Annotated in this window: 189 protein-coding genes, 5 tRNA genes and 1 pseudogene (2 of these 195 cut by a window edge); 96 read left to right on the top strand and 99 right to left on the bottom strand. The window is 65.0% G+C overall.

Features of this window, described 5'->3' with window-relative positions; genetic code table 11:
* The 12 genes from ACZ1JV_RS10475 to ACZ1JV_RS10420 all read left to right on the top strand — a co-directional run.
* Window positions 1-17 carry the 3' portion of a flagellar basal body-associated FliL family protein gene (locus tag ACZ1JV_RS10475; RefSeq protein ID WP_465151512.1) on the top strand. Its footprint begins 589 nt before the window's first position, so the window shows 17 of its 606 coding nt (coding positions 590-606); its start codon lies beyond the left edge, outside the window; the stop codon is at window positions 15-17.
* Window positions 18-25: 8 nt separating this feature from the next.
* Window positions 26-919 (top strand): FliM/FliN family flagellar motor switch protein, encoded by an 894-nt coding sequence (locus tag ACZ1JV_RS10470; RefSeq protein ID WP_465151511.1) that lies wholly within the window; start codon window positions 26-28, stop codon window positions 917-919.
* A gap of 49 nt (window positions 920-968) precedes the next feature.
* On the top strand, window positions 969-1289 hold the full coding sequence (gene fliN, locus ACZ1JV_RS10465) for a flagellar motor switch protein FliN (protein ID WP_465151510.1): 321 nt from the start codon (window positions 969-971) through the stop codon (window positions 1287-1289).
* Window positions 1290-1295: 6 nt separating this feature from the next.
* Entirely contained in the window at window positions 1296-1589 is a 294-nt protein-coding gene (locus ACZ1JV_RS10460) for a flagellar biosynthetic protein FliO (RefSeq protein ID WP_465151509.1), read from the top strand.
* Window positions 1586-2353 carry a flagellar type III secretion system pore protein FliP gene (gene fliP, locus ACZ1JV_RS10455; RefSeq protein WP_465151508.1) on the top strand — a complete coding sequence of 256 codons (768 nt, stop codon included), beginning with the start codon at window positions 1586-1588 and terminating at the stop codon, window positions 2351-2353. Before ACZ1JV_RS10460 ends, fliP begins: the two co-directional genes overlap by 4 nt.
* Window positions 2354-2357: 4 nt before the next feature.
* Window positions 2358-2648: a flagellar biosynthetic protein FliQ gene (locus ACZ1JV_RS10450; protein WP_465136438.1), complete on the top strand. Its 291-nt coding sequence runs from the start codon at window positions 2358-2360 to the stop codon at window positions 2646-2648.
* Window positions 2645-3427, top strand: a complete 783-nt coding sequence (gene fliR, locus ACZ1JV_RS10445) for a flagellar biosynthetic protein FliR (protein WP_465151507.1) — start codon at window positions 2645-2647, stop codon at window positions 3425-3427. The genes ACZ1JV_RS10450 and fliR overlap by 4 nt, the downstream gene beginning before the upstream one ends.
* 9 nt (window positions 3428-3436) lie before the next feature.
* Complete coding sequence (locus ACZ1JV_RS10440; protein ID WP_465151506.1) at window positions 3437-4582, top strand: EscU/YscU/HrcU family type III secretion system export apparatus switch protein; 1146 nt, start codon at window positions 3437-3439, stop codon at window positions 4580-4582.
* A gap of 153 nt (window positions 4583-4735) precedes the next feature.
* Window positions 4736-5920, top strand: coding sequence for a 5-demethoxyubiquinol-8 5-hydroxylase UbiM (ubiM, locus tag ACZ1JV_RS10435; RefSeq protein WP_465151505.1), 1185 nt, complete (start codon window positions 4736-4738; stop codon window positions 5918-5920).
* Between the two features lie 52 nt (window positions 5921-5972).
* A complete protein-coding gene (gene fliD, locus ACZ1JV_RS10430) occupies window positions 5973-7427 on the top strand; it encodes a flagellar filament capping protein FliD (RefSeq protein ID WP_465151504.1) in 1455 nt (484 codons plus the stop codon).
* A gap of 1 nt (window position 7428) precedes the next feature.
* On the top strand, window positions 7429-7800 hold the full coding sequence (locus ACZ1JV_RS10425; protein ID WP_465151503.1) for a flagellar protein FliS: 372 nt from the start codon (window positions 7429-7431) through the stop codon (window positions 7798-7800).
* A gap of 263 nt (window positions 7801-8063) precedes the next feature.
* A complete protein-coding gene (locus tag ACZ1JV_RS10420; RefSeq protein WP_465151502.1) occupies window positions 8064-8666 on the top strand; it encodes a response regulator transcription factor in 603 nt (200 codons plus the stop codon).
* Between the two features lie 317 nt (window positions 8667-8983).
* On the opposite strand, the gene ACZ1JV_RS10415 is transcribed toward ACZ1JV_RS10420, so the two are convergent.
* Window positions 8984-9421, bottom strand: coding sequence for a hypothetical protein (locus ACZ1JV_RS10415; protein WP_465151501.1), 438 nt, complete (start codon window positions 9419-9421; stop codon window positions 8984-8986).
* A gap of 198 nt (window positions 9422-9619) precedes the next feature.
* Complete coding sequence (locus tag ACZ1JV_RS10410; RefSeq protein WP_465151500.1) at window positions 9620-10336, bottom strand: alpha/beta hydrolase; 717 nt, start codon at window positions 10334-10336, stop codon at window positions 9620-9622.
* 85 nt (window positions 10337-10421) lie between these two features.
* On the opposite strand from ACZ1JV_RS10410, the gene ACZ1JV_RS10405 reads away from it, so the two are divergent.
* Window positions 10422-10982, top strand: a complete 561-nt coding sequence (locus tag ACZ1JV_RS10405; RefSeq protein ID WP_465151499.1) for a TetR/AcrR family transcriptional regulator — start codon at window positions 10422-10424, stop codon at window positions 10980-10982.
* A gap of 775 nt (window positions 10983-11757) precedes the next feature.
* Here the strand turns inward: ACZ1JV_RS10405 and ACZ1JV_RS10400 are convergent.
* The 5 genes from ACZ1JV_RS10400 to ACZ1JV_RS10380 form a co-directional block, all read right to left on the bottom strand.
* Window positions 11758-12678: an SDR family NAD(P)-dependent oxidoreductase gene (locus ACZ1JV_RS10400; RefSeq protein WP_465151498.1), complete on the bottom strand. Its 921-nt coding sequence runs from the start codon at window positions 12676-12678 to the stop codon at window positions 11758-11760.
* A 101-nt stretch (window positions 12679-12779) separates the two neighbouring features.
* A complete protein-coding gene (locus ACZ1JV_RS10395) occupies window positions 12780-13988 on the bottom strand; it encodes a CaiB/BaiF CoA transferase family protein (protein WP_465151497.1) in 1209 nt (402 codons plus the stop codon).
* Window positions 13985-15010, bottom strand: a complete 1026-nt coding sequence (locus tag ACZ1JV_RS10390; protein ID WP_465151496.1) for an alpha/beta hydrolase — start codon at window positions 15008-15010, stop codon at window positions 13985-13987. Before ACZ1JV_RS10390 ends, ACZ1JV_RS10395 begins: the two co-directional genes overlap by 4 nt.
* Before the next feature lie 102 nt (window positions 15011-15112).
* The gene (locus ACZ1JV_RS10385; protein WP_465151495.1) at window positions 15113-16249 is read right to left on the bottom strand and encodes an FAS1-like dehydratase domain-containing protein; all 1137 of its coding nucleotides are present in this window, start codon (window positions 16247-16249) and stop codon (window positions 15113-15115) included.
* Window positions 16250-16281: 32 nt separating this feature from the next.
* The gene (locus tag ACZ1JV_RS10380; protein ID WP_465151494.1) at window positions 16282-17859 is read right to left on the bottom strand and encodes an acyl-CoA synthetase; all 1578 of its coding nucleotides are present in this window, start codon (window positions 17857-17859) and stop codon (window positions 16282-16284) included.
* Between the two features lie 134 nt (window positions 17860-17993).
* Between ACZ1JV_RS10380 and ACZ1JV_RS10375 the strand changes: the two genes are divergently transcribed.
* Complete coding sequence (locus ACZ1JV_RS10375) at window positions 17994-18782, top strand: IclR family transcriptional regulator (RefSeq protein ID WP_465151493.1); 789 nt, start codon at window positions 17994-17996, stop codon at window positions 18780-18782.
* Between the two features lie 20 nt (window positions 18783-18802).
* Here the strand turns inward: ACZ1JV_RS10375 and ACZ1JV_RS10370 are convergent, their stop codons facing one another.
* The gene (locus ACZ1JV_RS10370; protein ID WP_465151492.1) at window positions 18803-19576 is read right to left on the bottom strand and encodes a helix-turn-helix domain-containing protein; all 774 of its coding nucleotides are present in this window, start codon (window positions 19574-19576) and stop codon (window positions 18803-18805) included.
* 158 nt (window positions 19577-19734) lie between these two features.
* The gene (locus ACZ1JV_RS10365; protein WP_465151491.1) at window positions 19735-20223 is read right to left on the bottom strand and encodes a DUF4136 domain-containing protein; all 489 of its coding nucleotides are present in this window, start codon (window positions 20221-20223) and stop codon (window positions 19735-19737) included.
* A gap of 180 nt (window positions 20224-20403) precedes the next feature.
* Between ACZ1JV_RS10365 and ACZ1JV_RS10360 the strand changes: the two genes are divergently transcribed.
* Complete coding sequence (locus ACZ1JV_RS10360) at window positions 20404-21474, top strand: hypothetical protein (RefSeq protein ID WP_465151490.1); 1071 nt, start codon at window positions 20404-20406, stop codon at window positions 21472-21474.
* Between the two features lie 314 nt (window positions 21475-21788).
* Here the strand turns inward: ACZ1JV_RS10360 and ACZ1JV_RS10355 are convergent, their stop codons facing one another.
* From ACZ1JV_RS10355 to ACZ1JV_RS10330, 6 genes are all read right to left on the bottom strand, one after another.
* Entirely contained in the window at window positions 21789-22244 is a 456-nt protein-coding gene (locus ACZ1JV_RS10355; protein ID WP_465152542.1) for a MaoC family dehydratase, read from the bottom strand.
* Between the two features lie 53 nt (window positions 22245-22297).
* Window positions 22298-22699 carry a hypothetical protein gene (locus ACZ1JV_RS10350; protein ID WP_465151489.1) on the bottom strand — a complete coding sequence of 134 codons (402 nt, stop codon included), beginning with the start codon at window positions 22697-22699 and terminating at the stop codon, window positions 22298-22300.
* 98 nt (window positions 22700-22797) lie between these two features.
* A complete protein-coding gene (locus ACZ1JV_RS10345) occupies window positions 22798-24642 on the bottom strand; it encodes an acetyl/propionyl/methylcrotonyl-CoA carboxylase subunit alpha (protein ID WP_465151488.1) in 1845 nt (614 codons plus the stop codon).
* On the bottom strand, window positions 24639-25112 hold the full coding sequence (locus ACZ1JV_RS10340) for a hypothetical protein (RefSeq protein ID WP_465151487.1): 474 nt from the start codon (window positions 25110-25112) through the stop codon (window positions 24639-24641). The genes ACZ1JV_RS10345 and ACZ1JV_RS10340 overlap by 4 nt, the downstream gene beginning before the upstream one ends.
* Window positions 25113-25141: 29 nt before the next feature.
* A complete protein-coding gene (locus tag ACZ1JV_RS10335) occupies window positions 25142-25456 on the bottom strand; it encodes a DUF3088 family protein (RefSeq protein WP_465151486.1) in 315 nt (104 codons plus the stop codon).
* A 5-nt stretch (window positions 25457-25461) separates the two neighbouring features.
* Window positions 25462-27063, bottom strand: a complete 1602-nt coding sequence (locus tag ACZ1JV_RS10330; RefSeq protein WP_465151485.1) for a carboxyl transferase domain-containing protein — start codon at window positions 27061-27063, stop codon at window positions 25462-25464.
* A gap of 125 nt (window positions 27064-27188) precedes the next feature.
* Here ACZ1JV_RS10330 and ACZ1JV_RS10325 point away from each other — a divergent pair, with 125 nt between their 5' ends.
* Window positions 27189-28052, top strand: coding sequence for a LysR family transcriptional regulator (locus tag ACZ1JV_RS10325; RefSeq protein ID WP_465151484.1), 864 nt, complete (start codon window positions 27189-27191; stop codon window positions 28050-28052).
* A 204-nt stretch (window positions 28053-28256) separates the two neighbouring features.
* Here ACZ1JV_RS10325 and ACZ1JV_RS10320 read toward each other — a convergent pair whose 3' ends face one another.
* From ACZ1JV_RS10320 to ACZ1JV_RS10310, 3 genes are all read right to left on the bottom strand, one after another.
* A complete protein-coding gene (locus tag ACZ1JV_RS10320) occupies window positions 28257-29264 on the bottom strand; it encodes an LLM class flavin-dependent oxidoreductase (protein ID WP_465151483.1) in 1008 nt (335 codons plus the stop codon).
* Between the two features lie 90 nt (window positions 29265-29354).
* The gene (locus tag ACZ1JV_RS10315) at window positions 29355-32825 is read right to left on the bottom strand and encodes an indolepyruvate ferredoxin oxidoreductase family protein (RefSeq protein WP_465151482.1); all 3471 of its coding nucleotides are present in this window, start codon (window positions 32823-32825) and stop codon (window positions 29355-29357) included.
* A 303-nt stretch (window positions 32826-33128) separates the two neighbouring features.
* Window positions 33129-34223 (bottom strand): TauD/TfdA family dioxygenase, encoded by a 1095-nt coding sequence (locus ACZ1JV_RS10310; protein WP_465151481.1) that lies wholly within the window; start codon window positions 34221-34223, stop codon window positions 33129-33131.
* Window positions 34224-34534: 311 nt separating this feature from the next.
* Here ACZ1JV_RS10310 and ACZ1JV_RS10305 point away from each other — a divergent pair, with 311 nt between their 5' ends.
* Both ACZ1JV_RS10305 and ACZ1JV_RS10300 read left to right on the top strand, forming a co-directional pair.
* Window positions 34535-35014: an META domain-containing protein gene (locus ACZ1JV_RS10305; protein WP_465151480.1), complete on the top strand. Its 480-nt coding sequence runs from the start codon at window positions 34535-34537 to the stop codon at window positions 35012-35014.
* 78 nt (window positions 35015-35092) lie between these two features.
* A complete protein-coding gene (locus ACZ1JV_RS10300) occupies window positions 35093-37618 on the top strand; it encodes a mechanosensitive ion channel family protein (RefSeq protein WP_465151479.1) in 2526 nt (841 codons plus the stop codon).
* A gap of 44 nt (window positions 37619-37662) precedes the next feature.
* Here ACZ1JV_RS10300 and ACZ1JV_RS10295 read toward each other — a convergent pair whose 3' ends face one another.
* Window positions 37663-39009, bottom strand: a complete 1347-nt coding sequence (locus ACZ1JV_RS10295) for a TldD/PmbA family protein (protein ID WP_465151478.1) — start codon at window positions 39007-39009, stop codon at window positions 37663-37665.
* A gap of 487 nt (window positions 39010-39496) precedes the next feature.
* Window positions 39497-39808 (bottom strand): hypothetical protein, encoded by a 312-nt coding sequence (locus ACZ1JV_RS10290; protein ID WP_465136470.1) that lies wholly within the window; start codon window positions 39806-39808, stop codon window positions 39497-39499.
* Window positions 39809-40247: 439 nt separating this feature from the next.
* Here ACZ1JV_RS10290 and lptB point away from each other — a divergent pair, with 439 nt between their 5' ends.
* From lptB to ACZ1JV_RS10275, 3 genes are all read left to right on the top strand, one after another.
* The gene (lptB, locus tag ACZ1JV_RS10285; protein WP_465136471.1) at window positions 40248-41030 is read left to right on the top strand and encodes an LPS export ABC transporter ATP-binding protein; all 783 of its coding nucleotides are present in this window, start codon (window positions 40248-40250) and stop codon (window positions 41028-41030) included.
* Window positions 41031-41109: 79 nt separating this feature from the next.
* On the top strand, window positions 41110-42663 hold the full coding sequence (rpoN, locus tag ACZ1JV_RS10280) for an RNA polymerase factor sigma-54 (protein ID WP_465151477.1): 1554 nt from the start codon (window positions 41110-41112) through the stop codon (window positions 42661-42663).
* Between the two features lie 173 nt (window positions 42664-42836).
* Window positions 42837-43520 (top strand): energy transducer TonB, encoded by a 684-nt coding sequence (locus ACZ1JV_RS10275; RefSeq protein WP_465151476.1) that lies wholly within the window; start codon window positions 42837-42839, stop codon window positions 43518-43520.
* Window positions 43521-43705: 185 nt separating this feature from the next.
* On the opposite strand, the gene ACZ1JV_RS10270 is transcribed toward ACZ1JV_RS10275, so the two are convergent.
* Window positions 43706-44068: a hypothetical protein gene (locus ACZ1JV_RS10270; protein WP_465151475.1), complete on the bottom strand. Its 363-nt coding sequence runs from the start codon at window positions 44066-44068 to the stop codon at window positions 43706-43708.
* 276 nt (window positions 44069-44344) lie between these two features.
* Between ACZ1JV_RS10270 and ACZ1JV_RS10265 the strand changes: the two genes are divergently transcribed.
* Together ACZ1JV_RS10265 and ACZ1JV_RS10260 are read left to right on the top strand one after the other, a co-directional pair.
* Complete coding sequence (locus tag ACZ1JV_RS10265) at window positions 44345-45682, top strand: methyltransferase domain-containing protein (RefSeq protein WP_465151474.1); 1338 nt, start codon at window positions 44345-44347, stop codon at window positions 45680-45682.
* Between the two features lie 184 nt (window positions 45683-45866).
* Entirely contained in the window at window positions 45867-47522 is a 1656-nt protein-coding gene (locus ACZ1JV_RS10260) for a hypothetical protein (RefSeq protein ID WP_465151473.1), read from the top strand.
* A 15-nt stretch (window positions 47523-47537) separates the two neighbouring features.
* On the opposite strand, the gene ACZ1JV_RS10255 is transcribed toward ACZ1JV_RS10260, so the two are convergent.
* Window positions 47538-49775: an O-linked N-acetylglucosamine transferase, SPINDLY family protein gene (locus tag ACZ1JV_RS10255; protein WP_465151472.1), complete on the bottom strand. Its 2238-nt coding sequence runs from the start codon at window positions 49773-49775 to the stop codon at window positions 47538-47540.
* Between the two features lie 177 nt (window positions 49776-49952).
* On the opposite strand from ACZ1JV_RS10255, the gene ACZ1JV_RS10250 reads away from it, so the two are divergent.
* From ACZ1JV_RS10250 to ACZ1JV_RS10205, 10 genes are all read left to right on the top strand, one after another.
* The gene (locus ACZ1JV_RS10250) at window positions 49953-51020 is read left to right on the top strand and encodes a glycosyltransferase family 2 protein (protein ID WP_465151471.1); all 1068 of its coding nucleotides are present in this window, start codon (window positions 49953-49955) and stop codon (window positions 51018-51020) included.
* A 4-nt stretch (window positions 51021-51024) separates the two neighbouring features.
* Window positions 51025-51411, top strand: a complete 387-nt coding sequence (locus tag ACZ1JV_RS10245) for a GtrA family protein (protein ID WP_465151470.1) — start codon at window positions 51025-51027, stop codon at window positions 51409-51411.
* Entirely contained in the window at window positions 51408-53009 is a 1602-nt protein-coding gene (locus tag ACZ1JV_RS10240; protein WP_465151469.1) for a GtrA family protein, read from the top strand. The genes ACZ1JV_RS10245 and ACZ1JV_RS10240 overlap by 4 nt, the downstream gene beginning before the upstream one ends.
* An 80-nt stretch (window positions 53010-53089) precedes the next feature.
* On the top strand, window positions 53090-53629 hold the full coding sequence (locus tag ACZ1JV_RS10235; RefSeq protein WP_465151468.1) for a sigma-70 family RNA polymerase sigma factor: 540 nt from the start codon (window positions 53090-53092) through the stop codon (window positions 53627-53629).
* Window positions 53626-54300 carry a DUF1109 domain-containing protein gene (locus ACZ1JV_RS10230; RefSeq protein ID WP_465151467.1) on the top strand — a complete coding sequence of 225 codons (675 nt, stop codon included), beginning with the start codon at window positions 53626-53628 and terminating at the stop codon, window positions 54298-54300. Before ACZ1JV_RS10235 ends, ACZ1JV_RS10230 begins: the two co-directional genes overlap by 4 nt.
* Before the next feature lie 227 nt (window positions 54301-54527).
* Window positions 54528-57539, top strand: coding sequence for a response regulator (locus ACZ1JV_RS10225; RefSeq protein ID WP_465151466.1), 3012 nt, complete (start codon window positions 54528-54530; stop codon window positions 57537-57539).
* On the top strand, window positions 57536-58465 hold the full coding sequence (locus ACZ1JV_RS10220; RefSeq protein ID WP_465151465.1) for a CheR family methyltransferase: 930 nt from the start codon (window positions 57536-57538) through the stop codon (window positions 58463-58465). The genes ACZ1JV_RS10225 and ACZ1JV_RS10220 overlap by 4 nt, the downstream gene beginning before the upstream one ends.
* Window positions 58458-59084, top strand: coding sequence for a chemotaxis protein CheB (locus ACZ1JV_RS10215; RefSeq protein ID WP_465136484.1), 627 nt, complete (start codon window positions 58458-58460; stop codon window positions 59082-59084). The genes ACZ1JV_RS10220 and ACZ1JV_RS10215 overlap by 8 nt, the downstream gene beginning before the upstream one ends.
* On the top strand, window positions 59081-60256 hold the full coding sequence (locus ACZ1JV_RS10210; RefSeq protein ID WP_465136485.1) for a sensor histidine kinase: 1176 nt from the start codon (window positions 59081-59083) through the stop codon (window positions 60254-60256). Before ACZ1JV_RS10215 ends, ACZ1JV_RS10210 begins: the two co-directional genes overlap by 4 nt.
* Entirely contained in the window at window positions 60243-60680 is a 438-nt protein-coding gene (locus ACZ1JV_RS10205; RefSeq protein ID WP_465151464.1) for a response regulator, read from the top strand. The genes ACZ1JV_RS10210 and ACZ1JV_RS10205 overlap by 14 nt, the downstream gene beginning before the upstream one ends.
* A gap of 136 nt (window positions 60681-60816) precedes the next feature.
* Here ACZ1JV_RS10205 and ACZ1JV_RS10200 read toward each other — a convergent pair.
* From ACZ1JV_RS10200 to ACZ1JV_RS10175, 6 genes are all read right to left on the bottom strand, one after another.
* A tRNA-Gly gene (locus ACZ1JV_RS10200) sits at window positions 60817-60890 on the bottom strand.
* A 173-nt stretch (window positions 60891-61063) separates the two neighbouring features.
* Entirely contained in the window at window positions 61064-63907 is a 2844-nt protein-coding gene (locus tag ACZ1JV_RS10195) for a TonB-dependent receptor plug domain-containing protein (protein ID WP_465151463.1), read from the bottom strand.
* Window positions 63908-64272: 365 nt separating this feature from the next.
* Complete coding sequence (locus ACZ1JV_RS10190) at window positions 64273-65499, bottom strand: glycoside hydrolase family 27 protein (protein WP_465151462.1); 1227 nt, start codon at window positions 65497-65499, stop codon at window positions 64273-64275.
* Between the two features lie 156 nt (window positions 65500-65655).
* Window positions 65656-68094 carry a glycoside hydrolase family 3 protein gene (locus tag ACZ1JV_RS10185; RefSeq protein ID WP_465151461.1) on the bottom strand — a complete coding sequence of 813 codons (2439 nt, stop codon included), beginning with the start codon at window positions 68092-68094 and terminating at the stop codon, window positions 65656-65658.
* Window positions 68095-68102: 8 nt separating this feature from the next.
* Entirely contained in the window at window positions 68103-69650 is a 1548-nt protein-coding gene (locus ACZ1JV_RS10180; protein WP_465151460.1) for a tryptophan halogenase family protein, read from the bottom strand.
* Between the two features lie 110 nt (window positions 69651-69760).
* A complete protein-coding gene (locus ACZ1JV_RS10175; protein ID WP_465151459.1) occupies window positions 69761-72889 on the bottom strand; it encodes a TonB-dependent receptor in 3129 nt (1042 codons plus the stop codon).
* A 248-nt stretch (window positions 72890-73137) separates the two neighbouring features.
* On the opposite strand from ACZ1JV_RS10175, the gene ACZ1JV_RS10170 reads away from it, so the two are divergent.
* The gene (locus ACZ1JV_RS10170) at window positions 73138-74424 is read left to right on the top strand and encodes an ROK family transcriptional regulator (protein WP_465151458.1); all 1287 of its coding nucleotides are present in this window, start codon (window positions 73138-73140) and stop codon (window positions 74422-74424) included.
* A 135-nt stretch (window positions 74425-74559) separates the two neighbouring features.
* On the top strand, window positions 74560-75480 hold the full coding sequence (locus tag ACZ1JV_RS10165; protein WP_465136493.1) for an ROK family protein: 921 nt from the start codon (window positions 74560-74562) through the stop codon (window positions 75478-75480).
* Window positions 75481-75629: 149 nt separating this feature from the next.
* Here the strand turns inward: ACZ1JV_RS10165 and ACZ1JV_RS10160 are convergent, their stop codons facing one another.
* The 7 genes from ACZ1JV_RS10160 to accD all read right to left on the bottom strand — a co-directional run bounded on the left by ACZ1JV_RS10160 (window position 75630) and on the right by accD (window position 85417).
* Entirely contained in the window at window positions 75630-77096 is a 1467-nt protein-coding gene (locus ACZ1JV_RS10160) for a carboxylesterase/lipase family protein (RefSeq protein WP_465151457.1), read from the bottom strand.
* Window positions 77093-77884 carry a GDSL-type esterase/lipase family protein gene (locus ACZ1JV_RS10155; RefSeq protein ID WP_465151456.1) on the bottom strand — a complete coding sequence of 264 codons (792 nt, stop codon included), beginning with the start codon at window positions 77882-77884 and terminating at the stop codon, window positions 77093-77095. Before ACZ1JV_RS10155 ends, ACZ1JV_RS10160 begins: the two co-directional genes overlap by 4 nt.
* Before the next feature lie 2 nt (window positions 77885-77886).
* The gene (locus ACZ1JV_RS10150) at window positions 77887-81285 is read right to left on the bottom strand and encodes a glycosyl hydrolase 2 galactose-binding domain-containing protein (protein ID WP_465151455.1); all 3399 of its coding nucleotides are present in this window, start codon (window positions 81283-81285) and stop codon (window positions 77887-77889) included.
* Window positions 81286-81769: 484 nt separating this feature from the next.
* Window positions 81770-82717 carry an acetyl-CoA carboxylase carboxyltransferase subunit alpha gene (locus tag ACZ1JV_RS10145; protein ID WP_465136497.1) on the bottom strand — a complete coding sequence of 316 codons (948 nt, stop codon included), beginning with the start codon at window positions 82715-82717 and terminating at the stop codon, window positions 81770-81772.
* A 33-nt stretch (window positions 82718-82750) separates the two neighbouring features.
* Complete coding sequence (accC, locus tag ACZ1JV_RS10140; RefSeq protein WP_465136498.1) at window positions 82751-84100, bottom strand: acetyl-CoA carboxylase biotin carboxylase subunit; 1350 nt, start codon at window positions 84098-84100, stop codon at window positions 82751-82753.
* A 13-nt stretch (window positions 84101-84113) separates the two neighbouring features.
* Window positions 84114-84572, bottom strand: coding sequence for an acetyl-CoA carboxylase biotin carboxyl carrier protein (gene accB / locus ACZ1JV_RS10135; protein ID WP_465136499.1), 459 nt, complete (start codon window positions 84570-84572; stop codon window positions 84114-84116).
* Window positions 84569-85417, bottom strand: a complete 849-nt coding sequence (accD, locus tag ACZ1JV_RS10130) for an acetyl-CoA carboxylase, carboxyltransferase subunit beta (RefSeq protein ID WP_465151454.1) — start codon at window positions 85415-85417, stop codon at window positions 84569-84571. Before accD ends, accB begins: the two co-directional genes overlap by 4 nt.
* Before the next feature lie 478 nt (window positions 85418-85895).
* On the opposite strand from accD, the gene ACZ1JV_RS10125 reads away from it, so the two are divergent.
* The 4 genes from ACZ1JV_RS10125 to ACZ1JV_RS10110 all read left to right on the top strand — a co-directional run bounded on the left by ACZ1JV_RS10125 (window position 85896) and on the right by ACZ1JV_RS10110 (window position 89494).
* Window positions 85896-86312 carry a secondary thiamine-phosphate synthase enzyme YjbQ gene (locus ACZ1JV_RS10125; RefSeq protein WP_465152541.1) on the top strand — a complete coding sequence of 139 codons (417 nt, stop codon included), beginning with the start codon at window positions 85896-85898 and terminating at the stop codon, window positions 86310-86312.
* Window positions 86313-86355: 43 nt separating this feature from the next.
* On the top strand, window positions 86356-87240 hold the full coding sequence (locus tag ACZ1JV_RS10120) for a cytochrome b/b6 domain-containing protein (RefSeq protein ID WP_465151453.1): 885 nt from the start codon (window positions 86356-86358) through the stop codon (window positions 87238-87240).
* On the top strand, window positions 87234-88001 hold the full coding sequence (locus ACZ1JV_RS10115; RefSeq protein WP_465152540.1) for a molybdopterin-dependent oxidoreductase: 768 nt from the start codon (window positions 87234-87236) through the stop codon (window positions 87999-88001). Before ACZ1JV_RS10120 ends, ACZ1JV_RS10115 begins: the two co-directional genes overlap by 7 nt.
* A 113-nt stretch (window positions 88002-88114) precedes the next feature.
* Window positions 88115-89494: an L-serine ammonia-lyase gene (locus ACZ1JV_RS10110; protein WP_465151452.1), complete on the top strand. Its 1380-nt coding sequence runs from the start codon at window positions 88115-88117 to the stop codon at window positions 89492-89494.
* A 229-nt stretch (window positions 89495-89723) separates the two neighbouring features.
* Here ACZ1JV_RS10110 and ACZ1JV_RS10105 read toward each other — a convergent pair whose 3' ends face one another.
* Both ACZ1JV_RS10105 and ACZ1JV_RS10100 read right to left on the bottom strand, forming a co-directional pair.
* Window positions 89724-90350: an LON peptidase substrate-binding domain-containing protein gene (locus ACZ1JV_RS10105; RefSeq protein ID WP_465151451.1), complete on the bottom strand. Its 627-nt coding sequence runs from the start codon at window positions 90348-90350 to the stop codon at window positions 89724-89726.
* Complete coding sequence (locus ACZ1JV_RS10100; protein WP_465152539.1) at window positions 90350-91249, bottom strand: tetratricopeptide repeat protein; 900 nt, start codon at window positions 91247-91249, stop codon at window positions 90350-90352. Before ACZ1JV_RS10100 ends, ACZ1JV_RS10105 begins: the two co-directional genes overlap by 1 nt.
* Before the next feature lie 214 nt (window positions 91250-91463).
* Between ACZ1JV_RS10100 and ACZ1JV_RS10095 the strand changes: the two genes are divergently transcribed.
* Both ACZ1JV_RS10095 and ACZ1JV_RS10090 read left to right on the top strand, forming a co-directional pair.
* A tRNA-Gly gene (locus ACZ1JV_RS10095) sits at window positions 91464-91538 on the top strand.
* A 47-nt stretch (window positions 91539-91585) separates the two neighbouring features.
* Window positions 91586-91660: transfer RNA gene (locus ACZ1JV_RS10090), tRNA-Gly, on the top strand.
* Between the two features lie 165 nt (window positions 91661-91825).
* Here the strand turns inward: ACZ1JV_RS10090 and ACZ1JV_RS10085 are convergent.
* On the bottom strand, window positions 91826-92992 hold the full coding sequence (locus ACZ1JV_RS10085; RefSeq protein WP_465151450.1) for an aminotransferase class I/II-fold pyridoxal phosphate-dependent enzyme: 1167 nt from the start codon (window positions 92990-92992) through the stop codon (window positions 91826-91828).
* A 123-nt stretch (window positions 92993-93115) separates the two neighbouring features.
* Between ACZ1JV_RS10085 and ACZ1JV_RS10080 the strand changes: the two genes are divergently transcribed.
* Entirely contained in the window at window positions 93116-94180 is a 1065-nt protein-coding gene (locus tag ACZ1JV_RS10080) for an aldo/keto reductase (RefSeq protein ID WP_465151449.1), read from the top strand.
* Between the two features lie 417 nt (window positions 94181-94597).
* Here the strand turns inward: ACZ1JV_RS10080 and ACZ1JV_RS10075 are convergent, their stop codons facing one another.
* From ACZ1JV_RS10075 to ACZ1JV_RS10065, 3 genes are all read right to left on the bottom strand, one after another.
* Window positions 94598-95398 carry an SDR family NAD(P)-dependent oxidoreductase gene (locus tag ACZ1JV_RS10075; protein ID WP_465151448.1) on the bottom strand — a complete coding sequence of 267 codons (801 nt, stop codon included), beginning with the start codon at window positions 95396-95398 and terminating at the stop codon, window positions 94598-94600.
* Window positions 95399-95409: 11 nt separating this feature from the next.
* On the bottom strand, window positions 95410-96162 hold the full coding sequence (locus ACZ1JV_RS10070; protein ID WP_465151447.1) for an SDR family oxidoreductase: 753 nt from the start codon (window positions 96160-96162) through the stop codon (window positions 95410-95412).
* A gap of 361 nt (window positions 96163-96523) precedes the next feature.
* Complete coding sequence (locus tag ACZ1JV_RS10065; protein WP_465151446.1) at window positions 96524-97633, bottom strand: helix-turn-helix transcriptional regulator; 1110 nt, start codon at window positions 97631-97633, stop codon at window positions 96524-96526.
* Window positions 97634-97759: 126 nt separating this feature from the next.
* Between ACZ1JV_RS10065 and ACZ1JV_RS10060 the strand changes: the two genes are divergently transcribed.
* The 9 genes from ACZ1JV_RS10060 (at window position 97760) to ACZ1JV_RS10020 (ending at window position 108804) form a co-directional block, all read left to right on the top strand.
* On the top strand, window positions 97760-98878 hold the full coding sequence (locus tag ACZ1JV_RS10060) for an LLM class flavin-dependent oxidoreductase (protein WP_465151445.1): 1119 nt from the start codon (window positions 97760-97762) through the stop codon (window positions 98876-98878).
* A 2-nt stretch (window positions 98879-98880) separates the two neighbouring features.
* Complete coding sequence (locus tag ACZ1JV_RS10055) at window positions 98881-100059, top strand: sulfotransferase family protein (RefSeq protein ID WP_465151444.1); 1179 nt, start codon at window positions 98881-98883, stop codon at window positions 100057-100059.
* Window positions 100059-100868, top strand: a complete 810-nt coding sequence (locus ACZ1JV_RS10050; protein WP_465151443.1) for a sugar phosphate isomerase/epimerase family protein — start codon at window positions 100059-100061, stop codon at window positions 100866-100868. The genes ACZ1JV_RS10055 and ACZ1JV_RS10050 overlap by 1 nt, the downstream gene beginning before the upstream one ends.
* Before the next feature lie 4 nt (window positions 100869-100872).
* A complete protein-coding gene (locus ACZ1JV_RS10045) occupies window positions 100873-102108 on the top strand; it encodes a DUF1214 domain-containing protein (RefSeq protein ID WP_465151442.1) in 1236 nt (411 codons plus the stop codon).
* Between the two features lie 118 nt (window positions 102109-102226).
* A tRNA-Thr gene (locus ACZ1JV_RS10040) sits at window positions 102227-102302 on the top strand.
* Window positions 102303-102516: 214 nt separating this feature from the next.
* Entirely contained in the window at window positions 102517-103716 is a 1200-nt protein-coding gene (locus ACZ1JV_RS10035; RefSeq protein ID WP_465136513.1) for a tyrosine-type recombinase/integrase, read from the top strand.
* Window positions 103717-104031: 315 nt separating this feature from the next.
* Window positions 104032-104904 (top strand): hypothetical protein, encoded by an 873-nt coding sequence (locus tag ACZ1JV_RS10030; protein ID WP_465136514.1) that lies wholly within the window; start codon window positions 104032-104034, stop codon window positions 104902-104904.
* Window positions 104897-108049: a DEAD/DEAH box helicase gene (locus ACZ1JV_RS10025; RefSeq protein ID WP_465136515.1), complete on the top strand. Its 3153-nt coding sequence runs from the start codon at window positions 104897-104899 to the stop codon at window positions 108047-108049. Before ACZ1JV_RS10030 ends, ACZ1JV_RS10025 begins: the two co-directional genes overlap by 8 nt.
* An 11-nt stretch (window positions 108050-108060) precedes the next feature.
* Window positions 108061-108804, top strand: coding sequence for a DUF3223 domain-containing protein (locus tag ACZ1JV_RS10020; protein WP_465136516.1), 744 nt, complete (start codon window positions 108061-108063; stop codon window positions 108802-108804).
* A 102-nt stretch (window positions 108805-108906) separates the two neighbouring features.
* On the opposite strand, the gene ACZ1JV_RS10015 is transcribed toward ACZ1JV_RS10020, so the two are convergent.
* Window positions 108907-109563, bottom strand: coding sequence for a DUF6118 family protein (locus tag ACZ1JV_RS10015; RefSeq protein WP_465136517.1), 657 nt, complete (start codon window positions 109561-109563; stop codon window positions 108907-108909).
* Between the two features lie 4 nt (window positions 109564-109567).
* On the bottom strand, window positions 109568-112396 hold the full coding sequence (gene traA, locus ACZ1JV_RS10010; RefSeq protein WP_465136518.1) for a Ti-type conjugative transfer relaxase TraA: 2829 nt from the start codon (window positions 112394-112396) through the stop codon (window positions 109568-109570).
* Between the two features lie 170 nt (window positions 112397-112566).
* Between traA and ACZ1JV_RS10005 the strand changes: the two genes are divergently transcribed.
* From ACZ1JV_RS10005 to ACZ1JV_RS09990, 4 genes are all read left to right on the top strand, one after another.
* Window positions 112567-112905 (top strand): conjugal transfer protein TraD, encoded by a 339-nt coding sequence (locus tag ACZ1JV_RS10005; RefSeq protein WP_465136519.1) that lies wholly within the window; start codon window positions 112567-112569, stop codon window positions 112903-112905.
* A gap of 16 nt (window positions 112906-112921) precedes the next feature.
* Entirely contained in the window at window positions 112922-113146 is a 225-nt protein-coding gene (locus tag ACZ1JV_RS10000; RefSeq protein ID WP_465136520.1) for a conjugal transfer protein TraD, read from the top strand.
* Between the two features lie 652 nt (window positions 113147-113798).
* A complete protein-coding gene (locus tag ACZ1JV_RS09995; RefSeq protein ID WP_465136521.1) occupies window positions 113799-114362 on the top strand; it encodes a hypothetical protein in 564 nt (187 codons plus the stop codon).
* Window positions 114363-114701: 339 nt separating this feature from the next.
* Window positions 114702-114920: a helix-turn-helix transcriptional regulator gene (locus tag ACZ1JV_RS09990; protein WP_465136522.1), complete on the top strand. Its 219-nt coding sequence runs from the start codon at window positions 114702-114704 to the stop codon at window positions 114918-114920.
* A gap of 63 nt (window positions 114921-114983) precedes the next feature.
* On the opposite strand, the gene ACZ1JV_RS09985 is transcribed toward ACZ1JV_RS09990, so the two are convergent.
* Entirely contained in the window at window positions 114984-115268 is a 285-nt protein-coding gene (locus tag ACZ1JV_RS09985; protein WP_465136523.1) for a sigma factor-like helix-turn-helix DNA-binding protein, read from the bottom strand.
* Window positions 115265-116152, bottom strand: a complete 888-nt coding sequence (locus tag ACZ1JV_RS09980; RefSeq protein WP_465136524.1) for an ArdC family protein — start codon at window positions 116150-116152, stop codon at window positions 115265-115267. The genes ACZ1JV_RS09985 and ACZ1JV_RS09980 overlap by 4 nt, the downstream gene beginning before the upstream one ends.
* A 795-nt stretch (window positions 116153-116947) precedes the next feature.
* Between ACZ1JV_RS09980 and ACZ1JV_RS09975 the strand changes: the two genes are divergently transcribed.
* The gene (locus ACZ1JV_RS09975; RefSeq protein WP_465136525.1) at window positions 116948-117442 is read left to right on the top strand and encodes a DinB family protein; all 495 of its coding nucleotides are present in this window, start codon (window positions 116948-116950) and stop codon (window positions 117440-117442) included.
* Between the two features lie 124 nt (window positions 117443-117566).
* Here ACZ1JV_RS09975 and ACZ1JV_RS09970 read toward each other — a convergent pair whose 3' ends face one another.
* Both ACZ1JV_RS09970 and ACZ1JV_RS09965 read right to left on the bottom strand, forming a co-directional pair.
* Complete coding sequence (locus tag ACZ1JV_RS09970) at window positions 117567-118253, bottom strand: hypothetical protein (RefSeq protein WP_465136526.1); 687 nt, start codon at window positions 118251-118253, stop codon at window positions 117567-117569.
* A gap of 962 nt (window positions 118254-119215) precedes the next feature.
* A pseudogene (locus ACZ1JV_RS09965) lies at window positions 119216-119512 on the bottom strand (IS3 family transposase); the annotation flags it as partial.
* A gap of 522 nt (window positions 119513-120034) precedes the next feature.
* Between ACZ1JV_RS09965 and ACZ1JV_RS09960 the strand changes: the two are divergent.
* Window positions 120035-121672, top strand: a complete 1638-nt coding sequence (locus ACZ1JV_RS09960; RefSeq protein ID WP_465151441.1) for an HsdM family class I SAM-dependent methyltransferase — start codon at window positions 120035-120037, stop codon at window positions 121670-121672.
* 2 nt (window positions 121673-121674) lie between these two features.
* Window positions 121675-122364, top strand: a complete 690-nt coding sequence (locus ACZ1JV_RS09955) for a restriction endonuclease subunit S (RefSeq protein ID WP_465151440.1) — start codon at window positions 121675-121677, stop codon at window positions 122362-122364.
* A gap of 6 nt (window positions 122365-122370) precedes the next feature.
* Here ACZ1JV_RS09955 and ACZ1JV_RS09950 read toward each other — a convergent pair whose 3' ends face one another.
* The 8 genes from ACZ1JV_RS09950 to ACZ1JV_RS09915 form a co-directional block, all read right to left on the bottom strand.
* The gene (locus ACZ1JV_RS09950) at window positions 122371-123384 is read right to left on the bottom strand and encodes a hypothetical protein (RefSeq protein ID WP_465151439.1); all 1014 of its coding nucleotides are present in this window, start codon (window positions 123382-123384) and stop codon (window positions 122371-122373) included.
* 545 nt (window positions 123385-123929) lie between these two features.
* Window positions 123930-125126: an HlyD family type I secretion periplasmic adaptor subunit gene (locus ACZ1JV_RS09945; protein WP_465151438.1), complete on the bottom strand. Its 1197-nt coding sequence runs from the start codon at window positions 125124-125126 to the stop codon at window positions 123930-123932.
* Window positions 125123-127267 carry a type I secretion system permease/ATPase gene (locus tag ACZ1JV_RS09940; RefSeq protein WP_465151437.1) on the bottom strand — a complete coding sequence of 715 codons (2145 nt, stop codon included), beginning with the start codon at window positions 127265-127267 and terminating at the stop codon, window positions 125123-125125. The genes ACZ1JV_RS09945 and ACZ1JV_RS09940 overlap by 4 nt, the downstream gene beginning before the upstream one ends.
* A complete protein-coding gene (locus ACZ1JV_RS09935; RefSeq protein WP_465151436.1) occupies window positions 127260-128696 on the bottom strand; it encodes a TolC family protein in 1437 nt (478 codons plus the stop codon). The genes ACZ1JV_RS09940 and ACZ1JV_RS09935 overlap by 8 nt, the downstream gene beginning before the upstream one ends.
* 44 nt (window positions 128697-128740) lie before the next feature.
* On the bottom strand, window positions 128741-139393 hold the full coding sequence (locus ACZ1JV_RS09930; RefSeq protein WP_465151435.1) for an Ig-like domain-containing protein: 10653 nt from the start codon (window positions 139391-139393) through the stop codon (window positions 128741-128743).
* A gap of 570 nt (window positions 139394-139963) precedes the next feature.
* Window positions 139964-140650, bottom strand: coding sequence for a response regulator (locus ACZ1JV_RS09925; RefSeq protein ID WP_465136531.1), 687 nt, complete (start codon window positions 140648-140650; stop codon window positions 139964-139966).
* Window positions 140647-143298: a DUF4118 domain-containing protein gene (locus ACZ1JV_RS09920; RefSeq protein WP_465151434.1), complete on the bottom strand. Its 2652-nt coding sequence runs from the start codon at window positions 143296-143298 to the stop codon at window positions 140647-140649. The genes ACZ1JV_RS09925 and ACZ1JV_RS09920 overlap by 4 nt, the downstream gene beginning before the upstream one ends.
* A 183-nt stretch (window positions 143299-143481) precedes the next feature.
* The gene (locus tag ACZ1JV_RS09915; protein WP_465151433.1) at window positions 143482-143766 is read right to left on the bottom strand and encodes a hypothetical protein; all 285 of its coding nucleotides are present in this window, start codon (window positions 143764-143766) and stop codon (window positions 143482-143484) included.
* Between the two features lie 141 nt (window positions 143767-143907).
* Here ACZ1JV_RS09915 and ACZ1JV_RS09910 point away from each other — a divergent pair, with 141 nt between their 5' ends.
* Window positions 143908-145791: a potassium transporter Kup gene (locus tag ACZ1JV_RS09910; protein ID WP_465151432.1), complete on the top strand. Its 1884-nt coding sequence runs from the start codon at window positions 143908-143910 to the stop codon at window positions 145789-145791.
* A gap of 231 nt (window positions 145792-146022) precedes the next feature.
* Here ACZ1JV_RS09910 and ACZ1JV_RS09905 read toward each other — a convergent pair whose 3' ends face one another.
* Both ACZ1JV_RS09905 and ACZ1JV_RS09900 read right to left on the bottom strand, forming a co-directional pair.
* Window positions 146023-147060, bottom strand: a complete 1038-nt coding sequence (locus ACZ1JV_RS09905; RefSeq protein ID WP_465151431.1) for a bile acid:sodium symporter family protein — start codon at window positions 147058-147060, stop codon at window positions 146023-146025.
* A 33-nt stretch (window positions 147061-147093) separates the two neighbouring features.
* Window positions 147094-148116: an aldo/keto reductase gene (locus ACZ1JV_RS09900; protein ID WP_465151430.1), complete on the bottom strand. Its 1023-nt coding sequence runs from the start codon at window positions 148114-148116 to the stop codon at window positions 147094-147096.
* Between the two features lie 384 nt (window positions 148117-148500).
* Here ACZ1JV_RS09900 and ACZ1JV_RS09895 point away from each other — a divergent pair, with 384 nt between their 5' ends.
* The 9 genes from ACZ1JV_RS09895 (at window position 148501) to ACZ1JV_RS09855 (ending at window position 160831) form a co-directional block, all read left to right on the top strand.
* On the top strand, window positions 148501-150930 hold the full coding sequence (locus ACZ1JV_RS09895) for a TonB-dependent receptor (RefSeq protein ID WP_465151429.1): 2430 nt from the start codon (window positions 148501-148503) through the stop codon (window positions 150928-150930).
* 386 nt (window positions 150931-151316) lie between these two features.
* Window positions 151317-152204, top strand: coding sequence for a PhzF family phenazine biosynthesis protein (locus tag ACZ1JV_RS09890; protein WP_465151428.1), 888 nt, complete (start codon window positions 151317-151319; stop codon window positions 152202-152204).
* 165 nt (window positions 152205-152369) lie between these two features.
* Window positions 152370-153650 carry an MFS transporter gene (locus tag ACZ1JV_RS09885; protein ID WP_465151427.1) on the top strand — a complete coding sequence of 427 codons (1281 nt, stop codon included), beginning with the start codon at window positions 152370-152372 and terminating at the stop codon, window positions 153648-153650.
* A gap of 133 nt (window positions 153651-153783) precedes the next feature.
* Window positions 153784-154986 (top strand): aromatic ring-hydroxylating oxygenase subunit alpha, encoded by a 1203-nt coding sequence (locus ACZ1JV_RS09880; RefSeq protein WP_465151426.1) that lies wholly within the window; start codon window positions 153784-153786, stop codon window positions 154984-154986.
* Between the two features lie 305 nt (window positions 154987-155291).
* Window positions 155292-155777: a VOC family protein gene (locus tag ACZ1JV_RS09875; protein WP_465151425.1), complete on the top strand. Its 486-nt coding sequence runs from the start codon at window positions 155292-155294 to the stop codon at window positions 155775-155777.
* 279 nt (window positions 155778-156056) lie between these two features.
* Window positions 156057-156839 carry a 4,5-DOPA-extradiol-dioxygenase gene (gene ygiD, locus ACZ1JV_RS09870; protein WP_465151424.1) on the top strand — a complete coding sequence of 261 codons (783 nt, stop codon included), beginning with the start codon at window positions 156057-156059 and terminating at the stop codon, window positions 156837-156839.
* A gap of 41 nt (window positions 156840-156880) precedes the next feature.
* Window positions 156881-157984 carry an acetamidase/formamidase family protein gene (locus tag ACZ1JV_RS09865; protein WP_465151423.1) on the top strand — a complete coding sequence of 368 codons (1104 nt, stop codon included), beginning with the start codon at window positions 156881-156883 and terminating at the stop codon, window positions 157982-157984.
* A 70-nt stretch (window positions 157985-158054) separates the two neighbouring features.
* Window positions 158055-158867 (top strand): TauD/TfdA dioxygenase family protein, encoded by an 813-nt coding sequence (locus tag ACZ1JV_RS09860; RefSeq protein WP_465151422.1) that lies wholly within the window; start codon window positions 158055-158057, stop codon window positions 158865-158867.
* A gap of 197 nt (window positions 158868-159064) precedes the next feature.
* The gene (locus ACZ1JV_RS09855) at window positions 159065-160831 is read left to right on the top strand and encodes a bifunctional metallophosphatase/5'-nucleotidase (RefSeq protein WP_465151421.1); all 1767 of its coding nucleotides are present in this window, start codon (window positions 159065-159067) and stop codon (window positions 160829-160831) included.
* A 4-nt stretch (window positions 160832-160835) separates the two neighbouring features.
* Here ACZ1JV_RS09855 and ACZ1JV_RS09850 read toward each other — a convergent pair whose 3' ends face one another.
* The 4 genes from ACZ1JV_RS09850 to ACZ1JV_RS09835 all read right to left on the bottom strand — a co-directional run bounded on the left by ACZ1JV_RS09850 (window position 160836) and on the right by ACZ1JV_RS09835 (window position 165976).
* Entirely contained in the window at window positions 160836-161549 is a 714-nt protein-coding gene (locus ACZ1JV_RS09850) for an SDR family NAD(P)-dependent oxidoreductase (RefSeq protein ID WP_465151420.1), read from the bottom strand.
* Window positions 161542-162753 (bottom strand): MFS transporter, encoded by a 1212-nt coding sequence (locus ACZ1JV_RS09845; protein ID WP_465151419.1) that lies wholly within the window; start codon window positions 162751-162753, stop codon window positions 161542-161544. Before ACZ1JV_RS09845 ends, ACZ1JV_RS09850 begins: the two co-directional genes overlap by 8 nt.
* A 122-nt stretch (window positions 162754-162875) precedes the next feature.
* Window positions 162876-163943 carry a PLP-dependent cysteine synthase family protein gene (locus ACZ1JV_RS09840; protein WP_465152538.1) on the bottom strand — a complete coding sequence of 356 codons (1068 nt, stop codon included), beginning with the start codon at window positions 163941-163943 and terminating at the stop codon, window positions 162876-162878.
* Between the two features lie 5 nt (window positions 163944-163948).
* Window positions 163949-165976, bottom strand: coding sequence for a M3 family metallopeptidase (locus ACZ1JV_RS09835; RefSeq protein WP_465151418.1), 2028 nt, complete (start codon window positions 165974-165976; stop codon window positions 163949-163951).
* 217 nt (window positions 165977-166193) lie between these two features.
* Between ACZ1JV_RS09835 and ACZ1JV_RS09830 the strand changes: the two genes are divergently transcribed.
* Window positions 166194-166556, top strand: a complete 363-nt coding sequence (locus ACZ1JV_RS09830; RefSeq protein WP_465151417.1) for a hypothetical protein — start codon at window positions 166194-166196, stop codon at window positions 166554-166556.
* Between the two features lie 3 nt (window positions 166557-166559).
* On the opposite strand, the gene ACZ1JV_RS09825 is transcribed toward ACZ1JV_RS09830, so the two are convergent.
* Complete coding sequence (locus tag ACZ1JV_RS09825; RefSeq protein WP_465152537.1) at window positions 166560-167609, bottom strand: S66 peptidase family protein; 1050 nt, start codon at window positions 167607-167609, stop codon at window positions 166560-166562.
* A 106-nt stretch (window positions 167610-167715) separates the two neighbouring features.
* Between ACZ1JV_RS09825 and ACZ1JV_RS09820 the strand changes: the two genes are divergently transcribed.
* Together ACZ1JV_RS09820 and ACZ1JV_RS09815 are read left to right on the top strand one after the other, a co-directional pair.
* The gene (locus tag ACZ1JV_RS09820) at window positions 167716-168591 is read left to right on the top strand and encodes an LOG family protein (RefSeq protein ID WP_465151416.1); all 876 of its coding nucleotides are present in this window, start codon (window positions 167716-167718) and stop codon (window positions 168589-168591) included.
* A gap of 4 nt (window positions 168592-168595) precedes the next feature.
* Window positions 168596-169102: a GNAT family N-acetyltransferase gene (locus ACZ1JV_RS09815; RefSeq protein ID WP_465151415.1), complete on the top strand. Its 507-nt coding sequence runs from the start codon at window positions 168596-168598 to the stop codon at window positions 169100-169102.
* A gap of 4 nt (window positions 169103-169106) precedes the next feature.
* Here ACZ1JV_RS09815 and thiD read toward each other — a convergent pair whose 3' ends face one another.
* The 3 genes from thiD to glmM are packed head-to-tail and all read right to left on the bottom strand — an operon-like array spanning window position 169107 to window position 171522.
* Entirely contained in the window at window positions 169107-169871 is a 765-nt protein-coding gene (thiD, locus tag ACZ1JV_RS09810) for a bifunctional hydroxymethylpyrimidine kinase/phosphomethylpyrimidine kinase (protein WP_465151414.1), read from the bottom strand.
* A gap of 49 nt (window positions 169872-169920) precedes the next feature.
* Window positions 169921-170145, bottom strand: coding sequence for a DUF1272 domain-containing protein (locus ACZ1JV_RS09805; protein ID WP_465136555.1), 225 nt, complete (start codon window positions 170143-170145; stop codon window positions 169921-169923).
* A gap of 36 nt (window positions 170146-170181) precedes the next feature.
* Window positions 170182-171522, bottom strand: a complete 1341-nt coding sequence (gene glmM, locus ACZ1JV_RS09800; RefSeq protein WP_465151413.1) for a phosphoglucosamine mutase — start codon at window positions 171520-171522, stop codon at window positions 170182-170184.
* Between the two features lie 133 nt (window positions 171523-171655).
* On the opposite strand from glmM, the gene ACZ1JV_RS09795 reads away from it, so the two are divergent.
* Together ACZ1JV_RS09795 and ACZ1JV_RS09790 are read left to right on the top strand one after the other, a co-directional pair.
* Complete coding sequence (locus tag ACZ1JV_RS09795; RefSeq protein ID WP_465151412.1) at window positions 171656-172942, top strand: dicarboxylate/amino acid:cation symporter; 1287 nt, start codon at window positions 171656-171658, stop codon at window positions 172940-172942.
* Window positions 172943-172998: 56 nt separating this feature from the next.
* Window positions 172999-173556, top strand: a complete 558-nt coding sequence (locus ACZ1JV_RS09790) for a flavin reductase family protein (protein WP_465151411.1) — start codon at window positions 172999-173001, stop codon at window positions 173554-173556.
* 9 nt (window positions 173557-173565) lie between these two features.
* Here the strand turns inward: ACZ1JV_RS09790 and ACZ1JV_RS09785 are convergent, their stop codons facing one another.
* Together ACZ1JV_RS09785 and ACZ1JV_RS09780 are read right to left on the bottom strand one after the other, a co-directional pair.
* The gene (locus tag ACZ1JV_RS09785) at window positions 173566-174060 is read right to left on the bottom strand and encodes a hypothetical protein (RefSeq protein ID WP_465136559.1); all 495 of its coding nucleotides are present in this window, start codon (window positions 174058-174060) and stop codon (window positions 173566-173568) included.
* Window positions 174061-174669 carry an HNH endonuclease gene (locus ACZ1JV_RS09780; RefSeq protein ID WP_465136560.1) on the bottom strand — a complete coding sequence of 203 codons (609 nt, stop codon included), beginning with the start codon at window positions 174667-174669 and terminating at the stop codon, window positions 174061-174063.
* 242 nt (window positions 174670-174911) lie between these two features.
* Here ACZ1JV_RS09780 and gluQRS point away from each other — a divergent pair, with 242 nt between their 5' ends.
* The 5 genes from gluQRS (at window position 174912) to ACZ1JV_RS09755 (ending at window position 178017) form a co-directional block, all read left to right on the top strand.
* A complete protein-coding gene (gene gluQRS / locus ACZ1JV_RS09775) occupies window positions 174912-175769 on the top strand; it encodes a tRNA glutamyl-Q(34) synthetase GluQRS (protein ID WP_465151410.1) in 858 nt (285 codons plus the stop codon).
* Window positions 175766-175999, top strand: a complete 234-nt coding sequence (locus tag ACZ1JV_RS09770; RefSeq protein WP_465136562.1) for a hypothetical protein — start codon at window positions 175766-175768, stop codon at window positions 175997-175999. The genes gluQRS and ACZ1JV_RS09770 overlap by 4 nt, the downstream gene beginning before the upstream one ends.
* Before the next feature lie 4 nt (window positions 176000-176003).
* Complete coding sequence (locus ACZ1JV_RS09765; RefSeq protein WP_465151409.1) at window positions 176004-176573, top strand: cob(I)yrinic acid a,c-diamide adenosyltransferase; 570 nt, start codon at window positions 176004-176006, stop codon at window positions 176571-176573.
* 156 nt (window positions 176574-176729) lie between these two features.
* Window positions 176730-177599, top strand: coding sequence for a 3-hydroxyacyl-CoA dehydrogenase family protein (locus ACZ1JV_RS09760; protein ID WP_465151408.1), 870 nt, complete (start codon window positions 176730-176732; stop codon window positions 177597-177599).
* A 97-nt stretch (window positions 177600-177696) separates the two neighbouring features.
* Window positions 177697-178017 (top strand): hypothetical protein, encoded by a 321-nt coding sequence (locus ACZ1JV_RS09755; protein ID WP_465151407.1) that lies wholly within the window; start codon window positions 177697-177699, stop codon window positions 178015-178017.
* Between the two features lie 186 nt (window positions 178018-178203).
* Here ACZ1JV_RS09755 and ACZ1JV_RS09750 read toward each other — a convergent pair whose 3' ends face one another.
* Both ACZ1JV_RS09750 and mutS read right to left on the bottom strand, forming a co-directional pair.
* On the bottom strand, window positions 178204-178416 hold the full coding sequence (locus tag ACZ1JV_RS09750; protein ID WP_465136566.1) for a hypothetical protein: 213 nt from the start codon (window positions 178414-178416) through the stop codon (window positions 178204-178206).
* Between the two features lie 23 nt (window positions 178417-178439).
* On the bottom strand, window positions 178440-181058 hold the full coding sequence (gene mutS / locus ACZ1JV_RS09745) for a DNA mismatch repair protein MutS (RefSeq protein ID WP_465151406.1): 2619 nt from the start codon (window positions 181056-181058) through the stop codon (window positions 178440-178442).
* A 175-nt stretch (window positions 181059-181233) separates the two neighbouring features.
* Here mutS and ACZ1JV_RS09740 point away from each other — a divergent pair, with 175 nt between their 5' ends.
* The gene (locus tag ACZ1JV_RS09740) at window positions 181234-183435 is read left to right on the top strand and encodes an NADP-dependent malic enzyme (RefSeq protein WP_465152536.1); all 2202 of its coding nucleotides are present in this window, start codon (window positions 181234-181236) and stop codon (window positions 183433-183435) included.
* Window positions 183436-183649: 214 nt separating this feature from the next.
* Here the strand turns inward: ACZ1JV_RS09740 and ACZ1JV_RS09735 are convergent, their stop codons facing one another.
* The 10 genes from ACZ1JV_RS09735 to hisN form a co-directional block, all read right to left on the bottom strand.
* The gene (locus ACZ1JV_RS09735) at window positions 183650-184399 is read right to left on the bottom strand and encodes an SDR family NAD(P)-dependent oxidoreductase (RefSeq protein WP_465151405.1); all 750 of its coding nucleotides are present in this window, start codon (window positions 184397-184399) and stop codon (window positions 183650-183652) included.
* An 11-nt stretch (window positions 184400-184410) separates the two neighbouring features.
* Window positions 184411-185301 carry an aldose 1-epimerase family protein gene (locus ACZ1JV_RS09730; protein WP_465151404.1) on the bottom strand — a complete coding sequence of 297 codons (891 nt, stop codon included), beginning with the start codon at window positions 185299-185301 and terminating at the stop codon, window positions 184411-184413.
* A gap of 44 nt (window positions 185302-185345) precedes the next feature.
* On the bottom strand, window positions 185346-187757 hold the full coding sequence (gene pheT, locus ACZ1JV_RS09725; protein ID WP_465151403.1) for a phenylalanine--tRNA ligase subunit beta: 2412 nt from the start codon (window positions 187755-187757) through the stop codon (window positions 185346-185348).
* A 20-nt stretch (window positions 187758-187777) separates the two neighbouring features.
* Complete coding sequence (pheS, locus tag ACZ1JV_RS09720; protein ID WP_465151402.1) at window positions 187778-188875, bottom strand: phenylalanine--tRNA ligase subunit alpha; 1098 nt, start codon at window positions 188873-188875, stop codon at window positions 187778-187780.
* A 124-nt stretch (window positions 188876-188999) separates the two neighbouring features.
* Window positions 189000-189872: a helix-turn-helix domain-containing protein gene (locus tag ACZ1JV_RS09715; RefSeq protein WP_465151401.1), complete on the bottom strand. Its 873-nt coding sequence runs from the start codon at window positions 189870-189872 to the stop codon at window positions 189000-189002.
* Between the two features lie 209 nt (window positions 189873-190081).
* A complete protein-coding gene (rplT, locus tag ACZ1JV_RS09710) occupies window positions 190082-190441 on the bottom strand; it encodes a 50S ribosomal protein L20 (protein WP_465136573.1) in 360 nt (119 codons plus the stop codon).
* A gap of 13 nt (window positions 190442-190454) precedes the next feature.
* Window positions 190455-190658 (bottom strand): 50S ribosomal protein L35, encoded by a 204-nt coding sequence (gene rpmI / locus ACZ1JV_RS09705; protein WP_021232722.1) that lies wholly within the window; start codon window positions 190656-190658, stop codon window positions 190455-190457.
* Between the two features lie 283 nt (window positions 190659-190941).
* Complete coding sequence (locus ACZ1JV_RS09700; protein ID WP_465151400.1) at window positions 190942-191694, bottom strand: SDR family oxidoreductase; 753 nt, start codon at window positions 191692-191694, stop codon at window positions 190942-190944.
* A 10-nt stretch (window positions 191695-191704) separates the two neighbouring features.
* A complete protein-coding gene (locus tag ACZ1JV_RS09695) occupies window positions 191705-192139 on the bottom strand; it encodes a gamma-glutamylcyclotransferase family protein (protein WP_465151399.1) in 435 nt (144 codons plus the stop codon).
* Window positions 192140-192167: 28 nt separating this feature from the next.
* On the bottom strand, window positions 192168-192950 hold the full coding sequence (hisN, locus tag ACZ1JV_RS09690; RefSeq protein WP_465151398.1) for a histidinol-phosphatase: 783 nt from the start codon (window positions 192948-192950) through the stop codon (window positions 192168-192170).
* Between the two features lie 178 nt (window positions 192951-193128).
* On the opposite strand from hisN, the gene ACZ1JV_RS09685 reads away from it, so the two are divergent.
* Window positions 193129-194073: a helix-turn-helix domain-containing protein gene (locus ACZ1JV_RS09685; protein ID WP_465151397.1), complete on the top strand. Its 945-nt coding sequence runs from the start codon at window positions 193129-193131 to the stop codon at window positions 194071-194073.
* A 78-nt stretch (window positions 194074-194151) separates the two neighbouring features.
* Here ACZ1JV_RS09685 and ACZ1JV_RS09680 read toward each other — a convergent pair whose 3' ends face one another.
* A complete protein-coding gene (locus ACZ1JV_RS09680; protein WP_395329365.1) occupies window positions 194152-195087 on the bottom strand; it encodes a ribose-phosphate pyrophosphokinase in 936 nt (311 codons plus the stop codon).
* A 194-nt stretch (window positions 195088-195281) separates the two neighbouring features.
* The gene (gene glpX, locus ACZ1JV_RS09675) at window positions 195282-196256 is read right to left on the bottom strand and encodes a class II fructose-bisphosphatase (protein ID WP_465151396.1); all 975 of its coding nucleotides are present in this window, start codon (window positions 196254-196256) and stop codon (window positions 195282-195284) included.
* Window positions 196257-196323: 67 nt separating this feature from the next.
* Here glpX and ACZ1JV_RS09670 point away from each other — a divergent pair, with 67 nt between their 5' ends.
* Window positions 196324-196839 carry a hypothetical protein gene (locus ACZ1JV_RS09670; RefSeq protein ID WP_465151395.1) on the top strand — a complete coding sequence of 172 codons (516 nt, stop codon included), beginning with the start codon at window positions 196324-196326 and terminating at the stop codon, window positions 196837-196839.
* Window positions 196840-196902: 63 nt separating this feature from the next.
* Here ACZ1JV_RS09670 and ACZ1JV_RS09665 read toward each other — a convergent pair whose 3' ends face one another.
* Window positions 196903-198210, bottom strand: coding sequence for a homoserine dehydrogenase (locus ACZ1JV_RS09665; RefSeq protein WP_465151394.1), 1308 nt, complete (start codon window positions 198208-198210; stop codon window positions 196903-196905).
* A 100-nt stretch (window positions 198211-198310) separates the two neighbouring features.
* Window positions 198311-199177: a hypothetical protein gene (locus ACZ1JV_RS09660; RefSeq protein ID WP_465151393.1), complete on the bottom strand. Its 867-nt coding sequence runs from the start codon at window positions 199175-199177 to the stop codon at window positions 198311-198313.
* Between the two features lie 366 nt (window positions 199178-199543).
* On the opposite strand from ACZ1JV_RS09660, the gene ACZ1JV_RS09655 reads away from it, so the two are divergent.
* From ACZ1JV_RS09655 to ACZ1JV_RS09635, 5 genes are all read left to right on the top strand, one after another.
* Complete coding sequence (locus ACZ1JV_RS09655) at window positions 199544-200206, top strand: energy transducer TonB (protein WP_465136581.1); 663 nt, start codon at window positions 199544-199546, stop codon at window positions 200204-200206.
* 71 nt (window positions 200207-200277) lie between these two features.
* Window positions 200278-201051 (top strand): MotA/TolQ/ExbB proton channel family protein, encoded by a 774-nt coding sequence (locus tag ACZ1JV_RS09650; protein WP_465136582.1) that lies wholly within the window; start codon window positions 200278-200280, stop codon window positions 201049-201051.
* Window positions 201052-201167: 116 nt separating this feature from the next.
* Window positions 201168-201701 (top strand): ExbD/TolR family protein, encoded by a 534-nt coding sequence (locus ACZ1JV_RS09645; protein WP_465136583.1) that lies wholly within the window; start codon window positions 201168-201170, stop codon window positions 201699-201701.
* A 23-nt stretch (window positions 201702-201724) separates the two neighbouring features.
* Window positions 201725-202159: an ExbD/TolR family protein gene (locus ACZ1JV_RS09640; protein WP_465136584.1), complete on the top strand. Its 435-nt coding sequence runs from the start codon at window positions 201725-201727 to the stop codon at window positions 202157-202159.
* A gap of 199 nt (window positions 202160-202358) precedes the next feature.
* Window positions 202359-202781: an ExbD/TolR family protein gene (locus tag ACZ1JV_RS09635; RefSeq protein ID WP_465151392.1), complete on the top strand. Its 423-nt coding sequence runs from the start codon at window positions 202359-202361 to the stop codon at window positions 202779-202781.
* A 168-nt stretch (window positions 202782-202949) separates the two neighbouring features.
* On the opposite strand, the gene ACZ1JV_RS09630 is transcribed toward ACZ1JV_RS09635, so the two are convergent.
* Entirely contained in the window at window positions 202950-205433 is a 2484-nt protein-coding gene (locus tag ACZ1JV_RS09630; protein ID WP_465152535.1) for a ligase-associated DNA damage response DEXH box helicase, read from the bottom strand.
* 103 nt (window positions 205434-205536) lie between these two features.
* On the opposite strand from ACZ1JV_RS09630, the gene ACZ1JV_RS09625 reads away from it, so the two are divergent.
* Complete coding sequence (locus ACZ1JV_RS09625) at window positions 205537-206808, top strand: MgtC/SapB family protein (RefSeq protein ID WP_465151391.1); 1272 nt, start codon at window positions 205537-205539, stop codon at window positions 206806-206808.
* On the opposite strand, the gene pgmG is transcribed toward ACZ1JV_RS09625, so the two are convergent.
* The 3 genes from pgmG to ACZ1JV_RS09610 are packed head-to-tail and all read right to left on the bottom strand — an operon-like array spanning window position 206805 to window position 209378.
* Window positions 206805-208220: a phosphoglucomutase/phosphomannomutase PgmG gene (pgmG, locus tag ACZ1JV_RS09620; RefSeq protein WP_465151390.1), complete on the bottom strand. Its 1416-nt coding sequence runs from the start codon at window positions 208218-208220 to the stop codon at window positions 206805-206807. The genes ACZ1JV_RS09625 and pgmG overlap by 4 nt on opposite strands.
* 8 nt (window positions 208221-208228) lie before the next feature.
* The gene (locus tag ACZ1JV_RS09615) at window positions 208229-208555 is read right to left on the bottom strand and encodes a J domain-containing protein (RefSeq protein WP_465136588.1); all 327 of its coding nucleotides are present in this window, start codon (window positions 208553-208555) and stop codon (window positions 208229-208231) included.
* 10 nt (window positions 208556-208565) lie between these two features.
* A complete protein-coding gene (locus ACZ1JV_RS09610) occupies window positions 208566-209378 on the bottom strand; it encodes a division plane positioning ATPase MipZ (protein WP_465151389.1) in 813 nt (270 codons plus the stop codon).
* A gap of 138 nt (window positions 209379-209516) precedes the next feature.
* Here ACZ1JV_RS09610 and panC point away from each other — a divergent pair, with 138 nt between their 5' ends.
* The 7 genes from panC (at window position 209517) to ACZ1JV_RS09575 (ending at window position 217756) form a co-directional block, all read left to right on the top strand.
* Window positions 209517-210371 (top strand): pantoate--beta-alanine ligase, encoded by an 855-nt coding sequence (gene panC, locus ACZ1JV_RS09605; protein ID WP_465151388.1) that lies wholly within the window; start codon window positions 209517-209519, stop codon window positions 210369-210371.
* Window positions 210372-210519: 148 nt separating this feature from the next.
* On the top strand, window positions 210520-211302 hold the full coding sequence (locus ACZ1JV_RS09600) for a CsgG/HfaB family protein (protein ID WP_465136591.1): 783 nt from the start codon (window positions 210520-210522) through the stop codon (window positions 211300-211302).
* Window positions 211303-211468: 166 nt separating this feature from the next.
* Window positions 211469-212158 carry a response regulator transcription factor gene (locus tag ACZ1JV_RS09595; protein WP_465136592.1) on the top strand — a complete coding sequence of 230 codons (690 nt, stop codon included), beginning with the start codon at window positions 211469-211471 and terminating at the stop codon, window positions 212156-212158.
* A 5-nt stretch (window positions 212159-212163) separates the two neighbouring features.
* Entirely contained in the window at window positions 212164-213546 is a 1383-nt protein-coding gene (locus ACZ1JV_RS09590; RefSeq protein ID WP_465151387.1) for a sensor histidine kinase, read from the top strand.
* A 45-nt stretch (window positions 213547-213591) separates the two neighbouring features.
* On the top strand, window positions 213592-213996 hold the full coding sequence (locus ACZ1JV_RS09585; protein WP_465151386.1) for a DUF2946 family protein: 405 nt from the start codon (window positions 213592-213594) through the stop codon (window positions 213994-213996).
* A gap of 92 nt (window positions 213997-214088) precedes the next feature.
* Window positions 214089-216374, top strand: a complete 2286-nt coding sequence (locus ACZ1JV_RS09580) for a TonB-dependent receptor (protein WP_465151385.1) — start codon at window positions 214089-214091, stop codon at window positions 216372-216374.
* Entirely contained in the window at window positions 216374-217756 is a 1383-nt protein-coding gene (locus ACZ1JV_RS09575; protein ID WP_465151384.1) for a PepSY-associated TM helix domain-containing protein, read from the top strand. The genes ACZ1JV_RS09580 and ACZ1JV_RS09575 overlap by 1 nt, the downstream gene beginning before the upstream one ends.
* A 45-nt stretch (window positions 217757-217801) precedes the next feature.
* Here ACZ1JV_RS09575 and cydX read toward each other — a convergent pair whose 3' ends face one another.
* The 3 genes from cydX to ACZ1JV_RS09560 are packed head-to-tail and all read right to left on the bottom strand — an operon-like array spanning window position 217802 to window position 220674.
* The gene (cydX, locus tag ACZ1JV_RS09570; RefSeq protein ID WP_465136597.1) at window positions 217802-217918 is read right to left on the bottom strand and encodes a cytochrome bd-I oxidase subunit CydX; all 117 of its coding nucleotides are present in this window, start codon (window positions 217916-217918) and stop codon (window positions 217802-217804) included.
* A gap of 10 nt (window positions 217919-217928) precedes the next feature.
* The gene (gene cydB / locus ACZ1JV_RS09565) at window positions 217929-219077 is read right to left on the bottom strand and encodes a cytochrome d ubiquinol oxidase subunit II (protein WP_465151383.1); all 1149 of its coding nucleotides are present in this window, start codon (window positions 219075-219077) and stop codon (window positions 217929-217931) included.
* A gap of 13 nt (window positions 219078-219090) precedes the next feature.
* Entirely contained in the window at window positions 219091-220674 is a 1584-nt protein-coding gene (locus ACZ1JV_RS09560) for a cytochrome ubiquinol oxidase subunit I (RefSeq protein WP_465152534.1), read from the bottom strand.
* 130 nt (window positions 220675-220804) lie between these two features.
* Between ACZ1JV_RS09560 and ACZ1JV_RS09555 the strand changes: the two genes are divergently transcribed.
* Together ACZ1JV_RS09555 and ACZ1JV_RS09550 are read left to right on the top strand one after the other, a co-directional pair.
* The gene (locus tag ACZ1JV_RS09555; RefSeq protein WP_465151382.1) at window positions 220805-222388 is read left to right on the top strand and encodes an ATP-binding cassette domain-containing protein; all 1584 of its coding nucleotides are present in this window, start codon (window positions 220805-220807) and stop codon (window positions 222386-222388) included.
* Complete coding sequence (locus tag ACZ1JV_RS09550) at window positions 222385-223971, top strand: amino acid ABC transporter ATP-binding/permease protein (RefSeq protein ID WP_465151381.1); 1587 nt, start codon at window positions 222385-222387, stop codon at window positions 223969-223971. Before ACZ1JV_RS09555 ends, ACZ1JV_RS09550 begins: the two co-directional genes overlap by 4 nt.
* A gap of 4 nt (window positions 223972-223975) precedes the next feature.
* On the opposite strand, the gene ACZ1JV_RS09545 is transcribed toward ACZ1JV_RS09550, so the two are convergent.
* From ACZ1JV_RS09545 to pepN, 9 genes are all read right to left on the bottom strand, one after another.
* The gene (locus ACZ1JV_RS09545) at window positions 223976-224338 is read right to left on the bottom strand and encodes an ArsR/SmtB family transcription factor (RefSeq protein ID WP_465151380.1); all 363 of its coding nucleotides are present in this window, start codon (window positions 224336-224338) and stop codon (window positions 223976-223978) included.
* 1 nt (window position 224339) lies between these two features.
* Window positions 224340-224981 (bottom strand): peroxiredoxin, encoded by a 642-nt coding sequence (locus ACZ1JV_RS09540; protein ID WP_465151379.1) that lies wholly within the window; start codon window positions 224979-224981, stop codon window positions 224340-224342.
* Between the two features lie 348 nt (window positions 224982-225329).
* Window positions 225330-225403 (bottom strand) — tRNA-Gly (locus tag ACZ1JV_RS09535).
* Window positions 225404-225508: 105 nt separating this feature from the next.
* A complete protein-coding gene (locus ACZ1JV_RS09530; protein ID WP_465151378.1) occupies window positions 225509-226045 on the bottom strand; it encodes an adenine phosphoribosyltransferase in 537 nt (178 codons plus the stop codon).
* 92 nt (window positions 226046-226137) lie between these two features.
* Window positions 226138-226971 carry a cytochrome c1 gene (locus tag ACZ1JV_RS09525; RefSeq protein WP_465151377.1) on the bottom strand — a complete coding sequence of 278 codons (834 nt, stop codon included), beginning with the start codon at window positions 226969-226971 and terminating at the stop codon, window positions 226138-226140.
* Between the two features lie 28 nt (window positions 226972-226999).
* Window positions 227000-228292: a cytochrome b gene (locus ACZ1JV_RS09520; RefSeq protein WP_465151376.1), complete on the bottom strand. Its 1293-nt coding sequence runs from the start codon at window positions 228290-228292 to the stop codon at window positions 227000-227002.
* A 23-nt stretch (window positions 228293-228315) separates the two neighbouring features.
* Window positions 228316-228849: a ubiquinol-cytochrome c reductase iron-sulfur subunit gene (gene petA, locus ACZ1JV_RS09515; protein ID WP_465136644.1), complete on the bottom strand. Its 534-nt coding sequence runs from the start codon at window positions 228847-228849 to the stop codon at window positions 228316-228318.
* Between the two features lie 377 nt (window positions 228850-229226).
* Window positions 229227-229994: a peptidoglycan editing factor PgeF gene (gene pgeF, locus ACZ1JV_RS09510; RefSeq protein ID WP_465152533.1), complete on the bottom strand. Its 768-nt coding sequence runs from the start codon at window positions 229992-229994 to the stop codon at window positions 229227-229229.
* Window positions 229995-230004: 10 nt separating this feature from the next.
* On the bottom strand, window positions 230005-230686 hold the final stretch of the coding sequence (pepN, locus tag ACZ1JV_RS09505) for an aminopeptidase N (protein WP_465151375.1). 1952 nt of this gene lie beyond the right edge of the window; 682 of the gene's 2634 nt are visible here — the last part of the coding sequence; its start codon lies off the right edge, out of view; the stop codon is at window positions 230005-230007.

Raw genomic sequence — 230686 nt, 5'->3', positions numbered from 1 at the left:
ACTTCATCATCCAGTGAGCGCGGCGATGGCACCTTCCTCTCCATCCCGGGCAGCCAGACATGCCGCCGAACTGCTCGGCAAAGTGCCCCAGCTTGCGGATCTGGTTCCCGCGCTTTCGCTGATCGGCGAGCGGCTGAGCCGCACGCTTTCCGCGACGCTGGCCCATCTTTCGGGCGGGGAAGCGCCGCTGGTGCGCGTGGGCATGCCGATGGACGGCACCTTGGGATCGCTGCAGGCCGAACTGGAAGGCCCTGCCGCGCATAGCCTGCTGGTGCTCGGCCCCGCGGGACTGCCGCTGCTGGCGACGTTCGAGGCGGGCGCGGTGTTGCGCATCGTCGATCGTGCCTTCGGCGGGCGCGGCGAGATGCCCGAAACGATCCCGGAAACCCTGCCGCTATCGGCGCTGCTGCTGCTCGAACGGATCGAGGCGGCGCTGGCCACCGCGCTAGGGCTGGCGTTCGGCGGGCATGACGATCTGCGGGTGCGGCCGCTGCGACGTGACACCAGCCTGCGACAACTCGATCCCTTCCCGGCGAACGAGGAACTGTTGATGCTCTCGCTGGACATAGAGGATCCCGGCTTTGCGCCCTGGTCGCTGCAACTGGCTTTTCCGGTCACGTCACTGGCCGCCGCCATCGCCGCACCGCGCCCGGTGCCGGCGCGGCCCCGCGGCCAGCGTCCCGGTCAGCGTCCCGGTCCCACTGGCGAGCCTTTCGCCTCGATCCCGATCGAAGTGACCGCGGTGCTGGTGGACATGCCGATCGCCATGTCGCGCTTGTCCAACTTGCGCCCGGGCGACGTGCTGCCGGTCGCCGTCGCCCGCAGCGTGCCGTTGCAGGTGGACGGCCAGACCATCGCCACCGGCACTGTCGGCGAACTGGACGACCGGGTGGCGGTGCAGATCGCCCATGCATTCTGAAAACGACGCATTCTGAAACCGACAACGCACGCCAAGGAAACGACCTTTCATGAGCATCCATCCCCGCAGCCTCGAATTCCTGCGCGACGTCGATGTGCGCCTGTCGGTCGAACTCGGCCGCACCCAGATGAAGCTGCGCGACGTGCTCTCGCTGGGCCCGGAAAGCCTGGTGGTGCTCGACCGCATGACCGACGAACTGCTGGACGTGCTGGTCAACGGCAAGCCCATCGCGCGGGGTGAGGTCGTCTCGCACAATGGCCGCTTCGGGTTGCGCATCGTCGAGATGACTGGCGACGACTCCGCAAAGGACGCTGCCGCCCTGCCTCAAAGCGGTGCCGAAGCGGGCGCAACTGCCGAAGCGCAGGAGTGAGCGGGAATGGGCTGGTATCTGCTCAAGCTGGTGCTGCTGCTGCCGCTGATCACGGCGATGATCTGGGGCTGCCTGTGGCTGGCCCGGCGGATGCAGGAACGCGTGGGCGGCCCCGCCACCGGACGCTCGGTGCGGATCGTGGAGACGCTGATGCTTTCTCCCACCATGAAGCTGGCGGTGATCGAGTTCCACGGGCGCGAGATTCTCGTCTCCGCCACCCGGCAGGGGCTGACCCCGCTGGCCGAAGCGCCCGCCCGAAGCTTCGAACAGGACTTGGCGGTCGAGGACGCGGCGCGATGAAGCGCGCCCTTTCCCTGACAGCAGCGCTGGGTGCGGTGCTGCTGCCCCTCGCCGTCCACGCCCAATCGGCGATCCCCGGTGCGCTGGACCGGGCCCTGGGCTCCGTCGGCGGCACCGGATCCGGTCCGGGAGGGCCGGGCATGAGCCTTTCTTTGCAGCTCCTGCTGATCATGGGGCTGCTGACGATCCTGCCCAGTCTGGTGCTGATGATGACCAGCTTCACGCGCATTCTGGTGGTGCTGGCGATCCTGCGGCAGGCCATAGGCTTGCAGCAGTCGCCCCCCAATCAGGTGCTGATCGGGCTGGCGCTGTTCCTCTCCCTCTTCGTCATGTCCCCCACGCTGGAGCGGGTGAACGCCAGCGCCATCGCCCCTTATGCGGCGGATAAGATCAACGCCCAGCAGGCCATCGAGGCGGGCGGGCGAGAGTTCCACGCCTTCATGATCCGCCAGACGCGCGAACGCGACCTGACGATGTTCGCGGACATGGCGAAAGCGCCGCGCTTCGCGAATACGACCGACGTGCCCTTCTCCATCCTGCTGCCCGCCTTCGTGACCAGCGAGTTGAAGACCGCGTTCCAGATCGGCTTCATGCTGTTCCTGCCGTTCCTGGTGATCGATCTTGTCGTCTCTTCCGTGCTGATGAGCCTGGGCATGATGATGATGAGCCCGATGGTCGTCTCGCTCCCCTTCAAGCTGCTGCTGTTCGTGATGGTGGATGGCTGGGCCCTGCTGATGGGCTCCTTGGCGGCGAGCTTCGGATAGCGCGATGGAAGATATCGGCGCCCTCCTCGATCTGGCGGACAAGATGCTGTGGGTCACCGCGCTGGTCGCCGCGCCAGTGCTGATCGCCTCGCTGGCGGTCGGGCTGGTGGTCGGCGTGATTCAGGCGGCGACTTCGGTGAACGAACAGACGCTGACTTTCGTGCCCAAGCTGGCGATAACCGCGCTGGTGCTGGTGGTGCTGGGCAGTTCGATGATGACGCTGATCGGCGATTTCACGCAGGAGATCTTTGCCGAGATCGCCCGCACCGGGCAGGCCGAGCAGGTCGCCCCGTGAACGCCCTCGATTTCGGTTTCGGCCCGGTAGAGCACGAATTCTGGCGGCTGCTCTTCGTGATGACGCGGATGGGCGCTGCGCTGATGGCGGCGCCGATGTTCGGCATCGCCGGGGTGCCGCCGCAGGCACGGGTGATCGTGACCGGGGCGGTGGCGGTGATGATCTGCGCGTGGACGCCGGTGCAGGCGCCGGCCGCGCTGTTCTCTCTGATGGGCATGCTTTCCGTCGCGGGGGAGGTCTGCATCGGGCTGGCGCTGGGCTTCGCGCTGCAACTGGCCTTCGCCGCGCCGATTCTGGCGGCCGAAGTGGTCGGCGGGGCGATGGGCATGAACATGGCGGTTTCGGTCGATCCCAATTCCGGCGCGCGATCCCCCGCGCTGGGGCAATATTTCACGGTGGTGCTGACGCTGATGTTCCTGGCCCTGGGCGCGCACCTGCAATGGTTCGCGCTGCTGGTGGAAAGCTACCGCACGTTCCCGCCGGGCCAGACCTGGCTGGGTGCGCAGCGGTTCGCGCTGGTCGCCTCTTTCGCATCGCGCACTTTCGCGACCGGCGCGGCGATCGCTCTGCCCGCCTGTCTGGTGCTGCTGGTGGTGCAAGTGGTGACCGGCGTACTCAGCCGCTCCGCCCCCGCGCTCAACCTCTTCGCGCTGGGCCTGCCGGCAGGCGTGCTGGGCGGGCTCGCCGCCCTGCTGGCCAGCGCGCCGGTGCTGACCGACCTGGTCACCCGCCTCTCGGCCGACGCGATCGAGCAGGCCGCCGCGATCATGCATCCCTAGGACGCAGCCATGGCCGAGCAGGAAGGCGAAAAGAGCTTTGCCCCCACCGCCAAGCGCAAGAAGGACGCGGCGGAGAAGGGCGACGTCATCCGCTCGCGCGAGATGGCGACGGCGGCAGGCATGGCGATGGGCGGGGCATGGCTCACGCTGGCCGGGCCATGGGTGATGGACCGGCTGCTGCGCGCCCTTGCCACCGGCTTCACCTGGCGCCGCGCCGATATCGACGATTTCACGCCGGGCCAGCGCCTGCTGCAAGTGCTGGTGGAACTGCTGCCGCCGATCCTCGTGCTCGGTCTGGCCGTACTGCTGGTCTCGCTGGTTTCGCAGCTGGGCTTTGGCGAGGGGCGCTGGGTGGGCGGCAACGTGCTGCCCAAGGGATCGCGCATCAATCCGCTTTCGGGGCTGAAGCGCATGTTCGGCCCCAGCGGCTGGATAGAGATGGCCAAGGGCGTCGCCAAAGTCACGCTGCTGCTGGCGATCGGCTGGTACTGGGCGCGCGGGCAGATCGAAATGCTGCTGCACCTTGGCAGCGGGGATCTGCTCGGGCAGGTCTCCGCCGCATGGCACAGCGTGACCACGCTGCTGTTCTGGCTGTCGGGCGGACTGTTCCTGATCGCCATGTTCGACCTGCCGGTGCAGATCGTGCGCCGCCTGTCCCGCCTGAAGATGACGCTTCAAGAAGTGCGGGACGAGAACAAGGATGCCGAGGGCGCGCCGGAGAAGAAGGCCGCGATCAAGCACCGCCAGCGCCAGATCGCCATGGGCGCGCTGATCCCGGCGATGAAGGAGGCGCAGTTCGTCATCACCAATCCCACGCACTTCTCGGTGGCGCTGGCCTACGATCCCGCCAAGGCTCCGGCGCCGGTAGTGCTGGCCAAGGGACGCGGCGAGAAGGCGATGGCGATGCGCGAACTCGCCGCCGAATATGCGGTGCCGATGCTCGCCTATCCCACGCTCGCCCGCTCCGTCTTCTACACCACGCGCGAAAAGCAGATGATCCGCGAGGAACACTATGTCGCCGTCGCCGCGATCCTGGCCTTCGTGCTCTCTCTGAAGCGCGGGGAGAAACGCGCCGCGCCCGAAGTGGCGGTGCCGGTCACCCTGCGCTTCGATGCCGACGGCCGACTGGACCCCACCGGCACGCAAGAGGGCTGATCTGCCGCCCTCGCAATCACGAAGGAAAGGGAAGCACGATTCACAATTTGACGTGAATCATGGCGAAAATCGCGTGTGACCTCCACGGCTTGCACTCCTATCCCGGATGGCCCCCAATCGCCGTCCGACCCGCACAACGATGGAGCCCGCGCGATGACCCATGACCTGATAATCGTCGGCGCCGGGCCGGCCGGTCTGGCCTTCGCCGCCTCGCTGGCGGACGCGGGCCTCAGCATCGCCGTGATCGAGCGTCAGCCGCTGGAGGCTCTGATCGAACCGGCAGTCGATGGCCGCGAGATCGCGCTGACACACCGCTCGGTCCGCGCGTTGCGCAAGCTGGGCGCCTGGGGCTGGATCGACCCGCGACAGGTCTCGCCCCTGCGCGAGGCCCGCGTGCTGAACGGCGGCTCCCCCTTCGCGCTGTCCTTCGGAGCCGATGGCACGGGAGAGGACCGGCTGGGCTGGCTCGTATCCAACCACCGCATCCGCCGCGCCCTGTTCGCGGCCACCGAAGCGCAAGCGGGCATCGACGTGCTGGCCGGGTGCACCGTGGCATCGCTGCCCAGCGATGCGGACGGCGCCGGCGTCACGCTCACCGACGGAACCCGGCTCCGGGCGCGCCTGCTGGTGGGCGCCGATTCCCGCTTCTCCTTCATGCGCGAGCAACTGGGCATCAAGGCGGAGGTAAACCGCACCGGCCGCTCGATGCTGGTATGCCGCATGGCGCACGATCTCGACCACGACGGCGTGGCCACCGAATGGTTCGACCATGGCCAGACCATCGCCATGCTGCCGCTGAATGGCAGGGAACTGAACGGCAAAGAATCCTCCGCCGTCCTCACCCTCGCCGCGCCTGAGATCGAGCGGCTGGCCGCGCTGGATGCGCAGAGCCTCGCCGCCGAGATCACCCGCCGCTACCACGGGCGCCTCGGCCGCATGAACCTGATCGGCAAGGCCCATGTCTATCCGCTCGCCACGACTTATGCCCGCCACTTCGCCGCCCGCCGCGCTGCGCTGATCGGCGATGCCGCCGTGGGCATGCACCCGGTTACGGCGCATGGCTTCAATCTCGGCCTTGCCAGTGCCGTCACGCTTGGCAAACTGGTGGCGGATGCGCAGCGGCAGGGCGGCGACATCGGCGGATCGCTGCTGCTGCGCCGCTATGAGGCCGCACACCGCCTTGCCAGCCGGCCGATCTACACCGCCACCAACATGATCGTCGGCCTCTACACCGCCGAACGCCCCGCCGCCCGCGCCGCACGCCATCTGGCCTTGCGCGCCGCCGCGCGAATGCCTTTCGTCTCGCGGAGCGTCAGCCGGATGCTGATGCAGCCGTAATGCGGGCCTAATGCGGGCTTAATAAATCGCCGCGCCTGCCGTCCTGCGCTGCATGGCTACCACCACCTCCACCACTTCGACGACGAGCGCGACATCCTCGCTCACCACTTCCTCGCTGGTAACGGCGCTGGGCGGCGGCAGCGGCGTGGACATGGCCGCGCTGGCCAACAACCTTGCCATCGCGCAGTTCGCCAGCCGCAACGACCGGCTGACGGCGAAGGCGGACGATCTCAACACGCGGATATCCACCGCATCGAACATCAAATCGATGTTGTTGGCGATCGACACGTCCTTGGGCACGCTGGTGCGCAGCGGCGATCTGGCGCGCACGCCGAAAGTGGCCAACAGCGCGGTCGCCAGCGGCACCCTGACCGGATCGACCACGCCGACCGGCACCTATTCGCTGGAAGTAAGCAAACTCGCCTCGGCCCAGCAGATCGCCAGCAAGGCCTATGGCGCCAAGACCGATGTCGTCGGCGCGGGCACGCTGACGCTGCGCTTTGGTACCGTATCGGGCAGCAGCTTCACGCAGGATACCAGCCACGCGGCGGTGAACATCACCATCGACAGCGACGATACGCTGGCCGACGTCGCCACCAAGATCAACGGCAGCAACTCGGGCGTCACCGCCTATGTCGCGCAGACCGTGGACGGTGCGCAACTGGTGTTGAAGGGCGCCGAAGGCGCGAAGAACGGCTTCGTTCTGGATGCCAGTCCGGCGTCCGGTACCACCAGCCTCTCCACCCTGGGCTGGAGTCCCTCGTCCACCACCGGCACCGTGCTTTCCAGCGCCAGCGATGCTTCGTTCAAACTGGACGGCCTGGCGATGACCTCCGCTACCAACACGCTGACCGACGTGATCCCCGGCGTGAAAATGACGCTGACCGGAACCAATGTCGGCGCGGCAACCACGGTCAGCTTTGCGGATCCCACCACCTCCATCGCATCGTCCATGCAGGACCTGATCGATGCGCTGAACGAAGTGGTGGGCACGCTGAACACGGCAACCGCCGTCGGCGGCGATCTTGCCAACGATAGCGGCGCGCGTGCGCTCAAGCGCTCGCTGTCCGCGCTCGGCAGCACCACGATCATGCCGGGCGCGACGGGCGCGGCGAAGACGCTGGCCGATCTGGGCCTCAAGACCCAGCGCGACGGCACCTACACGCTCGATACTGCCCGGCTGAACGCCACGATTGCCGCAGACCCCGATGGCGTCGCCGCGATGTTCACCAATGGCATCAACGGCGTGTTCGGCACGGTGGACAAGATCTATCGTACCGCCAGTTCCAGCACGGACTATGGATCGCTGGGCGGTTCGATCGCCCGTTACACCAAGCAGCTTGCGCAAGTGGCCACCGACCAGAGCGACCTTGCCGACCAGCAGGAAAAGCTGCGCGCCCGGCTGGCCGCGCAGTATTCCGTTTCCGAGACGCGCGTCAGCGTCGCCAAATCCACACTGAGCATGCTGCAGAGCCAGATCGCCCAGTGGAACAAGTCGAGCGATTGAGATGCTGCGCCAACAGAACCCCAACGAAGCCTATCGCCGCGTCGACTTCGACGCCCGCGTCAATGGCGCCAAGCCCGCCGATCTGGTCCACTTGTGCTACGAGCATCTGGTGGCGGCGCTGGGCACCGCGATCCATGCGGACAAGATCGGCGACAACGGGTTGCGCAGCCGCTCGCTCACCCGTGCGCTGACCGCGATCACGGCGCTGCAACTGGGCGTTTCGGGCGAAAACAGCATGGCCGGCGCGCTCAATCAGCTCTACACGGCGGCGCGGCGCACCCTGCTGGATTGTGCGATCACTTTCGACGCCCGCCGGATCGGTACCCTGCGCCAGGATTTCGACGAAATCGGCCGTGCGCTGCAGGCCGGCTGAGGGGCAAGTTTGGAAAACGACTTGCAAGGTATTTTCGGGGCGGTCAGCTGCCCCTAAAAACATGCTTTGCAGGCATTTTTCAAACAAGACTAATTTCAAGTTACTGTAATAGCTAGGTCCGATTCGGTTTGCGTTTTTGCCCGAATTTCCTGCGTATTTACCGAAATGGATGGCGCTGCGTCGGTTTTGGATCAGGTCTCGCGCCCGCTTTTCACGGCACTGAGATAACTTCCTTAAGGCAGATGCCGAATAAGGAGGATACCATGGAGCGGATTTCAAACCTCATCCTCATCGATAACGATATGCGACGTCGTGCTGCCATCAGCCACGCCCTGTCCAACGGCAACATCCATGTCGAACCGTTCGAGAACATATCCGAACTATCCAGTACCTGGCCAAGATCGGGCGTGATCCTGATCCATGACGAAGCCGGCGCGATTGACGATCTGATCGAATCGATGGCCCGTCACGGCGAATGGTTCCCGATCATCGCCTTCAGCGAAGCCCCCTCGGCCAACCGCATCGTCGAAGCCATCCTGGACGGCGCGATCGACTACATTGCCTGGCCGATCTCCGCCCCCGAACTCAACGATACGCTGTCGCGCGCGATTGATCGGGCCGAAAGCGTGGGCAATGCGAAGCTGCGCGAAGTCATGGCCCGGGCCCGCGTGGAACGGCTGACCCGCCGCGAACGCGAAGTGCTGGGCGGCGTGGCCAGTGGCCTGTCGAACCGGCTGATTGGCGAACGCCTCTCGATCAGCCCGCGTACGGTGGAAATCCACCGCGCCAACATGCTCAACAAGCTGGGCGCCAACCACACGTCCGACGCGATCCGCATCGCGATCGAGGCGGCGCTGGTCAATTGAGCCTCTGCTGAGCAGGTCGTCCCGGGGGCCGGGCACCGTTCGAGCCAATCCTTTCGAACAGGCCCGGATCAGCCCCTAGCGCGGCAGGCACGAAGGTTTAGCGGGTGCGATGCTACCCAGTCAGTGCCGGCTCGCCACACGATTGATCCTGCCGGCATCCGGTTCCGCATTCCGCCGCAGCAGCGGCCGGAAAAGACGGCACGGCCAGATACCCTCCCGGCCGGAGCCGTCGCGGTTCCCCCGATGAACAGACTGACGGCGCATCCGAAACCTCGTGCGACCCCTTCGGATGCGCCGTCCCGTTTGTCAGGGATCGATCAGTGCAACCGGGCACCGGCAGGCAGCGTCAGCGGAGAGGATACCGCATCCTCACGCTCCAGACCCGCCAGCAGCATCGAGACGTAAGCCGCCAGCAATGCCAACGCCAGAGTCGCGCCTTCGCTGATCACCTCTTCCGATCCATCGGGAAGCACCAGCGTGGCCAGACAGGTCCCGGCACTGCCGCGAGAGACCATGCAGTTCACGTCCGGCCCCAGGATCGCCAGCACGGCGCTTTCCGCAGCACCGCACGCGAGCATCGCTTCGATAGTGGATGGTTCGAACATTGCCGTGGCATCGCCTGCGGGATCGTGCAGCAGCAGCACGGCTTCCCGGATCCGATCATGCTCCTCTACCGCCGCGCTGCCAGCGCAGTCGTGCAGAAAGTCCCGCAGGCGTGCGGTCCATACGTCGGTTTCGGATACGTGATCGGTCAAGACACTCGCCATCGTTAGCAACCCGTTCGAGCGGATAGCGCCAAAGTCCCCAAGTGGCCTTAACTGTCAATCCGCACAAATCACGTGGGTTCTCACCCCGTGTCAGGTTGCTACAGCCTATTCACCATTGGTGAAGCAAGTGTTCATCGAACCGAAAACAGGTCCGCGGCAGCAAGTCGCTCCATAATCGAGCAAATTTCAGCTTCTGGCGATGACATCCACCCGTTCGGCCACCCAGTCGGGCTCGGTAAGCATCAGATCGTGTCCGGTATCGATATCCCACACGCGGCCTTGTGATCGATCGGTCAACAGCGCCATATCGCGTCCGGGGATGGTCGAAGTGCAGATCAGATGGCTTTCGGGAATCGCCCGCATGGCCGATTCGTTCGTGAAAGCGATCTTCTGCGCGAAGCATTTCCAAGGCTGGCGCGTCAGTCGCGCATCGGTCCAGGCACCCAGTTCCGGGTCGGTCACGCCGAAGAAAGCGGCGAAGCCCGGCATGGGTTCCAGCACCACGTCCACTCCGTCCACTTGCTGCATCGTCTGGCGCGCCTGATCGATCATCTCGAAAGCATGTTCGTGCAGAGATTCCCCGTCGACCGGATAGGCGGCATCCAGATAGACGCGGTGCCCCACCCGCCCCGGTTGCCGGTCCGCCGCGCCGGTGATGACCATGCCGCCATAGCTGTGGCCGACCAGGATCGCGTCGGTCAGATCCTCGTATTCCAGCAACTGCGCAATGTCGTCGATATGGGTGTCGAGATCGATCGCCGGACTCAGCAGGTGCTTCCGGTCCCCCAGCCCGCTGAGCGAAGGCGCATGAACCTCGTGCCCCATGGCGCGCAGCCGCTGCGCCACCGGCTTGTAGCACCAGCCGCCGTGACCGCCGCCATGAACCAGAACGAAAGTCGCCATCAGAGCCTTCTCCGCAGTTATGTTATCGACTGGTAACTTCCGTTGCTCTTGCCCTTCTGTCAATCCCGGCGATAGCCTGCAGGCGATGGAAACGCCTCCTCTCCGAAACAGTCCCCGAAATGCCGAAGCCACGCGCGCGCGCATTCTCGATGCGGCCAAGCACCTGTTTTCGACCAGCGGCTATTCGCATACCGGCATCCGCGAGATCGCCGCGCGCGCCGGGATCAGTTCGCCATTGCTGCTGCGCTACTACGGATCGAAAGCGGGGCTGTTCGAAGCGGCGCTGGATCAGGCCATGGCGGTCGATCCGCTGCTGGCCGTCGCGCCGGAGGACTTCGCCCGCCACATGACCGCCGAACTGCTGGGAAGCGCGGAATCGGCGCAGCCGATGCTGATGATCGCCATGGCATCCGGCGCGCCGGAAGCGGCGGAGATTGCCGCCCGTGTCTTCGCCCGCCGCTGCATCGAGCCGCTGGCCGGGGCGATCGGCGGAGAAAGCGGCGCGGTGAAGGCGCTGGAAATCTCGATCCTGTCGATCGGCTTCGTGTTCTTCCTGCGCCACCTGCCGCTGACCGGCTTCGGCGAAAGCGAACGCGCGCAAGTGGCGGACTGGTTTACGCGGTGCCTGCAGGACTTGCGCGGCTAGCCGCCTGGCGAGCCGTCATGGGAACCTGATGGTCTGAGATGGTAATGCGTTGCCATCACCCCACCCACACCGCTCATGCTGAGCTTGTCGAAGCATGGGGAGCCGCAGCGCCCAGCCTAGGGGGCTTCGACAAGCTCAGCATGAGCGGAGTTGGAAGGACGGCTTTGGGAGGGAAGCGGACCCCATGACGGGCTAGGTTCGCTCGGCTGACCGTTCATAGGAAATAGTCACGAACAGGGCCAATGCTGTTACCCCCAACCACGTTAGGACGGCGAGTACGAACTCGCCATGCCATGACGTTTGTACAAGGAAGGCAAGTAAAATAGCCGAACCAAGCGCTAAGTGACAAAAACTGCGGAGTGGTCGCTGTACTCGCTTTTGGATCAGGCAAAATGCCGTCCCGACCGCGAGAAAAACGATCCCACTAATTACAGATCGAACCGAAAATCCGGCCATTAGGAAAAACATGACGACCATCCAAATTTGCGGCTTCCATTTCCGCCAATTCATCAGCCCGTTCGTCATCCTCCCTTGATGTCACTTATGCTCAACGACCGCAATGGGGCGACAGAAGAAATAAGGAGGTTCGCGCGAAGGCGCGAAGGCGCAAAGGTGTTGTGTAAGGCTCCAGGTCATTTCTGTCTTCTCGCGTAGCGGATAGCGCAACGTCAAAAAGAAGGGCGGCTTTGCCGCAAGAACGACCTCTTTGCGCCTCCGCGCCTCCGCGCGAACTCTTTTTTCTTTGTTTACCCCCAGCCAAAGACAGTGAAGCGCGTCAGGCCACGGTTTCGCGCCGGATCATCGCGAAGCCATAGAGCAGATGTTCCAGCTGTCCGTCGGGCACCGGCGGGAAGGCCAGCACCTCGCCGCCGCCCCGGATGGCGTCGATCTGTTCGGCCACTTGCTCCAGCGACCAGTCCTGCCGGAACGCGCCCTCGTTCTCCACCACTTTGGCCCGCGCCAGACGGCCGCCCATGGCGACGAACATCTCGCCCGAAGCCTCGCAGCTTTCGTGGCAGAGATAGCCGACCATCGGCGCCACCTGCTCCGGCTCCATCGGCGGGAACTGGGTGGTGTCGATCCCGTCGGACATGCGGGTGACGGCGGCGGGCACGATCAGGTTGGACTTCACGTTGGCGTGCTGCCCCTCGATCGCGGCGGTGTTGGACAGGCCCATGAACCCCGCCTTGCACATCGCATACGTCACATTGTCCGACTTGCCGTAGAGCCCGTTGATCGAACTGGTCAGCACGATCCGCCCGAAGCCTTGCGCCATCATGTGCGGAAACGCCTCCCGCACCACGTGATAGGCGCCCTTCAGATGGACATCGAGGACGCTGGTGAAATCCTCGTAGGCAAGATCGGTCAGCTTGCCCCGCCGCACGTTCCCGGCCGAGTGGATCAGGATATCGATCCGGCCGAAGGCGTCGAGCGCCGACTGGATGATCGCCTTGCCGCCCTCGGGCGTGGCGACGCTGTCGGTGTTGGCAACAGCCTCTCCGCCCAAGGCGCGGATTTCGGCGGCAAGTGCCTCTGCCGGGCCTTCGTCGGTGGCATCGCCCGCCATCGAGACGCCGGGATCGTTGATGACGATCTTGCAGCCCCGGCTCGCCAGCAGCAGCGCATGCGCCCGCCCAAGCCCACGCCCGCCGCCGGTGATGACGGCGACACGGTTATCGAAGCGCAGGTCTGGCATAGTCATCTCCCACCAGTCATCGTCATTGCGAGCGGCAATCCAGAGTCGCCCAAGCCGCCCTGGATTGCTTCACTCCGTTCGCAATGACGAAGGTTCGGGTCTCACGCAACGACGCCCGACGCCCTGAGCGCCGCAATTCGCTCCGGCGAAAGATCGAGCACGTCTTCCAGAATGGCGTCGGTGTGCTCGCCCAGCACCGGCGGCGCGCTGGGCACCGGCTGCGGGGCGTCGGTAAAGCGGATCGGGCGATTGACGATCGGGATCGGCCCCAGCGTCTTGTGCTGCGTTTCCACCACCATCTCGCGCTCCACCGCCTGCGGCTGCGCCAGCGCTTCGGACACGCCCAGGATCGGCGCGTGCGGCACTTCGTGCGCGGTGAAGATCGCCACCAGTTCGTCCACGCTGTGGCGCTGCGTAAAGGCGCTGACGATGGCGTTGACCTCGGCCCGTGCATCGCGGCGCTTTTCCAGCGTGTCGTAACGCGGGTCTTCGGTCAGTTCCGGGCGTTCTATCGAGCGGCAGATGCGGCTCCAGAAGCCCGGCGTCAGGCAGGCGACGACGATCGAGCCCTCCCGCGCCGGAAAGATGCCATAGGGCACGAGGTTGGGATGCTGCGACCCTACCCGGCTGGGGTCGGTGCCGTTGAAGAAGGCGAGCTGCGCGATGTAGCCCAGCATGCCGATCAGCCCGTCCATCAGGCTGACGTCGATATGCCGGCCCACGCCGGTCCGCTCCCGCTCGTAAAGGGCGGAGAGGATGCCGATCGGCCCATTGATGCCGCCGACCAGATCGCCCAGCGGAATGCCCAGCTTGGTCGGCAGCCCATCCGGCTCTCCGTTCATGGAGAGCGCGCCGGACATGGCCTGCACCACGATGTCGAAGCTGGGCCGGTCCTTCAGCGGGCCGGTCTGGCCATAGCCGGAGATCGAGCAGTAGATCAGGCGCGGATTGATCGCCTTCATCGCCTCGTAACCAAGGCCTAGCCGGTCCATCACACCGGGGCGGTAGTTCTCCACCAGCACGTCGCACTTGGCCGCCAGATCGCGGACGAGCGCCAGCCCTTCCTCGCTCTTGAGGTCGACGACGATGGACTTCTTGCCGCGATTGACCGCGAGGTAATAGTGGCTCTCCCCATCGCGCGTGGGCGGAAACGTGCGGGTTTCGTCCCCGGTGCCGGGTGGTTCGATCTTGAACACCTCCGCGCCCATGTCGGCCAGCGCCAGACTGGCGGCGGGCCCCGCCAGCACGCGGGTAAAGTCGATCACCCGCACCCCGGCAAGCGGACCGGCCCAAGGTGTGTCTGACGTCATCGGGACAAGTTCTCACGGAAGAAGGAGAGGATCAGCGCCACGGCATCGCGCCCTTCGGGCATGTGGAGGCCGTAGTGGTAGCAGTGGCCCATGCCCTCGCCCACGATCAGCGTGGAGCGGATACCGGCCTTGAGCAGCTGCGAGTTCGTGAAGATCGCCGGGCTGAGGTCCATCGCGCGGGTGCCGGTGATGATCAGCGTGGGCGGGAAGGTGGCCAGCACGTCCAGATGGTAGCCCGGCCAGGCGCTGGGATCGCGCGGATCGCAATGGTCGAAATAGCCGCGCGTGATGTCGATGGGCGTGCTGCCGTCGGCGGGCGGCGGCGGGAACGAGCCGTCGATATAGCCCGCGACATAGGCGGACTCGCCAGCCCCGAACGACACCCCGCCCGCGCCGAAAATGCCGACTGCGCCCGCTTGCGGCAGTCCGTGCGCCGGAAGCCATGCCGCCGCCTGCGCCGTCAGCGCGCCGCCTGCCGATCCGCCGTAGATGCCGATCCGGCCCGGCGCGTAGTCCTGCAGCAGCGCGGCATAGACCGCCGCGACGTCCTCCACGCCCGCCGGGTGCCGGTATTCGGGCGCCATGCGGTAATTGACGCTGACGACGCGGAACTTGCCGAGCGCGGCGATCGGGATCGCCTCCATCAGCGCGATGCCGTCCCACCCCACGGTGAAGGCCCCGCCGTGCAGGTTGATCAGCACGCGTTCGGGATCGTGGCTGCCGTCAGCGGGGGTGACGTCCAGCACCTCCACGCCGCCGATGGTTTTCGGGGCGATCTCCACCGCGAAATTCTCACGCAGGCGGGCCACGCCCTCAGCGGCATAGGCATTGATCTGCTCGCGCCGGGCCGCAATGTCCGCCTCGTGCTCACCGGCGGCATCGAAAGCCGGCATCGTCGCGCGGGAACGCTGAAACGCGGCGGCCTCTTCGCTCAGCAGGCTGGAGGCGGGCAGGACGAAGGCCGGAACCCGCACATCGCCATTGGCTTCGAATTGCGGCTTGGCTGCTTCGTGCTGTCCCATGCTCTCTCCCGTTGTTCTTCGCCGCATTCATACGACACGGCCCGGACCTTGCGCAAAGGTCCGGGCCGAAATCGCTCCCCCGTTATGCGGGATTGCCGACCATCAGGCCTTGCTGGGCAGTTCCGCGATGGCGGTGCCGAAGGCCGAGAGTTCGCCGCGATGGGTGGTCGCCTTCTGGTCGACGATCACGTACTTCTTGCCGTTCTCTTCGTACTTGCCCGAGACTTCGCCGGTGATGACGATGGCATCGCCGTCCGGGTTGTGGCGGCGGATCTGGCAGTTCGACTTGTGCAGGAAGCCGTCATCGCCGATCCAGTCGGTCATGTGGTGGGTCAGCCACGAGCAGCGCTCCGGGCCGTAATCGTAAGCGCCCGGCGCGCCGACTTCGAGAGCGAAAGCTTCGTCCCAGTGGACGCGCTCGGGGCAGTCCGGCACGTTGAAGCGGTTGCGAATGCCCAGGCCCGGGTGCGCCTTCTGCATCTTGTAGGCCAGCTTGTTGGCGCGGATGTAAAGGCCGCCCCAGCCCTGTGCGTAGCAGATGAAGCCGGTGACGGTCATCGGGCCCTTCATCATCGGCGGCAGCTTGTCACCGACGTTCACGTCCTCGAAATAGCGCGGGGTGGCGCCGCGCGTCTCTTCGCGGTCATAGATTTCATAGAATTCGTCGAGCTGTTCCTGCGTGAAGGGCTCCACGCGGCCGCGCGCTTCGGTGTACTTGGTGCCGCGTTCGCGCGCCTCGTCACGGTCGGTGCGGAACACCCACGAGTCCGCGCCGGCAACCTGCTCACCGCGCTGGTTGTAGAAATCGACGTGGTAGATCTGCTGGAACGAGCGGCCCGCGAACTTGGTCTGATGCTCGACCAGATCCTTGAGGTAGGCGACGGTGGTGATGGTGTCGTTACGCAGCACCGGCTTCTGCCAGGTCCAGTCGGCGCCCGCCCACATGGCGTGCACGCCCGAAAGGCCGCCGCAATAGCCGGAGACGATGCGGCTGGTGGTGAACAGGAACGAAGGCAGCGCGACGATCGAGCCGTACTTGGTGTTCTTCGCGTATTCCGGATCGCACCACAGCGGATTGTCGTCGCCGATGCCGTGGGCGTAGTGGCGGATCGCGTCGCGGGTGGCTTCGTAGTTCCACGGCTCGACGGTGTTCTCGATCTTCACGCCGATGCGGGCGCGCAGATCGTCGAGGCCGGCCTCGGTGATCTTGGGGAACTTGGATTCTGCTGTGGTTGCCATTTCGGTACTCTCCTGGATTCGTTGAATAAGTTTCAGCCAACCGCTTCGGCAGCTTTCGCCGCCTCGCGATCGCGCAGCATCTTGCGGTGGACCTTGCCGGCCGGGTTCTTGGGAAGCTCTTCCACGAACTCCACGATGCGCGGGAATTCGTGCTGGGCCAGACGTTCGCGGGTGAAGTCCTGCAGCTCCTTGACGAAGGCATCGTCGCCCGCGCGGTTGGCGACGACGAAGGCCTTCACCACTTGCCCGCGCTGTTCGTCCGGCACGCCGATCACGCCGCATTCCAGCACGTTCTCATGCCGCAGCATGGTGTTCTCGATCTCGACGGCGGACATCGTCCAGCCGGCCGAGATGATCACGTCATCGGCGCGGCCGCAGTGGTAGAAATAGCCTTCGTCATCGATCTTCGCGCGGTCCTTGGTGGTCATCCACCCGCCGCCACGCCAGAGCATCAGCTCGCCGATCTCGCCGGGTGCGGTGGGCGTGCCATCGGGGCGCTGCACTTCCAGCTTCTGCCCCGGCACCGCCTTGCCCAGCGAACCCGGCTTCACCGTGAAGTCCGCGGCGCCGGGGTAGTTCACCAGCACCACGCCGATCTCGGTGGTGCCGTACATCGAACAGACGGGCACCTTGAAAGCGCCGTCGATGAATTCCAGCGTCGCCGGATCGATCGGCTCCCCGGTGTAGGACAGCTTGCGGAAGTGGAAATTGTAGTCCCCCGCCGCGCCGCTGTTCTTCATCATCCGGTAGTGCGTCGCCGCTGCCGACATATTGGTGATGCCGTAATCGTCCAGCGCCTTCATCAGCCGCACCGGATCGAAGCGCCCAGCGAAGGTGCCGGTGGTGACGCCCAGACCCAGCGGCGCCAGCGTGCCATGCCACAGGCCATGCCCCCATGCGGGCGAGGACGGGCAGAAGAACTCGTCGCCCGGTCTTATTCCGGTGCCATAGAGCGCCGCGAACATCAGCGTGACCAATGCTTTGTGCGTATGCTTCACCGCTTCGGGCAGCTCGCGCGTGGTGCCGCTGGTGTACTGGAACACGGCCAGGTCGCCCGCCTTGGTCTTCGGCGTATAAGTCGCGGGGAACTTCGCGATCTCGTCCAGCAGGCCCTCGTCCGCGACGATCACGCGCAGCCCGTTTTCCGCCGTCACGGCGCCTCGTGCGAGCTCCGCCTTCTCCGCATTGGTGATGAGGATGGCGGGCTTGCAGTCGTCGATCCGCAGCTTCAGCGCGTCCGGCCCGAACAGCGTGAACAGCGGCACGGAGATCGCCCCGGTCTGCATCGCCCCGAACAGGCAGACGTAGAACGGCAGCGAAGGTTCCAGCATGAAGGCGATGCGCTCGCCCGGCTGCACACCCTCGGCATCGAGCCAATGGGCGAACCGTGCAGCCCCGGCGGCGATCAGGTCGAAGCTGAGGATTTCATCGCGGCCATCGGCGTGCGCAATCCGCACCGCCGCCCGGCCCGAACCGTCGGCATGACGGGTGATGCACTCATGCGCGATGTTGAGCACGTCGCGGTCGCCATCGAACAGCTCCCACAGCGCGGCCGACGAGGCATGCGCCTGCGCATCGGCATAGCTCGAAAGGTCGGTCAACTTCGCCATCGCTCATCCCGCTCCACGCACCGCCCTGAATCGCTTTTCGCGACTCACGCGCCGGCCGTTTGTCCTTGTGTTCAACAAATGTGATGAAGCGGGCTTGTTTTGTAAATATTGAATGTTATTCTATATATTGAACAATGAGCATCACAGACCCCCTCGAAGACGCCGTGCGCGCCAGCAAGGCCCCCGCCATCGCCCGGGCAGCGGCCGTGCTGCGCCTGCTGGGCAAGCGCGGATCGCCGATGGGGGTGCAGGCCATCGCCCGCGAACTGGGGCTGGTGCCCAGCACCTGCCTCTATGTTCTAAGGGCCTTGGTGGCCGAGGAATTCGTGGCTTTCGATCCCGATACCAAGCGCTACGCACTCGATGCCGGCGTGCTCACGCTTGCGCGCGGATGGCTGAAGCGGGACCAGTTCAACGACCTTGCGCAAGGCCCTCTCGACCGCATCTCGCGCGACTTCGGGCTGACCACATTGGGTGTGCAGGTATTCGGGCTGGATCACATCATCGTCACGGCGATGGCGCAATCGGGCGAGGCATTCCAGCTCTCCACCCAAGTGGGTAGCCGCTTCCCCGCGCTGGTTTCCGCCACCGGCCGCTGCATTGCCGCCTTCGGCGTGGAGGACCTTGAAACCCTGCACCCGCGCTTCGAAACGTTGCGCTGGGACCATGCGCCGTCATGGGAAGAATGGTGCGCGCAAGTCGCCGAAGCGCGGCTGACCGGCGTGGCCGTGGATGACGGCCACTACATTGCCGGCGTCACCGTGATCGCCACGCCGGTGTGGAAAGACGGTCGCGGCAGCGGCGCGCCTTCCCATGCACTTGTCGCCATCGGCATCGGCGCAACGCTGCGCGGCGAGATGGACCGGGTAAAGCAGGCCCTGGTCGGCGCGGCCCGCTCACTGAGCGAGCATCTGGCAGGCTAGGCGATCCGCACCCGCCCGACCTACTCGATGGTCACGCCTGCCACGCGCCACACGCCATTTTCGCGCGCCAGTGAAACCGTCTCCACTGCATTCGCCTTGTTGGCGTAGCTGGTGCGGAACTTCACGACTTCATAGCCGGCAGGCGGCGCGGGCAGGTTCTCCTGACTGAGTAATGTGCGAAAAATCACCGCCCCCAGCGGCACACGCACCTTTTCGGAAGTCTCCGCCCATACCTGCAGGGTGTTCAGCTTCTGGAAGGCGGAGCCGGTGCCCTTGTAGCTATCCTCCCAGCGCCCCTGATCCACCAGCGTCAACCATTGGCGCGCCGCATCGACGACCTCCTGATTGACCGCACTGGTCGGTGTTGGCGATGGTGGTGTGGCGACTTGCGTGAGGCTGGCGAGCGCCAGAAGGCCGAGGGCAAAGGTCATGAGCAGAACTCCGATGCTGATCCGGGGATGGCGATGGAGCCACCCCGCGCCGCCGATCGGCGCCTCTGCCTGATCCGCTCGGACCGCCGCCGCGTCTCCCCCGATTCCCGCGTCCACAAGCAATTCGGGGGCCGGAGAGGCTCCTCTATCCCCCTCCACTTCCAGCAGCAGACGCGCCGCCTCCCGGCTGCTGGACACCGCCATCTTGCGCCGCGCATCGCGCAGCCGCTCGTTGATCGTATGGACCGAAAGGTCGAGGCTGCGGGCAATCGACTTGGCATCGTGCCCGCGCACGATCAGGCGAAGCGTCTGCTTCTCCTTCTCGGTAAGGCCCCAGGAAGCGTGGTGCACCGGCATGTTCATACCTTCCGGTGCCTAATGTACGCGGTGCAGCCTCAGCCACCCCGAAAATCTTGTACCTTCGGCCCGGGCGATGGTCTCCGGCGTGGTCGTGGCGCCCCGATCCTGTGACCGGTGCGCCCCAAGTCAGTTCAGGTCACGTCAGTTCAGGTCACGTCAGGTCAGGCCGCCGCGCGGGCCGGGAACTGGGCCATCAGCTTGCCCACTTCCTTCTCCACCTTTTCGGGATTGAGCTTCGTGCCGACATCGTCGACGGCCTGCCCATGCCAGAGCGGCCGCTTCGTCTTGGCATCGAAAACATCGACCGAAAGCTGCCCCTCGCGATACTGATGCACGTCCACCTGGCGCCCGAACGCGCCCCAGGTCTCGATATCCGTCTTGTCCTTGGCCCCCACGGTTATGACCACGGCCAGATCGCCCGCGGACCCTTTGGTGTAGCCCTTGCCGGTCAGGCCCTGCTCGATATCCATGCGGATACGTTCGTAGGCGACGGGATCGATCCCAGCCGGCGGACCGGGGTTCACGAAATAGAACGTCTTGTAATCGGCAAAATTGACGCCCGGCGTCGCATCGGACGAGACTTTCGCAAAAGTGGCAACCGGTGTCGCAATCATGGCCGCAAGCGCCGCGGCAAGTACCAGCTTTTTCATGTTCAGGCTCCGTCGCATGCTGTTCGTCGTATTGGCAGTTCGTCGTATCGGCGGCAGCATAAGGACGACGCAGGCCCGCGTTGATGAGGATTTTCCCGAGATCGGCGCAAGGGAAGTCCCGATGGGGCTCGCCGCCAATTCGCTCTACCAATCGCACGGTGCAATGCCGGAGACTGCACGATGGAACACGGCGCGAGACGGTTCTGGTTCTCTTTCGTCCTGCCGCTGCTCGCCGTGTCGGCACCGGGGTGTACGTCCATCGGCGCGCAACGCATGGGGATCGATCGGTCGGACTATTCCATGCGCCTGCTGCAGAACAACAAGGAGCAATTGCTGCTGAATATCGTGGCGATACGCTATGGCGATGCGCCCGCCTTCCTGGAAGTGGGCTCGGTCATCAGCCAGTACACGCGCGAAGGTTCGCTTCACGCCGATTTCGGCATCAATCCCGCCCCCGACGATGCCAGCGGGGCCGCCGGCGCCAATGTCCTGCTGCGGGAAACGCCCACGATCACTTACGCACCGCTATCGGGGGAGCGCTTCTCGCGCAGCATGTTGTCGCCCATCCCTCCCGCTTCGCTGCTGGCGATGATGGAGGCGGGATGGTCCGCCGAATACCTCCTCCGGCTGTCGGCCCGATCGATCAACGGCGTTCGCGCGGGCAGTCACGATCCCCTGTTCGCCGGCGCGGCCGATCCGCAGTTTTCCCTCATCATCAAGGCGATCGGACGTTTGCAGCGCAGCGGCGGCATTGCCCTGCATATCGAGCGCGACGAGAAATCGCACTTCACGGCCCGCGCCATCCTGTCGAGAGAACCTTCGGCGAGCGATCGCGCGGATCTCGACTTCATCCGCCATGCCCTCAATCTGCCGGGCGATGCCAAGGAACTCGCGATCCGTTTCGGGGCGGCCCAGCCGGCGTCCGGCCAACTGGCGATAGGCTCCCGCTCGATGTTCGAAATCCTGACGGAAATGGCACAGGGCGTCGACATTCCCGACAAAGATCGCAATGGCAGGGCCTCCGACGGGCAAACCGATCCCGCCGGAGCGTCTCCTCTCGTCCGCATCCATTGCGGCGCCGCCCGCCCTGCCGATCCGCATGTCGCGGTCCGCTATCGCGGCAACTGGTTCTGGATCGACGGCACGGACAGCGAATCCAAGCGCATGTTTCTGATCGCCCAGATATTGCTGTCGCTCAACGATTCCAGCAGCGCCAACAATGCGCCGCTGGTGACCATCCCGACCGGCTGAACGGCAGGCTTCTGAGCGCCCGGAATGGAAGTTTTCCTACGCCGCGCCGCTCTGCCATGGTCGCCTGCGCAGCGGTCTTTGACATCGTCGGAAAGAGTGGGGGTCGGAAAGAGTGGGGATCGAAAATAGTCGGCCGCCCCACCGCAAGGCGACACGCACCGGCGGAAAGTGTCACCTTGCACGGCACAAGGCGACACTTTCAGCGCACAAGGTGACGGTTCGCCCCCGCAAGGTGACAGTTTTCACGGCCCGGAGGCGGGTTTTTCCTCTGGACCGTGTCAACTGTGTCAACCGGGTTGGATCAGGCCCGATGGTCAGGATGGTCGCTTGTTGAGGAGGACGGTGCGCAGCATCGACAGGGCTGTCTCGCCGCGCTGGTTGGTCAGTTCGTGCTTGAAGACGACGATGCCCTGCGTGGGGCGCGACTTGCTCTCGCGCATTTCGACCACTTCGGAATGGCAGGTGAGTGTATCGCCGATGAAGGTCGGCTTGGGCGTCACCACTTTGTCGAAGCCCAGGTTGGCGACGAGCGTGCCCACGGTGGTGTCCGCGATGGACAGGCCGACGGCGAGGCTGAAGGTGAAAGTGGAATTGACGAGGATCTGGCCGAACTCGCTCTGCTTGGCGAACTCGGCATCCAGATGAAGCGGCTGCATGTTGTGCGTCATGGCCGAGAACATCAGGTTGTCAGTCTCGGTAACGGTGCGGCTGGGCTGGTGGGTGATCCTGTCGCCCACGGTCCATTCGTCGAAAAAGCGGCCCGGCAAAATCGTATCTCCCCTTGATGGTCCGGCCGGCGCAGGGCACCGGCCGGTAGAATTGGTCAGCGCGTCATCACGCGAAGCTGCGGCGCGCGTTGGCCGTGCGGAATGCGCTGGTACGAAAAGTCGATGCGGGTGATCCGGCGCGGTCCGCTGGTCAGCGACGTAATCCGTGTGCACGCACCCGAAGTCACGCGGCCGTGGACCGGGATCGTCTGCTGCCGGCCATTGTCGAAACGCACGGTGTAGTTGTTCAGGCTGATCGACGCGAGGCGGGCGCAGACCTGAATCTGCCGATAGCGGTTCGAACTGCGCGTGTTGACCGAATCCCGCGAACTGCCGACGCTCAGCGTCCGCGACGCCAACACGCGCCAGGCGGAAGGCGGCTGCGCATCGGCGGGCGAGAGGGCGACGATGGGAGTGAGGACGGCCAGACTAACTGCGGGAAGATACGAAAGCTTCATGGGAACTCTCCTCGTATCGAGTCCGTCACGAACGCGCGGACAGATGAGGGGCTAGGCCGATCCCACGCAAATGCAACGGGAACCGGCCTGCTCCCGCCTCAAGCCTCCGTCGGTTCGACGCGCGCCAGCAGGGCTTCGACCTGAATCTGCGCCCCGGCAACGGCATTGAGTTCGGCCACCACGCCATCGAACGGCGCGGTAAGCGTGTGCTCCATCTTCATCGCTTCGAGGGTGAGCAGCTTCTGGCCCTTGGTGACAGCCTGCCCTTGCGTGACCTCGACCGCGATCACCTTGCCCGGCATCGGCGCCAGGATCGCGCCCGAGGCATCCGCCCCGCCATGCACGCCATCGCGGCGCCAGGGGGTGAGCAGCCAGGCCTGCCCCTGCTCGGTGACGAGCACGGCCTCGTCGGGGTCTTCGCTGCCTTCACCCGTCAGCGCGATCTCGACCTTCTCGCCATCGAGCGAGAACCATGCGGCCTGCGCCGGCGCCGCATTGAGGCGGAAACCCGCCAGCGGGTTGACGGGCACCAGCGAGTTGGCGGCGGCCTCCAGCACTTCGTCCGAAGGCATGGGCGTTTCTGCCATGGCCTCGCCATCGCGGCCGATCAGGCCGGTGTCGACCTTGCCCGCCGCGAAGTCGGGATGCTGCAGGGCCTTCACCAGGAACGAGGCATTGGTGCGCACCGGCCAGACGGCGGTGTCCTCCAGCATCTCGCCCAGCCGTTCGCGCGCTTCGTCGCGGTCCTCGCCCCAGGCGATGACTTTGGCGATCATCGGGTCGTAGAAGGGTGAGACTTCGGCTCCTTCGTAGACGCCGGTGTCGATGCGGCCGCCTTCTGCCTCGCCGAACTCCAGCAGTTCCAGCTTGCCGATGCTGGGCAGGAAGCCCTTCGCCGGGTCCTCGGCATAGAGGCGCGCTTCCATCGCCCAGCCGTCGATGGTCAGGTCTTCTTGGGACTTTGGCAACGGCTCTCCGCTGGCGACCAGAAGCTGCCATTCGACCAGATCGACGCCGGTGATCTCCTCGGTCACCGGATGTTCGACCTGCAGGCGCGTGTTCATTTCCATGAACCAGATGCGGTCAGCGGAAAGCGGGCCCGAACCGTCGGCGATGAACTCGATTGTGCCGGCGCCGACGTAATCGACCGCCTTGGCCGCACGCACCGCTGCCGCGCAGAGCGCCTCGCGCGTCGCGGGATCCATGCCGGGCGCGGGGGCTTCCTCGATCACCTTCTGGTGACGGCGCTGAAGCGAGCAGTCGCGTTCGAACAGATGGACGACGTTGCCGTGGCTATCGCCGAAGACCTGCACCTCGATGTGGCGCGGGCTGGCGATGTACTTCTCGATCAGCACATGGTCGTTGCCGAACGAGGACGCCGCCTCGCGCTTGCACGATGCCAGCGCGTCCTCGAAAGCCTCCGGCGTCTCGACCAACCGCATGCCCTTGCCGCCGCCGCCGGCGACCGCCTTGATCAGCACCGGATAGCCGATCTTCGCAGCCTCTTCGGCCAGGAAGGCAGGCTCCTGATTTGCGCCCATGTAGCCCGGCGTCACCGGTACTCCGGCCGCGGCCATCAACGTCTTCGCCGCGTCCTTCAGCCCCATCGCGGTGATCGAGGACGGGTTAGGCCCGACCCACACCAGCCCCGCATCCTTCACCGCCTGTGCGAACTCGGCGTTCTCGGACAGGAAGCCGTAGCCGGGGTGGATCGCCTCGGCACCGGTCTGCTTGGCTGCAGCAAGGATCTTCTCGCCAACGAGGTAGCTCTCCCGCGCCGGTGAAGGCCCGATATGCACCGCCTCGTCCGCCTCGCGCACATGCAGCGCATCGGCGTCCGCGTCGGAATAGACCGCGACAGTGCGGATGCCCATCTGGCGGGCCGTGCGGATGACGCGGCAGGCGATCTCGCCGCGATTGGCGATCAGGAGCGACTGAATCATTGTGTGCTTTCCGGTGCGTGAAGCCCGGCACAAGCCGAAAGCGGCTCGACCGTGTAACTGAGGTTGGCGACCATCCACTTCCCTTCGCGCCTGACGATCGTGAAGTTGTCGATGCCGCAATGACTGTTCTTCCCGTCGATCGAGAAGACGTATGGCGCCCAGACCTGGGCCAGATCGCCGCGCTGGAGCACCGTTGGCACCCCGATCTTCTCGGCATAGCGTCGCCCGGAAGTATCGTCCGGTTTGCCAACCAGATCGGCGTTGGGCCTGACGCGCCAGTTGGGCATCGCGCCCCTCAGGTCCAAGACATAAGTCGTGCCGTCTGCTGCGAAAGTGCGCTGCATGTCGACCTGCTTTCCGCTGGCGATGGCGGCCAGCATAGCGTTCGCCGCGAACAGGATCGCCGTGCGATCATCCCCCATCGGCGGCGGTGGAACCATCATCATCGGCAGCAGCATCGCGAGGCTCATGGCACGGCACTCCTATGCAGGTCATTCGGTCAGGGATGGCGTTCGGGAAACCCGTGGCGCGTATGCAGCGCCGCAAGCACACCCTCGATATCGCCCGCGAAGCCGCCCTCGGCAAAGGCGAGCGCGGGAAGGTTCTGATTGGCCTCGCCCAGCATGGCAACCACCGCCGCGCGCGGACGCGGCCAGCCGACGCGAACCACTTCGATCTTGCTCGCGCGTTCCGGGAACAGCGCCAGCAGGCCCTCCACCGTCACGCAATCCTTGCAATAGAAGCGACGCTCGCCGCCGAATGCCGGATCGGCGTAGTCGGTATCGAGTACGAAGAGAGTATCCATATCGGCCATCGCCATCACATCCTGAACACGCCGAACTGCGGCCTTTCGGGGATCGGTGCCTCAAGGCACGCCGCCAGCGCAAGGCCCAGCACGTCGCGGGTCTGCGCGGGGTCGATCACCCCGTCATCCCACAGGCGCGCCGTGGCGTAATAGGGGTTGCCCTCATCCTCGTACTTCTGGCGGATCGGCGCCTTGAACGCCTCCGCCTCCTCGGGCGACCACTTCGCGGCATCGCGGTGAACGGTCGCCAGCACCGATGCCGCCTGCTCGCCGCCCATCACCGAGATGCGCGCATTGGGCCAAGTGAACAGGAAACGCGGGTCATAAGCGCGCCCGCACATGCCGTAGTTGCCCGCACCAAACGAGCCGCCGATCAGCACGGTGATCTTAGGAACCGTGGCGGTTGCCACCGCGGTGACGAGCTTGGCGCCATGCTTGGCGATGCCCTCCGCCTCGTACTTGCCGCCGACCATGAAGCCGGAGATGTTCTGGAGGAACAGCAGCGGAATACGGCGCTGGCAGGCCAGTTCGATGAAGTGTGCGCCCTTCTGCGCGCTCTCCGAGAACAACACGCCGTTGTTGGCAAGGATCGCCACCGGCTGCCCGTGAATATGCGCGAAACCGCAGACCAAGGTGGTACCGTAGAGCGCCTTGAACTCGTGGAACTCGCTGCCATCGACGATGCGGGCGATCACCTCATGCACGTCGTAGGGTGCGCGCACGTCCTCCGGCACAACTGCATAGAGTTCTTCCGGATCGTACTTGGGCGGACGCGGTTCGCGCAGCGGTTGATCGTGATGATGCAGCGGGCCGAGATGGCTGACGATGTCACGCACGATGGTCAACGCGTGCTCGTCATTGTCGGCAAGGTGATCGGTCACACCCGACTTGCGGCTGTGGAGATCGCCGCCGCCAAGGTCTTCGGCCGAGATCACTTCGCCCGTCGCCGCCTGCACCAGCGGCGGACCGGCGAGGAAGATCGTGCCCTGCTCCTTCACGATCACCGATTCGTCGCTCATCGCCGGAACATAGGCGCCGCCGGCGGTGCAGCTTCCCATCACGCAGGCGACCTGCGGAATGCCCCTCGCGGACATCTGCGCCTGGTTGAAGAAGATGCGGCCGAAGTGGTCGCGGTCCGGAAACACCTCTGCCTGATGCGGCAGATTGGCGCCACCGCTGTCGACCAGATAGATGCACGGCAGGTTGTTTTCTTGCGCGATTTCCTGCGCGCGGACGTGCTTCTTTACGGTGATCGGGTAATAGGTGCCGCCTTTCACGGTGGCATCGTTGCAGACGATCATGCACTGGCGGCCGGAAACCGTGCCGATGGCGGTAATCAGCCCGGCGCCGGGAATGTCGTCCTCATAGAGTCCTTCCGCGGCAAGCTGTCCCAGTTCCAGCAGCGGCGAGCCGGGATCGAGCAGCCGCTCCACGCGCTCCCGCGGCAGCAGCTTGCCGCGCGAGACATGGCGTTCGCGCGATTTCTCGTTCCCGCCGAGCGCCGCCTTGGCGACTTTCTCCCGCAGTTCGGCCACCAGCGCGCGATTGTGGCGATCACGCGCCTGCGCTTCGGGGCTGTCGAGATTCAGGCTGGTATGGAGCACCGGTGCGCTCATGCTTGTTTCTCCGGTCCGGCCATTTCGGCCTCTTCCCATGATCGAATGGTTTGTCCGACCTATGTAGACAAGCCGAAACGCCAGCGGAAATTGAAAGTTTCCGCCCTTCGTAATAGATCGTGCCTATGATCGACCAATATCTGCTGCGTTACTTCCTGGCCGTGGCCGAGACCGGCAATTTCAGCCGCGCGGCGCGGGCGGTCAGCGTCACGCAGCCGACGCTTTCCGCCGGGATCGCCAAGCTGGAACGCGAATTGGGCGCCCGGCTGTTCGACAGGGATCGCCAGCGCGTTGCCCTGACCCCGGCGGGAAGCCGCTTCCTCATCCGCGCCCGCCGCATCGCCGCCGAATACGAGCACGCACTGGTCGAACTGGCCGAGCCCGCCGAGCCAAGCCTGTTGCGCGTGGGCGTACTGAACACCATCCCCACCCGCGTGATAGGCCGCGCCTTGGCCCAGCATGCCGAGCACGGCGGCGGCGAGGCGCTCGAACTGCTCGACGGCAGCGAGCGCGATCTGGCCGAGCGGCTGGAACGCGGGCGGATCGACGTGGCATTGACCGTGGTTCGTCCCCACCACGCGCGCTATCAGCCCGAAATGCTCGCTCGCGAGCGCTACATGATGGTGCTGCCGCCCGACCATCCACTGGCCGCAGAGCGCGAGATTCTCGCCGAACAACTCGCACAGGACCGCATGGCCCTGCGCCGACACTGTGAGGCCCTGCCAGAGATCAACCGCTTCTTCACCCAACGCGGCGTCCGCCCGCGCTTCGTGCTCAAGACCACCAGCGACGAGCGCGTTCTGTCGGTAATCCGCAGCGGCGCCGGGGTCGGGATGATGCCGGAGGGGTTTGCCGATGGCTCGGTACGGTTCGTGCCGGTGCGCGATTTCGAACTCACGCGTGAGGTGGGTTTGCTGCACGCCGGGAGTGCGAGGAGAAGCGCCTTTCTGGAGATTTTGCGCGGGCTGTATCGGGAAGAAAAGGAGTAAGCAGGGGAGCAAAGCCCCCCTGCACCCCCAATACCGCCCAGGTCAGGTGCCGCTTGCCCGTTGCGCGCCCACGGCGGCGTCGGGAGACATATTGGCTGCGCCGCAAGGAGCGCACTGCGGCTAGGTGGCGCACAACGAAAACATTTTGCGGGTCTGGGGGATCTCCTGAGCTGGTCGAAGGGCCCCAGGACTTCTTTCCTACCTTCAATCTTCTGCCACGACCACCTTCAAACGCGGCATCGTCGCTTCCAGCAGCTTGAGGCTTTTCCAGCCCTCCTCCGGCGAAAGTCCGCCCAGCAAAGGCTGGAAGCCGACATGGCCGACGCCGCCCATGCTGCGCACTTTCTCCACGAGTTGGTCCGGCGTCCATGCAGCGAACATGCCTGCCTGGCGCAGCACGGCCGGATCGGTAAGGCCCTTGAACGGCGAGTTCGAACCGTCGCCTTCCTGTTCGGCCCACTTGGCATATTCGGTGATGACGTGGACCACGTGCGGCGCAATCGCGTCCCATCCCGCATCGGGATCCTCGCAAAGATGGACCGCCAGCGGCATACCCGGCGTCGGGCGGAAATAGGTGCGCGGCGCATGACCGAGCCGTTCGCATTCGGCAAGGTAGAGGTCGATGAGTTCAGGCTTCATCGGCCCGAAGCCCACGCCGAACTTCGCCGCGCGCTTGGCCGATGCGGGCACGCCGCCGCCGACCATGACGATGTCTTCCGGCGTCTGAACCGGCAGCGGGCGGACGTAGATCGGGCGGCCGTCGAACTCGAACTTCTCACCCCGCAATGCGCGCAGGATCACCTCCAGCCCTTCGTCCATCAGCCGCGCGCGGTCCTTCAGGGACTTGCGGAACATGGCGAACTCGAACGGCACATAGCCAGCACCGAAGATGACATTGAGCCGCCCGTTGGACATCTGATCGACCACCGCGATCTGCTCGGCCAGTTCGACCGGATCGTGCAGCGGCAAAACCACCGCGCCGAGCATGAAACGGATGCGGCTGGTAACCGCCGCCATGCCACCCGCTAGAGTGAACGGCTGCGGCAGGTAGCCGTCGTCCGAGCCATGATGCTGCATCAGCCCGATCTGGTCGGCGCCGATCCTGTCGACGAAGGCGGCCATCTCGATTGCTGCGCGGTAGAGTTCGTGCGTGGGCGCTGCCCAGTCGGGCGAACGCATGTCGAACGAGACATGGATGCGGGTGTTCTTCATGAGCCGACTTCCCTCCAGCAACGACGGCCCCGGTGGTGCGGCAATCGCCTTCACGCGGCAATTTCGCGGCGGCAGATACCGCCCCGGCGGTCAGGCCGGTTCGAGTTCCGTCATTGCCGTTTGGGGTTCAAGCCTTGGCGAGAGTTCGGCCACCCGGGCGCGGTAGGCGGTGACACCGGTCTCCTTCACCGCACCGAATCCGGCGATGAGCGCGGGGGCGGCGGCAAGTTCGATCGCCGTGTCCATCGTCGTTGGCTCCACCTTCGCGGCGATCCCGCGCACAAGGTCGCGGTACTCGCCAATCAGCGCGCGTTCCATGCGGCGCTCGGCGGTGTGACCGAACGGATCGAGCCATGTTCCGCGTAGCCCCTTGGCTTTCGCGAGCGCGGCGAAGACGGGGAATATCCAGCTTCCGAAGGCAATCTTGCGCGGGCGGCCAGTCTTACGATCCTTGCGGAAAGCCAGCAACGGCGGGGCGAGGTGGAGCTTGAGGCGCGGCTTACCATCGAAGGTGTCGGACAGGCCCGCACGGAAGGCCGATGCGCTGTGGAGGCGCGCGACTTCGTACTCGTCCTTGTAGGCCATGAGCCGACCAAGCTGGCGCGCGATCTCGCGCAGCAGAGGTTCGCTGTCCTCCAGCCCGCGCGCCGCCAGCGTGCCCGCAACCTCATCGAGGAACTTGCGGTAATCCGCAGCATAGGCCGCGTTCTGCCAGTCGGTCAGCAGGCGCGCGTAGCTTGCGGTCACGGTCGCCAGATCGCGCGGCGGCTCGGGCGCGGAAGGCGCAGCATCGGCGAGCGCAAACAGGTCTTCCCCACCCGCCGCCGCCAACCTTCCCAGCGACAGCGCTGCAAGGTTCGCGCGCACGGCCACGCCGTTCAGCCTCACCGCCTCTTCCACCGAGGCCAGTCGCACCGGCAGCAAGCCCTTCTGCGCGGCAAAGCCCAGCATCATCAGGTTGGTGAAGATCGAATCCCCCAAGAGCCGCGTCGCCAGCGAACCGGCGCGCAGCGAGGCGATCATTCCCGGATCGACGCGCTTGCCGATGGCGCGGAGGAAGCGGCTGGCCGTAAGATCGAGGTTGCGGTTGCGCTGGAATTCACCGGTGGGCACCACATCCTCGTTCGCCAGCACCCGCGTATCGGGCCGCGCCAGCGCCATGACTTCGGGCGAGGAGGCCACCACCAGATCGCAGGCGATCACCAGATCCGCCATGCCCGCGCCCAGTCGTGCGGAGGGGATCGCCGCGGCATCGGCGCCGATGCGGATATGGCTCGCCACCGCCCCGCCCTTCTGTGCCATGCCGGTCTGGTCGAGCACTTTGGCGGCCTTGCCCTCCAGTTGCGCCGCCATCGCCAGCACCGCGCCGACCGTGAGCACGCCAGTGCCGCCGATGCCCGCCACCAACATGGCGGAGGCTCCGCCGGACAAGTCCGCCACCGCCGGGTCGGGTAGCGCCGCGACCATGCGCGCCAGCGCGGCATCGTCCATGCTGCGCTTTCTGAGCGTGCCGCCCGAAACCTCCACGAAGCTGGGACAGAACCCCTTGATGCAGGAGAAATCCTTGTTGCAGCTCGACTGGTCGATGGCGCGCTTGCGGCCGAACTCGGTCTCGACCGGCACGACCGAGAGGCAGTTCGACTGCACCGAACAATCGCCGCACCCTTCGCAGACCGCCGGATTGATCCAGAGCCGCCGGTCGGGATCGGGGTAGCCCCCCTTCTTGCGACGGCGACGCTTCTCGTTGGCACACGTCTGCTCGTAGACGATGGCGCTGGTGCCGGGGAGATCGCGCAAGGTCCGCTGCACCGCGTCCAATTCATCCCGGTGCAGCACGCGGGTTGCCGCGGGCAGATCGGACGCTGCGAAACGCGACGGGTCCTCGCTCACCAGCACCACCGGATGGACGCCCTCCACCGAGAGTTCGCGCACGATCTGTTCGGGGCTGAGCGCGCCCTCTGCAGGCTGCCCGCCGGTCATGGCGACGGCATCGTTGTAGAGGATCTTGAAGGTCACCCGGCTCTTCGCCGCCACCGCCGCGCGGATCGTCAGCAGGCCGGAATGCGTGTAGGTCCCGTCGCCCAGGTTCTGGAACATGTGCGGCGTATCGACGAAATGCTGCGCGCCGATCCAGGGCATCCCCTCCTGCCCCATCGACACCGTCTGCATCGTGTTGCGCTCCGGCATGTAATGGGCAAGGCCGTGGCACCCGGTCGCCCCCATCGCCGCCGATCCTTCGGGCACCACGGTCGAGGTATTGTGCGGGCAGCCCGAGCAGAAATAGGCCGGGCGGATCGCGGTGCGTTCAAGCGCGGCGGCGGAATCCTCCCGCGCGCGCAGCAGGACATCGCGCGCGGCGAGCTCCTCGCGCAGCATGCTCAGCGCCGCCATGCGCGCGATCAGCGCGCGGCGGACGGTGGCCGCATCGAGCACGCCCACTTCGGACAGCAGTGGCGCACCATCCGGCGCGGTCTTGCCCGACAGCGCAGGCGCATCGGAGCGGCCATAGAACAGGCGAGCGATCTGGTCCTCGATAACGGGCCGCTTTTCCTCGACCACCATGACTTCGGCGCTGCCGCCGCAGACCTGCCGCACGAACGCGGCATCGAGCGGCCAGACAAGGCCAAGCTTCACAACCCGAAGCCCCAGCGCCGCACACCCGGCCTCGTCCAGCCCCAGATCCGCCAGCGCCTGACAGAGATCGAGCCAGGCCTTGCCCGCGCTCACCACCGTCAGCCGCGCGCCGGGCGCTTCATGACTCACGCGGTTGATGCGGTTGAACGCGGTGAACAGCGGCACGATCGGCAGGCGTCGCTCGATCACCATCCGCTCCTGCTCCAGCGCCGACATTGCGATGCGCAAGTTTGGAGAGGGACCGGCGGGAATCTCCGGCAGGGCAATCGGAAAGCTGTGTCCCGGCAGCGTGACGGTCGTGGTCAGGTCCAGCGTGTCGGTCACTGCCTTCATCGCCACATAGAGCCCGCTGGCGCGCGACAGCGCCCAGCCGAACTGGCCGAAGCTGAGAATCTCGTCGGTCGTCGCCGGGTAGAGCACTGGGACCATCGCGGTAATCAGCACATGTTCGGATTGATGCGCGGTCAGCGAGGACTTGGCCGCATGGTCGTCCCCGCAAAGCAGCAGCGCGCCGCCCTTGGGGTGCGTGCCTTCGAAATTCGCCGCCTTGATCGCCTCCCCCGCGCGCTCGACGCCGACACCCTTTGCGTACCAGAGCGCGAAGACACCCTCGACGTTGGGCTTACCATACCAGTCGAGCTGCTGGGTGCCGCGCACCGAGGTGGCCGCCAGTTCCTCGTTCAGACCGGGCTCGAAACGCACATGATGTTCGGTGAGCAGCTTTTCGGAAGCCCACAACTGCGCATCGAGCGTGGTGATCGGGGAGCCGCGATAGCCGGTAACATAGCCCGCCGTGTTCAGCCCCGCTGCACGGTCGCGTCGCGATTGATCCAACAGCAGGCGCACGACACCCTGCAAGGCCGAGAGCATCACTTGCCCATCGACTTGCCTGTACTTGTCTTCCAGCGTGACGACCGTCTTGGTCACTCGGATCCCCGGTTTTCCTGTCCTTTCTCGCGGCCTTTCAGATGGCGCGCGGGGGTGCAAGCGGGGAGCGCGCGGTGCGCCGTGGGGGTCAATTGGGGGTGCGGTTGGGTCCGCTTTCGATCCCTTTCAATCCTCCCCTGCAACGGGAAGGTGACCGCCCCCGCTCATCCTGAGCTTGTCGAAGGAAGGGCGGTGGAGGGACGTCACCCTCTCGGTAGCGAACTACCGCGCCGGTTACACCCCTCCGTCAGCGCTACGCGCTGCCACCTCCCCTTGCAGGAGAGGAGTTTGATTACGCCACTCTCAACTCATCAAACGCGGCACCGAAACCGAGAACACATCGAAGTGCGCATCGGGATGCTCCGCCTGCCCATCGCGCGGGGCCTGACGCACCTGCACTACGCCGTTCTTGCCGAACCCGTCCACCACCGGACGCCCGGCATCGCGGCTCAGCCAAAGGCGTAGCAAGTGCCGCTTGCGCTGCGGTTCCGGCCAGTCCCAGAACGTGGTGCGGGCATGGAGCGCGGCATAGTTCGACAGCCACTGGATGTCCCCGGGGCGGAAATCCATCTCGATCGCCATGCCCTCTTCGTACGTGATGGTGTCGAAGAGTTCGAGCACCTCGATCTGCTCGGGGCTCAGCTTGGGCACGCCCTCGTATTCCTGCGCGGTGAGGATGTAGAGTGAGCCCGCGTACATCGAGAACACCCCGTCGACGAGGCTGACGATGGGCGAAGTGTAGGTATCCGCCGGTGCATTATGGTCCTGCCGGCGCCAGTCCCAATGGAACGGCTCCAGCAACAGCGGCGCCAGATCGGGGCGGCGGCGCAGGATCTCGTTGTAGATCTCCGCGCCGGAAACGAGGCACGAAAGCCCCCCCTCCTTGGCCGGCCGCAGGCACATGAGCGCGACGATGTCCGAACTGTCCGAATGATAGACCAGCTTGTCACGCACCTTGGAGGACAGCGCGGTAGGATCGTCCATAGTCTTGTCGCTGGTGGCGTAGACGTGGTCGATCAGGTCGCCCATCTCGTTCTGACGGATCGGGTCGCCCATGTGCAGGCCGAGCACGTAGTAGATCGCGTTCGACAGCGCATCCGAATAAAGCTCGGTACGCAGGCCCCGCACCAGCACGAAGCCGCGCCCGTAATCGACATCCTCGCCCCAGGATTTCACCGCATCGGCGCAAGCGACCAGCGGATATTCCTCGGCCGTGACGGTGCGCAGATCCGGGTTCTCGGCCATGAAGCGCGTGCCGAGCGTTTCCAGTTCGGCAACCTGCTCGCCAGACAACATGTAGATCCATTCGTCGGTCCCCGTGAGCCTGTCCCCACGCCAAGCGGCGGCGGTGGTGACGGGCGGGAAGACCTCTGCAGAGGTGGAGGCGGAACTGGCCATGCTTTCAGGTCCTTTTGCGGGGCATTGCGTGATGCCCCTGTCTAGGCCGCCGAAGCGCCCACGACTTGTCATGCCATGTCCGAAAGCTTTCCCGAATGCGTATCTCCGGCCTTTGCGCACCGGTAACGCCGCCGGGGCACACCGCCATGCGATACCCCCGGTTCGCGCGGCAAGATCATGGCGAAAAAAGCGAAATCGCGAAAATTGCTGCCCGGGTTCCAGGATGGTATTCCGGGCGGACACCCGGAATGCCTCGCCATCGGCCAGTTGAAAATTCCTGCCCCTTCGACCCGACAAGCGGAGACTATGCCATGAACCGGATTTCCTTCGTTCCTGCCGCGCTTGCGCTGGCGATCGCCCTTGGCGGATGCGGCGAAACTTCCTCCGCCCCCGCCTCCACGCCGCCGCCGACCGCCACCCCGGCAACGGCAGGCTTGGCCGCGACCTCCTGGAAGCTGATCGGCTTTCAGTCGATGGACGATGCGCAGGGAACGACGAAGCCCGGCGAGGGCCGCATGTATACGCTGGAATTCGGCACCGATGGCGCGCTGGCCATGCAGCTGGACTGCAATCGCGGCCGCAGCACGTGGAGCGCCGATCCCCACGGAACCGATGGCGGCGGGCTGAAGATCGGCCCCGTCGCCTCCACCCGCGCGCTGTGCCCGCAGCCGGACATCGGCCAGATGATGGCCGCGCGACTGCCGGACGTGGCCAGCTATACGATGCGCGACGGGCATCTTTTCCTTGCGCTGAAAATGGATAGCGGCATTTTCGAGTTTGCCCCGCAGTAAACCGGTGCGGCGGGGCCGCCTAAAGGGGGATCGATTGAGCATCGCGGTGTCCATCGCCGGCCTGAAAGTCTGCGGAATATGAGCGGGCGCGGCCACGGCTTCGCGGCCAGCGCGCTTGTGGCGCTGCTGCTGATCTGCACGGCGGTCTGGAGCCCGGTGGCGCTTGCCCAGATACCGGGACTGTCGAAGCTCGTGCCCGGCACCAAAGCCTCGCCCGAGCCGGCGGAGACGCAAGGTGGCAGCCAGACTGAAACCGCCCCCGAAACCACCCCTGCCGGGCCTCCCGCCAAGCCGACGCCGACGACACCTTTCGCCGGGCCGGAAACCATCGCCCGCTTCAATGCCGACGCTGCCGATGCGCAGGCCGTGCTGCGCAAGCCGGTGGGCCGATACGACTACGAAGAGGTCCACCGCCTCAACAAATTGCGCGACCGGCTGGCCGCCGACCGCGACCTTGCCCGCCAGATCGCCGACCGCAGCAATCTCGATGCCCGGATCATCCAGGCCCAGATCACCGCGCTCGGCGCCCCGCCAGCCGACGGCAAGACCGAAGCCGGAGCCATCACCCAGCGCCGCAAGGATCTGGATGCCCAGCTTTCGGTCACCCTGGCCCCGGTGCTCGACGCGCGCGAAGCGCAGGCGCGTGCCGCCACACTGGTGGCTGAACTGGACGAACGGATCGCGACGATAGAGCGCAATCGCCGGTCCGAACGCGCGTCCTCGATCCTTGATCCCAACTCCTGGATCGCAGTGGCGGGAGACACCCGCAAGGCGATCGATATTGCCGCGCCGCAAATCGCCAAGGGCGTGGCCAAGGACGGCGCCAGCGGCTTCGGCCTGCGCCTGCTGGCCGTGGCGGTGCTTGTCCTGCTTGGGCCCTTCGCGGCGATCCGCCTGCTGCACATCCTCCGGCGCCGCTTCACCATCCGGCGCGAGGCGATTCCCCAGATCGCCAAGCGCCTGATCGTCGTGATCGTAGAGGATATGATCGCCGCGATCCTGCTGTTCTTCGCGATCGGCTGTTCGGTCGCCGCCTTCGCCGTGCTGATGAAGCCCTTCCTGACCGTGGAGGCGCTGACCGGGCTCAGCCTTCTGCTGCTGTTCGCCGCGCTGGTGGTGGCCATCGCCCAGTGGCTGGCCAAGAGCACGCTGCAATCGCCCTTCCCCGAATTGCGGCTGATCCAGTTGCGCGCGGACGTGAGTGCCCGTGCGGTCTCCACGATCCGCCTGCTGGGCATCGTGCTGGGGCTGGAACTGGTGATTGAGGGGATCGAGGATCTGGGCCTTCTGGCCATCACCTTCATCGACATGGCATCGGCCGTGCTGCTGATCTGCGGCAGCGCGCTGGTCTGGCGCCTGGCCCTGCTGATCGACAAGGGACGCGAACCGGCGAGCGACGCCCCCGCGCAAACGCCGCACCACGCCCATGCCCGCAAGGAAGGCAATCCGCTGGATTTCGCGGGCCCGCTCAGCAAGATCCTGATGCTGCTGGCGGCTGGCTGCGTGGCGGCGGCACTGGTGGGCTACATCGTCTTCGCGCGCGAGATTTTCTCCGATCTCGTCGTTTCCGTAGGGATCATAGCCATCGCCATCTTCCTGCACCGGCTGGTGACGCTGGTGGTTGGAATGCTCTCTGAAAGCGGATTGAAACGGTACCGCACCGGCATCCATTTCGTACCGATGCTGGCGGGCATAACCCTGACGCTGGCGGTGCTGCCACTGCTGGCGATCACCTGGGGCTACAACAGCCGCGAGATCGGCGACGCCATCGTCACCCTGCGCACCGGCGTAACCTTCGGCAATGTCAACATCTCGGCGGGGGACATCCTGACTTTCGGCTTCGTGTTCCTGGCCGGCTATATCGCCACGCGCTGGACGCAGCGGATCATCAACCTGACGATCCTGCCCCAGTTCGAGATCGACCGCGGATCGCAGGCCTCCATCGTCACCATCATCGGCTATGTCGGCATCGTCATTTCGGCCGCCGTCGCCGTCGCCACGACGGGCCTCGACCTCACCAGCCTGGCCTTCATCGCCACCGCCCTGTCGGTCGGCCTCGGCTTCGGCCTGCAATCGACGGTGGAGAACTTCACCAGCGGCATCATCCTGCTGGTCGAACGCCCGATCCGCGAGGGCGACTGGATAGAGGTGGGCACGTATTCCGGCATCGTGCGCAAGGTCTCGGTGCGCTCAACCCACCTGGAAAGCTTCGACCGGCACCAGATCATCATCCCGAACTCGCAGCTGATCACCGGCAGCGTGAAGAACCTCAGCTTGGGTGAACACCTCGCCCGCGTGGTGGTGCCGATCGGTGTCGCCTACGGATCGGACCTCGAACGCGTGCGCGCCGTGCTGGTGGAGATCGCCAAGGCGCAAGACGGCGTGCTCGACTGGCCGGAGCCTAACGTGACGCTGGACGCCTTTGCAGAGAGCGCGATCCAGATGCGCCTGCTGGTCTTCGTGCGCGATGCCACGGACGGCAGCGCCACCGCCTCCACCATGCGCTTCGAGATCGCCCGTCGCTTCGCCGCCGAAAACATCGAGATGCCCTTCCCGCAGATGGAAGTGCGCATCCACGAGGAAGATCCGCGCAAGAAAAAGTGAGAGTTTGTCTGCAACGGCCCATCCGGGTATTTGCAGACAGACTATCAATCCCCGGCTACGGTCAGCCCATCCACGCGCAGGGTCGGCACATTCAGCGAGCGGTCGCGCTCAAGGTCGTTGGCGGGTGTCAGCGCCGCGAACATCGCCAGCAGGTTTCCGGCCACGGTGAATTCCGCCACCGGCCCGGCGATCTGGCCATCGACGATGCGGAAACCCGAGGCGCCACGGCTGTAATCCCCGGTTACGCCGTTCACGCCCTGTCCGATCAGCTCGGTGATGTAGACCCCGTCCTTGATGTCCGCCATCAGTTCGGCGGGGGAGAGGGTACCTGGCAGCAAGTCCACATTGCCCACCGAAACCCCCGGCGCACCGTTGCCGCCGCGTGCGGCATGCCCGGTGGGCGCAAGGCCCAACTGGCGGGCGGAGGCGCTTTCCAGCAGCCAGCCAGTCAATCGCCCGTCCTCCACCAGATTGCGCGCGCGGGTCGCCAGCCCCTCGCCATCGAACGCGCGCGAACGCAGACCGCGCAGGCGCAGCGGATCCTCCACCACGGTGATGCCGGACGCGAAGATCGCCTGATCCAGCCGGTCGAGCAGGAAACTGGAGCGCCGCGCGATCGCGCTGCCCGACATCGCGCCCAGCAAATGCCCGATCAGCGACCCGCCCACGCGCGGATCGAATACCACCGGCATCGGTCCGCTGCGCAGCCGCCCCGGCGACAGCTTGGCAACGGCCCGCTCACCCGCCAGCGCACCGATCGAGGCCGCCGTCGGCAGGTCCGCCCAGTGATGCATCGCCCGCCAGTCGCCATCGCGCTGCTTGTCCGCCCCCTCACCCGCGACCACGGAGGCGCTGACCGAGCGGCTGGTGGAGCCATAAGCGCCGCCGAAGCCATGGCTGGTCGCCAGTGCGGCCACACCCCCGCCCGAACTGGCAGAAGCGCCGTCCGAATTGGTAACGCCGGCCACCGCACGCGCGGCGTCTTCCGCCTCTTCGGCCATCCGGCGCAAGTCCTGTGGGCCGGGCTCACGGTCGTCCAGCAGATCAAGGTCGGCCCAGGGCCCGGTGGAGAGCAGTTCCTCCGGCGCCAGCCCGGCAAAGGCATCCTCCGGCGCGCTGCGCGCCATTGCCAGCGCACGGCTCGCCAATTCATCCAGCGCCTGCGAAGACAAGTCGCTGGAGCCGATGCTGGCGGAGCGCTTACCGACGAACAATCGCAGCGAGATATGCTCGCTTTCCGACCGTTCGACGTCTTCCAGCTTGCCGAGACGAACCTGGATCGACTCCGACGAACTGGCGCCATAGACCGCATCGGCGGCATCGGCACCGGCACGGCGCGCACGCTCCACCAGCTGCTGGGCGCGGTCGAGCGCTTCGTCGGGGGTCAGCATCCTCTTTCGATCTCCATGGGCACGGCGCGCAGAACAAGCGCGCGGCATTCAAACCGGGACTAGACCTCCCGGCAGCGAAGGGCAAACGCGGGACGGAAACTCTCCCACCTGCCCGTCCTAAGTTTGTCGAAGGATGTGGGCTGAGCGCCCCGCCGCCGGGAGCTTCGACAGGCTCAGCCTGAGCGGTGTTGGAAGGTGGGAATGAGGGGATCGGACGTTGCGCTTGCCCACCCCGCTGCGACTAACTTCGCTACGCTTCGTGAGTCTCGCGGCCCTCGCGCCTGCGGGAGGGCAGGATAGCTCTGCCATCTCGTCGTGGCGCTGCCCCCCTCTCACAAGCGGGAGGGGTTAGGGGTGGGGGATTTTGTCTCGCTAGACTGGTGGCTGATCACAGCCGCGCCGCCAAGCTGGATCGTCTGCCTGCTGGTCGCCTGGGGAATTATTCGCGCGTCGGCGAAACCTTCAAAGCGCTGAATGTCGATCCGTTCTAACGCGCCAGCACCAACGCCAGTCCCTTGAACAGGCCGGTCAGCGCAAAGGGCAATCCGATCGCCAATCCCCACAGCATCATCAGATCGCGGCGGTAGAACGGCTGGAGCGCGGGATCGTGCGCCTGTTCGTCGCTCAGGCGGTTCCAGCGCGCTTCGAAACGGCGGCAGGCGGGGATGATGGCGATCACCAGGATCACCAGCGCCAGATAGGGCAGCAGCGATTCGCCGCTCGACTTCAGGGCACCGATCGTCACGAAAATCTGCAGGGCGGTGTAGACCAGCAGGGCGTAAGCGATGTGATCGCTCATCTTCCGGCGGAAATCGGGAAGCGGTTTCGCGTGGGGCTGATCGCCTTCAGGCAGGACGCGATGAATGGGCCTTGGGCCGGACGAGGAACGCATCTCCTTCTGCCCTGCTTCGGTATCGTGTCCGAAACCGTCTGAAACCCCTGCATGTCTGCCGGTCTTGGCCATGGAGCCCAACCTTTCTGTCCTGAGTGCGACCTTTATTGTCTCTCCCGCGATCACTAGATCACGCTGCGCATGGATTGGCAAGTTCACCCCACGCAAAGCGCAATATTCGATCCCCGAGATATCAACCTTATTGCCCATCAACCATAAGGGGAAACCATCGGATCGCCGCGGCGGTTCCGGCCGAGATCGGGGCGGGCATTCAGGCGCGCGAAATGCCGACTAAGGGAAATGGCGGCTTGCGGTGGGCCGGTGGGCTGCGTAAACGGCGGGGAAGATGACCGAAACGAGCGAACGCATGCAGGAAACCTCGGCCGCCGCGGTAAGCGTGGCGCAGAATGGCGGGCTTGAGGTCATCTCGATCGCCAAGAGCTATGACAAGCGTGCGGTGCTGACCGACATCTCGCTGTCCGTGGCCAAGGGCGAAGTGCTGGGTCTGCTGGGCCCGAACGGCGCCGGCAAGACCACCTGCTTCTATTCGATCATGGGTCTGGTGCGCCCCGACTCGGGCCGTATCCTGATGGACGGCGTCGACGTGACGCGCCTGCCGATGTACCGCCGCGCGGTGCTGGGTCTGGGCTATCTGCCGCAGGAAACCTCGATCTTTCGCGGCATGACCGTCGAACAGAACATCGGCGCGGTGCTGGAACTGAACGAGCCCGAGAAGGACGTGCGCGCCTCGGAACTGGAGCGCCTGCTGGACGAATTCGGCCTTACCCGCCTGCGCTCCAGCCCGGCGATGGCGCTTTCGGGCGGTGAACGCCGCCGCTGCGAAATCGCCCGCGCGCTGGCCGCCAAGCCTTCGATCATGCTGCTGGACGAACCGTTCGCCGGCATCGATCCACTGTCCATCGCCGACATTCGCGAACTGGTGCGCGACCTGAAGAATCGCGGCATCGGCGTGCTGATCACCGACCATAACGTGCGCGAGACGCTGGATATCGTCGACCGCGCCTGCATCATCTACGGCGGCCAGGTGCTCTTCGCGGGCAGCCCCGAAGCGCTGGTTGCCGATGAAAACGTCCGCCGCCTCTATCTGGGCGAAGGCTTCACCCTGTGATGGGGTTCACGCTGTGAGGGGGCTCCACGGCGCGAACGGGGTGGCAGGATTGAGGCAGCCCCACTCGGGAACCTGAGCCATGGCGCTGGGGCCCCGGCTCGACCTGCGGCAAAGCCAGTCGCTGGTAATGACACCGCAGTTGCAGCAGGCGATCAAGCTGCTGGCGCTGTCCAATCTGGAAATCGAAACCTTCATCGGCGAAGCGCTGGAGGCGAACCCGCTGCTGGATGTGGGCGGCGCTGCCTCCGCGCCGGATATCGGACCGGCCGCCGGCGAAGCACCGCCGGAAACGCCGCGCCTAACCTCGCCCGAAACCTCGGCGGTGGACCGGCTGATCGGCGAAGGCCGCGGCGGCGAGGATCGCCCGCTCGACAACGAAATCCCCGCCAGCGAACGCGAACGTGACACCGGCGACGGCCACGAGCGCGATGCCGGCTCGGCGGACTGGAGCGGTGACCTGCGCTTGGGCCGCGCGGACGAAGGCCCGGGCATAGACCAGCATGGCGGCGGCGAGTCATCGCTGGTCGAGCATCTGGAAAGTCAGCTCGGCACCGCCAGCGACGACGATCTGCTGATCGGCATCGCCCGCTACCTGATCGGCCTGCTGGACGAAGCGGGATACCTGCCGGTGGCGCTGGACGAAGTCGCCATCGATCTGGGCGTGGAGGAAGCGGAGGCGAAGGCGGCGCTTGGCCTGTTGCAATCGCTGGACCCCACCGGCGTCGGCGCGCGAACGCTGGGCGAATGCATCGCGCTTCAGGCGAAGGAAGCGGACCGCTACGACCCCTGCATGGCGCGATTGATCGACAATCTGGATCTCGTCGCGCGCGGCGACCTGCCCCGACTCAAACGCATGTGTGGCGTGGATGATGAGGATATGGCCGACATGCTGGCCGAACTGCGCGGCTACGATCCCAAGCCGGGCCTGCGTTTCGGTGGCGAGCCCGGCGCGGCCGTGGTGCCGGACATTCTCGTCTCCCCGGCAGAGGCGACGGAAGCGGAGAGCACGAAAGGCGAAAACCAGCCCGGCTGGAACATCGCGCTGAATGAAGCGACTTTGCCGCGCCTGATCGTCAACCGTGGCTATTTTCTCGAACTGCGTCGCGGCTGCACCGACAAGGCATCGCGCAACTGGCTTTCCGAAAAGCTGACCGATGCGAACTGGCTGATCAAGGCGCTGGACCAGCGGCAGAAGACCATCCTGAAAGTCGCCGCCGAACTGGTGCGCCAGCAGGACGGCTTCTTCCGCCACGGCGTCTCACAATTGAAGCCGCTGACGCTGCGCACGGTGGCGGAGGCGATCGGGATGCACGAATCCACCGTCAGCCGCGTCACCTCCAACAAGTATCTCAACTGCCCGCGCGGGACTTACGAGCTGAAATACTTCTTCACTTCGGGCGTGGCGGCGGCCGGCGGCGAAGGCGCTTCTGCAGAGGCGGTGAAGGCGGCGATCCGCCAGTTGATCGATGCGGAGGATCCCAAGGCGATCCTTTCCGACGATACGCTGGTGGACCTGCTGAAGGCCAAGGGCTTCGAACTGGCCCGGCGCACCGTGGCCAAGTATCGCGAGGCGATCGGCCTTGGCAGTTCGGTGCAGCGCCGCCGTCAGAAAGCGATTGCTGCGGCGCGGTAAATACTAAGCATGGTGATAGTCAGTATCGCCAGTTAAATGCTTGTATTGCTGAGTATTATTTTATTTGAAAACAGCCAAATCGTGTTAGCCTTCATCCATGAAATGCACCTGGCTTGCGACAGTCCGAAGGACGAAATCGCAGGAATAAAAGGGCATAGATGGAGAGAATGCCGATGTCCTACGTCGATCGGAATTCCAACCCCAACCAGAAATTCCTCACGGGAGGAATTGTCGCACTGATCCAGGGCGGCGTGGCGCTGGCGCTGATCAACGGCTTTGCCGTGACCATATTCCAGGCCAGCCCGCCGCGGAATCCCGAAGGCGTTTTCGTTCCGCTCGCTCCGCCGCCACCGCCGCCTCCCCAACCGACGACGCAGCCGGAACCGACCAAGCCGATCGACACCATCACCACCACCACCCATTCCGATATCGTCAAGCCAACGACCAGCACCCAACCGACCACTATTCCCACCACGTTCCCGACGGCCACCGGAACGCCGGACGGCGATGTAATCGCCCCCCTCCCACAGCCGTCGACCACGCCCAGCCCCCGCTTCCAGCCGCGCGGCGCGATCCCCCGCAACGATCCTTCGACGTGGATCACCACGCAGGACTATCCCACCAGCGAATTGCGGGCAGAGCATCAGGGTCTGGTGCGTTTCCGCGTCGACGTGGATGCACGCGGCCGCGTGGGCCAGTGTTCGATCCTGGCGTCCAGCGGCTATTCGGGGCTGGATGAGGCCACCTGCAAATATGTCAGCAAGCGGGCGCGGTTTGAGCCCGCCACCAATGCCGACGGCGAAACGGCCGCCGGCAGTTACATGGGGACGATCCGCTGGATCATCCCGCGGGACTGACCCTATCCCCCTTTGGGTCAGACCGCCCGGAGCGGCGCACATCCGCACCACCGTGCCGCTCCGGCACGTCGAGGGGCCGGGGTACATCCCGTCCCCGGCCCACGGTCCCGTCCGCCCGGCGCACCCCTCGCCGCGCGGGCGGGTCACCGCTTTTTGAGGCTGGCTTGGGATGATGAACCGGCCGCCTATCGAAACAGGCGGAGCACTTCAACATCCACTACGATTTCCTTTGGAAAACCGCGACGCGTCACCCTCACCACCACGGGTTCCTTCCGCAGACGGTCGGCGGTGACGGGCCAGAACAGCAGCGCCCCATCGTCCAGTGTCACACGCAGGGGATCCGGCTTGTACTGGCCCAGATAGCGGCCGCGATCGAAGATCAGGATGCGTTGCCCGCCATGACCGGCACACTCGTCACACACGTGCGCCAGTTGATAGCGGTAATCGTAGACGACGAAATCGTGCCCCAACGTTCGCAACCGCCCGATTTTCGCGACGGAAAGCCGATCGTGCACACAATCGACCGAGCCGGAGAAGCGCCCGGCCATCAACCGGGATTTTAGCCCGCCAAGACAGGGCTCTGCTGCGGCCGCCGTTGCCGGTGCTCCGAAAGCGACCGCCCCGCACAGGATTGCCAATACAAGAGATAACCGCATGAAAGCACGCCTATCATGCGCCGCCCACCCCTGAACAGGCCGCTAAACCGGCCCGGCGACTAGGCACTTTCCCCTGCGACCTCTTCGGGTTCAATCAACCCTGTTGGCCTAGTCCTCACCGATGACGCCGTGGCTTCCGGCGGCATCCTTGCGGACGGGCAAAACACCATGATCCCGAAGACCTTTCACTTCATCTGGGTCGGCGATGAAAGCCGGCGTCCCGACAACTGCATCGAAACCTGGCGCGCGGCGCATCCGGGATGGACCTTCCGCCTCTGGGGCAACGCTGATCTCGACGGGCGAGACTGGATCAACGCCCGCCACATGGCCGCGATGCGCCTACGCGAATGGAACGGCGTGGCGGACATGATGCGCTGGGAAATCCTGCACGAACACGGCGGGATCGTGTTCGACGCGGACAGCATCTGCACCCGCCCGCTGGACGAGAACCTGCTCGATTGCGAGGCTTTCGCCTGCTGGGAAAGCGAGATTGCGCGGCCCGGGCTGATCGCCGCCGGCTACTTCGGCTGCGCGGCGGGCAATCCCTTCGTCAAGCAGATCGTCGAGGACATCGCCGCCAGCCCTTCCGTCGTCGGCGAAATGGCGTGGAAGACGGTGGGGCCGCAGCGGTTGACCGACTGCTATCGCAAGTTCGCCTATACGCCGCTGCGCATCTATCCCAGCCATTACTTCATCCCCCGCCACTTCACCGGGGTGACCTACGAAGGGCGCGATCCGGTCTATGCCCATCAGCTCTGGGGATCGACCAACCAGAGCTACGACCGCATCCACAAGGCCGATCTGGGCACCGTCACGGTGCCAACGACCACACCGACGCCTTCATCGGCCCCGCGAAAAACTACGCCGCAACCTGCTGCCGAAGCCTCGCCTCTGGAAAAGATCCATGCGCCTTATTTCCTCCAGCGTGTGCCGGTCAGTTCCGAACTCGCCGCGCTGGGCCGGATGGACGTCTTCGCCAGCCTGCTCGCCGGGCAGCGCGTGCTTCATGTCGGCTGCGCGGACTGGCCGATCACCGATCCGCGCACTTCGCTCCACGTCCAGCTGGAACAGCACTGCGCCCATCTCGACGGCGTAGATCCGCATGGCGAGGCGCTGGAGCAGCTTCGTCCTTACGTTGGCGGGGAACTCTTCACCGATCTGGCGCAGGCGACCGGCCGGTACGATGTGGTGCTGGTGCCCGAAGTGATGGAGCACGTTCCCGATGTGGCAGGGTTCCTCACTCAGATCGAGGCGGTGGACGCCGGCCTGTTCCTCATCTCCGTGCCCGACGCCTTCCAGTGCCGCGCCCGCCACTTCGACTATCAGGCAGAGAGCGAAACCTTCCTCGAAGGTGTGCACCCCGATCACAACGTCTGGTACACGCCGTACACCTTCGCCAATACCCTGCGCAAATACAGCGGCCTGGAACTGCAAAGGATGTGGTTCTTCAACCGCATCTCTCTCCTCGCCCTGCTGAGCAAGCCAGCACTGGCACAAGCCGCCTGACAGCCCATCCCATTCGCGAAGCGTGAATTGGAAGATGTCCGCTTTTCTGCGGATCTTGGGTGCGCCAGCCGATGCGTTACGGATTTGGCCTTGTCCGCCAGCGGCAATCGGCCAGCACGAAGCGCATTCGCGCATCGGCTTTGCGGCCCCTTGCCGCCGCGCATCAACGAGGGTGGACATTACATTGAAAATCGACAGTAGAACCGCCGCGCTTGCAGCAGTCCTCGCCGCGCTGGCGACCGGTGCACAGGATCTCGCCGCGGCCCCTGCCGCCCCCTCGACGGACGCCGCGAAGGCATTCGGGCGGCACGACATCGCCACCATTCCGATGCCGGCCGGCATTACGGTTCGCTCGGCCACTTATACGCCTTCGGGCAAAGTGCTGGTCAGCTATACGAAGGACGCCGCAACGCCGGAACGGGAGATCTCGCTGGCAACCCTGAACGACGACGGCACCGGCTTTCACCCCTTCTTCACCGGCCGCATTCCGGACCGGCCGAAGGACAACGGCCTGCGTTTCATGGTCTTTCCCGACGACCGGCGCATCTTCCTGGGCGATTTCGTGATCGAGTGCGCCAAGGCTCTGGACACCTGCGACGATGCGAAACTGCTTCCGGTGCAGTACCCGGCCGAAGTCGCGGACGGTGACGACATCGGCCACCGATGGTCGGAGCCCATCGTCGCTCCGGACAATCGCCACGTCGCCTGGACCACACTGCTGGCCAACTATTCCGCACTGGTCTTCACCGGCGAATTGCGGCGGAACGATAGCGGCTACACCATTGCCGGCGCGCAGATCGTCAGCACGCTGGACCCGTTCACCACGCGCGACCCTGCCCATGCCGACGGCGTCCTGCCCGCGCCGATCCGGGGCGGCGAGGTCAAACAATTCGTGGATGGGGGCACGGCGATATCGGTGGCCGGGGCGGCGCGGCGGGACTTGCCGGACTCGGTGATCCTGCATCTGGCGGATGGCCGCAACGAAGCCGTCACCGACACGCCGGGCTATACCGAAACGACGATCGTCTCGCCCGACGGCCGCCTTGGCATCACGATGACGACGCGCTTCTCGCCCGGATCGAACCCGGCGGTACTGGACCTGCTGCCGCGCCCTTATCCGGACAGTCTCAATATGGGCCTGAGCATGTTCGCCTATACTTACGGGGTCACCGGCGTAAGGCGTGATCGCCCCGGAAGCATCGGGCCGGCGCTGATCGACATCGCACAATCGCAGCATCAGCCCGGCTACAAAGGCATCGACCTGAACTCGGACCCGTCCTGGGTCTACTATTCCCCGATGTCCTGGCATCCCGACGGCAAGCGGGCGATGTGGATGGAGGGGCGGCGCGATGGCGGCAGCCAGCGCGTCCAGGTCGTGCGCCTGCCCGATTACCGGCCCGGTCCGGCAGTCCCCACGCGCCCGACGCCCGACCGTGTTCCTTACGGCATTACCGACCTCTCGGCCGTTGGCGTCTATGCCCGGTCCAGCCACGATATCGACATCAAAGTCTATGGCCGGACCTCAGGCTACGTGACCTACCACCGCACGCCCACGCGGATCGAAAAGACCTACGCAAACTTCAGCGACGATGGCCGCAACGTCTATTCGGGCAGTGAATCCATGGCGATCGACCCGCGCGGCAGATCGACCTACGCCGCCAAGGTCGAACTGGCGGGCCCGCAGCCCGGCCGCATGGACCTGACGATCACATTCGGACCGCTGGGCGGCAAATTGCCCGCTGGCATCGTCTTCGATCGAGGCGCCGATGGCCTGCCCCTGTCGCGCGGCTACGCCGAATACGCCGGGCAGCGGCTGGAGGTTTCCGCGCTCGTTCCCTGACAGGGTTCGAGTGGATCAGTCTTGTTCGAAGTGATCCGGCGCCAGCCCTTCCAGCCGGCGCCGGTGCATTTCCGCGAAGGCTCTTTCAAGGCGGCGCGTGTAATCCGCGGTGCGGAACAGCGGCGCGGTCAGGCGGTTTTCCGCCAGCCGCGCCCGCAGTTCCATCAGGCGCTCCGGATCGCGGACCAGCGCCAGCGCAGTCGCCTCGTAGGCATCGACCGCCGTCACCGCCATTTCCGGCAGGCCCACGGCATGGACCAGACTGGTCGCCACGCGTGCTGCGAACTGCTGGCCGGTCAGCGTCAGCACCGGCAGCCCCGCCCAGAGCGCGTCGGACGCGGTGGTGTGGGCGTTGACATTGAAGGTATCCAGGAACAGGTCGGCGTGGGCCAGGCGGCCAAGGTGCTGGCCATGGGGAATGCCCTTGGTGAAGACCAGCCGCGCCGGATCGATGCCGCGCGCCTCTGCCTCTCGCCGCAAGTTCGCTTCGGCCCATTCGTTGGAGCGCAGCAGCCAGAGCACGCTGCCCTCCACCTGATCCAGCAACCGCATCCACACGGCGAATTCGGCCGGGCCGATCTTGTAGGTATGGTTGAAGCAGCAGAACACGAAGCCCCGCTCTCCGTCCCGCTCCGGCAGTCCCCATTCCGCGCGGGATCGGCTGTCGGGCACGATGACGCGCCGGTCGTCGTTGGCCTGATAGCAGCCGGCCAGTCGCACGATCTTCTCGCTGAACCACGCCTCCGCGCCGGGCGGCAGCGCGACCGCGTCGGCCACGAAGTAATCGATGCAGGAATGGCCGATGGTGCCCGGATAGCCCATGTGGCTCACCTGCACGGGCGCAAGGCGCTGGCCGAACATCGTGCTGCGGGTGCCGCGCGTATAGCCTTTCAGGTCCACCGCGATGTCCAACTCATCATCGCGGGCCAGGTCGCGCACTTGCGCGTCGGTCAGGTGGCCGATCTCGGTGAAGGCATCGATATGCCGGCGCAGTTCGGCGCGGGAGACATCCTCCTCGCGCGGCGGGCCGTAGCTGTAGAGGCGGACGTCGAAGCGGGTGCGGTCATGCTCGCGGAACAGGCCGCTCATCAGGTACATCGTCGCGTGATCGTGGAAGTCGGCCGAGAAATAGCCGATGCGGATGCGACCATCGGCGGATGGCTCCGGATCGGGCAGGGTTTCCGGCTCAGCGCCGAACTTCACAGCCGCGCAGGCCAGCGAGCGGCGGTACTGGTGCTCCGGATCGTCGAGGAATGGCAGCGTTGCGAAAGGCTGGACGGCAGCAGCCGACGGGCCATCGGTCAGCGCGAACTGGTCGCGGTGGCGCCAATCGCAGACATGCGCTTCCTCGAACAGCGCCTGCAGCAGCGCGGAACGGTCGTCCGGATCGATCTCGAAGGCTTGGCGGAAAGCGGCGATGGCATCGGGCAGCGCCCCTTTCAGCACCAGCGCCTTGCCCCGATTGACGATGGCCTGGGTATTCTCGGGCCCAGCTGCCCGGGCCTGGTCGTAAGCCTCCAGAGCCTCGTCAATGCGGTCCAGCAGCAGCAGTTCGCCGCCCATGTTGTTGTAGGCATTGGCATGATCCGGCTTCAGCGTCACCGCCTTGCGATAGGCGTCAATCGCCGCGCCGCGCGCGCCCCGCTTCGCGCGCAAGTTGCCGAGGTTGTAGTGCGCCTCGACATAGCCGGGGTCGATCTTCACGGTCGCGGCGAATTCCACCTCGGCCTCCCGGGCACGTCCGGCAAGGTCCAGCAGGTTGCCAAGGTTGTAATGGGCATCGGCATAGTCGGGGTGGCGGGCGATCACCGTGCGATAGATCGATTCGGCTTCCGATGTGCGGTTCTGTTGCCGCAAGGTGATGGCCAGATTGTTGTAGCAGGCGGCGGCATCGGGATCGGCGGCGATGGCACGGCGGAACGCCGCTTCCGCCGCCGGCAGCACGCCCAATGCCAGCAGGGCCGCACCCTGAAGGTTGTGAACGGTGAAACTTTGCGGGAATGCCTCGGCCAGCCGGGCGCCATGACGCGCGGCCTCGTCCATCGCCCCGGCTTGGTAGGCGGAGATCATCGCGTCGAGCTGCTCCGCCGGCGGATTGGCATTGGCCGCCTCCAGCGCGTGGAGTGCGGCACGGGCGCGCGAATTGCGGGGAAACCTGTCCAACGCCTCACGGTAGAGCGCCCGTGCGGCTTCGGTCTCCCCCCGCCGCGCCGCGCCCCGCGCCTTGATCATCAATGCTTCCAGTCCGCTCACAGCCAACCTCCCCGGCGCCAGGCTTCGCGCGTCCAGAGCTAGGCAAACAGGGTTCATGAGCCATGACGGTCATCCTCCGCAAAAACCCGCGGTTCGTGCGGTTTTACACAGGATTAACCATTCGTGGCGGATAAGGCGGGAGACGCCGCAAGGGCCGTTCGGGGGATTTCGAAGACCATGAAGATGGAGCCGATCGCTTCGCAGCTGGCAACCGCACAGCTGACACCCGCGCCGCCGCGCCTTTCCGTGGTGGTTCCCTGCTACAACGAACAGGCCGTGCTCGACATGCTCGAAGCGCGACTCACCGCCGCCTGCGCGGCCGAGGTGGGCGACGATTTCGAGATCGTGCTGGTCAACGACGGTTCGAAAGACGGTACCTGGGCCAAGATTTGCGCCCTCTCCGCGCGCAACCCGCATGTGCTGGGCGTGGACCTCTCCCGCAATCACGGCCATCAGCTGGCCGTGACCGCCGGGCTGCAGGTTTGCCGCGGCGACCTGGTGATGATCATCGATGCCGATCTGCAGGATCCGCCGGAACTGCTGCGTGAGATGCTGGCGAAGATCGACGAGGGTTACGACGTCGTCTATGGCAAGCGGCGTGAGCGGATGGGCGAAAGCCGCTTCAAGCGTGCCACCGCTTCGATGTTCTACAAGCTGCTGAATCGGATGGCGGACCACGAGATCCCGCTCGACACCGGCGATTTCCGGCTGATGACGCGGCGCGTGGTGGACCAGTTGAACGCCATGCCTGAACGCTTCCGCTTCATTCGCGGCATGGTCAGCTGGATCGGTTTCGAGCAAGTCCCCGTGGAATACGACCGCGATCCGCGCGTGGCGGGGGAAAGCCACTATCCGCTGCACAAGATGATTCGCCTGGCACTCGATGCGATCACCAGCTTTTCCACGCTGCCGCTGCGCATCGCCTCGCACCTGGGGCTGGCGATGGGCCTTGTCGGCTTCGCCATGTTGGCCTGGGCACTGGTGCGCTGGATAGGTGACGGCACGATCGCGGGCTGGACCAGCCTGATCGCCGTGGTTCTGATCATGGGCAGCGTACAACTGCTGATCCTGGGCGTTTTCGGCGATTATCTCGGCCGCCTTTACCTTGAGAACAAGCGCCGCCCTCTGTTCATCGTGCGCGAGATCCGCTCGCAGCGTACACCGGCCGCGCAGGCCATCACGCGCGATTCCTTCGATTCCATGATTGCCGCGACAAGCTGGACCATCGGCGCCGGGCGCGACTGACCGGATGCTGCGCGCAGTTTTCCGTTTCGGGCTTGTCGGCCTGATCAATACACTGGTCGGACTGGCCGCGATCGCCGTGCTGCTGCGTTCGGGCGCAGGCGACTGGATCGCCAACGCGGCCAGCTATGCCATTGGTCTTTGCGTTTCATTCACATTGAACCGGCGCTGGACTTTCGGCATCCGCGGCGCGGTGGGCGCGCGGGAAATCGGACTTTTCCTGGGAGTTTTCGCAGTGGCCTACGCAACCAATCTTGCCGTTCTAGCGGCCATGCGAAGCCTGGGCTTCGTGGAGAACCTGATCGGGCAGGTGGCTGCGATGGCAGCCTATTCCGTTACGTTCTTCCTGCTTTCGCGCCGCTTCGTCTTCGCAGCAGCGGGCGCCGCACGATGAGGGCGCTGACGGCCCAAGAGCGGGCGGCGACCAGCCCGGCGGACTGGCGACATGGCTACCTGCCGGGCGGTTGGGCGGCCGTGCTGGTTTTGGTGCTGCTGGCCTGCGTGCCGCTGATCATTCCGCAAGTGCCGCCGCTGACCGATCTTCCCGCGCATATGTCGCGATTCATGGTGCAGCAGGACGCAGGGCGTTCGGCCGATATCGCCCGCTGGTTCTACTTCCAGTGGAACCTCATCCCCAACCTCGGCACCGACCTGCTCGCCTTTGCGCTGGAGCCGTTGATCGGCCTGAGGCTGACGATGAAGGCGATCGCGCTGCTGATCGTCGCCTTGCAGACGGCGGGCTATCTGCTGCTGTCGCGCGCGGCCCATGGCCGGATCGCGGCATCCGCGCTGTTCGCCCTGCCGCTGGCCTATGGCAATCCGTTTCAATACGGCTTCATCAACTTCACGCTGGCAATCGCGCTGGCAACGCTTTCGCTGGCGCTTTGGATCAGCCCGTGGATGGCCGCGCGCCCGCGCCTGCGCTGGCTGGTGTTCTGTCCGATCGCCGGGGTCGTCTGGATCAGCCATCTGGCTGGATGGGCCGTGCTTTGCATCATGGTCGGCTGCTGCGAATTCGCGGCAAGGCTGGAAGCCAGCGGCCGGTTCTGGCGCGCGGCAATCACCGGCTTCATGGCCAGCAGTTGCCTGCTGGTTCCGCAGCTGCTCAGCCTGCTGTGGCCGCACACACCGGAACACCTGCCGACCAAGGGCTGGTTTCTGCTCGCCTATAAGCTCTACTTCATCGCCAATGTCCTGGCCGACCGCTGGAGCCTGTTCGATTCGCTCTGCGCGCTGGGTCTGGTGATCCTTATCGTATCGGCCTGGCGCTCTTCCTCTTTCTCCTTGCACAAGGGGCTGGCACTCTCCGCCGCGCTGCTCTTCGCGGCATTCTGGATCATGCCCAGCTGGATCTACGGTTCGTATTACGCGGATATGCGCATGATGCCGTCGATCTTTGCGCTGGCCCTGATTGCGCTGCGCCCGGCCTCCGGATCGCGCGCAATGGGTTGGCTGGTCGTGCTGGGGCTTGCCTTCTTCGGAATGCGACTGGCCGGAAATACCGTGAGCATGGCCATGTGGAACCGCCAGATCCACGAGGAAACCGCCGTGCTGGATCATGTCCCGCGCGGTTCGCAGCTCGTCACCTTCAACGCGATGCCTTGCCGCACCTATGTTCTGCAGGGGCGGCAGCGGAACATGCACATCGCCAGCTATGCGCTGATGCGCCGCCATGCCTTCGCCAACGACCAGTTCGCGATGTCGGGCGGCCAGTTGTTGAGCATTTCCAACCCGGCAGCCGCGCCGTTCGACCGCGATCCTTCCTCGACCGAGATCGGCGAACCCTGCAAGGGGATCATGCAGACTTTGGGCAACGCGCACCCCGGGGCTCCAGTCCCGGTGCTGCAAAGTGCCGCGCAAGTCCCTCTCGCCGTGCCCTATCTCTGGATCATCTGGCAGGATACGCGCGTCTTGCCGGTGCCGGGCTGGACCCCGGTCGTCCGCTCGGGCGAAAATGGCCACTCGGTGCTCTACCGCCGCGCAGGGGAATGATCGCGCAAGGATAAATCCTCGCACATCTTCCGGCAGCGTGTAACGTCCTGGCCCATTGGGACGAACCCCAGGATATGCTGATGCGCACCGGCGAGACCGAACTCAGGGACTGGATGGTCCGCGCCCTCGATGGCGACGGCCGCGCCTATGCCCGCCTGCTGGAAGCTCTGGTGCCACGCCTTCGCGCGTTCTTTCGCCGCCGGATGCGCGGGCAGGATGACGATATCGAGGATCTTCTGCAGGAAACGCTGATCGCCTTGCACTCCCGCCGGATGACCTACGATCCTTCGCGCAGCTTCACCGGCTGGCTCTATGCGATCGCCCGATACAAGATGATCGACCATTTCCGGCGGCAGGGCCGCACTGTGCCGATCGACGGGCTGGAGGACAGCTTTTCGATCGACAGCTTCGAGGACGAAGTGGGCGCCGGCATCGATACCGAAGCGCTGCTGGGAACGATTCCCGAAAAGCAGGCCCGCGCCATCCGCGCGACGCGGATCGAAGGACTGTCCACCGCCGAAGCCGCCGCGCGAGAGGGGATGGGCGAATCGGACGTGAAGGTTTCCACCCATCGCGGGCTCAAGGCGCTGGCCGCCCGCGTGCGGGAGGCGCTGAAATGAGCGCCCATCGCGAAAAAGGCCATGATAGCGGCGCGTGCGACCGTCTCGTCGCCTCGCTGAGCGCGGACTTGTGCGCGGTGCCGCGCCATGCCGCTGCACGGCGAATCATGACCGGGCTGGCGCTGGGCGTGTTGGTGACGGCGGCCTTGCTGGTGCTGGGCCTGGGTATCCGGCACGATCTGGCCCAGGCGATCCAGGGCGGCCGGTTCTGGATGAAAACGGTCTATGTCGCCGCGCTGGGCGCGCTGGGCCTCGTCGCCACCTTGCGCCTCGCCCGGCCGGACTGCGGGCCGCAGCGACGGCTTTGGCTGCTGGTGCTGCCGCTGATCCTGCTTGGCTTCGCGGCCGCGCTCGAACTCTTCCATGTCCCGCCTTCGCAATGGCTGCACATGTGGCTGGGGCACAGTTGGAAGGTCTGTGCTGGCGTGGTGTTCCTGCTCTCGCTGCCGATCCTTGCCGGGCTGCTCTGGGCCTTGCGGCGCCTGGCGCCGACGCGCCTGCGTCTGGCCGGCGCCACCGCCGGCCTGGCTGCGGGGGCATGGGCGGCCTGCCTCTATTGCCTGCATTGCCCTGAAACATCGGCGCTTTTCGTGCTGACCTGGTATTCGCTGGGCATTGCGCTCGCCGCCGGGCTGGGCGCGCTGCTGGGGCCCCGCGTGCTGCGCTGGTAGCCGTTTCCCGGCACCGCCCCGTATCGATACCTAGTCCGCCATTAGCCGTTAAAAAGCGGTTTTCGGCCATTGCCTTAAGCGCTGACCGACGTCGAATGCGCGGGGGCGCCCGGGGGAGATCGTGGGCGAAACGGCGGATCCGCGCAGCGGCAGCATGAGTTCTTCCATTCCGGTCACGACGGTTGCCGACAACGCCGTCGCCGCTGCCGGAATTCCGAGAGACGCCCATGATGCCAGCGCCGCGCAAGGAAGACCTGCCTCCGGAAAATTTGCAGGAAAACCTGTTTTCCCGCCACGCCACGGCGATCGCCATAGGGGTGGTCACGGCGGCCTTCCTGCTGGCCACGCTGATGTTCGCGATGCAGGACGCCGCCGTCAGCCGGGCGCGCGGCTGGGTCGATCACACGTACTCTGTCCGCAGGCACATATCCCTGCTCCGCGATCTCTATGAAAGCGCCGGCGCCGGCCATCCCGGCTACCTTCTGACCGGAAATCGCGACTTTCTACAGACGTACACCGATGCGCTGCGCGATGGCAAAAGCGCGCCGACGGACGATGACAGAGCGCCCGTGCACCGCTCCATCAGGCAGGAACTGGCGCTGCTGCGCAGCCTGACGGCGGACAACGCTTCCCAGCAAGCCAATATGGACGAACTGGATACCCGAAGCCGGGCTCTGCTCGATTACTTCGCAAGAACGATAGAGGCGCGCGAAGCGGCGCCTCGGACCGAAGTTACCGAACCCGTCCTTATCCACGGCCAGACCCTGATCGCGCGCGTGCGCGAGCAGCTGACCGTCATGACCGCGGAGGAGGAGCACCTGCTGCGGCAACGCCAGGAAGTGGATGCGGCCAATCTGGAACACAACAAGTGGCTGATGGGCGGCATCACCCTGGTTTCGTACTTCGGCATCGTTGTCGCCATCTGGCTTTACCAGCGCAGCCGCGCCCGCGCGCAGGCCCAGCAGCTGCTCTACACCCAGGAACTGGAAAGGCGCGAAGAAGAGCTGAAAATGCAGCAGGAGGAACTCAAGGCCTCCAACGAAGAGATCGAGGTTTCGAACGAGGAGTTGGAGGAAAAGACCAGCGCGCTGGAGGAGCAGAACGAGCGGATCCGCGCCCAGTCCCGCGAACTGGAAGAGTCCCGGCGCCTGATCGAACAGAAAGTGCGCGAGGTCGAGCAATCATCGCGGTACAAGTCCGAATTCCTGGCCAACATGAGCCACGAACTGCGCACGCCGCTCAATTCGCTGCTGATCCTGTCGCGCAGCCTTGCCGCCAACGAGACGGGCAACCTGACCGTCGAACAAGTGGAGGAAGCCCGCGTCATCCACAACGGCGGGCTGGAACTGCTGAACCTGATCAACGATATCCTCGACTTGTCAAAGGTCGAGGCCGGCAAGATCACGATCGTTGCCGAAGAAACGCCCGTCGATGCCATCGTCGCCCGGCTGAAGCAGGGCTTCGAACTGGTCGCCCGCGACAGGGGCGTCGCGTTCCGGATCGAGTGCGACCCCGCCCTGCCCGCGCGGATCGAAACCGATGCCCAGCGCGTCGAACAGATCATGAAGAACCTGCTGTCCAATGCCTTCAAGTTCACCGAACAGGGTGCGGTCACGCTGGCGCTGCGGCGCGCGCGGGGTGGAGAGGGGCTGCAGCGCGCCGATCTCGATCCCGCCCATACGATTGCGCTGGCGGTGACGGATACCGGCATCGGCATCGACGAAACCAAGTTGAAGGACATTTTCGAGGCGTTCCAGCAGGAAGACGGATCGATCGACCGCCATTACGGCGGCACCGGGCTGGGCCTGACGATCGCGCGCAAGTTCGCACAAGTGCTGGGCGGCGAAATCCACGTGGAGAGCGCGAAGGGCCAGGGATCGACCTTTACCCTGTTCCTGCCGATTGGCCGGGTCGGCCCGGCGGTGGCAACCATTGCGCCCATGGTGGCGGCCCCGGTCGTCCTCCCGCCCCACGCCGCCGCCGCCGAACGCCCGCCCATGCGGCGCTTCATCGACGATGACCGGCAGGTGATCACTCCGGGAGACCGCGTCCTGCTGATCGTGGAGGACGATCCCGGCTTCGCGATGATCCTGATGAAAACGGCGCACAAGCGCGGCTACAAGGTGCTGGCCGCCGGGGACGGCAAGAGCGGCCTGATCCTGGCTGCCGAATATCCCGTGACCGCCATCCTGCTGGACTTGCGCCTGCCCGATATCGACGGCCTCATCGTGCTTGACCAATTGAAGCACGCCCTGAACACGCGCCACATCCCGGTCCACATCATCTCCGGCGTCGAGAATGTCGAGGCACTGGCCCCCATGCGCAAGGGGGCGATGGGCTTCCTGGCCAAGCCCGTGGCCGAAGAGGATATCGACACGGCCTTCACCCGCATAGAGGCGCTGCTGCATGCGGAGATCAAGCGCGTGCTGCTGATCGAGGACGACCGCGTCACCCAGACCGCGATCCGCAGCCTGCTGACGCAGAAGAACATCGAGATCACCGTTGCCGAAACCGGTTCCGGGGCGCTGGACCAGATGAAGCGGCAAGCGTTCGATTGCGTGATCCTTGACCTCAGCCTGCCGGACATGACCGGTTTCGAATGGCTGAAGAGGGCGGAGGGGCTGATCGGAGAGGACGGCCGACCGCCGATCATCGTCCACACCGCCCGCGATCTGACCGAGGAGGAAAACCGCAACCTCGCCAACTATACCGAAAGCATCGTGATCAAGGGCGCATCCTCGTCGGAGCGGCTGCTGGATGAGGTCACCCTGTTCCTGCACAGCGTGGAATCGAGCCTGTCGCAAGACCAGCAGGCGCTGATCCGTATGCACCACGATCCGGATCAGACGCTGAAGAACCGCACCGTGCTGCTGGTCGACGATGACATGCGCAATACCTTTGCCCTTTCCAAGGTGCTGAAGAAGCACAACCTCAACCTCGTCATCGCCGACAATGGGCAGATGGCGATCGAAAAGCTGCGGGAACACAAGCAGATCGAACTGGTGATCATGGACATCATGATGCCGGTGATGGACGGCTACCAGGCGATGCGCGAAATCCGCCGCAACCGCGAATGGGACAGACTGCCGATCATCGCCCTTACCGCCCGCGCCATGCCGGAAGAGGTCGATCACTGCATGGATGCCGGCGCCAACGACTATATGACCAAACCCGTCGACATCGACAGGCTGCTGACGCTGCTGCGGGTCTGGCTGTTCCGGCAGGAGAAGGCGGCATGAAGCTGGCTTCGCTGCGCATGCCGATGTCAGGCGCGCCACTGCCCGCGGCCTTGCCCGAGGACGATATCGCTGATCTGCCCGCGCCGCATGGGCGCGAGGACGTCGAAACGATCGAGATCGCGCTGCTGCTGGAGGCCATCCGCCGCCGCTGGAGCTACGACTTCACGCACTATTCGCATGCCTCCATCCGCCGCCGCCTGGATCAGGCCCGGCGCGCGGCGGGCCTTGCGCATTTCAGCGACCTTCAGGCGCGCGTGTTGCACGATCAGGACTTCTTCGACCGGCTGCTGCGCTACATGTCGGTCACCGTCACCGAAATGTTCCGCGATCCGCCTTGCTACCGCGTGATCCGCGAACGCCTGATCCCGGTGTTCAAGACGTATCCCTTCATCAAGATCTGGTGCGCCGGCTGCGCCACGGGCGAGGAAGTCTACTCGCTGGCGATCCTGTTGCACGAGGAAGGCTATCTGGACCGCGCGCGCCTTTACGCTACCGACTTCAACAAGGATTCGCTCGATATCGCGGAAAAGGGGATTTACCCGGCCCGGGCCATGGCGGGCTATGCCGACAACTATCGCCAAGCCGGCGGCCGCGGCGATTTCGCCGACTATTACAGCTCCAGCTACGGCTATGCGCGGATGAAAAGTTTCCTGCGCGAACGGATCACCTTTTCCTACCACAACCTGGTGACGGACGGCGTATTCGGTGAGATGAACCTGATCACGTGCCGCAATGTCATGATCTATTTCGACAAGACATTGCAGGAGCACGTGCTGGGCCTGTTCACGGATTCGCTGCGCCACGGCGGCTATCTCTGCCTGGGGGCCAAGGAAAGCCTCAACTTCTCGGCAGTTCGGCCACTCTACGACGCGCTCGACGGTCGGCAGCGGATCTACAAGAAGCGGGGGATCGTCCCCCATGGCTGAGCCCCGCTACGAGGCCGTCGTGGTGGGGGCATCCGCCGGCGGGATCCAGGCGCTGAAATCGCTGCTTTCCGCGCTGCCCGAACGGTTCGCGCTGCGCGTCGCCGTGGTCCAGCATATCGACGCCGGATCGCGCGGCTATCTGACCGAGATCCTTGCCAGAGATTGCAAACTTGCGGTTACCGAGGCTGAGGACAAGTCCGATTTCCTGGGCGGCACCGTCTACATCTCGCCCGCCGGCTATCATCTTCTGGTGGAGCCCGATCGCAGCCTCAGCCTCTCGGTCGACGAGAAGGTCAACTACTGCCGGCCCGCCATCGATCCGCTGTTCGAAAGCGCGGCCGACGCCTTCGGCCCGGCATTGATCGGCGTGGTGCTGACCGGCGCCAATCGCGACGGGGCAAGCGGGTTGCAATATATCCGCGCCCGGGGCGGGCGGGCGATCGTGCAGGACCCGGAAACCGCCGAAGCCCCGCCGATGCCCCGCGCCGCTCTGGATGCCGGCCCGGTGGATGACATCCTGCCGCTGCCCGCCATCGCCGCCCTTTTGGGCAAGCTGGGCAAGCTGGGAAGGCCAGCCCCGATCACCGGAAAGACCCTGTCGAAGGAACGACCGGCATGACCACCGCGATCCTCAAAAGCGTACCGCTGACCACCGGGCCGGCCGCCCTGGCGGAGACCCGCCCCAAGATCCTGCTGGTCGACGACCGCTGGGAAAACCTGCTGGCCACGGAAAAGGTGCTGAGGCCGCTTCAGGCCGATATCTTCAAGGCGGCCTCTGGCAACGAGGCGCTTTCGCTGGTGCTGCGGCACGATTTCGCCATCGTGCTGCTCGACGTGCAGATGCCGGAGATGGACGGCTTCGAAACCGCCATGCTGATGCAGGAACACGAAAGCATGGCCGGGGTGCCGATCATCTTCGTCACCGCCATTTCCAAGGAAGACAAGTACGCTTCCAAGGCCGCCGAAATCGGCGCCGTCGACTACATCTTCAAGCCGATCAATCCGGATATCCTCAAAAGCAAGGTGAAGGTCTATCTGGATCTCTATGTGCAGCGCCAGCAGATCCTGCACCTGAACGCCATCCTGTCGCAATCGAACGAGGAACTGGAGCGCTTCGCCTACATCTGTTCGCACGACATGCAGGAACCCGTGCGGATGATGAACGCCTTCGCCGGGTTGCTGGCCGAAAGTTCGGAGGAAAGCCTGGGCGAAGGGGGCAAGCGCTATCTGAACTTCATCCTCGACAACGCCCGGCGCATGCAGAAGATGATCAGCGACATCCTGACATTCTCCCGCGTGGGGCGAGAGGAGATCGCGCTGGAAACGGTCGATTGCGAAGCGATCCTGGGCGAAATCCTGATCGAATTCGAAGATGCGATCGAAAGCAGCGGCGCCCGGGTGACTTATGCCCCCCTGCCCCGGCTGGAAACCAGTTCCACGCTGATCCGCGTGCTGTTCCAGAACCTGATCGGCAATGCCCTGAAATTCCAGAACGGCGATCGCCCGCCGGAAATACAGGTTACGGCGGCTCGCCAGGGCCGTTTCTGGCATTTTGCGGTCCAGGACAACGGCATCGGCATCGACGAGGCTTTTCGCACGCGAATCTTCACGATCTTCCAGCGGCTGCACCGCAAGGAAGACTATCCCGGCACCGGCATCGGGCTGTCCACCTGTCGCAAGTTCATCCAGCTCTGCGGTGGTGACATCGATTTCACCTCGGCGCCGGGCCAGGGCACCACGTTTCATTTCACGCTCCCAAGCAAGGAGGCCGGCCATCATGAAACCGTTTAAGATCCTGATCGTAGAGGACAACGAGGGCGACGTGGAAATGACGGAGCGCGCCCTGAAAAACGCGCAGCAGCCTTGCGCGCTGACGGTTGCCCACGACGGGGTGCAGGCGCTGGAAATCCTCCGCCCGGACGGTGGCCCGGAAACGGGCGAGGATCCCGCTCCGATTCCCCAGCTTATCCTGCTGGACATCAACATGCCCCGGATGGACGGCAAGGAACTGCTGGCCACGGTGAAGGCGGATGCGCGCCTGCGGCATATCCCGGTAGTCATGTTCACATCGTCGGAATCGCCCAACGACATTCGCGAATGTTACGAACGGCACGCCAGCTGCTACGTGGTAAAACCGTTCAACGGCCGCAAATATGCCGAAGCCCTGCACGACGTGGTGAACTTTTGGAGCACGACCAGTCGCCTGCCGAATTGAGCGTTTCGAACGGGAGGTGCCGAACGCGACATGTCTGCATGGGAAGTGGAGTGGGTGAAGGGAATCGAACCGCAAGCGAAGCGGCTTGCCGCGCAGCGCGCAAATAAGAGAGGGTTCGTTTCGCTGCATGGGGAAGTGGAGCGGGTGAAGGGAATCGAACCCTCGTATTCAGCTTGGGAAGCTGCTGCTCTACCATTGAGCTACACCCGCACGCCGGCTCGCTGACCGGAGGCGAGGCATTGCCACGGTCGCGGGGGATCCGTCAATATGGTGAGGCGCATCAAATTGATCGCGCCGCCGCACATCGGTTTCGATCATGGAAAAATGCCCGGCTCGTCATCGACGGGCCGGGCAAGGATGGTCGTAAGTGGTGATAGCCGCGTTCAGAGTTTCAGGCGCAAACCGGCAAGGAACGCCCGTCCGATCGGATCGTCGCTGAGGGCAAAGCCGTCACGCAGCCCCGCGCGGGTGCCGTTGCCCGAATAGGCCGCTGCCGGCGGCTTGGCGTCGAACAGATTGGTGACGTTGACGTAGAACTCCGCCTTGCCGAAGCCGGCGTCGGCATCGAAGGTCAGCGTCAGGTTGGTGGTCGCGAACGAATCGACGTGGTTGCTCACCCAATACTGCGTCGGATCGCCGCCCAGCTTCATCGAACCGCGCCAGCGTTCCAGCAGGTCCACCGTCAGATGTTCGGCCGGCTTGACTTGCGCGAAGGCGCTGATCCGCCATGCCGGACCGGCCGACAGCCCCAGCGGACCGAACGCGACATTGCCCTGATCCAGCGTGGTGGTGCCCTGCTGGCGATAGTAGACATGCGGCTGCCACGACGTCAGCACGCGCAGCGAGGCCGGCCGGCCGAACAGGCTGGTGCGATAGTTGCCTTCCACATCGATGCCCCATGTCTCCACTTGGGCGAGGTTCATGTAGAGCGTGTACCAGTGCGTCACCGCATTCGCGGCACTGGTGTCCGCGTAGCCGTTCGGACGGTCCTGCAGCGAGCAATAGAACGAGGTTCCGCCGCTGGCATAGCAGGCCTGCTGATAGGCCGTGGTGGAACCGGCAATCTGCGTCACCGCGTCGTCGATGGTGATGTGATAGGCGTCCACCGCGATGCTGGCGCGCGGCGTCGGACTCCAGACTATACCTCCGGTCAGGGTATTGGCGATTTCGGCCTTCAGGTCCGGGTTCGACAGGTCGGTCTGCTGCACGCTGGGGCTGGTACCCGTCAACAGGTCGACCGGGTTGACCGGGATCGAGTTGGCCGGCGCGAAGAGTTCGTAGAGCGTGGGCGCCCGGATATCGCGCGACCGGGTGCCGCGGATGCGCAGCGTGTCGGTAACATGCCAGTCCAGCCCGGCCTTCCAGGTCCAGTACGTGCCAGAGGTGTTGTAATGCGTATAGCGCGCCGCACCGTTGACGTTCAGCGCCTGGATGAACGGCACGTCCTTCAGCAGCGGCACATCGACTTCCAGCGCGGCCTCATAGACCGTCTGGCTGACCTTGGGCGATGCGGCGAAGCTGTTGAGCCAGAGCTTGGTGGTTGCCGTGCAATTATAGCGCAGGCCGGTGCAATCGGCATATTCGTTGGGATCGGTATCGCTGTCCGCATCGAAGCTGACCTTGCGCCATTCGGCCGAAAGCGCGGCGTTGATCGGGCCGGCCCAGGTGCTGAGCGGCGAGCCGGAGATGCTGCCCGAAACGTTGTTCATCCGCGTCTGCGCCCGGTAATGCGTGCTGGGCATCACGTAGGCGAGCGCGGCCTGGCTGGCGGACGTGGGGCCGAACACGTTGAGCGGCACGCAGCCCGGCATCTGGCCGGGATTGGTGAGCGTCACGCGGCAGACGACATTGCCCGTCGCCGGATCGGTAACCGCGTCGAGCGCGGCGGCGAGGTTCTGGTTGTTGACGTTGTTGTTCAGCGTGGTCTTGAGCGTGGTGACGCCCCAGACATAATCGAGGTTCCAGTCGAACGCGCCCAGCTTGCCATCGAACCCGGCGTTGGCGGTCCACTGGTCGGTGTGCGAGACCGAGTTGAGGCGGCCGGATTCGTTGACCATCTCGCCGAACTTGAAGCTGCTGACGCCGGCCATCGCGGTCTGATAGGCCTGCGGCAGGAAGGCGTTGGTCGAACTCATCGTCACGCCCGAAAGGCGCAGCGGATCGGCCCAGTTCTGGTTGCTCTTGATATCGCCGGCGACTTGCGCGTGGAAATGCACCTTGTCGCTGACGTCGAAATCGAAGCGGCCGAAGATCTGGTTGAATTCCAGCGGGCTGACCAGCGAACTGTCGTAATAGCCACCGTCGCCGCCGATTTCGAGGCCGCTGGTGCCGGTCGTGGCGCCGTGGACGAAGGGACGCAGCACGCCGTTCTCGCCGAATATCTGTCCGGCCAACGGACCGCTGGTGATCAGGCCGCCGAACGGCGTGTTGGCCTGACGGACATCGTGCTGCAGCACATAGGGATTGGCGGCGGTGCCGGTGCCGGTCACGCCGATGCTGTCGAGATAATCGCGCGAGGAGCGGTATTTGATGCCCCCTTCCTTGCGGTATTCGTAGCTCGCCTCGATATGGCCGCGGCCGCCGAACAGGCTGGTGCCGCCGGCGACGCCGATGTCGTATTGCGACGCGTCCCCGCGCTGCGAAATACCGCTGCTGGCCTGCACTTTCAGGCCGTTGAAGCCCTTGTCGATGATATAGTTGACGACGCCGCTGACCGCGTCCGAACCATAGACCGCCGAGACGCCGCCGGTGACGGTATCGACGCGCTGGACCAGCATCTGCGGGATGATGTCGACATCGACGACGCCGTTCAGCAGCGTCGGCGGGACGCGTAGGCCGTCCATCAACACCAGCGTGCGCGTGGGGCCCAGGTTGCGCAGGTTCAGCTGATTGGCCGAGCCATTGCCCGCGCCGCCGCTTCCCGTGGAGGTGGGGTTGCTGGTGCGGCCGCGCGCGCCGGCGAAGACGGGCAGCGCGTTGAGGGCATCGGCCAGCGTGCCGGGCTGGACCGCGAGCAAGCTGGAGGGCTGGACCACGGTGACCGGCGAAGGCATGGAATCGCCGTTGCGGATCGCTCTTGAACCGGTGACGATGATGTCCTGCGCGGGAACGGCGGCGGGTTCGCTAGCGGAAGTATCCGCAGCCTGCGCGTCCTGCGCCAACGCCGGAACCGCATGCAAAAGACTGGCGCCGCACAGAAGCGCGGCAGCCCGATGGGCTTTCCTCATCACAACCTCCCAATGGATCGGCAAATCGAGTTACCGAAAGACCTTGTTCGGCGACCTCGGGAGATCGCCGTTAATTTGCTGTCTTGTTACAGCTTTGTTATCGGTCTTTGCTGTTGGGGTGTGATTGAAACAGGTGCCCCGGCTATTCACAACGGGGCTTCTAATCGCCTCTGCCCAGACAATGCGACTGAACGACACCTAACATGACCCGAGATGCACCTAGAGCATTTTCCAATCAGATGGCATCATCTGATGACTCGGAAAATGCGTCAAACCAGAATCTTAGAGCAGTTGATCCGATGCAATCGGATCGGAAACTGCTCTAGGGTTCCCCCAAGGCGCATCCCGTCATGCACAGGCTGCCCTCAGGGCGTCAGCGTCACCATGACGACGCCGTGGGGTTCGACCTTGGCCGAATAGCTGCCCTTCATCGCGCCCAGATCGCGGTGCGCCCACAGGTCGCGGACCTTCAGCGACTGGCCTGCCGGATAGTCCAGCTGCGCCCAGTTCACCGTCAGCGTTACAGGCGCCTCGCCTCGGTTGAACAGCAGCGCGGCGCGCTTGCCGCCCGCCAGCGTGCGGACCCAGACTTCGCCGTTTCCATCTTTCGCGATCCGGCGGCCCTGACGGCCCAGCTTGTCCTGATCGACCGCGATCACGTCCTTGTTGAGCAGGATCGCCTTGGTGTCCGCGCTCATGTTCGCCACGTCGTTGCCGGCGATCAACGGCGAGGCCATCATCGCCCAGAGCGAGAAGTGGCTGCGGTATTCGGTGGTCGTCATGCCGCCGTTGCCGACTTCGAGCATGTCCGGATCGTTCCAGTGCCCCGGCGCGGCATAGGGCCAGAGCGGCTCGTTGAGGTCGACGATATCGAGCATGCCCAGCGCATAGCCGTGCTTGCCCGACCACTTATCGGTGATGTCGGCCGTGGTGCGCCAGATATTGCCGATCTTCGAGGCCCATAGCCACGGCTTGTTGGTGCCCCACTCGCAGAGCGAAAGCAGCACGTCGCGCCCCGTGGAGCGCAGCGCATCCGACATCAGCGCATAGGCTTCTTCCGCATTGCGGCTGCCGGTGCTGCACCAGTCGTACTTCAGGTAATCGACACCCCACGAAGCGTAAGTGATCGCGTCCTGATACTCGTGGCCCTGGCTGCCGGGGCGGCCGCCGCAGGTCTTGGTGCCGGCGTCCGAATAGATGCCGAACTTCAGGCCCTTCGAGTGGACGTAGTCCGCCGTGGCCTTGATCCCCGAAGGGAAGGCCTTGGCATTGGCGGTGATGAAGCCCTTGGCGTCACGCTCACCATGCCAGCAATCGTCGATGACGAGATAGTTGTAGCCCGCATCCTTCATGCCGGTGGAAACGATGGCGTCCGCCGTATCGCGGATCGTCTTTTCCGAGATGTTGCAGGCGAACTTGTTCCAGCTGTTCCAGCCCATCGGCGGCGTCTGCGCAAGGCCGTTGGCCACGCGCGTCGGGTCCTGCGAGGGCGGCAGGCGGTTCTGGTCCACTTCCTCCGCCAATGCCGGATTGGCGAGTGCCATGGGGGCAAGGCTCAGGGCGAGCGCGACGAGCTTCGCGAAACGCGACATAGCGGATGGTCTTTCTTTAGAATGCGACGACATCACCCTGAACCTCAGTGCGTCATTGCGAGCGAAGCGAAGCAATCCAGAGTCGCGTAAGCCGCCGCTGGATTGCTTCGCTCCGCTCGCAATGACGATTCAAGGTGAAGTCATCCTGCTTGATACTTAGTTAGGGCAGATCGCGCCGGTGGGATCGGCATCGAGCTTGATGGTGGAAATGGCGATCGCCTGACCCGCATTGCCTTGCAGCACGAAGGGGCGCGCAATCTTCGTCATGTCCGCACCGGCCTTGGCGAAGCACGAGAGCGAGACCTTGACGCTGGCCCACTGGCCTGGCGCCGCGGTGAAGACTTTGCCGCCATCAAGGAACGTCTCACCCATGCCCAGCTTGGGTGCGACGGCGCCCTTGGCATCGATGCGGTAGTCGATGCGCAAGCTGAGCATGGCGTTGCTCTGGCGATTCAGGTCGACCGTCGGCCCTTCGATGCGCACTTCGCCAGGGCCGGAGAAGGTGAGCTGGCGCGCGCCTTCCTGCGTGCCGCCGCCATCGACGTTCTTGACCGCGACGGCGCCGCCCGTGGCGAGCTTCCACGGCGTCAGCACCTTGCCCGGCAGGTAGTAGACCGAGACGTTGGAGAGCGAGGCATCGAGCCCGGCCACTTCGCTCAGCTGCGGAACCGCGGTCTTGTCCTTGTAGGTCAGGCCATAGCCATAGGCGAACTGCGGATCGTAACCCGGCTGGCCCACGTTGTTGGCGAACTGGCCGGCGTTCTTCGGCCAGGAATAGCTGAGCTTGCCGCGGAAATCCTTGTTCGGCGTGCCGTCCTTCTTGGCCACCAGCACGTCGGCAAGGCCTTCGCCTTCCGAGCCCGGCAGGAAGGCGGCGACGAATGCGTCGGACTGGTTGATCTCCGGATTCACCCAGAGCGCGCGGCCCGAGATGAACACCGAAACCACCGGAATGCCCGCCGCCTTCAGCGCCTTCAATTGCGCCAGCGCCTGCTTGTCGCCCGGCTGGAATTCCAGCGTGGAGATATCGCCGACCATTTCGGCATAGGGCGTTTCACCGAAGACGACGACGGCAACGTCGGGCTTCGGCCCCGTCACCTTGCCGTCGGCGCTGAGCGTGGCGGTGCCGCCGGCAGCCTCGATCGCGGTCTTGAGGCCGCCCCAGATCGAGGTGGCGCCCGGGAAGTCGGCATTGGTGTTGCCGGTGCCCTGCCACGACATCGTCCAGCCGCCGGTCTGCATGCCGATATCGTCGGCATGGGTGCCGGTGACGAGCACCTTCTGGCCGGGCTTGATCGGCAGCAGGGCGCCGTTGTTCTTCAGCAGCACCAGCGATTCCGAAACCGCCTGGCGGGCGATGGCGCGATGGGCCGGTGCGCCGAGTTCGCTGCGCTGCTCATAGGGGCGCGCCGGATCGAACAGGCCCAGCTTGAACTTCACGCGCAGAATGCGGCGCACCGCGTCGTCCACGCGGGCCATCGGGATCGTGCCGTCCTGCACCTGCTTCAGCGTATTGTTGAACAGGTCCTTCCAGTCGTTCGGCACCATCGCCATGTCGAGGCCGGCGTTGAAGGTCTGCGGGCAATTGCCATTGGTGCAGCCGGGGATCTGGCCGTGCGCATTCCAGTCGCCCACGGTGAAGCCTTCGAAGCCGAGGCGGCCCTTAAGCACATCGGTCAGCAGCGTCTTGTTGCCGTGGTTCTTCACCCCGTTCCACGAGGAGAAGCTGGCCATGACCGTCATCGCCCCGGCATCGATGCCGCTGACGTAACCGGGCACGTGAAGCTCGATCAGGTCCTTTTCGGGGACCTGTGCGTCGCCCTGATCGATGCCGCCATGGGTGCCGCCGTCAGCCAGGAAGTGCTTGATCGAGGCGGCGACATTGCCGTTCTGGATGCGGCTTTGCCCCGGGGCGCCCTGAAGCCCGCGCACCATGGCGGCGGAATATTCGCGGGTGATCTCGGGTCGTTCCGAATAGCCTTCGTAGGCGCGGCCCCAGCGGTCATCCTGCGGCACGGTGACGGTGGGACCGAAGGCCCAGTCGAAGCCCGAAGCGGCGCTTTCGGCAGCGGTCGCCTGCCCGATCTTTTCCATCAGCGCCGGATCGCGCATCGCGCCAAGGCCGACGTTGTGCGGGAAGATCGTGGCGCCGAAGACGTTCGAGTTGCCGTGGACGGAATCCATGCCGAAGATCACCGGGATCGGCACGTGGCCGGGGCGCTTCTCGATCGAGATCTGGCGGAAGGCTTCGGCGGTGGCGATCCAGTCGCTGGCGGGGCCGCGATCGTTGCCCGAAAGCGGCGGATCGTTGCCACCGCCGAGGATCGAGCCGACCGGATATTCGCGCAGTTCTTCCGGCTTCATCGAGGCGATGCTGGGCTGGATCATCTGCCCGACTTTCTCGCGCACCGACATTTCGGCCATCATCTTGGTGATCTTCGCCTCGGTCTCCGGATCGACGAGGCCGACGCTCTTGGCCTTGGGCCAGAGTTCGGGATGCGCGGTCGCGGCAGCGGGCAGCGGCGCGTCAGCCGACGCCGCAGCGAAGGGCACGGCGGCGCAGGACAGGGCAAGAAGGGAAAGCGTCAGTCGCATCGATTTTCCTAGGCGGAGTGTAGCGCGGATTGGGGCGCAGCATATTGCGCAGCAGACGCGGCGCAAGTCTCTGCAATAAACTCTTCATGCGTGCCGGCCTGCGCCACCGCACGGGCAATGGCGGCGCGCATCTGTTCGAACGATCCGGCCAGTTCCTCGTTGGAAAACTGATCGGCCAGCGGGTCGTAGCGCTGCGGCAGGATATCGAAACCGGCGAACATCGACAGCCAGCTGGGCGCCTGGAACGAATCCCATTCGAAGCGCGGCAGCTTGCCCGAACCCTGGAAGGTGCGGATGCGCTGCGCCAGCGTTTCCGGCAGGCCCAGCGCGCGGCACTCCTGCCACATTTGTTCGGTCCGCTGGCCGCCCCAATAGTGCAGCAAGAGGAAGTCGCGGATGCGCGCATATTCCAGCGCGGTGATGCGGTTGAACTCGTCCGCCAGCGTGGGATCGAAATCGCTGTCCGGGAAATGGGCGAGCAGGCGCTCGATGCCGCTCTGGATCAGCACGATCGAGGTCGATTCCAGCGGCTCCAGGAAGCCTGCCGCCAGCCCGAGGGCGACGCAGTTCTTCTCCCACACCCTGGTCCGGTGCCCGGTGCGGAAGCGCAGCATGTTCGGCTCTGCCAGCGCCTCGCCCTCAAGGCTGGCGATCAGCGTGGCGGTCGCCTCGTCATCCGAGATGTGGCGGCTGGAATAGACATAGCCGTTGCCGACGCGGTGCTGCAGCGGAATGCGCCACTGCCAGCCGGCGGCCAGCGCGGTGCTGCGGGTGTAGGGCGTCAGTTCGTCGCCATGGGTGCAGGGCATCGCCACGGCACGGTCGCACGGCAGCAGATGCGTCCAGTCCTCGTAAGGGACTTCCAGCGTCTGCCCCAGCAGCAGGCTGCGGAAGCCCGAACAATCGACGAAAAGATCGGCTTCCAGCGTGCGCCCGTCATTCAGCGTGACCGAGGCGATGCGGCCGTTTTCGGCATTGCGGCTGGCGCCGGAGATGGTGCCTTCGATGTGGCGCACGCCCAGCAGGTCGCGCGCGCGCTGCGACAGGAAGCGAGCGAACAGGCCCGCGTCGAAGTGGATCGCCCAGTCGAACACGCCCAGGTCGTTGGCGGGCTGTTCGGGCGGCAACAGCATCAGGTTGCGCATCGCCGCCTGCGTCGGCAGGCAATATTCGGAGAGCTGCGTCTGGTCGCCCGCCATGCGGCGCTTCAGCCAATACTGGTGGAACGGCACCGAGAAGGCATCGACGCCGTAGCGGCCGAAAGGATGGAAAAAGCTGGTGCCCGGCGCCCGCCAGTCGCGGAATTCGATGCCCAGCTTCACGGTGCCTTGCGATGCCTGCATGACTTCGGCCTCGGTCACGCCGATGGCCTTGAAGTAGTCGCGGATCGCGGGAACGGTCGCCTCGCCCACGCCGACGGTGCGGATGTCGGGGCTTTCGACCAGCGTGATTTCGATGGGAAGGCGGCGCAGGCGCGTCGCCAGCAGGTTCGCCGCCATCCAGCCGGCCGTGCCGCCGCCGACGATGAGGATCGAACGAATCGGTTCGTTTGCCATGGCTTACTCTCCCGGCAAGCTTGTTAGGCTGTAAACCTCACCGATGCTGCCTGAAAAAGGGATCCCCCCGCCCGGAGGAGGAGTGGGCGGGGGGAAGGGGGGAGGAGCTGTTAGAACTTGACGCGGACGCCAGCGGTGTAACGACGCTCGAAGATGTTGTTGTAGGCCTTCTCGTCCTTCCAGGTGAGGTAGTACTTCTCGTACTCACCCGTCAGGTTCGAACCCTGCGCATAGACGGTCACGTTCGGCGTGACGTCGTAGCTGACCGAAGCGTCGACGTAGTTGGTCGGCGCCTGGTACATTTCAAGGCCCTGGATGCCGCCGAAGTCGGACTGCACGGCGCGCTTCGAACGGAAGTTCCATGCGATGCGGGCCTGGAAGTGCGAGTCCTGATAGAACAGCGCGGCGTTGGTCTGGATCTTCGAGTTATCCTGGAACGGGATCTTGCTGCCAGCCAGATCCTTCTCACCCGTGTCGGACGGCGAGAAGGTGAAGTTGGTGTCGATACCGAAGTTGCGCAGGAAGTCCGGCATGAAGTTCAGGTCGAGGAACGAGAGCTTGGCGCCCGCCTCGATGCCCTGCAGCGTACCGCCTGTGCCCTGCACCGGCGTGCTGATCGACACGGTACGACCGCGCACCACACCGTCGTTGTCGGGCAGGTCGGTACGGATGACGTTGCCGCTCTGGATGAAGCTGTCCACCGCGATATGGAACGCGCCCAGGCTCAGCAAGCTGCCGCGGCCCATGTAGTATTCCAGCGAGGCTTCGACATTGGTCGCGCGCCACGGATCGAGCAGCGGGTTGCCGTTCTGGCTGCCGCCGGTCACGCGGAACACCGGCGAGCCGGGGTTGCTGGTGTCGATCGCGTAGTTCGGGGTCAGACCGCCGCCCCACTGGTTGAGATCGAGCAGCGTCATCGTCTTCGAGAAGGCGACGCGGAACTTCAGGTTCTGCGCGAAATCGAAGGCGACGTTGAAGGCCGGCAGGATGTCGGTGAAGCTGCGCTTGGTCTCGACCGTACCCGCCAGGGTATTGGCAAGGCCGTAAGGCTGCGGGCTGCCGGTGACGTACTGCGTCACGTCCAGCTTGGTGTTGATGATCTTGACGCCCGCGTTACCCGAGAACGGCAGGCCGAACAGATCGCCCTTGAAGTCGGTCTGGATATAGCCCGAGATCTGCTTGACGCCCACCTGGTAGGACGAGCCGGGGTTCATCACCTCGACATTGCCAGGGTAGAAGCTGTCCTGATAGGCCTGCGCGTTGTCCATCGCCTTGGGGTTGAGGACGTACATGTTCGGCACGCCGGCAACGCCGGGGTTGAACAGCTTGACCATGCCGGACAGCGTCGGATCGGTTGCCGGGCGGGTCAGGCCGGCGGTGAAGTAGCCAGAGGCATCGCCCGCGCTGCACGAGCTGTCGCTCATCGGCACGTCGAACGCCTTCCACTTCACGAGGCAGCCGTTCGGATTGCTGGCCTGGCCGGCATAGAGCGGCGCGGCGCGGTCGAACTCATAGTCGCTGACCGAGCGGTCCGAATACCGGGCGCCGAAGCTGACGGTGACGTTCGGATTGGCTTCGTACGAACCGTCCGCACGCACGACCTTCATGTCGCCGTTCTTGCGGAAGTTGCCTTCCGACGACAGCGTCTTGAGCGCGTAGTTGCTCATGTCGCCCAGTTCGCTCAGCAGCTGCGAAGGCAGCGTGAAGACGGGCTTGTTGCCGGAGAAGTCCACCGTGGCGGGCAGCGAGTTCAGGCCGGCGATGGTGTTGACGGTGTAGCCGTTCGGATTGAACTCACGGTCGCCATCCGGATAGTGGCCGATGCCACCCGGCTGCCACTGCTGGCCGTTCGTCATGCTGAACTGGGTGTAGCTCTGGTCGTAGTACTGGTGCGCCTTGCCATAGACGCCGCGCAGGCTGGCCTTGAACGGGCCGCCGTTGTCGAACTTCAGCTCAAGGTTGTAGTTCTGCGACTGCGAGCGATAGCGGTCGGTCTGGGCATAGGAATCGAAGTTGCCCAGATCGTAGTCGTACACTTGCGTGGTGTTGACGTTGTAGGTGCGGCCGTCGTTGCCAACCACGGTGGCGCCGGTATCGCGCGACTGGCCGGGCACGAATTCCGCCGCCTGCCAGTTCACGTTCTGCATCTGGAAGCCGGCCGTGCGGTCGTGCTCGTCCTGCTTGGTGAAGAACGCATCGCCGGTCAGCGTCAGCGCGTCGTTGATTTCCCACTGGGCCGAACCGTTGATGCCCAGGCGTTCGCGCTGGTTGATCTTGTTCCAGCCGGTGAAGCCCTGCGGGACGATGAAGGCGTCGTTCGAATCGCCATCGCCATTGACGTCCACGCCGCCGGCCACGGCCGTGCCGCGCGGGCGGTTGGCGGGCGAGAAGCCGTTGGTCGAAGTGACGTCGGCAGTGCCTTCGTTATGCAGCGCCGCGCCGTAGCCTTCCTGAATGCCGTTGTGCGAGTTCGACAGGCGGACATTCGAATAGGCGGCCGAGACCAGGAACCCGAAGCGATCGTTGTGCCACGAGATCAGGCCGTTGAAGTTCGGATCGAACTCGTGCTTGGTCTTGTCGCCGTAGGAACCTTCGGCAGCGGCGGCGAACGTGAAGCCTTCCTTCAGGTCGAACGGACGGCGCGTGCGCAAGTTGACGGTGCCGGTGATGCCCGCGTTCAGCAGGTTCGCGGTGGTCGACTTGATGACGTCCGCGCCGGAGAACAGCTGCGAGGGGATGTCGTTGAAGTTCGGCTGGACCGAGGTGATCGACTGCGCGCCCAGGTAGGTTTCGCCGTTCATCAGCGTGACCACCTGCGGCAGGCCGCGGATGTTGATGGTCGAACCTTCACCGGCGCTGCGCAGGATCTGCACGCCCGGGATGCGCTGAAGCGAGTCGGAGATGGTGACGTCGGGCAGCTTGCCGATGTCTTCGGCGGAGATCGAATCGACGACCGAAGTCGCTTCGCGCTTGATGGCGACCGCGCGTTCCTGCGAGCCGCGAATACCGCTGATGACGATCTCGCCGCTATCGGCGGCGTCTGCAGGGGCATCAGTTGCGGCCTGCGGAGCAGCGGCGGCAGGTGCAGCAGCGCCGATATCGGCCATCGCCAGACGCGTTGCCGCGCCGGTAACGACGGGTGCCGCCTCCTGCGCGAAGGCGCCATGCGCCGTACCCAGCGCCACGATCGACGTCGCCGTCAGCAGCACGCCACGATTCAGGAAACCATGTCGGGTCATTCCCCCAAAACTCCTCTCCTCACACGCGCCTCGCGTGCTTCTCGTTCTTTTTGCGGAGAGGGGTCGGCCAGGGGCCGTGTTCGGTTCCTCTCCTGCCACGAGGTTTCTTGTGACTCGTGTTGCCTTAGACATCCGCGCAAACCCCCAGGCCGTCAACTTAAATTTTTTCTTTTTTGTTAGTTTGCATGACAGACTGGTTGTATTCAGGGCGGATGAAAAAAGAGGATCGCACCCGAGAGGCTGGCGAAATGGCTATAAAACAGGCGGATAACGTCGGCGGAAAACCGAAGACGGCACGATCGGAAGCGGGCGCGGGCACCCCGCGCGATGGCGTAAGGCAAGGAAAACGCCTGGCTGTCTCGCTTTCCGGCACCAACCTGGCGCGAGCCAGCGATTACAACCAGCGCATCGTGCTTCAGGCGATCCGTCTGGCCGGCGAAACCACGCGTATCGCCTTGGCCAACCAGACCGGGCTGACCCCGCCGACCATCGCCAATATCACCACGCGGCTGGAGGATATGGGCCTTGTCGCCCAGATCGGCCGCAAGCACGGCGGACGCGGCCAGCCCGCCCTACGGCTGGCGATCGACCCGGACGGCGCCTTCGCCATCGGCCTGAATGTCGACCGCGACCATATCACGCTGGTCACGCTGGACCTTGCCGGAGAGGTCCGCAGCCGGGTTACCCGCGATGTGCGGTTCGCCCTGCCGAAAGACGTGGTGGCGATCGTCGCCGACGAACTCGACGGGTTGCTGGCGGCGGGCAAAGTGGATCGTGAGCGCGTGCTGGGTGTCGGTATCGCGCGGCCGGACGATCTGGGCGGGATCGCCCTGCCCCACAAGCCGGCCGGTTACGAAAGCTGGAGCGCCGTGGATTTCTCCCAATTGTTGAAGGATGTGCTGCCCTGGCCGGTGCATGTCGACAACGACGCGGCGGCGGCGGCGCTGGGTGAGGCGCAAGGCGTGGGCGGGCAGGAACGGCCCAGTTTCTTCTACCTGCTGATCAGCGCGGGCCTTGGCGGCGGCCCGGTGATCGACGGTTCCTACTATCGCGGCGCCCGCTCTCGCAGCGGTGAAATCGGCCTGCTGCCCGATCCCGGCTGCGCCACGCCGGGCGCGGTGGTGCAGGATACCGTCTCGCTTTCCGCGATCGAGGAGCGGCTGGAACTGGCGGGCCGTCAGCTTGAACAACTGGACGATCTGCTGGCCCTCGATCCGATCATGGCCACCACCGTGGACCAGTGGATCGCCGATGCCACCCGCGCCCTTACCGCGCCGCTGACGGCGGTTTCCTGCTTGCTGGACCCCGACGCCATCCTGATCGGCGGGCGCCTGCCGCTGCCCCTGATCGAACGGCTTTCGGCGCGGATCGAGGCGGCGCTGGGTCAGGTGACGATGCCCAACCGGGTGCCGGTGCAGCCTGCGCAGATGGCCAGCGATGCCCCTGCGATCGGCGCCGCGATCCTGCCGTTTCTGGACGAATTGCTGCCTTCGGACACGATTCTGATGCAGGCGGGCCGCTCGGTCGAAATCTAAAAAAAAGAAATTGTCTTAATTTCTCGACCTGCCATGATGCCTGCTCATGGCACGAAGCGGCGCGCGCCCGATCGGGAAGCGCGAACGCGACAGGAGAGGGCTTTTTATGAAGCGCATTATGCGCAGGGCAGCACCGTGACGCTGCGCATCGGTATCGATTTCGGCGGCACCAAGATCGAGGCGGCCGCTCTCGACGAACAAGGCGCGGTGCTCCACCGGCAACGAACGGAAACGCCCGATAGCTATGATGCGGCGCTGTCCACGCTGCGCGATCTTGTCGCCGCCGTGGAAGGCCGGCTCGGCCGTCAGGCGCTGATCGGCATCGGCACGCCGGGATCGGCGATCAAGGCCACCGGGCTGATCCGCAATGCCAATTCGGTCTATCTCAACGGCCGGCCCTTCCAGCACGATCTGGAACAGGTGCTGGGCCGTCAGGTACGTCTTGCCAACGATGCCAACTGCTTCGCCCTGTCCGAAGCGGTGGACGGCGCGGCCGCAGGCAAGGCATCGGTATTCGGGCTGATCATCGGCACCGGCTGCGGTGGCGGTCTGGTGATCGACGGCAAGGCGATCGGCGGCGCGCATGGGCTGACCGGCGAACTGGGCCATATGCCCCTGCCCGATCCCCAGCCCGATGAACTGCCCGCCCCCACCTGCTGGTGCGGCCTTCGCGGCTGTTTCGAATCCTGGGTTTCCGGCACCGGGTTCCGCCGCGCCTTTACGGCGGCGACGGGGCGCGATCTCCATTCTCCCGCCATCGTCGAGGCGGCGCTGGACGGCGATGCCGAAGCCAAGGCCGCGCTCGAACGCTACCGCGACCGACTGGCGCGCGGGCTGGCGGTAGTGGCCAACCTGATCGACCCCGATGCCATCGTGCTGGGCGGCGGCATGTCCAACGTCGCGCCGATCTACGAAGGACTGGCCGAAGCCATCCGCGCGCGCACCTTCTCGGGCGCATGGACGGGCGATGTCGTGCAGGCGCGCTGGGGCGACAGCTCAGGCGTGCGCGGCGCGGCGCTGCTGTGGAGCGTGGAAGAGGCGACGGCGCAGGCCTGAAGGCGGCCGCGCAAAGGCGCGAAGGGGCTGCTTTTCGCGGGCGAGGCCGCCTTGCTAGGCCGCCTTGCCCCCTTCCGCCCCGGCTTCGGACTCTGCAGGTGGCGCAACAAGCATACCGGGCCGAGCCGGAGCCCGGCCCGGACAAGAATTCAGGGCGCTGCCCGCAAGGCGCAGGTCTGGGCGGATAACCCTTCGACCTGCCGTACGCCATCCGCCGCCAGTTCAAGGCTGGTCCCCCGCGCGCCGAAGCGCGGCCATTCGGGTAGCCCCGGACCGTTCGGATCGCCGGTGCGCGCAAAGTTCGTCCAATAGGCCGCGAGCGGCGCCGCTGCGTCGGGAGCGGCGCCCTCCTCCGCCAGCACGAAACGGATTTCGGAGCCGTGCGTCACCGGCTTGTCGCCCGGGCCGTCGATATCGAACTGGTAATGCCAGGTCGGTCCACCGCTGCGGGTCCGCTGGGCAGCGACATGGAGCGCGGGGCAGCGGAAGGTCAGATCGTTGGCCAGTCGCAACGCCAGATCGCCGGGGGGCGTACCACCCGGTGCAAGGCCGTAAGCCGCCTTGGCGGCGCCGGCGTTACCGCCGAAAACTTGCTCTATGGCGCGTTCCGGCGTTCCATAGAGACCGAGTTCATAGCGGTTGTTGCCAAGGATCAACGGGATATCCCGGCCCACACCCTTCGCCAGCGAGGCAGCAGGCGTTTCGGTCAGCACTTTGCCGTCGACCACGGCCTGAAGCCAGATGAAGCTGTCGTCATCCAGGTTCGGCACATCGGCATGCTCGGCGGCATCGATCAGGGCCTTGCCCGGCAAGGCGCGGAGCTGTGCGGCGGTGGCGTGCTCGGGCGCGCCGGCGGCCTTGGCGATGATCGCCCCCACCGCCTCGTTCTCTGCCAGCGAGCGCGGCGGCAGGCCGAAACCGGCGGTGCCGCTTTCCTCGATCGCCTTGTGGAACAGGCCCTTTGCGCCGGGCGAGAGCATCTGCAGGCCCACATCCTGCCCGCCGGCGGATTCGCCGAAAATGGTGACGTTGGCCGGATCGCCGCCGAAGCGCGCGATATTCGCTTGTACCCAGCGCAGGCCCGCCTGCTGGTCCATCAGCCCGTAGTTGCCGGACTGTTTGCCCAATGCCGCGTGCGACATGAAGCCCAGCGCCGAAAGCCGGTACTGCACGCTCACCAGCACGACGCCGCGCGCGACGATGGGCGACGCGGCCGGACCCGGCCCGCCGCCTGCGCGGTTGCCACCGCCGTGGATCCACACCATCACCGGCATCGGCTTGGCGGGGCGCAGCGTGGGTGTCGCGACGTCGAGGTAGAGGCAGTCTTCCGACTGATAGGCCGCGGCCTCGTGATTCCAGCCGTAATCGACCTGCAGGCACGCCGGCGCGGACTTCACGGCTTCGCGCGCGCCCTGCCAGTGCGGGACCGGCTGGGGGGCGCGGAAACGGAAATCGCCGACCGGCGGCGCCGCGAAGGGAATGCCGCGAAACATCGCGCGCCCGTCCGCGCCGGTCGCGCCCTGCACAGCGCCGGCGTCGGTCTGCACGACAGGCCCAGATGCGGGTGCGGATGCCGTTGCCGACGCCAGGGCCAGCGCGACGAGGGCGAGACTCATGGGATGTTCGCCGCCGCGATCGGGCGGGGAACGGGCTTGGCCATCGCGGCCTTGAACGCGGCCTCGGCCACCTTGTTCATCTCTTCATAGCCGGCGACGGTGGGATGCACGTGGTCCGACGTCAGCCCTTCGCGCGCGCCGAGGCCGGAGCCTTTCATCGCCGTCCAGTAATCGGCGTAGACCGATCCGGTCTTGGCGGCATAGCTCTTCAGCCAGGTGTTGAGCTTGACGATATGCATGCCCGTCTCCAGCCCCGGCCGCCAGGGGAATTGATCCGCCGGCGGGATCGAGGCGAGGATCACGCGGATGCCGTGTGCTTGCGCCAGTTCCACCATCGAACGGTAATTGCCCTGGATCGCCTCGTCGCTGATCGGGCCGGTGTTGCTGGCGATATCGTTGGTGCCGGCCATGATCTGGACGACATCGGGCTTCAGGTCGATCACGTCCTGCCGGAAGCGCAGCAGCATCTGCGAGGTCGTCTGCCCGCCGATGCCGCGGCCGATGCGGCCCGGCGTGAAGAAGGCGCGGTCAAGGTCGTACCAGCCCTGCGTGATCGAATCGCCCATCAGCACGATGCGCGGGCGCGGCGCCTTGACGGCATCCACGGCGTTCGCCTCGCGGTAGCGCGCGGTCCAGGCCCAGTCGGTATGGAGCCGCTCCTCCGCCGCCTGCATCCCGGCATTGGCGGCGGCACTGGGCGCGGCAGGAGCGATCGGCGCGGATTGCGCCATTGCCGCGGCGGGCAGCAGGAATGCGGACAGGGCAAGACAGGCGAGATTACGCTTCAAGATCAATTCCCCACGGCAATGGTCTGGGCCGCGACGTTCCAGCCGCGCAGCTTGACCGAGGGTGAACCACCCGCGAGCGCGCTTGGCGCAGTCACCGTCACCTCGCGGGTTTCGCCCGGCAGCAGAGAGACATAGTTGTCCGAGAAGTAGGCGGGAAGCACTTGCTTGCCCTTGGCGTCGAACAGCGTGAGCTTGGTCTGGATCGCGGCGGTCTTGCCGGGGTTGGTCAGGGTGACGACGATCTTCGTATCGCTGCCATCGGTGCTGATCCCACTGCTGACCTTGGCCGCGCCCGTCAGCGGCACTTGCGCCATCGTGCTCAGCGCCTGCAGCGCCTCGTCGCTGGCGGCCTGCCAATAGAAGTTGTCCGAAAGCCGGGCGCCGGACGCGTCCAGCGCTTCCAGACGCACGAGCACGGGGCCCGATGCCATCAGCGGCGCAAGGTCCAGCGTGAAGGCATCGGCCACCTTGCCGGCCACCGCGTCCACCTTCGCATCGCGCGTGGCGAGCGTGCGCCCGTCGAGCGCCTGCACCGTCGCCCGCACCGTCACGCCGGGCAGCGCGGCCATGCGGTTGTTGACCAGGATTACCTTGTGATCGGGCAGGTTCATCTGCACGTGCACCGGTTCCGACGCCTTCTTCATGCCGTAGAACGCACCGTGAGTGTCGTAATCGGACGAGAACCCCTGCCAGGCCGAGCTGGGCCATGCCGGCTGCGTCATCCACAGCATGCGGCCCGAGTTCGTGGTCCAGAGCCCCGCGTTCATGCCTTCGAAGATCGCGCGGTAGCTTTCGTATTCCAGCATCTGCGCCTTGCGTTCGAAATCGGGGAGGCTGGTGGGCTTGCCGAATTCGCGGTCCATGGCGTCGGTAAAGCTCTTCACCGCGCCGTTCCCGGTCTGGTGCCAGTCGTGATAGGCCCAGGTGTCGCTGATCGGCCAACGCTCGCTGGCCGGGATCGCGCGTTCCCACGATTCCAGCGTCGGGAACGAGGGCGTCCCCACCTCGACCGCGAAGCCCTTCGAATATTCGGTGAAGTACTTCTCCGGCTCACGCCAGTTGTAGGGCCCGGAATCGTGCAGGTTGATGCGGTTGGAAGAGGGCATGTAAAGGCGCGTGCCGTCTTCCTTGCGCAATAGATCGTCCAGCCCTTCGTTCAGGATCGGCTGCGGCACGCCTTCGTTGCGGCCGAACCACAGGACGATGGAGGGGTGGTTGCGGAAGCGCGAAACCACGTCCTTCGCATTGTCCAGGAACAGCGTCGGGTCCTGCGCCTCGATATTGTAGTCCTGCGTCGATTCCCAGAAATCGCTCATGACCATCAGGCCGTATTCGTCGGCCAGATCGAAGAAGCTGGCCTGCGTGTTCTGGCCCACCCAGTTGCGGATCACGTTGACGTGGGCGTCCTGGTGCAGCTTGAAATAGGGCTCCAGATGCGCGCGATCGACGCGCTTCATGAAGTCGTCCATGCCCACCGAGCCGCCGCGCGCGGCGATGCGCACACCGTTGACGCGCAGGACGAGGAAGGGCGAAAGCCCCTCATCCCCGGCGATCGGCGTAACGGCGGGCGACTTTTCCGCTCCGGCGACGAAGGAATAGGCCCAGCCGCCCGGCACCTGCCGGATCGCATCGTGGCGCTCATCGACGATATGCTGGCCTAGCTTGCGGGCCTTTTCGAAATCGATGGCAACGCGGTCAAGCTTGCCCTCGCCGTCCACCAGCGACAATTCGTAAGTGACCTGGCGCATGCCGAAGCGCACGTCCTTGCTGTCCGACGGCTGGCCGTCGACCGCAGTAGTCAGGTGCAGCATGTGCAGCGCCGGGGCGCCGTAGCCGTTCGGCCACCACAGCTTCGGGTTGCTCACCGCAAGCGCGCCGTCGGTCTCGGGCGAGAAGCGCACGGCCACCGACTGGCGGGCGGGCACGGTCACGCTGCGCTCCACCGCCACATCGTCGAACGCGGCGCGCACGGTGGTGGTCACGGCACGGTCGGACAAGTTGGTGACCGGCACGGTGATCTCGATATCGGCCACGCTGTTGTCCGCCTTGGGCAGCGTGGTGACGACTTGCGGATCGCCGATCTTCGCATCGCCGCTGGCGAGCAATTGCACGTCCTGCCAGAGCCCGGTCTGGCGGTCGCGGATGGTCGGGATCCAGTCCCAGCCTTCCGAGGCGCCGAAGGTCGGCCCGTCGAGCATCATCATGCCGCCGTTCTCACCTACGCCGGAGGTCAGCGATTCCTCATGGGCGACGCCGGGGCGCGGCGGCGGCGAGACGCGCACGGCAATCGCGTTGCGGCCCGGCTTCAACAGCGGCGAGACATCGAACTTGCCGCGCACGAACGCGCCCTTGGTCGTGCCGACCTCGGTGCCGTTGACCCAGACTTGCGACGCGAAGTTGACGCCGTTCAGCAGCAGTTCGAGGTGGCGGCCGCTGGCGCCGGCGGGCAGATCGAACTCGGTGCGGTACCAGTAGTCCTGATGCGCCAGCTTCTCAGGGATCACGAGGTTGTTGAGGCCATGCGCCGGGTCGGGATAGACGCCGCGATCGACGAGCGTGGTCAGCACGGTGCCGGGGACGGTGGCGGCGTACCACTTGGCATCGCCGAAACCGGGGCGCGAGATCGCAGCGGCATCGCCGTTCACATCCGGCGCGGCGGCGAGCGTCCACTTCTGCAGCGTCCACTTGCCTGCACCCGCTTCGGCGAGCGGGGTGACTTGCGGCACAGGCTTGGCGACCGGCTTGTCCGGCGCGGCGCCGCGCGGCAGCGTCGATACGGGCTGCGGGGTGACCTGACCCTGCATCTGGCGCACCTGCAGGGGCCAGCGCGGGCTGGTTTCGGCAAACTGGATCAGCGCCGGATTGGGCTGCGCGCCGGTGGCCTTGATGACGCCGGCATCGAGGCGCAGGCCGGCGAGACGGGCGGCGGGGGCCGGCGCGGAACCGACCAGCAGGCGAGCAGGCTGCGCGGTAAGCGGCTGCGCCAGCGTTGCAGCGGGCTTGCCGTCGACCGAAAGCGTCAGGCCCTTGGCACTCCTGACGAGTGCAAAGTGGTGCCACTGGCCGCCGCGCAGCGCCGTGCCGCTGGCGGTCTGGCCATTGGCGCTAAGCACCGGCTTGCCGCCGGTAACTGCGACCGAGACAAGCGCCGTATCGCTGTCCTTGCCGGCGAGCGTCGCCAAGGTGCCGCCGTCATTGCCATCGAGCGAGGCCCAGAAAGAGAGCGTCCAGTCACCCGCCGGAACGGTGACGTCGCGCGACCAGACGGGGCTGGCGGGGATCACGGCAAGGTCGAAAGGCCCGGCCACTTGCGCGGTTGCCGCCTGCGATGTCGCGATGACCGCCAGAGCGCAAGCACCCATCCATGCCGTGCGCGCGCGCAGTTTCGCCCCGTTGCTCATCCTCGTCCCTTTCAATGTCACCGCCCGGCTTCGGGCTTTCGCGGACACCAAACACGTACCGAGGCAAAAAGCCAAATGTTTTTATATAATCGGTTGCGGATTGGTGGGTGTTTCGGTTGATCGTGCGGCACACTCGGATCGCCACGCCGAAGGAACTGAGCGGACCACCTTTGCCGAATAACCACCTTTGCCGAATAAACGTCGTCTGCCCAATAAACTTCGTCGTCCCCGCGAAGGCGGGGACCCCGCTTCTTCTTTTTGGGCGCGCGGAGGGGTTGGTACTGCACCACCATCTCTGCGTCTCCGCGTCTCTGCGCGAATTCAAGAAAAGCGGGGCCCCCGCCTTCGCGGGGGCGACGAGATGGTTATTGGATAGGTGGGTGTAAGCCGTAAACGGCGGAAACCCAAAGCCCCCAGACGCAAACGGCGCGGGAAGAGCCCTGCCCTTCCCGCGCCGTGCGAAATCTCAGATCGAAGCCTGAACTCAGGCGCGGCCGATCTTCAGGAAGCGTTCCTCGCGGCGGGCCAGCAGTTCGCTGGTCGGCAGCACGCGGAGCGTGTCCAGTTCCTGCTCGATCGCGCCCAGCAGCGCCTGCGCGGTCTTGCCGGCATCGCGGTGTGCACCGCCGGTCGGCTCGGGCACCACACGCTCGATCACGCCGAGCGAGAGCAGATCCTGCGCCGTCACCTTCATCGCCTCGGCCGCGTCGGGGGCCTTGTCCGGCGTGCGCCAGAGGATCGACGAGGCGCCCTCGGGCGAGATCACCGAATAGATCGAGTGTTCGAGCATCAGCACGCGGTCGGCCGCTGCCAGCGCCACCGCGCCGCCCGAGCCGCCCTCGCCGACGATGGCCGAGACCATCGGCACCGGCACGCCAAGGCAGGCCTCGATCGAACGGGCAATCGCTTCCGCCTGACCGCGTTCCTCGGCCTCGACGCCGGGGAAGGCGCCGGCGGTATCGACCAAGGTGACCACCGGCAGGCCGAACTTGCCGGCCATTTCCATCAGGCGGATCGCCTTGCGATAGCCTTCGGGCTTGGCCATGCCGAAGTTGTGGCGGATGCGCGAAGTGGTGTCGGAACCCTTCTCGTGGCCGATCAGCATGACCTTGCGGCCATTGAGCTTGGCCAGACCGCCGATGATCGCCTGATCTTCGCCATAGAGACGGTCACCGCCCAGCGGCACGAACTCGGTAAAGCCGAGCGCGAGATAGTCTACGAAGTGGGGGCGCTGCGGATGGCGCGCCACTTGCGTCTTCTGCCAGGGCGAGAGCTTGGCATAGGTGCCGCTCAGCAGCGCCGCGCTCTTCTTTTCCAGACGGCCGATCTCGGAAGCGATGTCGAGATCGCTGCCGCTGGCGGTAGCGCGCAGTTCGGCAATGCGCGCTTCCAGTTCCGCAATCGGCTTTTCGAATTCAAGAAACGAGATCATGCTCTATCCGTTCAGGTCTGTTACCCACGCGCCTCAGGAGGCGCGCTTCGCCAGCCACTCTTCCAGCCACTTGATGGTATAATCGCCGCTCTGGAACTCGGGATCGTCCAGCAGCGCCTGATGCAGCGGGATCGAGGTCTTGACGCCGTCGATCACCATTTCATCCAGCGCACGCTTCAGGCGCATGATCGCGCCCTTGCGGGTACGGCCCGAGACGATGAGCTTGCCGATCATCGAATCGTAGTAGGGCGGGATGCGGTAGCCCGCATAGAGCCCCGAATCGACGCGCACGTTCATGCCGCCCGCCGCGTGGTAGGCCGTGACCTGACCCGGCGAAGGCGTGAAGTTCCACGGGTCTTCCGCATTGATGCGGCACTCGATGGCGTGGCCCTTGAACTCGATCTCTTCCTGGCGGAACGAAAGCGGGTTGCCTTCGGCCACGCGGATCTGTTCGCGAACAAGGTCGACACCGGTGATGGCTTCGGTCACCGGATGCTCCACCTGTAGGCGGGTGTTCATCTCGATGAAGTAGAACTCACCGTTTTCCCACAGGAACTCGATGGTGCCGGCGCCGCGATAGGCCATGTCTGCCATGGCCTTGGCGACGATGCCGCCCATGCGGTCACGCTCTTCGGGGGTGATGACCGGCGAAGGCGCTTCTTCCAGCACCTTCTGGTGGCGGCGCTGCAGCGAGCAGTCGCGCTCACCCAGGTGAACCGCCTCGCCCTTGCCGTCACCGAAGATCTGGAATTCGATGTGGCGCGGGTTGCCGAGGTACTTTTCCATGTAGACGGTGGCGTCGCCGAAGGCGGCCTTCGCCTCCGAACGGGCCTGGCCCATCTGGCTTTCGAGTTCCTCGGCCGAGTTCACGACCTTCATGCCGCGGCCGCCACCGCCCGAAGCGGCCTTGATGATGACCGGGTAGCCGATCGTCTCGGCCAGATCGCGCGCGACGGCGAAATCCTCGATCGCGCCGTCCGAACCCGGAACCAGCGGCAGACCCAGCGCGCCGGCGGTGCGCTTGGCTTCCACCTTGTCGCCCATCGTGCGGATGTGCTCGGGCTTGGGGCCGACCCAGATCAGGCCATGCGCCTCGACGATTTCGGCGAACTGGGCGTTCTCCGAAAGGAAGCCGTAGCCGGGGTGGATCGCGTCGGCATGGGTGATCTCGGCCGCGGCGATGATCGCCGCGACATTGAGATACGAATCCTTCGCCGCCGGCGGGCCGATGCAGACCGCATGGTCGGCAAGGCGCACGTGCATGGCGTCGGCGTCGGCGGTCGAGTGGACCGCGACGGTTTCGATGCCCATCTCGCGCGCGGCGCGGTGGATGCGCAGCGCGATCTCGCCGCGGTTGGCAATCAGGAGGCGCTTGATGGCCATCAGATTATGGTCCTCAGGCGATCACGACGAGCGGCTGGTCGAATTCGACCGGCTGCTGGTTGTCGATGAGAATGGCCTGGATCGTGCCGCCCTTGGGCGCGACGATCTGGTTCATCACCTTCATGGCTTCGACGATCAGCAGCACGTCGCCGGCCTTCACCTGCTGGCCGACGCTGATGAAGTTCGGCGCGGTGGGCTCGGGCGCGAGGTAGGCAGTGCCGACCATCGGCGATTTCACCGCATCGACCGGAGCGGCCGGGGCAGCAGCTTCGGCAGCCGGAGCGGCGGCAGCAGCCGGGGCCGCGGCGGGCGCCGGGTAAGGGAATGCCGGGGCGGCGGCAGCGACGAGCTGCTGCGCAACCTGGCGCGTCACCTTGATCTTGCGTTCGCCGTCCTCGACCTCGATCTCGGTCAGACCGGTTTCAGCCAGGAGCTCGGCGAGCTCGCGTACCAGCGCGCTGTCGATGTTCACGCAACTTCCTTTCGTTCAAGATAACCGAGCAGCGATGCCAGCGTGCCTTTGAGGTCCTTGCGGTGGACCACCATGTCCACCATGCCGTGGGCATGGAGGTACTCGGCGCGCTGGAAGCCGTCGGGGAGTTTCTCGCGGATCGTGTCCTGGATCACGCGCTGGCCGGCGAAGCCGATAAGGGCGCCGGGCTCTGCAATGTGGATATCGCCCAGCATCGCATAGCTGGCGGTGACGCCGCCGGTGGTGGGATCCGTCAGGACGACGATATAGGGCAGACCCGCCCGCGCAAGGCGGCGGATCGCGACGGTCGCCTTGGGCATCTGCATGAGCGAGAGGATACCCTCCTGCATGCGTGCGCCGCCCGCGGCGGTAAAAATGACGTAGCCGCAGTTCTCGGCAATGGCGCGTTCGGCGGCTTCGACGAAAGCCTCGCCCACGGCCATGCCCATCGACCCGCCCATGAACGCGAAGTCCTGCACGCCGAGCACGACCTTGCGGCCCTCGATCGTGCCGAGCGCATTGGTCAGCGCATCGGGGAACACGTTGGCGGCGCGAGCGGCTTTGAGGCGATCCGAATACTTCTTGGAATCGCGGAAATTGAGCGGATTTTCCGGAACGCGCGGCGCCGAAAGGACGCCGTAACCGGCGTCGAGAAGCTGGTCGAAGCGCGCCTGCGCGCCGATGCGGCCATGATACTGGCAGCGCGGACAGACCGAGAGGTTGTCCTCGAACTCCTTGGTGAAGAGCATCTCGCCGCAACCGGGACACTTGGTCCACAGGTTGTCGGGCGTATCCCGCTTCTTCAGGTTCCCGAGGGAATTGCGTACTTTGCTAAGCCAACTCATGACCAACCCTTGCGTGAGACCCGAGCGGCCCGGTGATTGTCCGGGCTCATCTCGCGGCCGTCCGGAAGCCGTGTGAATGCGCCGATTTCCGGCATATCCTGCGACCGAACGATCCTTGCGGACGACAGACACCGTGCCGGTCTGCCGGCCCGTCGCCGTGCGCGGCAATACGCGGCAGATATGGGTAGATCAATCGCCTGCGCGAGCAAGGTGGGACAAAAAGTGCCAGATCGGGGCACCGGGGCCGCTGGGCGATAGGGGCTAAGGCCGCAGGAATCCGCGATTTCCATGGTCCCGACGCTGCCCCTGTAAAGTTACATGGAAGCCCTCAAACTTTGCTGCGTTCCATCACCTTCCCAATACGTCAAGCGAGAAATTTTCGGTCTTTCTACTCGCCTCCTGTTGCCGAAATGAGACATATTTGTCCCACGAGCGGGTGCTTGATCGGGAGAAGTCCTGCGATCAGGATGGCTTGATGATGAGACAGGCGACCGCGATCCTTACTTTCGACACCCCCGGCCGAGGCCTGACCGATATCACGCGGGCGATTGCCGCATGGCAGCGCGAGAGCGGCATCGGCGAAGGATTGCTGACGCTGCTCTGCCGCCATACCTCCGCCTCCCTGCTGATTCAGGAAAATGCCGCGGGCGAGGTACGCAGCGATCTGGTTGCATGGCTGGACAGCATCGCGCCGGAAGGCAGGCATTACGACCACGACGATGAAGGACCGGACGACATGCCGGCGCACCTCAAGGCCACGCTGACCGGCGTGAACCTGTCGATTCCGGTGATCGACGGACGGATGGCGCTGGGAACGTGGCAGGGCATCTATCTGGCCGAGCATCGCCGCATGCCGCATCGCCGGCAGGTGGCGCTTCATCTCTTTGGCGCGTAGAATCAGCCTGTAACCGGCAGCAGGCGTGAGGCGAACTGGGATCATGAGCGACATCGCCCCGCCTGCTGACACGCCCGCCGAATCGCCTCCCCTCCAACAGGCAGCCCCGCATGGCGGCGATCTGGTGAAGCGCCACCGGCTCTCGACGCGGCTCTGGCACTGGACGAATGCGGTCACGCTGCTGATCATGCTGATGAGCGGGCTGATGATCTTCAACGCCCATGCCCGGCTTTATTGGGGCGAATACGGCGCGAATTTCGATACCCCGTGGCTGAAGATCGGCTCCGCTCGGATCGGCACGTATGAATATGGCTATCTGCAAGTGGCCGGCCACCGGGTCGAGACGACCGGGCTGCTCGGTTACTGGAAAGACCCCGACGGCACCCCGCATCGCCGCGCCTTTCCTTATTGGGCGACGATTCCTTCCGCCTACAGCCTGGCCGATGCGCGGACATGGCATCTCGCCTTCGCCTGGGTGCTTTCGCTGGGGCTGGCGGCCTACCTGATCTGGTCGCTCGTCAACCGGCATATCCAGCGCGACATTCATATAACGCGGGGCGAATGGCGGCTGCGGCATGTGTGGCAGGAAGTGATGGACCACGCCCGGCTGCGCCTGCCCACCGGCGCGGCGGCGCTGCGCTACAACACGCTTCAGAAGATCGCCTATGCCGGGGTGCTGTTCGGATTGCTGCCGCTGATGATCCTGACCGGCCTCGCCCTCTCGCCCGGCACCGATGCGTGGCTGCCGCTGGTGACGGAAGTGTTCGGCGGGCGGCAGACGGCGCGCTCGATCCATTTCCTTTGTGCCTTTGCCTTGGTCGGCTTCTTTGTCGTCCACATCGCCATGGTGCTGCTGGCGGGGCCGTTCAACGAACTGCGCTCGATGGTGACGGGCTGGTATCGCCTGCCAAAGGAGCGGGAATCGTGAGCAAGCTGATCCTCTCGCGGCGGCGGCTGATTCAGGCCGGAGCGGTGGGCGCTGGCGGGCTGCTGCTCTCCGGCTGCGACCGGCTGACGCGCGATCCTAAAGTGCTCGATTTTCTGGGACAGGCGGAAGATCTCCACCGCGTGACACAGCGCGGGCTGGCCGGCGATGCGCTCGCCCGCGAGTTCGCCGAATCGCAGATGTCGCCCACCTTCCGCGCCAATGGCAGTCTTGCCGTCGCCGATCCCATCTACCGCGCCCACTTCGCGCAGGGCTTTTCCCAATGGGCGATGCGGCTGGACGGCATGGTAGAGCGTCCGCTCACGCTGCCGCTCACCGCGCTCAGGCAATTCCCCCAGCGCACCCAGATCACCCGCCACGATTGTGTCGAGGGCTGGAGCGCGATCGGCAAATGGACCGGGCCGCGCCTCGCCACCCTGCTCGATCTCGCGCGGCTGCGGCCGGAAGCGCGCTATCTCGTGTTCCATTGCGCCGATCTCTACGGCGGGCGGCCCTATTACGAATCGATCGACCTTGTGGACGCCTTCCACCCGCAGACAATCCTGGCCTGGGCCATGAACGGCCGCCCGCTGGAGGAACAGCACGGCGCCCCGCTGCGGCTGCGCGTGGAGCGGCAGCTCGGCTACAAGCACGCGAAGTTCGTCACGCGCATCGAAGCGGTCGCCGCGCTGGACGGTATCTACGGCGGCAAGGGCGGCTACTGGGAGGATAACGGCCGCTACGCGTGGTACGCCGGGATTTAGAATTGCATCCCGGCCTATCTGGCTTATCCACGCCACTTCAAAAAATATCGCGAGAGCGTGCCCCCCGTGACTTTCCCTGCCATGACCTTCCATGACCTTCGTGAGTTTCAGCCGTGATTTCCGCGCTCGACTTGTTCCGTATCGGCCTTGGCCCGTCCAGTTCGCACACCGTCGGCCCGATGCGCATCGCCATGCGCTTCCTGCAGGGAATCGAAGCCGCCGGGCAGCTTGAAGCGATCGCCCGCGTCCGCGTGGACCTGCAAGGATCGCTGGCGCTGACCGGCGAAGGCCACGGCACGCCCGACGCCTGCCTGATGGGCCTGATCGGCTTCGAACCCGAAACCGCCGAGCCGGCCGAAGCCCATGCCGCCGCTGCCGCAGTGCATGCCAGCGGCCGGATCATGCTGCTGGGCCGTCACGAAATCGCCTTCGACTGCAAGAGCGACCTGATCCTCGATTTCGACCACATCCCCGACCTCCACCCCAACGGCATGGTGCTGACGGCATGGGACACTGCGGGCGAGGAACTGGCGCGCGGCGAGTATTTCTCGACCGGCGGCGGCTTCTATTCCAGCCGCCACCAGCTGGAACAGCCTGCTCCGGACGATCAGGTGGTCAACGGTCCTCCGGTGCGCTTCCCCTTCACGTCGGGCGCCGAACTGCTGGCGGTCTGCGAAGCGAGCGGGCTGGACATCGCCGAAGTCATGATGGCCAACGAAGCGGCGCGCCGGCCCGAGGAAGAGACCTGCGCAGGGCTCGACGTCATTGCCAATGCCATGAATCGCTGCATCGACGAGGGACTTTCGCGTGAAGGGCACTTGCCCGGCGCGCTCAAGGTCCGCCGCCGCGCCCGTGCCATTCACCAGAAGCTGATCGCCCGCCCGCAGGACAATCAGGCCGAAACGCTGATGGACTGGCTGAACCTCTACGCCATGGCGGTGAACGAGGAAAACGCCAGCGGCGGCCGCGTCGTCACTGCGCCCACCAATGGCGCGGCGGGCATCGTCCCCTCGCTGCTGCGCCAGTATTGCAGCGACGGCAACGTGGCGATCCCCTCCAAGGCGCGCCGCTATCTGCTGACCGCCGCCGGAATCGGCCTGCTTTACAAGCAGCGCGCCTCGATCTCCGGCGCGGAGATGGGCTGCCAGGGCGAAGTGGGCGTGGCCTGCTCGATGGCGGCGGCGGGCCTCGCCGCGGTCTGGGGTGGCACCCCGGTGCAGGTTTGTGCAGCAGCCGAGATCGGCATGGAGCACAACCTTGGCCTTACCTGCGATCCGGTCGGCGGGCTGGTGCAGATCCCCTGCATCGAACGCAACGCCATCGCCGCAGTGAAAGCCGTGAACGCTGCGAAGCTGGCCCTGCACGCCGGGGAAACGCCGCGCGTGTCGCTCGATCAGGTGATCGAGACGATGCGGCAGACCGGGCTCGATATGTCGAGCAAGTACAAGGAAACCAGTCAGGGCGGGCTGGCGATCAACGTCGTCGCGTGTTGAGCGCTTTCGAACGACGCCTGCGATTCCTGTAAAATCACCTCGTCATCCCCGCGAAGGCGGGGATCCCGCTTATTCTTCAGCCGTGGCGCGAAGGAAGCGGGGCCCCCGCCTGCCCTCCGGGCAGTTCATCCTGAGCGGCCGGCCTGCCGGCCAGCCGAAGGGCGCGGGCGACGATGGCTTGTTAGGGATAGGCTTCTGGTCCGGGACGCGTGGCAGATGAAGCCCGCCGCTACTGCAACGTCACCCCATCCTCATCGTCGTCATCCGACCGGCGCCCGAAGAACTGCATCAATTGCACCAGCAACTCGCACCGCTCGCGCAGGCTGGAAACCTCCAGCAGAGCCTGCTTCGCTGCCGCATCGAACGGCGCGATCTGCGAGACGCCGTTGATCAGCGACTGGTCATCCAGCCGCGCGACCTGATCCCAATCCACCGCATAGCCTTGCGCATCGGCGAATCGCCGTGCCTCGCGCTCGAAACTGGCGCGTTCGATGGCCGCCAGCACTTCGTCACCGTCGTCGGGCAACAGTTCGGCCTCGATCTGCCGGAACGGCGTGGTGACATCCAGTTCTCGAACCAGGCGGAAGCGCGACTCGCCTTCGAGCAGGATATTGAACCGCCCATCGTCCAGCGCCTCGACATCGCCGATGCGGCCAAGGCAGCCCACGGCGTAGAGCGGCGCCCCTTCCGCCGGGCGCTGCGGCTGGATCATGCCGATGCGCCGATCGCGTGCGAGCGCGTCGCTGATCATCGCCCGATAGCGCGGCTCGAAGATGTGGAGCGGCAATTGCAAACCCGGATAGAGGACGGCGCCCGGCAGAGGGAAGATAGTAATCCGCACGGGCGCCGCTCCCATCAGCCGAACAGCACGGTGGAGAGCTTGCGGCGCGTGGCGGAGACCCAGGGATCTTCCAGACCGACCGCCTCGAAGATCTGCAGCAGCTTGGCGCGTGCGGCGCCTTCATTCCACTCGCGGTCGGCGGCGACCATGCGCAGCAGCGTGGCGGCGGCATCGTCGCGCTCACCGGCGGCGAAGGCGGCATTGGCGAAGGCCAGCTGCGCGTCCATGTCAGCGGGACGTTCGGCCGCGGCGGCGCGCAGGGCGGCGAGTTCGCTATCCTCCGGCTTGTCCTTGGCCAGCGCTAGTGCCGAGCGTGCCCGGTCCAGATGCGCATCGGCGGCAAGTTCCGGCTCAAGGCTGGACAGCACCTGCTCGGCTTCCTCGATTCGCCCGGCCGCGACCAGCCCGCGCACGAAGCCGGCGATCACTTCGGGATTTTCCGGCGCGATGTCGAGGATCTGCATGAAGATCGATGCCGCGCGCTCACCATCGCCATCGGCCAGCGCTTCCTCGCCCATGGCGATCAGCGGCGCGATGTCCTGCTGCGGTTCGCCGCCGGCCTGCACCGGAAGCTGCGCCAGCAGCTGGTCCAGCATCTGCTTCAGCTGCGATTCGGTGCGCGCATTGGTCAGGTCGGCCACCGGCTGGCCCTGGAAGATCGCATAGACGGTGGGGATCGAGCGGACCTGGAACTGCCCGGCGATGAACTGTTCCTCATCGACATTGAGCTTAGCGAGCACCACGCCCTTGTCCGCATATTCGGCGGCCACCTTTTCCAGCACCGGCGTCAGCGCCTTGCACGGCCCGCACCATTCCGCCCAGAAATCCAGGATCACCAGCTTCGTCATCGACGGTTCGGCAACGGACTGACGGAAGCGGTCCACCGCCTTCTGTTCGTCGAGGTTGAGACCCATGCTGGCCAAGATTCTTGCTCCCGTGAATGCGTGCGTAAATGTGCTTGAGCGCACTAGATCGGCCTTCGCGACCGATTTGTGAAGGGTTTATGGGCCTGTTGCAGGTCTTCGTACGATTCTTTCAATTTAGCTCTTGCCGACCCCAAAAAGCACTGCTAGTGGGCCGCCTCCACCCCGGACCTGCCGGTTAATCCAGCGGGTCTCGAACGTCAGAGCGGGCGTAGCTCAGGGGTAGAGCACAACCTTGCCAAGGTTGGGGTCGAGGGTTCGAATCCCTTCGCCCGCTCCAGTTCATAATCGGGTTTTCCGGTCTTCCGGAAGGTCTCGAACGCCAGAGCGGGCGTAGCTCAGGGGTAGAGCACAACCTTGCCAAGGTTGGGGTCGAGGGTTCGAATCCCTTCGCCCGCTCCAGTTCGACAGCACAGCAAAACGAACCCTCTCTTCATTTGAGCGCTACGCGGCAAGCCGCTTCGCTTGTGGTTCGAATCCCGTCGCCCGCTCCAGTTCGACTTCTCACAAAATCGCAGTTTCAAAGCGAAGCGCATAAGCGCTTCCTTTTGTGATTCACCGCCGCCCTCAACGCGCGGCGAACCATTCGGCCATGCGCTCGATCGCCTGTTCGATCAGCGGCGTTGAAACCGCGAAGCTCATGCGAAAATGGCGATGACCGTCGACAGGATCGAAATCGATCCCCGGCGCGGTGGCGACGCCCGTGTCACGCAGAAGCTGCCGGCAGAAGGCCAGACTGTCATTGGTCAGATGGCCGATATCCGCATAGATATAGAACGCCCCGTCGGGCGGCGCGATCTCGCTGAGGCCGAGGCGTGGCAGCGCCGCCAGCAGCAATTCGCGATTGCGCGCGTAGGTATGCAGGTGGCCTTCGAGTTCCTCGGTCGAATCCATCGCGATCAGCCCGGCGTGCTGCGCCAGCACCGAAGGCGTGAGGAACAGATTACTCATCCGTGATCGCGCCGCCGTCACCACTTCGGGAGGCACCACCAGCCAGCCCAGCCGCCAGCCCGCCATCGAATAGTATTTCGAGAAGCTGTTGACGATCACCGCCTCGGGCAGATGCTGCAGGGTGGACTGCGCCGGCTCGCCATACGTCAGCCCGTGATAGATCTCGTCCGACACCACCCGGATGCCCTTGCGGCGGCAGACTTCGGCAATCGCTGCCAGTTCCTCCGGCGCGATCACCGTGCCGGTCGGGTTAGCGGGGCTCGCGAGGATCAGGCCATCGGGCACCGGATCGAGCGCATCTAGCGCGGCGGCCGTCACCTGATAGCGCTCGGCCGGGCCGCAGGGCATCTCCACCGGCTCCAGATAGAGCGTCTTCAGCGTGTTGCGGTAGGCGACATAGCCCGGCCGCGCCAAAGCCACGCGCGCGCCCGGCGCGAAGAGGCTGGTCAGCGCCAGCACGAAAGCGGGCGAGGCGCCGCAAGTCAGGATCACCTGCTCGCGGCCCACCGAAACGCCATAAGTCTCCGCATAGTGGCGGGCGGTACGGTCCAGCAACTCGGTGCTTTCCCAGTAACCACCCGGATCGCTGTCCAGCACCTTGTGCGCCGCAGCAATCGCAGCAGCCGGCGCACCGGTGGAGGGCTGGCCATATTCCATGTGAATCACATCGCGCCCCTCCGCCTGCAATTCATAGGCAAGGCGGCCGATCGCCATGGCGTGAAAGGGATCGACCTCTGCGATCTTCTGGGCAATCTTCGGCGCGATCTTCTCGGGAGCGTTCATCCTTGCTTGCTAGGTGCCTTCAGTCGCGCAGGCAATCCCGCTTGCCCGGACATGCAGGCCCGGCTCGACGATCTGGCCCAAACCCGCGCTACCCGGCAGACTGTACACCGAAGGAGAGTACATTTGCCTACTCAGCTCGATCATTACCGTCTGCTGGGCCGCTCCGGCCTGCGTATCTCGCCGCTGTGCCTCGGCACGATGACTTTCGGTGTCGGCCCCGGCGGCTGGGGTTCGACCGACGAGGAAGCGGCGCGAATGCTGGACATCTATGCCGATCGCGGCGGCAACTTCGTCGATACGGCGGACTTCTACGGCCAGATGGGCGGTTCCGAACGGCTGCTGGGCCAGATCGTGGGGGACCGGCGAGAGAAGCTGGTGATCTCCACCAAGTATTCGATCACCACCAGCCCCGGCGATCCCAATGCGGCGGGCAATTCGCGGCGCAACATGGTCCGCTCGGTCGAAGCCTCACTGAAGCGGATGAATACCGACTGGATCGACCTGCTCTACCTGCACATGTGGGATTTCCGCACGCCGGTGGATGAGATTCTGCGCGCGTTCGACGATCTCGTCCGTAGCGGCAAGGTGCTCTACATCGGCCTTTCCGATACCCCGGCATGGCAGGCGAGCCGGATGCAGGCGATTGCAGAGCTGCGCGGATGGACGCAGTTCTGCGCGCTGCAGATCCAGCACAACCTGATCGAGCGCACGGTGGAGCGCGAACTGATCCCGATGGCGCGCGAGATGGGGCTGGGCGTCTGCCCGTGGTCGCCGCTGGGCGGCGGCGTGCTGACCGGCAAGTACAGCAGTGCCGATGTCTCCGCCCCCGCCGGCGAAATGATGGGATCGCGCAAGGCGATCAACGTCGCGACCGGGCGGCTGAGCGAACAGAACCTCGCCATCGCGCAAGTCACGGCCGACGTCGCCAAGGATATCGGCTGCACGCCCGCGCAAGTGGCGCTGGCCTGGCTGCTCGCCCACCCGGATGTCGATTCCCCGGTGCTGGGCGCGCGCACGCCGGCGCAGCTGGAGGATAACCTCGGCGCGCTGGAGGTGACGCTTTCAGACGAACACCTCGCCCGGCTGGAAGCGGCCAGCGCGGTGCCGAAAGTCTTCCCGATGGATATGCTGACCGGCCCTGCCGAGCATATCATGACCGGCGGCGTAACTGTCGAAACGCGCGGTTGACCGCCAGTTTTCGCACCGTTTGCCGCATCTGCGAAAGAGCGTGAGCCAGATCACGCTCTTTCGAGCCGCCCGGTGCCATAACGGGCCATCCGGAGCGGTCAAAGTGAACCTGCCCGTTCCGGATATCGTCTCAGACACCGATGGCCACCGTGGCCGGGTTCGGGGACATTCGCGTTTTGGTGGCGGCGATGACGCGCGGGGCTCTGTGGGAGCGCGACGCGGCGCCACCCGGCTGATCGTCCGGCCATCCGGCACAGCCGGAACGCGGCGCCGATCCGATCCGCACCTGCGGAAGCGTGACGATCCGGGGGGAATTCGTCACCACCCAGAGCGGTTTCTCACCGGGGGGATTTGGCCGAAAGGCCGGGTGAGAAGCGGATCGGCGCCGCGTATAGCCGCCCAATGTCAGGACCTGACTCAGCCCGGATTGGCGCTGGCGATGCCGGGCCGCTCCGCCCCCATTCCCGAAAAGCCGATCGAATAGCCGCCGTCCACCGGCAGGACTACGCCGGTAACGTAAGCCGCCTCATCGCTGGCCAGATAGAGCGCGGCCTGCGCGATGTCTTTCGCCAGCCCCCAACGCCCCATCGGAATGCCCGCGAGCACCGGGAACTCAGCCGGTGGCTCGGCATGGGTGCGGGAGGCTTCGACCAGCCCCGTCCACATCGTGCCCGGCGCAATGGCGTTCACGCGGATGCCCTGATCCGAATAGTCGAGCGCCGCCGCCTTGGTCAGCTGGTTCACCCCCGCCTTGGCCGCGCCGTAGACCGAATGGTGCTTCCAGCCGATCACGCCCGAGGCCGAAGTCGTGTTCACGATCGCCCCGCCGCCGGTCTTCAACATCGAGATTATGCCGTACTTCATGCCCAGAAACGCACCGCGCAAGTTGGTCGCGTGGACGCGGTCCCACGTCTCCAGCGACTGTGTGTGCAGCGGCGCCATCGGCCCGCCGAACCCGGCATTGTTGCAGAGCACATCGAGCCGCCCGAAGCGCTCCTCGGCAGTGGCGATCATCGCCTGCACTTGCGCCTCGTCGGAGACATCGCACTGCACGCCCACCGTATCGCCGCCGAGCGATGCCGCCACTTCGTCCTGCTTGCCCGAGATATCCGCCAGCACCAGCCGGGCCCCCTCGGCATGAAACAGTTCGGCCATGGCCCGGCCCATGCCCGAACCCGCGCCGGTGACGATGCAGACTTTATCCTGAAGTCTTCCCATGGTCGTTCTCCTTAAGCGCTCGTGTCGATGGTCGGACGGATCGAAATCTCGGAGATGTTCGTCCGGCGCGGCATGGCGAGGATGAAGACGATGGCCTCACCGATATCGCGCGGCTTCACCGCGCCTTCCTTGCTGACATGGGCCTTGATCGCGGTGCGCCACTGCGGGTCGGAAATCGAATCCGCCACCTCGGTCTCGGTCGCGCCGGGCATCAAGGTGGTGACGCGGATGTTCTTGCCGCCCAGTTCCTGCCGCATCCCGTCGGTCATCATGTTGACCGCGTGCTTGCTGGCCGAATAGGCGCTGGTCATCGGCCCGCCCTTGCGCCCGGCGAGCGAGGAGATGGTGATGATATCGCCGCCGCCCTGCTCCAGCATGTGCGACACGGCGGCGGCACTGGTGTAGACGGTGCCCATCAGATTGATGTCGATCACCCGGCGATAGATCGCGGTATCGCAGTTCTCGATCCCGCCCGCTTCCATGATCCCGGCCGAGTTGATCAGAATGTCGATCCGCCCGAACGCCGCGACGGTCTGCGCCACGGCCCCACGCGCATCGTCCTCCACGGTCATGTCGCCCGGAATCGCCAGCGCCTTGCCGCCCGCCGCCTCGATCTGCGCGACGAGCCCCGAAAGCCGCTCCGCCCGGCGTGCGCAGACGACGACCGTCGCCCCCGCCTCGGCAAGGCACGAGGCCGCCGCCTCCCCGATCCCCGACGACGCGCCGGTAACGAGCGCGACCTTTCCTGCAAGCTGGCCCGACATGCCTTCTCCACTCCACCGCGCGGCTCCTTGCGGCCGCTTTCGTATCCATTGGCTGAAGGGTGGCGAAGACGAAGTCAACGGAAAATGCTGAACTAGTGTTCAAATCGCCTATGCGAGGTGGCTGGAATGTATCCAAGCGGGCGAGGTTGATGAGAAGGAAAGGGATCGCGCAAAGGCGCGAAGGCGCAAAGGGGTTGGTAGCGCCGCAGGCCTTTCTTGCCCCAATCGGTTGCGCGTCAGGTGATTTTGAAAGCGGCTTCGCCGCAAGCGCCGCCTCTTTGCGCCTTCGCGCCTTTGCGCGATTTTATATCTTGTGTTGTTCTTCTCCGCCCCTCCGTGCTTCCACGTAAATCTACTTCCGTCACGCAATCGCCAACACACTGCGATGGATAAACCGCACCAAGTCCGCCTGCCCCCGCGCCCCGGTCTTGGCGTAGATCCGCTTGGAATACGTCCGCGCCGATTCCACCGTCAGCCCCACTTCCGGCCCCGCCTCGGCAATCGACAGGCCGCGACTGAGCGCCAGCGCCAGCCGCGCCTCGCTCGCGGTAAGGTCGAACAGTTGCGCAAGCTGCCCGCAACGGTCGGCCGAGGACCAGTGATCCGCGTGGAGATAACAGAGCACCGCCGGCGCCGCCCGCGTCGTCCCCATGCGCCGGCCGGAGGGGACCAGCAGCAAGTCCAGCCACGGCTCCCGGCACAGCACCAGCGCACGCGGCCGGGCATCGGGATCGCGCGCGAGTTCACCGATGGCTTCCGCAAGCTGCCGCCGCAGCCGTGGATCGTGCGCGCTCAGCCGGCCATCGCGGGTCCGCATGAGCCCGGTCGAGCCTGCCAGCATCCGCGTGCCCAGCGGATCGGCATCGAGCACCCTGCCCTCGCCATCGAGCGTCACCCACCCGAAGTTCATCCGCCGCACCGCCTCACGCTCGATCTCCGCGCCCATCCGCTCACGCTCCAGCGCTACGAAGCTGCCGAGCGCCGCGCGCAGATGAGGGGCCAGGTCTTCGAGCAGGCCGTCGACATCCGCCGCAAACTCGCCATCCCGGCGAGTAATCGTGATCCAGCCGTTCACCCCGCCCGGCTCGGCAAAGCGGATCATGCGCATGTGGTTCATGCCGGAGGGCGCGAGCAATTGATCGAGATAGGCATCGTGCCGCGGATCACCGAAGCGCAGTAATTCGTGCAGCGCGTGGCTGCGCCCCTCCTGCATCGCGTGATAGGGCATCGGATCGCGCAAGTAGAGGCTCTCGCGATAGAGCTGCGAAACCGGCGGGGGCGAAGGCTGGCCGGAATAGAGATGGATCACCCGCGCCTCCGGCGTGCCCAGCGGCAGGGGGCGAAACACGAGGCTGGCATAATCCGCCGCAACCCGCGCGCGCAGGGCATCGAGGAAGCGCCGCCAGGGCGGGTCTTCCACCAGTCCCTCGATCAGCGGCACCAGCAGCGCCGCGTCCTCTCCTTGCAGCATTTCCGTGATCCCCAAATGGGAATTTTCGTGACCCGAGGGCTAACCCACAACCGCATCCAGAGACAACGAGCGGCGCCTATCCATCACCTCAGGGGTATGGGGGACGCTGCCTGAGAGGATGGCCTTATGAATGTGCAGCCCGCAGCCTTCCTGCGAACCACCCTGCCGCTCGGCATCGACATGGCGCAGGACTACGATTCGGGCCGCTATCACTCGATCTGGCTGCCCGATCACATGGTCAGCTTCTGGCCCGATTCGATCTGGACGCCGGAATTCACCGATCTCGCCAAGGCCTCGCCCAGCCCGCACCGCCATCTCGACGGTCTGGCGGTGGCGGCGGCGACGGCAGTGCTGACCAAAAATACGCCGTTGGCGACCACCGTGGTCGATACCGTGCGCCGCCATCCCTCGCTGCTGGCGCAGACGGCGCTGACGATCAGCCACCTGTCGAAAGGCCGCTTCATCCTCGGCCTCGGTTCGGGCGAGTTGGAAAACACGGTTCCTTACGGCTTCGATTTCGACAAGCCGGTGGGGCGGCTGGAAGAATCGATCAAGGTCATCAAGCTGCTGTGGCATGCGGACGGCCCGGTCGATTTCGAAGGGCAGTTCTTCCACCTCCACCACGCGCGGATGGACACCGAGTTCTACGAGGGCAAGGCGCCGCCGATCTGGCTGGGCGCGGCAGGTCCACGCATGCTGTCCATCACCGGGCGCGAGGCGGATGGCTGGTGGCCGGCGGGTTCGTGGACGCCGGAAGACTATGCCGCGAAGCTGAAGGTGATCCTCGATACGGGCGACGCCGCCGGGCGCGACATGAGCCACTTCACTCCCGCCCTCACCCAGATGTGCCTGATTGGCGAGCCTGACGAGATCGACGAAATGCTGCGCGCGCCGATGGTGAAATCGATCATCCTGATGATGACCGCCAAGGACCTGGCCCAGTTCGGTTATGAACACCCGATGGGCACAGACTGGCGGGGCATCATGGACTTCGACCCCGTGCGCCTTAGCCGCGAGAAGATGTTGAAATTCTGCGACGAGATGGACCCGCAGGCGATCCGCGACGTGCTGCCCGTGGGCACGCCGAAGGACGTCGCCCTCAAGATCAAGGGCTTCGCCGATGCCGGGATGCGCGTCTACAAGCTGATGGAATATGGCGCGATGGGCGGCATGAAGTTCTCCGCCACCAGCGCCGCCAAGGTCCGCGAGACCGAGGACGAAATCGCCCGTCTGGTGGAGGCCTGAACATGGCCGACCTGAACGCGCAGCACTTACTGCTTGAAGCGCAGCAAATCACCGGCCTTTCAGACTGGGCGGATGCCAATTGGCCGGACGAGGGCTTCCCCGAACGCTTCGCCCTCGCAGTGGAGCACATCAACGGCATCGCCATGGACGCGGCAGGCCGCGCGGCAGCGGCGGAGAACGTGCTCTGGCTGCTGACCGATCGCCTGCGCTTCTTCGAGGATCGCAAGCGCTTCCCGCTGGCCGATGAAGCGATCGACCGCCCGATGTTCGTCAGCGGCGAACCCCGCTCCGGCACAACGCTGATGCACGCGCTGCTCGCCGTCGATCCCGGAGCGCGGGCACTGCGGTTCTGGGAGGTGATGCACCCCTCACCACCGCCGGGGACTGTCGAGGCCCCCGATCCTCGCATCCCCGCCGCCGATGCCGAATGGCGCGAGATCAATGCGAAGATGCCGCGCTGGCTGCACTGCCACCCCTACAACGACATGCTGGGCGAAGGTCTGCCCGAAGACGAACGCACCTGGGCCTTCGACTTTCGCGTGATGACGCCCACGGCATGGTGGCGCGTGCCGATGCAGAACCTCTCCTTCGGCCTGCCCACCGATCCGCCCGCACAGTACCGCATTCACAAGGCCATGCTGCAAGCGCTGCAATACCGGCGGCCCACCCGGCACTGGGTGCTGAAGGGCTTCCACACCACCCGGCTCGACGCGTTCTTCGATGCCTATCCCGATGCCTCGCTGGTCTGGCTCCACCGCGATCCGGTGATGGTCGCCGCCAGTTCGACGATGATGATGGCGGACATCATGGACGGTATCGTCGGCAAGATCGATCTGGTGAAGGAAGCCCGCGCCCATCTGGAGCGCGTGCGCTGGTCGATCGGCAACACGATGGCCCATCCGCTGGCGAACGATCCGCGCATCCACCACGTGCGCTACCGCGACTTCGTGGCCGATCCGATCGGCGTGATCCGCGATTACTACAAGTTCGCGGACCGCCCCTTCACGCCCGAAGCGGAAGCGGCGATGCGGCGCTATCTGGCCGAGAACAAGGGCGACCGCCACGGCAAGTTCCATTATTCGACGCAAGTGCTGGTCGATGCCGGTTACGACCTCGATGCGCTGAATGCGGAGTTCGCGCCGTTCCGGGAACGCTTCGGCGTAGAGATCGAACAACGCTGATGCACCCGCGCGTCAGCCTTCATCAAGTGGCGATGGTGGACCGGGAGACCGGCCCCTTCCTCCAGTTTTGCTGCGAGATCGGGGTGCAGCATGCCACACTGGTTTCTCCGCGACTCTTGCAGGCGAACGAACGAGATGCTGCACGCGAGGCAGTGCAGCATGGCCGGATCGCCGTGGGCTGCATCAACCATCCCTTCGCGCTCCATCCCGACCTTGAGCGAGACAGCGGGATCGCCGCGCGCGATCTGTTCTGGGTGATCGACATGGCCGCAGAGCTTGGCGCGCCATCGATCTACCTCATCACCGGAGGGCGCGGCGGACTGTCATGGGAACAGGCGGCAACGCGCTTCACCGAACTGCTCGCCCCTTGCCGTGATCATGCCGCTGCTCGCGGCGTCGCGCTGCTGGTCGAGAATGCCTCGCCGCTGACTGTGGACATTCACATCGCGCATACGCTGCCCGATACGCTGCGGCTTGCGCGGCTCGCCGGCCTCGGCCTCTGCGTCGATCTGCACGCCTGCTGGGTGGAGGCGGACCTACGCGAAAAGCTTGCCGAGGCCCTCCCCATCGCCGGCCTCGTGCAAGTGAGCGACCATGTTCCCGGAGACCGTACCACGCCCTGCCGCGCCGTCCCCGGCGACGGCGCCGTGCCACTGGAGGCAATCCTGCGCGACGTGCTGGATCTCGGCTACACCGGCCTGTTCGACCTCGAACTCGTCGGCCAGCGCATAGAGGCCGAGGGCGCCGAACAAGCCTGCACCCGCGCTGCCCACACCCTTTCCGACATTCTCACCCGGCTAGGAGCCTGACACGATGGCATTCGGCGATGGAACCGACGACGCAGCGCTCAAGACGGCGTGGGACACGTTCTGTGAACAGTTGAAGCACGCCGGCATGTCCGCCTTCAAGGACGCCAATCCGGCCAACCCGCTCCAGCGCGCCGACGCCTTCCGGTTCCTGACGCAGAACCTGGGACAAGCCTTCGACCTCGCCCTCGAAACGCGCGATCCGGCTTTCCCGCAAATCCACCGGTTCACCACGCCAACGATGAAACTCGGCGGCGATCTGGCCGACTTCACTTATCGGCAGGCATGGATTTCCGGCGATCACGTCTACCGCCTCAGCGGCCGCCGCGGCACCGCGCGCTGGCTGAACGTGACAGTTCAGGGCCCGCGCCCGGACAAGATCCCGGGCACCGACTGGCCCAGCCTGCACGAACCCTTCGGCGACATTCCAGAGGCCAACCTATTCGGCCACCAGATCGAAGCCAATGCCGATGGCCGCTTCGAAATCACCATCGGCGGCCCTCCGCAGGAAAAGAACTGGCTCCCCACCACACCCGGATCGCGAAAGCTGTTCATCCGGGAGGCCTTCGATGGCTTCGGCGAAACGCCCACCACGCTCTCGATCGAGCGGATCGGCATGGCCACGCCGCGTCCGCTGCCCTCACCCACACAGATGACCGAAGCGATGGGCTGGGCCGGAAACTTCGTCACCGGCCTGATGTGCGACTGGCCCGAACACGCCTGGCTCACCTCGCGCGGGGTCTGCGATCCCGCCGGCCTCAACATGTTCCCAGCGGACAAGGCCGCCAACGACGCCAGCGACGCCAAACGCGGGCGTATGGCCGCGCACATGGTCTGGCACCTGGAACCGGACGAAGCGCTGATCGTCGAGATGGACTGGCATCCCGGCTTCTGGCTGTTCGGCATGGGCGGCGCGCTGATGGGATCGATGGACTTCCTCCATCGCCCAGTCAGCTACACCCCCGCCCGCACGAAAGTGGACGACGATGGCGTGGTCCGCCTGATTCTCGCCCACCAGGACCCCGGCCTCCACAACTGGCTGGACACCCAGGGCTTCTCCGACGGCAACCTCACCTACCGCAACCTGATGAACCAGCAGCCCGCGACTTTCCGCACGCATCGGGTGAAGGCCGCCGACCTGCCGAAACACCTGCCCACAACGACCGCCAAGACCACCCCAGACGAGCGTGCGGCCCTGCTGCTGGAGCGATATCGCGCCATCAAACTGCGCTTCGGGTTGTGACGGACGAGAAATCCAAAAAAGTTCATCGCGAGTGGGTGCAAAGCCCCTTGCGCGATCTTGCGCCGCTCGGTAAAGGCGCCCCCTGCCCATGGCCGGCTTGCCGGTTCACATCAGGCATGCCGCTTTAGCTCAGTTGGTAGAGCACATCATTCGTAATGATGGGGTCACGTGTTCGAGTCACGTAAGCGGCACCACCTTTCCCTCTCAGATCGTCCCAAACGCTCGAAAAAATGGCTGAATTCTGCCATTATTGAGCCTCCCCGGTCTAGGAGTGTGTCAGGCAGTTTCAGGCCATCTTGAGTGAAATGGGGCCACGAAATGGCACCAAAACCTCCTTGAGAGGACTCACACGGATGGCCCACCTGGACGGTCCCCTTACGCGCTTCGACCTTTCGAGGAGAATCGCGCGTGGCACTTACCGAAACCCAAATTCGCCAACTTGAACCTGACGCCAAGTCCTACCAGTGCAGTGACGGTCGAGGTCTCTTTCTGGAGATCCACCCCAATGGGTCGAAGCTGTGGCGCTTCAAATATCGTTTTCTCGGCAAACAGAAGCGCCTCGCGCTCGGCCGTTATCCCGATGTCGGCCTGGAAGGCGCGCGCCGGAAGCTCGACGAAGCGCGCCAAGTCCTCGCCGGAGGCGAAGACCCACTGGCGGTGCGAAAGCTGCACAAGCTCGTCGCCTCCTTCAAAGCCGCCAACTCGTTCGAGGATGTCGCAAAAGACTTTATCGAAAAAATGATTGCCGAAGAGAGAGCGCAGGTAACGACCGACAAAATGGTTTGGCAACTGACGCTGCTGAAACCTATCGCACATCGGCCAATTTCTGAAATCAAGCCACTCGAAATTCTGGCGATTCTGAAAGCGCTGGAAAAGCAAGGGAAGCGGGAAACGGCGCGGCGCTGTCGCGAATTTGCCAGCCGTGTTTTCCGCTATGGCGTGGCGACAGGACGCGGCGAAAATGACCCCACGACCATCCTGCGCGGCGCGCTGATCGCGCCCAAGGTTACTCATCATGCTGCGCTGCTCGACCCGCAGCAAATCGGAAAACTGCTCCGCGACATCGACTGCTATTCCGGCAGCGCAATCACGCGCTTTGCCATGCGGATCTCACCCCACGTCATGTCCCGGCCGGGCGAACTGCGGAAAGCCGACTGGTCAGAGTTCGACTTCGAGGCTGGTGTTTGGACCATCCCCGCTGAGCGCATGAAAATGCGGAAACCTCACCAAGTTCCGCTATCTCGGCAAGTGATCGCCTATCTGCGTGAACTGCAAGAAGTGACCGGGCCGGACGGCTATGCGTTTCCGGCCATACATACGTCACGAAAAACCATGAGCGAAAACACCGTCAACAATGCATTTCGGCGAATGGGTTATCGCAAAGATGAGATAACCGCGCACGGACTGAGGACAACCGCATCGACACTTCTGAATGAGAGCGGCCACTGGAGCGCTGATGCAATCGAACGTTCGCTTGCGCATGCAGATGTCAATGCCATTCGCGGAATCTACAATCGCGGCCGGTATTGGGAGGAGCGTGTTGCAATGCATCAATGGTGGAGCGACCATCTGGACGAGTTGCGCAGGAAGAGCTCGGCTGTCGGCTGATTTCGTATTTGGATTGGGGGCAGGCGACACGCTCAGGCGGTTGCCAGCCACCTCGGCTCCTGACCTCACAAATAATCTTGATGCCGGTCATGCTGACGGCGGCTTCACGCCCTAATCTGAGCGTGGAACGATTTTCACCGAGATGTTGGGAACTTCAATTTCGAACAGAGCAGAAATGGTCACCAACATCGCCTTCATAGGCGAGCATCAAAGGTCCGTACGGATGTTCTCCAATTCATTTAGAATAGATACGATTAGCTCGCACCAGCAGAACATCCGATTGACGCATCAAGTAACTTGTGCGAGCTACCGTCCGTGGGGGATTTAGCCAAACGTTATTCGAAGCACGTCATCACGACGGACGCCGATGATCACCTTTGGGCGGTCGTTCTGGAGTCGTGCGATCTCGACCTTGTCGACGATGGCATGCTGCGTCATGCGGTGGGTGCGATACGTAGCGCATATGGCGAGCAGGAGCTTCGCGATCTCGCAGAGAACGAACCGCTCCTCACCGTCCCAGACCCCGCGGAAGGCATCGGCGGTTTCGAAACCGACCATTTGATCCAAGCATTTCGCTCGTCACTGCCTGATCCTGATGCCGAAGGTGGAAAGCCGGCTCACCTTACGAATTACCGCTCTGAAACCACCGAAATTGTCGCACGTGAGGCACTCAGCGTCGTATTCGACATGGCCACGCCGCCAGCACTTCATGCTACGAAAGGCAATCGCAACCAGCCGATCCTTGGATTCGACGGCTGGAGCGTGATGAACCAGTCTACCGGTGAGCTCGCTTTGGTCCTCATTCAGGTCAAGGGAACAGACGATATCAATCGCCCGCCGAGCCAGGCGGAAAAACTCATCGTGGAATGCGGGAAGGTTACGGCGGAGGTCGGTAAGCTCAAAGGCTTCCTCGTCGCCTGCGCGCTGCGTTGCAAGGGCACAGAATATTGTACGCCGTTGCTCAACATGCTCGTCGAATTGGAGAAAACTGCGAAGGTAGCGAACCTCATGGTGGCGCCAGTCGTCATTAGAGGAGTGGTGCCAGCAGATCTTGAAGATCTGAAATCACTGAGAGGGGCGACAGCAACGTTCGGACATGCCAAAGCGCGCGGCATGAGCCTATCGATCGGTGCTGACCTAAACGAATTCGGCCGCAAGGCAATGGATGCGGCGCGTCAGCATGACTGATGTCGGAAACATTCTCAACGCAAACCATATCGATGCCTTGGTGTCTGCGCTCGATGATGCCGCCTTCCAGGCCGTGCTTGACAGGAATCGCGAACCGCCGAGCGCCGATCTGATCGAGCTTAAAATCGGTGCGCTTTTCGGCTATGAAGAGCTTCTCGCTTCCGTAGATATTGAGTCCAGCCTCTACGGTGCCGAACCGCGTCTGGCCCGGGAGACGTTGAGCGGCAGTCAGCGCGTCTTCGAGCAATGGCAGGCCTATATTTTCGCTGCGGTCGAGCGCCGCCAGGTCGAGATGCGAGACCTACTACTCCTGACCGCGACAGGTCTAGCAGCACGCAGGCCAACTGAATTGCGACAATTGCTCGGTCTAGACGCGATTGGAACGCTGCTCGGCACTCCAGACAACGTTTCTGCATGGCCACTGCGTGTCCAAGCAGCCGTGACTCGCGCACTGATCCTTACGGCACGTCAGCGAGACCGCGTCGATATCGAAGCAGCCCGGACGGTGGTGGAAGAATTGTCTGCGCTGCAAGCAGAGACAGACCGTGAATGGCTAACTGAGGCGCCGCGCGAGGATCAGGCGGCACTGACGCTCCTTTCGCTGTATCATGCAGCACAGGCAACAGTCGTCATCGTCAGCTATCTGCTCGAAGGCGAACTGCGAGGCCGGCGGGGGCAGGCGCTAAACGTAGCGACGGAACTCGAGGTCTTGCTCAGTAAAGCGCGCAAGTATGCCGAACTGTCCTCGGATCCCGAACTGATGACCTGGACGCGGTCGGTGGCACTGATCGCAGCGAAATTACGTTCGGATTCGATCTGGTCCAACGGGCTCAACATTACCGAGAAGATCGACTCACTGATCAAGAACATGAGCACCCGCGAAGGAGCGATCTACAGCATGCTGCCTTCGCAGCAGGAGGCGCTCAGCAGCAATCTGCTCGATCCGAGGCAGGAAGCGGTTGTCCTGCAGATGCCGACGAGTTCGGGCAAGACGCTGATGGCCGAACTCGCTGCCGTGCAAACCGTGTCGAGCTACGCGGACGCAAAAATCGTTTACTTGACCCCGACCCGCGCGCTCGCGACCCAGGTCAAACGGACGCTGGGTGCCGATCTCTCTGATCTCGATATCCTTGTGACAGCAGCCGGCAGCGCATTCGAGGAGGATCCGTTCGAGCTGGCACTTCTCGAGCAAGCCAAAGGCGTCGTCGTCTCCACACCCGAGAAGCTTGACTTGTTGCTGCGAGCGCATGCTGAATGGTTCTCGACCGTCCGCCTCGTCATCGTAGACGAGGCACACCTTCTCAAAGACGGTGAGCGCGGTGTGCGGCTTGAGCTGCTGCTTGCAAATCTTCGCCGGGAACATGCGCACATCCGCCTCCTGCTGCTGACGCCATTCGTCGAGAATGCGAAGGACGTGGCGGACTGGCTGAGCGTGGGGCGTAGCCATGAGGTCGGCGTCCAATGGCGCCCGTCTCGCCTGATTGTCGGCCTTACAAAATTCACAGGACGCGCGGGTACTCGCGCGATCGAGATCGAGTGGAAGGAGCCGCATCGTCCCAACAACGTGATCAGCCCGACGCGTCTGCCTTTAACGCCCGAGGAACGCGAGGAGCTGAAACCGCCCTCGGTACGATCAAACGCGGTAGTTCTATGCAAGCGGCTACGCGCGTTCGGGCCGTCACTCGCGATGTTCCCCGGCTCACGCATCAATGCCGAAGAAGCCGCCCTCGCCATTGCCGCTACCAAGCCAGTGCTAGACCCCCAGGAAGCGCCAGCCGAGTTCAGGGTGGCGCTGGCGCTCGCGACGGCGGATTACGGCGCCAATAGCGATCTCGCCAAATGTCTCTCGCGTGGCGTTGCCTTTCACCATTCAGCGCTTAGCGGAGAGCTTCGGTATCTTGTCGAGCGGCTTGCGGCACTTGGCGTGCTCGATTTCATCGCGGCAACGACAACGCTTGCCCAAGGAATGAATTTCCCGGTTTCCAGCGTAGTGATTCACTCGGTTTCAAAACCATATTCAGGTCCCTTATCGCCCGGCGAATTCTGGAACATTGCCGGGCGAGCGGGGCGTGTCGGCCTTTCCGAGAAAGGGGTCGTCGTTTTCGCGAACCCGAAGCACCGCGATGAGTGGGAGAGGTATACAACCTACCTCAATGAGCGGATCGATTCCGCGCTCACGTCCGCGATCGAGAGAATCGATGAAACGGATTCGATCAAGTGGACATACAAGATCAACGAAGGAATACGCCCCTTTATCCAGTATCTTGGCCATGCTGTCGCCAGCTTGGGCGCGCGCGAAACGCAATCCGAACTCGAGCGGCTTGTGACGGCAAGTTTTGCTGGCAAGTCTGCGAATACGCGAGCCTCCCTTATGCGTCTCGCGCGCCGCTATGTCGCCGAAGTGTCGGGCAAGCAGTCCGGATATATGAAGACTGCCGATCAGACGGGGCTCGCCTCTTTTAGCTTTGACGAACTCTACGCCTCGATCGGTTCCGATCCCGTTCTTGCACGCGGCAATGCTGCCGAAATGCAGGCACGGGAAGGCCTGAAACATCTCATCGATGCGCTCGTCAAACTCCCCGAACTCTCGCTCGCGCTGGAGAAAGGCCATGGGACGATTAACACTCAGTTGGTCGCCGACGTCGTACACCAGTGGATGAATGGCGCTGCGATCCACGAGATCGCGCCATCCTTCAGTGGACAAGATGAGGCGGAACGGATTCGCGAGGCCGGAAAATATGTGTTCGGCAAGGTTTCGCAGACAGTATCTTGGGGCGCGCATGCCTATTTGCGCGGTCGCGACATGCTCGCAAGCGACACGTCATCCCCCAGCGACGAGCGCCGCATGCTTCCAGCCTATATCCAGTATGGCGTGAACGATCCTGGAGCTGTTCTAGCATCGATGTTCGGCGTGCCGCGTCAGGCAGCAACCGGGATTGCGGCGCAATATGTAGCGCGAAACGGCGATCTCCAGCCAGGTGACAACGCGCGTTTTCGCTCCTTTCTGGAAGACAGTCCGGTCGAGATCTGGCGCGATGCCATCGCGGGCTCACGGGTCGAAAACCTGGTGTCTCCGCAGGACCTTCGACAGGTATGGCGGGACGCGCAAGGCCTGCGCACGGCGCGCAGCGCCGAGAAAACCTGAGAGTTATACGGATGCCCAACAAGCCGCTCATCCTTCCCAACGGCAGAGCTTTTGCATCGCGAAGTGCCGCCGAGAATCATTTTCTCGACATGCGTTCGCGCTACGAACTCAACACCCCGATTGATAACCCGGCGGATCATGCAGACCTCTTGGCCCTACTCGAGCGATATGATGAGGCGATTCATGACGGTCCAACAAAGGTCGGGGCGGGCATCGCGCATTTCGAGACCCGGATGAACCGTACAAATGGGGGCAGCAATGTCGGCTTCTGGGCGGTCAGAAACAATAACAGCGAGACCGACTTCAGCATCATCAAGGCGGTAGCGGCCAAGGGCTCAACCGAAGCGCAGCAATTCGCGGACGCGTGCCGGGTCGCGATCGCTGATGACTTAAACGATGCCAAGCGCGCTCATTTTGCGGCTTGGGGGGATGCCGCCGACAAAGTCGAGTGTGAGGCGACGGGCATACTGATTAAGCGGTCAGAGGCGCGAGCGGACTATGTCATCACGCCCATTCGCGACATCGTGCACGGTTTCCGCGTAGCTCAAGGATGGGAGGAACGGCTACCCAACGGCTTGATCACCAAACCAAACGATGCCCAGACAATTACGCAGTTCGACGATCCAATCGCGGCCGCCGCCTTCAGGCGATATCATCATGGTGTCGCGCAGATCAGGATCGTATTGAAAGATGCGCCCGCAGCCAAGCTGCGGGCTGGAAGGTTAAATCCGCCGGTGAGGCCTCTGAAATTCTGACCGACTGGACTGGCCGGTCAGTGACTGAATAACGCCCGTTCAACAGGATCCAATTCCAGCCATTCCAACCTGTGTCGACGGTGATCTCTGGAGGGGGCATTACTACCGAATTTCGCTCCGAGCCCGGCGCAACTTCCGACTGATAACCTTCGCCTCTGCTTGAGATTGGATCGCCGCATTCACCCTCAGCCTCCTCTCCGGATCGGCAACCTCTAAAAGCCGCTCGCCAGCGTCCCACTCAGTTCGCCCAAGCATTGCCGCAGCCCGCTGCTCCGGCCAATGCCAACTCGTGGGCGCCATCCAGGAAATGATGTCCCGACCTGCGCCACCCGCAAAGAGCCCAACAACAAGCGCTGCACTCGCGGCGATCACCATCCACTTGTTCTGAACCTGCCCCGCGCGAGCATCGGCGACGACGATGTTGATGGAAGCAGCAGCCGTTAGAAGTTCGATACGCGCCCGCTCCCAAGCCTGATGATCAGCGAGCCGCCCATCCCTTCCCGCCGCCTCGATCTGCGCAGCGAGGCGCTCCGGCGTCAGCGCCATGACCGGCCGCTCGGTGAACTGCTTCACCGCGCCGCGTACCGCCTGAAACTGTCCCTCGATCTTCGCCAATTCGGGACTGTAATCGCGGGCATGCATCTCCTGAAATTTGACGGCGAGGCCGTCGATGGCGGCGGTAAGCCCTGCCAATCGCTGGCCCATGGCCTCGAACGCAGCGGCAGGATCAAGCTCTTGGGGGGTGTGGATTTCGGTCATCCGATCAGCTTATCCCAAGCCCACGGTCGCGCGAGCGGCCGAGCCATTCCTGGATCTGGTGCGACACCGTTTCTTTCCCGGTTGGTTTCAGCCCCAGTTCGCGGACCCTGTTTCGCAGTAACGACTCGAGCTGCGGGTCGCGATGAAGGCTCTTGGCGAGCTGATCGATTCGCGCTTCTGCCCGCTCCTCACCCAGCTCGTCACCGATCTTGCGCATCCGCATGAGCAGCCGGGTCTGGGTCTGGAACTCGTCGACGAAGCGGTCGGCACGCAAGTCGGCATCGATGCGGATCTCGCGCTCGGCCATCATCGCCTGGATCGCGCGTTTGGTCTGCCCCTTGCCGGCTTCGTCGGCGAGATCGGGGTCCTTGTGGATCGCCGCCGTGAGATCGCGAGCACCGTGCTCGCGCACCTTGTCGAGATGGTTGGCAGCTCGTTCCAACGCCTGCTGCTGAAGTTCGATGGGCTTCAACCCCATCGCCTTGATGCGCAGAATTTCCTGTGCCGCACGCCCATAGCCCTGCACCGCCACCTCGAGCGGCTTCGGCGGCGCGGCAATGACCGGCGCCTTGAGCCTGAGCCCGGCAAAGGGATCGCGCTTGATGGCGATTTCGGCTTGCGGCTCCCGCTTCATCTCGAAGGCCGGGCTGTAGTCGGAGGCCATGTCCTTCGAACGATCCCGGCTCAGCGCGCGGACCAGCTTCGAGCGATCGGCAAAGTCATCCTTGCCATAGTGGAGATCGACCTCAGCCCGGTGGCGCGAGAGCGCCACATAGGCCCCATGCCGATCGAGCCCCGGCGTGGCGAGAACCTGCACCCGGTCCACCGTCATGCCCTGCGCCTTGTGGATCGTCGCGGCATAGCCGTGATCGATGTCAGCGTAGTCCTTGAGATCGAAGGCGACCGATCGGCCATCGTCGAGCATGACCGCCATGCTGAAAGGCGAGACACTGCGAAGGGTACCAAGCGATCCGTTCTTCACCCCCATGCTGCGCTCGTTGCGGAAGAACATCACCCGGTCGCCCACGGCAAAGGCCCGCTCACCGCGCTCAACCTTGAGCGCCACATCCTCACCCAGATCGCCGGCTTCACGCATCTTCCCGCGCGCCGCCTGGTTCAGCTCGCCAACCTCTTCATTGGTGTGAGTGAGGATGATCCGGCTCGCGGTGGGGTTTTGCTGACGATCGCGATCCCACTGCCCTACCAGCGCTTCGCGCGCACCCTCGCGGGTGGCTGCGACATGGACATGCCCCGCCTGCTCATAGGCAAGCACCGCCTCGCCGGTCCGCCCGGTGGCGAGATCGCGGGTTGCCTCGCGCTGCCATTCCTCGCTCTGGCGGCGCACCTGCATGATCTCGACGCTGCCATGGCGCTCGGCAATGCTGCGGAAGGCCGCGCCGGCTTCGATTGCCTGCAACTGCTCGGGATCGCCGACCAGCACGACCTTGGCGCCGCGCTTCTCGGCTTCGGAGATCACGCGCTCCATCTGCCGGGTGCCGACCATCCCGGCCTCGTCGATGACGAGCACCGAGCGATCGGTCAGCAGTTCACGATCCTGCGCCCATTGCCGTTCCATGCTGGCGATGGTGCGCGACGATATTCCCGAGCCGCTCTCGAGGTTTTCCGCGGCAATACCCGAGAGCGCCGCGCCGCGCACCTCATAGCCCGCCGAGCGCCAGGCAGCATGGGCAACGCCGAGCATCGCACTCTTGCCAGTGCCGGCATAGCCGATCACCGAAGAGAGACCCCGGCTATTGGTCACATGCTCGAGTGCTCCGCGCTGCTCGCCGGAGAGAACGAGCCCCCTCGCCTCGGCGCGCGCCAATGCCTTTTCCTGCATGGCCCGGCTGACGCCATGCCGCCGCCCGGCATCGAGCTTGATGGTGGCCTTCTCGAGCCGCTTCTCGGTCTCGATCATCGAACGCGAGGTGAAGCGATCCTCGCCGCGCCCGTCCTTGCCGAGCGCGATCAGCTCGGGCGAGGATTTGACCGCGCCCAAGACCTGATCGAACTGCTCCTTGCCGTCGCTGTGCCGGTGAACGAACTTGGCGAGGTCACGGGTGGTGAATGTCGCCTGTTGGTGGGTGATGGCATCGAGCGCGATTCCAGGGTTCGCGAGGAGCTTCTCGCCATTGGCTCGGGCAATCGCGTGGTGCTCTTCGAGCCTTTCACTCTCCAACCCCTGCCCCGCCATGCGCGAGGCGGCGGGACCGATCTTGTGCTGCGGCTCGAGTTCGATGCCCTGGGCCTCCAGCGAACGGTGATCGATCCGCGCATCGATATCGAGTTCGGCCAAGCGCTGGTTGACGTGGGTCGCCCAGGCTTCGCGCCAATGGGTGAGCAGTTCGGTGCGGTTCCAATCGCGCACCTTGGGACCGAAACCCTCCTCGGTCACTTCACGCATGCCGAGCATCACATGGGCATGGGGCTTGGGCTGTCCGTCTTCGCCAATATCCCAATGCACATTGAGATCGGCGACCATGCCGCGTGCTACGAACTCGCGGGAAACGAAGTCACGGGCCAGGCGAATGCCTTCGGCCTGGTCGAGCTCGCGGGGAATGGCGAACTCGACCTCACGGCAGAGCTGCGCGTCTTTGCGCTTCTCGGCCGCCTCGACATCATTCCACAGCCGCTCGCGGTCGAGCCACTGCTCGGGGGCGTTCTCGGGGAGCAGCACTTCCGAGTGGACCACGCCCGCCTTGTTGGAAAAGTCATGATCGCGCCCCAGCCTCTCGTCGTGCAGCCGCGAGGCGGAACGATAGGCGGCGGCGGCCACCGCCGAGGAGCCGGCAGCGCGCGAAATGACTTTGGCCGAGAAATGGTAGATCGCCATGCGGCGAACCATTTACACTTCAAGCAGCACGTCGGCACGACGTATAAGCGCGCCCTCGAACGATTTCATCGCACTCGGGAACGCGAAATCCCAAGAGATTTCACGCTATTGTTCGGCGCTGAGACTCCCGATAGCTGAACCGTCCGCCTCGATCAAAGAAAGGACGGACGATGCGCAAACCCCGTGACTATGACGCCGAACTCAAAGCGCTTACCGACAAGACGCGGCAACTCAAAATGCGCAAGACCAGCCAGCTCGGAGAACTGGTGAACGCGACAGGAGCCGATGCCCTTTCCGCCGAAGTGCTGGCCGGCGCCTTACTCGACGCTGCCACCACCACGGACGCTGCCAGAAAGGAGGCATGGCGCAAGTGGGGCGCTGCGTTCTTTTCAGGGGCCGGCAAAGGCGCTCGCGCAGGAACTGGCAGCGAGGATCGCAGCAACCTTGGCAGCGCTGCGGCGGAACCAGGCAGCGCGCAACTGCCACTTGGCGAGCCGGGCGCGGCATGATGCTCGCGCGTGGCAAGTGAAGCGGCGCGAGCGCACCCGCCAGCTCATCGAGCTCGGCGGGCTGATCGCGAAAGCCGAGCTGGTCGAACTGACCGGGGATGACCGTGCGGCGATCCTCGGTTTGCTCGTCGAAGCAGCGGCCAGATTGCGCGGCGAAGATCGTGAGCAAGCGCTGACGCTATGGCGGCGGCGCGGCATGCGGGCGTTCGCTCAAGAACCAGCTGGCATTGATCGAGAATGAGCTAGCCGTAGTCAAAAATCGGCAGGGACGGTTTTGTTGTTCTGCTTCCGACACGGACGAATGAAATGGACAAGACCGGCCTCGCAAAATTGTGCTATACCGGTCGTGCGCGGGCGACTCCGTGGCGCAGAGTGGAACCCCGGCTGCGAGTTCCATCAGGCCGCCTTTTCACAGTCCTGCCGGTTTGGAGCGTCCGCGCACCTTTGGCCTTGTCTCCCACCGCGCAGCGAATTGCTCGCAAGCCTGCTCGGCATGGCGGGTGATGTCCATTTCATGATGGCGCAACGCTTTGACGTTTTAGGCGTAGAGGATGCCGGGCTTGTTGCCTTCATCTCCCGCTTTTCAGCCTTGATGTCCGATCACTCCGCGCAGCCTTGGCGGAAGGATTCCCGTCTGTTATCCTGCCAGGGCGCTGCGCAAAGGGCAGCGCCGGGACTGGTAATCCCGCAAGTGAGTCTAGCTCGGAAAACACAGTTTTCCGGGGTGCCGACGCGTATGTCCAAGCCTTCGGGTTAAAGGCGGCGGCGCATGTCACTTGCATGTTACCAGCTCCGGCGGCTCCCGCGCGTTAGCGCGCGGGAGTTCGGGACTGGTCCGCAAGTTGTCCCGAAACCTTCCGCCAACCCGCCTTGATGCGGACCCGGAGGTGCCAATGGACGTGCTTGTTCCTGCTGCTTCACCCGATGAAATCGCCGCTGTTTCTGCGGCGCTCGCTTCCTTGCCCGATGAGAACTCCGCGCTCGCTGCGCTCTGGAAAATCTACGACGCCGAACCGGTACGGTTGCTGCGCACCAAGCAGGGCCGCAGCCTTAGTCGGGATCGCTACAAGCGGGCCGAACAGTTCGCGGCCATGCTTTCACCCGAAGCGCCGTTCGACTGGCCAGACTTTCTCTATTCGACCGGCATCGTCGCGCAGCTCGCGCTGTCCTCACATCTGCTCGATGTCGGCTTTCCCGACAGCTGGTGTGCGCGGTACATCAGCCTGCATGTCGATCGGTCGCTCGCGTACGCTAACGTCACTGCATTCGGCTATGATTGCCCAGAGACGGCACGGCTAATGCAGGTGCTGGCGCCCTACTGGAAATGGAACCGTCGCAATCTGACCGATGGCCAGCATCCCGACGATGGCGGCTTCACGCCCGACGAGGTTCGAGCGCTGGTTGCCTCGCTGCTGGCGCATGTTTGCCAGGTCACCGGACACGCGCGATCACGATAGCGGGCAGTGCGATCCTGATCGCACCACTGCGGCGCTGAGACTCCGGCAAGCAAAGCGGCGTGATCGCCGCCGAGGTCTGGCGCGATTCGCGTGCCTGCGATGTCAGTGATTCGCGCGCACCGCGTGCTTTGAGACGGCTTGGGACGGGGCCGCCAGTCACGCGCCTCCGGCGGTGAGACTCTTTTTTGGTGTCCGTAGGGTACCGTTGGGGTCCGTTAGAGTGCACATAGGGTACACTTCGTGCCCCCCTACATTTTCAGGCACTTGCGCCCTACTCGCTTTGCCCCAATCTTGCTCATGGCCGGCCAGTCCACCTCAAGAAATCGGAGGACACGCCACATGAACATGACGCCCCATGATCGTTTCCTGCGCCTCAATGTCGTTCTCGAACGCACGGGCCTTTCCCGCGCGACCCTCTACCGCAAGATCCAGTCGGGCACTTTCCCGAGGCAGGTTCGCATCGCCGAGCGCTGCTGCGGTTGGCGCGAAAGTGCCGTTACCGAATGGATGAATAGTCCCATCTCGTACCTGGTCGACGACTTCCCGCCGCAAGCCTGAACAATCCACGCCCCCGCAAACAAGGCCGGGGCGCGTCCGCCGCAGCGGACGCGCCCCGGTTGCTTACCAGCCCTTGCGCTCCTGCCGATCCCGCGAGCGCACGATCATGCCCATCGCGCAGCCGAGCTCTTTCTCCACCCGGCGGACACTGATGCCCATACGCTCGGCGATCTGCTCATAGCGAAGACCTTCGAAGCGCCAGAGGCAGAACGCCCGATTGGGCAGGTACGGCAGCGAATAAATCGCGCGTGCCAGCCGCCGCAATTCCGGATCTTCGTATTCCGGGAAGGCATTACGCAGGAATGCCTCATGGATACGCTGTTCCAGCCGATAGAGATGCCACCTCATGCTGCATCCTCCCCGAATGCGAGGAGGAAATCGGCCGCCTTGCTGGCTGCGCTGGCCGCCCGGAAGATCGCCTTCTCATCAGCGCGCAGCACTTCAAGCCAGGATCCGAGGTAATCCGAATGCCGCACCGTGGGCTGGATACCCAGCGACGCGCAGGCAAAAGCCGAAGTTATCTCGGCGATCATCTCTTCCTTGGCATACGCGGCCGAACCGTACTTGCCGGTCAGATCGCGATCCAATCGGCCCTTTGCGCCACTCCAATGGCCAAGTTCATGAAGTGCCGTCCGGAACCAGTTCACCGGCTCATGGAAAGCTGCCTGCGAGGGCACCTGCACATAGTCCAGCTTGGGCGCATAGAACGCCTCATCGCCGCCGATCCGGAAGTCCGCGCCGGTGGCCGCAATCAGCCGGTCCACCTCGGCAATCGCCATGACCGGATCGGGAACCGCCGGTTCCTCGGCATACTTCGCCGGCAGCCCTTCGATCTGATCGAGGTTGAAAACGACAAAGCGTTTCAGGAACGCAATCGTCCGGGCCTCACGATCCTCGCACCGCGCCTGCTCGGTCTCGCCCTTCGGGGTGAAGCGATCCGCATAGCAAATGACCGTGCCCTTCTCGCCGCGTCGGACATGACCGCCCGCCGCCAGGGTCTGCTTGTAAGTCAGCCAGCGCTGCGATGCGAACCGGCGTTCCACCGCCTCGCACCACAAGATGAGAATATTGATCCCCGAATACACGCGCCCGGAAACGGCATTGTGCGGCATCAGGCACGTGCACCGCGCACTATCCCAGGGCTGGACCCAAGGGAGCCTGCCCTCTTCCAGCTCGGCAATGATGCGGGAAGTGACCTCTCCATAGAGGCTCTGGCGATTGGTCCTTTCCATTTCTCCTGTTCCTTTCCTCAACCGCCATTGACCGGCGCCGGGGTGGCGGGGGGCGGCAGGAGCGGACCAAAAGCCTCGCCTCAGATGGCGGGGTGCACCCGAAGGGCCGGAACAGGGTGGAGGACCTGGGCTCCGCCCAGGTTGCGGCTCGCCATGGCGGGGCTAAGGGGCCGTGACGCCCCCCGTCACCCTGGAGCCGAGGCACACGCCGACGCGCCGCAGGCGCGGAGACCGCTGACGGGACGCGATGAGCGTCCCGTCCCGCCAGCGATCGTCACGGCTATGCCGACGAGACGCTGCAGGCGGCTCGGTTGAGCGTCAGCGAAATAGAGCGCGGCCGTGCCTTGGCACGGGGCAGCCAGATTGGAACCTCACAACGAAGGAATTTGGTCTGTGACTACCTACTGAGTCAGGAACAATCAGGTATTAACCTTGCCTCCGTCCCCTCGGGCCGCAAGGAACGACGGCTTCCGAATAAACCAGCCACTCGCAGGGCATTGGAGATGGGCCGCGGGCGGTACGCTTGCTGGGGGGCAGCCGCGTGGGTCCCGCCCTCCAGGCGCGTATCAGCCAAGGGTTGAATTGGGCGGCCCGGCGAGGGGAATAATGTTGGGACGTTCAGTTTGAACTGAAAGGCGGTAACAGCAACCCGTGCGTCCTAGCGACAGGTCTCCCTGCGGCATAACGCTTTGCTACGTAGAGTTATGGGAAGCGGTGAAAACCAAGCCGCTGGTCATTAATCATTGCGCAAGCCATCCTTTGATTCCAAAGATGTATCAATAGGACGGAGAAACGATGAAAATGGCATGGCTACGACGCACAGCGATGGCTGCTTTGTTATTGGTTCCCACTTCTGGCTCAATCGCGCAGGTTCCACCGCCTCCAATGCCCACCGATCAAGTCGACGTGGCGCACAGGATAGTTCAAGCCTTCACAACCAAGGATGAGTCGGCATATTCCGCTCTTCTTGCGGACAACGTTTCGGTTTTCGAAGACGGACAAATGGTCGCAAAAGGGAAAACTGAGTGGCTCAAAGCGTTTGGACCCAAACTCACTGCAAGCGGCGTCTCATTCAAGCTTTCGCCCGGTTATGCCTCTTCGGGCCGCATCCTGTTTATCGAGTATTTCAATTCTATGGCGAGCTGGGGCAGGACGCCCCCCCCTGACTGTTGCTGGGGATATGATGCGGTTGCCTACGATGTCGCAAACGGGAAAATTACGACCATTAGGCGCCTTCACGGCGGAGCGTCTAAACTCGACGCCGATGGCAAGACGATTGGCAAGCAATAACTATGTTGAGCCACCACGAAGATTCAAAAGATCGGAATGGAGATAGAGCAATTGCCACTTGAGGGGCTTGACCGGCGGCCGAGTATCGAGCAGCCGGACAAGCCCCTCAGCGTTCAACGTTTAATCACTCGTAGCCGTTTTCCGGCGTGAAGTTCCAGTTGGCTCCGCCACCTGCCAAAAACCTTGCGATTGTGTTGGCACGTGCTTCATTCGCTTTGAATTGGTCACTGCTAGGATATTGGGCGAGTTGGTCGGCATAAGAGAGTCCTGCGCCCGGGCCATTCCGATAAGCTTCCCACAACTGTGCGTTGTAGATCTGCATAGCCTGTAGCGCATGCGCGACCTCGTGAAAAACGAGGTAGGCGAGGCCGCCCGTTAGAAGGCTATACTGGCGGAGTGCCGTCACATTGATGGTGACTGGCACTTCGGAATTTCCTTGGCCCACCAGATTTTCGCCAGCACGGCCTGGGCTGAAGATCTGATTTGTGGCGGTGAACTTCAGGTTGCGCAGGATCCCGACAAGCTCTGCATTGGAGATCTGGCCAAGGATCGGAACATTGATCAAATGACCACCACCGCCGGCAAAGGCGTTTTGGTAAATCGATAAACTCGCCTGCTTCATTTTGGTGCCGATTACGGTGATGTCATCACCCACGACATCTGCTTGTTTATCGAGGATGACCTTGTTTGGTCCAAGCCAATACTGCTGAGCCTGTGCAATGAGTATTTGCTGTGTACCTACAGCAGGCTGGGTGCCGGTATTTCCTGCATCTATAGTTCCAGGATATGCAGTTACAATAATATCGGTCATAACAACTCCAAAAAATGCTAATTAGGAAAATATAGACTTTCCACGAAACTATTAAAAATGCTTCGTAAAATATTATTTATTGTATAAATTGTAAATTGATCTTTTTCAGCGCACGCGCTTCGCGACTCTTCTCTGCGCCGACTCGACTATTGTCGGTTGCCTGATTGGATATTCGGTTGCTACATGAGCGCCTCCATTTTCTCAGAGCAGGGAGGCAGCATCGTAGGAAAAATCCTACAATGCAACAGGACAAGTCCTACAAAATTCATTATGGCTTGGGCCCCCACCATGTGGGACTGCCATTGGATGGCGACGTCGTGGCGCTGAAGGGCGTTATTCCGCCGTTAACGCGCTCATCGTTTCACCATTGCCCGCACCGCCACGGCATCGGCAGAGTAGCCAAAGCGGAGCGCGAGGAGCCTGTCAGCGGGCGTGTACCTCCGCAATGCGGAAACATCAGCTTAGGGCGCGACATTTCACAAAGTGCTGAATGTAGGCCGCATTCCGATTTGCGATACGCTGCTCAGCGCCACGTTCGGTCAATAACCTTAAAACCCTCTTCGCACTTGGTCGGGCATGCAGCGAAATTCACATATGAAATTTCCTAGACAAGTAGGAAATTTCATATGAACATAATGGGAACATTATGTCGGAGTCGATTATGTTGATCCAGGAAATTGAAAGTTTTTTAAAAACCTATCGCATGCCTCCTGCGCGCTTCGGTCGAGAGGCTATGGGCGATCCTTCGTTCGTATTTAGGCTTAAGGCCGGGCGGAACGCCCGCTCGTCGACGGAAGTGAAAGTGCGTGCCTATCTAGCCCGGCAGTTGGAAGACGCCCCATGTTAGGCTCATGAGCTGTATTTACGGGAGCGGCGGTGCCGATCCCTACAGGGCTTCATGTATCTGCCGCACTGGGGGCGTGCGGTATCGTGTCTCTTAAAGGCGAATGTCGCATTGACTTCACGAAAGCCACGTAGACGAAGGCAGTCCACGTGTGGACGTAAGTAAAATCGACCACCCACAAGGCGTTGGGCCGGGCAACGCGAAACTCGCGGTTGACCTTATCGAGCGGGCACAGCGCCTTTGGGTTGCTGACGGTCGTGATCGTCCTCCTTTCCGGCGAACGCCTGACAGCCCATGGCACGCATCAGTCGCTCCACCGTGCATTTGGCGACCGCGACGCCCTCGCGCCGCAATTAAGCCAGACCTTGCGAGAGCCATAGACGCCATAGTTGGCTTCATGGACGCGCTTCATCTGTCCACGCATTTCCTCGCCGGTGCGCCCGCTTATCAACTCGGCACCTTTGCCCTGTTATTGACCGCAAGATGCACTATGTGGGCCGATAAAATCCACAGCTCCGACAGATCTCAAAACATTTCTTGACGCATCGCCCGCAATGAAAGAAATTCCTCTTGGTTCACAACGAGACGTTATGTGAAACCCATCACAAGAAATGGAGTCAAAATTGGGGCCAAATGACATCTTTTCATGATTTTTGCATTTTTTGATCAAATACATATCGAATCTATTGGAAGCACGTAAGCGCACCACCACCTCAAAGAACGTTGAGCGAGGAAATCCGGCAGGTACGGCTGGAAGGCCTTTCGCGTGGGAAAACCACTTGGGTCCTGCTTGGGGCGCTGAGGTAGGGAAACGAGCTCTAGCCACGAGATTCCACCAATCGGTGCGCGGTCCACGGATCATTCCCTCCTGTGCATAACCACGACTAGAAGGGCTCAAGAGCTTGCCTCGGGCAGGTCATTACGACATGCCGTCATTATGAAATACGACATGTTGTCCGAAATCGCTATTTTGGAACATGCCCTACGTGGGCTCGGTTGGCCTGTGGATCAAAATCACCGGCTGGCAAATATTCCAGAAGGCGAGCGCGATGACATCTTTACCCTGAACAATTCGTCAGGAATGCCGTATCTTCTCGCGTCTCTAGGTGATGAGGCTGAGGACGCGCTCCGGGAGATCCTTGAAGCAAGCAAAACAATCAGTTCCGCAATCGGCTTTAGCCGCGATGGTTCTGTTAGCATCGTGCTTCGAAAGAGCTTCCGAACCGGCGATGTTGATGTTGCCGTGGCCTTCGAGAGCAGGACGCACCAAGCCCCGGTTCAGATGATGCTGCGCGCTGACCGGGGGCAAGAGGATGGCTTGCGACCGCTCACTCATCGGCTGGAAAATGTCCTATTCGAAGTTCATAGCGCAATGCGGGACATTGATGGACTGCATGCGCCTGATGCATTGGATGAGATTTGTAAAATATTATACGCAAAGCTCTTTGATGAAGAGCACGCCGTAAAATCCGGATCGTTCAGATTCCAGCGTTCAATCTACCATTCAATTGAAGAGTGCGCTTCGGCGATCAGGACTCTATATTTCGAAGCCATTCAATACGACAAAGATGTATTTGCAAACCGAATACCGTCATACTTACGGTCGCGTGGAGTTTTTCGAGATTCCATTGTCCTCTCAAGCCAGGCCATCGCCAAGGTCGTAGCCATACTTGAAGAATACGACTTAAGTAAATCTCCGGTCGATATAAAAGGTAGAGCTTTTCAAAATGTATTGCTGCCTGTCACTAGGTCTGGAATGGGGCAATACTTCACCCCTAAATCAGTCATCTCACTCTGCATTGACCTGCTTGCGCCGACGGTCCGTGATGTCATTGTGGATCCATTCTGCGGGTCGGGTCACTTTTTGACGGCTGCATTGGACTACGTGCGATCCACAGGCGATTATTCCGAAAAGCAATTTCATGAGTTTGCCTTCTCAAGACTTCATGGCCTTGAGAAAAGCGATCGCATGGTTCGCATCGCCATGACCGATATGCGTCTCCACGGTGACGGTCACAGCAACATTCGCTGCGTCGATTCCCTTTTGCAGTTCCCTAGTTACCCGGATCTATATCCCGAAACATTTGATATTGTGGCAACCAACCCGCCATTCGGGGTGGATTTGCCTCAAGAAGCCATGTCGGAGCTGGGCCCATTTGAGATCCTAGACGGTCGCCGAGCCGGCATGTCTTCGGTTTCGCTTGAAATTGTAGCGATTGATAGATGCCTTTCGCTACTTCGTCCCGGGGGGCGAATGGCCATAGTCTTGCCAGATAGTATTTTGAGCAATCGGAACACGGCTTATGTTCGCGAATGGATCAAAGCTAAGGCCATGTTACGTGCGGTCGTAAGCCTTCCAATCGAAACCTTCGCTCCGTTTGGCGCTAATATAAAAACCAGCTTCATCGTCGTTAGAAAATATAACTTCGGAGAAATAAAGCGAAATGATTACAATGTATTTTTAGCCAACCTAAGTTCAATTGGGCATGATTCGACAGGAAGGCCGGTACCACCAGACGATTTCAAAAAAATGACGCGTAATTTTCGTGATTTTATCGAAATGGAAGGGTGGTAGTCATGTGGGTTGGAACGGCGTCAGTCGGTGATTTAGATGCTGCTCGGCGGTGGACGGTGTCGTTTTTCTCATCGGAGACGATATCCCAAGTCTCTGCGTTTCCAATGGTGCCGCTAAAGAAGTTGGTCATAGAAAAAAAGGCGGCTGTCGATCCGCAGTCTCTTGAGGTCGATGACGTCAATTACCTCGGCCTTGAGAATATCCGGTCGCAAACCGGAGAGTTGGTTGACTTCGCGCCCCGTAAACCCATCGAAATAAAGTCCCGATCAAAGGTTTATGAGCTAGGCGACGTCCTTTTCGGGCGTCTGAGGCCCGAGCTCAACAAAGTGTATCTTCCTGGGCCTGACGTATCGCCTGGGATCTGCTCAACCGAGTTTATCGTTTTGCAGCCGATACCCGGAAAGTTGACGGCTCGTTATCTGCGCTACGCGCTTGCATCATCCTATGTTGCTCAGTTCGCCCAGAAGCTGAGATCTGGAGCCTCACTCCCAAGGATGAACGCATCTGACTTGCTGGACCTCCCGATTCCCGCGCCGCCTATCGAGTTTCAGGAAGAATTATCTGTTCATCTTGAACGGCTTGATTTGGCCTTGGGTGAACTGCGCCGAAAAGTGGAGCAGTTGCCCGAGGCGATTGCTGAATCCTTGTTGCAATCCCTCCAAGACGGTGAAAATCGCCTCCAAGTCGTTTGAACTGGGCTAGGGCAACGCGCGAAGCAGTTCGCGGTAGTCTGGCCGGGCCAGAGCTACCTCTTCCCGAATGGTTGAGCGGTTTTTCGCGCGGAAGTCTATTCCAAGCTGGTGCGCGATGTATCGCCAGTCGGCGATACGATACTGGCCAAACTCTTCGTCGGGATAGTATTTGTGTATGAAGCTAATGAAGCGATGGCAGACATCGCAGTTCCTGCGTTCCTCGCGGAGGGCGGCAGTGGCCGCCGGGTTAGAGGTCTTTATCATGCGTAGAAGACCGCCAAAGTTAGCCGCGTAGTCGGCCTTCGGCCCTTTACTGGCAATTGGTCCGGTACGACGCTCACGGATGCCAACCGCATTTAGGGGTTCACCAACATGCGTACATGGATGTACGTCACATCCATCAGGACAGCGCCCGTCTTCAACAAAAGAGCCGCCTCGCGCCAAGTGTAGACGGTCGCGCAACCGAATGATCGGTAGGGAAGGCCCTATGAAGTAGTCGTGAATGCGCGGCCACCGGTAATGCCGGTCCCGTTCGGTCCACGACCACACAATCACAAGAAGCTGATCAAATTCAGATGTCTCGCGAGCCAGGTTCGTGAAGTGCCCCTTTGCCTCGTCTACGCCGAGGTTCATGGACTTTGCCTCAATCCGAAAAAGTTCTCCGGTGCGGGATTCAGGGTGCCAGTCCGCCTCTCGATGGAGGCAAGCAAAGTCGGCTGGTTGATGATCAGGTAACCAAGCCAACTCGCACACACGCGCAACTCCCCCTTCATTCTGAAGGGCATTGTTCATGTAGTAGACCCACAGCGCTTCGATGAGACTTCCCATCCCGCTGCCGAGACGCCCTCCGCGCGTGAGAAAGGTCGATTCAGTGAACGCATTAATTGCGGCAGTCACCGCGTCCCCGTCGCCATAAACAGCGTTTACGGCTTCCATTGGATCAATTCGAATCATCATAAGCTGCTGGCATAGCCAGCAAAATACCTCCTGCCGAGTCTGCTGACGCGCAAATTCAGCCATCTTACATGAACAGGCCGAGGACTTATTCGGTTGGACCTACGCATCCTCCTACTTTCCGGCTCAGTCGGCCGATACCACGCCACCGGATCCTCGACGCCACGATTTTCAGAGCGGGAAGACTTTAATGGTGTCACGTGATTTCCATTTCTCAAGCAATGGAATCATCCCCAGTGGTGATTGATTGGATCTTTCGCGCCTCGTCGACGTAAGAGGCGGTTCAGTCAGGCAATTCGGCTTTCACCGCATGCGCAATTGAATGCCTCTAGGCCACAAAGTCACAGCGAGGCGATGCCAATGCACGCTTTACAAGGCTCTTCGCGGTGTGACGCAAAGCTACCAAGGCGATGGAGCATGGACGGCGGGGAGGATGGCGATTGGCGGCGTCTTCTTGAAACCGACACGCAATTAGGGGATTTCGGGGCACAAATGGGCGTCTATAAAATATATGCATCCTAAAAAATAACGGAAAACAGCCAATAATTATCAAACATATGAGTCCCGCATGAGTACCACTTTCCCATACAATCAGCCTCAAAACCCACCGTCTAGCGCTCGCGCATGGCTTCGCGGGCCTTGTTGATCGGCTTCATCAGGTACTCCAGCACAGTCTTGCGACCGGTGCGGACTTCCACCGTGGCCACCATGCCCGGCATGATCGCGTGGCTGCGGCCATTGCGCGTGGTCAGGCTGGACTTCGCGGTGCGGACGTAGACGCGGTAGTAGACCTGGTCGCGGTGCACTTCGTCCTGCAGCGTGTCCGGCGAGATGCGGTCCACCGTGCCTTCCAGCGTGCCGTAGATTGACGGGTCGTACGCGGTTATCTTTACCGTGGCGGTCTGGCCGGGTCGGATGAAGGCGATGTCGCGTGGGGACATGCGTGCCTCTATCAGCAGCTGCTTTTCCAGCGGCACGATTTCCATCAGCGATCCGCCGGGCTGAACGACGCCGCCAATCGTCGTGATCTCCAGATTCTTGACGATGCCGCGCACCGGCGACGTCAGCACCGTGCGGTCCAACTGATCGCGGCGGCCGCCGATCACTTGCACCACCTGATCCAGTTCGGCGCGGGTTTTGGCGTAGTCGGCGCTGGCGTCGATCACGAACTGGTTGCGCAGGGAATCCAGCTTGGCCTGAATCTCGTTCTCCTGCCGGCGAAGCTGGATGATCTCCACCTGATTGGCGGCGCCAAGCTCCACCAGTGGCTCGGTCATCGCCAGTTGGCGGCGGGTGAGCGCCAGCGACTGGCTGAGGCTGGCGGTTGCCACTTCCAGATTGCGTCGGCGCGAGCGCATCAATTCCATTTCGCGCCCGACCAGCCCGGGGACTTCCTTCACGTCCTGCGGGAATTGCGGTTGGCCGCCGCTGATCTCCGCCTCCAGCCGGGCCGAGGCGGCTTCGAGCGAGCGCGCCTTGGCTTCCGCTTCACCCAGCATCGAGCTGAAGCGGGCGCGGTCCAGCCGGGCCAGCTTTTCGCCGGGGCGGACGATGTCGCCTTCGTGGACGTAGATGCCGTCGACGATGCCGCCCTCAAGGCTTTGGATCGTTTGCGAGCGCGAGGGCGGCGTCACTTTGCCGGGGCCGGTCGCCACTTCATCCAGCACGCCGAAATAGGCCCAGACGAAGAAGGCCAGCACCCCCAGCGAGAGGATCGGGATGATCCGCAGGCGTTCCAGCGCGTGGAGCCAGCGCGCCTCACCCTCGCCGCCGAGACCGTCGAATGCACTGGCGGAAATCGCGGTCATGCGCGCTTCTCCTGTCCGGCTGCTCCACCCGCCAGAACGGGCAGGACCGCGCTCTTGGGCCCATCCAGCGTCACCCGGCCATTGTCCATCAGCACCACCCTGTCGACCAGATCGAGCAGTCCGGGCCGATTGGTTGTGACGATCAGCGTGCGGCCGCGCAGCCATTGGCCAAGGTTGGCGACAAGATTGCGCTCGCTGATCTCGTCCAGCGCGGCAGAGGGTTCGTCCAGCAGCAGGATATTGCTCTTGCGCAGCAGGGCGCGTGTCAGCAGCATGGTCTGGCGCTGGCCGCCCGACAGGCCCGCGCCGCCCTCCTGCAGCAACAGGTCCAGCCCTTGCGACTGGTTCTGGACAAGCCCGATACCGCCGGTGACGGCCAGCGTGCGCAGGATTTCCTCGTCGCTGACGCCTGGCGCACCGACCGTGAGATTCTCGCGGATGGTGCCGAGGAACAACTGAGCGTTTTGGCCAAGGTAGGAGGTGTCGCGGCGGATATCCGCCGGGCTGATCTGCGCCATGCCGGTGCCGTCCAGCAGCGCCTCCCCGCTCGTTGGCAGGGCGAGGCCGGAGAGCAGGCGCAGCAGCGTGGATTTGCCCGCGCCGATGCGGCCCAGCAGCGCCACCCGCTCTCCTGCGGAGATGGACAGCCGATCGATCTTCAGCGCGACGGGCGCCTCCGGATCGTAGGCATAAGTGACGTCGCTCAGTTCGTAGTGGCCGCGCAGCGAAGGGCGCCGCAGCAGGCCGCGTTCGGGATCGTGGTCGACCGGCTTGGTGAAGAGTTCCTCCAGCCCGGCCAGCGCGATCTTGGCGTTCTGCCAGCGGGTAAAGACTTGCCCGAACGGCACGAACAGCACCAACGCTCGGCTGGTGAGGATGGAGCAGGCGATCAGCGCGCCCATCGTCATCTCGCCGTCCATCACCCGGAACGATCCGGCGACGATCACCACCGTGTAGGCCAGCTGTTGCAGCGTCTGCGTCCAGTTGACGAAGAGAGCGGAGAGGAAGCGCTGCTCCGCGCCGACGCGGGTGCCGGTGAGAGTCAGGCGTTCCCACAGCGACTGGAATCGGGCCTCCGCTTGTGCGGCCTTGATCTCGTCTATCCGTTCGATCGATTCGACCAGGATGGCGTTGCGCAGTGCCGCTTCGCGCATGCCTTCGGTGGCAAGGCGCGAGAGCGGGCGCTGCAGCAGCAGGCCGGGCAGCACGATCAGCAGCGCCGCCCCCACCAGTACGAAAGTCAGTTGTCCGGCGAGCAGCGAGAAGAGCAGCAGGAACATCGCGATGAACGGCAGGTCGATCAGCGCCGAAATCGTCGTCGAGGTGAGCATTTCGCGCAGTTGTTCGATATCGCGAAGCTGGGCGATCAGCGCGCCGGTGGAGCGGGGCCGTGCGTCGCCGCGCAAATCCAGCGCGCGGGCGAAGACGCGAGACGATATGGCAATGTCCGCCCGCCGCCCGATCTTGTCCACCAGTTGCACGCGCGCGGATCGCAGCAGCAGTTCCAGCATCAGCGCCATGGCCGTACCCAGCGCCAGCACCCAGAGTGTGGGGATGGACTGTGCCGGGATCACCCGGTCCCACACCTGCATCGCGAAGAGCGAGGTGGCGAAGGTCAGCAGGTTGCCGGTGAAAGAGGCCAGTGCCACTTCGCCATAGCCGCGCCGGTCCCCGGTGATGATGTCGCGCAGCCACGATTTCGCCGGGCTGCGCAGGAATTCGTCCAGCCGGGCATCGCGGGCGCGAGTGGACAGTGGCTCCACGAAGCCGACGCGGCCGGTAGCCTGCGCACGCAAGGTTTCCAGCGGCAGTTCCACCGGCGCATTGCCGCCCGTGCCCGGCAGGGTCGCCTGAACGTGATCGGCATGGCGGGCATGGACGATGGCGGCGCCGTTATCGTTCAGTTCGAAGATCGCCGGCAGCAGCATTGCCGGCACTTCATCGATGCCCGTGCGCAGGATTTCGAAGTGCAGCCCGGAGAGCCTTGCGGCATGCGCCAGCGTCGCCTCGCTACCCTGCCCGTCGCTCCAGTAGAGGCGGCTGACGAGTTCGGGCTCGCCCACCGGGACCCCTTTCAGTCGGCCAAGCGCCGCGATGGCAGCGATCCAGGACTTGTTCGCGATTGCAGGACCTTCAGCCATTCGGGTCGTCTTCCTCGCTGAGATGAGCCGGCAGGCCGAGCGACGGCCGCAAGCTGCCGCACAAATTCTCGAACCGGACACGGGCTTCCATGATGTCATGCTCCGCCACGATGCGGGCGCTGGCGGCGCGGTAGATTTCCAGCTGGGTGTTCAGCAGTTCGGTCAGCGTCCGCTTGCCCAGCTTGTATTCCTCCAGGAATATCCGGCTGGCCGTCTCCGCCTGCTCCTGCTGCAGGGCATAGGCGCCGATCCGGGCATTGCCGCTGCGGATTTCCTGCTGGGCGGAGAGGGCCCGCCCGCGCGCCTCGATCACCGTGCTGTCGCGCGCCGCCTCCGCCGCGCGGCGATCTTCCTCCGCCGCTTCGATCAGGTAATGGTCGCTGCGGCGGTAGAGGCTGCCGGTCACCGTCATCGCCGCGGTCAGCGAATTGTCGCGTGAATTGTAGGTATAGTTGTTGCGGGTATAGCCCAGCTGCAGGCCCAGCCGGGGATAGCGTTCGGCCTTGGTCTGGCCGATCTTGGCGGAGGCGGCATCGGCCGCCTGATCGGCTGCAGCAACGGCCGGCAGCTTGTCATAATCCGGCTCCTGATCGGCCGGTTCGAAGCGCGAGATCAGCGCCGAGGCATCGGTCAGCCGCTGCGGCATCCCGCCGATCAGATTGGCGAGCGCGGCGCGGGCCATCGCCGCCGACGTCTGCGCCTGAATCGCATCGCCGCGCGCGCTTTCCACGCGCACATCCGCCAGCATCAGGTCGGACTTGTCCGAAATCCCGGCATGGACGCGCATGCCGATCAGTTCGCGCAGGTGGGCCAGATCGCCCAGTTGCGTCTCCGCCGCCTGCGCCAGCATCTCGAAACGGCGCACTTCCAGAAAGGCCAGCGCGCTCTGTTCGGCCAGTTGGTCGGCGGTCGCCTCCCGCTCATACCAGCGCTGGCCGGTGGTGGAGCGCGCGGCGCCGATCTGCCCCTTGGAGCGGCCGAAATCCCAGACCTGCTGCTCCAGATAGACACTGGGGCCAGCCATGTTCTCGTTGACGCCGGAACTGTTGGTGCCCGCCAACATGTGTGGCCCGAGGTTCGCCTGATAGGAAACCTGCGGCGTCCAGACCGATCGCGCCGCGCCCAGATCGGCTCGCCCGCGCGCAAGCGCCGCATTGGCCCGGGCGACGTCCGGATGGCGCGCCAGCGTCAGCGCGACCGCCGTCGCCATATCGAGTTGTGCCGGAATCCCGCCCGAAACCCCGCCGGAATCACCTCCGGAACCTTGGTCCGGGATTTCGGGCACCGGATCATACATCCGGCCCGCGCCCTCAGCCGCCTGCTGCGCGGAAATGGCGGGAAGCTCGCCCTGTTGGGCGCCGCTCCGCTGCGCGATCACCAATCCCATCAAGGCACTCATCATGGCAATCGTGCGAAGCTTCAGCGTCATGCGCCCTCTTCATTTTCGGCAAAAGCGACCCCCTCCCCATCCGGCTAGACGACCACCATCACCGCGTGTTCGACGTAGATGTCGGTCGAACCCAGGGTGAAGTGGTTGTAGGCCTCTCCATTGATCAGCGTCTGGCCGGTCTGCACCGCGCCGGTCATCGTCACCGAATCGTTGCCGTCGCCCAGGATCGTCAGCGTGTGGTTGCTGTCGGTGGCCCGCAGCACGCCAGCCTCGGTCAAGGTGACCTGGCGACCGGCATCGCCGCTGCCGAGGTCGATCCGTTCGATATTGTGGATGTTGGTGGCGGTGTTGAGATTGAGCACCGGCCCCGTGCCGGTGGAGATCACCAGCGTATCAGTGCCGGCCCCGCCGTCGATTGACGTGTCGCTGGCGTCGTAGATCAGCGTATCGTCGCCATTGCCGCCGTTCAGCGTATCGGCGCCGGCACCCCCGCGCAGCAGATCGTTGCCGTCCCCGCCGTTCAGCGTGTCATTCCCCGCATAGCCGTAGAGACGGTCGTTCCCGGTCGTGCCGGTCAGCACGTTGGCGCCGGAATCGCCCTGGAACAGATTGGCGGAGCCACCCGAATTGAGCAGGCTGAGATCGAGCAGCGAACCCACCGAGGACGAACTGGTAAGGTTGGTCGTATCCGTGGCCGAAATCGACATGGCCGTCAGCACGTTCAGGCCCAGCAGCGTGACGTCCTGCTGGAAATGGACCGAAGCCAGGAGCTCGTTCACCGCCAGGTTGTCCATCGCCCCGCCGCCGACGGCAGTGATCGTCAGCGTCGAACTGGGTGCGATCAGGCCAAGGATGCCCGACGAGTTGCTGACCGATATCTGCAGGCCAAGCTCCGCCGCCAGCGCCGCCGAGGCGGTGAGCGTATAGGCACCCAGATTCACCGACAGCAGCGGCGCATAGCTGACCTGCACGCTTCTGAGATTGTTGTTGACGTCCATCGCCGTCAGCGATTGCGAACTGAGATCCAGCAGGCCCAGCGCCTCCACGCCCACCAGCCCCAGCAGCGCGGTGCCGCTGGCCTGCACGATCGGCGCCTGCTGCGTAACCGCCGCGATCGTGAAAGTCTGGGTCGTGCCGTTGCCCAGGTTGCCTGCGGCATCGACGATGCGCGCGGCGATCGTATGCGATCCGACCGAAAGCGTGCCGGCTCCGTAGAACCAGCTGGTGCCGGCCGATGTGGCATTGACCCAGGTGCCGCCGTCGATCTGAACCTGCACGCGGTCCCCTGCCCCCAACGCAGTGCTGAGCGTGCCGCTGATCGTCGGGCTGTTGTCCTGCGTGCTCCAGTCCCCCACGGTTCCGGTATCGACCGACAAGGTGGTGACCGCGATGGTCGCGGTGGGCGGCAGGCGGTCCAGCGTCATCGCATAGGCAGTGGACGCCGCGCTGGCATTGCCCGCCGCATCCAGTGCCACCGCCGTGAAGCTGTGCACCCCGTCGCTGGCCAGGGCGGATGGCGTGAACGTCCATACGCCTGCACCGTTGGCGGTGGTGGTGCCCACCACTGCGGCGCCGTCATAAATGACAATGGCGGTATTGGCGGTGGCCGTGCCGGTCAGCAGCGGGGTGGGGTCGTTGCTGATGCCTCCGTTCGCCACGATGCCGGTGTTGGGCGCGGCATCGTCGGTAATGCTGACGATCGCGGGCACCGCCGGCGGCGTGGTATCGATAGTGATGGTGAAACCGGTGGAGGCGGGCCCTTGATTGCCGGCGGGATCGGTGGCGCGCGCGGTCAGCGCGTAAGTACCCTCCAGCAGTGCGGTGCCCGGCGTGAAGCTCCAGTTGCCGCTCTGATCGGCCAGTACGTTGCCGATCGCGGTGCCGTTGGCATAGACCGTGACGGTTGCGCCGGCTTCTGCCGTGCCCTGCACCAGCGGAGTAGTGTCGTTGGTGACCCCGCCGTTGGTCACGGCGCCTTGCACGGTGCCCAGATCGTCGGTGACGCTGGAAATTGCTGGCGCCAGCGGCGCTGTGGTGTCGACACGGACCACGAAGGGGGACGACGCCGCGCCCTGGTTCCCAACTGCATCGGTCGCCCGCACCGTCAGGCTATGATCGCCCGCCGACAAGGTGCCGGTCGGCGTGAAGCTCCAGGCCCCCAGGGCGCTGGCCGTGGTCGATCCGATCAACGCGCCGTTGTCGTAGACGGAAATCGTGGCATTGGCCTCCGCCGTGCCGGCCAGTGTCGGCTGCGTATCGTCGGTACTGGCACCGTTGATCAGTGCGCCGGTTCGCGTGCCGACGTCGTCGGTCGCCGAAACGATGATCGGGGCCGCCGGTGCGGCGGTGTCCACGGTCACCACGTAAGGCGTGGAAGTAGCGCCCACATTGCCGGCCGCATCGCGCGCGATGGCCGTCAACGAATGCGTTCCGTCGGAAAGCTGGCTGGGCGGCGTGAAGCTCCAGGCGCCAAGACCGTTCGCCGCTGCCGTGCCCAGCAAGACGCCATTGTCATAGACATAGACGGTCGAATTCGTTTCCGCGGTTCCCGCGAGCAGCGGCGTGGCGTCGTCGGTCCGTCCGCCGCTGAGCACGATTCCCTGCGCGCTGCCCACCTCGTCCGTGGCGGAGGCGATCACCACCGCGCCCGGCGCGCCGGTATCGACGGTGAGTGTAAAGGCCGCAGTGGCCGCGCTGGGATTGCCGGCGGGATCGCTGGCGATCACGGTCAGCGAATGCGGGCCCGTGGCCAGGGCGGCGGAAGGCGTGAAGCTCCACGCGCCCAATCCATCGGCCGTCACGGAGCCTAGCAATGCGCCGCCGTCGTAGACCGAAACAGTCGAACCGGCATCGGCAGTGCCCGCCAGCGTGGGCCGCGCATCGTCCGTCACCGCGCCACCGGACAGCGGCCCCTGGATCGTGCCAATATCATCGGTCACCGAAATCAGCACCGGAGTGCCGGGTGCCGCCGTGTCCACCGTCAAGGTGAAGCCCGCCGATGCGCCGCTGGCATTGCCTGCAGCGTCGACCGCCACCGCCGTGAACGTATGCGCGCCGGCGCCCAGCGGGGGCAACACGAAGCTCCACGCACCCGTTCCGTCCGCGGGGGCCGAGCCGAGCAGCGAGCCCCCTTCGTAAATCCGGACCGTGGCATTGGCCGCCGCGGTTCCGGTCAGCGTGGGCATGGTATCGTCGGTCACTCCGCCGGTAAGGATCGCCGCCTGCACGGCACCGACATTGTCCGCCGCGCTGGCAATGACGGGCGCGAGCGGCGCGGTAAGGTCAACCACCACGGTATAGGGGGCCGACAGCGAACTGACGTTGCCCAACGTGTCGGTCGCCGTGATCGTGAATGCGTGGCTGCCTTCGCCCAAGGGCGCGGGCGGCGTGAAGATCCAGGCGCCAAGCCCATCGGCGGTTGCGGTGCCCAGGGGCACTCCTCCGTCATAGACGGTGATCGTGGCCCCGGCCTCCGTCGTTCCCGAAAGTGTGGGGGTGGTATCGTCAGTGGAAGCGCCATTGGATACCGGCGCGAGCACCGATCCCACATTGTCCGCAACGCTGGCGATCGAGGGGGTTGAGGGGCCCTGGCGATCGACGATCATGCTTCCCGTGGCCGACAGGTTGCCGGCTGCATCCTCCGCTCTCGCAAGGATAGCGGTACCGTCGATCAGCGGCGTGGCGGGCGTGTAGGACCAGTGGCCCGAACCATTGGCGACGACATCCGTATCGAAAGTGCCATCGCCGTTGGTGTCGAGATGGACGATGGCCCCGGCCTCCGCCGTGCCGGTTATCGTCGATCCGTTGGTGGCATCGATCACCGGAATGCCGGGCGCGATCGCATCGATCGTGAAGGCGACCGGGGTGCTGTTCAAGCTTTCCAGCGCACCATTGCTGGCGGTGGCGGTAATGCTGTGCGGGCCGTTCCCCAAGGTAATCTGCGCCGTCCAGATGCCCCCGGGGCCTACGGACACGGAGGTGACCGGAAGGCCGTTGTCATAGATATTGATGGTGGCACCAAGATCGCCCGTGCCGGAAATGTCCAGCTGTGTGTCGTCAGTCAGGCCGCCATTGCCGATGAACCCCGTGTGCGTGCCGACATCGTCCGAAATCGTGGGCACCGAAGGAACGGCCGGGGGCGTGGTGTTGAGCAGCGTATCGACCACGGTATCCACCGGCGCGCTGAGATTTCCGGCCGCATCCACGGCCCACACACTGACGACCGTGGTATCGCCCAGCGCCGGGCTGAAAGTGACGCTCCACGCATTGAAGCTGTCCACCGTGGCGGTCGCGTCCGCAACGCCATCGCCGGTAAAGTCGATAAGGATGGTCGATCCCACCTCACCAGTGCCGGTCAGCGTGCTGCCGTCCGTTGGCGACACGGTAGGTGTGGGAATGATCGTATCGACGGTGATGGTGTAGACCGCCGAAAGAACGCCGGTGTTTCCGGCCGTGTCCGTCGCGGTCGCCTGGAAATCGTATGTGCCGTCGGCCAAGCCCGGCGTGAACGACCATTGGCCGGTGCCGTCCGCCACCGTCGTCGCCGGATAGGCGATGCCGTCGATGTACAGCGTGACGGTGGCGCCGATCTCCGCCGTGCCGGAAATCGTAAACAACACGTCATTCGTCGCGCCGCCCGGGGCCACATTGCCCGACTGCGGCGCGGTATGATCCTGCACTCCGGTGATAAGCGGCGCGGAAGGCGCCACAGTGTCCACGGTGAAGGTGAAGCCCCCGCTTGCCGTACCGATATTGCCGGCCCGATCGGTGGCCGTCAGGGTGATGGTATGCGAAACCGATCCCAGCGGACTGGTCGGGGTGAAGCTCCACGCCCCGACTGCGTCTGCCGTCGTCGTGCCGATCTGGACGCCATTGTCGTAGACGGTCACCGTGGCAAAAGCCTCGGTCGTGCCCGTAAGTTCGGGCTGACTGTCTTCGGTAATGCCGTTGAAGCCGATGCCGCCCTGGCTCGCGCCCTGATCGTCCGTCACCGCGATCAGCGTCGGCGGATTCGGTGCGCTGGTATCGATCGTGACGGTGGCGGGGAGAGAGGCGTTGCCGGCCGGATCGATCGCGGCCACGGAAACGGCCGTGCCGCCGCCCGGATTGCCGGCGAAAGTGTAGGTCCAGACGCCGGAACCGTTGGCCTGGACCTGGGCATCCACCGAACCGTTATTGCCGATATCGATGGCGATGGTGGCATTGGCCTCGGCCGTGCCGGAAAGCGTCACTCCGTTGGACGGATCGATCAGCGGGGCGGCCGGGGCGGAGGCATCGATGGTAAAAGTGAAGGCGGGCGACTGGGCGCTGACGTTGCCCGCCACATTCGTCGCACTTACCGTTATGCTTTGCGCGCCGGGGGCGAGCGTGGGCGTATAGTTCCATGCGCCGCTGCCATCGGCCGTTGTCGTGGCAATCAGCGCGCCGTTGTTGAAGATCGATATCTGCGCGCCGGCCTGCGCCGTGCCGGTCAAGGTGGGCGTCGTATCGTTGGTCAGCCCGCCGTTGGAGACGGCACCCACGATCTGCGTCGCATTGTCCGTAACCGAGGCGATCTGCGGCACGGCAGCCGCGGCGGTATCCAGCGTCACCGCATAGCTGTTGGAAACGGGCCCCGAATTGCCCGCGGAGTTGGTGGCGATAGCCGTGAAGACATGCGCGCTGCCGGCAAGCGGAGTAGCCGGCGTTAGGGTCCAGTTGCCGCCGGAATCAGCAGTTGTCGTGCCAATCAGGATGCCATTGTCGTAGACGGCAACATGGGCGTTGACGGGCGCAGTACCGCCGATCGCGGGCTGCGCATCGTCCGTGGTCGTTCCGCCGGCAACGTTGCCCTGCCGCCCGCCGATGTCGTCCGCCACGGTGAGGATAACCGGTGCGGCCGGCGTGCCGGTGTCGACGGTAATGGTATAGCTGGCCGAAACCGGACCCAGATTCCCACTGGCATCGGTGGCCGTGGCGGTCAGCACATGGGGCCCGGGGATCAGCGCGGTGCCAACTGCAAGGGTCCAGGCACCGCTGCCGTTAGTCACAGCCTGGCCGATCGGGATGCCGTTATCGTAAACCGTGACGATCGATCCCGCCTCGGCCGATCCGCTGATCACCGGCAGGATATCGTCGGTGCCGCCGTTGTTGGGGACCTGCCCCTGTTGCAGGCCGACATTGTCCTCCACACCAGAGATCGTCGGCATGGCCGGCGGCGTCTGGTCGATAGTTACGCGCGTGGCGGCCGACGTATTGCCCACGACATCACGCGCCGCGACCGTGACCGTGTCCCCGTTCGGCAGCGGCGTGACGGGCGTGTAGATCCATTCCCCCAGACCGTTCGCCGTGGTCGTGTCATCGATTATGCCGTCATCGTCGAAGTCGATCAGGATCGTGGCATTGGCTTCCGCCGTGCCGGTCAGGACTGAGCCGTTGCTGGGATCGATCGTGGGCGGAGGCGGCGGCGTCAGATCCACGCCCAGCGCGAACGCGGGCGAGGGTCCGCTGGCATTGCCAGCGGCATCGGTAGCCGTGGCAGTGAAGCTGTGCGCCCCGGAGGCCAGAGCGGTTGTCGGCGTGAAGGTCCAGCTTCCGCCTCCCGTCGCCACCACGCGGCCGATCTCGATGCCGTTGTCCAGGATCGTCACCGTGGCGCCCGCCACCGCCGTGCCGGAGAGCGTGGGCAGGATATCATCGGTGATCGCACCACCGGACAGCGGGCCGATCACCGTGCCGGCATCGTCCAGCGCCCCGGTGATCGCCGGAACCGCCGGCGCGGCCGTGTCCACGGAAATTGTGAAACTTGCCGAAGTGACGCTTCCCGTTCCGGCAGCATTGATGGTCTGCGCCGTAAATACATAAGCGCCGTCGCCCAGCGCCGCGCCGGGCGTGTAGGTCCAGTTGCCCAACCCGTCCGCGTGAACGGTGGAGACCGCCACGCCATCGCGCAGGATCGTGACGTCCGCATTGGCAAGCGCGGTTCCCGCCAGCGTCGGCCGGGTATCGTCGGTCGTGCCGCCTGCGGCTACCGGCCCGCGGATCGATCCCACGTCGTCCAGCGCGCTGACGATTACGGGCGCGGCAGGAATGCTGGTGTCGATAGTGACGGTCCATCCGGCGGAATCGGCGCTGGCGTTGCCCGCCGCATCGGTGGCGGTCGCCACGAAGTTGTGGCTGCCCGGAAGCAGCGCGGTGCCCGGCGTGAAGATCCAGGCGCCGGAGCCATTGGCCAGAGCCGTCCCCAGCAATGCGCCATTGTCGTAGACTGTCACTTGCGCGTTCGCTTCGGCCGTTCCGGTCAGCAACGGCCGCGTATCGTCGGTCACGCCGCCTGCGGCCACGGGCCCGACGGCGCCGCCGATATCGTCGGTCACCGACAGGATCGTCGGCGCGACCGGCGCGGCGGTGTCTATCGTGAGCGTGAAAGCCGCGGATGCCAGGCTGACATTGCCCGCAGCATCTGCGGAGCTTGCCGTGATCACGTGGCTGCCCGTCCCCAGCGGCGTCGCCGGCGTGAAATTCCAGAGCCCGGCCCCGTCGGCCACGGTGGTGCCGATCAGGACCCCGCCGTCGTAGATCCGTACGATCGCCCCGTTGTCGGCATTGCCGGTGAGCACGGGCTGACCGTCGTCAGTGATCGCACCGCTGAGGATGATGCCCTGCGCAGCGCCGGCGTCGTCCTGCGCGTAAGCAATGGACGGGGTGGACGGGGCCACGGCGTCGACGGTGACCGATGCGGGCGGAGACGGGTTGCCGGCCGCATCGGCGGCGGTGGCAGTAACCAGACTGCCATCGGCAAGCGGGGTTGCCGGCGTGAAGCTCCAGTTGCCGGACAGGTCGGCCTGCACTTGCGCATCGGGCGTGCTATCGCCGTTCAGATCCAGCAGCACGGTCGCCCCCGCCTCGGCCGTGCCTGTCAGGACGGTGCCGTTGGTGGGATTGAGGACCGGCGCCGCCGGGGCGATCGTGTCCACCGTCAGCGCGAACGGGGTGGAGGGCAGGCTCTCGTTGCCGAGAGTGTCGGTGGTGGTGGCGGAAAGGCTGTGCGGCCCTTCGCTCAGCGAAAGCGGAATGCTCCATTGGCCGGATCCGTTCGCCTGGGTGCTGCCCACCAGCACGCCGCCGTCGTAGACCGATACCGTCACGCCCGCTTCGGCAGTGCCGCTCAGCACCGGTGCGGGATCGTCGGTCACGGCGCCGCCGACCAGCGCCCCCTGGATCGTTCCCACCGAATCCTCGGCAGAGAGAATGTCCGGCACCGGCGGCGGCGTGGAATCGATCGTGCCATCCACCGCCTCGCTGACCGCCGGGGACGTATTGCCCGCTGCATCGGTGGCCGTCACGCTCACATTCGTGCCCGTGGGGAGAGCGGGCGCGAAAGTCACGCTCCAGCGCCCGTCGGCATTGGCGATGGTGCTTGCATCGACAGTGCCATCACCGTTGACGTCGACGGAGATCGCCGCCCCCGCCTCAGCAATGCCGGACAGGGTCGTGCCGTCGGACGGATTCAGCGTCGGCGCGGCGGGCGCGGTCAGGTCGATCTCCACCGCATAGCCGGAGGATGGACCGCGCGTGGTGCCGCCTTCCATCGTGGACGTGACGGAAAAGCTGTGCTGCCCCTCACCCAGCGTGGGCGCGTTGTAGCTCCATGCCCCCGATCCGTCAGCGGTAACCGTGCCCAGCAATGTGCCATTGTCGAAGATGCGAACGGTGGAACGGGCTTCGGCCGTGCCCGCGATAACCGGCGTGGGATCGTTGCTGATGCCGCCGCTGGCAATCGTGCCGGTGGTACCGGGAAGATCGTCGATAACGGCGGTGACGATCGGCGCCACGATCAGATCGCTGTCGACCACCACCGTCGCGGGTGCGGAGGTGTTGCCTGCCGCATCCGTCGCCGTCACCAGGATCGGCGTGCCGTCCGCAATCAGCGTGGAGGGCACATAGCTCCAGTTGCCGTTTTCGCCGGCCCGCGCCGTGCCGTCCACGGTGCCGTCGCCATTGATGTCGATGCGGATCAGCGCGCCAGGCTCGGCAGTGCCGGTAAGTCCGGCACCGCTGGTTGGTGCCACGGCGGGGACCGCGGGCGGCGTGGTGTCCACGGTGATCATGAACGGAGCGGACGCAGGGCTGGTGTTGCCCGCGCCGTCGGTCGCCGTGAAAGTCAGCGCATGTTCACCCTCTCCCAGCGGCGTGTCGGGCGTAAAGCTCCAGCGGCCATCGCCGCCTACCGTGGTGGTGCCGACTGGCTGGCCATTGTCGTAGACAGTAATGATCGCGCCCGGCTCCGCGCCGCTGCCGCCGATCATCGGCGTGCCGTCATCGGTGGATGACCCGCTGGGCATATCGCCCTGGATCGTGCCGACATTATCGTCGGCCGACCCTGCCGTCGGGACGGGCGGCGGCGTGGAATCGACGCCGTAATCCACCGTCACCGTACTGTCGGGCGAGACGTTGCCGGCCGCATCGACGGCCACGGCATGGATGGGCGTGCCGTCCGCCAGCGGTGGGCTTAGCGTAATGCTCCAGTTGCCCTGCGCATCGGCAAGGACCGAAGCATCGGCAATGCCGTCGCCATTGGTATCGACCTTGATCGTGGCGCCCGGTTCGGCGGTCCCGCTCAGCGTGGTGCCGTCTGTCAGGTTCAGCACCGGCGCCGCGGGCGGGGCGGTATCCACGATCACGACATATGGCGCCGATTCGGCGCTGACATTGCCCAGGCGATCGGCGGCGGTCACAGTGAAGCTGTGCGATCCGTCGGGCAAGGCAGTGGCAGGCGTAAAGCTCCAGCTGCCGTCGGCACCCGCCGTGACCGTGCCGACCAGCACCCCGCCATCGCGGATCGTAACGGTCGCGCCCGCCTCGGTCGTGCCACTCAGCGTGGGGCGGGTATCGTCCGTCGCGCCGCCGGCCGGAACCGGGCCCTGCACGGCGCCAGCATCATCCACCACCCCGCCGATGGCAGGAACCGCCGGAGGCGCGCGATCGACGGTGATTGAGGTGGGATTGCTGGCATTGCCGGCGGCATCGACGGCGGTCACCCGCACCGTGATCCCGTCCTGCAGGGGCGTTGCGGGGGTATAAGTCCAGCGGCCGTCCGAACCGGCGGTGACCGTGGCTTCCACGGTGCCATCGCCATTGACGTCGATCCGCACGGTGGACCCCGGCTCCGCCGTGCCTTGCAAGGTGCTGCCGTTGCTGGGATCGACCACCGGCGCGGCGGGCGGCGTGGTATCGGGCGGCGTGCTGCCGCTGCCTCCACCATTGCCGCCACCCTTGCCTCCACCGCCGCCGGCCGCCAGCGCGACGCCGCCGGCCAGGCCCGCCACGCCCAGCCCGATGAGCGCCGGGCTGATCCCGCCGCCGGAAGCCGCGGCAGCACTGCCGGCCGCAACCGAAGCGTCCAGTGGCGAAAGGCTGTAATCGATCGCCTCGCTGGTCGCATCGGTGGGCGTAAAGCAGGCGGCATCGCCCAGATGGGCCAGCCATTGCCCGGTGCCGGAGGGATCGGCAAAGGCAAGCTGCCCGACATCCTCCGGCGGACAGGCGAAATAGCCCTCCAGCCGGATGCTGGATCCATCGTCGAAACGGATGATCAGGTCATCGCCCTCTCGCGCCATGGCGGTAACCGACTTGGGCGATGCGTAGACCTTGACGGTGGAGCCGGGGTGGACCGGCAGCGCGCTCTTGCCGCCATGCGTGACCGTGGTGCTTACCGCCTTGGTGGCGCGGTTGGTGACGTCGACGCGCGTATCCATCGCATGGTCTCCCATTGAACGCCGTTGCCGGCAGGCGCCGCACCGCGATCGCGCGCGGTCGGCTCATGGAAAAGGGACATCGAACCGGAGAGCATAGGAGGCCGGCGATCGCCGTTACGGCCGATCACGGCCGATGCCCGGGCAGGGGCTGGTGGATTGCCGGTGCTGTGCGAACGGCGGGTTCGTGTTTCCCCCCTACGGACAATTAGGCTTATTATTCGATGGGATAGTACCGCATGCAGACGACGAATAGCGCTTTCCGATCCAATCTGGACCCAACCCGGGCCAAACTGTGGCGCGCGGCTCTAGCGGGCGGCAGCGCCCGGCCGCCCGTCCGGCGCGCCCCTCGGATTGGCCTGCCTCGCGCGCCGGTGCAGGCTCATGCTGTGCAGCGCACAAATTCCATCGCATCCGGATCGAACTGGCATAGCCACGCTTCGGGCCGGCGTATTATGCGTTCACAAATGAACGCAGCGCGCAGTATTTGCCGCGCCTGGCGATTCTACCCAGCTTGAAAACACTCCGGTTCCCCGGGGAGGGGGAAAGGCAGCCGGGATTCTAGACCCGGCCTCAGTCCTGGCTCACCAGCCGATAGCCGACACCCGGTTCGTTGCGCAGCAGGGTGGGATTGGCGGGATCGTCCTCCAACTTGCGGCGGACGCCGCGCGCGGCGACGCGCAAGTATTCGACATCGCTTTCGTGTCCGGGCCCCCAGACAGAGCGCAGCAATTGCGCATGGGTGATCACTCGCCCCGAATTGCGCGCCAGTTCGGCCAGAAAGCCGTATTCCTTGGGCGTCAGATGCACTTCCGCCCCGGCCTTGCGTACTATCCGCGCGACCAGATCGATCTCCACGTCGCCGCGCCGCACCGGGCGTTCGGCCGCCTCGGCCGGGATGCGGTGGCGCAGCGCGGTGCGGATGCGCGCCAGCACTTCCTCGCTGTCGAACGGCTTGGCCACGTAATCGTCCGCGCCAAGGTCCAGCGCGGCGACTTTCTGGTCGGTCGCCTCACGCGCGGAGACGACGATGATCGCCGCCTGCGCGCGCATCAGCGGGATCAGTTCCAGCCCGTCACGATCGGGCAGGCCGAGATCGAGCAGCACGACCTCGGGCTTGTCGATGGCCATGGCGTTCAGCGCCTCGCGCGCGGTGCCGGCCTCCACCACGGCATAGCCGGCACGGGCGAGCCCGGCATGGAACAGGCGGCGGATGGCGGGCTCGTCATCGACGACGAGGATGGTGATGGTCTGCGTCATATTTCCGGCCATTCCTTGAGATGGGCCCTGTCGAACTGGATGGTGAAGCGGGCCCCTGGGCCGTCCTCGCGATTGGCGGCGGTGACGGCAAGACCCATGGCCATCGCGAACCCTTTGACGATGGCCAGGCCAAGCCCAGTGCCACCCTTGCGGTCCGACCCCTCGATCCGGGTGAACGTCTCGAAGATGCGTTCCTCCTCACCCGCCGGAATGCCGGGCCCACGGTCGCTCACCGTCAGCACCAGCCCATCGGCCACGCGCCGCGCGCCGATGGCAATGGGGGCATCGGGATCGCCGTACTTGGCTGCATTCTCGATCAGGTTGGTCAGGCAATGGTGGAACAAGTTGGGATCGACCAGCACCATCGGCGCATCGCGCGCGATCTCCAGCTCTATCGCATGGCCGATCAGCAGACCGCGCAATTGGTGCAGCGCTTCTGCCACCGCCTCATCCAGATCGACCGGCTCGATCTTGCCGTGCAGCGCCCCCGCCTCGATCCGCGCCATGTCGAGCAGGTTGGTGACGAAGCGGTGCAGCCGCTCCGCCTCCCCCCGCGCGGCGGCGATGGGGACGGCCTGCTCTGGCTCGCTCGCCTCGATGGCGGCCAGGGTGCCCATGATCGTGGTGAGCGGCGTGCGCAGATCGTGGCTGACCGAGGAGAGCAGCGCATGGCGCAGCCGGTCGCGCTCGCGCGCCTGCGAAAGCTCCGCCATCTGCCCTTCCAGCGCCATGCGCTCCAGCGCGAGGCCCGCCTGATCGAGCAGGCTGAGCAGCAGCGGCAACTGGTCCGGCCGCACGGCGGTACGCGCATCGCTGCGGGCAAGGCCGAAAACGCCCATCACCGCGCCGCGTGCGGCCAGCGGGTGGAACAGCCATTCGGAGGCGGTCAGCGTGTCCGATCCCTGCCCGGCGGGCGTATTGTTGTCGAAAGCCCAGTTGGCAGCGGCCAGATCCAGCGTTTCCAGCCGGGCCGGACGCGGCCAGCTCCAGCGGCGCGAGAGGCCCTCGTCACCGGGCATCAACAGCACGGTATTGCCGTCGAACAGGCGGCCGATCTCTCCGCAGAGCACATGCGCCAGTTCGTCGATCGTGCTGATTCCGGTCAATTGCCGCGCAAAGCCGGCCAAGGCGCTGTTCTGCGTGGCACTCGCTTGCGCCTGCAGGGCATGTTCGCGCACGCGGGCGGCCAGCTGGCTGGACAGCACGGCCACGCCCAGCAGCACCAGCACGGTGATGAAATTGCGCGGATCCTCGATGGTCAGCGTATGCGTGGGCGGCAGGAAGAAGAAGTTGTAGGCGAGCGAGGACGCCAGCCCCGCCGTCAAGCCGGTCCGCAGGCCATAGCGCGTGGCCGCGACCATGACCGGCAACAGGTAGAGCAGCCCCAGATCGGTGATATTGCCGCTGGACAGGATCAGCGTGCCCACCAGCGTCACCACCGCCGTCAGCCCCAGCGAGACGAGATAACCGGTCGGCGATCCCCACTGCCCGCCCGGCCGGTGCCCGGGATCCCGCGCCTCGCCACTCGTCGTCGGCACGACCTGGATCGACAGGCCGGGCATCTCGCGCACCAGCCGGTCGACGATCGATCCGTGGCGCAGTTCGAACCAGCGCGATCGGGCAGACTTGCCGACGATCAGCTGCGTCGCCCGCGCCTGCGCGGCAAAGCTTTTCAGCCCGTCGAACACCGTTTCGGCCGGCAGCGTGGCCACCTGCCCGCCCAGCTGCGTCGCCAGATGCAGCGCTTCGGCAAGCTGGGCATTCTCGCCATCGGTGAACCCGGCGGCGCGCGGGGTTTCGATATGCACCGCCGTCCACGGCGCGCGCAGCGCATCGGCAAGGCGCTTCGCCGCGCGCACCAGTTCCAGCGCGCCGGGCTGCTCGCTCACCGCCACGACCAGACGGTCGCTGGCCGCCCAGATCCCCTCGATGGCATGGGCGCGGACATATTCCAGCATCTGCGCGTCGACCGTCTGCGCCGCATAACGCAAGGCCATTTCGCGCAGCGCGGAGAGGTTCGATTTGGAAAAGAACGCCCCCAGCGCGCGCGTCGCCTCATCGGGCACGTAGACCTTGCCCTGCCGCAGCCGCTCGATCAGTTCATCGGGCGGGATGTCCACCACTTCGATCTCGGCATCGCCCAGGACCTTGTCCGGCAGCGTTTCGCGCACACGGACTTTGGTGAAAGAGGCGACGACGTCGTTCAGGCTCTCGATATGCTGGATGTTGAGGGTGGACCAGACATCGATCCCCGCCTCCAGCAGTTCCTCCACGTCCTGCCAGCGTTTATCGTGGCGGCTGCCCGGCGCATTGGTGTGCGCCAGTTCGTCCACCAGCACCAAGGCCGGGCGGCGGGCCAGCACCGCGTCGATATCCATCTCGTCCAGCACATGGCCCTGATAGGGCACATGGGTGCGAGGGATCGTTTCCAGCCCGTGCAGCCGCGCTGCCGTCTCCGCGCGGCCGTGGGTTTCCACCACGCCCACCACCACGTCGACCCCGGCGGCGTGACGGGCGAGGCCCTCTCCCAGCATTTCGTAAGTCTTGCCCACGCCGGGCGCGGCGCCGAGAAAGATCTTCAGGCGGCCGCGATGCTCCCGCACGGCGGCGCGCAGCAGGGCTTCGGGATCGGGGCGCGGTTCGTTCACGGCTGCGCTTGTGCGCTGCGGGCAGCCCGGCTGTCGAGAGCCAGATTGACGCTGGACAGTCCGGACACGGGAAGAGCCGCCTCGGGGCAAGTCCCCGAGGCGGCAGGTGTCACCAGGTAGGAAGGAACAAGGAAACCTGGGGATTCTTGAAAATGCGGCGCGGCGGCACGATTCATCGGCGGCTCAGAAGTGACCGGGCAGATCGATCTCGCGGAGCAGGCGCGGCCCCCACAGGGCCAGCGAGAGGCCAAGGCTCAGCAGCGCCATGAACACCGCACAAAGGCCCAGATCGGCCACGGTGGGATCGTGCAGCACCGGCGTGATCGCCATCCGGTGCTCGGCAAGAATGACGCGCGATGCCGCCAGCAGGCACAGCAGGCCTGCCGCGCGCATCGCGATTTCGGCCGGCCACCAGCGCTTTCCCGCACGCAGCGCGGCCAGCCGGTTGGGGGACAGATATCGGCGCATGGCACCATACTCCCGTCAGTGGATGACGGGTGCGAGATGGTCCTTCAGGCCGTTAAGGTTCCACGGGGAATTGCTCCGGCCGCATAAAGAAAGCATAAAGTTGGTGGCGCCTTCGCGCGCGCGAGACTAGGCGCCCGAACCATGAGCGACTCCTCAGGGCACCATGCCCCCAATGAAAGCCTCGCAGCGCTGTCCGTCGGCGCGATCGGGGTGGTTTTCGGCGATATCGGCACATCGCCGCTCTATGCCCTGAAGGAAAGCTTCATCGGCCACCACCCGCTGGTGGTGGACCGCATGCACATCTTCGGCGTTATCTCGCTGATGTTCTGGACGATGATGCTGATCGTCACCGTCAAGTACGTCTTCATCATCCTGCGTGCAGACAACAACGGCGAAGGCGGCAGCCTGGCGCTGCTGGCGCTGATCGGGCGCACGCTGGGCAAGAGCCGCTGGACGCCGCTGATCGCCATGCTGGGCGTGATCGCGACCGCGCTGTTCTATGGCGATGCCATCATCACGCCCGCCGTCTCGGTCCTCTCCGCCGTGGAGGGGTTGACCGTGGTGAACGAGGAATTCGCGGAATTCGTCCTGCCGATCGCGGTGGTCATCCTGATCGGGCTGTTCTCGATCCAGTCGCACGGCACCGCGACGATGGGCAAGCTGTTCGGCCCGGTGATGATCGTCTATTTCCTGGTGCTGGCAGGCCTTGGCCTGCACTCGATCGTCAAGGCACCCGAAGTGGTCTGGGCACTGAGCCCGCATCACGCGCTGCAGTTCTTCATGGTCAATCCGAAGCTGGCCTTTCTGGCGCTCGGCTCAGTCGTGCTGGCAGTGACCGGGGCGGAGGCGCTCTATGCCGACATGGGGCACTTCGGCCGCAAGGCGATCTCGATCTCGTGGCTCTACGTCGCTTTCCCGTGCCTGCTGCTCAATTATCTGGGGCAGGCTTCGCTGGTGCTGCGCAATCCCGATGCGATCCAGAACCCGTTCTTCTTCATGGCGCCGGACTGGGCGCGCCTGCCGCTGGTCCTGCTGGCGACCATGGCGACGATCATCGCCAGCCAGGCGGTGATTTCGGGCGCATTCTCGGTCTCACAACAGGCGGTGCAGCTGGGTTTCCTGCCGCGCCTGAAGATCCTGCACACCAGTGCCAAGGCGGCGGGGCAGATCTACGTGCCGCTGGTAAACTGGGGCCTGCTGATCATGGTGGTGCTGCTGGTCTTCGGCTTCCGCAGTTCGGGCAATCTGGCCGCGGCATACGGTATCGCGGTGACGGGCACGATGCTGATCACCGCCTGCCTGCTGGGCGTGCTGACCTTCACCGTGTGGAAGTGGCATCCGCTGGTGGCGGGCAGCGTCACGGCAGGCTTCCTCTTCATCGACGCGCTCTACTTCTTCTCGAACGTCACCAAGATCCCCGACGGCGGCTGGTTCCCGCTGCTGGTGGCCGCCGTGGTCTTCACTCTGCTGACCACCTGGGCCACCGGCCGCCAGCTGATGCGCGACCGGCTTCGGGAGGACTCGATCCCCTTCGCCACTTTCATCCGATCGGTGGGCGAACGCGTGCGGCGCGTGGCGGGCACTTCGGTGTTCCTCGCCTCGAATGCCGACGGCGTGCCGCCGGGGTTGCTGCACAATCTGAAGCACAACCATATCCTGCATGACCGGGTGGTGATCCTGACGGTCTCCGGACAAGGTGTGCCCCACGTCGCGCCCGAAAACCGCGCCGAAGTGGAGGATCTGGGCCAGGGCTTCTACCGCGTGGTGCTGCGCTACGGCTTCATGGACGAGATCGACATTCCCGCCGCGCTGGCCGACGAAAACCGTGCCGGCGGCCCGTTCAAGCCGATGGAGACGAGCTACTTCCTCTCCCGCCAGACGCTGATCCCCTCCAGCCGGCCGGGCATGGCGCTGTGGCGCGAGAAGCTGTTCGCCGCGATGGTACGCAATGCGGAAAGCGCGATGGAATTCTTCAAGCTGCCCACCAACCGCGTAATCGAACTGGGCAGCCAGCTGGAGATTTAGGGCGGAGGGGCAGGCTGACGCACTTTTCGTCCTACCCTTCACCCCATACTCTTCGTCGCCCCGCGCAGGCGGGGGCCCCGCTTTCTTCTGCACCCTCTCGTATGCCGCAAGACAAGCGGGATCCCCGCCTTCGCGGGGATGACGGGATTGAGGTGGCAAAATGGAATGGCTGCCCCTTCCCACCCCGCTCATCCTGAGCCTGTCGAAGGATGGGAGGCCTCGCGCCGCCCCTCAGGGGGCTTCGACAAGCTCAGCCTGAGCGGGATTGGGGGGCTGGCCCGGATCGGCCAAAGCCGGCTGCGCTTCGGCCTCCGCCCGCGCCGCCAGCCTGCGGGCAAGCACGGCGCAGACCATCAACTGGATCTGGTGGAAGAACATCAGCGGCAGGATGATCGCGCCGACTTGTGCCGGCGGGAACAGCACCCCCGCCAACGGCACCCCGGTCGCAAGACTCTTCTTGGAGCCGCAGAACAGGATGACGATCCGGTCCTCGTGCGAAAAGCCCAGCACCCGGCCCAGCACATTGCCCACCACCATGATCACCGCGAGAATCCCGAGCGAGAGCGCCGCAATCAGGCCCAGCTCAGCCACCGTCACCTTATGCCACAGCCCCTCCAGCACGGCCGCGCCGAAGGCGGTATAGACCACCAAGAGGATCGATCCCCGGTCGGTATAGCCCAGCAGCTTCTTGTGGCGGCTGACGAAGCCGCCGATCCACGGCCGCAGCAGATGCCCGGCGATGAATGGCAGCAGCAATTGCACGGCAATCGCGATGATCGGATCGGTGGAGAAGCCCTGCGTCTTGCCGGTGATGAACAGCGCGGTCAGCACCGGGGTGATGAAAATGCCGGCAAGATTGGAGAAGGAGGCACTGCACACCGCCGCCGCCACATTGCCCCCGGCAATCGCGGTAAAGGCAATGGAACTCTGCACTGTCGAAGGCAGCAGGGTCAGGTAGAGCACGCCCATCGCCAGCGAGGGCTCCAGCCCCGGAATGGCGGCAACGCCAAGGCCGACGATCGGGAAAATCACGAATGTCAGGCAGGCGACGGTCAGGTGCAGCTTCCACGCCTTCGCGCCATCGACGATCGCCTCGCGCGAGAGTTTGGCGCCGTGGAGGAAGAACAGCAGCGCGATGCCCGCGTCCGCCACCCCGCCAGCGATCCCCGCCCAAACGCCGCGCGCCGGGAAGATCGAGGCGAGCCCCACGGTCGAGACCAGCAGCAAGAGGTAGGGATCGATGTTCAGGCGGGCGAGAAGGCGAAGCATGGGCAGTCCTGTTTTGGGGAGGCGCTTATCAGGTCAGTCCGGAACCGGACCGGAACCGGCACCGGTTTCGCGAAGAACGGCGGCAATCCCGGCACGATCCTCTGCGGTGAGCACAAGGTTCGCCCCCGTCACCCAGCCATCGACTTGCGCCGGACTGCGCGCGCCGACGATGGCGCCGGTCACGCCCGGCACCGCCAGCACCCATGCCACCGCAACCGCCGCTTGCGAGACGCCGTGCCGCTCCGCCACCGGCTTCATCGCCGCCGCCACCGCCAGATTGCGCGTCAGGTTCTCCCCGGTGAAGTCGGGATGGCGCGAACGCCAGTCGTCTCCCGCCAGCCCCGCCACCCGCTCTGCCGAGAAGGCACCGGACAGCAGGCCGGACTGCATCGGGCTATAGACGATAACCCCGGTATCGTGCGCCAGACACCACGGCAGTTCGCGCGCGATGGCCCCACGCTTCAGGGCCGAGAGCGGCGGTTGCAGCGTATCGACATGGCCCAAGGCCTCCGCCGCCTCCAACTGGTCCGCATTGTGGTTGGACAGCCCCACCGCACGCACTTTGCCCGCCGCCTTCAGATCGAGCAGCGCGCCCCAGTATTCGTCGAGCGCGGTGCCGTCCTCGGCCGGCCAGTGCATCTGCAGCAGGTCGATCCGCTCCACCCGCAGGCGGCGCAGCGACGCCTCGCACTCCGCAATGATCGATTCCCGGCGGCCGACGCGCAGTTTCGACTGGCGATCGTTCGGATCCCAGACCTGCCCGCACTTGGTGAAGACGTAGGGCCGCCCGGCTTCCGGCATTTCGGCCAGGGCTTTGGCGACCACTTCCTCCGAATGGCCGAGGCCATAGATCGCGGCGGTGTCGATCCAGTTCACTCCGCGATCGACCGCGTGACGGATCGCGCGGACCGAATCGGCATCGTCCTGCGCGCCCCAGCCCACCGCCCAGTCCGGCCCGCCGATGGCCCAGGCGCCGAAGCCGACGCGGCTGATCTCCATGCCGGTCGTGCCCAGCGGACGGGTCATGGGCGGCGTATCGAGTGCGATCACGGTCATCAGGGCATCCTCCCGGGGCCAGTCACCCCTTCCCTGCCCCCATGGCAGGCACGGACGGCACGGTCTTGTCGCTGGAAACGCCAACGGCTTGACGCGAGACGCCCGAAGCATGCCCCGCGCCTCTCCTGAAGCGGGGCATACGCTGCAACGCAAAACGGCGAAAACGGTTCCCGTTCGCGTCAAGCACACAAAAACCGCCAATTTACGCGAGTCTTATGCCCAAGCGGCACGCCCGCCGGGTTACAGCGGTCAACTACTTATTCGCAACTGCACAAGACCGGACCGTCATCCAGCCGCCAAGTTCCCCCTCAAGCGGCCACCCCAGCAGCAAGCATGAGCCGCAAAGCCCGGGAATCGATCTTACGACCTGTTCGGGGAGCTGACATGAGAACCAAGTCCACTTTCGCCTATGCCCTGGCCACGGGCATATCGTTGCTTGCCTTCACTTCCGCCACGGCCCATGCCGCCGCTGAAAACGCCGCCGCCGTGCCTGCCGCCGCAGCAGCAGCCGATCCGGCCGCAGACCCGGCCGCCGGCACGCTGACCGACATCGTCGTGACCGCCGAGCGCCGCGACGTCAGCCTCCAGCAGGCCCCGCTTTCGGTCAGCGCAATCACCAACGATACCCTGCGCGCCGGCAACATCACCGATATCACCGGGCTCAACGGCACCGTCCCCGGCCTGGTCATCGCCAAGAGCGGCGGCGGCGAGCGGATCATCTCCATCCGCGGCATCGGTTCGGAAACGCCGGAGAACACCAATACCCAGCCGGGCGTCTCCTACCACATCGACGGCGTCTACATCTTCAACTCGATCGCCGCGAGCGCCGCCTTCATCGACGTGGCGCAAGTCGAAGTGCTGCGCGGCCCGCAGGGCACGCTGTTCGGCCAGGGATCGACCGGCGGCACCATCAACGTCGTCTCGATCGAGCCCAGCACCGATGCGCTGAAGGGCAACGTCAACGCCGGGATCGGCAATTACAACTACATGGAAGGCTCCGCCGCGCTGAACGTGCCGGTGACCGACACGCTGGCGATCCGCGGCGCCTTCCAGTTCACCAAGCATGACGGCTATGCCCACGCCACCGAAGTGCCCGGCTTCAAGAAGTACGATCTGGACGATCAGGACGAGACCGGCTGGCGCCTGGGTGCCAAGTGGCAGCCGCTGTCGAACCTGTCGATCACGCTGAACACGATCCAGTTCAATTCGAACACCAACGGCCCGGCGCAGAAGAACATCCTCGACCCCAACCCCGATCCGCGCGAACTGACGCAGGATTTTCCGGGCCGCTCGAAGGTGAAGACCCAGCTCTATACCGGCGTGATCAAGTGGGACACCTCTTTCGCCACGATCAAGTCGATCACCGGCTACCAGAAGCTGCATTCGGAGCAGGCCTGGGATGCCGACGGGCTGGACACCACGCTGTTCTACCAGAACACCTACAACCCGATCAGTTACACCGGCGTCAGCTATGACCACGTGCCGCTCTGGGCGTCCGACACCAAGAGCTGGAGCCAGGAGCTGAACCTCACCTCGAACGGCAACGGCCCGTTCCAGTGGGTGCTCGGCGGTGTCTATCTGCACTCCAAGAACAGCCAGTACGTCAACGAATACCGCAGCGATGACGACAACTTCCTGCAGGAAGCCCTGCCGGAAGACACCGCGTGGAACGACCCGCTGGTCAGCAACCTGACCTATGCCGAGCTGTCCTCGATCAAGCGTGAGCTTTACGCCGTCTTCGCGCAGGGCACCTATGCCCTGACCGACAGCCTGAAGCTGACCGCCGGCGCGCGCTACAACCACGACAAGTCCTCGGGCATGTACGATTCGATGTCGGGCGGCACCTCCAACCAGACCTCGGGCGCCTATCTCCAGCCCGCGTCGACCGGATCGCGCAGCGATCATGCCTGGACCGGCAAGGTAGCGCTGGATTACCAGTTCACCCCCAGCAACATGGTCTACGCAAGCTACACACGCGGCTTCAAGCCGGGCGGCATCAACAGTTCCTCGGCAGCATGCGGCGGCGCCTACTGCATCTTCGGCTGGGAAGATTCGATCAAGCCCAGCTACAAGAAGGAAACGGTCGATTCCTTCGAAATCGGCAGCAAGAACCGCTTCCTGGACGATACGCTGCAGATCAACGCCTCCGCCTTCCTCTACAATTACAAGAACATGCAGTTCCTTGAGGAAGACCCCGTTCTCTATGGCGAAGGCATCAGCAACGCGCCCAAGGCGCGGGTCTACGGCCTGGAACTGGAAAGCACTTACGCGCCGACCGAGCATCTGCGCTTCGACGCGTCGATGTCGTGGCTGGAGGGTGAGTTCACCTCGCACTACTACGCGCTGGATCCGAACAACGCCGCCAATGCCCAGAACGCCGCCGGTTATCCGGATTACCTGTTCTGGACCAACTTCTACGCCGCCTCGGTCGCCCGCGATGCCGCGCGTGAGGATATCAAGGGCAACCGCATTCCCAAGCTGCCGCGCTGGCAGGGCAATATCGCGGCCACCTGGAACGGCGAAGTGGGCCCGGGCAAGCTGACCGCCCGCGCCCAGCTGATCTATCGCGGCAAGTACCAGTACCGCCTGTTCAACGAAGGCGCGGTGGACACCACCCCCTCGTACACGCAGGTCAACACGATGCTGAAGTACGAGCCGGAAGGCACCCATGCGGATGTGACGCTGCGCGTGATCAACCTGTTCGACAAGAACGGCATCAACTCGCGCTTCTCGGACCCTTACGGTTCGGCGCAGGTGATGGACACCTACATCCCGCCGCGTCAGGTGATCCTGTCGGTAGGGTACAAGTTCTGAGAGGGAGCCAATCGGGTCGCACCGTTGGTTTTTAGGGGAACGCGTCGGCTGCAAGGCCGGCGCGTTTTTCTGTTTGGGGGCAGCTCGCGTCACAACTCTTCGTCGCCCCCGCGAAGGCGGGGGCCCCGCTTTTCTTCGCACCCTCTCGCCCCGCGCCACAGAAGAAGCGGGATCCCCGCCTTCGCGGGGATGACGGGAAATAGAGCGAAACTCACCCACCACACTCCGCTCATCCTGAGCTTGTCGAAGGATGGGAGACCAAGCGCCACGCCGCCGGGGGCTTCGACAAGCTCAGCCTGAGCGGGATCGGGAGAATGGCTTGTTGAAGACAGCCCCCTCCACATCGTGCATGGGGCTGTTCCAGACCAACCGAACGGACCACCCTCGTGCCCCAAGTCCCCTTCTTCACCGTCGACGTGTTCACGAAGACCCGCTTCGGCGGCAACCCGCTCGCCGTCGTGCTGGACGCGGACGATCTCGACGACGCGGCGATGCTGGCGATAGCGGCCGAGTTCAATCTCAGCGAAACGACCTTCATCCAGTCGCCCGCAGACCCCACCAACACCGCCCGCGTCCGCATCTTCAACCGGAAGGCGGAAATGCCTTTCGCCGGGCATCCGATGGTGGGCACCGCCTTCGTCCTCGCCCGCCAGAATCCGCACCTCAGCAGCGCCGCGTTCGAAGTGCCGGCCGGGATCGTCCGCGTGCAGATCGAGCGCGATGCCGATGGCACGCCGCTGGCCGCCAGCATCGAGACGCCCCAGCCGCTCAGCATCGGCGAAACGGTCGCGCCCGCAGTGATCGCCCGCGCCCTTCGGCTGACGCCCGCCGATGTGATCATCACGCACCATCTCCCCGTGGCCGCATCGAACGGCAACGCCTTCGTCATCGCCGAAGTGACGGGCGAGGCGCTGTCCCGCTGCGATCCCGATCTGGCCGCCTTCCGCGACGCGCTGGCTGCCCATCCGCAATTCGGCACGCGTTTCGCCGTTCATGCCTACGCCCGGCAGGGCAGCGTGCTTCGCACGCGCATGTTCGCGCCGCTTTCGGGCACCTGGGAAGACCCGGCGACGGGAAGCGCCAATACACCGCTCGCCGGCCTGCTGCTCTCGCTGGAATCGGGCAAGCAGGAAGCCAGCTTCGAAATCCATCAGGGCGTCGAAATGGGCCGGCCCAGCCTGCTGCACGTCACCGCGCGCCGCACGCCGGACGGCATCGTGGCCACGCTGCGCGGTGCCTGCGTGCCGGTGATGCAGGGCGAAATCACGGCCTAATACAAAAAGCCGGCCTTCGAGCCGGCATAGCCCAACTCGCTTGCCCCCACCCCGCGATCAACTATTGAGTCGCGCACCATCAAGAGTGTGCAGGTGCAGCATGTAAGCCTGCAGGGCATGATGGTCCGGCGATTCCGTGCGGACCGTGAGCCCGCAGGAGTTGTCATGTCGTCCGGACTGTCCGTGCCCCGCAGCATACCACGCAGCGCTTTGGTCATGTTCGCCGCCTCGCTCGGCTTCTTCTTCGTGACCGCCACCACCTTCACCTCGCTTGGCTACGTGCTCTACACGATGGTGGCCGAACTCGGCTGGTCGAAGGCGGCCGCGGGCCTCAGCTTCTCGCTGCTGGGCCTGGCCTGCGGCCTCGCCAGCCCACTGCCGCCGATGCTGATGAAGGCGATCGGTACGCGGCTGACGGTCTTCGCGGGCTGTCTGGTGCTGGCGATCGGCTTCTTCATCGCCTCGCAGATCCATCATCTGGAACTGTTCTTCGTGGCGACGACGCTGATGGGCGTGGGCTTCTCGCTCGTCGCGCCTTCGCCCGCCGTCTACCTGCTGGCGACGTGGTTCCCGCGCACTTCGGCGCGGATGATCGGCTTCTATTTCATGACCGGCGCGGCGGGCGGCATTGCTGGGCCGCTGATCGTCGGCACCATCGTCGGCCTTACCGGCAACTGGCGTCTGCACTGGATGGTCATGGCCGCCAGCGCGCTGGTGCTGGGCGTGATCTCGCTGCTCTGCATCCGCGACGCGGTGAAAGTGGAGAGCGTCGATCAGGTCAAGGGCGCCGGGCATGAGAGCGACGGCCCCGCCGCCAGCGTATGGACCGTGAAGCAGGCGCTGATGACGCCCAGCTTCGTGATCCTCGCGCTGGCCATGACCGTGGTGCAGACCGTGGTTACCACCACCCACTCGATCCTCGTCGCGCATATCGCCAATCTCGGCCAGGGCGCGGCGCCGGGCGCCATCGCGATGAGCCTGCTGGCCTTCGCGGGCACCGGCGCCAAAGGCGTGACCGGCACGCTGTGCGAGCGCGTCGATCCGCGCCGCATCTTCATCGCCGGCCTTGCCGTGCAGGCACTGGCCATGGCGCTGCTGTGGACGGCCAGCCACGTTCTCGTCGCAACGGTCGCCGCCGCGCTGTTCGGCATGGGCTGGGGCATGGCCTGGCTTTCCGCGCATATCCTGCTGCTGCGCTACTTCGGCGCGGGCATTGCCGGCGACATGACCGCGATGGCGACGACCGTCACCACGCTCGCCGTGTTCGGCCCGATCGGCGCCGGTCGCATTGCCGACGTGACCGGCAGCTACGCCCCTGCCCTGCTCGTCTTCGCACTGATGCTGGCGGGCGCGACGGCGATGGCCGTGCTGTTCCTGCGCGCACCAGCCTCTCCGCCAGTCCGCAGCGAAGAACCGGAAACCGCCGAACTGGTCCCCGCCGAGTAAGAACCCGCGCAAGCCTTGCCAAAAGTCCCTTCGCCCAGCGCAAAGAGACTGTGGCCAAGGCCCGCTAGGGTCATCCTGTAGCAAGGGGTTGCCGAAGGGCGATCCGCATTTTGCGTCAGACGGGAAGCCAGCAATGACCATTCTCACCGACAAGTTCATCGACAGTCTGGAAAGCTCCACGCTCGACACGCTGGAAGCCGAGACGCTGCCGGCGGAATGCTATGTCGACGAGGAATTCTACCGGTTCGAGAAAGCCGCGCTGTTCGAACATGAATGGCTCTGCGTCGGCCGTACCGAGTGGCTGGAAAACCCGGGCGACTTCTTCACCGTCACCCGCGCGGACGAGCCGATGGTGATCTGCAAGACGCGCGACGGTTCGATCAAGGCGCTGTCCTCGGTCTGCCAGCACCGCGCGATGCTGGTCGCCGAAGGCCACGGCAATGCCCGCGCCTTCGTGTGCCCCTATCACCACTGGACCTACGACCTTGACGGCACCCTCGTCGGCGCGCCAGCGATGAACCGCACCTGCAACTTCGACAAGAAGGCCGCCAGCCTGCCCGTCATCCGGCACGAGGTCTGGCACGGCTTCATCTTTGTCAACTTCGATGCCGAGGCCGCGCCGCTGACCCCGCGCCTTGCCGGGCTGGAAGAGGTCGTCGCCAACTACGATTTCGAAAACCTGCGCGGCCCCCGTCCAGAGGAACCGACCGTGTTCCCGTGGAACTGGAAGGTCATGCTGGAAAACAACAACGACGGCTACCACGCCAGCCGCCTCCACGCCGGCCCGTTGCACGACTTCATCCCGAGCGGCCTTGCCAGCTTCCCCGAAGTGCCCGCCGATTCCGCCGGCTATTATCGCCTGAACGGCACACTCCACAAGAACGCCGCCTTCAACGCCACGCAGAAGGCGGTCTTCCCGGTGTTCCCGAAGCTGACCGAGGAAGAGCAGAACCGCCTGCTCTTCGTGAACCTGCCGCCCAGCCTCTCGCTGGTGGTGCTGAACGACACCGTGCTCTACCTGATCATGGACCCGCGCGGACCGGAGAGCCACGCGCTGACCATCGGCACGCTGATGGTGCCCGAGGCGATGGACGATCCGCTCTACGAGTTGAAGATGAAGATGAACGACACTGCGGTCGAGGAGATCGTGGGTCAGGACTTCCACGTCGACGAACTGGTGCAGCAGGGCCTGCGATCCAAGTTCGCGCCGCGCGGCCGCTATTCCTGGCAGGAGGGCGCCCAGCGGTTGCTCAACGTCTGGCTGGTCGAACGCTACCGCGCCGAGTGGGATCGCCGTCGCGGACCGTCCGCGCCGGTCACGCGCCTTCACGCCTGATTTAACACGTTTACCGTCACCCATTCCCGACGGCTGCGGCGTCCGACTTCGGTCGGGCGCCGCCTTTTTTGTCCGGGCTCACGCCCGGATGCGGCACCGGCCCACTCCCCCACCCGACCACCCACGAGTGTATCCTGATGGGTGGTCGGGTGGGGGAGTGGGCCGGTGCCGCCAAAATCCGCCTTCAGCGGATTTTGCAAAGAACGCCGGACGGACGCTGGAAATCAAGGATTCGTGCGCCTCGTGCCGCGCATGCAAACTCCCTGCGGCTAGGCCTTGGACAAACACCAAGGGAGCCTTCCGCAATGACCAACACGCTCATCTTCGTCGATTTCGCGACCGACGATCCTGCCAAGGCCGGCGAATTCTACGCCGAAGTCTTCGGCTGGGAGAACGATGCGCGCCCGCACGGGATCTACCACCGCATGGTTCCCGGCGGCTTCTTCCAGAACAAGGACGGCACCGACAGCCAGATCGGCAACCTCCACTTCGGCGTGTTCGACGCGAACAACGCGCGGCCCCACCCGAACCCCGAAGGCGTGGAGCCGCGCACGCTGGCGACCGAAGGCCGCAAGGCCCGCATCTGGGTGCTCGTCTCGGACGACGACAGCCATGAACGCATCCTCTCCACCGCCGAGAAACTGGGCGGCAAGGTGCTCTGGCGCAACCACTATTGGGCCGAGTTCAACGGCTATAACCACGCTTTTGCCGATCCCTGGGGCAATGAGATCATCCTGTGGGGCAAGGCCGGTGAGAATCCGGAGATTCCAGCGGACTACACCAAGGAATAAGCCGGATTTCCGGGGCTACCGAACCCAAGGTGTCCTGGAACTGCGAACGGATCACCACCAAACCTCGTCGTCCCCGCGCAGGCGGGGACCCCGCTTTTCTTGAGACGTGGCAAAAGGCAGCGGGGCCCCCGCCTTCGCGGGGGCGACGGAGTTTTGTTGGAGAGGAACTGCACTCACCTCACCCGCCCCCTCCCAACAAGTTCTTGTGCGCTTGCCCGCAAGACCATCCGCCCCCGCTCTCCCTAGCCTTGGGCCTCAGAGCAACGGAGCAATACGCGAATGAGCCGTCTTCCGATCGTCTTCTACGGTCACGGCAGCCCAATGGTGGCGCTGGAAAAGAGCGACGTGACCAGAAGCTGGAACGCGATCGCCGGCCGCATCGGCAAGCCGCGCGCGATCCTGTGCATCTCTGCCCACTGGCAGACGCGCGGCACCGCCGTCACCGCCATGGCCCAGCCGCGCACGATCCACGACTTCGGCGCTTTTCCGCAGGCCCTGTTCGACGTGCAATACCCCGCCCCCGGCGACCCGGAACTGGCGGAACGCGTGCGCGAACTGCTGGAACCGATGCCGGTGAAGCTGGACGCCAACTGGGGGCTGGACCATGGCACCTGGTCGGTGCTGGTCCACGCCTATCCCGAGGCCGACGTGCCGGTGATCCAGCTTGGTATGGATCTGGGCAAGAGCCCCGCCGAACACTGGCTGGTGGGCCGGATGCTGCGCCCGCTGCGCGATGAGGGCGTGCTGATCATGGGCACCGGCAACATCGTCCACAACCTGCCGGCGATGGACTGGGCCAACCCGCTCGCCACGCCCTATCCTTGGGCCGAGCAGTTCAATTCCACCATGTGCAAGGCCATCGCCGAGGACGATCCCAAAGTGGTGATCGATTACGAGGCGCTGGGCGATGCGGCGCGGCTTTCGGTTCCCAGCGAGGACCATTTCCTGCCGCTGCTCTACGTGCTCGGCGCGCGCCATGAGGGCGAGCCGGCCGAATTCGCGCCCCACTTCATCCAGCACAAGTCGCTCAGCATGACGAGCGTGCTCATCGGCGCCGAATAAGCGCGCCTTTTCCCCGATTTCCCTGCGTAACAGGAGTTTCGATGGCACTGATCAGCCTTAAGCCCGCGCTTGAAAAGGACACCGTCCAACCCGGCGCGCTGCACCACTTGAGGGCAACGCCCGAGACGGTGCACTGGGGCTATTTTTCGCCCGAGATCAAGCCGGCGCTCACCGTGAATAGCGGCGATCTGATCATGGCGCAGGCGGTCACCCACCACGCGGGCGACGATCCGGACCTGATGTTCGATGACGAGATCCGCCGCATCTTTACCGAGATCGATCCCGCCACCCGCGCGCCGGGCTGCCACATCATGACCGGGCCGATCTACGTCGAGGGCGCCGAGCCGGGCGACATGCTGGAAGTGCGTTATTTCCAGATGAAGCCGCGCTTCAACTATGGCTCCAACCTCGCGGCCAACTGGGGCCATCTCTACGAGGAATTCGGCCAGACCGAGCGGGTGACGATCTACAAGCTGGATCCCACCGCCAACACCGCCGCCGCGCTCTATGCCTATGACGTGGACGAAAAGTACGTCGTTCCCGGCCGCATCACGCACTGCCCGGAATGCGACCGCTCCACCGCGCTGCCCGGCATCACCATCCCCGCGCGCCCGCACCTCGGCACCGCCGGCGTGGCGCCCGCCGTCAACGATCCGGTGAGCACGATCCCGCCCGGCCTTCACGGCGGCAATATCGACAACTGGCGCATCGGTGCCGGGGCGACGATGTATTACCCGGTGCAGGTCAAGGGCGGTCTGTTCTCGATCGGCGATCCTCACGTCAGCCAAGGCGACGGCGAGATCAGCGGCACCGCGATCGAGGCCTCGCTCGACGTGCTGTTCCAGATCGTGCTGCGCAAGGACTTCTCCTTCCCCTCGCCACTGCTGGAAACGCCCGATTGCTGGATCGTCCATGGCTTCGGCGAGAATCTGGACCTGGCCATGAAGTCGGCATCGATGGACATGCTGCACCTCCTGACCGAGCATCAGGGCCTGTCGCGCAACGACGGCTATTCGCTGATGAGCGTCGCCGCCGACTTCGGCGTGACGCAAGTGGTGGACGGCACGCAGGGCATCCACTGCCGCATCGAACGCCGCATCTTCCCGCACAAGGGCAGCGTGGCCGATCCGGTCGCGAAAGACTGAACAGGACGTTCGTGCCGGGCGGGTCCGTCCGGCACGGGCCATAGGAAGCGTTACACTGGAGCCGCCGGAAATGGGCTATGAACTGATCGACGTGCGCCCGATGACCAAGCGCATCGGCGCGGAAATCTTCGGGGTGGACCTGACCAAGCCGCTGGGCAATCAGGCCTTTGCCGAGATCCACGACGCACTGATGAAGCACCAAGTGGTGTTCTTCCGTGACCAGCCCATGGACCATGACGCGCACAAGGCGCTGGGCCGCGCTTTCGGACAACTCGCCATCCACTCGGGCGTGGCCGGCCTGCCCGATCATCCCGAGATCGTCGCCATCCATGCCGATGAAAAGTCCAAGTTCGTCGCGGGCGAGAACTGGCATTCGGACCTTTCCGCCGATGCCGAGCCGCCGATGGGATCGATCCTGACGCTGCACACCCTGCCCGAAGACGGCGGCGATACGCTGTTCGCCAGCATGTACGCGGCCTACGACGCGCTTTCGCCGGCGATGAAGGCCTTCCTCGATCCGCTGACCGCCGTTCACGACGCCAATCATGTCTACAAGGCGATCTTCCCGGATTCGACCAAGACCTATCCCTGCAACGCGCACCCGGTGATCCGCACCCATCCGGTAACCGGCCGCAAGCTGCTGTTCGTAAACTCGTCCTACACGACGAAAATCAACGAGCTGTCCGGCCCGGAGAGCAAGGCCGTGCTCGATTTCCTGTTCGAGCATGTGAAGGACGCGAACTTCCAGGTCCGCTTCCGCTGGGAAAAGCACTCGGTGGCGTTCTGGGACAACCGCTGCACCCAGCACTTCGCGGTGTGGGACTATTTCCCCGAAGTCCGCTCCGGTTTCCGCGTCACCGTCGCGGGCGATAAGCCATTCTGATCAAGCCACGCTATCTGTTTGCCGCCACGGTGCTTGCCCTCACAAGCCCGGCGATGGCAACCGCGCCTGTGCCGCCCCCCAGCAAGGCGGCACAGGCGCTCCAGTCGAAGTCGAACGAGACTGACGACCCCCTAATCTGCTTCGCAGATGCAAAAACGTCCTTGGCGCGTCATCCAACGATCCGATAGAGCCGGGCCATGACCAGTTTCCGCATCGCGCGCGTCACGCCGCTCGTCGCCGCCCTTCTCGTTTCCGCCTGCGCCACTCCGCAGGCGCACCATCAGGCCGCGGCGCCCGCCGCGCAGGCCCCGATCGAGATCGGCGTGATCGCCATCAACGACTTCCACGGCGCGCTCGAACCGCCGAAGCAGACGGTGGACGCGCCCGACGGCAAGGGCAACGAAGTCTCGGTCCCGGCCGGCGGCGCGGCTTGGCTGGCCTCGGCCGTGGACGCGCTGAAGGCGGAGCATCCCGAGAACGTGGTGGTGGCCGCAGGCGACCTCACCAGCGCCTCGCAGCTCGCCTCCTCGCTCTATCTGGACGAGCCTTCGGTGGGCGTGATGAACCGCATCGGGCTGGAATTCAACGCAGTGGGCAACCACGAGTTCGACCGTGGCTGGCAGGAACTGAAGCGCCTGCAGAATGGTGGCTGCGCCAAGAACACCCGCTTCGAACCGTGCCAGCTCGAACAGTTCGAAGGCGCGCATTACAAGTACCTCGCCGCCAGCACGGTGATGCCGGACGGCACGACGCTGTTCCCCGGCACCGGGCTCAAGACCTTCGGCAGCGGCGACCGCAAGATCACCATCGGCTTCATCGGCCTCTCGCTGAAGACGATCCCCACCCTCGTCGCGCCGGACCGCGTGAGCGGCCTGAAATTCGAGGATGAGGCCGATACCATCAACCGCGCCGTGCCCGCGCTGAAGGCGGCCGGTGCCGATGCCGTGGTCGTGCTGATCCATCAGGGCCTGCGCACCAAGGGCGTGGCCGATCCCAACGGCTGCAACGAGGCTGCGGGCGATATCCAGCCGATCCTCGATCATCTGAACCCCGGCGTGGACGTGGTCGTTTCGGGCCACACGCATTGGGCCTATGTCTGCAACTACACCGCCAATGCCGCCGCCGGCCCGATCCTGCTGACCAGTGCCGGCGTCTACGGCAAGCTCGTCACCGACATCACGCTCGACTTCGATCCGGTGACGCACAAGCTGGTGAACCGGCAGGCGCACAACGTGATCGTCCAATCCGAAGCCTATACCTCAGGCAAGGGACCGGTGCCGACCACTACCGCGTTCCCGCAGTTCCAGCCGCGCGCGGACGTTTCGGCCTATGTGAAGCGCTACAAGGACGCCTCGCTGCAGCTGGTCGAGCGGCCGGTGGGCCATGTCTCCGGTCCGATGGAAAAGGAAAGCGAAGGCGGCGTTGGCAATGGCGGTTCGCTGGGCGCGTTGATCGCGGATTCTCAGCTGGCGGCTACCCGCAACTACGGCGCGCAGATCGCCTTCGTGAATCCCTTCGGCATCCGCACCTCTCTGGTGCCTGCTGCCGACGGCACGGTGACTTTCGGCCAGATCTACGCCGTCACGCCGTTCAACAACCAGATGGTGACGATGACGCTGACCGGCGCGCAGATCCGCGCCACTGTCGAACAGGGGCTGGACGATACCGGCGACAAGCAGATCCTCTCGCCCAGCCAGGGCATGAAGATCGCCTTCGACATGCGCCGGCCTTCGGGTTCGCGCATCACGGCGATTACGCTCGACGGCAAGCCGCTCGATCCGGCGAAGAGCTACCGCGTCTCGGTGGTGAACTTCCTGGCCGAAGGCGGCGACGGCTTTGCCGGATTCAAGGACGGCACCGACCGGGTGAACGGCCCGATCGATATCGAGGCCTTCGAGGACTGGCTTGCCGCCGTACCGATGCGCAAGGTGCCGGCGGAAGACCGGACGCCGCAGGCCAAGTAACGCCTTACCAGGCCGTTGCGCCGGCATCGATCGCGATGTCGGCGCCGGTCACATAGCGGGCCTCCACGCTGGCCAGCCAGCAGGCGGCCCAGGCGATATCCTCCGGCTCGCCAAGGCGCTTCAGCATGTTCTTGGCGAGCACCTGCCGCTCGAAATCGGGATCGGCGGCCAAGTGGCGCGCGGTGGCGGCGGTCCTAATGAAGCCCGGCGCGATGGTATTGGCGCGAATGCCGTGCGGCGCGCCTTCCATCGCCAGTTGGCGCGTCATCGCCAGAACCCCGCCCTTGCCCGCGCAATGCGCCAGCGCCGGTGAACCTTCCAGAGCGTGGCGCGCATTGGCGGAGGCGAAGTTGACGATGCTGGCCGATCCGCTGGCCTTCAGCCAAGGCCATGCCGCACGGGTAGCGAGGTAGACAATGTCCAGTTCGCCGGTCAGCGTCTTCTTCCAGTCGGCATAGGAAAGATCCTCGATCCAGCCGAACACCGCGAAAGCGGCGGCGTTTACCAGCGCGTCGATGTGCCCGTGCGCTTCGCCGATGCGCGCGAATAGCGCCTGCGTCTGCGCCTCGTCGGTCAGGTCGCAAACCTCGTCCGTGCCGGAGAGATCGACGCCGATCACCGTCGCGCCTTCCTGACGGAAAATGCGGGCGACGCCCTCCCCGATGCCATTGGCCGCCCCGGTGACGACGGCAACGCGGCCCTTCAGGCGATCAGCCATGGGCGATCTCCATTGTGCCGGCGCTGCGCAGGCGCGAGGCGATCAGCGCGATCACCACGCCGCCCAGCGCCGCAACGGACAGCACCATGAATGCCCCCAGCAAGCCGCCGTTGTGCTGCGCGGAAAAGGTCACCACCACGGGTGAGAGGAACTGACCCAGCGCAAAGGCCGATTGCCAGAACCCGGTGCCGCGCCCGCGAAATTCGAAGGAGAGGATCGACATCGACCAGACCAGCAAAGTCGGCAGCAGCAGCCCGGCGCCGATCTGATTGACGAAGCAGCCGATCAGGAAGCCCGGCACGTTCCCCGCCTTGCCCATCAGCGCGAAGCCCAGCGACAGCAGCGCGAATTCCACCAGCAGCAGACGGCTGACCGGCCATTTCCGGCTGAGCCGCGAATAGACGAACGTCCCCAGCGGCACGCCCAGACTGGCCAGCGCGGTCAGGATGCCGCGCAAGGGATTGTCGATGCCCAGTTCGGCAAGGCCGCTGGGGGCCTGAATCTGCACGGTATAGAAGAACACCGAACCGTAGACGGTGATCAGCCCGATCATCGCCATCGTGCGCGAGGGAAAGCCCGCCCACGACAGGTTGCGCGGCGGTGCCTCCTCCTCGTCATCCGGATGCGCGGCACCCGCTGGCTCCCACGTGAAGCGCCACACCAGTCCGAACATCAGCAGCGCAGAGGCATAGACGCCGAAGGGAGTGCGCCAGCCGAAGCTGCCGAGATAGCCGCCCATCACCATGAACAGCAGCGCGGAGACGGAGGCGAACGCCGTCTGCGCCGCCAGCCAGCGATCGCGCGCGGCGCCCTTGTAATAATCGCCGATCATCGTGGTGGACAGCACGTAGATCAGCGCCTCGGCAATGCCCACGCCCACGCGGGAGATCAGGATGTGGGTCAGGTCATGCAGGAACACCGGCAGCACGCCCACCGCCGCATAGAGCAGGAACGAGAACAGCAGCAGGCGCCGACGCCCGAAATAGTCCCCCATGATCCCCGCCACCGGGCAGAGCAGCGCCACGCAGAGCGAGGGCAGCGTCAGGATCATCGGCACCCAGTATTCGTGATTGGGCACCGAGGAGAATTCGGCCATCAGATTGGGCAGGACCGGCGTCAGCAGCACGATCGCCATCGTCGTCAGCGTGATCGGCAAAAGCAGCGATACGCCGGTCATCCAGCCGGCCTGGTGATGTCGAACCATTCTCTCCCTTTCGCCCGCCCGTATTGCGTGGGTGCAGGCTATTGAGAGCCATCGTGTCCGCGCCGGTGGAGCCCGTCCAATCGATTATGCGGAACGGTTGCTATCGGCAGCGTGGGTTTGGCTTAAATCGGGCCGAGAAGCGCCGCGATCCGTGCTTCCGCCGGGCGCCAGTCCAGCCCGCGATCGGCCAGCCATGCCTCGTCGTAATAAGTGCAGCCATAGCGCTCGCCCCCGTCGCAGAGCAGCGTGACGATGCTGCCCTGCTGGCCCGCCGCGTGCATTTCCTCGACGATCCGGGCGCAGGCCCAGAGATTGGTGCCGGTCGATCCGCCAACGCGCCGCCCCAGCCGCGCGGACAGCGCACGCATGGCGCCGATGCTGTCGGCATCGGGCACCGCGATCATGCGGTCCACCACGCCGGGCACGAAGCTGGGCTCCACACGCGGCCGGCCGATCCCCTCGATCATCGCCGCGCAGCCTTCGGGCAGCGTAGTCTGGCTGCGGTCCGCGAAGTGGCGGTGGAAGATCGAATGCTCCGGATCGGCCACGCAAAGCTGGGTGGCGTGGCGACGATAGCGCAGGAAGCGGCCGATCGTGGCGGAGGTGCCGCCGGTGCCGGCGCCGCAGACGATCCACGTCGGCTCCGGATGCTCCTCCTCCGCCATCTGGTGGAAGATACTTTCGGCAATGTTGTTGTTGCCGCGCCAGTCGGTCGCCCGCTCGGCATACGTGAACTGGTCGATGTAGTGCCCGCCGGTTTGCCGCGCGAGGTCGTGTGCCACCTGATAGACCGTGCGGGGATCGTCCACCGCGTGAATCTCGCCGCCGTGGAAGCGGATCTCGTCCAGCTTGGGCTGCGCAGTGGTGGCCGGAACCACGGCGATGAAGCGCAAGCCCAGCATCCGCGCGAAATAGGCCTCGCTCACTGCTGTCGAGCCCGAGCTGGCCTCGATCACGCAGGTATCCGGGCCGATCCACTCGTTGCACAGCGCATAGAGGAACAGCGACCGCGCCAGTCGGTGCTTCAGGCTGCCGGTGGGGTGCGAGCTTTCGTCCTTCAGGTAGAGCGTGATGCCGGGATAGCGCGGCAGGTCCAGCCGGATCAGGTGCGTGTCGGCAGACCGGTTGTAGTCCGCCTCGATACGCCGCACCGCCTCGCGCAGCCAGGCGCGACGGTCTTCCGCAGGTATGCCGCTCACGCCAGCAGGCCGCGCCGTTCGAGCAGGGCGGTCACATCCGCATCGCGCCCGCGGAAAGCACGGAAGCTGTCCGCCGCCGGGCGCGTAGCGCCGCGCGCCAGCACTTCCTCACGGAAGGCATCGCCGGTCGCGCGGTCCACCACGCCGGCCTCCACGAACTTGCGGAAGCCGTCCGCCGCCAGCACTTCGGCCCAGAGGTAGCTGTAATAGCCAGAGGCATAGCCGCCCGCGAAAACGTGGGTGAACGAATGCGGGAAGCGGTGCCATTCGGGCGGAATGACCACGGCCACTTCCTCGCGGACGGCGCCGATCACTTCCATCGGATCGCTGCCCATGGTGCCGAGGTGAAGCAGCAGGTCGAACAGACCGAACTCGATCTGGCGCAGCACGAACAGGCCGGACTGGAACTGGCGCGCGGCCATCATCTTCTCGAACAGGTCCGCCGGCAGCGGTTCGCCGCTGCGGTAATGGCCCGACATGCCGGTCAGCACTTCGCGGTCCCACGCGAAGTCTTCCATCAGCTGGCTGGGCAGTTCGATCGCATCCCATTCGAAGCCGCTGGTGCCCGCCACGCTCGGCCGGTTCACGCGGGTGAACAGGTGGTGGAGGCAGTGCCCGGTCTCATGCAGCAGCGTCTCCACTTCGGTGTGCGCCAGCAGTGAGGGGGTGTCGCCGCCCTTGGGCGCGAAATTGCAGGTGAGATAGGCCACCGGCACGCGTGCCGTATTGCCTTCTGCCATCCGCGGGCGCGCCTGCGCCATCCACGCGCCGCCCTGCTTGCCCTGCCGGGCGTGCAGATCGAGGTAGAGCCCGGCGATCACCGCACCGTCCTCATCCGCCACGTCGTAATAGCGGGCATCGGCATGCCACAGCGAAACGTCCGTCCGCTCGACCAGGGTGATCCCGAACAGCCGGCCCAGCAGCACCTGCCAACCCGCCAAGACACGCTCCACCGGGAAATAGGCACGCACTTCCTGCTCATCGACGGCAAAGCGCGCCAGCTTCATGCGGTTGGCGGTGAAGGTCAGATCCCACGGCTGGAGATCGGCAATGCCCAGTTCCTGCGCGGCAAACTCGCGCGCATCGGCAAGGTCGCGCTCCGCGCCAGGACGCGCGCGCTTGGCCAGATCGCGCAGGAAGTGCAGCACTTCGCCGGCATTGGGCGCCATCTTGGTGGCCAGCGACAGTTCCACCGGATCGGCAAAGCCCAGCAGCGCGGCGGATTCGCGGCGCAGTTCCAAAATGCGGGCGATTCGCTGCGTATTGTCGAACTCACCCGCGTTGGGCCCCTGGTCGGAGGCGCGGGTGCCGAAGGCGGTGTAGACGCGCTGGCGCAGCCCGCGATCCTCGGCAAAAGTCAGCACCGCGTTGACGCTGGGCCACTGCAGCGTGACCAGCCAGCCTTCCAGTTCCTTGGCCTTGGCATTGGCGGCGAACATGCTCATCGCCGATTCCGGAATGCCCGCCAGCACTGCCGCATCGGTCACGTGCTCGCTCCACGCGTCGGTCGCGTCGAGCACGGCGGCGGAGAAAGTATTGGCCAGCCCCGCCAGTTCCACCGAGACTTCGGCGAAACGCGCGCGCTGCTCCGCCGGCAGTGCCACGCCGGAAAGGCGGAAGCTGCGCAGCATATGCTCGACGGCGGCACGGTCGGCGGCGGAACGCTGCGCGAAATCGGGGCTCGTCTCCAGCGCGGCGATCACTTCGTAAAGGTCGTGATTCTGGAACACCGCCGTCATGACTTCGACGATGCGCTGCTCGCCCGCCGCATGTGCCTCCCGCAGTTCGGGCGTGTTGGCGACGGACTTGAGGTGCGAAACGGCCGACCACAGCGCCTCCACGGCGGTATCGGCATGTTCCAGCGGCAGCCAGGCGGCATCGAAATCGCCGGGCTTTTCCGCGACGATCCGCGCCACCACGGCCTGCAACTCCGCCAGCGACTGGTCCAGCGCCGTGCCGATCGCTTCGGGCGTCAGCGCGGCATAATCGGGCAGCGACAGGGGATCGAGCAGGGAGCGGGTCATGGGCAGGCTTTCAATCTGGAAATCGTGACCCCAGACCTAGGGGCTGGCAGGCCGGGGTTAAACCCCTTCGCGCCGTTCAGCCCACAAAAGCCGCCGAATTTGTTCATCGCGCCGCCAAACAGGTATTTTCCCTCATGCCCTCGGAAGGCAGTGACAAGGAACAGCCCCCTAACCTGACGATGAAGACACGAGGTTAACCCGTTCGGAAGTGGAGCGCATGGACGAACCCGAAATCGCCCCCCCCATCACCATCATCGCCCCCGATCGCCGTGAGCAGCGCGAACCGGTCGAGATGATGGCCAAGCTGCGCAGTGCCTTCACGACCTGCACCGTGGTCTTGAAAGACCTCACCCGGTTCGGTGCCCGGATCGAGGGCATCGACGTGCTGGAAATCGACGAAGCCGTGAGCCTGGGCCTGCCCGGCTGCCGGCCGGCGATGGCCTTCGTCGCGTGGCACAATCCGCACGGTACGGGGCTGGAATTTGCCGAACCGCTGGACGAATATCTCTATGCCGACCTCGTGATCCAGCACGGCCTCGGACGTCAGAACGATCCGGTGCTGGCCCCCAGAATCAACTGAGGATCAACTGACCGCCGGCTCCAGCAGGCGCATCGTTCCGGCATCGGCGTCGATTTCTACTGGCAGGCCAACCGGCATGCTGGCCTGCGCGGCGATGTGGCCGATCTGCAGGCCCTGGAACGCGGGAACCTTCAGCTCGCCGAACTGGCGATCGAGCACTTCGTAGATCGTGAAGTTCGAATAGCCGCCATCGGGATTGGTGCAATGGGTGCACTGGCCGAAGACCACGCCCGCCACTTTGTCGAACACGCCTGCGAGCGCCAACTGGGTCAGCATCCGGTCGATCCGGTATTCGGATTCGTTGGTGTCCTCCAGAAACAGCACCGCGCCGGTAAAATCGGGCAGGTAGGGCGTACCGACCAGCGCCGACAGCACCGAAAGGTTGCCGCCCAGCAGCCGCCCGCGTGCCTTGCCGCCGTGGAACACGCGCAAGTCCTTGCCGCGCCCGGCCAGATTGACGTCGGCGCCTTCGGGCACCTGCCAGGTCGGCGTCGCCCCCTCGAACGCCAGCGCGTGGAAATTCGTCCATGCGGCGGGCGGCCAGGAGGCCCCGGCATTGGGGCCATGGATACTGGCAACGCCCGTGCGCGCCGCAAAGGCGAGGTGGAGCGCGGTATTGTCGCTGAAGCCCACGAACAGCTTCGGATTCCGGGCGATCTTCGCATAGTCCAGCAGGGGCAGGATCCGCGCGCAGCCCCAACCGCCGCGCACCGACATCACCCCGCGCACTTCAGGATCGGCGAACATGGCCATCAGATCGTCCGCCCGCGTGCGATCCGAACCGGCCAGATAGCCCTCCCGCTCCAGCATGTGCGGGGCAGGCTTGGGGACGAGGCCCATGGCGCGCACGGTGGCCGAAATCTCCTCCAGCCCGAAACGATCGCCAATGAACCCGGCGGGCGCGACCAGCCCCAGCACGTCACCTTCGCGCAGGCGCGGCGGCTTGATCAGGCGCGGCGCGGCAGGGGCCGAAAACGCCGGAAGCACCGGCACGGCCGCCGACGCCGCCGCGATACCCAGACCGGCCAATGCGGTACGACGCGTAAGGATCATATTCGCCATGTAATGAAGCCTAGGCGAGCGCATCTCTTGCATGCAACTGCAAGCGCCCTAGATATTTGTGCTTTCTCACGCCGCGTCCTGCGGCCATGGTACCCCGATGAGCGATACTGAAGACACCAAAGTCACCAAGCGCCGGTTCTACAAGGCCGAGCAGGAAGCCTCTTTCGCCGATGCGCAGGAAGGCACGCTGCAGACGCAGAACCCCTCCTACCGCCTGGCCTTCCAGGACACCGAATTCCTGCTGCGCGACGAATTGCGCCCGGTTCGCTTCCAGCTGGAGCTGCTGAAGCCGGAAATGCTGCTGGAAGAAGCCAACATCGGCTCCACGCTGGTGATGTACGGATCCGCCCGCATTCCCTCGCCCGAACAGAGCGATGCCGTGCTGGCGCGTGCCACCACCGATGAAGAGAAGGTGATCGCCCAGCGCCTGGTCGCCAAGGCGAAGTATTACGAAGTCGCCCGCGAACTCGCCCAGATCGCCAGCAAGTGCGCGGTGGTGGAAAAGGGCATGCGCCAGTTCGTCGTCTGCTCCGGCGGCGGCCCCTCGATCATGGAAGCGGCCAATCGCGGTGCGCGCGAAGTCGGCGCGGAGACACTGGCGCTGAACATCGTGCTGCCGCATGAGCAGGCGCCCAACCCTTACGTGACGCCGCGCCTCTCGTTCCAGTTCCACTACTTCGCGCTGCGCAAGATGCACTTCCTGCTGCGCGCCCGCGCGGTGGCGGTGTTCCCGGGCGGCTTCGGCACGTTCGACGAGTTCTTCGAACTGCTGACCCTGATCCAGACCGGCAAGATGAAGCCGATGCCGATTCTGCTCTATGGCCGCGAGTTCTGGGAACGCGTGGTCAATTTCGAGGCGCTGGCCGAGGAAGGCGTGATCAACAAGAGCGATCTCAAGCTGTTCCACTGGTGCGAAACCGCCGAGGAAGGCTGGAAGGTCGTCCGCGACTTCTACGACCTCGACTGCGGTTGATGGGATGAACGGGGCGCAGCTTCGCACCGAAAGGCTGCTGCTGCGCCCTGCCCTTGCCGGCGATGCCGAAGCGCTCCACGCGATCTTCGTGCAGCCGGAGGCCATGGCTTACTGGTCACGGCCTCCCCACACCGACATTTCCGAGACGCGCGACTGGCTGGCCGGGATGATTGCCATTCCGCCGGATCGGGGCGAGGACTTCATCGTCACGCTGGATGGCCGGGTAATCGGCAAGGCCGGTCTCTGGCGCTTTCCGGAGATCGGTTTCATCCTCGATCCCGCGTTCTGGGGCCGGGGTTTCGCGCGAGAGGCGCTGGAAGCGGTGATTGGCCGGACCTTTGCGGTTCACCGGCTGCCGCATGTGACTGCGGACGTCGATCCGCGTAACGAATGCTCGCTGGCACTGCTTTCGCGGCTGGGCTTTCAGGAAACCGGCCGCGCCGCGCGGACGTGGCAAGTGGGCGATGTCTGGTGCGACAGCGTCTACTTGCGGCTCGACGCGCCGCGATAGACCTTCAGCGGATTGCGTGATGCCCCAGCGGACCATGCCCGGCGCCGAAGCCCGGCGCGGCCAGCAAGGCGGCGCGCACGAAGTCCCGCGCCTGCTCCACAGCCGACACCAGATCGTCGCCGCGCCCCATGCAGGTGGCGATGGCGCTGGAAAACGTGCAGCCGGTGCCGTGGCTGTGGCGCGTCTCGATGCGCGGGGCGGTCCATAGCAGCGGCGGCTCGCCCGCGCGAACAAGACGATCCTCGACCACCGGCCCGTCGGCATCGCCGCCCTTGGCGATATAAGTCACGCCGCGCGCGGCCATGCCCTCGTCACCGCCCAGCACGGCCAGTTCGGGGACATTGGGCGTCGTCAGCGTGGCCAGCGCCATAAGCCGTTCGAAAGCCGCGATCGTCGCCTTGTCCGCGAGGATCGATCCGCTGGTGGCGATCATCACCGGATCGAACACCACCGGCACATTCAGCGCTTCCAGCCGCTCGGCCACGACATGCGCGATCTCCGGGCTGCCCAGCATACCGATCTTCACCGCGTCGACGCCGACATCGCTGACGCAGGCATCGATCTGCGCCGCCACCATCTCGGGCGAGAGCGCCACCACGTCCGTCACGCCGCAGGTATTCTGCGCGGTGATCGCGGTGATCGCCGTCATGGCATAACCGCCCAGCACGGTGATCGTCTTGATATCGGCCTGAATGCCCGCGCCGCCCGAGGAATCGGAACCGGCGATGGACAGGATGCGGGCCGGCGGCGTCAAGAGCGGTGTCGTCATGCGTTGGGCTGATGGCAGCACCATCGCACTTCGACAAGCCTCGGTGCCGTTACCCCTTGAAGCGCCGCTCCTTGGAGGGAGGCGCGGAATCGAAATGCCGCTTCGCGCGCGTCGGCCGGTCGACCAGTTCGCCGCTGCAATTGGGGCAAAGATCGTCCAGTGCTTCGGCACATTCGACACAGAACGTGCATTCGAAGCTGCAGATGAAGGCGCCGGGCGCCTCGGCCGGCAGATCGGTGCCGCAGCGTTCGCAATCGGGGCGCATTTCAAGCATTCAAAATCTCCCGCTCATCCTGAGCCTGTCGAAGGATTACGCAGCAGCCTCTTCCACGGCGGCGCAGATCGAGGCGACCGCCGCCTCGACCTCACCGGCATTGTCCCCTTCCGCCATGACGCGGATCACCGGCTCCGTGCCCGAAGCGCGGATCACCAGGCGGCCCTTGCCGTTCAGCGCGGCCTCGGCCTCGGCAATCACCGCCTTCACCCGGTCGGCCTCAAGCGGCTTCCCTCCGGCGAAACGCACATTGCGCAGAAGCTGCGGGACGGGATCGAACAGGTGCAGCATCTCGCTCGCCGGCTTGCCCGACTGGACCAGCGCGGCCAGCACTTGCAGCGCCGCCACAGTGCCATCGCCGGTGGTCGCATGGTCGAGCAGGATCATGTGGCCGGACTGTTCGCCGCCGACATTGAAGCCGCCCGCACGCATCCGCTCCAGCACGTGACGGTCGCCCACCTTGGTGCGCTCCAGCGTCAGGCCCTGCGCGTTGAGATACCGTTCAAGACCGAGGTTCGACATCACCGTCGCCACCACGCCGCCACCACGCAGAGCGCCGCGCGCGGCCAGCTGGGTGCCGATCAGCGCCATGATCTGGTCGCCGTCGACGGTCTTGCCCTTCTCGTCCACCACGATCAGCCGGTCGGCATCGCCATCGAGGGCAATGCCGATGTCCGCGCCGGAAGAAACCACGGTTTCCTGCAGCGCTTCGACATGGGTGGAGCCGCACTTGGCGTTGATGTTCTTGCCGTTCGGCGTCACGCCGATCGACACGACTTCGGCGCCCAGTTCCCAGAAGGCCGAAGGGGCCACCTGATAGGCCGCGCCATTGGCGCAATCGACTGCGATCTTCAGCCCATCCAGACGCACCGCCTCCGGCAGCGAGCGCTTCACGGCGTGGATATAACGGCCCCGCGCGTCATCGATGCGGCGGGCCCGGCCGATTTCCTCGGACGCGGCGAGCGGAATGTCCTGCGCCAGCATCGCCTCGATCGCCAGCTCATCCTCGTCGGAAAGCTTGAAGCCATCGGGGCCGAACAGCTTGATGCCGTTATCCTCGTAAGGGTTGTGGCTGGCGGAGATCATCACGCCTACGTCGGCGCGCAGTTCGCGGGTCAGCAGGGCGACCGCCGGGGTCGGCATCGGGCCCAGCAGCACCACGTCCATGCCGACGCTGGTGAAACCGGCGACCATGGCGTTTTCCAGCATGTAACCCGAAAGCCGCGTATCCTTGCCAATCACCACGCGGTGGCGGTGCGTGCCGCGCAGAAAGCGCGTGCCGGCCGCCTGACCGACCTTCATGGCGATGGCGGCGGTCATAGCGCCCTGGTTGGTGCGGCCGCGAATGCCGTCGGTGCCGAAATATTGTCTGCTCATGACCTGCCCCTTGGCGACCATCTCGTGAATGGCGAATGACGCGTGCTCTTACCCAAGCCCAGGGTAAATTGCCATGCGCCGCGCAGGACATTATGGAGAACAACGACGAAGGTCGCATTTCCCCAGGAGCCCGATGAATACCCCTAGCCCCATGGCCGCCGAAACGAGTGCCTCCCGCATTCCCGAGATTCGCGTTCCCGGCACGCTGACGCTGATCGGCCTTGTCGGCGGACTGGTCCTCGGCCTCGTCCTTGCGGGCAAGCCGGAAGCCGTGCCCGTGCTCGAAGCAGTCGGCCCCATCGGCTCGCTGTGGCTGCAGGGCCTGCAGATGACGATCCTGCCGCTGGTCGCCGGGCTGCTGTTTTCGGGCATTGTCGAGACCATCGCCGTCGCGCAGGCCGGCGCCATGGCGCGGCGCACGCTGGGCACCATCGTCGGCTTTCTGGCCTTCAGCGCCACTTTGGGCGCGGTGGCCATGCCGCTGCTGCTCAAGTTCTTCCCGATCCCCGCCGGCGTGCAGTTCGCCCATCCGGAGGATCCGGGCAAAGTTCCGGGGATCGCCGATTTCCTCTCCTCGCTGATGCCGGAGAACGTGATTTCGGCCGCTGCGGCGGATGCGATGCTGCCGGTGATCGTCTTCGTCGCCCTCTTCGCCATCGCCTCCACCAAACTGGCGGACGAGCCGCGCCGCCTGCTGGCGGTGCTGTTCGAGGGGCTGGCCGGCGCGATGATGGTGGTGATCGGCTGGGTGCTGATGCTGGCCCCCATCGGCGTTTTCGCGCTGGGCTTCGGCCTGGGCGTGCGCAGCGGCGGTGCCGCGCTGGGCGCTTTGGCGCACTACATCGTGCTGGTGACCGCCGTGGGCACCGTGGTGATGGTCGCCGGCTACCTGATCGCCGTATTCTCCGGCCGCCGCTCGCTGCCGGCCTTTGCCGCCGCGATGCTGCCCGCGCAGATCGTCGCCATCTCCACCCAGTCCTCGATCGCGACGGTCCCCGCCATGCTCGCTTCCAGCCGCAAGCTGGGCGTTTCGGCGACGACTTCGGAATTCGTGCTGCCGCTGGCCGTCACCCTGTTCCGCGCCACGGGCCCGGCGATGAACATGGCGGTTGCCGTCTATGCCGCCAAGCTGGCCGGGCTCGAACTCACCACCGGCGCCCTTGCCGCCGGCGCGCTGGTGGCCTTTGCGACTACGTTCGGCGCCGTCTCCCTACCCGGCACGATCAGCTTCGTTTCCTCGATCGGGCCGATCGCCGCTGCCATGGGCGTGCCGCTCTGGCCGCTGGGCGTGCTGGTCGCGGTGGAAGTGCTGCCGGACCTGATGCGCACGGTCGGCAATGTGACGATGGACGTGGCACTCACCACCGCCGTGGACCAAGGAGTGGACGCCGCTTCGCCGGAAGCCGAAACCCTTCACTGAGGGAACCCGCTCCCGCCTGACGCGCTCCTTGACCGGCCCCGGCAAAGGAGCACGGCATGGCGCAGTGGCACGACCTTCCCCCCTCTCACGCACGGCACTTCCTGGAACCCGGCCCAGTCGTCCTGCTCGCCACCCATGATGGCGGGCGGGATAACGTGATGACGATGGGCTGGCATCAGGTGCTGGAATTCACGCCTGCGTTGATCTCCTGCCTCGTCTCACGCGGCAACCACAGCCACGCCATACTGCGCCGGAGCGGGAATTGCACGATCAACGTGCCAACCAGTGCCCTGCTCGATACCGTGGTGCGGATCGGCAATTGCAGCGGCGCGAAGGTCGACAAGTTCGCGGAGTTCGGCATCGAGCGCGAGCCTGCCCGCCATGTCACCGCCCCGCTGCTGCCGCAATGCCACGCCCAGCTTGAATGCCGCATCCACGACGACGCCATGGTGGCGCAGTATGACCTGTTCATCCTCGAAGTCCTGCGCATCCGCGCCGCCGTCAGCCCCAAGGAACCGGAGTTCGTGCACTACCTCGGTGACGGCCAGTTCATGCTTTCCGGCAAGCGAGTATCGCGTAAGCGGCTGTTCCGCCCCGAAATGCTGGGAATTTGATCGACCGGTCTACCGATTCGCCTGAGGGCCAATTGCCTTCGATGGCGGCAACGGAACCGGGTCCGCTATGCCTTCGACGCAGACGTGGTCTTTCTTCCTGCACTCGTAAATCCGGTCGATCTTGTCGCGCAACCTATCGAGGGCCCTGCACGGTGTTCCCATCTCGGTCTGAAGCACGATTGCCGGCATCGGCTGATATGTCCGCGCTTTTTCGAGAAGCGCCGTCACTTCCCCGCTCGAAACCGATACGCCGTTCCAATAGGCCGCCCCATGCCGGTCCAGCGCGATCCGGTTTTGAACGCCTTCGGCCGAGATCGATCGGGAATCCTTCCAATGGGCCCGGGGGGCCGTGCAGGCGATCCGCTCAGGCTGCGAACACCCTGCGACGCTGATTGTCGCCAGCAAGATCAAGGAGAAAGCAGCGCGTCGCATGCCAAGACCATAACCGGCCGATGCGAATGCACAAGGAAGCCCGGTCGGCGCCTGCCCGAAGGCGGGGCGCACTCAGGCCTCCAGCTCGATGTCCCAATAGAGCCAGTCGCGCCAGGTTTCGTGGAGATAGTTCGGCGGGAAGGCGCGGCCGCGTTCCTGCAATTGCCAGCTGGTAGGCCGGATCGGCGCGACCAGCGGCGGCATGTTCGCCTGCTTCGGCGTGCGTCCGCCCTTCTTCAGGTTGCAGGGCGCACAGGCGGTGAGGATGTTTTCCCAGCTCGTCCGCCCGCCAAGCCGGCGCGGCACCACATGGTCGAAGGTAAGCTGGTGGGGAGAGCCGCAGTACTGGCAGCTGAAGCGATCGCGCAGGAACAGGTTGAAACGCGTGAACGCGGGGAATTCGGAAGGCTTCACATATTGGCGAAGCGCGATGACCGAGGGGATCTGCATCGACCAGCTGGGGCTGTGGACCACCCGGTCGTAGCTGGAGATGATGTCCACTCTTTCGAGACAGATCGCCTTGATCGCGGTCTGCCAGGGCCAGAGGCTGAGGGGGTAGTAGGAAAGCGGCGTGTAATCCGCATTAAGCACTAGCGCAGGGCAGTCCGAAAGACTTCGGGAGGGGTCATCCTCCGCGCTGCGGAACCGGGCCGCGCGCTCGATCAGCTCCGATCTGAGCATGGCCTCCTGTCGCAGGCTGTCATTGCGGTTTCATGGCAACGCATGGGTTTCTTTGCAGCATCTACACGAGTCGGCGTCAAGCCGAGGCGGGGTCGGCTCCATACAACAATCCACAGCTTCGCCACAATGATTCCACAACCTGCCCACAACTCGCCCACAGACAGCACACAAACTATCCCCGACTTACCCACAGGGTTACAGGCCCTTGCGACAAGCCCTGCAACGGCTAGGGATGCCGGAAGATGATCCGAACCCGCTTCGCCCCCAGCCCCAACGGCCCGCTCCACCTTGGCCATGCCTATGCGGCCGTGGTGGCGCATGACCTTGCCCGGCAACGACATGGCTTTGGCGGCGGCGAATTTCTGTTGCGGATCGAGGATATCGACGGCGAACGCAGCCGCTCCGAATTCGTCGAGGAGTTCTTTCTGGACCTCGAATGGCTCGGCCTCGCATGGGATGGCGAAGCGGGCTTCCAGTCGCGCCGCCTCAGCAGCTATGCCGAAGCGGGTGAGCGCCTGAAGGCCATGGGCCTGCTCTATCCCTGCCACTGCACCCGCGCCGAGATTGCCGCCGCCGCCACGCAGATGGGGCCTGACGGGCCGGTCTACCCCGGCACCTGCCGCCATGAACAGGTCGATCCGGAAGGCGCGGCATGGCGGCTTGACGTCACGCGCGCGCTGGACCTGACCGGACCGCTGGAATGGACCGACGAACTCGCCGGCCCCCAGCGTGCCACCCCTGAGATTTTCGGCGATGTCGTGCTCCTGCGCAAGGATCTGCCCGCCAGCTACCACCTCGCCGCCACGCTGGACGATGCTGCGGACGGCATCACCTTGGTCACGCGCGGGATGGACCTGTTTCCGGCCAGCCATGTCCACCGGCTGCTGCAGGCGCTGCTCGGCCTGCCGGTGCCGGTCTGGCACCATCACCCGCTGCTTGTGGAGCCCGATGGACGCAAGCTGGCCAAGCGACGCGGATCCCCTTCGCTGGGCGACCGGCGGCGTGCAGGAGAGGACGGCAAAGCCATCGTGGAGGCGCTTCGGCAGGGCCGCTTCCCCGCTGGCATTTCGCTCTCGGCGGGCGTAGACCAACAGGCATGAGCACCATTCTCATCCCCATCATCATCCTGCTGATGATCATGGTCGTCGTCAGCCTCGTGCGCGGCATCGTCGCTTTCATGCAGAGCACGAAGGAAGACCTGCACCGCGATCCGAACGCCACGGGGCCGACCGCAAACCAGCTTCTGCAGAACAAGATGATGTTCAACCGCATCAAGTATCAGGCCGCCGCCGTGGTGGTCTGCGCGATCCTGCTGGCGATGGCGCGCTGATACATTGGTAAAGCTCAACAAGATTTACACCCGCACGGGTGACGACGGCACCACGGGCCTCGTCGACGGATCCCGCCTGCCCAAGTACGCCGCGCGCATGGAAGCGATCGGCGCGGTGGACGAGACGAACTGCGCCATCGGCCTTGCCGTCTGCGCGCTCACGCAAACGCCGCACGCCGCCGTGCTCACGCGCATCCAGAACGACCTGTTCGATCTGGGCGCGGATCTTGCGACGCCGGGCGACGACTTCACCCCCGGTGAAATGACCTTGCGGATCGTATTCCCGCAAGTCACCTGGCTGGAAGGCGAGATCGACGCGATCAACGCCCATCTCCAGCCGCTCAAGAGCTTCATCCTGCCTGGCGGCAGCGAAGCCGCCGCGCGTGTTCACGTGGCCCGCGCCTCTGCCCGCAAGGCGGAGCGTGCCGCCGTCGCCATGGCGGCCGAAGTGCCGGCCAATCCGGCCGCGCTCGCTTATATCAATCGCCTCAGCGACTACCTCTTCGTCCTCGCCCGGGCGGTGAATTCGGGCGGCGCGGACGACGTGCTTTGGGTGCCCGGCCAGAATCGCTAGGCCGTCTTCACACAGGTCGAAGACGGTCTCGGCCGTTTATGCCGCATTTTCCGAGACGTTGGCCGTAAACGGTCAACTTGAAAATGCTCTAGGTTCCCTTCCCGATCGCCGGTGATAATCCAGCCGGAACAACGGGATCATCAGAGGAGTTTGGCAGTGCGGAAAGTCGGAATCATCGGCGCGGGCATCATGGGTTCGGGCATCGCCCAGACCGTGGCCAGCAAGGGCATGGACGTGGTCCTGTCCGATATTGCGATCGATATCGCCGAAAAGGGCAAGGCCGGCATTGCCAAGGGCCTCGCCCGGCTGGTGGCCAAGGAAAAGATCGCGCAGGCCGATGTCGACGCACTGCTGCCCCGCATCACCACGGCGGGCGACTATTCGACGATGGGCGATTGCGACCTGATCATCGAGGCCGCGACCGAGCGTGAGGATATCAAGCTGAAGATCTTCGCCGCCGTGGGCGAAGTTCTGGGCGCGAATGCGATCCTGGCCTCGAACACCAGTTCGATCCCGATCACCCGCATGGCCGCCAGCTCGCCCGATGCCGCGCGGTTCTGCGGGCTGCACTTCTTCAACCCGGTGCCGGTGATGGGCCTGGTGGAAGTGATCCCCGGCCTTGCGACCTCACCGGAAACCACCGCGCGGATGAAGGCTTTCGGCGAAGCGCTGGGCAAGACCGTCGTGCTGGCCGGCGATGCCCCGGGCTTCGTGGTCAACCGCATCCTCTGCCCGCTGCTCAACGAGGCGATCTTCGTGCTGGGCGAAGGGCTCGCCTCGGTCGAGGATATCGATGCGGGCATGCGGCTGGGCGCCAATCACCCGATGGGCCCGCTGACGCTGGCAGACTTCGTGGGCCTCGATACGCTTTACGAGATCATGAAGGTGTTCCTCTCCACCACCGGCGATCCGAAGTACCGCCCTGCCCCGCTGCTGCAGAAGTATGTCGAGGCTGGCTGGTACGGCCGCAAGTCCGGCCGGGGCTTCTACGATTACTCGGGCGAAGTGCCGGTTCCGACGCGCTGAGCGACAGGCGCGACGGGAAGATCGCTTCCCGTCGCGTTCGTCCAATACCGGAACCCGGACGATCCCTTAGCCGTTAACCCGGCAAAGGAGACTCGCCATGATCGACCGTCCAGACGATTCCACGCCCGAGACCTTCAATTCCGAACAGGACGACGAGGACGCGCAGGCCCAGTCCGTTGCCGAAGAGGCACAGGATCGCGCCACCGACCCGTTCGGCCTGGAAGACAGCGAGAAAGTGAAAGGCGGCATAGACGACGAGGATGACGTCGAAGATCTGGTCGACCACATGAACCAGATGGATTCCAGCGGCGTCATCGACATGTCCGCCTATCGCGGCGAGGAGACGATGGACGATCTTGAAAACCGCTACGGCGCGCAGAACGCCGCCGACGAGGATTTCGAGGACGACGATAGCTAAGATAGTGTTTCGTCGGGCTATCCGCCGGACAAACAACTGAGAGCCACCTCTACAACAACACTTCGTCGCCCCCGCGAAGGCGGAGGCCCCGCTTCCTTCTCGCCACGCCCGCCAAGAAAAGCGGGGTCCCCGCCTTCGCGGGGACAACGGGAATTGTTGATCGATGTGCGACGTTGACCGAACAATTCAGTTCGGCGCCGGGTCCTTCGCCCACGGGTTCTTGTGCTCGGGCTTCTGCTGGCCGACACGTGCCGCGACGTTTTCCGCGAACTTCGTCACCGAATCGTCGTCGCCATCGGTCGAGGGTACCGAGCAATAAGCGGTCAGCAGCACGCTCGCAGACCAGAACAGCGCCTGCCAACGGCTCTTGAAGACGTTCCTGATCTTGGGTCCGAACATGCCCGCAGCCTAGCGCAGACTGGTTAAGACTCCGTGCCCGCCTCTCGCTTCAGGTCGTAGAGGATTTCCAGCGCATCGCGCGGGCTCAGCGCGTCGATGTCCATCTCGCGCAACTTGTCGCGCAGGGCGTCGCACTGTTCCTCATGCGCTTCCTGCGCCGCCGCGAACAGCGGCAGGTCGCCGAGGCCAGCCGCGAGGCCGCCGGTCTCCGCCCGGCCCTTCTCCAGCTTTTCCAGCACCGACTTGGCGCGGCTGATGACTTTGGGCGGCACCCCGGCAAGCCGCGCGACGGCAAGGCCGTAGCTGCGGTCCGCCGGCCCCTCGGCCAGTTCGTGGAGCAGCACCAGATCGCCCTTCCACTCGCGCGCGCGGACGTGGTGGAGCGACAGCGCCTCGCAGGTTTCGCCCAGCCGCGCCATCTCGTGATAGTGCGTGGCGAACAGGCAGCGGCAGCGATTGGTTTCGTGGACGGCTTCGGCCACCGCCCATGCCAGAGCAAGGCCGTCATAGGTCGAGGTGCCGCGCCCCACTTCGTCGAGGATGACGAAGCTGCGGTCGGTCGCCTGCGCCAGAATGGCGGCGGTTTCCACCATCTCGACCATGAAGGTCGAACGCCCGCGCGCAAGGTTGTCCGACGCGCCGACGCGGCTGAACAGGCGGTCCACCATGCCGATCCGCGCAGACTTGGCCGGCACGAAACCACCCGCCTGCGCCAGCAGCACGATCAGCGCGTTCTGGCGCAGGAAGGTCGACTTACCGCCCATGTTGGGGCCGCCGATCAGCCAGAGCCGGTCATGGCTGGCGAGGCGGCAGTCGTTGGCGACGAAGCGCTCGCCCTGAAGCTTCAGCGCGGCCTCGACCACCGGATGGCGGCCGCCTTCGATATCCAGCGAGAGGCCGTCGACCACTTCGGGCCGGGTCCAGCCACCCTCTGCCGCGCGCTCGGCCTGGCCGGCGGCGACGTCGAAACGAGCGAGCGCGGCAGCGGTGCGGGCGATGGCATGGCGGGCCGCCACGGCTTCGGCCACCAGTTCCTCGAAATGCGCTTCCTCGGCGGCCAGTGCATGGGCGCCGGCCTCGGTAATGCGGCTCGCCTCCTCATGCAGCGCCAGCGCGTTGAAGCGCATGGCGCCGGCCATGGTCTGGCGGTGCGAGAAGCCACTGTCCGGCTCCAGCAGCTTGTCGGCATGGCGCTGCGGCACTTCGATGAAGTAGCCAAGCACGTTGTTGTGCTTGATCTTCAGCGCGGCAACGCCGGTTTCCTCGCGGTACTTCGCCTCCAGCGCGGCAATCGCGCGGCGCGCATTGCCCGATGTGACGCGGAGTTCATCCAGTCCGGCGTCATAGCCGCTGGCGATATAGCCGCCCTGCCCGCGTTCGGTCGGCGGGGTTTCCACCAGCGCCTGCGCGAAGTGATCGACCAGCCCGGCATGTCCGCCCAGTTCAGGCATCAGCCGGTCGAGCAGCACCGGCAGGCTGTCCATCTGCGCCAGCCGGTCCCCGATGCGGCGCGCACCGGAAAGGCCGTCGCGCAGCTGGCCAAGGTCACGCGGGCTGCCGCGCCCCGCCACCACGCGGCCCAGCGCGCGGCCGATATCGGGCAGCGCCCGCAGCGCCGCGCGCATATCCTCGCGCAGCAGGTGATCGTCATGCAGCCATTCGACCAGTTCCAGCCGCTCGGCAATCGCATGGCGGTCGGTCAGCGGGGCGGAGAGGTCTTCGGCCAGCTGGCGCGCACCGGCACCGGTGACGCAGCGATCGATCGCCTCGACCAGACTGCCCTTGCGGCCGCCTTGCGAAGACTCAAGGATTTCCAGGCTGGCGCGCGTCGCCTCGTCCATCGCCAGCGCCGCGTCGCCGGCACGCGCTTCGGGCGGCAGCAGCAGCGGCAGCTTGCCGCGCCCGACATGGTCGAGATAGGCGATCAGCCCGCCTGCCGCCGCCAGCATGGCGCGGCTGAAGGTGCCGAAGCCATCAAGCGTGGCGACACCGTGCACCAGCTTCAGCCGCTCATCACCGCCATCGGAGGAGAATTCGTGAGGGGACCGCGCAATCGCGCCGTCGGGCGCCAGTTCCCAGCCCTCGGGCACCACCAGTTCGCGCGCGCCCAGCCGAGCCAGCGCCGCACCCAGCCGGTCGGGCGGGCACTCTTCCAGTTCCATGCGCCCGGTGGAGATGTCGCAGGCGGCAATGCCCACTACGCCGCGCAGATCGCAGGCCGCCGCCAGCACATTGGCGCGGCGCGGTTCCAGCAGCGCTTCCTCGGTCAGCGTGCCGGCGGTGACGAAGCGGACGATATCGCGCCGGACCAGCGCCTTGGAGCCGCCACGCTTCTTGGCTTCGGCCGGCGTTTCGGTCTGCTCGGCAATCGCCACGCGGCAGCCTGCCTTGATCAGGCGGGCAAGGTAACCCTCTGCCGCGTGGACGGGCACGCCGCACATCGGAATCGGCTTGCCGCCGTGCTCCCCGCGCGTGGTGAGTGCAATGTCGAGAACCTGGCTTGCGGTTTTCGCATCGTCGAAGAACAATTCGAAGAAATCGCCCATTCGATAGAACAGCAGGCAGTCGCCCGCCACCTCGCGCAAGGCAAGGTACTGCGCCATCATCGGGGTAACGCCGGCGGTTTCGGAAGTGCTGCTCATGGGGGAGAGCGTTAGCGCCCGGGCCCGGCTCTTGTGAAGCGGCGCGCACGCGCCTTTCCCCTATCGCGTCGTGCAAACATTCGATAGGGCCCCTGCCATATCCGGGAGAAAACGCTTGTCCGAGAAGCCCAAGATCCAGTTCACCGAGCGCGAGGCGCTGTTCTATCACAGCACCATGCGCCCCGGTAAGATCGAGATTGTTGCGTCAAAGCCGATGGCCACGCAACGCGACCTCTCGCTTGCCTACTCCCCGGGTGTGGCCGTTCCGGTCCAGGCGATCGCCGACGATCCCGCCACCGCCTATGATTATACCGCCAAGGGCAACCTGGTCGCCGTGATCTCCAACGGCACCGCGATCCTGGGCATGGGCAACCTTGGCGCACTGGCATCCAAGCCGGTGATGGAGGGCAAGGCCGTGCTCTTCAAGCGCTTTGCCGACGTCGATTCCATCGACATCGAACTCGCCAGCGAAGATACCGACGCGCTGATCGAGGCCATCGCCATGATGGAACCCAGCTTCGGCGGCATCAACCTTGAGGATATCAAGGCGCCCGAATGCTTCATCATCGAGCAGGCCCTGCGTGAACGGATGAACATCCCGGTCATGCATGACGACCAGCACGGCACCGCGATCATCGCCGCCGCCGGCCTGATCAATGCCTGCCTCATCACCGGCCGCAAGCTGGACGAGATCAAGGTGGTGGTGAACGGCGCCGGCGCATCGGCGCTGGCCTGCACCGCGCTGATCAAGTCGATCGGCGTGAAGCATGAGAACGTGCTGGTATGCGACACGCGCGGCGTCATCTATCCGGGCCGCGAGAAGGTGGACCAGTTCAAGTCCGCCCACGCGGTGAAGACCGACAAGCGCACGCTGACCGAAGCCCTCGTCGGCGCGGACGTGTTCCTGGGCCTCTCGGCCAAGGGCGCACTGACGCCGGACATGGTGAAGGACATGGCGCCGGAACCGATCATCTTCGCGATGGCCAACCCCGATCCGGAAATCACCCCGCCCGAAGCCAAGGCGGTACGGCCCGACGCGATCGTCGCCACCGGCCGTTCGGACTATCCGAACCAGGTCAACAACGTGCTGGGCTTCCCCTTCATCTTCCGCGGCGCGCTGGACGTTTCGGCAACCGCGATCAATGAAGAGATGAAGATCGCCGCCGCCAAGGCCATTGCCGAACTGGCGCGCGAGCAGGTGCATGAAGACGTTGCGGCTGCTTACGGTGAAGCGCAGCAGTTCGGCCGCGACTACATCATCCCGGCGCCGTTCGATCCGCGCCTGATGGAAGTGGTGTCGATGGCGGTCGCCAAGGCGGCGATGGATTCGGGCGTCGCCGGCCGCCCGATCGAGGATTTCGAAGCCTATCGCGATCAGCTGAAGGCGCGCCTGAACCCGACCACTTCGGTGCTCACCCGCGTCTACGAACAGGTCCGCGCCAATCCCAAGCGGATGATCTTTGCCGAGGCCGACAACGAAGTCGTGCTGCGCGCGGCGATCCAGTATCGCGATTTCGGCTATGGCGAACCGATCCTGGTGGGCCGCACACAGGTCATCCTCGACAAGATGGCCGAACTGGGCGTTCCCGATCCGGAAAGCTTCCACATCGAGAACTCGATGGTGTCCGACCATGTCGGCCCGATGGTGGAGATGGTCTACGAGCGCCTGAAGCGTCGCGGCTTCCTGCAGCGCGACGTGCAGCGCATGGTCAACACCGATCGCAACATCTTCGCCTCCGGCCTGCTCAAGCTGGGCGTGGGCGATGCGATGATCACCGGCATGACCCGGCCCTTCGCGCAGACCATCAAGGAAGTGCGCCGCGTGCTGGACCCGGCCGAGGGCAAGCTGGCTTTCGGCATCCACATGCTGGTCGGCAAGAACCACACCGTGTTCATGGCGGACACCACGATCAACGAGCGCCCGACGGCCGAGCAGCTTGCGGTGATCGCCAAGGAAACCGCCGCCGTCGCCCGCCGCCTTGGCCATGAACCGCGCGTGGCCTTCCTCAGCTACTCCACCTTCGGCAACCCGTCGGGCAAGTGGCTGGAGCAGACGCGCGAGGCTATCCGCATCCTCGACGAGGAAAAGCCGGACTTCGAGTACGAGGGCGAAATGGCCCCCGACGCCGCGCTGAACCCGAAGATCATGAAGCTCTATCCGTTCAGCCGCCTTTCGGCGCCTGCCAACGTGCTGATCATGCCGGGTCTGCAATCGGCCAATATCTCGGCCAAGCTGCTCAAGGAAATCGGTGGGACGACCTCGATCGGGCCGATGCTGATCGGCGCGGAAAAGCCGGTACAGATCGTGCCGATGACCGCGATCGCCCCGGAAGTGCTGACGCTGGCGGTGCTGGCGGCGGCGGGGATCACCGGCTGATCCCGGCGGAAGCGCTGACATAGAAACGGGGGCTTCCGGACATCCGGAAGCCCCCGTTTTTCGTTTGGGCCTGCGCGTCCGGCCCCAACTCCCGACCATTCACTTCGTCGCCCCCGCGAAGGCGGGGGGGCCCGCTTCCTTCGCCCTACATGGCAAGAACAAGCGGGATCCCCGCCTTCGCGGGGATGACGGGAATTGGTAGGGGGTTGAGGCCTCAGCCCTGACGCGCGACCTGGAAGCCGGCGAAGGACTGGCTGACCGGCATCAGTTCCAGCGTATTGATGTTGAGGTGCGCCGGCAGCGTGGCCACCCACAGCACGGTTCCGGCGATATCCTCGGCCGTCATCGGATTGGCGCCGCCATAGAGCGTATCCGAAGCCTGCTGGTTGCCACCGGTGCGGACCAGCGTGAATTCGGTCTCCACCATGCCCGGCTCGATCGAGGTGACGCGCACGCCCGTGCCGGCAAGGTCCGAACGCAGCCCCAGCGAGAACTGGTGCACGAAAGCCTTGGTGCCGCCGTAGACGTTGCCGCCAGTGTAGGGGTAGGTCGCCGCCACCGAGGACAGGTTCACGATCGCCCCCTTGCGCCCCACCAGCGCGGGCAGCAGCTTGTGGGTGAGCGAGACCAGCGCGGTAACGTTGGTGTCGATCATCGTCTTCCACGCATCGAGCGAGGCGCTCTGTGCCGGTTCCGTGCCGAGCGCGAGGCCGGCATTGTTGACGAGGCAGTCGATGCCGGCGAACTCGGCCGGGAGCGCCGCCAGCGCGGCATCGCGCGCGGCTTCATCCCGCACGTCGAACACGGCGCCGTGGAACTTGTCCGCGCCCAGTTCGGCCTTCAGGGCGTCCAGACGTTCGGCCCGGCGGCCGGTGCCGATCACGCGCCAGCCCGCCGCCACGAACGCGCGGGCACAGGCTTCGCCGATACCGGAGGTGGCGCCGGTTACGAGTGCGGTCTTCATGGAGTTCTCCTTCAATCAGCGGTCAGGACGGTCACGTCCATGCGGAAGCGGCGGCTGGCCCCGGGGGCCAGCGAGAGCATGCCCGGCTTGGCGCGGAAGTCGCCGGAATAGCCCAGCGGGTCGGCATGGCCCTGCCAGGGTTCGATGCAGAGATAGTTGGCGCCCGGCTTCTGCCAGATGCCCAGCATCGGCATGTCGGGGAAGGCCACGGCAAGCTGGCCGCCACCGGGCGCGCCGAAGGTCAGCGCGCGGCTGGAAAGGTGGTCCCAGATCACCGCGTCCTCGACGAAGTCCGCGGCATCGGGGCGATAGAGATGGCCTTCCACCAGCGTCGGCACCGGCTCCGGCAGGACAAGGCCGGTCGCCGGATCGATGCGGCGGATCGGCTGCGGTTCGGCCTGTTCGAAAGCAATGGTGTGTTCCGCCTTGGGCGCGCCGCCGGGCAGCGGCCAAGCGAAGGCGGGGTGATAGCCAAGGCTGAACGGCATCGGCGCATCGCCGGGATTGGAGACTTCCGCCGCCACATGCAGCGTCGCGCCATCGATGCGGAACACCAGATCGAGCACGAAGGCGAAGGGATAGACCTTCCGCGTTCCCTCGCTGTCGCCCAGGCGTAGGCGAACCGCGCCTTCCTCTTGCTCGACCACGTCGAAGGCCGAATGGCGGGCGAAGCCGTGGCGGGGCAGTTCGTAGTCCTGCCCGTCCAGCCGGTAGCGATCGCCATTGAGCCCGCCGACGATCGGGAACAGGATCGGCGCATGGCCGGTCCAGAACGCCGGATCGGCATCGGTCATGTATTCGCGGCCGGTCCGGTCGGTCAGCGACCAGAGTTCCGCCCCGTGCGTGGCGATGCGCGCGGTAAGATCGCCGGCGGAGATGGTCACGAATTCCCTATCAGTCACCGGCGATCTTCCCTTTTTCCTCAGCAGCTTCTTGAGCCGCCCGATCAACCGCGCAGCACGGCCCCAAGCTTGGCGGCGGCGGCGGTCACCTTGTCGCTGATCGCCTTGAGGTCCTCCTCCTTGTAGCTCTTTTCGAGCGGCTGGAGAGTGACTTCGAGCGCGAGCGACTTCTGCCCTTCCGGCACGCCGGTCCCACGGAAATCGTCGAAGAGGCGGGCCGAGACGATGTTCGCCTTGTCCGCACCCGCAACCATACGGACGAGATCACCCGCGGGCAGTTCCGCCGGCACCAGGAACGCATAGTCGCGCGTCACCGCCTGCAGCGCCGGGGGCGCGTAGCGGGTACGGGCGAAGGTGGCGGCGCCCTTCTTGCCGGGGATGGCGTCGAGATAGATCTCGGCAATCGCCACCGGGCCTTCGATGTCGAACTGCTTGGCGACCGCCGGGTGCAGCATGCCGAAGCGCGCCAGCACGTTCTTGGGCCCAAGGCGCAGCGTGGCCGACTGGCCGGGGTGGAACTGCGAGCCAGCCTCACCCATGACCTGCAGCTTTTCGACCGGGGCGCCGGCCTCAGCCAGCAGCGCGGTCACTTCGGCCTTGGCGTCATAAGCGTCGAACGCAGTCGCCTTGCCGGTCGCCCAGCCGCGCGAGACCTTCTCACCGGCCAGCACGAAGCCCAGCGCCAGACGCTCGTCGCTCGCACCGCCCTCGCCGCGCAGATAGCGACGGCCGAGTTCGAACAGGCGCAGCGACGCGGCACCGCGATCGAGGTTGCGCTTGGCCGCCATCAGCAGGCCCGGCAGCAGCGACGGCCGCATGACCTTCATGTCCTCGCTGATCGGGTTGGCCAGCGTCCAGAGCGCGCCGTTGCCCTCTGCGAAGGCATCGGCCTCGGCCGAGGGCAGGAACGACCACGTTACCGCCTCGTGCAGCCCGCGCGCGGCAGCGGCGCGGCGAACGCGGCGTTCCAGTGCCTGCGTCGGCGTGGCGGTCGGACGGGCGACGCCGTCAGCACGCGGCAGGGCAACGCTGGTGACCTTGTCGAGACCGTGGATGCGGACGACTTCCTCAACGATGTCGGGCGCGCCGTCGACGTCCGGGCGCCAGCCGGGAACGGTGACAGCCCAGGCCTTATCGAAGCCGGCTTCCTGCGCGATGACAGCGAAGCCGAGGCTTTCCAGAATACGCTGCTGCTCGCCCGGATCGATCGCCACGCCGCCCAGCTTCTCGGTCAACGCCGGATCGAAGTGGACGATCTTCGGCGTGGCCGGGGCCGCACCGCTACGCACCGCCTGCGAAGCTTCACCGCCGCACAGCGTCTGGATCAGCTTGGTCAGGTGGTCGAGGCCGGTATCGAGGAAATTCGGATCGATTCCACGCTCGAAACGGCTGCGCGCGTCCGAGGTGAGGTTGAGCTTGCGGCCGGTCTTGGCGATGCGCTCGGGATCGAAATAGGCGATTTCGAGCAGAACGTCGGTGGTCTCGTCGCCGCAGCCCGAATGCTCGCCGCCCATGATGCCGGCAATGTCGTGCACGCCCGAATCGTCGGCGATCACGGTCATCTCGGCATCGAGCGTGTAGGTCTTCTCGTTCAGCGCGACGACCGTCTCGCCGTCCTTGGCACGGCGCGCGACGACACCGCCGTTCAGCTTGGCAAGGTCATAGGCGTGGGCCGGGCGACCATAGGCCAGCATCAGGTAGTTGGTGGCATCGACCAGCGCCGAGATCGGACGCTGACCGGCCGCCTTCAGGCGATCCTGCAACCACTGCGGCGAGGGGCCGTTCTTCACGCCCTTGATCACGCGGCCGTAGAACGCCGGGCAACCCTCGGCATCGTCGGTGCGCACGTCCACCGGGCAGGGGAAGCTGCCGGCGATGTCCAGCACTTCGATCGGCTTCAGCGTGCCCAGGCCGGCGGCGGCCAGATCGCGGGCGATGCCGTAGACGCCCATGCAGTCCGGGCGGTTAGGGGTGATCGCCACTTCGATCACCGGATCGGCGCCGTGATAATCCGCGAAAGGCGTGCCGACCGGTGCGTCTTCAGGCAGTTCGATGATGCCGTCGTGATCTTCGCCCAGCTCCAGCTCGCGCGTGGAGCACATCATGCCGTTCGATTCGACGCCGCGCACGGCAGCAACCTTCAGCACCATGCCGTTGGCGGGCACGGTCGCACCGGCAAGGCCCAGCACGCCGACAAGGCCAGCCCGCGCATTGGGTGCGCCGCAAACGACCTGCAGCACGCCCTCACCCGTATCAACGGTGAGGACCTGCAGCTTGTCCGCCTGCGGATGCTTGTCGGCGGTCAGCACTTTGGCCACGCGGAAACCGGCCAGCTTGGCGGCGGGATCCTCAATGCCCTCGACCTCAAGGCCGATGGCGTTGAGCTTCAGGGCAATATCCTCAAGCGAGGCGTCGGTCTCAAGGTACTGCTTGAGCCAGGAAAGCGAGAACTTCATTTTCTAAATCCTTCCCGCGCTCAAGCCGGAGTGCCAACGCCGCCCGAAAGGGTCGGCACGTCGAGGGCGGAGAAACCGTAGTGGGAGAGCCAGCGGACGTCGCCGTCGAAGAAGGCGCGCAGATCGTCCATGCCGTACTTCAGCATGGCAAGGCGATCGATGCCGATGCCGAAGGCGAAGCCCTGCCATTCATCGGGATCGAGCCCGGCGAATTCGATGACGCGGCGGTTGACCATGCCCGAGCCGAGCACTTCCATCCAGCCGCCCTCGCCCTTCGACGGATCGCCGCCGATCACGCGCTTGCCGTCGATCAGGGTGAAGCCGATGTCCGCTTCCACCGAAGGCTCGGTGAAGGGAAAGTAGCTGGGGCGCAGACGCAGGACGATGTCCTCACGCTCGAAGAACGCCTTTAGGAAGGTCTCCAGCGTCCACTTGAGGTGGCCGAGGTGGACGTTCTTGTCGATCACCAGACCTTCGACCTGATGGAACATCGGCGTGTGGGTGGCGTCGCTGTCAGAGCGATAGACGCGGCCCGGCGCGATGATGCGCAGCGGCGCACCCTGCGCCAGCATCGTGCGCATCTGCACCGGCGAGGTGTGCGTGCGCAGCAGCATCTCGCGGTTCTTGGCGTCACGATCCGGGAAATAGAACGTGTCGTGCATCGCACGCGCCGGGTGGCTTTCCGGCATGTTGAGCGCGGTGAAGTTGTGCCAGTCGTCCTCGATCTCCGGCCCGGTGGCGACCGAGAAGCCAAGGTCCGCGAAGATCTCGGCAATCTCGTCCATCACTTGCGAGATCGGGTGGACGGTGCCGCGCGGCGCTTCGGGCGCGGGCAGCGAGAGGTCGATCGTCTCGGCGGCGAGGCGGGCGTTCAGTGCCGCCGTCTCCAGCGCGTCCTTGCGGGCGGTGAGCGCATCGCTCACACTTTCACGAAGCGTGTGGATCTTCGGCCCTTCGACCTTGCGCTCTTCGGGATCGAGCTTGCCCAGCGTCTTCAGCAGGCCGGAGATCGAACCCTGCTTGCCCAGAAACTCGACACGCAGCGCCTCCAGCGTATCGAGATCGGATGCTTCCGCAATCCGCGAGAGCGCCTCCTGGCCGGTTGCTGCGTAGTCCACTGGTGGTCTGCCTGACTGTTGCTGATATCTGGAAGCGCGGTCCTTAAGGGGACCGGGCAAGAATCGCAACGGCGCGCGTCTGTTTGGAAAATGCCCGAACGGGCATTTTCGTGCGGCAGCAGCCCTATCCCGCAGCAAGACGTGCCGAGGCGGCATGGCGGGCAAGGCGGGCCCGTTCGCGCAGCAGCGTTTCGGTCAGGGGCTTTTCGAGCGCGGCATATTCACGCGGCGTCATGCCCATGAACGCGCGGAAGTCGCGCACGAACTGGGCCTGATCGTGATAGGCCTCATCCATCGCCGCCACCCATTTGAGGCTGGGCGAAAGCGTGAATTGCTCGACGCTGCGCAGGAAGCGTTGGCGCCTTAACAGAAGCTTGGGCGAAAAACCGAAGGCGGCGCGGCATACCCGTTCCACCATGCGTGGATGTGCGCCGACGGCGGCGGCCAGATCGGCAGCGGTGCGCAATTCCGGATCGACCAGCGCGCGGCCGATCGCCCCGATCAGCACTTCGTGCGGAACCGGGCGCGGGTGAATGCCGCCCAGGAAGGTTACCAGCCGATCGAGGTGAACGCCGGGCGATACCTGTTCATCGGCGAGAAGTTCGTACAGCGGGCGAAAGCGGGCGAAGGCATCGTCCTGCTCTCCATCGACCAGCCGATCGGCATAGCGGTCCGCCGGAACGTCCGTCAGCGCCGCCCAGCCCAGTGGGGAAAGGCGCAAACCCCATTGCCGGGCCTGCCCCATCGAAAAGGTCACTTCCTGCGAACGCGGGCCGCCTACCGAAAAGCGGCATCCCTCTATCCGGCTGCCCGTCCGCATGCTGGCAACTATCGGCGCGCCGTAGTGAAAACGCAAAGTCGCCCAATCGGGGCACAGGACATCGTGCAGACGTTCGTCGTCTCCGATCTCCACTTCGCAGTAAAACAAGGTCGAGACATAGCGTTCTAGGCCCGGAGGAACCGGGCAGTACTGGATGATTACCCGCCTGGCTGTCATTCCCTGTTTTCTCTTGGCGCCGCCACGCCCCCTTCGCTTGAAGCGTACCGGGACTTGCACGGGCGCGCAAAACAATTCGGCCAAAACAATTGGGTCAAAACGGATGGACCGAAACGATCACGCCGAAGCCATCAGCCTGAAACAATTAGGGGCGCGAGTGCCGTAACACCCGCGCCCCGTAACTGTTTTCGCGGATCGCGATTGCTGGCTTACGCCGGCAGCGCGGCCTTCGCCTGCGCGATCACGGTCGAGAACACCGAACCCTCGTTCATGGCGAGGTCGGCCATCGCCTTGCGATCGAGTTCGATGCCGGCAAGCTTGATGCCGTGCATGAACTGCGAATAGGTCAGGCCTTCGGCGCGGACGGCAGCGTTGATACGCTGGATCCACAGGGCGCGGAAGGTCCGCTTCTTGATCTTGCGGTCGCGGTACGCGTACTGGCCGGCCTTTTCGACGGCCTGGCGGGCAACGCGGATCGTGTTCTTACGACGGCCGCGGTAACCCTTGGCCTGGTCCAGAATACGCTTGTGCTTGGCGCGGGTGGTTACGCCCCTCTTGATACGGCTCATAGGTCAGTACTCCTCAGTTGAGCCCGTAGGGCGCCCACTTCTTGATCGTCTTGGCATCGGCGTCAGAAATGACTTCGGTGCCGCGATTCTGGCGGATGTACTTACCGTTGTGGCTCATCAGGCGGTGACGCTTGCCGGCAACGCCGTGCTTCACCTTGCCGGTGGCGGTGAGCTTGAAGCGCTTCTTCACACCGCTCTTGGTCTTCAGCTTGGGCATTTCGTTTCCTTTCACAGAGACACGTCCAGTCAGCCATGGCAGCCCTTTTCGCCAGGCCGACCCGCGAATCTCTTTGCAGAGACTCAACCGTGTCGATTGAAGGGCGCGCCTTTAGTGGGAGAACGGCAGGAACGCAAGCGAGTCATTTGCCGAGTGCGCCTTCGACATCCATCGAAGGCTTGCGGCACCGGCCCACGCCCCCACCCGACCTCCCATCAAGGGTACACTGTGGGAGGTCGGGTGGGGGCATGGGCCGGTGCCGCATTCGGGCGGCAGCCCGCAATCAGGCGTAGATCATCTTGCGGGTCATGCCGCCATCAACGACGATCTGCTGGCCGGTGACGAACCCAGCCCCTGCCAGCCATTCCACGGCGGCGGCAATGTCCTCCACCACGCCGACGCGGCCGACCGGATGCTGGGCAAGATCCGCATCCGAATATTCCGGCTCGCGGCGCTTGGCGGCTTTCTGCCACGGCCCGGTCTCGATCCAGCCCGGCAGCACGGCATTGACGCGGATCTCCGGCCCCAGCCCGATGGCCATGGCATGCGTCAACGCGCAGAGCCCGCCCTTCGAGGCAGCATAGGCATAAGAGTCCGGCTCCGACTGCAAGGCGCGGGTCGATGCGATGTGGACCACGCTGGCCGGCGCGGCCGCGCGCAAGAGGCCCAGCGCCTCGCGCGTGCAGAGGAAAGCCGCGGTAAGACTGGAATCGATCCAGCGCTGCCAGCTTTCCAGCGTCAGGTCTTCCAGCGGGCCGCCGTTCGGATTGGCGATCCCGGCATTGTTGACCAGCAGGTGCACGGCATCGGTCCATTCCCCGATCCGGGTGAAGGCCGCGCGCACCGCCGGTTCGCTGCCGGCGTCGCAGGTGATCGGCAGGAAGCGGTTCCCCGGCAGCAGTACCGCCAACTCGTCCAGCGCCTCTCCATCGAGATCGATCGCGGCGACACGCCAGCCCAGCGCCGCGAAGTGCATGACCAGCCCACGCCCGATACCCGCGCCGCCGCCCGTCACGATTGCCGTCTTGATCGCCATGTCCGCCTCCTCACGCGCCATTGCGCAAAGTGGTAAAAGCCTGCCGCCCAGTCCGTTCCAACCAGCCGAGATAGTTGCCGTCGCGGATCACCGGCGCCGCATCGGGCAGGGCAACGCGCCAGCAATAGACCTGCGCCCGCGCGCTGCCGCCCGCGGCGGTGCGCACCGGCAGGCTGACGCGCCGATATTCGCGCCCCTCGTAACGGTCCAGCTGGGCCAGATCGCCCGGCTTCAAGGCCAGCCGGCAGAGCGTTCCCTGAACGCGCGCGCCGGACCGTGCGGGGACCAGCGCCGGGAACCAGCCGTTGCCGCCCTTCACCGCGCGGATACGCCCCGGCACCCGCGCGGGCTGCGCGCTTTCAAGGCGTGCCGCGATCCATTCCCCCATGCGCGTTCCCGCATGGGGCTGCAGTGTGCCATAAACGAAGAGGCTGACCCTGCGCACCGGCGACTCCGTCAATGCTAGTGGGCGCTCAGTGATCGCAGGCCATCGCCTCGACCACGTCTTCCAGACGCGCCGGATCGCCGATCGCAAGGACGTGGCCTTCGGACTGCGCGTGAAGCGGTTCCCCGTTCCAGTCGCACATCGTTCCGCCGGCGCCTTCGACGATGGGCACCAGCGCCGCCCAGTCGTGCAGCTTCAGCCCCGCCTCGCACACGAGGTCGATCTGGCCGGAAGCGAGCAGGCCATAGTTATAGCAGTCGCCGCCCATCATCATGCGCTTGTGGTCGGTCTTGGCCGCCAGCGCCATGAAGTGTTCGCCCTCATGATCGTTGAAGTACTGCGGCCCCGTCGTCGCCAGCATCGCGTCGGACAGTTCGCGGCAGGAACGGGTGCGCACTTCCTTGCCGTTGAACGTCGTGGCCATGCCGCTGGCACCCACCCAGCGTTCGCGCAGGATGGGCTGGTCGATCACGCCCAGCACCGGCCAGCCATCGACCAGCAGCGCGATCAGCGTGCCGAAGATCGGGCGCCCGGCAATGAACGAAACGGTGCCGTCGATCGGATCGAGCACCCAGGTCCGGCCGGAAGTGCCCTCCTCCGTTCCGAACTCCTCGCCAATGATGCCATCGCGCGGGACTTCGGCCTTGAGGATCCGCCGCATGGCTTCCTCTGCCGCCTGATCGGCAATGGTGACGGGCGACGCGTCCGACTTGCGCTCGGCCACGAGGCCGGACCGGAAGTGCGGCCTGATCGCCTCTCCCGCCGCATCGGCGAGTCGCAGGGCGAGGGCGATATCCTGATCGAGTTTCATGGGCGATCTCCTGCCTGCATCGATGGCGACAGGTCAAGCACCGCCCAAAAAATCCCAAGGCTGGCAGAAAATTGACCCTGAGCGGAACCCTTATGTGTTTTTCTCACATTGCGACAGAATGCGCGCCATCCTATCCCCGTGTCGGGGGGCATATCTTCTCTTCTGCAAGAGTAGGGGCATGCTGCGAAGAAAACTCCCGGCTATCGATCCGGCGATCGCGCCGGAACAGGGATATACAAGGGACGGGCAACCGCTTTCCTACAACCGCGCGCCGGCGGCCGATCTCGCGCCGTGGATCGGGCGTCTTTACGTGACTCGGGTGAGCGCGCCGGCGGATTACACGCTGTCGTGCGGGCTGTTCAACGATACCGCGATGCTGCGCATCCAGACCGAGGGAAGCTGGTCGGCGGAAACGGCGGACGGCCACCGGCGGCTTTGCAATTCCGCTCTATTCTTCGGCCCGCAGTCGCGCCGGATGCCGGTGTCGGTAACGGGCAGTTTCACCAGCGTCGGTCTGGCGCTGCGCCCCGGCGCGTGCACCGCGATGCAGGGCCCGCGCGTGGGCGATTTCGTGGACCGGCTGGTCAGCACCAGCGCGGTGGCGATGCCGTCGGAGCGGTTCCTCGCAATGCTGGAACCCGGCGCGCCAGTGGAAGAGTGGCTGCACCAGCTGGAGCAGGCGTTCCGCAACCGGATCGAGCAGATGGGCTGCCCGCCGCCCGATCCGGTCACCGTCCGGTTCGAGGCAATCAGCTACCGCGACCCGTCGATGACGGTCAGCGATGCCGCGCGCGAATGCGGGGTGGACCGGCGCACGCTGGAGCGTGTGGTGAACCGCGATTTCGGCATGCCGCCCAAGCAAGTGCTGCGCCGCGCCCGCGCGCTGGACATGGCGAGCTATCTGCGCGGCGTGGCCGACAGCGACGAGGCGGACGAGATCGCCCTGCGCTATTACGACGAGAGCCACCTGATCCATGAGTTCACCGAACTGTTCGGCATGTCGCCCAGCCAGTTCGTGAAACGGCCGCTGCCGATCCTGACGCTGGCGCTGGAATCGCGGCAGGCCCGCAGACTGGAAGCACTGAACCGCCTGCAGCCGGGGCAGATCAGGCCCTGGGAATAGAGCGCGAATAAACGAAAAGGGCCGGCGCCTTGCGGCACCGGCCCTTTCGAAACGCGCGGACTAGAACGCCCGGCGTGCTCAGTCGAACAGGCTGGAGACCGAGCTTTCGTCCGCGATGCGGCGGATCGCCTCGCCGATCAGCGGCGCGATGGTCAGGATGCGGATCTTGTCCGAAGCCTTGGCATCGTCGGTCGCCTGAATCGAATCGGTGATCACCAGTTCCTTCAGCGCCGAGTTGGTGACACGCGAAACCGCTGCGCCGGAAAGCACGCCGTGGGTGATGTAGGCGGTAACGCTGGTGGCGCCTTCGTCCATCAGTGCCTGCGCGGCGTTGCACAGGGTGCCGCCGGAATCGATGATGTCGTCGATCAGGATGCAGGCGCGGCCCTTCACGTCGCCGATGATGTTCATCACTTCCGACTGGCCGGGCTTGTCACGGCGCTTGTCGACGATGGCGAGCGGTGCGTTGTCGAGGCGCTTGGCCAGCGCACGGGCGCGGACCACGCCGCCGACGTCGGGCGAAACCACCATCAGCGACTGGTCGCCGTAACGCGCCTGAATGTCGGCAGCCATGACCGGCGCGGCGAACAGGTTGTCGGTGGGGATATCGAAGAAGCCCTGGATCTGGCCGGCGTGCAGGTCGACCGAGAGAACGCGGTCGGCGCCAGCCTCGGTCAGCAGGTTGGCCACCAGCTTGGCCGAGATCGGCGTGCGCGGGCCGGGCTTGCGGTCCTGACGGGCATAACCGAAGTAGGGGATCACGGCGGTGATGCGCTTGGCCGAAGCACGACGCAGCGCGTCGATGCAGATCAGCAGCTCCATCAGGTTGTCGTTGACGGGGTAGCTGGTCGGCTGAACGACGAAGACGTCCTCACCGCGCACGTTCTCGTGGATTTCGACGAAGATTTCCTCGTCGGCGAAGCGGCGTACCGCTGCATCGGTCAGCGGCAGCTCCAGATAGCCCGCGATGGCCCGCGCGAGCGGAAGGTTGCTGTTGCCGGACATGATCTTCATGGCGAATCCCCGAGACGGCTGTGTGGTTGATGGGTGGCGGAACGCGCCCGCCTCTACTCATGAGTCATCGGATTGCAACAGAAAGCATGGCCCCGTCACCGTGACTCGCCCCAGAATGGGAAGGCACAAGAACGGCAAAAGGCCGGCCCGAAGTATCCTCCGGACCGGCCTTTTAGCAGGTAAGCACCTGAAATTCAGCCGCGAACGCGATGTTCGCCCTTGATCCAGCGCACCGTGCCGGAACTGGCGCGCATCACCACGCTCTCGGTCGTCATCTTGCCGCCCTTCAGGCGCTTCACGCCCTGAAGCAGCGAACCGTCGGTCACGCCGGTGGCCGCGAAGATGCAGTCGCCCTTGGCCAGGTCGCGCAGCTTGTAGATCTTGTCGAGATCCTCGATCCCCCACTTGCGGGCGCGGGCGCGCTCATCGTCGTTGCGGAACAGCAGGCGCCCCTGGATCTGGCCACCGACGCAGCGCAGTGCCGCCGCCGCCAGCACGCCTTCCGGCGCGCCGCCCGAACCCATGTACATGTCGATCGTGGTGTTCTCGTCGGTCACCGCGATCACGCCGGCCACGTCGCCGTCACCGATCAGCACGACGCCGCAGCCGATGGCGCGCAGTTCGGCGATGAGATCGGCATGGCGCGGGCGATCGAGCACGCAGACGATGATTTCCTCGGGCTTCACGCCCTTGGCCGCGGCCACCGCCTTGACGTTTTCGGTCGGGCTCTTGGTCAGGTCGATAATGTCTTCGGGATAGCCGGGGCCGACGGCCAGCTTTTCCATGTAGACGTCGGGCGCATTGAGCAGGCCGCCCTCTTCCGCCGCCGCCAGCACCGCCAGTGCGTTGGGGCCGGCCTTCGCGGTGATCGTGGTGCCCTCCAGCGGATCGAGCGCGATATCGATCTTCGGGCCGCGATCGGGGGCGCCGCCCACCTTCTCGCCGATGAACAGCATCGGCGCCTCGTCGCGCTCGCCCTCGCCGATCACTACGGTGCCGTCCATATAAAGCGTGTCGAACGCCTTGCGCATCGCTTCGACCGCAGCGTGATCAGCCGCCTTCTCATCACCGCGGCCGACCAGTTCGGACGCTGCGATGGCCGCCGCCTCGGTTACGCGGACCATCTCCAGAACAAGAACGCGATCGAGGACTTTACTTGCTTCGGGCATGATCACTCCGCATTAAGGCGTGGAGGGAATAAGGTTCGGGCTGGGGGCTTAGACAGAGGAATACCAATTGTCGAGAACGTGGCGTGCGCTGTTCGCAATCGCGATCTTCCATTCCGTAGCCGCGCCTTTGCTGGCGCCCGAAGTCGCATTTGCGCAGGATGCTTCCGCCGCATCCGCCTCTGGGCAGACCACCGCGCAGAGCGGCGGATCGGTGTCCGATGCGGATCGCGCCATGGCGGAAAGAATGATGTCCGCCGGCCGCATCGTACCCGATACCTCCCACCGCACTTGCGCAAGGCAGGGGCGCCCGGGCGAAATCGTCGTCTGCGCGCCGGATGAGGATCAATTTCGCGTCGATTCCTCGGCCGACAGCGACCCCACAGGCAAGGCCGGCACCGACGACGGCCGCCTCCGCCCGCCCAATTTCGAAAAGAACATCGGCGGCGTGTCGGTGGCGAAGGGCTGCTTCATCCCGCCCTGCCCGCCCGCACAGCCGCTGATCATCGACCTGTCGCAGATCCCCGAGGCCCCGGCCGGTTCGGACGCAGACCGTGTCGCGAAGGGCGAGTTGCGCGCGCATTGATTGATGTTTGTTGGGTGCGCCTCCGACATCCGTCGGAGGCTTGCGCGAGCCCGGACAAAACTCTTACCGTTCGATGATCTGCATCACCAACGGCGCGGCGGTCAGGCTGTCGGACCCTTCGAGCACGCGCACCGCCTCGCGAACGGCCGATTCGGGCCCTTCATGGGTGACGATGGCCAGGATCACCTCGCCCTCCTGCCCGGCATCGCCCTTCTGGATCATGCTCGCGATCGAAACCCCGGCATCGCGCATGGCGGCCGTGATATCGGCCAGCACACCCGGGCGGTCCGGCACCGTGAAGCGGATATAGCTGCGGCTGCGGCGGTGGCCGGTCGCCGCTGGCTCCATCGCTTCCAGTTCGCCCGCCGGCATCGAAAAAGCGGCCCCCTTCTCGCCGCGCGCGATATCGATGATATCGGCCACCACCGCGCTCGCGGTCGGGCCATCACCGGCGCCGGCACCCTGGAACAGCAGGCGGCCCATGAAGTTGCCTTCGGCCACGACCGCATTGGTGGCGCCGTCGACATGGGCCAGCGGATGGTCGAACGGCACCAGATGCGGGTGCACGCGCTGGAACAGACGCGCGGTGCCATCGGTACGGTCGATCTCGCTCATGCCGATCAGGCGGATCACATAACCCAGCGAACGGGCCTGCTCGATATCGGCGGCCTTCACGCGCGAGATGCCGGTCGTCTCCACCGTATCGAAGCGCAACCGCGAACCGAAGGCGATGGCCGCCAGGATCGAGAGCTTGTGCCCGGCGTCGATCCCCTCGATGTCGAAAGTGGGATCGGCCTCGGCATAGCCCATGCGCTGCGCCTCGGCGAGAACGTCGCCGAAGTCGCGGCCCGTGTCCTCCATGGTGGAGAGTATGTAATTGCAGGTGCCGTTCAGGATGCCGTAGACGCGCTCAATCGCATTGGCGGCGGCGCCTTCGCTCAGCCCCTTGATGACCGGGATGCCGCCTGCGACAGCCGCCTCGAACTTCAGCGCCACGCCGGCCGCTTCGGCGGCGGAGGCCAGTTCCAGCCCGTGGTGCGCGATCATCGCCTTGTTGGCGGTGACCAGCCCCTTGCCTTGCGCGATGGCATTGCGGGCCAGCGCCAGCGCCGGACCGTCCGATCCGCCGACCATCTCCACCACCACGTCGACATCGGGCCGCGCGGCCAGCGCCGCGGTATCGTCCACCCAGTCGTAACGGGAAAGGTCGACCCCGCGGTCCTTGGTGCGATCGCGCGCGCTGACGGCGGCGATGCGGATGGGGCGGCGCGCGCGCCGGGCAATCAGTTCGGCATTGGTCTCGATCAGACGGACAACGCCTGCCCCGACGGTGCCGAGACCGGCTAGCGCAATATTCAGCGGTTCAACCATGGAGTTCCCTTTCGCGAGCGCGCCCTAAGCGAGCCCACCGGGAAATTCCAGTACCTTCGCGCGTAATCGAGGCAAATGGCCGCGCGAAAATTGCCCGCCCTCAGCGCTTGTCCAGATTGCGCGTGCAGGGTCCAAGCTGGTTCAGCACCATGCGATAGTCCGCCGCGGCCTGGCGCATCGCCTCCATTCCCTCGGACACATTGGCGCGGGCCGGTGGATTCGCGGGCAGGAAGCAGGCCAGTCGATACCACTCCAGCGTCTCGGGCTGGGGCGGGTGGCCGGTGTTGGCGACCAGTTCAGAGAACGACACGCCCCAGGCCGGCGCCGCGCCCGGCTGATGGACCACGGTGATCGATGCGGCAGAGCCGTTGTGGGTATTCAGGAAAATCTGCGTTTCGCCCTGGCCGGCCAGGTTGCCCGGCACGAACAGCATCTCGCGCACGCCGGTGATTCGCGCCGGTGCATCGGGCGAGACCAGCGCCTTCAGAATGCCGCGCAGGCGGGCTTCGGCGGGTTCGCTCCACAGTTGCTGCGCCGTCGGCGTCACCAGTTGCAGTTCCCCGGGCCGCCCCGGAACGGCACGCGCGAACAGCAGCACGTCCACCTTCTTCAATGCCGGCGGCTTGCCGCGGGCATCGAGCGGAAGGTCCACCAGATAGGCAAAGGATTCGCCGATCGGTGCCGAGCCGGTCAGCAGCGCGCGTGTCTCGGCATTGACGTAGAAACGGCCCATCCCGGGGGTTAGCCCGGGCGCGCGCTCGTCCTCCACCCGCGCCATCTTGCGCACGGTGGCGCGCACGACGATTCCCGCCGATTCGGACAGTGTTGCAAGGTCGGCAAAACTGGCCTCGCGCAGCATGGGCGTGTCGGCCTGCGGCGCCTGTGCCTGCGCCGATGCCGGAAGGACTTGCACGGCCAAAGCGGCGCATGCCAGGTTCAGGACGAGACGGGGCAGATTCGCAGGCATTGTCTAAACTCTCCGGGAAACGCGGGGTCTGGCCTTAGCGGCTTGTGCCTGGCAGCACAAACACCCCCACCGCGCTTGGAACTTAACACCCCTGAATCAAGTGTTAACGGTGCGATTGCCGATAAGGCGTTGCACAGGGGCAACGGTGTCGCTAATGAAATCGGCAAAACGGGGCAAAAACACAAAAATGCCCCACGGTTCGCCAACCCGTTTCGTTGTTTACGGATAGGCAAACTGACAGCCGTCAGGGTGGGTAATTTAGAGTTTCGTCATGGACCTTTCCCCTTGGGAGAGGGCCATGGGCGCCTTTGGGCTTGTCCGCACCCGGGTTGGGTCCAGGGCTTGGTAATGGAGTGATGCGTTTGAATGGCTTACGCTGACCAGCAAATGAGCGGTAACAAGATTACCGCGCTTGTCATTGTCGCGCTGATTCACGTCTTTGTAGGCTATGCACTCGTCACGGGTCTGGCCTACGAAGCCGCGAAAAAAGTCATCAACAAGGTGACCACAGTCGACATCAAGGAAGAGAAACCGAAGGAGGAAGAGCCACCGCCGCCGCCTCCCAAGCAGGATACGCCGCCGCCGCCGATCGTGGCGCCGCCGCCGCCTATCAATATCGCACCGGCCCCGCCGCCGGTGACCACCGTCACCACGCCGCCGCCGGTTCCGATTCCTGCGGTTCCGATTCCGGCTCCGGCCGCCGCTCCGCCGGCACCTCCGGCCCCGCCGGCCCCCTCGAAGGCGCGTGGCGCGTCGGTCAAGGGCGGTTGGACCAGCCGTTTCAACCAGGAATATCCGGCCAAGGCCCTGCGCGAAGAGCGTGAAGGCCGCGTCGGCGTCCGGGTTTCGGTGGGTCCCGATGGTCGTGTTGCCAGCTGCTCCGTTACCAGCTCCAGCGGCAGCCCGGATCTCGACTCGGCAGCTTGTGAAGGCATGAACCGTTTCGGTCGTTTCAACCCCGCTCTCGACGATGCGGGCAACCCGACCAGCGGCTCGTTCGCCACGACGATCGTCTACAAGCTCAGTTAATTTGACGGCCTGGCCGGAACCCGATCGATGGATCTGGCCAAATCCTGCATTCTTCTTGAGAGGTAAATCGCATGCTTATCGTTGACATCCTTGCCGCCGCTGGCGAAGCCGCGCCGCAGAACAAGTTCGGTTTCGTGGAAGCTCTCCAGGCCGGTGGTTTCATTTCGTACGCCACCGTGATCATCATGGGCATCATGTCGTTCGGCTCGTTCTACATCCTGTTCACCAAGTGGTTCGAACAGGCCAAGATCATGCGCCAGTTCGGTGCCGTCCGCTCTTCGTTCTGGAAGGCCCCGACCCTTCGTGAAGGTTCGGCCAAGCTCGAAAAGAACAGCGCATGGCGCCAGCTCGTCGACGACGGCATCGCCGCCGAAGACCAGCACGCCAAGATGACCGACACCCTTGAAGCCCACGACTGGATGCACGCTTCGCTCGCGCGTTCGGAAGCTTCGATCAACGCTCGCCTGGCTTCGGGCCTGCCGTTCCTCGCCACCGTCGGCGCGACCGCACCGTTCATCGGTCTGTTCGGTACCGTCGTCGGCATCTACCGCGCCCTGATCGCCATCGGCATCGCCGGTTCGGCTTCGATCGACAAGGTTGCCGGCCCCGTCGGTGAATCGCTGATCATGACCGCGCTCGGTCTGATCGTCGCCGTTCCCGCCGTTCTCGCCTACAACTACCTCCAGAGCCGCAACAAGCGCATCGCCGAACTGCTGACCGGCTTCTCGGCCGACCTGCTGGCGAACATCAACTCGAAGGGCGCCATCAAGCCCACCGTCGCTGCTGCTCCGGTGAAGCCTGCCGCTGCTCCCGCCAAGCCGGCTGCTGCTCCGGCCAAGCCGTAAGCTGCACGGAAATGCGTCGCCGGATGACGGCGGCGCTTTCCACAGGGGATCAAAGGCGGCGCTTTGCAAGCAGGACCGTCGCCTCCCCAGGGCAACGCAAGGATTAGGATAAGACTATGGCGATATCCTCGGGCGGAGGCGGTGCCGAAACACCGATGTCCGACATCAACACGACGCCGCTCGTTGACGTCATGCTGGTGCTTCTGATCATCTTCCTGATCGCGGTCCCGGTCGCGATCCAGACGGTCGAAAAGCTGAAGATCCCGGTCATCAAGTCGGAAGAATCGAAGGACAAGGTCGAAAACCTCCTCCTCTCGGTTACGACCACCGACGATTCGGGTCGCAGTGCGGGTGAACCCGGCTACCAGGGCGCTTCGCGCAACGGTGAATGCCGCGTCTACTTCAACAACATCACGCCGGTGACCTCGAAGGAACTGTACGACCAGGCCTTCAAGCGTCTCGATGCAATCGTGAAGCGTGCAGGCGGTCCGGAAGCCCTTCGGGACAACCCGGATCTGGTTCCGCAGGTTCACATCCGCGGTGACGTGAACGCCCCGTGGCGTTGCGTGGCCGGCGCGATCTACAACGTCCAGATTGCGGGTTACCCGACGGTTGGATTCATCTCCAACCCGGTTGACCCGAACGCTTGACGTTCGAGAAGGAGTAACATTCCATGGCAATGTCAGGCGGCAAGGACGATGGCGCGCCGATGATGGAAATGAACACGACGCCGTTGATCGACGTCATGCTCGTTCTCCTCATCATGTTCATCATCACCATCCCGGTTGCGACCAACTCGATCGACATCGACCTCCCGGTTGCAACCCCTCCGACGAACACGCCGCCGCCGGTGGACCCGATCAAGAACAAGATCGTGCTCACCTCGGATGCGAAGATCCTCTGGAACGGCAACCAGGTCGACCAGAACACCCTGCAGAACCTGCTGGCGCAGTCGCTGACCTACAAGGTCGAGCCCGAACTGCAGTACCAGCCGGAAGCGCAGGCCAGCTACGAGCTGTCGGCTCAGGTTCTCCAGCTCATCAAGGCTGCGAACGTGACCAAGTTCGGCTTCGTCGGCAACGAGCAGTTCCGCGACTTCGGCAAGTAAGCCGGACAACGGAACGATCCTACCGGATCAAGGAAGGGGCGGAGAAATCCGCCCCTTTTTCTTTGTCCAGGCCAGATGCCCGCCCCCTGTCCCGCTTCGCCCCCTTATTCCGCTTCGCGATGCCCTATTGGAGGACTGCGAAATTCGGGTTACATTTCATGCCAGTGCGGAAAAAGATCCCTGAAGAGAGGACTTGCCCATGACCACTGGAGAGGCCGTTTCCCGCGAATCCCCGATCGCCGCGATCAACACCACGCCGCTGATCGACGTCATGCTGGTGTTGCTGATCATGTTCGTGATCACCATCCCCGTCGCCACGCAGTCAATCCAGGTCGATCTGCCCACGGGCACGACCGAACATACCGTGCAACCGCTGCAGAACACGATCACGATCGGTGCCGATGGCACGATCCGCTGGAACGGCGATACGGTGGAGAAGGGCGAACTTGCCACGCTGCTCTACAGCACGACGCGGATGCCGGCCGAACCCGAACTGCGCTTCCGCCCCGATGCGAACGCCGCCTATGCCCGCACCGCCGAAGTGCTGCAGACGATCAAGGCTTCCGGCGTGACCAACTTCGGCTTCGTCGACAACGACCGCTTCGGCGCCTTCGACCGTTAGGGCAGGCCGACCTCGGATTGCGTTTGAAAATTCGCGAAACGCGAATTTTTGCGGCACCAGCCCTCTCCCCCACCCTTCCACCCAACGGTAGTATCCTGCGGGTGGAAGGGTGGGGGAGAGGGCTGGTGCCGCCTCAAAATGCCCTAGCGGCATTTTTCAAACGGGCTCTCAGTCCTCGCTGGGCGGATCGACCCGCATCGCCAGCGAGGCGAGGCTCTCCGCCTCCACCAGCAGATCTTCGTCCGCGGCGCCGGAAGGCAGCGATTCGCGGCCGATCATCGACAGTGCCGGCACCGAAAGCGGGCTGATCCGGTCCAGCCGGACATGATCAATCTCGCTCGCCGCGCGGTCCAGCACATCGGCCACGCGCGCCACATCGGTCATCCGCGCGCGGGCGTCGGCCCAGGCCGCCTCGATCAGGAGGTGATCAGGCTCGTACTTGCGCAGGACGTCATAAATGAGGTCGGTGGAAAAGGTCACTTGCCGGCCGGACTTTCGCGTTCCCGGCTGCTGCCGCTCCACCAGCCCCGAAATCACCGCCACTTCGCGGAAGGCCCGGCGCAGCAAGTACGATTGCTGCACCCAATCGACGAATTCGTGAGTCAGGATATCGGGGGAGAGCAAGGCGGCGGGATCCTCCACCGGCTTCAGTCCCCAGACCACCAGCGCGTAGTCGGTGGCGACGAAGCCCAGCGGCCCCAGCCCCCGGTCTTCCATGCGCCGGGTGATCAGCATCCCCAGCGACTGATTCGCGGGCCACCCCTCGAACGTGTAGTAGGTCGTATAGGCAGCGCCGTGGTGCGGGAAGCTTTCGACCAGCAGCCGGCCCGGCGCGGGCAAGTGCGATCGCCAGTCCTGCACCTCCAGCCATTCGCGCACATCGTCGGGAAAGCGCGCCCAGCCGGCCTGATCGCACAGCATCGCCCGCACTCGCTCCGCCAAGTGCGTGGATATCGGCATCCGCTGCCCCATGTAGCTGGGGATCGTCGCCGATCGCTTGGCCGCGCGCACGATCAGTTCCAACTCGCGCAGCGCCTCCACTTCCAGATCCATGCCGGCAAAGCGGAAGGTATCGCCCGGCTTCAGACTGGCACCGAAGCCTTCCTCCACCTTGCCGAGCGAGCGGCCGTTGCGGAAGCGCACTTCCAGCATCTCGGCATCGACGATGATCCCGGCGTTCAGCCGATGCCGTGCCGCATGTTCGGGATGGGTCAGCCGCCATTGCCAACCGCCCTGCCCGTCCTTCTCCCGGACGATGCGCCGAAAACGGTCGTAGGAGCGCAGCGCGTAACCGCCCGTGGCCACGAAATCGAGCACGCGGGCGAAGATCGCCGCGTCCACCCAGGCATAAGCGGCGGAGGAGCGCACTTCGGCCAGCACCGCCTCTTCGCGAAACGGACCGGCGCAGGCCGTGCCCATCACGTGCTGGGCCAGCACGTCCAGCCCGCCGGGCCGAAATGCCTCGCCATCGCGCTGCCCTTCACGGACTGCCTCTTGCGCCGCGAAGGCTTCGAGGAATTCAAACCGATTGCCCGGCACCAGAACCGCTTTGCTGGGCTGATCGAGCCGGTGGTTGGCGCGCCCGATGCGCTGGAGCAGGCGCGAGGAGCCCTTGGGCGCGCCCATCTGCACCACCAGATCGATATCGCCCCAATCGACACCTAGATCGAGGCTGGCGGTACAGACAAGGCCCCTAAGCCGCCCTTCCGCCATTGCCCCTTCCACCTTGCGCCGCGCCTCCTTGGAGAGCGACCCGTGGTGGATGCCGATCGGCAGATTGTCCTCGTTCGCGTCCCAAAGCTCCTGAAAAATATATTCGGCCAGAAAGCGCGTGTTGGTGAAGATCAGCGTGGTGCGGTGCGCCTTGATCTGGTCGATCAGTTGCGGGATCGCCCATGTCGCCGCATGGCCGCTCCACGGGATGCGTTCCTCTTGCGGCAGCAGGATCGAGACTTCGGGCTCGGCGCCGGGTTCGCCCTCCACCAGTTCCACCGCGTCGATCTCTCCCCACGGTGCCAGCCAGCCGCGAAAGGCATCGGGGTCGGCCAGCGTCGCCGAGAGCCCCGCACGCTGTAGTCCGGGGCTGAGTGCCTGCAGCCGCGCCAGTGACAGCGCCAGCAGATCGCCGCGCTTGCCGGTGGCGAAGGCGTGGATTTCATCGATCACCACGCGCTTCAGGCCGGCGAACAGCACCGGCGCCTCGGGATAGGTCAGCAGCAGTGAGAGCGATTCGGGCGTCGTCAGCAGCACATGCGGCGGCCGGGCCCGCTGGCGTGCCTTGCGATCGGAGGGCGTATCGCCGCTGCGTGTCTCGATCCGGATCGGCAGGCCCATTTCCTCGACCGGGGTCAGCAGGTTGCGCTGCACGTCGTGCGCCAGGGCCTTGAGCGGCGAGACGTAGAGCGTGTGCAGCCCCTCCGGCGCTTCGCCGCCCGCCTGCCGCGAGGGACAGAAATCCGCCAGCGTCGGCAAAAAGCCCGCCAGCGTCTTGCCCGCGCCGGTATCGGCCACCAGCAGGGCGTGCTTGCCCCGGTCCGATGCCGCCAGCATGTCCCGCTGGTGACGGCGAACCCGCCAGCCCCGCCCGGCGAACCAGTCGGCAATTTCGGGAGGAAGCTTCGGGTCCGTATCTCGGGGTTTGCGCGCCGCCATGGCTGATAGGTGGAGAGAAAAGCCTTCTGCTGCAAGAACGTCCGGCTTGCGCTTCGCCGCATGGCCGGCCACGATGCAGGCCCAGCCACCGGCGCGAGGGCCCATGCCGATCGATCTCGAGCTGTCAGACCTCGCCAAAGTGGCCGTCAGCCTTGCGCTAGGCTTGCTCGTCGGCATCCAGCGTGGCTGGGCCCAGCGCGATCGCGCTTCCGGCACGCGCTTCGCCGGGGTCCGCACTTTCGCCTTGATCGGATTGGGCGGCGGCATTGCCGGCGTGCTGTTTCACATCGCCCCGGGCCCCGCCACCGTTCTGGTGGGCGCCGTTGGCGTGCTGGTGCTGATCGGCTACGTCCGCGACAGCCGCCTGAACGAGACAGCCAGCGGCACCAGCGGACTGGTCGCCCTGCTGACCGTCGCCAGCGGCTTTCTGGTCGGACTGGGAGAGCGGGTTACCGGAACCGCCATCGCCGTGACCATGGTGCTGCTACTGGCGCTGCGCGAGCAGCTCCACGGCTGGATCGACCGGCTCAGCCAGCGCGAGGTGCTGTCGATCGCCCGCTATGCGCTGATTGCGCTGGTGATCCTGCCGCTGCTGCCCGATCAGCCCTTCGGCCCTTACGGCGCGTGGAACCCCCGCCAGCTCTGGCTGGTGGTGGTGCTGATCTCCGGCTTTTCGTTCGCTGCCTATTTCGCCACGCGCATGCTGGGCACCCGGCGCGGGATCATCGCCACCGCCGCCGCCGGATCGCTGGTGTCCTCCACCGCCGTCATCGCTTCGCTGGCCAGCCGGATGAAGCAGGGCGAAGAGCCGCGCGCGGTGTTTCGCGCCGCCATCGCCTTCGCCTCGGTCATCATGTTCCTGCGCGTCTTCGTGCTGACCGCGCTGCTGGCGCCCGTGGCGCTGCCCACGCTGACGCGGCTGATCGCGCCCGGGCTGGTGGTCGGCATCGCGGCCGCCGGCTGGTATCTACGCCGCAGCCGCGCGGCGGCCACGCCCAATCCCGGCCACGAACTGGCGATGCGCAACCCGTTCGACATCGGGCCGGCGCTGATGCTGGCCGGGCTGGTCATGGTGCTGACGGTCGCTTCGATTTGGGTGCTGGCCAATTTCGGGGAGCGCGGGCTGGCCCTGGTGCTGGCAGTGTCCGGCACGGTGGACGTCGATTCCGCGATCATCACCATGGGCGGACTGGCCGGACAGTCGCTGGACGGGCGCACCGCCGGGCTGGTGCTGGCGGTGCCGGTGGCGCTGAACACGCTGGTCAAGGCCGGCGTGACGATACGGCTGGCGGGTTGGCAGAACGGCAAGGCCGCAGCGCTGCCGCTGGTCGCCAGCGCTGCAGCCGTTGGCCTCGCGATCGTGATTCTGCCCTAGCGGGTCAGTCCCGATGCCGCGAGTTGCGCATCGATTTCCCGCAGCAGCCGCTCCAGCCCTTCTGCCGTCTCGCTCTCCGCTCGCGCGGTCAGCATCGCTTGCGTGTTGGACGCGCGCAGCAGCCACCAGCCATCGGGCGTGGTAACGCGCACCCCGTCCACCGCGACGACATCGGCGCCCGCAGCCGCCAGCCGCGCGTGCACTTCCTCCACGGCGGCGAACTTGCGCTCTTCGGCCACCTTGAACCGCAGTTCGGGCGTCGAGATCGGACGTGGCATGGCGTCGTGCAGGTCTGCCACGCTGCGATCGAGCCGCAAGGTCGCGGCGATCAGGCGCAGCGCCGCGTAGAAGGCATCGTCGAAGCCGTAGTAATCATCGGCAAAGAACATGTGCCCGGTCATCTCGCCCGCCAGCAGCGCGCCGATTTCCTTCATTCTGGCCTTGATCAGCGCATGGCCGGTCTTCCACATGTCCGGCACGCCGCCCAGCCGGGCCACCGTATCGAACAGCACGCGCGATGCCTTCACATCGGCAATGACTTGCGCCCCCGGACGGCGGCGCAGCAGATCCTCTGCATAGATCGCCAGCAGCTGATCGCCTGCCAGTGCCCGCCCGGTACCGTCGACCACGCCGATCCGGTCCGCATCGCCATCGAAGGCAACTCCGAAATCGAGGTTCTTCGCCGCGACGAGGGCGCGCAAGTCTGCCAGATTGGCGTCCTCGCTCGGGTCCGGATGATGGTTCGGAAACGTCCCATCCACTTCGGTGAAGAGCAGATGATGTTCGCCAGGCAGCTTGGAAGTGAGCCGTTCCAGCACGGGGCCGGCCGCGCCGTTCCCGGCATCCCAGCCGATGCGCAGCTGCGCCAGCCGGTCGACGGGCAAGCCGTCGAGGGCGGGCAGCATCCCGGCGACATAGGCATCGACAACGCTGCGATCTTCGATCCGCCCGCCATCGGCTGCTTCGGCGCCCCAATCCCCGGCTGCCGCGATTTCGCCAAGCCGCTGGATCGCCGCCCCGTAAAAGGGCCGAGCCTGCGCTACCATCTTGAAGCCATTCTGATCGGCGGGATTGTGGCTGCCAGTTATCTGAATGCCGCCCTGCACGTCTTCGGCTGAGGCTTCGGCGTAATAGAGCATCGGGCTGCTCGACAGGCCGATCCGCACCACGTCCGCACCGCCCGCCAGAAGGCCGTCCACCAAGGCCGCTTCCAGCAGGGGCGAGCTTAGCCTGCCATCGCGGCCGACAACCACTTTCGGCCGCCCCTGCCCGGTGAGTTCACGGCGCAGGATGGTGGCAAAGCCCCGCCCGATAGCATGGGCATCATCCGCATTCAGATTTCCACCGACAACGCCGCGAATGTCGTATTCGCGCAGGATCGTCGGATCGAAATGATGGTGGTCTTGGGGCATCGCGGCCCTCAGGCCCGCGCGCCGCTATCGATCTGGTCCAGCAGCAGATCGCGCGCGGCATTGGCCTCGTGGACTTTCTCGTTCGAGCCGCCACGATCAGGATGAATCGCGATCAGGCGCTTGCGATGCGCTTCCAGAATGGCCTCACGGCTGGCGCCCTCCGGCACGCCCAGCAGGGCGCGGGCCTGTGCCTGCTCATGGATCTGCGCGAAGCCGGTCGCCTTGCTGCGCGACTTCGATGCCGGCCAGTCATAGCCCAGATGGTTCCACGGCCAGCGGCCGGTTGCCAGTTTCCAGGCGATGCAGCCCAGCACGATCAGCCAGATGAGCTTCATCGCCGGAGCTTCAGCCTTCGTCCGAGAGTTCGAACTGCGGTTCGCGCCGTTCGGGCATCGGCAGGTTGAGCCCCGCCACCAGCCCGCGCAGTTCCTGCCGGGCGACCAGATGGCTGGTGCCCAGTTCGCCCAGATGCCCCTTGTCGAGCAGCGTCAGGCCAGAGGGGAACAGTTCGCGGAAGATAACGCGTTCGGACAGGCCCGGCGAAATCCGGAAGCCCACGCGCTTCGACAGTTCCTTCAGTGCGCCTTCAAGGCGGCGCATGTTCTTCGCTTCCACGTGCTGGACGCGGTTGCGGACCACCACCCAGTCGAGTTCGCGGCGACCTTCGTTGATGGTCTTCAACCCGCGCTTCTTGCGCGTTTCCCACATGAGTTCGGCATAGAACGAAAGCTTCTTCACGCGGAAGGTTTCGTTCTCCACCTGGCCGATCAGGTCGAAGTCCACGAAGCTGTCGTTCAGCGGCGTCACCAGCGTATCGGCGGTGGCGGCCACGTGGCGGGCGAACTGATCGTCACGCCCGGGGGTGTCGAACACCAGAAAATCGTAGCCGTCGGCGATCTGCTCGGCCAGATCGTCCAGTTCCCCGATATCGTCGCCATCGTAGACCGCAAAGCGGGCGCCGGGCAGCGCGATTTCGCGCTGGCGCTCCGTCTCGATGCGGTTTTCCAGATAGCGGTACAGCGTGCGCTGGCGCGGATCGAGGTCGATCGCGGCCACTTTGGCGCCTTGATAGGCGAGCGCGATGGCGACGTGGACGGCCGTGGTGGACTTGCCGGTGCCGCCCTTTTCATTGGCGAAAACGATGCGATGCGCTGTCACGGACCCTAGCTTTCCCTGTTACCGCCGGCCCTGCCCGGCAGGCGAATTCTCAACCGCTTCTTGCCGCCCGGGGCGCGCCGGCGCTAAGGGCTGGCGCGAGGACCGGTCAAGTCCATCCTAACGGAGCAGCCACCCCCAATGCAAACCGTCCACAGCCTTGATCCACTGCGCAGTGCCATCCAGACCCTTCGCCAGACCGGAACCGTGGCCCTGGTTCCCACCATGGGCGCGCTTCATGAAGGTCACCTGACACTCGTGCGCGAAGCGCGCAAGCGGGCGGATCACGTGGTGGTTTCGATCTTCGTGAACCCGCTGCAGTTCGGCGCGAACGAGGATCTGGACGCCTATCCGCGCCAGCTTGAACGCGATTGCAAGCTGCTGGAACCCGAAGGCGTGGCGCTGGTCTGGGCGCCTACCGTGGATGCGATGTATCCGCAGGGCTTTGCCACCAATATCTCTGTCACCGGCGTGTCCGACGGCCTGTGCGGCGCCTCGCGCCCCGGCCATTTCGACGGCGTCGCCACCGTGGTCTGCAAGCTGTTCCATCAGGTGCTGCCAGATGTGGCGCTGTTCGGGGAGAAGGACTGGCAGCAGCTGGCGGTAATCCGCCGCATGGCGCGCGACCTCGATCTCACCCGCCCCCATGTCGATGCGATCATCGGCGTGGAAACCGTGCGCGAGGCGGACGGCGTCGCCCGCTCCTCGCGCAATGCCTATCTGACGGCCGAGGAACGCGCCGCCGCCGTCACCCTGCCCACCGCGATGAAAGCGGCGATCGCCGCGATCGAAGCGGGCGAGCCGGTTGCCGCCGCCATCGGCGCGCTGGAACAGGCGCTGATCACCGGCGGATTCCTGTCGGTGGACTATGCGGAACTGCGCGATGCCGACAGCCTCGTCCCGCTGGACGCGCGTTCGGACCGCCCGATGCGGCTGCTCGTCGCCGCGCGGATCGGCAAGGCGCGTCTGATCGACAACATGGCGGTCGCGCCCTGACGATTTGCAATGGATTGCACCGAAGCGGCCGCATAAGGATAAATCTCAGTAAGATAGGCACTTGTGCCGTAATATTTCGTATTTATGGTCCCCGCGTTTGGGAAAGCCGTCACGCCCCCGCGTGCGGCGCAACAAAGGGACCAGCACGATGAAGAAGATCGCCAGCGCGCTCGCCGCGCTTGCCGTTCTGGCAAGTTCGTCTTCGGCCTTCGCGGAAGACAAATCCTCAGCCCGCAAGTTGCAGGACAAGGGCACCCAGCAGATCCCGGTCTGCCGCAAGAATCTGGGCACCGTCGCCATCATCGAGCCGGACAACCAGTGGTGGCGCGAACTCAGCCTGGGCAGCCCGGAAGCGATCCTGCGCGTCTTCGTGCAGCAGTCGCACTGCTTCACGCTCGTCAACCGGGGCCGTTCGCTGCAGAACAGCGCCATGGAACGCGCTCTGGCGGAGCAGGGTGAGCTGCAGCGGGGATCGAACGTCGGCAAGGGGCAGATCAAGGCGGCGGACTACTTCCTCCAGCCGGATATCGTCTCCACCAACAACAATTCGGGCGGCGGTGGCCTGGGCGCGATGCTGGGCGGCGTCGGCGGCCTGCTGGGCCGCGGCGTCGGCTCGATTGCCGGCGGCCTGAACATCAAGAAGGGCGAGGCGAACGTCACGCTCTCGATCGTCAACTCCCGCACCACGGTGGAAGAGGCGCTGACGGAGGGCTATGCCCGCAAGTCGGACGTCAGCTTCGGCGGTTCGGGCGGCGGCTTCTTCGGCGGCACCTTCGGTTCGGCCGGCGGCGGCGGGTATCAGAACACGCAGATCGGCCAGATCATCGTGCTCGCCTATCTCGATGCCTATACCAAGCTGGTCAGCGAACTTGGCGGCCTGCCGCAGGACGCCTCGGCAGCGGCTCCCGTCGCCACTTCGGCGCAGCACTGACGGGCGCCCAGAAGACCCTAACAAGTACAGGCCCTAACAAGTATTGTCAGCGGATATCCTGTCCGCCAATGCCTATCTGGACGGGGGTTTTTCCGCCCCGTCCAGCATGGGGCCACTGCATGACCGAACGAGCACGAAGCGCCGCAGGGTGGAGCCGCACGCCGGCATGAGCGCGCTCCGCATTCTCTACATAGAGGACGATACGCGCGCCGCCGCGCAGGTGGCGGAAGTCGCCGAGAGCGCCGGCCTTGCGCTCACCTGGGCCGCGAACGGCCAGGACGGGCTGATGCGCGCCGGCGTCAATCGGTTCGACGTCATCATCCTCGATCGCATGCTGCCCGACCTTGACGGGTTGACCATCGTGGAACGGTTGCGGGAATCGGGCGTGGGGACGCCCGTGCTCATGCTTTCCGCGCTGGGCCGCACTTCGGACCGTGCGGAAGGTCTGGACGGCGGCGCCGACGACTATCTGGCCAAGCCTTTCGAGGCAGAGGAACTGCTCGCCCGCCTGCGCGCGCTGCATCGCCGCGCTTCGGGGCGGGAGCATAGCGCGGTGATCCTCTACGGCGCCTTCGAATGCCACGTGAAGGCGCGCACCGCCTTTCGCGACAACCGCCACCTGGCGCTCAGCCCCAAGGAATTCGAGCTTTTCCGCTACTTCATGGAAAATGCCGGCGAAGTGCTGACGCGCGAGATGCTGCTGCGCGACGTGTGGAAGATGAACTTCGATCCCCAGACCAACGTGGTGGACGTCAACATCGGGCGCCTGCGCCGCAAGCTGGAGGACGGGTTCGACAGCCCGGCGCTCGAAACCATCTGGGGTTCGGGATACCGCCTGCTCGACGGCGGGCGCTGACCGCCGTGACGCGGCTGTTGGGCATTCGCCGTTCGATTTTCGCGCAGCTGGTGCTCTGGGCGATCGCCATCGCTGCCGTCATCACCGGCTGCCTTTGGCTGCTGACCGATACGACGATCCGCAACACCAGCCGCACCGCGCTGGAACGCGCCGTCGATGTCGATCTTGCCGGCATGATCGACATCTATTCGAGCGGCGGACGCGATGAACTGGCCCGGCGGATCGAAGACCGCCTGGCGATCCAGCCGCGCGATGACCATATCGCCCACTACATGCTGGCCGACGCAGCCAATCGCCGCATTGCCGGCGACTTTGACGTCTGGCCCGATCTCCACGGCAGCACGATCGCAGGCAGCGAAATCCCCGCGCCCGGTAGGGGGCTTGCCCATGCGCGCGTGTCCGTGCTGGCCCCGGACCTGAAACTGGTGGTCGCACACGAGGACCGCGACATCGGCCCGCTGCGCCGTCAGGTCGCCATGGTCTACGTGGCCGGAGGGCTGCTGGCGACGATGGCGGTGGCGCTGGCGGGTTGGCTGGCCGTCTTCCGGCTGGGCACGCGAATCGGGCGTATCAATGCCGCCTTCCGTCACCCGGACGACGATGCCCTGGTCGTGCTGGAAAAGGGATCGCACGATCGCGACGAGATCGACGAGCTGACCCGCCATTCCGCCGATGCCCTCGCCCGCCTGCGCCGGCTGGCCGGGGCCCAGCGCGAAACCACCGACCAGCTTGCGCACGAGATGCGCACGCCGCTGATGCATCTCGACAACCGGCTGATGAAGGCGCTGTCGGCCACGCCCGACGCCGAGACCGCCGCGCGGATCGCCGATGCGCGGCAGGAAATCCGCCGCATCGTGCGGATGCTGGAATCGCTGCTCGACATTGCCGCCAGCCAGGCGCGGCGCGGTGACCGGCACGGCCTTTGCCCCGTGGACCTCAGCGCACTCGCCGATCGGCTGGGCGAACTCTATGCCGACAGCGCCGAGGAATCGGGCCATACCCTGAAGCTGGATATCACCCCCGGCGTGGTGGTCGAGGGGGAGGAAATGCAGCTGACCCGGCTGATCACCAACCTGCTGGACAATGCGTTCAAGTTCGTGCCGGCCGGCGGCACCGTGGAACTGCGCCTGAAGCCCGGCCCGTGCCTTACCGTCTGCGACGACGGCCCGGGCGTTCCGGTAGCCGAGCGGGAACGGATTTTCGACAAGTTCGCGCGCGGCAGCGAGCCCGGATCGCAGGACGGCGCCGGACTGGGGCTGGCGCTGTGCCGGGCCATCGCAGAGCGGCACCAACTTGAAATCGCCCTTCTGCCCTCCACGCGCGGGGCCTGCTTCATGGTCGCCCCGCAAGCCGGGCGACGCGTCGCAACGGATCGCCTCCACGGTTGAACTTGGCCGATGACGGCGCGATGTTTTCCGGCTAGGCACCCCGGCGTGGGCACACTTCGGCACTTCTTTCGGGCGCGTCCCGAACTGGCGGCTCTGCTGCTGGCGCTGGCGCTGTGCCTCAAGGCCGTGGTCCCCGCCGGCTACATGCCCACCACGCAAGGCAGCACGCTGACGGTGGAGCTGTGCTCCGGGTCGACGCCCGGCGGAAAAGTGACGATCGCCCTGCCGACGCGCGACGGCCATGCCAGCGAAAACGCCGGCAAGACGATGGACCATCCCTGCGCTTTCTCGTCGCATTCGGCGGCAATGGTCGATGCCGAGCTGCCTGCGCTGCTGGCCGCCGCGCTGGCCTTCGTCTTCGTGGCCGCAATCCTGCGTGAGCCACTGGCCCTGCGCGCTATTCGCGCGCAAATCCGGCCGCCCCTGCGCGGACCACCCGCCCAAGCCTGATCCCTGCCATCGCCGCGCCTTTGCGCGCGGTCCTTTCGGCTTGAGTGCACGCTGACGCTTGCCCGCGCGCGTGCCGATCAGGTGATTTTCCGATGACCCGTATTCTGCTCGCGCTCGGCGCGGCACCGCTTGCCCTTATGCCCCTGTCGGCCTTTGCCGATGAACCTGCCGCTGCCCCCGACTCCATCCTCGTCGTCGGTCAGCGCGATGCGCCGATCAGCCTCGACGCGCGCGGCCTTTCGGTCAGCCTTGGCGACGAACAGTTCCAAGGCGTGAACGCCCAGAACGTCGAGGATCTGATGAAGTACGCGCCCGATTTCTTCGTGCGCAAACGCTTTGCCGGCGATTCCAACGGCGTGCCCGGCTTTCGCGGCACCCATTCGACCCAGAGCGCGCGCACCCTGGTGATGGTGGACGGCTTCACCGTGTCCAACTTCCTGGGCAACTCGTTCACCTATGCGCCCAAGTGGGGTGTCGTCGGGCCGGGCGAGGTCGAGCAGTTCGATGTCGTCTACGGCCCCTATTCGGCCCGCTATGCCGGCAATTCGATGGGCGGCGTGGTCAATATCACCACCCGCTCACCCGAACGGACCGAGGCTTTCGCCACCGTGCAGGGGCTGGTCCAGCCCTACGACCAGTACGGCACGCATGACACCTATTGGGGCTGGTCCGGAGAGGCGGGCTTGGGCTTTCGCCAGAAGGACGGCCCGTGGTCGCTGCGCCTGTCCGGCCGCCATTTCCGCAACACCGGCCAGCCGATGATGTTCTACGGCCTCACCCCGTCGACCAGTACGGCCGCCGCCACACCCGTGACCGGCGCGGTGGTCGACCCGAAACAGCACATGGCCGGGGCACCCGGCACCGCCACCAACCCGATCTTCGCGGCGCAGAGCCCGGCCGAGATCACTCAGGATCAGGCCAAGCTGCGCCTCGGCTATGACGGTGCCTCGGGCGTGACCGGCGAAGTGCTGCTGGCCTACTGGCATAATCTGGACAGCCAGACGGCACCGGACTGCTACTTGCGCGATGCCGCTGGTAGCCCGGTCTGCGAGGGCCTCGTCTCGATCGACGGGCAGAAGTACACCGCCAGCGGCGCCAACTGGTCACGCACGATCCGCGACGAACTGCTGGCGGGCGCCAAAGTCTCGGCCCCGATATCCGATGCGCTGACGCTCGACCTGAATGTCTCGACCTACCAGATCCTGCGCTCGGACGGATCCACCTCGAAAGGCTACGTGGCTGGAGCATCGGACGGCGCCGGCACGCTCGCCCGGCAGGGGCCGACCTACTGGTACACCGGCGACCTTGCGCTCACCGCCGATCTGGGCGGGACGACGCTGGCCGGGGGCGTCAGCGGCAATCTCTACAAGACCGACCAGATCAACTACACCCTGACCAACTGGCGCAGCGACGCCGGCAAGGCCTTCTCGACCGAGACCTTCGGGAAGACCCGCAACCTTGCCGCATGGGCCGAACTGCGCGTGCCGATCGAGACCGTGACGCTGACGCTGGGCACGCGGTTCGAGGATTGGCGCGCCTTCGACGGCGGGCTGGGCCGGATCGATAGCTTGGGCCAACCGGTGTTCAACCGCTACGCCAGCCGCCAGGCCACCGGCTTCCAGCCCAAGGCATCGGCCGAATGGGCGATCGATCCCGACACCCGGCTTCAACTCAGTCTTGCCAAGGCCACCCGCTTCCCCACCGTGGGCGAGCTGTTCCAGGGCAGCCTGAACGGAGACGGCAGCTTCAATCCGGACAGTTTCGATCCCAACCTGAAGCCCGAACGCTCGACCGACGCCAACCTGCTGCTCGCGCATCAATTCGGCAAAGTGAAGCTGACCGGATCGGTGTTCTGGCAGCGGGTGAAGAACACGATCTTCAGCTTCACCGGCTTCAACCAGAACGGCGTGACCACCTCCAGTTTCAAGAACATCGACCTGACGCGCCAGTACGGCTTCGAACTGATCGCCGAAGCGCGCGAGGTGCTGCCCGGCCTCGACATCGACGCCAATGCCGCGTGGATCGATTCCGTCACCTTGCGCAACGATTCCGCCCCCGCGGCAGAAGGCGTGCAGTTCCCGCGCATCCCGCGCTGGCGGCTCAACGGCAATCTGCGATACCGGGTGATCCCGCCCGTGCTGCTCTCGCTGGGCGTGCGGTATGCCAGCCGCCCGAACACCGACCTGTTCGGCCTCCAGCGCGGCGACACTTACGGCTATACGTCCGAACTCTTCGCGCTCGATGCCAAGATCAGTTGGGACGTGACCGAAGAGCTGCGCCTCAGCGCCGGGGTCGACAATCTGACCAATGACCGGGCCTGGGTCTACCACCCCTACCCGCAGCGAAGCTTCCTTGTGGAAGCGGGATGGAGGATGTGATGGAGGCTTCGGACATCCATAGCGAGATGCGTAAGGAGCGCTGGTATCGCGCGGTCTGGCGCTGGCACTTTTATGCCGGGCTGTTCTGCGTGCCCTTCGTGCTGTGGCTCTCGGTCACCGGCGGGCTCTACCTGTTCAAGCCGCAGATCGAACAGGCGCTCTATGCCCCCTACCGCAATGTCGCGAGCAGACAGGCCCCTCGCCTCTCGCCCGACCGCATCGCCGCGCAGGCGGTGGCGGCGGTGCCGGGATCGATGCTGCACAAGTACGTCCTGCCCCGCTCCCGGACCGACGCCGTCGAAGTGCTGGTGGGCAAAGGCGCGGCGGATACGCGCGTCTGGGTCCATCCCGAGACCGGCGCGGTGCTCTATCAGGCGCCCGAGGAAGGCCGCTTCATGCGCGTGGTCTTCCGCCTCCACGGCGAACTGCTTTCGGGCGACTATGGCTCGGCGCTAGTCGAGATGGCCGCCTGCTGGACGGTCGTGATGCTGCTGACCGGGCTGTTCCTCTGGTGGCCGCGCAAGGTGAGCGGGGTAGCAGGCGTGCTCTATCCCCGCCTGTTCCGGGGGCGTACGCTGTTCTGGCGCGATATCCATGCCGTCACCGGCCTGTGGATCTCGCTCGGCGCGCTGTTCCTGATCGCCACCGGTCTGCCCTGGGCCAATGCCTGGGGGAGCTACTTCGGGCAGGTCCGCTACATGACCGGCACGGCGGCCGGGCGGCAGGACTGGTCCGCCGGTTCCTCGTCCGACGCGCATCAGCGGATGATGGCCGATGCCGGAATGCGCGCGATGATGTCCGAACATGCCGAGCATCACGGCATGACCATGCGCCACCTGCCCACCAGCCCCGCCGCGCTCGACGCGGTGGCGGCGCGGGCGGGCGGCCTTGGCTTCGCGCATCCGGTCGAAGTCAGCCCGCCCACTTCGGCGGGGGCGCCGTGGCAGGTCCGCAGTCAGGCCGAGAACCGCCCCATGCGCGACAGTGCCGAAGTCGCCGATGACGGCACCTTGGTAGGGATCGAACGCTTCGGCCAGCGCCACTGGGTCGATCGCGCGGTCGGCTACGGCGTCGCCATTCATGAGGGGGCATGGTGGGGGCTGGCCAATCAGCTGGTCAATCTGGCGGTGCTGTTGGGGCTTGTCACGCTCTGCCTGTCCAGCGTGGTGCTGTGGTGGCGACGGCGGCCCGACGCCATGCTGGGCGCGCCGGCGACTTTCGCGCCGCTGCGCCATAGCTGGGCGCTCGTCATGCTGGTGCTGCTGCTGGCCCTGCTGATGCCGCTGTTTGGTATCTCGCTGGGCCTCGCGGTGCTGGCGGAATGGAGCCTCAAGCGCATCGCCCCAAGGCTGGGCGCGTGGATGGGCTGGCGCGTCGCATAGGAAAACGGCGGCGCTCCGTGTGGGAGCGCCGCCGCCGTCATGACGTCAATCGAGGACCGTCTTCTCGTCGTTCGGATCGGTGTGGAACTCATGCCACACGCCGTTGATGATGCCGAAGCCGACAGCCAGGCCGACGCCGAGGATCCAGGAAAAGTACCACATAGTCGGCTCCTCAATAGAAGTCGGGGTTCATGCCCACTTCGCGTTCGGTCACGCGGCCGAACATCACCTTGTAGGCCCAGGCGGTGTAGAGCAGCACGATCGGCAGCAGGATCACCGTCACCAAGAGCATGATGAACAGCGTCGTGTGGCTGGACGATGCGTTCCACACCAGCAGGCTGGAGCGCGGATCGATCGAGCTGGGCAGGATGAAGGGGAACATCGACAGCCCGACCGAGGCGATGATGCCAAGATTCGCCATCGACGATCCGGCAAAGACCATCACATCCTTGCGTCCGCGAATGCCGAACAAGGCAACCAGCGGACCGGCCAGCCCCAGCAGCGGGGCCAGCACCATCCACGGATGCGCGCCGTAATTGGCCAGCCACGCACCGCCGACCTGCGCGGTTTCGGCAAGGCGCGGGTTCGACGCGCCCAGCGGATCGACCGCGCCGGCCAGCTGAAAGCCGATATCGCCCTTCGCCAGCCACAGACCGCCCACGGCATAGAGCACGAAGGCCACCAGCGCCGCGATCTGGCCATAGCTCTGCGCACGGTCGCGCGCCGGGCCGTCTTCCAGCTTCAGCGTCAGCCAGCCCGCGCCGTGCAGCACGATCATCGCTACAGACACCACGCCGCAGAGCAGCGCAAAGGGCGTGAACAGGCCCAGCAGCGTGCCTTCGTAGAAGCTGCGCATGTCGGTATCGAGCCGGAAGGGCACGCCCAGCAGCACGTTGCCGATCGCCACGCCGAACACGAGCGCAGGCACGAAGCCGCCGACGAACAGCGCCCAGTCCCAGCGCGAACGCCAGGCGGGATCGGGCCGCTTCGAACGGTACTTGAAGCCCACCGGCCGCAGGATGAAGGCGGACAGCACGAGGAACATCGCGATGTAGAAGCCGGAGAAGCTGACCGCATAGACGTAGGGCCATGCCGCAAAGATCGCGCCGCCGCCCAGGATGAACCACACCTGGTTGCCTTCCCAGGTGGGGCCGATGGCATTGATGACCATGCGGCGCTCCGCATCGGTGCGCCCCACGAAGGGCAGCAGCGCGGCCGAGCCAAGGTCGAAGCCGTCGGTCAGGGCGAAGCCGATGAGCAGCACACCCATCAGCGTCCACCAGATCAGCCGCATCGTTTCATAGTCGAAGGGAATGGACATCGTTTCCTCCGTCTTACTCGGCCGGGATGGCGGTGAAGGTGGTGGCGGGCGCGCGCTCAGGTGTCGGCTCGCCTTCGTAGCCCTCGTAGACCTCAGGCCCCTTGCGGATCGTCGCCAGCATCAGCTTTACCTCGATCACCGCCATGATTCCGTAGAGCGCGGTGAAGCCGAAGATGGTCGACCAGATCTGCGGCACCGTCAGGCTGGACGCGCCCAGGAAGGTCGGCAGCACACCGTCCACCGCCCAGGGCTGACGGCCCAGTTCGGCAACCAGCCAGCCCACCTCGATCGCGATCCACGGCAGCGGCATCACCAACACCGCACTGCGCAGGAACCACTTGCGATCGAACCGTCGCCGGACCGAGAAGGCAAAGGCCGTCGCGAAGAAGGCGATGAAGAAGAAGCCCAACCCCGCCATCACGCGGAACATCCAGAACAGCGCGGGCACATTGGGAACCGTGGTCCAGGCCGCCTTCAAGATCGTCGCATCGTCCGCCGTGCGCGGATCGGCGACGAAGCGCTTCAGCAGCAGGGCATAGCCAAGGTCGTCCTTGTTCCGCTCCCACGCCTCACGCGCGGCGATATCGGTGGGATTGACCTTCAGCTTCTCGACCGCGTCATAGGCCAGTACGCCGCTGCGGATACGCCGGTCGGCCCGTTCCACCAGCGGAATGATGCCGGTGACTTCGCCGCTGAGGCTGCGCGTCGCGATCAGGCCCAGCACATAGGGGATCTTGATCTCGTGCGTGGTCTCATGCGCCTCGTTCGAGGGCAGGCCGAACAGGTCAAGACCAGCCGGGGCCTTCTCGGTTTCCCACATGGCCTCCATCGCGGCCATCTTCATCTTCTGGTTGTCCGAAACCGCGTAACCGCTCTCATCCCCCAGCACGACGACCGAGAGCGAGGACGCCAGCCCGAAGGCCGCCGCCACGGTGAAGCTGCGCTTCGCCAGTTCCAGATGACGCCCGCGCAGCAGATAGTAGCATGAGACGCCCAGCACGAAGAGGCTGGCGCAGACATAACCCGCGCTGACCGTGTGCACGAACTTCGCCTGCGCGACCGGATTGAAGATCACGTCCTTGAAGTTGGACACTTCCATGCGCATCGTTTCGGGGTTGAACACCGCGCCCGTGGGATGCTGCATCCAGCCGTTGGCGACCAGAATCCACAAGGCCGAGAGGTTCGAACCCAGCGCGACCATGATGGTCGTCAGCAGGTGACCGCGCTTGGAAAGCCGGTCCCAGCCGAAGAACATCAGGCCCACGAACGTTGCCTCCAGGAAGAAGGCCATCAGGCCCTCGATCGCCAGCGGCGCGCCGAAAATGTCGCCCACGTAGTGCGAGTAATAGGCCCAGTTCATGCCGAACTCGAACTCCATGGTGAGGCCGGTGGCCACGCCAAGGACGAAGTTGATGCCGAAAAGCTTGCCCCAGAACCGCGTCACGTCCCGCCAGATGGGACGATCGGTTATCACATAGACACTTTCCATAATTACGAGAATGAAGGAAAGGCCGAGTGTCAGGGGAACGAAGAGAAAATGGTACAGCGCCGTGAGGGCGAACTGCAACCGGGAGAGTTCAACCACTGCCATATCGATCATGTCGAATCCTGCCTTTTGAGCACTCTGGCGAGGCGGTAATCGGTTGCCTCGAACAGGTTGGTTTCGTAGGGTCGCGTTAGGCTTAGCCACTTGGGCTGTCAAACAATACTTACATGGTTTACGTAATTTGATCTATGTCAAAACAACCGTGCCGTGGCTGGCCGACATCGCCGGCGCAGCCGTCCTCTCCTGGGGATTGGCCAGTGGTGTTGGGCTGGTAGCCGGACACGCGACTGGGCCGATTGCCGCGCCCGCATCCGGACCCGGCCCCCTGTTGCTGCCCGCCGCACTGATGATTGGCGGGGCGACCCTGCGTGCCGGCGCGGCTTTCGCCGTCGATCGGCTGGCCGTCGGCACCGCGCAGGCTAAGGGCCGTGAACGACGCCGCCGATTGTGGTCGGCCCTCCTCGGCGAACCGCTTCCGGGTCCGCTAAGCACCGGGGAAAGCACCACACTTGCCATCGACCATAACACGGCGATCGAGAATCGCGATGTCAGGTTTTCCCCCATCCGCCTGAACGCCGTGATCGGCCCGCTGGTGGTCGCCGCCGTGGTCGCGCCGGCCAGCTGGGTGGCGGCCGCGATCATGCTGGCGACGCTGCTGCCCTTCGTGCTCGGCTCGATCCTGGCCGGCACCGCCGCCCGCCGCGCGTCCGAACGCCAACTAGCCGCGCTGTCCGCCTTGTCCGGCCTGTTCGTCGACCGCGTGACCCACCTGCCGCTGATCCGCCACTACGGCGCCGAAGCGCGGATTTCCCAGCAAGTGCGGGACGCGACCGGCCAAGTGGCACAGCGCACGGTCGCGGTGCTGCGCGCGGCATTCCTGTCCAATGCAGTGCTGGAGTTCTTCGCAGCCCTCTCGATTGCCCTTGTCGCAGTCTACTGCGGCTTCTCGCTGCTCGGCCTGCTGCCGTTCTCCGCACCGGAGGAACTGACACTGGTTCCCGCCTTCTTCGTGCTGGCCATGGCGCCCGAATTCTACCTGCCGATGCGCCGCCTTGCCGCCGCCTATCACGAGAAACAGCTGGGCGAAGCCGCCGAAGCCGCCTTGGCACCCCACGCCGAAGCGCCCGACGGCCCCGCTGCCCCGCCCGCCGGCGACTTCAACGGTCTGCGCGTCGACGATCTCAGCCTCGCCTTCCCCGGCATCGCCGTAGGGCCGCTGACCTTCGCGCTGGCCCGGCACGACCTCGTTGCGCTGACCGGTCCCACCGGCAGCGGCAAGACCAGCACCCTCGCCGCGATCGCCGGGCAACTGACGCCCGCCACCGGCCACATCACCAGCACCGATGGCGACCTCCTTCCAAGCGAAGCGGTGGCATGGGCCGCCCAGCGCCCGCTGCTCGTCACCGGCACGCTGGGTCGCAACCTCGCGCTCGCCGCCCCTCAGGCCAGCCCCGCAGAGATCCTCGCCGTGGCCGAGCAAGTCGGCCTCGCCCCCCTGCTTGCCCGGCGCGGGGGGCTGGACATGACCATCGACCACGCCGGATCGGGCCTGTCCGGGGGCGAGCGTCGCCGCATCGGGCTTGCCCGGGCCATTCTCTCCGGCCGTCCGCTGATGCTCTGCGATGAGCCAACGGCCGATCTCGATGCCGAATCCGCCGCCGCCGTGATCGCGCTGCTGCAACAGCTCTCGCAATCGCGCTCCATTCTCGTCGCCACCCACGATCCCGCGCTGGCCGGCGTCGCAAGGCAGGAGATCGCCCTGTGAGCGTGCCCCACACCAATCCGCTCACCATTGCCGGCCTCGCACGCGGGCGCCTGCTGTTCGCCAGCCTCTGCGCGATCTTCGCGGCGGTGGCGGCCATCGGCCTGCTCGGCGTATCCGGCTGGTTCCTGACCGGCGCGGCGCTGGCCGGAGCGGCCGGAACCGTGGCCGTCGCTGCGTTCAACTACCTGATCCCCAGCGCGCTGATCCGCCTGCTCGCCATCGTCCGCACCCTGGCCCGCTACGGCGAACGGCTGCTGTCGCACAAAGTCGCGTTGGAAAGCATGGCGGACTTGCGCGGCTCGCTGTTCGACAAGCTCGCCGCGCAGGACAGCCGCCGTGCACAGGACACGTCGCCGGGTGAGGCAAGCAACCGCCTGATCGACGACGTGGCCGCGCTGGAAGACCTGGTGATCCGCGAACCCGCCCGCCATGCAGCGCTGGCCTCGGCAACCGTCAGCCTGCTCGCCGCCCTGCTGGCAGGCATTCCGGCACTGGTCTTCCTCGCCGTATTGCTCGCGGCCTTGCCGATGCTGTTCGGCCGCGTCTCGCTGGCGCTCACCCGCAAACCCTCCGAAGACGCCGCCGAAGCGCTGGGCGACTTGCGCCGCCACTACATCGAACTCGCCGCCTCGCGCGCCGAGATCGCCGCCTACGGGCTGGCCGACGCGGCACTGGAAGAATTGGAACCCATCGCCGAACGGTTCGACAGCGCGCGGTCCCGGCTGTTCCGCGCCGAGGCGCTGCAGGGCGGGTTGCTGACGCTTTACGGCGCCGCCGCCATGGCAGGCGTGCTGCTGCTAGCACAGACGAGCGCCCCCATCGTCGCACTCGCCATGCTGGCGACCGCGTCGGCGGTGGAGGCCATGGGCGGCTTCGCCCGCAGCCTGCTGCGCCGCGCCGCGCTGAATGCCGGCCTGCGCCGGATCGCTGCTTTGGATGCGCTCGACCCCACGCTTGCCCCCTTCGAGGCCGCAACCCACGCGGCAACGGTGACGCTGGGCGCCCGCCAATTCGCACCCGGCGCCCGCGTGGCAATCACCGGACCGTCCGGCTCCGGCAAGACCCGGGTGCTGCTGGCACTTGCCGGCATGCAGGAGCCCGTAACCCCGCTGGCGGTCGACGGTACCCCGCCCGACCTATGCCCCGCCCGCCACCTGCAGGCGCAATTCGTCTTGTCCGCACAGGACGCCCCCATGCTGATCGGTACCGTGGCGGACAACCTCCGCCTTGCGCGCAAGGGCCTGACCGAAGCGGAGATGTGGGACGCGCTGGACGTGGCCCAACTCAGAGAGCGCATAGCCACCAGCGAACTGGGCCTGGATACGCCGCTGGGCGAAGCCGGCGGCACGTTCTCCGGCGGAGAGCGTAAGCGCCTTTCACTGGCCCGCGCCCTGCTGGCCGGGCGGCCGTGGCTATTGCTCGATGAGCCCAGCGAAGGGCTGGACGCGCGAACCGAAGCCGCCTTGGTGGAAAGCCTGGATGGATGGCTGAAGCGGACCGGCACCGGCCTGCTTCTGGTCTCCCACCGTCAGGCCCCGCTAGCCCTCTGCAACGAGCGGTTGGAGATTGCCGCGCTGGCCTGAGCCGTCAGCGCAGCACCCGCGCAAAACCGGCGGCGCCGCCCTTGGTCGTCCCCGTCGGCTCAACCGGCGCGGGGGCAGACGCTGCGCCGCCTTGCACCATGCCGTCCAGAAATGCGCTCAATTCCCGCATCCGATCGGCATCGACGCGGTAGAACACCTGCTTGCCGGTCCGCTGCGATGCCACCAGCTCAGCCTTGCGCAGTACCGCAAGTTGCTGCGAGAGCCCGGGCTGTCCGATCCCGGTCACCTCCTCGATCTCGCCCACCGAAAGCTCAGCAGCGCGCACCGCGTGGAGGATCTGCAGCCGCAACGGATGCGCCAGTGCGCGCAGCAGCTCGGCAGTCGCGTCGAGGTCGTCCTGCTCCATCTCAGCGGCCCTTGCCCACGGGCGCGTAGAACCACGCCGCAGGTTCGGATGTGGCAAGCGCCGCCGCCGCCGTATCTTCCGGCGCGCGGAGCAGGTCATCACCCACCTGCCAGTCGGCCTGAGCAAGCCCCTCGCCGCCGCGCACCTGCTGGAGCGCCGTCAACAACCGCAGCATTTCCGGAATCGAACGGCCAACCGTCAACGGATAGCTGTTCAGGGCCTGCAACACGCCTTCGGGATCGATGAAATACGTCATCCGCACCGTGGCGCTATCGCGCGCATCGGCTCCAACCATGCCAAACCCGCGCGCGATCTCCATCGTCGGGTCTTCGATAATGGGAAAATCGATGGCGACACCGGTCGTGTCACGGATCAGGCGTATCCACGCGAGATGCGAATAGAGGCTGTCGACGGAAAGCCCCACCAGGCGGCAATCCAGCGCACCAAACGCTGGAGCAGCCCGCGCGAAAGCAAGAACCTCGCTGGTGCAGACCGGCGTGAAATCGGCCGGATGCGAAAACAAGATCAGCCAGTGCCCGCGATAGTCCTCAAGATCGAACGCCCCCTGCGTGCTCCGCGCCACGAAGCGCGGCACCCGATCACCGATGCGCAACGGCTGCAGCGCGCTTTCCTGCGTTTCCACTCGATCCTCCACCCGTTCGCGAGGGGCCGACGCTTACATGATTATTCGCTATCGTAAAGCGTACCTGGCGCCGGGCGCGATCATGGCGGCATGATGCGCCAAGGCTTTAACCCTCACCATCAGAAACATTGTAATTGAACGTGAACGCAATTCCAAAAGTAAGAAGCAGTCTCGCCACCGCGCGCAGCCGGCGCGCCTTCCGGCAAATTGATGCCGATAGGACAAAGCGCTGCGGATAGCAGTGCCCACTGTGATCGGGAGGGGAAAGCCTGCATTCCTCGGCCGCATGGTCATCACCGCGAGGCCACTGCCGGCAAATTAAAATCAGAGAATGTCTGAAAAGGCGGCTGGAGCGGGTAGCGGGAATCGAACCCGCATAGCCAGCTTGGAAGGCTGGAGCTTTACCACTAAGCTATACCCGCCCGCTCGGAACCTGCCGATGGGGCTTGCGCCGCCAGAGGCAGGCGCTTGCCATGAGAAGCGCCGGCTCGTCAACGGTTCTCTTGTTAAAATTCTTGTGGAGGCGGTCAGTGGCCTTCGAACGACAGCAGGCCATCCGCTGCGACGCCCGCAGTTCTGAGACGTTCGGCCCCGCCCAGTTCGAACAGATCGATCGCGAACAGCGCATGGTCCACGCGTGCGCCGGCGCGGCGAAGGAGTTCTACGGCGGCCAACGCGGTGCCGCCGGTCGCCAACAGGTCGTCCACCAACACCACGTGCTGTCCCTCGCTTACCGCGCCTGGATCGACCTCCAATGTGTCGGTGCCATATTCCAGCGCATAATCGATCGCGATGACCGGTACCGGCAGTTTGCCAGGCTTGCGCACTGCCACAAAGCCGAGGCCCAGGCGGGCTGCGATCGCGGCGCCGAAGATGAAGCCGCGTGCTTCGATCCCGGCGATCGCCTCAGCCCCAACGGCGGCGGCGCGTTCGGCCATCAGCGCGACGGCGGCGTTGAAGCCCCGGCCGTGGCCGATCAGCGTGGTCACGTCGCGGAACAGGATGCCCGGCTTGGGGAAGTCCGGAACGGTGCGGACGATCGCCTTGATCTCGTCGAGTGTCATGGGCGTGGGACCTAGCCGCTGTGGGCGACAAACGAAAGACCCCGCCATCCGGAGGGATGGCGGGGTCTTCGAATTCGGCGCTATGGCCGGCCTTAGTGCTTCTTGCCGGCCCAGATGTTCCGGTAGGACATGTAGCCCAGCACCGTGGCGAAGAGCAGGAAGCCCAGCACGGCCCAGCCGGTCTGCTTACGCTTTTCCAGCTTCGGTTCGGCGGTCCAGACAAGGAAGGCGGCAACGTCGGTGGCCATCTGTTCCTTGGTCGCCTTGGTGCCATCTGAATACGTCACCTGCCCGTCAGCGGTCAGCGGCGGCGGCATCGCGATGTTGAGGTTCGCGAAATAGGGGTTGAAATGCAGTCCGTCCGGAGTCTTCGAATCCGGGAACTCCTTCAATAGTACCTGCCCCTTTGCATTCTTGTAACCCGCTTGATCGCGGTAACCGGTCAGCAGCGACCGCACATACTGCGGGCCTTCGTGACGCGCCTTGGTGATCAGCGAGAGGTCCGGCGGCGTGCCCTGTCCGGCGTAGACCACCGGCGGGAAGTAGTCGGTCGCGGCGCCTTCGCGCGTTGCCACTTCGCCGGTGGCCGGGTTGAAGACCGGAACCTGGAAGCCCTTGGCGATCGCCTTCACTTCAGGCTGGCTGTAGCCCAGCGCAGCGAGGTCGCGGAAGGCGACGTGGCGGATCGCGTGGCAGACCGAGCAGACTTCCTTGTAGACCTGGAAACCGCGCTGCAGCTGCTGGCGGTCGAACTTGCCGAACGGGCCGTCGCTGGCGAAGTGATATTCCTCCGGCCCGATGTGGAATTCATGCTCGGCGGTGGGCGAGGCCGGTTCGGTGGCCCAAGTGTAGAAGCCTACGCCGAAGGACCACGCCAAAGCGACCGTGAAGAACAGCCCGACGAGGATCGAGAGAATGCGTGCCATGTCTTTCGTCTTTCGTTCCAGCTGTTGATCAGGCTTCCGCCGCGGCGGCGGGAGCGAGTTTGGCTTCTTCATCCGCGCCGAGGACAGCCTCGGTGATGGAGAAGGGCAGCGGATCCGGCTTCTCGATGGCCGAGACGATCGGAACGATGATCAGGAAGTGCGCGAAGTAGTAGAGCGCCGCGAGCTGGCTGATCATCACATAGGGTTCCTCAGCCGGGGCGCCGCCGCAGTAGAACAGGACCAGCATGTCCAGCACGAGGATCCAGAAGAACTTGCGGTACAGCGGACGGTAAGCGCCCGAACGCACCGGCGACTTGTCCAGCCAAGGCAGGAAGAACCACACGAGGATCGCGCCGAACATCGCCATCACGCCCATCAGCTTGGCCGGGATGAAGAAGAAGTTCTGCGTGAAGGCGCGCAGGATCGCGTAGAACGGCCAGAAGTACCATTCGGGCACGATGTGCGCGGGCGTGCTCATCGGGTTGGCCGGGATGTAGTTGTCCGGATGGCCGAGATAGTTCGGGAAGAAGAACACCGCTGCGCAGAACAGGATGGCGAAGACGCCGATCGCCCAGCCGTCCTTGGCGACGTAGTAGGGGTAGAACGGCACCGTATCGCTCTGGCTCTTCACTTCCACGCCGGTCGGGTTCGACGAACCGGGGATGTGCAGCGCCCAGATATGCAGGATCACCACGCCCAGGATCACGAAGGGCAGCAGGAAGTGCAGCGAGAAGAAGCGGTTGAGCGCGGCATTGTCCGGCGCGAAGCCGCCCAGCAGCCACTGCTGCAGCGGCTCGCCGACAAACGGGATCGCACTGAACAGGCCGGTGATGACCTTGGCGCCCCAGAAGCTCATCTGGCCCCAAGGCAGCACATAGCCCATGAAGGCGGTGGCCATCATCAGCAGGAAGATTACGACGCCCAGCAGCCACACCATCTCACGCGGGGCCTTGTACGAGCCGTAGAAGAAGCCGCGGAAAATGTGGATGTAGATGACGACGAAGAAGGCAGAGGCACCGTTGGCGTGCGCATAACGCATCAGCCAGCCCCAGTTCACGTCGCGCACGGTCTGTTCGATGGTGTCGAACGCCACGGCGGTGTTGGCCGCATAGTGCATGGCCATGACCACGCCGGTGACGATCTGGAGGATCAGGCAAAGCCCTGCGAGGAAGCCGAAATTCCAGAAATAGTTCAGATTGCGCGGCACCTCGTAACCGCCGCCGACGGCGTTGTAGACGAGGCGCGGGATGGGAAGCTTTTCATCCATCCACTGCATGAAAGGGTGGCTCGGCTTGTATTCCTTGGCCCAGGGAAAGCTCATTTTCTTTATCCTCTCGCTTCGCCTCAGCCGATCTTGACGACCGTGTCACTGGAGAATTCGTATTCCGGAACCTCTAGGTTCTTGGGCGCGGGGCCCTTACGGATACGGGCGGCGGTATCGTAGGCAGATCCGTGGCAAGGGCAGAAATATCCGCCGAACTCGCCGCGCGGCTCACCTTCGCCGGCGCCCAGCGGCACGCAGCCCAGATGGGTGCAGACACCCATGGTGATCAGCCAATTGGTCTTGCCTTCCTTGGTCCGTTCCTCAAGCGTCTGCGGATCGCGCAGGCTGGAAACGTCAACCTTGTTGGCTTCCTCGATCTCGTGCGGGGTCAGGTTGCGGACGAAGACCGGCTGCTTGCGGAAGATCGCCTTGATCGCCTGACCGGGCTGGATCGAGGATATGTCGACCTCCGTCGAGCTTGCGGCAAGCACGTCTGCCGAAGCGGACATCTGGCTGACGAGCGGAACGACCACCCCGACGCCTGCAACTCCCGCAGCGCTTACTGCGGCGATATTGATGAAATCGCGCCGGCGCACGCCGTCTGCCTCAGCCATGTTTGCCCTTGCCCTACAGTTATTGACTTGTTTTTATCGACAACCCGCCCCGGTGCAATCCGGAGGCGAGCCCAGATCCTGACCACTTGTTATTTTAGCCTGGTATACCCCGTTAAGGGTCGCCCGATCCGAACACACCACTGTGTCTGCCCCGGACCGAATACCGACCTATCGGGCTGATATACACGAAAATCCGGCGTGCCAACCGCCTTTTTGGCAGGACGATGGCGCGGGCGGTGCCAGCAAATTCAAGCAATAAGGCACTACCGCGCAAACCGGGGCAAGACTGGGACAAGACCGGACGATGGGGAACGCGGGGGCGATCCGCAAGACATCCCGCCGGGGTTAATCAATCCCCCCGGCGATCAGGAAACCCGTCAAGGATTGGCAATCAATGAGAACTGGCGGCCGTAATTCGCCTCTGCCCGATGGGTGGCGCGGCGGAACGAATAGAATCGTTCCGGCTGCGCGTAAGTATCGAGCCCGAGGCGTTCCACCCCGGCAATTCCGGCCGCTTCAAGCCGCGCGGCGACATAGGCTTCCAGATCGAACTGCCAGTGCTCCGGCCTGCCGGGCACGAAGAACCGCCCGTTGCCTGCCGACTGCGCCATGAAGCGGTCATGAAATCCTGCGTCCACCTCGTACGAAACGGCGGCGATGCAGGGGCCGACCGCCGCAACGATCCGCGATGGCTCGGCACCCAGCGATATCATCGCGGCGATGGTGCGATCAGTGACACCGGCCACCGCGCCCTTCCAGCCTGCGTGCGCCGCGCCGATCACGCCGGCCTCGCGGTCGGCCAGCAGCACCGGCGCGCAGTCCGCGGTCAGCACGCCCAGCACCACGCCGGGTCGATCGGTGACGAGCGCGTCGGCATGGGGCCGCTCGGCATCGCTCCACACGTCGTCTCCCACGGTCACGCACTCGGCCGAGTGGATCTGGTAGACGCTGGCCAGCCGCCCGCCGGGCAGCACAGCCTTGACCGCGCGGCGGCGATTCTCGGCAATCGCGGCCGGATCGTCGCCCGAACCGAGGCCGACGTTGAGGCCGGACACGGCCCCCGTGCTAACCCCGCCGATACGGCCGAGAAAACCGTGCGGGATATCGCCCAGCACCCCGGCGCGGTTGACCTCCACTGTGCTCATGGCCACCGAATCAGTCAAGGCTCTTACTCACCTGTTCGCGCACGTCGCGTGAGAGTTCGCCCTGGGCCATGGTCTGCTCCAGTTCGGCGCGCATCATTGCCGCGCGCACCGGCTCGATCCGCCGCCAGCGGCCGAGATGCGGCACGAAGCGGGCGGTGGTCTGCGGGTTGATCGGATCGAGGCGGCGGATCAGATCGCCGATCAGGCGATAGCCTTCGCCGCTGGCATCGTGGAAGCCCTTGGCATTGAGCGCCAGCGACATGAACAGGGCGCGCACGCGGTTGGGATTGTGCAAGGTGAAGTCGGGATGCTCCGCCAGCGCCCGTACATGATCGAGTACGTGCGGGTGGAAGCTGCTGGCCTGCAGCTTGAACCACTTGTCGATCACCAGAGCATTGCCCTGATAGCGTTTGTGGAAGTCGGCCAATGCCTCGGCCCGCTCAGGCCCATCGAGATGGCACAATACGGTGAGTGCGGATTCGCGGTCGGTCATGTTGTCCGCCGCGCGGTACTGGGCGATGGCGCGAGCCGCGCCTTGGGCCGCATCGCCCGAGGCGATCAGGCCCAGCGCCTGCGCCTTGGCCTTGCGCGCGCCGCGTGCGGCGGCATCGCGGCCGTAGGGCACCGCGCTGACGCGGTCATGCAGGGTCTTGAGGTCGTCGGCCAGTTCGCCGCCCAGCCACTGCTTCAGC

This window comes from Novosphingobium sp. BL-S-19 (assembly GCF_055521675.1).
This window is presented reverse-complemented; position numbering and strand designations above follow the sequence as displayed.

Bases quoted from the DNA above. Each gene is read 5' to 3' on its own strand.
- ACZ1JV_RS10470 (WP_465151511.1), top strand. From the start codon at position 26: ATGGCACCTTCCTCTCCATCCCGGGCAGCCAGACATGCCGCCGAACTG.
- fliN (WP_465151510.1), top strand. From the start codon at position 969: ATGAGCATCCATCCCCGCAGCCTCGAATTCCTGCGCGACGTCGATGTG.
- ACZ1JV_RS10460 (WP_465151509.1), top strand. From the start codon at position 1,296: ATGGGCTGGTATCTGCTCAAGCTGGTGCTGCTGCTGCCGCTGATCACG.
- fliP (WP_465151508.1), top strand. From the start codon at position 1,586: ATGAAGCGCGCCCTTTCCCTGACAGCAGCGCTGGGTGCGGTGCTGCTG.
- ACZ1JV_RS10450 (WP_465136438.1), top strand. From the start codon at position 2,358: ATGGAAGATATCGGCGCCCTCCTCGATCTGGCGGACAAGATGCTGTGG.
- ACZ1JV_RS10440 (WP_465151506.1), top strand. From the start codon at position 3,437: ATGGCCGAGCAGGAAGGCGAAAAGAGCTTTGCCCCCACCGCCAAGCGC.
- ubiM (WP_465151505.1), top strand. From the start codon at position 4,736: ATGACCCATGACCTGATAATCGTCGGCGCCGGGCCGGCCGGTCTGGCC.
- fliD (WP_465151504.1), top strand. From the start codon at position 5,973: ATGGCTACCACCACCTCCACCACTTCGACGACGAGCGCGACATCCTCG.
- ACZ1JV_RS10425 (WP_465151503.1), top strand. From the start codon at position 7,429: ATGCTGCGCCAACAGAACCCCAACGAAGCCTATCGCCGCGTCGACTTC.
- ACZ1JV_RS10420 (WP_465151502.1), top strand. From the start codon at position 8,064: ATGGAGCGGATTTCAAACCTCATCCTCATCGATAACGATATGCGACGT.
- ACZ1JV_RS10410 (WP_465151500.1), bottom strand. From the start codon at position 10,336: ATGGCGACTTTCGTTCTGGTTCATGGCGGCGGTCACGGCGGCTGGTGC.
- ACZ1JV_RS10405 (WP_465151499.1), top strand. From the start codon at position 10,422: ATGGAAACGCCTCCTCTCCGAAACAGTCCCCGAAATGCCGAAGCCACG.
- ACZ1JV_RS10400 (WP_465151498.1), bottom strand. From the start codon at position 12,678: ATGCCAGACCTGCGCTTCGATAACCGTGTCGCCGTCATCACCGGCGGC.
- ACZ1JV_RS10395 (WP_465151497.1), bottom strand. From the start codon at position 13,988: ATGACGTCAGACACACCTTGGGCCGGTCCGCTTGCCGGGGTGCGGGTG.
- ACZ1JV_RS10390 (WP_465151496.1), bottom strand. From the start codon at position 15,010: ATGGGACAGCACGAAGCAGCCAAGCCGCAATTCGAAGCCAATGGCGAT.
- ACZ1JV_RS10385 (WP_465151495.1), bottom strand. From the start codon at position 16,249: ATGGCAACCACAGCAGAATCCAAGTTCCCCAAGATCACCGAGGCCGGC.
- ACZ1JV_RS10380 (WP_465151494.1), bottom strand. From the start codon at position 17,859: ATGGCGAAGTTGACCGACCTTTCGAGCTATGCCGATGCGCAGGCGCAT.
- ACZ1JV_RS10375 (WP_465151493.1), top strand. From the start codon at position 17,994: ATGAGCATCACAGACCCCCTCGAAGACGCCGTGCGCGCCAGCAAGGCC.
- ACZ1JV_RS10370 (WP_465151492.1), bottom strand. From the start codon at position 19,576: ATGAACATGCCGGTGCACCACGCTTCCTGGGGCCTTACCGAGAAGGAG.
- ACZ1JV_RS10365 (WP_465151491.1), bottom strand. From the start codon at position 20,223: ATGAAAAAGCTGGTACTTGCCGCGGCGCTTGCGGCCATGATTGCGACA.
- ACZ1JV_RS10360 (WP_465151490.1), top strand. From the start codon at position 20,404: ATGGAACACGGCGCGAGACGGTTCTGGTTCTCTTTCGTCCTGCCGCTG.
- ACZ1JV_RS10350 (WP_465151489.1), bottom strand. From the start codon at position 22,699: ATGAAGCTTTCGTATCTTCCCGCAGTTAGTCTGGCCGTCCTCACTCCC.
- ACZ1JV_RS10345 (WP_465151488.1), bottom strand. From the start codon at position 24,642: ATGATTCAGTCGCTCCTGATCGCCAATCGCGGCGAGATCGCCTGCCGC.
- ACZ1JV_RS10340 (WP_465151487.1), bottom strand. From the start codon at position 25,112: ATGAGCCTCGCGATGCTGCTGCCGATGATGATGGTTCCACCGCCGCCG.
- ACZ1JV_RS10335 (WP_465151486.1), bottom strand. From the start codon at position 25,456: ATGGCCGATATGGATACTCTCTTCGTACTCGATACCGACTACGCCGAT.
- ACZ1JV_RS10330 (WP_465151485.1), bottom strand. From the start codon at position 27,063: ATGAGCGCACCGGTGCTCCATACCAGCCTGAATCTCGACAGCCCCGAA.
- ACZ1JV_RS10325 (WP_465151484.1), top strand. From the start codon at position 27,189: ATGATCGACCAATATCTGCTGCGTTACTTCCTGGCCGTGGCCGAGACC.
- ACZ1JV_RS10320 (WP_465151483.1), bottom strand. From the start codon at position 29,264: ATGAAGAACACCCGCATCCATGTCTCGTTCGACATGCGTTCGCCCGAC.
- ACZ1JV_RS10310 (WP_465151481.1), bottom strand. From the start codon at position 34,223: ATGGCCAGTTCCGCCTCCACCTCTGCAGAGGTCTTCCCGCCCGTCACC.
- ACZ1JV_RS10305 (WP_465151480.1), top strand. From the start codon at position 34,535: ATGAACCGGATTTCCTTCGTTCCTGCCGCGCTTGCGCTGGCGATCGCC.
- ACZ1JV_RS10300 (WP_465151479.1), top strand. From the start codon at position 35,093: ATGAGCGGGCGCGGCCACGGCTTCGCGGCCAGCGCGCTTGTGGCGCTG.
- ACZ1JV_RS10295 (WP_465151478.1), bottom strand. From the start codon at position 39,009: ATGCTGACCCCCGACGAAGCGCTCGACCGCGCCCAGCAGCTGGTGGAG.
- ACZ1JV_RS10290 (WP_465136470.1), bottom strand. From the start codon at position 39,808: ATGAGCGATCACATCGCTTACGCCCTGCTGGTCTACACCGCCCTGCAG.
- lptB (WP_465136471.1), top strand. From the start codon at position 40,248: ATGACCGAAACGAGCGAACGCATGCAGGAAACCTCGGCCGCCGCGGTA.
- rpoN (WP_465151477.1), top strand. From the start codon at position 41,110: ATGGCGCTGGGGCCCCGGCTCGACCTGCGGCAAAGCCAGTCGCTGGTA.
- ACZ1JV_RS10275 (WP_465151476.1), top strand. From the start codon at position 42,837: ATGTCCTACGTCGATCGGAATTCCAACCCCAACCAGAAATTCCTCACG.
- ACZ1JV_RS10270 (WP_465151475.1), bottom strand. From the start codon at position 44,068: ATGGCCGGGCGCTTCTCCGGCTCGGTCGATTGTGTGCACGATCGGCTT.
- ACZ1JV_RS10265 (WP_465151474.1), top strand. From the start codon at position 44,345: ATGATCCCGAAGACCTTTCACTTCATCTGGGTCGGCGATGAAAGCCGG.
- ACZ1JV_RS10250 (WP_465151471.1), top strand. From the start codon at position 49,953: ATGAAGATGGAGCCGATCGCTTCGCAGCTGGCAACCGCACAGCTGACA.
- ACZ1JV_RS10245 (WP_465151470.1), top strand. From the start codon at position 51,025: ATGCTGCGCGCAGTTTTCCGTTTCGGGCTTGTCGGCCTGATCAATACA.
- ACZ1JV_RS10240 (WP_465151469.1), top strand. From the start codon at position 51,408: ATGAGGGCGCTGACGGCCCAAGAGCGGGCGGCGACCAGCCCGGCGGAC.
- ACZ1JV_RS10235 (WP_465151468.1), top strand. From the start codon at position 53,090: ATGCGCACCGGCGAGACCGAACTCAGGGACTGGATGGTCCGCGCCCTC.
- ACZ1JV_RS10230 (WP_465151467.1), top strand. From the start codon at position 53,626: ATGAGCGCCCATCGCGAAAAAGGCCATGATAGCGGCGCGTGCGACCGT.
- ACZ1JV_RS10225 (WP_465151466.1), top strand. From the start codon at position 54,528: ATGATGCCAGCGCCGCGCAAGGAAGACCTGCCTCCGGAAAATTTGCAG.
- ACZ1JV_RS10220 (WP_465151465.1), top strand. From the start codon at position 57,536: ATGAAGCTGGCTTCGCTGCGCATGCCGATGTCAGGCGCGCCACTGCCC.
- ACZ1JV_RS10215 (WP_465136484.1), top strand. From the start codon at position 58,458: ATGGCTGAGCCCCGCTACGAGGCCGTCGTGGTGGGGGCATCCGCCGGC.
- ACZ1JV_RS10210 (WP_465136485.1), top strand. From the start codon at position 59,081: ATGACCACCGCGATCCTCAAAAGCGTACCGCTGACCACCGGGCCGGCC.
- ACZ1JV_RS10205 (WP_465151464.1), top strand. From the start codon at position 60,243: ATGAAACCGTTTAAGATCCTGATCGTAGAGGACAACGAGGGCGACGTG.
- ACZ1JV_RS10195 (WP_465151463.1), bottom strand. From the start codon at position 63,907: ATGAGGAAAGCCCATCGGGCTGCCGCGCTTCTGTGCGGCGCCAGTCTT.
- ACZ1JV_RS10190 (WP_465151462.1), bottom strand. From the start codon at position 65,499: ATGTCGCGTTTCGCGAAGCTCGTCGCGCTCGCCCTGAGCCTTGCCCCC.
- ACZ1JV_RS10185 (WP_465151461.1), bottom strand. From the start codon at position 68,094: ATGCGACTGACGCTTTCCCTTCTTGCCCTGTCCTGCGCCGCCGTGCCC.
- ACZ1JV_RS10180 (WP_465151460.1), bottom strand. From the start codon at position 69,650: ATGGCAAACGAACCGATTCGTTCGATCCTCATCGTCGGCGGCGGCACG.
- ACZ1JV_RS10175 (WP_465151459.1), bottom strand. From the start codon at position 72,889: ATGACCCGACATGGTTTCCTGAATCGTGGCGTGCTGCTGACGGCGACG.
- ACZ1JV_RS10170 (WP_465151458.1), top strand. From the start codon at position 73,138: ATGGCTATAAAACAGGCGGATAACGTCGGCGGAAAACCGAAGACGGCA.
- ACZ1JV_RS10160 (WP_465151457.1), bottom strand. From the start codon at position 77,096: ATGAGTCTCGCCCTCGTCGCGCTGGCCCTGGCGTCGGCAACGGCATCC.
- ACZ1JV_RS10150 (WP_465151455.1), bottom strand. From the start codon at position 81,285: ATGAGCAACGGGGCGAAACTGCGCGCGCGCACGGCATGGATGGGTGCT.
- ACZ1JV_RS10145 (WP_465136497.1), bottom strand. From the start codon at position 82,717: ATGATCTCGTTTCTTGAATTCGAAAAGCCGATTGCGGAACTGGAAGCG.
- accC (WP_465136498.1), bottom strand. From the start codon at position 84,100: ATGGCCATCAAGCGCCTCCTGATTGCCAACCGCGGCGAGATCGCGCTG.
- accD (WP_465151454.1), bottom strand. From the start codon at position 85,417: ATGAGTTGGCTTAGCAAAGTACGCAATTCCCTCGGGAACCTGAAGAAG.
- ACZ1JV_RS10125 (WP_465152541.1), top strand. From the start codon at position 85,896: ATGAGACAGGCGACCGCGATCCTTACTTTCGACACCCCCGGCCGAGGC.
- ACZ1JV_RS10120 (WP_465151453.1), top strand. From the start codon at position 86,356: ATGAGCGACATCGCCCCGCCTGCTGACACGCCCGCCGAATCGCCTCCC.
- ACZ1JV_RS10105 (WP_465151451.1), bottom strand. From the start codon at position 90,350: ATGGGAGCGGCGCCCGTGCGGATTACTATCTTCCCTCTGCCGGGCGCC.
- ACZ1JV_RS10100 (WP_465152539.1), bottom strand. From the start codon at position 91,249: ATGGGTCTCAACCTCGACGAACAGAAGGCGGTGGACCGCTTCCGTCAG.
- ACZ1JV_RS10085 (WP_465151450.1), bottom strand. From the start codon at position 92,992: ATGAACGCTCCCGAGAAGATCGCGCCGAAGATTGCCCAGAAGATCGCA.
- ACZ1JV_RS10075 (WP_465151448.1), bottom strand. From the start codon at position 95,398: ATGGGAAGACTTCAGGATAAAGTCTGCATCGTCACCGGCGCGGGTTCG.
- ACZ1JV_RS10070 (WP_465151447.1), bottom strand. From the start codon at position 96,162: ATGTCGGGCCAGCTTGCAGGAAAGGTCGCGCTCGTTACCGGCGCGTCG.
- ACZ1JV_RS10065 (WP_465151446.1), bottom strand. From the start codon at position 97,633: ATGCTGCAAGGAGAGGACGCGGCGCTGCTGGTGCCGCTGATCGAGGGA.
- ACZ1JV_RS10060 (WP_465151445.1), top strand. From the start codon at position 97,760: ATGAATGTGCAGCCCGCAGCCTTCCTGCGAACCACCCTGCCGCTCGGC.
- ACZ1JV_RS10055 (WP_465151444.1), top strand. From the start codon at position 98,881: ATGGCCGACCTGAACGCGCAGCACTTACTGCTTGAAGCGCAGCAAATC.
- ACZ1JV_RS10050 (WP_465151443.1), top strand. From the start codon at position 100,059: ATGCACCCGCGCGTCAGCCTTCATCAAGTGGCGATGGTGGACCGGGAG.
- ACZ1JV_RS10045 (WP_465151442.1), top strand. From the start codon at position 100,873: ATGGCATTCGGCGATGGAACCGACGACGCAGCGCTCAAGACGGCGTGG.
- ACZ1JV_RS10025 (WP_465136515.1), top strand. From the start codon at position 104,897: ATGACTGATGTCGGAAACATTCTCAACGCAAACCATATCGATGCCTTG.
- ACZ1JV_RS10020 (WP_465136516.1), top strand. From the start codon at position 108,061: ATGCCCAACAAGCCGCTCATCCTTCCCAACGGCAGAGCTTTTGCATCG.
- ACZ1JV_RS10015 (WP_465136517.1), bottom strand. From the start codon at position 109,563: ATGACCGAAATCCACACCCCCCAAGAGCTTGATCCTGCCGCTGCGTTC.
- traA (WP_465136518.1), bottom strand. From the start codon at position 112,396: ATGGCGATCTACCATTTCTCGGCCAAAGTCATTTCGCGCGCTGCCGGC.
- ACZ1JV_RS10005 (WP_465136519.1), top strand. From the start codon at position 112,567: ATGCGCAAACCCCGTGACTATGACGCCGAACTCAAAGCGCTTACCGAC.
- ACZ1JV_RS09995 (WP_465136521.1), top strand. From the start codon at position 113,799: ATGGACGTGCTTGTTCCTGCTGCTTCACCCGATGAAATCGCCGCTGTT.
- ACZ1JV_RS09990 (WP_465136522.1), top strand. From the start codon at position 114,702: ATGAACATGACGCCCCATGATCGTTTCCTGCGCCTCAATGTCGTTCTC.
- ACZ1JV_RS09985 (WP_465136523.1), bottom strand. From the start codon at position 115,268: ATGAGGTGGCATCTCTATCGGCTGGAACAGCGTATCCATGAGGCATTC.
- ACZ1JV_RS09980 (WP_465136524.1), bottom strand. From the start codon at position 116,152: ATGGAAAGGACCAATCGCCAGAGCCTCTATGGAGAGGTCACTTCCCGC.
- ACZ1JV_RS09975 (WP_465136525.1), top strand. From the start codon at position 116,948: ATGAAAATGGCATGGCTACGACGCACAGCGATGGCTGCTTTGTTATTG.
- ACZ1JV_RS09970 (WP_465136526.1), bottom strand. From the start codon at position 118,253: ATGACCGATATTATTGTAACTGCATATCCTGGAACTATAGATGCAGGA.
- ACZ1JV_RS09960 (WP_465151441.1), top strand. From the start codon at position 120,035: ATGAAATACGACATGTTGTCCGAAATCGCTATTTTGGAACATGCCCTA.
- ACZ1JV_RS09955 (WP_465151440.1), top strand. From the start codon at position 121,675: ATGTGGGTTGGAACGGCGTCAGTCGGTGATTTAGATGCTGCTCGGCGG.
- ACZ1JV_RS09950 (WP_465151439.1), bottom strand. From the start codon at position 123,384: ATGGCTGAATTTGCGCGTCAGCAGACTCGGCAGGAGGTATTTTGCTGG.
- ACZ1JV_RS09945 (WP_465151438.1), bottom strand. From the start codon at position 125,126: ATGACCGCGATTTCCGCCAGTGCATTCGACGGTCTCGGCGGCGAGGGT.
- ACZ1JV_RS09940 (WP_465151437.1), bottom strand. From the start codon at position 127,267: ATGGCTGAAGGTCCTGCAATCGCGAACAAGTCCTGGATCGCTGCCATC.
- ACZ1JV_RS09935 (WP_465151436.1), bottom strand. From the start codon at position 128,696: ATGACGCTGAAGCTTCGCACGATTGCCATGATGAGTGCCTTGATGGGA.
- ACZ1JV_RS09930 (WP_465151435.1), bottom strand. From the start codon at position 139,393: ATGGATACGCGCGTCGACGTCACCAACCGCGCCACCAAGGCGGTAAGC.
- ACZ1JV_RS09925 (WP_465136531.1), bottom strand. From the start codon at position 140,650: ATGACGCAGACCATCACCATCCTCGTCGTCGATGACGAGCCCGCCATC.
- ACZ1JV_RS09915 (WP_465151433.1), bottom strand. From the start codon at position 143,766: ATGCGCCGATATCTGTCCCCCAACCGGCTGGCCGCGCTGCGTGCGGGA.
- ACZ1JV_RS09910 (WP_465151432.1), top strand. From the start codon at position 143,908: ATGAGCGACTCCTCAGGGCACCATGCCCCCAATGAAAGCCTCGCAGCG.
- ACZ1JV_RS09905 (WP_465151431.1), bottom strand. From the start codon at position 147,060: ATGCTTCGCCTTCTCGCCCGCCTGAACATCGATCCCTACCTCTTGCTG.
- ACZ1JV_RS09900 (WP_465151430.1), bottom strand. From the start codon at position 148,116: ATGACCGTGATCGCACTCGATACGCCGCCCATGACCCGTCCGCTGGGC.
- ACZ1JV_RS09895 (WP_465151429.1), top strand. From the start codon at position 148,501: ATGAGAACCAAGTCCACTTTCGCCTATGCCCTGGCCACGGGCATATCG.
- ACZ1JV_RS09885 (WP_465151427.1), top strand. From the start codon at position 152,370: ATGTCGTCCGGACTGTCCGTGCCCCGCAGCATACCACGCAGCGCTTTG.
- ACZ1JV_RS09880 (WP_465151426.1), top strand. From the start codon at position 153,784: ATGACCATTCTCACCGACAAGTTCATCGACAGTCTGGAAAGCTCCACG.
- ACZ1JV_RS09875 (WP_465151425.1), top strand. From the start codon at position 155,292: ATGACCAACACGCTCATCTTCGTCGATTTCGCGACCGACGATCCTGCC.
- ygiD (WP_465151424.1), top strand. From the start codon at position 156,057: ATGAGCCGTCTTCCGATCGTCTTCTACGGTCACGGCAGCCCAATGGTG.
- ACZ1JV_RS09865 (WP_465151423.1), top strand. From the start codon at position 156,881: ATGGCACTGATCAGCCTTAAGCCCGCGCTTGAAAAGGACACCGTCCAA.
- ACZ1JV_RS09860 (WP_465151422.1), top strand. From the start codon at position 158,055: ATGGGCTATGAACTGATCGACGTGCGCCCGATGACCAAGCGCATCGGC.
- ACZ1JV_RS09855 (WP_465151421.1), top strand. From the start codon at position 159,065: ATGACCAGTTTCCGCATCGCGCGCGTCACGCCGCTCGTCGCCGCCCTT.
- ACZ1JV_RS09850 (WP_465151420.1), bottom strand. From the start codon at position 161,549: ATGGCTGATCGCCTGAAGGGCCGCGTTGCCGTCGTCACCGGGGCGGCC.
- ACZ1JV_RS09845 (WP_465151419.1), bottom strand. From the start codon at position 162,753: ATGGTTCGACATCACCAGGCCGGCTGGATGACCGGCGTATCGCTGCTT.
- ACZ1JV_RS09835 (WP_465151418.1), bottom strand. From the start codon at position 165,976: ATGACCCGCTCCCTGCTCGATCCCCTGTCGCTGCCCGATTATGCCGCG.
- ACZ1JV_RS09830 (WP_465151417.1), top strand. From the start codon at position 166,194: ATGGACGAACCCGAAATCGCCCCCCCCATCACCATCATCGCCCCCGAT.
- ACZ1JV_RS09825 (WP_465152537.1), bottom strand. From the start codon at position 167,609: ATGATCCTTACGCGTCGTACCGCATTGGCCGGTCTGGGTATCGCGGCG.
- ACZ1JV_RS09820 (WP_465151416.1), top strand. From the start codon at position 167,716: ATGAGCGATACTGAAGACACCAAAGTCACCAAGCGCCGGTTCTACAAG.
- ACZ1JV_RS09815 (WP_465151415.1), top strand. From the start codon at position 168,596: ATGAACGGGGCGCAGCTTCGCACCGAAAGGCTGCTGCTGCGCCCTGCC.
- thiD (WP_465151414.1), bottom strand. From the start codon at position 169,871: ATGACGACACCGCTCTTGACGCCGCCGGCCCGCATCCTGTCCATCGCC.
- ACZ1JV_RS09805 (WP_465136555.1), bottom strand. From the start codon at position 170,145: ATGCTTGAAATGCGCCCCGATTGCGAACGCTGCGGCACCGATCTGCCG.
- glmM (WP_465151413.1), bottom strand. From the start codon at position 171,522: ATGAGCAGACAATATTTCGGCACCGACGGCATTCGCGGCCGCACCAAC.
- ACZ1JV_RS09795 (WP_465151412.1), top strand. From the start codon at position 171,656: ATGAATACCCCTAGCCCCATGGCCGCCGAAACGAGTGCCTCCCGCATT.
- ACZ1JV_RS09790 (WP_465151411.1), top strand. From the start codon at position 172,999: ATGGCGCAGTGGCACGACCTTCCCCCCTCTCACGCACGGCACTTCCTG.
- ACZ1JV_RS09780 (WP_465136560.1), bottom strand. From the start codon at position 174,669: ATGCTCAGATCGGAGCTGATCGAGCGCGCGGCCCGGTTCCGCAGCGCG.
- gluQRS (WP_465151410.1), top strand. From the start codon at position 174,912: ATGATCCGAACCCGCTTCGCCCCCAGCCCCAACGGCCCGCTCCACCTT.
- ACZ1JV_RS09770 (WP_465136562.1), top strand. From the start codon at position 175,766: ATGAGCACCATTCTCATCCCCATCATCATCCTGCTGATGATCATGGTC.
- ACZ1JV_RS09755 (WP_465151407.1), top strand. From the start codon at position 177,697: ATGATCGACCGTCCAGACGATTCCACGCCCGAGACCTTCAATTCCGAA.
- ACZ1JV_RS09750 (WP_465136566.1), bottom strand. From the start codon at position 178,416: ATGTTCGGACCCAAGATCAGGAACGTCTTCAAGAGCCGTTGGCAGGCG.
- mutS (WP_465151406.1), bottom strand. From the start codon at position 181,058: ATGAGCAGCACTTCCGAAACCGCCGGCGTTACCCCGATGATGGCGCAG.
- ACZ1JV_RS09740 (WP_465152536.1), top strand. From the start codon at position 181,234: ATGCGCCCCGGTAAGATCGAGATTGTTGCGTCAAAGCCGATGGCCACG.
- ACZ1JV_RS09735 (WP_465151405.1), bottom strand. From the start codon at position 184,399: ATGAAGACCGCACTCGTAACCGGCGCCACCTCCGGTATCGGCGAAGCC.
- pheT (WP_465151403.1), bottom strand. From the start codon at position 187,757: ATGAAGTTCTCGCTTTCCTGGCTCAAGCAGTACCTTGAGACCGACGCC.
- ACZ1JV_RS09715 (WP_465151401.1), bottom strand. From the start codon at position 189,872: ATGACAGCCAGGCGGGTAATCATCCAGTACTGCCCGGTTCCTCCGGGC.
- rplT (WP_465136573.1), bottom strand. From the start codon at position 190,441: ATGAGCCGTATCAAGAGGGGCGTAACCACCCGCGCCAAGCACAAGCGT.
- rpmI (WP_021232722.1), bottom strand. From the start codon at position 190,658: ATGCCCAAGCTGAAGACCAAGAGCGGTGTGAAGAAGCGCTTCAAGCTC.
- ACZ1JV_RS09700 (WP_465151400.1), bottom strand. From the start codon at position 191,694: ATGGCGATCAAGACGGCAATCGTGACGGGCGGCGGCGCGGGTATCGGG.
- hisN (WP_465151398.1), bottom strand. From the start codon at position 192,950: ATGAAACTCGATCAGGATATCGCCCTCGCCCTGCGACTCGCCGATGCG.
- ACZ1JV_RS09685 (WP_465151397.1), top strand. From the start codon at position 193,129: ATGCTGCGAAGAAAACTCCCGGCTATCGATCCGGCGATCGCGCCGGAA.
- ACZ1JV_RS09680 (WP_395329365.1), bottom strand. From the start codon at position 195,087: ATGAAGATCATGTCCGGCAACAGCAACCTTCCGCTCGCGCGGGCCATC.
- glpX (WP_465151396.1), bottom strand. From the start codon at position 196,256: ATGCCCGAAGCAAGTAAAGTCCTCGATCGCGTTCTTGTTCTGGAGATG.
- ACZ1JV_RS09665 (WP_465151394.1), bottom strand. From the start codon at position 198,210: ATGGTTGAACCGCTGAATATTGCGCTAGCCGGTCTCGGCACCGTCGGG.
- ACZ1JV_RS09660 (WP_465151393.1), bottom strand. From the start codon at position 199,177: ATGCCTGCGAATCTGCCCCGTCTCGTCCTGAACCTGGCATGCGCCGCT.
- ACZ1JV_RS09655 (WP_465136581.1), top strand. From the start codon at position 199,544: ATGGCTTACGCTGACCAGCAAATGAGCGGTAACAAGATTACCGCGCTT.
- ACZ1JV_RS09650 (WP_465136582.1), top strand. From the start codon at position 200,278: ATGCTTATCGTTGACATCCTTGCCGCCGCTGGCGAAGCCGCGCCGCAG.
- ACZ1JV_RS09645 (WP_465136583.1), top strand. From the start codon at position 201,168: ATGGCGATATCCTCGGGCGGAGGCGGTGCCGAAACACCGATGTCCGAC.
- ACZ1JV_RS09640 (WP_465136584.1), top strand. From the start codon at position 201,725: ATGGCAATGTCAGGCGGCAAGGACGATGGCGCGCCGATGATGGAAATG.
- ACZ1JV_RS09635 (WP_465151392.1), top strand. From the start codon at position 202,359: ATGACCACTGGAGAGGCCGTTTCCCGCGAATCCCCGATCGCCGCGATC.
- ACZ1JV_RS09630 (WP_465152535.1), bottom strand. From the start codon at position 205,433: ATGGCGGCGCGCAAACCCCGAGATACGGACCCGAAGCTTCCTCCCGAA.
- ACZ1JV_RS09625 (WP_465151391.1), top strand. From the start codon at position 205,537: ATGCCGATCGATCTCGAGCTGTCAGACCTCGCCAAAGTGGCCGTCAGC.
- pgmG (WP_465151390.1), bottom strand. From the start codon at position 208,220: ATGCCCCAAGACCACCATCATTTCGATCCGACGATCCTGCGCGAATAC.
- ACZ1JV_RS09615 (WP_465136588.1), bottom strand. From the start codon at position 208,555: ATGAAGCTCATCTGGCTGATCGTGCTGGGCTGCATCGCCTGGAAACTG.
- panC (WP_465151388.1), top strand. From the start codon at position 209,517: ATGCAAACCGTCCACAGCCTTGATCCACTGCGCAGTGCCATCCAGACC.
- ACZ1JV_RS09600 (WP_465136591.1), top strand. From the start codon at position 210,520: ATGAAGAAGATCGCCAGCGCGCTCGCCGCGCTTGCCGTTCTGGCAAGT.
- ACZ1JV_RS09595 (WP_465136592.1), top strand. From the start codon at position 211,469: ATGAGCGCGCTCCGCATTCTCTACATAGAGGACGATACGCGCGCCGCC.
- ACZ1JV_RS09580 (WP_465151385.1), top strand. From the start codon at position 214,089: ATGACCCGTATTCTGCTCGCGCTCGGCGCGGCACCGCTTGCCCTTATG.
- ACZ1JV_RS09575 (WP_465151384.1), top strand. From the start codon at position 216,374: ATGGAGGCTTCGGACATCCATAGCGAGATGCGTAAGGAGCGCTGGTAT.
- cydX (WP_465136597.1), bottom strand. From the start codon at position 217,918: ATGTGGTACTTTTCCTGGATCCTCGGCGTCGGCCTGGCTGTCGGCTTC.
- cydB (WP_465151383.1), bottom strand. From the start codon at position 219,077: ATGTCCATTCCCTTCGACTATGAAACGATGCGGCTGATCTGGTGGACG.
- ACZ1JV_RS09545 (WP_465151380.1), bottom strand. From the start codon at position 224,338: ATGGAGCAGGACGACCTCGACGCGACTGCCGAGCTGCTGCGCGCACTG.
- ACZ1JV_RS09530 (WP_465151378.1), bottom strand. From the start codon at position 226,045: ATGACACTCGACGAGATCAAGGCGATCGTCCGCACCGTTCCGGACTTC.
- ACZ1JV_RS09525 (WP_465151377.1), bottom strand. From the start codon at position 226,971: ATGGCACGCATTCTCTCGATCCTCGTCGGGCTGTTCTTCACGGTCGCT.
- ACZ1JV_RS09520 (WP_465151376.1), bottom strand. From the start codon at position 228,292: ATGAGCTTTCCCTGGGCCAAGGAATACAAGCCGAGCCACCCTTTCATG.
- petA (WP_465136644.1), bottom strand. From the start codon at position 228,849: ATGGCTGAGGCAGACGGCGTGCGCCGGCGCGATTTCATCAATATCGCC.
- pgeF (WP_465152533.1), bottom strand. From the start codon at position 229,994: ATGAGCACAGTGGAGGTCAACCGCGCCGGGGTGCTGGGCGATATCCCG.